Origin of the sequence: Halobacillus ihumii, assembly GCF_902726645.1 — a bacterium.
In the GTDB taxonomy this organism is placed as follows: Bacteria; Bacillota; Bacilli; order Bacillales; family Halobacillaceae; genus Halobacillus_A; species Halobacillus_A ihumii.
Map to the genome: position 1 here is coordinate 978,876 of NZ_CACVAO010000001.1, position 230,686 is coordinate 1,209,561.

The window sequence follows — 230,686 nt, forward strand, 5'->3', positions numbered from 1 at the left end:
TGTCCAGCTTTTGTTACAGCTGTCTGCATCGTATAACCAATGATATAAACCGCATAAGCAGCAATAAAAAAGATCATTTGAAATTCCTCAGGCAGTTGATGAGTCACATTGTACATAGTTAAGATAGAACCTGCTATAATAATATTTCCTATTATCATAATAGGTCTGAACTTACCAAATTTCGATTCCGTCTTATCAATGATGAATCCAATAATCGGATCGGTAATTCCATCAAACACGCGCATAAATGTCAATATTGTACTGATAACTACGACGGTTAATCCAGCAACTCCAGTTGCATAATAAGATACAAACGTCAGGGTAAATAGATATAAATTTGTTGCCGTATTATTTAGTGCGAATAATGCAATCTGCCATATTTTCGCTGAATTGTACCCATAGCTTTTGTTCGTGACAATTGACTCAGACATTAAAATCCCCCCTGTATTGGCTGATCATGAACAACTTTTAACGGCCAGTGATTGAAACCCCTTTCATTTACCTGTATGAATCATTCACTCTTCGTGCTCCCATGGCTCTGCCATTAGAAATGTAATATACAATTATGCACCTCCACCTCCAGTAATTTGCCTTATGTTACTGAGGTAATCTTTTTATTTGTTTACTAAACAAACTATTAATTATATACTATATGTAAGCGCTTCACATTTCAACCCTTAATTTTCGAAAAATTTCAAACGTAGTTTGTGAAGTGTTTTTTTGCTAGAATTAAAGTGTTAACTGTAAGTAATTACCTCAATAGTATAGGAGGAATTAATTTTAATGAGTACCGGTGATGCCCGATATATTAAACAACTGAATAGACGAATCCTAATAGAAGAAATCGTTAAAGAAAGAGCCTTATCCAGAAGTGACCTAGCCCGGAGCACTGGATTAAATAAAGCCACTGTTTCTGCCCAGGTAAATGATCTGATACAAGACCATATCGTTTCAGAAAAAAGCCCTGGAGAATTAATAACAGTTGGCAGAAAACCAATCTTATTAGAAATGAATGACAAAGCAGGATACAGCATTGGAATAGACATTGATCAGTTTGTGATTCGGGTTAATTGTATCGACTTCAAAGGAAACCCTTTCCATAAGCTAAATATTGACATCAATCAAAATGACTTTAATCATGTAGTAGATGTCATTAAAATTCATTTGATTCCTTTAATAGAAAAACTAAACAATGACTATGACCCTATAGGTCTAACGGGAATAGGCGTAGGGATTCATGGTATCATCAACAACGATGATCAAGTCGTATTTACTCCTAAGCAACGATGGACAGATTTAAATGTAAAAGAAACATTGGAGAAAGAATTGAATACATCCATTTTTATTGATAATAACTCCAACCTTAGTGCTTATGGGGAACAAGTTTATTTCGAAAGTATTCCAGACTTATTTTGTATTACTCTTTACTCTGGAATCGGACTTGGAATCATTAATCAAAACAATATTTATCGGGGATATCAAGGATTTGCTGGTGAAATCGGACATATGATTATAGAGCCTGATGGGCTGCGTTGTTCTTGTGGCAATCAGGGGTGCTGGGAACTGTATGCTTCCGAAAAGACTTTGGCTTCAAAAATAACGAATCATTTTCCTGAAGTTACATCAATACAGGATTTCGATCATTTATTAAAGGACACCACCTTTGAGAAAACATTAGATGAATACTTAAAATACTTGGGAATTGGCCTAAACAATATCATCAACATTTTCAATCCGCAAAAGGTCATCCTGAATGGGTCACTGATTAACAAGAACCCTGCTTTGATCAATAAAATACATGATCATCTACATTCAAAGATGAACAGTTATGAAGACATTAGAATTTCTCATCTTGGTGAGAACGCTTGCGCCATCGGGGGTGCAGCTATAGTTCTGAAAAACTTCTTTGACATTGATACACTGGATTATTTGAATTATGAGTATAGTTTCGAAGATTTTTCTGATAGTAACGAGGTAAGCTTAAAACCGTAACGTTTTTTCCAGCCCGAAGAGCCGTGCCTCTATAATAGAAGCACGGCTCTCGTGATTATTTGAAAGAAGTTCTAGCGAGTAACATCTTGATTCACTTGATTCATAAATGCAGCAACTTCATCTGCATTAAATTGATTATGATCTCCAGCAATCGTATGTTTCAATAACCCGCTAGCAAGTCCAAATGCAACGGTTTGTTGGGGTTTCATAGCTTGTTCATTTGCATGAATGATGCCTGCTGCAAAGGCGTCCCCCCCTCCAATTCGATCCATCACATCAAACACTTCACTTTCCTGGGAGTAAAGCTGATCGTTTTGATATAAATACGCTGTCAGCTGGTGTTGATTGGCAGATTGAACGGTTCTATTCGTGCAGGCGAACGTATGAATCGAGTATTCACTTGATGCTTCACGATAAAATTCCTTCAAGCTGGCCTCTGAGAACGTATCACCTGAATCATATCCTAATATATGAACAAAATCTTTATAGCCTGCGAAGCATACATCCACATAAGGAAGGATTGCCTCAAATGCCTCTTTGGCTTCCTCAGTTGTCCATAGTTTGCTTCTATAATTACAGTCAAAACTAACGGTAATATTTCTGTGCTTCGCTTCCTTTACAGCGGAAATTGTGAGAGACTTTGCTTTTTCAGACAACGCTGGAGTAATTCCACTCACGTGAAAAAGTTCCACTCCTTCAAACAACTCATCCCAGTCACATGTCTCATTTACTAAATTTACAAACGAGGAATGAGCCCGGTCATACGTGACTTGTGGCCCCCGCATTGAAAACCCTTCTTCTACGAAATAAAGGCCAAGGCGACCTTCATGAGTATAAACATGCCTGGTGTTCACGTGATGTGCATGTAGAAATTCAACCACATTCTCTCCTAAAGAGTTAGGAGGTACAGCGGAGAAAAATGACACCTTGTGGCCAAAATTCGCTAACGACACGGATACATTTGCTTCCGCTCCCCCAATCGAACGCTGAAAAGAATTCGTCTCTTTCATTCGTACTTTATTAGGAGCTGTCATCCTCATTAACACTTCACCAAACGTAACGATGCTGCTCATAATCCAACTTCCTTAAGTTTATCAACGAAGGCTCTGGCATTCGCAGTAACTGCAGAAAAATCACCCGTTTTTGCTGGACGGGTGATCTCTCCGCCGACACCGACCATAATCGCTCCTGCTTTAAGCCAATCATTCATATTATCAATATTCACTCCGCCTGTTGGCATAATTTCAACATACGGCAGCGGGCCTTTGACAGCTTTTATAAAAGACGGATCATAGTTTTGACCAGGGAAAAGTTTAACAACGGAGGCACCTGTTTCTAATGCCTGTACCATTTCGTTAAGTGTCATACAGCCTGGCAAGTAAGGAATTTGGTACCTATTACACAAAAAAGCAGTCTCACGGCTATAATTAGGTCCTACGATAAACTTCGCACCCGCATTTATCGCCGCTTTTGCTGTTTCAGGATCAAGAACAGTACCCGCCCCTACCATTACGTCATCATGTGCTGCAAAATACCGAAGTACTTTTTCCGCATCTGGGATCGTGAACGTAACCTCAAGACTGGTTACGCCTCCTTCGATGCAGGCTTCAGCTGCTTTTATCGCCTCTTCAGCCGTTTCTCCCCGGACAACGACGGTCAGTTTCTGTTCGATCATTTGTGTTAAATACGTGTATGCTTGCATCCAATCATCCTTTCTACACCCCAGAATAGGCGGAAAATCCGCCATCTACAGGAACAACGATTCCGTTTACGAAACTTGATGAACCTTCATCTACTAACCATAACAAAGTTCCAATCAGTTCCTCAGCTTCTCCCAATCGATCCATCGGGGTCTGGGAAATGATTTTAAGGGCGCGATCACTATAATTTCCTTGTTCATCAAGGATCATGCCACGATTTTGATCGGTTAGGAAGAAGCCTGGCGCAATCGCATTCACTCTAATTCCTACCTTAGAAAAATGGACAGACAGCCATTCTGTAAAATTACTAATAGCTGCTTTCGCTCCGCTATAAGCAGGGATCTTTGTTAAAGGCTTAAAGGCATTCATTGAGGAGATGTTAATAATCGTGCACGATTCTTTATCAATCATATCCTCAGCAAAGACTTGAGTAGGTAATAAAGTTCCTAGAAAATTAAGGTTAAATAAATCTTCTACAGCATGTTGTTCTAGATTGAAAAACGTTTTTGTCTCTTTGTCGACTGGTTCGGAAAAATATTCCTGATCAGCCGTAGCTCTAGGGTTGTTGCCGCCTGCTCCATTAATAAGAATATCCACTGTACCGAACTGGTCATGGATTTGAGCTTTGACTTGCTGAAGTGCATCTTTATCGAGTACATCTGCGCTAAAGCCGACTGCCTCGCCTCCCTCATCGGTAATCTCCTCAACGATATGATGGATCTTCTCTTTATTTCTGGCCAGCACAGCCACCTTCGCTCCATTTGCTGCGAGCGCTTTACTAAATACACTTCCTAATACTCCACTGCCGCCCGTTACGACAGCCACTTTATTTGCTAAGTCAATTTGAAAAGGTAAATTCATTCAGACCACCATCCTTCACTGTTTGATCGTATCAATGATTCCATTCAAGTACGTTGCTCCGAGAGCCCGGTCATATAAGCCATACCCAGGTCTCCCTTCTTCATCCCAGATCATTCGTCCATGGTCAGGACGAATAGGCCCGTCAAAGCCGACTTCATGCAATTTGTTAAGAATGGCTACCATTGGTAATGATCCATCATGTATAGAATGTGACGACTCTTGAAAAGATCGATCACCCGTCCATTTCACGTTTCTTGCATGAACGAAGTGGATTCGACCTTTGGCAGCTTCGATGATCTCAAGTAAATCATTCTCAGGATTAGAACCTAGCGAACCTGAACAGAATGTTAGACCGTTAGAGGAACTGTCCACTTTTTGTAAAATATACTCTATATTTTCTTTACACGTAACAACCCTAGGCAAGCCAAAAATATTCCATGGGGGATCATCAGGGTGAATCGCTAGTTTGATATCTTCTTCTTCCGCCACAGGAATAACTCGTTCCAGGAAATAAATTAAGTTCTCCATCAGCTGGTCTTCCGATACGGATTTATACGCCTCCATAATTGATTTAAGTTTATCAGTTTGGAAGGATAAATCCCAACCTGGCAGTGTCAGTTTCCCATCAAGCCGATCAATTTGTTTCACTTCTTGTTCGTGATAAGATAACGAATTCGATCCATCTGGAAGCTGGTCTTGTAAATTTGTCCGTGTCCAGTCGAACACCGGCATAAAATTATAGCAAACTGTTTTAACACCAGCCTTGGATAGATTGCGAAGCGTTTGTTTATAGTTTTCAATATATTGCTCTCGTGTGGTCCGCCCCAGTTTAATATCTTCATGAACAGGGACACTCTCAATTACGTTTAATCGCAGCCCATGATCACTTATGCTGTTTTTTAAACTCATAATTCTTTCATAATCCCACACTTCTCCGGCTGGGATATCATATATCGCTGATACAATCCCCTTCATTTGAGGGATTTGTCTAATATGGTCAAGCTTCACCTTATCGTCTAGTCCATACCATCGAAAACTCATTTCCATGCATAACCCCTCCTTCCAAATCATTTAAGATTTAAATATCGTCGTGCATTGTAATAGGAAATATCCTCTATATAACTACCGAGTAAGTCCATATCTGCCGGCACAATCCCTTTCTCAACCCATTTACCGAACAAATTGGCAAGAATTCTTCTAAAGTACTCGTGGCGGGAAAAAGATAGAAAAGATCTTGAATCCGTCAGCATACCAACGAAGTGTTTGATCAGTCCGACATTAGCTAGAATTTCCATTTGGTTTTCCATTCCATTAATATGATCGTTATACCACCAGGCCGTGCCGAATTGAATTTTTCCTGGCACACTGCCATCCTGGAAGTTTCCAGCCATCGTAGCCAAAATATAATTGTCGCGAGGATTGAGACAATAGAGAACTGTTTTTGGTAAAATATCGCTTACTTCCAGTGAATCAAGGAAATTTGATAAGGGCTGTGCTAATAGACGATCTCCCATTGAATCAAATCCACTATCTGTACCTGCCTGACGCAGCATCTTTGTGTTGTTATTCCGCAGTGCTCCTAAATGAAACTGCATAACCCAGTTTTTTTCCTTATATTGACTGGCGAGGAACTGCAGTGTATACGTTTTATATTGTTCCACTTCATCAGGTGTTAGAGAGTGTCCATTAATTTTTTTTGCATAAATACCCTGAGCATCCTCCTCCGAAGCCTCTTTGAAAAACATTACTTCTATCGAGTGGTCTGAAGCACGGCATCCCCGCTCTTCGAAGTAATCGACTCTGTTTGATAGGGCTGATAAGAACGATGCATAGTCACTAATATCAATTCCAGAAGCCTCCCGCAATTTCTTGACCCAATCGCCGAAAGTAACAGCCTCTATATCTAATGCTTTGTCAGGTCTGAACGAAGGCGCCACTTCCACTGAGAATTTTTCCTGTTTTAGACTTGTATGATGCGCTAAATCATCTGTAGGATCATCCGTTGTGCCTACAAATTCCACTTTACTATTTTGCAATAAATTTCTAGTCGACATAGAGTTATCTGCTAGTTTCTCATTAGTTGTATTCCATATTTCTTCGGCACTATCCTTGTTAAGCAGCTCCTTTATATTGAAAAAACGGAGCAGTTCCAAGTGTGTCCAATGATAAAGGGGATTGCCTAACGTATTCGGAACCGTCTCTGCCCATGCTTTGAATTTCTCTTTATCCGATGCAGAACCTGAAATGTATTTCTCATCAATCCCATTTGCTCTCATTAGCCTCCACTTATAATGATCACCAGCCAGCCATACATCACTGATCGATGGAAATTGTTTATCCTCTGCAATTTCTGATGGTGGCAGATGGTTATGATAGTCTATAATGGGTAGATCCTTCGCATAATCGTGATAAAGTTCTTGAGCATATTTATTTTCCAGGAGAAAGTCGTCGTGTATAAATGTTTTCACTGTACCTCATCCCTTCCTTTTCGAAATCATTTAAATAATTTGTTTGTTTAATAAACAAACCTTTAATCTAATAATACGTGTAAGCGGTTTTAATTTCAAGCCTTTTCAAATATAGCATTTAGCAGGATTCACTAGAACTCCAACCAAACAAAACCTTCACATTCATACATTGGGTTTCGTTGAATAAATATTTTGTAAGGGAGCATTCATCTTAAAATAAGAGAATCGTAAAAACTGGACAAGTTCTCATTTTTTAAAAATTTATCCATGGAGTGATTCAATGCTGCGATCGATGACTTTATTTTTTAATCGTATAGTCCAACGTTATCTGCCAGACGCATTTTTATTCGCTATAATCTTAACCCTAGTTGTTTTTGTTTTAGGAATAGGATTTACCGGAAGTTCACCTGCCGAAATGGTAAAATACTGGGGCGATGGGTTCTGGGATCTTCTCGCTTTTGCCATGCAGATGTCCTTGATTGTCGTGACAGGATATATCCTGGCTAACAGTCCGATGATTAAAGCCTTTCTAACAAGAATTAGCAAATTCGCGACGACACCTGGACAAGCTATCCTGTTAGTTACCTTCACTTCAGCTGTCGCTTGCTTAATAAATTATGGGTTTGGCTTAGTCGTCGGGGCATTGCTGGCCATTCATGTGGCTAAGCGTGTACCCTCTGTTGACTACCGACTCTTAATGGCCAGTGCCTACAGCGGCTTTTTACTTTGGCATGGAGGATTGTCTGGCTCCATTCCTCTCACGATCGCAACGGAAGGTCATTTCATGGAAGACTCCATGGGAATTATTCCTATAACGGAAACACTTTTCAGCGGCACTAACTTATTCATTGTGCTCATTTTACTCATTACCCTTCCTCTCTTGAACCGCCTATTGATGAATTCTACAAAAGATTTAGCTCAAAACAATTCTGATTTCATAAATACAGAAACTTATACACAGAATTCGGAATCTGCGGATATGCCGGAGAACCTAACACCTGCCGAGCGATTAGAAAATAGTAAACTTATTTCCCTTGTAGTCGGGTTGCTAGGTCTTTCCTTTGTTGTTTATCATTTTGCCAAAAACGGACTGGACTTAAATATAAACATCGTCAACTTCATCTTCTTATTCCTCGGCATTATTTTTCATCAAACCCCAAGGCGATTCCTTGATAGTGTGTCTGATGCTGTAAAAAATGCAGGAGGAATCATCATTCAATTTCCTTTCTACGCTGGGATCATGGGCATGATGGTTGCTTCCGGGCTATCTGAACAGATGTCTTTATGGTTTGTTAGTATCTCAAACGACTTTACATTCCCGCTCCTTACGTTTATTAGTGCCGGAATCGTTAACTTCTTCGTGCCTTCCGGAGGAGGACAATGGGCGGTTCAGGCTCCTATCATGGTTCCCGCAGCCCTAGAACTTGGCGCAGATACAGCCAAAACAGCTATGGCCGTGGCCTGGGGAGACGCGTGGACGAATATGATTCAGCCTTTTTGGGCGTTACCGCTTCTGGCGATTGCTGGATTGAAAGTTAAAGATATTATGGGTTTTTGTCTAGTCATTCTATTATGGAGTTTTATTCCTATATCTATTGGATTATTATTCATGTAACCCTAAAGACTTCGTATCAATTTCGATTCGAAGTCTTTAGATTCATTTAACTTTTATTCCTGGTAGTGAATCGCGTAACAGGGTGTAACAAGTACATAAAAGCTATTTATCATACTTAAACAGTTAATTTCAACAAATCTTCCTTTAATTTAACCTGAGAATTTTTAGTAGCATTGATGTTGAGATACTCTTCCTTATTTGTAATAACAACAGGTGTCGTTGCTTGGTAACCAGATGCTTTAATTTTATCTTTGTCGAATTCAAGAAGCAGCTGACCTTGTGTTACTTTGTCGCCTTGCTTAACCTGTGGCGTGAAATATTTTCCGTTCAGTTTCACAGTATCGACGCCGATATAAATAAGCACTTCCGCTCCATCATCAGAGGTCACACCAATTGCATGTGCCGTTGGGAATTGAGTTGTGATTACACCATTAACAGGTGAAAACACCTTACCATCTTCGGGCTCAATGGCAATTCCATTCCCTACTGTTCCACTCGAAAAAAGTGGTTCGGTTATTTTTGTTAACGATGTTACTTTGCCTTGAAGCGGGCTCATTATTGTTTCGGCTTTTACTCCAGAAATAATATGCTTGTAATCATTATCTTCCTTTTTGTTTTTTCCCTCATATCCAAATAGATAGGTTAGAATGAAACCTAAAGCAAACGCAACTCCAATTCCGAGTAGAAATTTTAATATTGGTGAAAATGCTGGAATTGATAGAACACTCGGAAGTACGAAATCATTCATTGCAGTACCTAAACTTCCATTTATGGCACCCCCTACTGCTCCTGCGAAAGCCACATAAATCATTGTCCGTCTATATCGTACGATAATTCCGTAATTGATGGCCTCGGTGGTTCCCGCCAAAGCCCCAGGTACAACCCCACTTGCAGCCAGAGCCTTCAACTCTTTGTCTTTCGTTTTTAATATAACAGCAATTCCTATGCCAACTTGTGCAAATGGGGCTGCTGCAGCCATAGCAATAATTGGGTCAGGACCTGTTGCTAAATTGGCAATAGCGAGTGGAATGACAGTCCAATGCAAACCCATGATTGTCAGAAATGTCCAAGCACTGCCCATAACAGCTCCTGCTAGAAGACCACTTCTTTCACTTAAGAAATTAATAACCATTCCGAGGCCTTCACCAAGCACAGTTCCTATAGGACCGAACACAAGCATTGTTAAGGGCACAAGGATAAGTAATGAAATCATTGGGTTAATAAACATTTGAATATCTTTATATATTACTTTTTTCAACAGTTTATCTAAACCAGCATAAACGAACATTGCTATAAAAATTGGAAAAACAGTGGAAGAATAGTCCGCTAACAGAACAGGAAATCCCAAAAAGTCAATTGTCTTTACTCCATCTTCTACCAGATGTACAAGTTCCGGTGCTAGTAGCGATGCCCCAATAACCCCTCCAACATAGCCGTTGGCACCAAGCTTAAGGGCTATTGAAACCCCTAAAAATACGGGAAGGAAATGAAAAACGGTATCACCAGCAATGGATAAAATAACATAGGTACCGCTTTCAGAAGACATCCAACCTAACGAGGTTAAAATCGATAACAATGCTTTAAGCAAGCCCGCACCAGCAAGCACCCCGATAATCGGGGTGAAACTGCCCGAAATGACATCTAAAACTTTAGATAGTGTTGAATCTTTTTCTTCCTTTGGTAAATCGGTTTTGTCGTTATACCCTTGTTTCTGATTACTCAAGTTGACCACCTCTAGCTTATAGTTTCTTCAAAAAATGCAAGAGGGAGTTTTGTAGCTTTTCTCCCAACATGCTTATCCCATTTAAGTTCCAAGTTATAATCCAATAATCTGTACAATTGAGCTGGTAATGTTGTCGGGTTTTTGTATCGTCTATCTAATTTGTTTTAAACGCTTTCATTTTTGAGTTAAACCCTGTTAGTTTTTGGGTAATAGAGCAAGAGTTTTTAGTGATATTTTAAAATGAAAGCGCTAATATGATACTATTATAAGTAATTCAAAATAAAATTTTCAGGACTTTTTTAACAATATTCAGATAAAAATCACATTCAATGAACATCAAATTATCCCGAAACCAACTTTTCTTGGAGGATCAGAATGGAACAATCAAAGGTCATTTCTACAGCTATGAAAATACAGCATGTTACAAATTTAAATGTATATGTACTAGATCAATATGGAGATCTCAGCTATCACCTTGAATCCATCTCAATCCCGGATTTTATGCCGGGCTCAGGGGAAGAAGCTATTTTGGACTTACACGAAAAAATGGTACAGGAAGATCAACTTTATTATTATTCGAATGAATGGAAATTACACTATATCGGATATTCTTTCATTGATAAAAAAGACTCATATTTCATAATCATCGGTCCATACTTTGAGCAGACTCTTGATTTTTATAGACTGACACTGGAATATAAACTCAGCAGTAAACAAAGTGAAGAGCTAAGAATGATCAGTGATAAAATTTATATATTATCTGAGGAGGAAGCTAGCAGTATGGCGAGCGTACTTTGCCAGTTTAAATCGATGATGACCAATGAAGTGACACCAATCACAGTTGTTTCCGAGAAAACTACACGTCCTGAACAGATGAAGGTGCACCACTTCGACATGGATGAGGAAGCTGAACTGATAAATTTACGCTATATGATAGAGAAGGACTTTTTGCATGCAGTAGAACAAGGAGATAAAACAGCAGCACTAAAACTGATGAATTCTAACAATTTGAAGTTCCTGTTCTCTTTTTCAGAACGATTTCCCAATCAGCCAATGCGAAGGCTGAAAAACTTGGCGATTATATTAAATACATTGCTGCGAACGGCAGCAGGAAATAGCAGTGTGCCTGCCTTATTGATTCATCGTATTTCTGATAAATATGCATATGAAATTGAAAATGCCGGTCAATTAGCTGCACTCTATCAATTGGAAGATTGCATGATAGAAGAATATTGCGATTTAGTCTTGTCAAACTCATTAAAAAATTACTCAACTATGACACAGAAAGTTATTGAATACTTGTTAAGCTTTTATGATAAACAAATAGATAAGGAAGAACTAGCCTCACTTTGTAATGTCCACTCGGGTCATTTATCCCGAAAATTTAAACAGCAGACAAATATGACGATAACTGAATACCAAAAAATTTTGAGACTACAACAAGCAAAGCATCTATTAAAGACTGAAAACCTGCCAGTTGAAGAAGTAGCCTGGCTAGTGGGTTATGATGATCCTTCTTACTTTACAAGAGTTTTTAAAAAGGAAACAGGAAGCACCCCCACTCAATTTATTGAGAGAGAGGTCCAATAAGAAGAAACTGGCCCCATTATGGAGCCAGCCTTTTTATCCTTTATAACCAAAATCAGGAATCCCACTCCAACGTTTACGGAGTTCATGTCCTGCTGCTTTAGGTTTACGGTCACGTGTGAAAATTCCTTTTTTGTTTCCTTGCACACGCATTGCACCTTGACTAGTCTCAAAGTCTGCAAAGTTCCAAACTTGTTCTCCGACAAAATGATCAAATTCATCAAAGACCTCATGATTTGCTCGAAAGAATTCAACTTGATATTCCTCTGTGAACATAATCGAATCTATATCATGTAGACCAGCCACAGTATCAGCACCATACTCCGTCATCATAACAGGCTTGCCTGGGCAGCGTTTATTCCACTCTTTTAATTCTTGACGAAGATGTACTTTTGCTGCTTCAAGATCACCACTGTCCACATACCATCCAAAGTATCGATTCAATGCTAGAACATCAACTAATTCTGCTACCTTATCGGTTTCTGGCGTGGCCATAATGAACAGTACAATGGTAACGGGTCGTTTTTGTGGATCCAGTTCCTTTGTTAAATCAATGAGCGGTTTGAAGTATTCAGCAGCTCCTTCTTCCTCCGTCGCAGCTTCGTTTGCAACGGACCACATCACAACACATGGATGGTTTTTATCACGATTGATAAGGTCCTCCATAACCTCCTTATGATGTTCAAAAGTTTGAATTTCACTCCAAGTGTCACGCTTTTCACCTTTTCCTAAACCGGATGTTGCCATAAAGTTTAAATGAACACCAACCGCCGGTGCTTCATCGATAACAACTAGTCCTTCCCGGTCGGCAAGACGCATTAGTTCTTCAGAATATGGATAGTGCGCAGTACGGAAAGAGTTTGCCCCAATCCATTTCAATATATTAAAGTCCATTACATTTGCCGCTTCATTACACCCTCTTCCGTTTATTGGTGTATCTTCGTGTTTTCCAAACCCTTTGAAATAAAATGGTTTGTTATTAATGAGAAATTTCCCGTCCTGTACTTCGACTGTTCGAACGCCAAATGGCTCTTCATAAACATCAACGGTTTGGCCATCTTGTACTAACTCAACCCTCAGATAATAAAGATAAGCATTTAAGGGCTCCCAGAGGGTAACATTCGGGATCTTTATAGACGCTGAACTGCCTTCAGTTGAAGCGACAACTTGACCTTCTTCATCTACAACGCTGACTTTTACAGTTGATGTTTTGCCTTGATAATCTACTTTATAATCAACTGAACCAGTTGTGCCGTTAAAATCCGTTACTACGGATATGTCCTCAACATATGTTGACGGGGTGGTATAAATTTTTACTGGACGATGTAAACCAGCATAATTAAAGAAGTCAAAGTTGGGGTTATTGCGAATTACTTTTCCCAAGCCTTCTTCTTCTGTTTCGCTGTAAAGCCCAACTGGAAGCGTAGATTCGTCTAAAATGTTATCAACTGCTACGGTGATTCTATTTTTCCCTTCCTTTAGGCTGCTATTTATTTCTGCTTCAAACGGCAGGAATCCGCCTTTGTGTTCTACAACTTTCTTTCCATTTACGTGTACTTTTGCTTTATGAGTTGCTGAACCAAAACGCAAAACAATGCGTTGATCTTTTAAATAGGCAGGCAAGGTAAATTCACGCTCATACCATACATAGCCGATATGGTTCCTTATTTCTTTTGCAACGCCAATATCATTATAGGAAGAAGGTACTGCCATTGGTGTTGTATCTGGAATTCTTGATTCATACCACTTTTCCTCCAGACCTCTTCCTTCGTCTAATTTAAAATTCCATATTCCATTCAAATCAATAACTCCGCGAGTTTCTGAATTAATCGGATATAACATATTAGCTAATCGCACTCCTTTTCAAAATGTAAGTGTTTACACCCCAATTATTAGCATAGTGATTTTAATCACAGCAGGACTATTATTGCAAAATCAGGACTATAATGATCATCAAGAAAAATGAGTACTCGTGTAGCGTAGACGAATGACTCCTCACGTTAAAAATCCATTCGACACCACTTACTTTATTTCCCGGGAAATTATCATTCTGATACTACCTTTTTCTTTTGTTTGACGGCATTCGATACCAATCTGTTTTCTAAACGCCTTCAAACCTTCCCAGCCCCTCATGTCAGAATTTATTACTGTAATTAACCTACCCTTCTTTATTAAATGGTACATATAACTTTATAAGTCCATTGATGCAAGAACGAATCCAGAGAGGAAATACACCCTTTTCCCGCGAGGTGCATAGTCTAGAGTGTAGAACGCCGGTATGTATGAGGCGAAGCGAGGAGGCTCTGTACCGTGGAATTAACACTTTCCCATTGGTTATATGGTTTATTTACGTTATTAATTATTATTACTATGATATGTCGTAAAGGTGTTGTACTGCCAACTTTACTAGGTACATTCGTGGTGGCGTGGGTTTTCAATGGCAGCTTAATCAGCGGTTTTATGGGAATATTTAACGCGAATCTAGTCGCCGCCAAAGAGCTTTTCAATATATTCCTCATTATTACCTTTATGGTTGCCCTTTTACATTCACTTAAGGACCTTGGGGCAGACAGAAGGATGATTATGCCTGTCCAGAAAATCATGATTAATAGTCACGTATCTTTTTTTGTATTAGTTGGGGTAACCTATGTGATTTCGCTTTTCTTTTGGCCGACGCCTGCTGTTCCGCTTATATGCGCTTTACTCGTTCCAGCAGCCATCAGGTCGGGTCTTCCAGCAATGGTAGCAGCTATTGCTGTAGCACTTGCCGGCCAGGGCATGGCTCTGTCTTCCGATTACGTTGTTCAAGTCGCGCCAGGTTTGTCAGCCAAAGCTGCTGGAGTTAGTACAGCAACGGTAATGGATCAAGCATTGGTTCTATCGCTTATCACTGGATTTATTGCCATTGGTCTTGCTTACTTGTGGAATAAAAAACATTTTCGCTCGAAAAGTGATCCACAAAATGAAATTGAAATAAAAGCGATGCAGGGATTGCAGGAAGCCCATCAATCAACGAACAAGAATATGACTAGTTGGAGCAAAGTGTTTGCTGTCCTTGTGCCGTTGTCTATGCTTGCTGTAATGATTTATATGGTATCGACGAAGCTTAGTTCAGGAAGAATGGGTGGATTTGAAGGAGGGAACGGCGCAGCGTTTATTGGAGGAGTTGCTGTCGTCCTGCTTCTGCTTTCAACAGTAGCATTCGGAAAACACCGTGCTCTTGACTATATTAGTGATCATATTACAGAAGGATTCGTATTTGCTTTTAAAGCAATGGGTCCTGTCATCCCGATTGCTGGATTCTTCTTTCTCGGGAGTCCTGATTTTGCCGGGGAAATCCTTTCCGTTTCCACTGACAACGCTCCGGCTTTGCTATTCGATTTAGTTGAATCTACTCAGGGATTTCTTCCACAAAGTGCATTCTTAGCAGCCTTTAGTATATTAATTATCGGAATTATTACGGGGCTTGATGGATCCGGTTTCTCTGGACTCCCGCTGACTGGTGCTTTGTCAGCCTCTCTGGCTAACGCTCATATCGACCCAGCCACCTTAGCAGCTATTGGCCAAATGGGTTCGATTTGGACGGGTGGAGGGACGATCATTGCCTGGTCTTCTATGATTGCAATAGCAGGTTTCTGTGGGGTTTCAGTTATGGATTTAGTTCGGAAAAACTTTATCCCCGTTATGTTAGGATTAATAATTTCAACCCTTGCCGCTTTATTGATCTTTTAAAAAAATCAAAAATTGCTAATACCCTAACTAGCATTATTAGTTAGGGTATTTTTTATATGTTATTCCTGTTTTTCAACAAATCTCCCGTGTTCTGGGATAGCAATATGATCAAATTCTCTAGTAAGTTTTCCTAGATTCTCCTTCAGTTCTTTGCCGGCCATCGGGAACCCGTGTCCCGTTATAGCTACGTTAGGTTTTAACGATTCAAGTTTTTCTACTGAATTCCAGGCGGCTTCCCAATTTGTCGTTAAGTATCGAGGTGGACCGCTGATTTCTTGTTCTTGTGTGAATACTTTGAATAAGTACTCCTGTTTAACTGTCACAAAAGCATCACCTGCAATTAAAATTCGATCGTTTTCCCGAAATAATGAAACATGACCTTCTGTATGTCCAGGCGTATGGATCCATCGCCATTCTGGCAAGTGGGGGATGGTGCCATCTTCAGGCAATGGAGCAATACGATCTCCCAAGTTAATACCCTCATTTGGGAACATCCGCGACATTTTTGAAACAAGACCACCTTCTACAGTTGTGTCAGGTTCCGGATAATCTTTTCTGCCGTTTAAGTAAGGCATTTCTCGTTCATGGGCGTACACCGTAACATCCCAATATTCCGCTAGTTCCTTAGCAGCACCGACATGATCGAAATGACCATGAGTAAGGATGATAGCTTTAGGGTTATAACGTGTTCCAAAAAGCTCTCCCGCTGTTTCAATAATTTTATCAGCTGATTTCGGCATCCCAGCATCAATCAACACCCAATCGCCCGGCCGTTCCGGGTTGCCCAGGAAACATACGTTTACGACCTGAATGGGCAGGCAATGGATATCGTTTGCTACGGTCTGTTCAATACCGCTTGCTATCGACGTTACGGGAATCAATTTATCTGCCATCGATAACCCTCCTTTACTTTGCTTATTTTGTTCTTAATCAATAATCTTATTACACATGTACCGCTGTTTAATTTGTTTACTAAACGTGAATAAAAACATAGGCATATCCATTTTGAAAGAAGGAAACAGCATGGCAAACGTTTTGATCAATCATATCCCTTCTACTGCCTTACATTTGGTAGTGGGATCATTAATTATGTACATATTTTTCGGTAAAAAAAGCTTTTTTCTGCATGAACGAATAAAAATTATCAGCCTGGGGGTCGTCGTACTCATACCAGACCTGCCAAAATTGGCAGGTGGCAACCTGACTCACTCCCTGTTCGCACTTCCCTGGTTAGCCCTGCTGGCAGCTTTTTTTGTGAGAAAGATTACAAAGGAGCCTCTGGAAAAGTCATGGCTTGCTTCTCTTTCCACCTTATTATTCGGTGCGATTGTCATCGACTTTATCGGAAATGGGGCACAGTTGTTCTACCCACTGACAAACAACATTTTCGAGTTTACCATTATTCAAAAAGAAATTTGGCTGGTTTGTGCTTTATTTGCCGTTTTTTCTGCAACTTTAATTTTTAACGATAAACCTTTATTAATCATCAGTTTATGCATTGTAAGTTTATTGATAGCAGGGAAAGCTGTCTCTAAACTGGAGCTTGAAAACAGACTTGAAGCTAAATATGGTGGAAATCAAATCTACGTTATCGTCACTAAACCGGAAGAATATTTAGGTTTAACCTGGAGATTCTCCGTACTTACGGAGGAAAAGGTAATTCAAGGAACCTCCCCTGTCTTTCAAAAAGGAATAACGATAAAACGAACCATTAAACATTAATAATTACCAAAAACCCCCACCTCAGGTCATCCAATTTTTGGATGACCTGAGGTGGGGGTTTTTGGTATTACTGGCAGTATAAATTGGATAGGTAAGGCTCAAAATATGTATTCAGGTTCCAGGATTCGGAGGCATATCCATGACTAAGACTAAAAGTTCGGATCATACTAAGAAACTTCAATGGTGGCAGCTTTCTCTTATTGGGGTAGGCTGCATCATCGGCACTGGGTTTTTCCTCGGCTCATCGTTAGCGATTCGAAATGCCGGTCCAGCTGTCCTGGTTGCATTCATTCTAGCTGCCATAGGTACGTATATCGTCTTTCAGGCACTGGCAAAACTTACAGCGGAACATCCAGAAAAAGGCTCGTTCCGTTCTTATGCAAAAAAAGCCTTTGGCAGATGGGCTGGGTTTAGTAATGGCTGGGTGTACTGGTCGTCAGAATTATTGATTATGGGCAGTCAATTAACAGCTCTCGCTATCTTTTCTCAATACTGGTTTCCGAACCTGCCTCTCTGGCTGTTATCGACCATATTTGGAGTATTAGGGATCGGAGTAATATGTACTGGTGTAGCTGGATTCGAACGTGTTGAAAATATTTTTGCCATCATTAAAACCGCTGCCATCTTCATGTTCATCATTATAGCCATCCTGGCACTGACCGGAGTCCTGTCTGAAAGCCGTCCTGAACAGACGCTCCATTTTGGCTATACAGAGTTATTTCCGCAAGGTTTAACCGGAGTTTGGACAGCTTTACTTTTTGCCTTTTACGCGTTTGGCGGTATTGAAGTAATGGGGATTATGGCAAACGAATTGAAGGACCCTAAAGATGCTTCCAAGTCAGGAAGAATAATGCTCTTTCTTCTCGGAATCATTTACGTCGTTTCTTTAGGACTAGCTTTATTTCTAATTCCATGGAAGCAGTTCAATCCGGATGAGAGTCCTTTTATCACCGCCTTAACCCCTTTTCATTTATCATTTGTTCCTCACGTATTCAATGGAGCCCTGATTATTGCAGGTTTTTCAACGATGGTGGCTTCCCTGTATGCGATCACATCAATCCTCGCCACTTTATCTGAAGACGGGGATGCTCCAGCTTACTTTGCTGCCAAAAGCAAACGAGATGTTCCTATTCATGCCTTGTTTCTCACGATATCAGGGCTTGGTGCCTCAATTCTTGTTGCCCTGCTTTTGCCTGAGAAGGTATTTGAATATTTGACGACAGCTGCCGGTTTAATGCTTCTCTACAACTGGCTGTTTATCCTGTTTTCTTATAAAAAGTTGATGAAATTAAATGCTGTGGAGCGTGTAACGCGTGGTGCGGGCATCATGTTAATCATAGCTGCAGTCAGTGGAACGTTGTTCGATTCCGTCAGTCGTACCGGTTTTTTCATCAGCCTGATGTTTTTAGTAGTCATAAGTACGATCACGTTTATGATGAGAAAAAAATGGCGTCACCAGCAGTAGCTTGTCCTAGAACTGAAACAGCAACTTAATCGCCTGATAGCCAAAGTAACCAGCAAACCCAAACATGCAGAAGCCTGACAAGATAGAAATTCCTTTTAATGCACGGGTAGTAAGAAACTTTCTAAAACCGCTGGAAACAAAGGCCATGGTAATATCCCACAACATTAAACCAATGATAATAGCTGCCCCATACAAGATTAGATGAAGTTGATCATATTCAGTAATCGTGTTGGCTAATACAGAGCCATAGATCCCAAGCCAAAACAATATGGAAAGCGGATTAGTAACCGAGATTAGAAATCCGGTTGCAAATGTTCTCTTTAAAGGATCTTTATTCCCCTTTTGACGCACTTCAAATTTTTGTGAGCTAGTGATACTCTCAACCCCTGTGTAGATGAGGACGAAGGCACCAAAAGACCATAGAAATGTTTGCATAAACGGCATGTCCAGAAAGTGAATGACCCCAAAGAAAACGGCTAAGATATACAGCAATTCACCTACGATTGATCCTAACCCGATCACCCATGAATGGAAAAAACCATTCCTAATGCCCTGATCTATTTGCGCTGCGTTGATCGGACCAATTGGCGCTGCCAGGGATAATCCTAGAAAAATATAACTTAGGAATACTACCAATCCTTTCACTCCTCTAAAATGTGACTAGCTTGTACCAAATGTATTCAGCAATCAGGCATTGTATTACTATGGAGTGAAGGGCTTAAAATTCAGTAAAAAACACATTGCGCCACCACAATGTGTTCTCATCCTTATCGGTTATTCGCCTGGTTTGTTTCCTCAATCAGTCTCAATAGATCTTTAGCCTTTTGAATTTGTTGTGCATGTTCCTGCGTGTTCATTGATGGATCGCGGTTTGCTTTGGCAAGTTCTTCTTCCGCTAATTTCACATGCTCTTGAGCTTCGACAAACCCGGCACGGTCTTCCTGCGCTCGTTCAACTGCACGCTGTGCATTGTTCAATTGATTAGTCAGATGATTCATGTCCATAATGATCCCTCCTGTCCTACTCTTTAATTTTGTTTGTTTAGCCAATTTTATTCATATAAATGAATTTCATCATTTCCAACCTTTACACGGCAAGGGATTTGACAAGTGAAAAAGGAAGCACCTATCAGAGGAAATGGCGACTCTCCTGTGGGATCATAGTACAAGGTGAGATCCCGGAAGGCGGAATCCTGAGGAAGCTCACCGTACGCCCACGGAAAGCGAGTTATTTCCATGACCACCTTCTCCTTATCCAGATGATGGTCTCCCATTCTCCTATTAAAAATCCGGAACCTTACTCAGATTCGACAAAAGGGGCGATTATGGAGCAACACGAATAGAAAGTGATCTGTCAGTCTCATAGGACGATCTGTTCGAGGCATAGCCATTAAATCAAGGGAGGGGATTGTTCTGTTTTATATTGAAGTAGAGGCAAAACAAATTGTGGAATCCTTTTATGATTACGGGTACAGTAACCGAGGGGCTTTGAGGATGGAACGTTTTCATCAATATTTTGGTTATATTGAAGGGTGTCCAATGATCGAGGAAATAGCTGACGGTCAATACCGTCTCATTACCTGTAAAGAAAACATCGACTTTTACCAAGAAAAAGACATTGAAGAGTCATTTCTATGCATATGTAAAGCTTTTTCCAACGATAATGAACGTTATCTGGAAGTTTTAAAGCATTTAGTGGATAGTAAAGCGAATTCCTCATTTAATGATAAATACCATATTGTTGATAAACTGCTGTTGAACCACTACACCCTCTCCGATATTTCTAAACACATACAAATCCCTGTCAGTGAATTACTTAAATTTAACTATCGCGAAGACAAATATAAACCTTATCTTGAATTAGCGCGGCGTAGAAGGGTTAGAACCTGTATGGAGGATGCCGTGACGTTTTTTAAAAGAAGGCACTATTTTAAAGGAAATGCGGAGTTGTATCTTTTACAGTTGGTGCTGGGAAAGGCCGATTTGCCACGCCCTATTACTTACCAAACTTGGCTGATTGCTAAAGATATACTAGAAGAGATCAGTGAAATTTTTGATCAGCTTCATTGGGAAAATCAATGTAAAATGATTTTTGAAATTTGTTCACATGGGGAAAATCAACTAACCTCTTCTTATAAGAAAGCAGGGCAGGAATTAATTGAAAGGCAGAACCGCAGAAGAAGCCAAATGCCCATGATTACGATTCAATCACGCAGCCGTCAAAAAAATGCTCGTCTCCCACGTATTTACACGTAGGAAAACGAGCATTTATCTTTAAGCAGATCGGGCACGCCTTCTTCTTCGTTTAATCAGAAATTCGAAAGCGCCTGTCCCAATTAATACCCCGCATACAATCAACACAAGACCAATAATATGACTGATCGTTATCGATTCGTTTAAAAACAATGCAGCTCCAACCAATGCGAAAAAAGTATTAAAGTTGATAAATATAGCAGATTCAGATGGCCCGACTTGCTTAATGGCAAAGTTATAAACCATGTGACCAAAAGCTGTGCAAATAAGGGCGCTAAACAGGAAGATTAAGATTAACTTGCCATCCACAAGCTTAAAAATCTGCGCTGGATTCGATTCCACAAACATACTTGTGATAAAAATAAAAACCGATCCAATCACCATCATATATCCTGTTAGCAATCGAGGGTCAAGATCCGGGTTCAATTTACTAATCAAGATGAAACTGAATGCCTGCACAGCTATAGAAATAAACACCATAACATCGCCAATCGACACAGCCGTCATCCCGCCAGCGCCAGTCAAGGTGGTGATCATCACCCCAACAAAACCAAGTGCGAAACCAAAACTCTTGAAATAGGTCACTTTTTTACTCAACAGCAATGTAGACAAAACCATCGTGAGCAATGGACCCATCCCAACAATCAACCCTGCATTAACCCCGGAGGTGTACAGAAGGCCAAGGGCCATGAAACTGTGGTGGGCAATCACATTAAAGATCGAAATATAAAAAATGATCCAGACTTCCTTTTTACTCGGCAGCCGTAGAATTCCCATGAATGCCAGAACGATTAACACAGCTATTCCTGCCGTAAAAATTCTGAACGCAGTCAAGAGAATGGGATCAACAGCCGACACAAGCACCTTGATGGCAGATACGTTGAACCCCCACAACATCATGACGAGCATGAGTAAAAAGTAGATTCTTCTCAAATTTATCACCAAAATTCTATAACGTTAAAGAGTGTATTCCTTCACTATACCACTTGTAGTGAAAATTGTGGGAATAAATTTTTTCAAGAAACGATTATTCAAAAAAGAGCCTCCCCAAAAAGGTAGACTCCTTCAAGATCAACAATAAAACCTATCATTTGTTTCCTACAATTTGGTAAACCGAGGCTCCAATCAATTCCCCAATTTCCTGCAGACGTTCTTCACTAATATATTTCAGTACATCCTGAGGAGTGTGATAGTATGGTTCAAGATCTGCAGTCCCTGGTTCACGCCGGATAAAGTTTACAGAATCGATTCCCCCTTCATAGAAGGATACATGGTCTGAAGCACCACGCTGATACAAAGTTAGAGGTGAAGGAGTATCTAGTCGTTCGGCAGCTGCAACAGCTGTTTCCGAAACAATATTTGATTGCCCGTCGAGCGTGTTCATGTAGATAGATGTGGCCTGATCCCAATCTGTTCCTACCATATCAAGGTTAAAGTTACCAATACTTCTCTTCACTTCCTCCTCCGACAGTTTGTTCACATAATAATCTGACCCTACAAGACCGATCTCCTCAGCACCGAAAAACACAAAACGCAGCTCTTTATCTATTGGGTAACTTTTTAAAATGCGAGCAAGCTCAAGAACAACGCTTGTTCCAGATGCATTGTCATTGGCCCCCGGTGCATATTGAACACTGTCATAATGGGCGGTAACATGAAGGATATCCGGATCTTCTACATGTTTCGGTGTACGAGTTGCGATAATATTTTTCGATGTACTGTTTTCAAACCGTTCAATTGTCAAAGTAACCTCTGTATTGGATGGTAAAACGTCATTTAGCAGGGCTTCGCCGCTTACTTTTGTAATACCTGCAACAGGTACAGATGCTTGATAATCTCCAAGTGACATGTTTAGCGGAGCTGTGCCTTCCTGGTTATTATATATAATCACCCCAGCAGCCCCAGCTTCCGTTGCATTTTTAATTTTATTTGCAAAAGTCAACTCCCCGCGTGAAATGAGAGCGATTTTACCTTCCACTTCAGATGTGAAATCTTCTGGATACCCTAAATTTGCATCATACAGAGTCCCTGATAACCCTGCCTCATCAGTTGAATCAGCTCCAGTGGGAATATTGACACGAACCTTATTTCCATTAGCTTCAAGTGTCCCCATCAGGCGGTCAGGAATTGAAAACTCCTGAACCTCTATATCGAAGCCATAAGAGGTTAATAGATTCTTAATGTAAGAGGCCGCCTTTTCCTCCTCTTTCGTACCTGCTACACGTGGGCCGAGCTGTTCGCTTAAGAACTGAATATGATGCATCGAGCGTTCTGCCTTGAATCTTTTAATCACCTTTTGATCAAAGGCATGTTTGTACTCAGTGGCCTCAGCCTGTACAGTAGATGTTCCAAAAGTCGGTGAATATGCAAAACTGCTTGCTAGCAGCACCGCGGATAAAACAACGGCTGCACACTTATTTTTCCCCATTCATACCACTCCTTAATTTAAGAATAATAGTTTTCCTTCTCTTTTATCGTTTAGATACCCACTTTCAAACTTCCTTCTTAATTGGTAAAAACAGGATATAAGGCACACTCCTTTTAAAATTGATGTAGTAACTAATCCCCATTTAAATTAATGCACATAAAAAAGTGAAATACTTATTGATAGATAAGCATTTCACTTAATTGTTCCCAGTACTATTGATATTTGTTAAACCGATTTAACCTTTTCGTTTGCATGACCAGACTCTGAAGCCTCCTTCAAAACCCTGGTTACCTTTTGAAAGGAGAACTGGAAAATCGGGCTTTGAATGAATGTATAGATAAACGTAAAAACGAAAACAGGGCCCCCTAATAAAAGTCCCACAATTAATACCATACTCTCTACTGCTATTCTCGTTTTACTAATGGAATAACCGAGTTTATCAGATAACGAAAGCATAAATCCATCTCGCGGCCCCGCGCCAAATCCGGCAGCAGAATACATTCCTCCGCCAATCCCCATTAATATGATCCCTGTAAGTAAAACGACCACATCCATTACACCAGAAGAGGAAACGGGGAAGATATCAATAAAAAGAAACAGATCAATCATCGGCCCCACTGCAATGGCATTAATTAATGTTCCAACCCTAATATATTGTCGGTCAACTATTAATGATACAAGTACTAGCGATAAACCAACTAGTAGATTCCACATGCCTATAGTTAAGCCAAACTTTTCAAAAAACGCTATATTCAACACATCCCAAGGGTGAATACCGAGGTACTGCACTTGAATCGCTACCGAAATTCCGTAACTAAATAAAATAAGGCCCAGTGCAAAGAAAAGTAATTTAAACCTCATAAACTTCGCCTCTTTCAAATGTAAATTCTATTCATCTTATCTTATAATCAGAAAATTGGAAATGAAAATCAACTTTTATGCTTTCTATTTCATAAAAAAATGAGAAGTGTAAAAGAGTGCAAAACCAGCAGTTTTCACAATGTATTTTATTGAATTTTCAATAATTTTTCCAGACGACTTTTTCACATTAATGCGTAAAAATAAGAATCTGCTAGCATTTCAAATCATGTGCTGGATGAAAACGCTTAAACGCAAAATGTTATCGCTTTTATAAGATTTGATGTTCTATTTTATTTATTTAATAATCAGAATAATCTTTATATTGTTAGGAGTGATGACTATTAGTGTTACAGTCACAAAGGAAAAGGAAGTTTATTCAGTAACTGGAAATGAAGTACTAGGCTCACATCCATTGTTGTCCCAAAAGGAAGTAGATCACGCGATTCACAAAGCAGATCAGGCTCAAAACAACTGGGCGGAAACGGAAGTTTATAAACGAGCAGATATTCTGCATGATTGGGCAGACCGTTTAGCCGGTAGAAAGGAACAAATCGGTGAAATGATCTCTAAAGAAGTAGGAAAAAACCGTTCTTCCGCAGTAAAAGAGGTTGTCCGAACAGCAGATCTAATCCGCTACACAGCTGAAGAAGGCTGTAGAATCCACGGGGACATGCTGCGAGGGGATTCCTTCCGTGGCGGAAGCTCTAAAAAAATGGCTATAGTTGAACGCGAACCGCTTGGTATCGTTTTGGCAATTTCTCCATTTAACTACCCTGTAAACTTAGCAGCCTCAAAAATTGCCCCAGCTTTGATGGCCGGAAATGGCGTCATCTTCAAGCCTGCTTCACAAGGTACTTTAAGTGGCCGACTAATGATTGAAGCTCTACTTGAAACAGAAATACACCATGACCTCGTCCAATGTATCACAGGAAAAGGTTCTGAGATTGGCGATTTCCTTGTTACTCACCCACAGGTCAGTATGATTACGTTCACTGGAAGTACTGCTACAGGCCAATCCATTTCTAAAAAAGCAAAAATGATTCCTGTGGTTCTCGAATTAGGAGGTAAAGACCCAGCCATTGTTCTCGATGATGCCGATCTTGACCTGGCTGCAGATCAAATTGTCAGCGGGGCCTTTTCCTACTCGGGACAGCGATGTACTGCTATCAAGCGAGTACTAGTCGATGAGAAAGCTGCCGATAAACTGACAGAAAAAATCAAACAGAAAGTTGAAGGATTAACAGTTGGAAATCCGGAAGACGACGCTGCCGTTACACCATTAATCGATAATAATGCGGCTGATTTTGTACAAGACTTAATCGATGATGCCTTACAAAATGGAGCAGAACTTGTGACAGGCAATAAACGAGCAGACAATTTAATTTATCCTACATTGCTCGATCACGTACACCCACATATGAAGGTTGCTTTGGAAGAGCCTTTTGGTCCTGTACTCCCAATCATTCGTGTACAGGATGAGGTTGATCTTGTTTCTATCGCTAATGAATCAGATTATGGTCTTCAAGCCAGTGTTTTTACAGCAGATGTTCAAAAGGCCATGGACATCGGGGCAAAACTTAACGTTGGTTCCATCCAATATAATGCAAAAACGGAACGGGGGCCCGATCATTTCCCCTTCATCGGTGCGAAAAACTCCGGCCTCGGCTCACAAGGCATCCGCCGCAGCATCGAATCCATGACACGAGACAAACTATTCGTACTAAATATGTAACCCATAAAATACCACCTCAGGTCATCCAAAAATTGGATGACCTGAGGTGGTAAAAAACTCCAAATTATTACTTCTCCACTAATGTGTCGGCAACTTCGATCGCCAGCCGCTCAGCGGATAAGGGACCGGCGAATGTTCCCATATCACCGGGTAGTTTGTACGTGCGGTCTTCTTTTACAAATTCGAGATTCGTCCATGCCGGGTTATCAGCAAATTGGTTTGTAAAGATATTATCATCTTTTTGTACAAGATAGAAGAAATGACTGTTTTGATAATTTTGCAGCGCTTCTACAGAAGTCGAAATAAATCCATAAATCTCCGGCTGTGCAGTTTCGACCGCATTCTCCACTCCCATTTGTTCTAGCACACCTGCTACAACAGAATTATCTGTAAACAACCTCATAATTGGGGAATTCTGGGAGGTGAAGGCCTGTGTGACTACAGCTTCGATGTCAGATAATCCTGCTTCTTCAATCCGTTTTCCCTGTTCTTTAAACGTTTGATCTAACTCCTGCTTCACTTCCTCAGCCTCTTCTTGTTTATCAAATATTTTGGCCACAGCATCAAATTCATTCAACATATGCTGATACTGGTCGTCCACTCCTTCTTCTGAATAAGGAGCAAACAATACAGTCGGAGCTATCGATTCCAATTCTTCTATAATGGTCTCATGACGATATTTAGCTCCAATGATAAGGTCTGGTTTTAATCGTGCAATCGCCTCTAAATTCGGTTCTGCGCGTGTCCCCACATCCTTTGTAGATTCAGAAAGCGGTTCCCCTACATTGATCCATTTATTATAACCTTCAACATCTGATACACCCACAGGTTCAATCCCTAATGGCAGCATATGTTCTACATATGTCCACTCCAGAACTACAACCCTTTTCGGAACACCTTGAATCGTTTGCTCCCCCATCCCTGTATCAATTGTTACAGAACGTTCAGGCTCACTTTCCGCTGAACTGTCTTTTACTCCTTGATCACTTTTATTACAAGCTGCCAGTATAGCTAGTATAAATATTACAATAAGCAGACCAAGTTTTTTCATCATTCATCATCCACTCCATTAGCTTATTTCAATCGGATCTAAAAACATTATGTATAATTTCGATCACAATTGATAAGGATTATCATTATCAATTGTGATCATATCCCTATACAGGTCGTTTGTCAACTAATTAAAAAGTCTCTAACTTTGAACAATAAAGTTCTTAGTTAGAGACTTACAACTAAAGTGCTTTTACTAATCCGCCATCGATCACAAGAGATTGTCCTGTCAGATATGTGTTCCCGCCTGAGGCAAGAAATACAACCGCTTTCGCAAACTCCTCAGGTTCTCCATAACGTCCAATCGGTATCGACTGCTCCGCTTTTTCTCTGATTTCTTCAGGCGTTACACCCAATTTATCAGCATTCTTCTCATCAAGTGAAGCTACCCTGTCCGTGGCGATCCTGCCCGGCCCTACTGTATTAATCAAAATATTATCTACTGCCAGCTCCTGGGACAAACTTTTCGATAACCCGACAATCCCCGCTCGGAATGTATTCGATAGGATCAGATTATCCAGTGTCTGTTTAATAGAAGAAGAAGCAATATTGATGATTCTGCCGCTTTGTTGCTTTTTCATAGAAGGAAGTACTTCTCGAATCGTTCGGATAAAACTTAATAAGTTTAATTCAAATGCACGATTCCAATCTTGATCCTCAAAGTCATCGAAAGTTCCGGCTGGCGGCCCTCCCGCATTATTAATTAGCACATCAATTGTTCCATTGTATTCAACAGCTGTTTGTGCTAAACGTTTAATTTGCTCAGGATCCGTTACATCACATACTATGTAATCAACGTGCGTGTTTCCGCTAATTTCCCTAATCTCTTTTTGTGCTTTTTGCAACTCGTCCTCACTTCTGCTTGAGAGTAAGACACGCGCTCCTTCTTTTGCAAACTCTAAGGCGGTTGCTTTCCCCAGTCCTTTACTTGCTGCCGTGATGACAACTGACTTTCCATTTAAATCCAAATCCACCCTTATCCATCCCTTCGCTATGAAATTTCATTTGTCTTAAATTTTTTCCCATAGTTGTATTATACATTCAAGAAATAGAATTTTCAGTCATTAGAAGTTCTAAAAATAGATCCAGCCTCTGTAACTCATGTGGTTACAGGAGGTATTTGCTGGTCAAACAAGACGACAGCAGCTTCTTTTGCTTGATTGCTTCTGATTCCTAATCCCGACGTTCTTGCAACAGTGCCGTAAACCCCTGGACGGCCATCTGGAAACAGAATGATGCTCCCTCCTATAAAATAAATTGACTACGTTATGTCTATTCTCAGCCTGAGAAAATGACTAGACTCCTGTGGTAATGAAAATAGAAGTGTACATTCATTTTCACCAAAAGGAATATCCGATGAAAAAGCAGTTAAAACTGCACCCGCATAAGGTGTGAAAATTAGTTGATAATCTTATAGGTGATGAGCGGAAATATCTAACAAGTTATGTGTACGCCCGTACGATTGAATACCAGAAAACATATTGTAAATAGAAACTATTATAGAAAGGATGAATACAATTGGCAAATCTAACAGAAAGTCAGGCTAACCTATTAAGATTGGCGAATCAACTGTCACAAAGCATCATGACAAGTAGCGTAGATTCAAATTTTTCACTTGATTTACCAGGATTAGATGTCGATGTAGATGTTGACTTAGGAGGAGGCACTACTCCGGACATTCCTACCCCAACACCTCCAACAACGCCTGACACACTAACAGAAGTATTGCTACGACTACGAAACGAACAAGTGGAAATTACTACTCCATTTGGTACTGTTACCGGCACACTATTGGTCGTGGAAAGCGACTATGTCGTGGTAGTGGAAGCTTCTGGAGCTCAAGTACTTGTCCGTATAGAAAAAATTGAACTAGTCAGTGAATTATAAGGGAGGGATATAAATGTTTGAAGCAACCTTTACTGCTGAACTCGCCACTCATGTTGGCGCAAGAGTTGAAGTAGCAACCGATAATAACTTAATTGAAGGTCTTCTCTCAACAGTTACCGAAGATTTGGTTTTAGTTATTGAGGTAGATAGTGGATACGGCGACAATAATAAGCTATATATTTCTGTTGATGCGATCAACTTCGTTCGTTTACTCGTAACAGTATAAAGGATCACAGTCGAGCAGAAATATATGAAGTTAGAAACACCCTGGTTTCAAAAACCAGGGTGTTTTCGTGCTGGTTGCAAAATATCAACAGCCATATTCTCAAGCAACAATTTTTTAAATAATACCCCAGTTCCCAGCATATAGATGTAAAATGAATGAACAAAAAAGGAGTGTCCCAAAAATGCAAATCACTTGAGGGACACTCCTGTGATCATGAAATTGTTCGTGTTCACAGCAAACCAATCAACTTGCTACAGCATTAAGGTTTCTTCCTGCTGACAGCATCACTAATTTTATTGGTGATTCTCAGGGTTTTCATTCCATCCTCCCCTGATACCGTCGGCTCTTTATCAGACTGTATACAGGTTATAAAATCCATTAATTCAACACTTAGCGGCTGAATCGTATCGTCAACTTGTATAAGTTCAGTAATCGTTACAGAACATTCACTCGTATTCTCTTTCATCATACGAGTGATTTTGATTTCCCTATTCAGAAGATCTGCTTCAATTAGTGCATCCTCTGTAAGAATTTGAATCGTTCTTGCTTTACGTTTGGATTTGAAACTTGCCGTAAGCTGTGCTGTCACCCCTCGTGAAAATTCGGTGATCACCACGGCATGTTTTGGGGTGTCTTCCATGACTTTGCCTAAAGCATGGAATTCTACTATTTTATCGTCCAGAAGCTCCTTTAGAATATACAGATCGTGAATCATTAAGTCTTTTACCACATCCACATCTTTGACCCTTTGATTGTATGGACTCATTCTGTGAAAATCGATCGCTATGATGTTCTGACTTTCTACTTCTTTTTTAAGAACTTGAATAAGTGGGTTAAACAGCTCTATGTGCCCTACCTGAAGTTTAACCCCTGCTGTTCTGGCTTTCTTAACTAAATCTTCCGCCTGATTAACCGTACTTGTAATCGGTTTTTCCATTAGCATGTGCACATTGTGCTGAATACAAGTTAACCCAATACCATAATGAAATTCAGTCGGCACAGCAATGCTGACGGCGTCCACTGAGTTTAATAGGTCATTCATAGATTGAAATGGTTTAACCTGGTATTTTTCAGCCATTTGATGACATCGTTCATGATCGTTGTCGTATATCCCGACAAGCTGGCAATGATCATGCATCGACAGATAAGTTCGCACATGATTCTCTCCCATATTTCCTGTTCCAATTACACCGACCTTCATAAAAAATCTCCTCACTCTTATAAATACTAATGTATTCTATGTGCCAGCTATCGAGCGAAATAGACTGTCATAACGGTTACACATAAATTTGGCGTTTGTCCTCCTGGTCAACTGCTAGATTATTTACAAGAGAGGAGATAACGTACGTGATACATGTCTTGTTTATCGCAGAAGATACATCAGCCATGTTACACAGGAACTTTTACTACTTAGAACAGCAACTTGCTAAATCAGTCAACTTAACCGTATGGAGAAAGCCTGGTCATATCGACTACATTTTGAAACAACTGCCTGACCGTCCAGACTTTATCTTACTGCTGCATGATGTGGATCGAAAAATGGCTCCAACGATTAAAGGGCTTTCTACCACCAGCATTCCAACGGGGCTATTTGTAAATGACGTTCACCGTCTTACCAATCTTAGACGAAACTTTATAGCAAAAAATAAGATCGATTATCTGTTTACGATCGTGCGGGACAAATTTACAGAGACCTATCCAGAATTCAAAAATAAAATGGAATGGTTTCCTCATTTTGTTAATACAGAAATATGTAAGGATTATGGATTAGAAAAAGAGATCAACTTGTTAATGATGGGAGCAGTAAACGATGACTATTATCCGTTAAGGAGGAAAATAGTCGAGGCGTATGAAGGAAATGAGGAGTTCGTTTATCATGACCATCCAGGTTATCGACATTTCAACAAGCAAGATGAACATCAGCATTTAATTCGCGATTCGTATGCCCGGGAAATCAACCGATCAAAAATATTTTTAACAACTCCATCTATTTTAAATTACCCTGTCATAAAATATTTCGAAGTGCTTGCCTGCAGAACTCTTCTCCTTGCACCTACCTTTAAAGAATTAGAGGACCTTGGCTTTATTCCGTGGGTCCATTTTGTACCCATCAGTGAAACCAACTTTGAGGAACGAGCAGCCTATTATGTAGCGAATGAAACAGAAAGGCAAACCATTGCTGATCAGGGATACAATTTCATCCGTCAAAAGCATTCCCTTACAGTACGTACTAAACAGCTCGTGGCCCGGTTAGAAGAAATACTTCGCGAATAAGAAGGAGGTTTTTTACGATGTCTAATATTCCTAACAGTGTACAGCTTGGCAACAACGTAGTTATTGAGAAAGACGTGATCATTGGAGAACATGTGGTGATTGGTCATAATACTATTCTGTTAAAAGGCACCCGGATTGGAGATCACGTCACCATCGGCAGCAATTGTGTGCTTGGGATTCAACCTAGCATCAACCAGCGAATGCGTAAAATTGCAAAGATGTACACACAGCTTATCATCGAGTCCGGCACTAGAATCGGTCACGTCGCTTCCATCTACTCAGGTACTCAAGTTGGAAAAAATGTGTTTATTGGAGACCATGCAAGTATTAGGGAGAATGTCTCGGTTGGGGAAGGCTCAGTAGTCGGGAGAGCTGCGATTGTTGAACTAAATACGACTATCGGAAAATCCTGTACTATTCAAACACTGGCTTATGTTACAGGTGATACGATGCTTGAAGATGATGTGTTTATCGGCCCGTGTGTATCGATGTCCAATGATAAATACATGGGGGCTCAAGATTATTCCCTGAAAGGTCCGCATATTAAAAAAGGGGCTAAAATTGGTAACAATGCCTCCCTTTTACCAGGAGTGACAGTTGGCCGCAATACTATTATTGGTGCTGGAGCCGTAGTAACGAAGGATGCGGAAGATAACACTGTGGCTGCAGGTGTTCCAGCTAAAAAAATAAAATCCTAGAGTCAAAATGAGGTGAAATGGATGACATCAGAATCGATTGATGATTTTAAAGTAGTAAAACAGGATCAATTAGAAGCCGTTGGTAAGAAAATAGGTAATGAATTTTATGTCCCTATGGCGTTTCTTGAAAAAGGATTCAGCTTAGAAAAAGTATGGGTTGAAGCGCAGAATTTGTTAAAAGTCAATGTCACCAAAGCAAGATCTTTAGACATTAACCATTATGACTGGAATGGTAATTATCTGCATTATGATTTGAATAAGGTCGAAAATTGGAGCGTATCGTTCGACCAAGAAGGTATTCCTAAAACCATCTACTCTCATGGCACTTACTATAACCCTTCTACAATTGCCCAATATGGTTTGGAGCATTACAGTCTTTATTTAAAGAATAAAGAAGAATCAAATAAAAACAAATTTTTAAAGACTGCTGAATGGTTTATGAAGACACAGGACAGTCGCGGAGGCTGGGCCTACCAGTTTGACCATCATTATTATCCTGAAAGGTTTCCCCCTTTAAAAGCTCCATGGTATTCAGCCATTGGATTAGGAATGGCCATGTCAGTGTTGGCGCGCGCCTCCCATCTTTCAGGAAATAAAAAATATAAGAAAAGTGCCTTGAAGGCAACGTCCATTTTTAAAATTCCTTCCCGCCAAAACGGGGTCCTGGCTAAATTTGAAAACAAGTATTTCTTTTATGAAGAAAGCCCGACCGACCCTCCCAGCTATATATTAAATGGCTTCATGTTTTCGTTAATTGGTTTATACGATCTATGGAGAGCTACCAGCGATAACGGAACTAGAAAGCTGTATGATGAAGGAATCACTTCCTTAAAACGCATGCTTCCTCTATTTGATTTGGGAAACCGAACCGCCTATGACCTTACACATTATACTACGGATGGCGGCTACCCTAACGTTGCAACATGGGGATACCACGTCGGGCATATTCATTTATTGGATGCTCTGAATTCGATCGAAAAAGATCCGAAAATGAATGAAGCATTAACAAGATGGGAGGGTTATTTAAATGGGATAACCAAGTAGCAAAGAAAGGTAAAGGATAGCTGTATATGAGTGAAGCTGCTCGAGAAGGGGTGGGGAATGGTGTCAAAAAGGATCTGCATGGTTGTGGCCTATCATCCGTTTCTAGATGCGAGAATTTTCAGGAAAGAAGCTAAGAGTTTACAAAAAAAAGGATACCATGTAACGATGATTGTTCCGAAAAAGAATGGATATTTATTTGATATTGATGGGACCCCGTTTACAAACCGCTTTAGAAACAAAGTATTTACCCATGAGGGAATAAAAATCGTCACATACAACTGGGAGACCTGCAGAGATCAATTAAGTAAAGTGTTAAGTGATGAAAGTACTTGGGAAAGACAGGGGTTTACCAATCAATTAACACAGCTTGCTATTCAGGAAAATGCAGATATTTACCATACACATGAGTACCTTTCCCTTTTTGCTGGAGTAGGTATAAAACGATTAATGAAGAAAAGAAAAGGTAGAGAGGTGAAATTAATTTATGACAGCCATGAATTAACACCCGATCCTCTGAGCCCTAGATACACAGAGCAGCATAGAAACAAGTTGAAAGAAAGGCTTCTTATTATGCTTGATGAGGTGGATTATTTGATTACCGTTTCAGATTCCATTAAATCATGGTATCTGTCTCACAAACCCCGTCTGCCTGTAGAAGTGATCTATAACTCACCCCCGCTCGCGAAAAACTATCAACCTAAAGAATATAATTCTACTGGATTAACGGTTGGCTATGAAGGAAACATCGATGATAAAAAAGGGATGAAAGAAAAGATGACTGCCATCACAGAGATATGTTCAAAAAAGATAAATTTCCAATTTAAGATTATGGGAGGGAGCCGGTACGATAATCCCTTTGATATCCCGAAACACCTTCAGAGAAACCTATCGTTAACCGGCTGGGTCGATTACCTTGATATTCCTAAGCATATGAAAGATATTGATATTGGCTGGGTTGATTTAGAAAATGTAGAAAGCTCGCTTAATTTCAACTATGCCATGCCGAATAAATTCTTTAGTTATTTGAACAATGGCATTCCCGTTTTAGTCAATAAATGCCATGATATGGAAGTTTTTATAAACAAACATCAGTGTGGGTACGTGATAGATAAAACGAACGTAACTGCTCAAGATTATGCAGATGTTTTACTGGAGCTTAGTAAAAACAAAACCATTTTGAAACAGATGAGCCGCAATGGACGCAAGGTAATGGAAAGCCTGTACTCATGGGAGAGGATGGAAGAACGGTTACGAAACGTTTATCAGCAGCTTCTTGCAAGATAAATTGCCGAACATCTCTCCCCTCTGTAAAAAGAAAGGAAAGATCACTATGAGAGTACTGCATATTTCTTATGGCTCCCCCATGATCGAATTGTGTAAAGCATTACGGTCAAAAGGAGTTCAGGCTACCTCCTGCCACTTTGATGAACATCCTTTTAAATTTCAACCTGATCTATGTTTACAGCTTAATCAACATCCAAAACAGGAACGAGAAACGAGAATAGAAAAGTTCTTACGGGACTCAATCCCAAAGTATGACATCTTCCATTTTCATTTTGGGGAAACATTTTTTCCTGATAAAAGAGACTTGGACATCTTACGGCGTGCTGGAAAGAAGATGGTCGTCCACCATCACGGTTCAGACGTTCGCCTTCTTTCAGCTGCCCGAAAAAATAACCCTTATGTTCAAGTAAAGCCCGAATGGACAGAAGAAAAAATCTATCACAATATAGCCGCTTTATCCAACTATATCGATCATGCAATTGTCCAGGACCCTGAATTGGAAGGATATATTTCAAATTTATATAAACATACCCATGTGATCCCCCATACCATTGACGTACACCAATTCAAACCACAATACCCGGAAGCCAATCAATCCTCTCCCCTTATTGTTCATGCCCCTACTTCACGACAAATTAAAGGAACTGAATTCCTATTAAAAGCCGTGGAGGAGTTACAGCATTCCGGGTTATCTTTTCGCTTTAAATTAGTGGAGGGATTATCCAATGACGAGGCTAAAAACCTGTTTGCGCAAGCAGATATTGTGATCGACCAGTTGAGAATTGGCGCTTATGGTTATGTTAGTTCCGAGGCGATGGCTTTAGGAAAACCGGTTATTTGCTATATAAGAGAAGATCTCGTCGATAAATATCCTGCTGGTTTGCCCATTGTCAATGCAAACCCTGATACAATTCGTTCCGTTTTAGGAAATTTAATTAGAAATCCAAGACTAAGAAGGAATACAGGTTACGAGGGAAGAATGTACGTTATCAAGAATCATATGGCTGAAAAAGTCGTGGAAAGGTATATAGACATTTATAATAAGTTATAAAGCGCCCAGGGGCTTTCTCTTTGGGTAGAATGAATTGTTGGTACACAGCTACTTCCCGTCCATCACCTTAGTTAAAATTTCGACAATAGCGTGTGAAGTTTTCCCATCTCCAAAAAGGGCTGGCTGTTCCTTAGGGGTTCGTATCGTGTCTGCAGTCTTTAAAATTTGCTGTGTGGATGAACCAACTAAGTGATTCCAGCCATGCTTCACCGTTTCTCCCCACTCTGTTTCATCTCTAAGCGTAATACAAGGAACTCGAAGCATGTAAGCCTCTTTTTGCAACCCGCCTGAATCTGTTAAAATCACCTTTGCTTTGGAAGCAATCGCTAACATATCAAGATAATTTAATGGTTCGATTAGTTTAATAGATGGCGCTGAAATCATACTGGTTAATTTAAATTGTTTAATTTTATTTTTTGTTCTAGGGTGCAAAGGGAGAACCACCTCCATTTTCAGTTGTTGTAAAGCTTCAAGGATGGAGCTTAAACGAACAGGGTCATCCGTATTTTCAGCTCGATGAATCGTGGCCAAATGATAGTTGTTTTCTGAAAGCGATAAATCCTTCAGGAGAGAAGACTGCTGCAGTGCATGTGGTTTAAAGTGGGAAACAGATTCATACATAATATCCCCTACCTGATAGACTCCCTTCGTAATTCCCTCACATCTTAAATTATCAATGGCGATATCGGAGGGACAGAACAAGTAGTCCGAGAGATGATCTGTAATCAATCTATTAATCTCTTCGGGCATTTTTTTGTTAAAACTGCGAAGGCCTGCCTCGACATGAGCTACTGGAATATGGAGTTTTGCTGCAGTTAAGCTGCCAGCAAGAGTAGAATTGGTATCTCCGTAGACGAGCACCACATCCGGCTGAACAGTCGTCATAATCTTTTCGAGATCAGACAACATGGCGGCTGTTTGTTTCCCATGAGAACTAGAACCGACCTCTAAATTGTAATCCGGTTTCGGAAGGTTCAGCTGCTCAAAAAAAATGGTCGACATATTATCATCATAGTGTTGACCAGTGTGTACAATGGTTTCTTCTATTTTCGAATGAGATTGTAACGTTTTAGACAACATGCATGCCTTGATAAATTGCGGCCTTGCTCCCACTACGGTTAAGATTTTCATAATATACTCCTCTCAAAACTCTTTCTAGTCAGCTCTTATTTGAGGATTCGCTGTCAACGGCTTATTTCCACCCACTTCACAGTCCTGACAATCCCATCTTTAAACGGTGTTTTCGGGTACTGTCCTACAATGGACTGTAACTTGCTCACATCTCCTCTATGACTATTAACATCAGCCTTTCGATTCGATTTTCTCAAAATTTTCCCTTTAAATTTCATAACATCACTTATCGTTTCTACCACTTGCTCAATCGATAATTGTTGATCAGTTGAAATATTTACAAGATCACCAGGCGCAAGCTTCATAAACACCTCAGACACAATATCGACCGTGTCTTCTACATAGATAAAATCTCTTGTTTGCTTTCCTGATCCATGTATTTCAGGGGATTCTCCTTCAAAGATTTTCTTAATCGTAAGTGGAATGACGCCAGCAAGTGCCCCTTCAAAATTTTGCCTTGGGCCATAATTGTTAAAAGGTCTTACAATAAAAGCATCTAAATCAAACATTTTCACATAGGATTGCAGCATTAAATCTGCTGAAGCCTTTCCTGCCGCATAAGTCGTTGTAGGGACAAGCGGATGCTTCTCATCCATAGGCTGATATTGCGCCGAACCATACGCTTCTGAAGAAGAAAAATGGCATAACGTTTGGAAAGCTTTTTTACGTTGAAGTTCTAATAAGTTTTTTAACACAAGCACATTGGTCATATAAGCATTAGCGGGATTCATAAACGAGTAATTCAAAGCCTTCGTAGCGCAGTTAAATACAATATCAATATCATAAACATCTATGATGTAGCTGAGAGCGTCTTGGTTCTCAGCGTCATCTATATGAAGCACTGCCCCCTTACTCAGGGCAACTTCTATATTCTCCTTTCTTCCAACGAAAAGATTATCCACGATAACCACCTGCGCTGCTCCTTCTTCCTGCATCTTATCGACCAAATGACTCCCAATAAAGCCAGCTCCTCCAACAATTAAAATATTGCTATTTATCAATGACGGTCGCTTCACGATCTGTCACTCCTCTTCTTTATCATCAATAATTTAAGCGGGACTGCCCGCCATCCACTGAAATAGTAGTTCCTACAATCCATGAAGCCTTATCGGAGGACAGAAAAGCTGCAACATCACCAATTTCCTCAGGCTTACCCAGTCTTCCTGCCGGGATCTTATCCCTGCCGTATTTATTAAGGAAATCTGGATCACGTTCTAATCTGCGCTGCCACTCTTTATTGGGATGATAAACCGCTCCTGGAGCAATTCCTACAACCCGAACGTTATTTTTTATAGCTTCAGAACTAAAGGATTTTGTAAAACTAATAAGTGCTGCTTTAGAAGCATTATAGGAAGGAACTCCCCCTGCTTCTTTTCCATAAATCGAAGCCACATTAATGATCGTTCCTTGCCCATTGTCGAACATTTGCTTACTGGCTAATTGACTTAAATGGACAGCACAAATGAAATTCAATTCCATGGCTTTTCCAAATACATCTGGCGGCGTGTTGACTATGCTATCTCCATGACTCGCCCCTGCGTTATTAACAAGAATATCGATAGTATTAAAATCGGCAATAAATTCATGAATAAGCTGCTCCCGTTGTTGATGACTTTGCAGATCCTTCTGGTACGTTTCGACGCCTAGTTCCTGTTTGGCTTGAAGGAGTTCATTGTGACTTCTAGCTGTCACTCCAACCTGCGCCCCTTCTTCAATAAAGGCAGCAGCAATCGCTTTGCCGATTCCTCTTGAGCCACCAGTTACCAGCACTTTTTTCCCTTTTAAATTCAACTCCATTTTTGGTCTCTCCCAACCTGTCATGGTTAACGACGTCCGCAATTTGAAAACAACAGATCATTTTAATTGTATGAATAATCCATGTGGGGTGTTAATACGTTATTAAAAGGAATCCCATGTGGTTTGTACTAAAGTGGAGGCTAATCATGAATAAAAAAGTTTGCTTTTTAGTAACGGAACATCCCTTTTTAGATGCCCGTATTTTCAAAAAGGAAGCTAGAAGTCTAACGAAGCAAGGTTATGAGGTCACAATGATCGTCCCCAGGAAAAACGGCTACCTGTTTGACATTGATGGCCGTGTTTTTCGTAATACATTTCAATCACAATCCTTTAATTATGAAGGAATTCACATCATTACGTATGAGCAAATCCAGCCGGAGAAAAAGATTAAGAGTCTTCTTTATAACCTTCGAACAGGAAACTCTAAGCGATTTAACGATCCCCTGACACAGATTGGTATCGCCCAGCAAGCAGATATCTATCATGCACATGAATTTTACTCTCTCTACTCAGGCGTTGGAATTAAACGAGATCTAACTGCAAATGGGCAGCGTTGCAAATTGATTTATGACAGCCATGAATTAGAACCTGATCCCTTAGTGGCTCAGCCGAGAAATCTATTAAATAATAAACAGCAAATGCTTGAGTTGATGCTGCAAGACGTAGACTTTGTTTTAACCGTATCGAAATCTATTCAGTCATGGTATCTTGACATCGATGCCTCCCTTCCTGTCGAAGTAATCTATAATTCGCCCCCGCTGGCACCTTCGTTTCAATCCATCCAGGAGACAAAACCACATCTGCTTATTGCCTATGAAGGCGTCATCAGTAACCAGAGAGGCAATTTCCATAAGTTCTTAGAAATCATGGAGTTGTGTAATCAATGGTTCGACTTAAGAGCAAAGGTCATTGGCGGCTGGAAAGACACAAGTCAGGAACCCTCACTTCCTCCTTCCTTAAAAGGTAAAGTGGAATTCACTGGTTGGGTAGACTACGATTCGATTCCTTCATTGATGAGGGATGTTGATATTGGGTGGGTAGATTTAGACGCTGAACATTCGCTTAATAACCGCTTCGCTATGCCAAATAAATTCTTTAGCTACTTAAATAACAGCGTCCCTGTTTTAACCAATCAATGCACAGATATGGAAAAATTCATTGAATCCTATAAGTGTGGACATACCGTTAAAAAGCGACAGACAACGGCTGATGATTATGCTCAAGCCCTTTTTTTCCTCCATTCTCATCGAGATAAGCTTCTTGAAATGAGTCGGCAGGCCCGAACGATCATGGAATCCCAGTTCAGCTGGAGACATATGGAACATAGACTATCTAAGGTTTATGAACGGCTTGCACAAGACCTATAAAACCTCCCCACAAAGGGTGATGAAACTGGAATCCCCTCTCACATTTCAATACCTATAGACCTGCCTTTCCTGTATGGAAAAATAGAATCGTCTTAGAAAAAGTCCAAACATTTTGTTTTTCAACCTCATAAATTATGAAAGAACTTCTAAATGAAACACAGAAATGAGGTTGAAAAAATGATGATGGACCAGAACCAGTCATTGCCGAATGTAGCCGTAGTTGGCCTTGGAAAAATAGGTCTTACTTTAGCAGCTGTATTCGCCAATAATGGGTATAACGTTTTCGGCGCCGACATTAACCATGATGTCGTTTCCTCCATAAACAAAGGAATTTCCCACATCAAAAATGAACCAGGATTAGACCAGTTAGTCCAAGATGCCCATAAAAATAAAACCTTATCAGCTGCTGTGTCTACGAGCAAAGCAGTGGCTCAATCAGATATCACCGTTGTGATTGTACCCGTACTTGTTGACGAAGGTAATAACGTGGACTATCAATTTATCGATGCGGCTGTAGAGGATATTGCCAAAGGAGTTAAGAAGGGCTCTTTAATCATTTTCGAAACGACGCTTCCCCCGGGAGATACAAGAGATAGATTCGGAAAAAAAATAGCAGAAGTGTCCGGATTACGCTTAGGGGAAGACTTCTATCTTGCGTATAGTCCTGAGAGAGTCTACTCTAATCGAATCATTCAGGATCTCCAGCGTTATCCAAAAGTCGTCGGAGGAATCAATCATAAAAGTCTAGAATTGGCATCCAACTTTTATAAAAAGGCATTGAATTGCGAATTAATTGAAGTCAGTTCACTGGAAACGGCAGAATTCTCTAAGGTTGCGGAATGTGTGTATCGCGATGTAAATATTGCCTTGGCTAATGAACTCGCACTATTTGCTGAAGAAAAAGGGGTCCATATGTCTGAGGTGATCAGGGCAAGTAATAGTCAGCCCTATTCTCATCTGCATTCTCCAGGTATCGGTGTCGGCGGACATTGTATCCCAATCTATCCATATTTTTTCATCAATAAAGGATTAGACGAGGGGCTGACGCCGCTGTCCAGGAAAATCAATGACAGCATGGCCGAGTATGCCATTTCCAAATTGGAAAAAGAAATTAACCCTTTAAAGGATAAGAATATTCTTATTCTTGGATTGTCCTATCGAGAAAATGTCAAGGAGCCTACAAAATCGACGACTTTACTGCTGTTGGAACAACTGCGGAGCAAAGGTGCTAATTTATTCGTTAATGACCCCATGTTTACAAAGAAAGAAATTGAGAGGTATGGTGCAACACCATTATCGTTACAGGATCCACTTGTATCGGAAATGGATGGAGTTATTCTGCAAGCCTTTCATCAGGAATACAGCCATTTAGACTTCAAGAAATTCAAAAATTGCAAGCTCGTGTTAGATGGCCGCAATCAATTGAATAAAGAGGTTATCATTGAGTCCGGAATTAAATATGAAGGAATTGGCGGCTAAAAAAGATAGAAAGGAGGTTGTATCAAATGCCAAGTAACCAATTTGATCACATCCCTATGGTTGATTTGAAGGAAGAACTACGATTAATAAGAGAGCCAATCTTAACAGAAGTAACAGAAGTCATAGATAGTGGCGAGTATATATTAGGGAAAAAGAGCGAGGAACTAGAAAAGTTAGTAGCCCAGTATGTCGGGGCAGATTACGGAATTGGGGTAGCGAATGGAACAGACGCCCTACAATTATCTCTTATGGCCTTAGACATTGGCCCTGGTGATGAAGTCATCACCACTCCATTCACGTTCTTTGCAAGTGCAGAAGCCATTGAACAAGTAGGGGCAAAGCCTGTTTTTGTAGATATTGAAGAAGAGACGTACAATATTGATCCAGCTAAAATAGAAGCAGCCATCACCCCTGTTACAAAAGCCATACTTGTTGTGCACCTGTATGGGCAAGTGGCTGACATGAAAGAAATTATGAAGATCGCCAAAGCAAACAAGCTGAAAGTGATAGAAGATGCCTGCCAGGCTATTGGATCCGAATATGAAGGCGAAAGAGTTGGTGCGCTAGGTGATATCGGCTGTTTTTCATTTTTCCCTTCAAAAAATCTTGGAGCCTTTGGAGATGCTGGTATCGTCGTAACTAACAAGAAAGACTTATATGAAAAAGTCAGTAAACTTCGTAATCACGGGAGTGAACAAAAATATCACCACTCCTCAATAGGGATGAACAGCAGGCTCGATGAAGTGCAGGCAGCTATTTTGCTAGTTAAGCTATATTATTTAGATATCTTCTTGCACAAGCGCAAAGAGATTGCCAGAAGGTACACGGAGCACCTTCACCATCTCTTCAAAACTCCACCCGTGCAGGAAAACCGTGAACATACTTTTCACCAATATTGTATTGAACTGGACGATCGAGATGAGCTTGCTGAAGCTCTAAACACAAATGGGATTTCTTCTGCTATTTATTATCCAATTCCCTTGCATTTGCAGGAAGCTTTTCAGCACCTCCCCTATAAGGAAGGCGACTTTCCGAATGCAGAGAAGTCAGCCAAAAAAGTATTGGCGCTTCCTATATATCCTATGCTTTCTTTCCAAAAACAAGATTATATTATTTCCACAGTAAAAAGCTTGATGAAGAACAATGGATAGGAAAGTGTCCATTGTTCTTTTAATCTAGCGTTTTTAAGAAGTCATTCCACTTGTAAGAATTACTCTTTGTAATACTCTCCGGATGTTCCCGCACATTATAAACAGTAAAATCCTGGTAACGAAATCGTGAAGTTTTAATTAATCGGTTTAGCACACTTACATCCTCGTAAAGCCTTCCCTTTTCAAACTCCCCCACCGGAAATCCCCCTTGTTTCTGTAAGGTTGATGTGCGGTAAATTCTCGGACCCAGAGGAAAACGGTAGGACAGAAGATCACTTCTTCCTTTAATAGCAACACCTTTCACTACCCTTTTATAAAGTACATCATCCTCTAACTGCTTCCATCTTCTTAAATTACCGTACAACACTGAGACGTCTTGGGGGAGATCTGCTAATTGTTGTTTAATGACAGAAACAGCATCAGGATCAAGCCAATCATCAGCATCAACTTCCAATATAAAAGCAGACGTAACATGGGGTAATAAATCATTTATGGCTTTCGCTTTCCCCTCATTTTTTTTGTGAAAAACTCTTACCCGATTTCCATCTTCCCATTGTTGAAGCTTTGTATAGGAGCTATCTGTAGATTCATCATCCATGATCAGCAGCTGCTCGATTTGCTCACTTTGCAGCAGACAGGAAACAACGGCTGCTTCTACATATTTCTCCATGTTGTAATTAGTGATGAGAACGGAAAGAGTGGGATGATCCGTTTTGATCTTATTCAGTTGATATTTCTGGAGAATCTTTTGTTTTTCGATGATATGGGCAGAGCTATTTTTCCTGGATTGCCCAACAAGGTCGTCTTTAAAAGATGTAAGCGCTGGGTCGATCGTTGAAAGCCAGGCAGGAAAAAGCGCCTCCTTGAAGGGCAGATGACGAGTTAATAAAAAACGATGCTCGTTAAGAAATGAAGTGCTTACTAGCAATGGCCGCTGGATCTTAAGGTTTCGATTATGGTAAAAGGTCCCTAATACGGTTTTTGGATGATGCAGATGGAGAGTGCTCTCACTGATTGCAGGGGAAAGATAATCAGTGTCTTGAAGAAACAGTACGTATGAGCTGGATATCGCAGGAAGAATTTGATTTAGAGTTTGTCCCGGGTCATCACTCTCGACCACTTTAACCTGGTTCAACCCTTTAGGAAAATCCACGTTAGGTTCCTGCAAAACAATCGTGGAGTTTAGACGGGATCTGATCACTTCTAGAGAGTTCACGGCCTTGTGCAGCGCAGCTTGATTGGCATAATTAACAAGGATGGCTGTGATATCTTTCAATGATTTTTCTCCCTTCTCTTTAGTAATGTTATGCTCGCCAGTGAGTTTCCTATTTTATATCTATAAACTATTCATTTATTCAATGGTTTATGAGATAGGATGTTCCAAAATGACCCTTTTACAAAAGTAAAGACTGCCAGTTCACTTTCTATTCTCCACAACGGCCCGTTCGTTGAATCTAAGTAAGGTTCCGTATTTTTAATAGGGCCCATCTTAATAAAATCGGAGTTGTAAAAGGTTTAGAGAATAGTTTCTTCCACGGATATACACTTCCATCAACGGGCATGGAATGTTTCTATAGTAATAGAGAACTTGTTCTTTTTCTCTTTTATAGAAAGGTAGGAGAGGAAATGGCGAGACTCCTGTGGGATGATCGTACAAGGTGAGATCCCGGAAGGCGGCAGCCTGAGGAAGCTCACCGTACGCCCACGGAAAGCGAGTTATTTCCTCTCCCACCTTCTCCTCATCCAGGTGATGGAACGGCTGAAATAGCACTTTTTATAGTCGTAACTCTCTTCCCTACTATTTTTCATAATTAAATAATTCCTTGCATCCTCAAGACTACTTCTGCTATTAGAGCTGATCCCAGGAATGTGCCAAGCATAACAAACGATGCGACCACAATCGTTCTCCATCCGAGCTTAACAAAGTCAGTCCATGAACGGCCGATGGCAATACCTGCATAGGCGAGAATCGGTGTAGTTAATGCCAATAGATTTATGCTGTTGGTCATAGCTACGATCTGTTCAGACCCGGGCATCCACGGCATCGAAATCAGCACACCTACAATGGCAACGTAAGCTATGCTTGGGATATCAATTGGAATAAGCTTTTGCAGAATCATACCGACTAAGCTGACTAGAATAAGAATGACCATACCTGGAATGGCCTCTATCGGAAATGTGCCGTATCCAACCCAGTTACCAAGCAATGAAACAATACCAAAGATTAATAATAGCAATATCCACTCTTGCATACTTTTCATCATCGTTACGCACCTCTCCCCGTCTTAACGTGCGACTTTTTATCTCTCCGTGCTGTTAACACATTATATAACTTTTCAGTTAACGGAAGTCCGATAAAGATACTCATATATAAACCGGTAGATAGTGATAAAAGATTACTCGCCCCAGCGAAAGCCAAAATCTCCGTTTCCATGCTTGGAAAAGCAGCTACCAGAGAGCCACTGGCCGCCGCCATCATACTACCGCTTCCAATCCCCGAAGCCATCGCAAAAGATAAAGGGTGGAGAGGTGTGATAGTAGCCAAAAATCCAGAAATGAGACCCATAAATACAGCGCCAAACACCGTACCAAAGATATAGATCGCCATTACCCCGCGTCCCTCTGGAGAATTAAAGCCATAGTTATTCATGATAAGACCCACATTCGGTTCACGGGCAACAGAGTGAGTCATGCCAATACTTTCTCTTTTTAACCCAAGAAAAACGGCAATAGGCAGAGCCAAGAAAATCGTACCTAGATTCCCGAATTCTTGGAGAAGCAAAGCGGGACCCGCTTCAATAATTTGCGGAAGTGAGGGACCTATAATGACGCCAATTTTTGCTATGAGCAGCGTTACACCAAGGACGATTAGTGGTTCAGCATTCTTTGATTGTTTTTCTTTTACAACTGGAGTAAAAAACAGGGCAAGACCGATTATGATGGCATAAAGCATAGGCAGCAGTAAAATAACACCAGGACCTACCGAAAATTCATGTGTTCCAATCCACTCTGTCAGCAGCACAATACCAAATACAAGAGCATGCAAACGCCAGTCTTTCCATAGATTTTTTTGAACATCAGACATAAACGTACCTCCCCGTAGTTAATCACTCATTTTTTAAAACACTTAGAGTTAGCTGACTGCTAAGTTATAGAAATACTATTCTTTGTCAATCGATTCTACGTATGACTTCAGCACATGAACACCCTGAACGCAATCATTTAAAGAAGACCATTCTTTCGGATTATGACTTATCCCCTTTTCACTTTTTACAAATAACATTGCAGCCGGAATGTGGCGTCCAATGATCAGCGCATCGTGTCCTGCACCACTTGACAGTTCTGTAGCTCGAATGCTGTGCTGCTCCATAGCTTGGCGCAAATGTTGTTTAATCTCAGACTGGATCGGTACTGGGGTGACTTGCAGTGTTTGTTGATGAGTACAACGAACGCCGAATTTATCAGAGGCATTCTCAGCTTCTGATATGATAAGTTGAATTAGTTCTGTACGTGTTTCTTCATGAATATCGCGAACATCCACATGTAAAGCAACTTTCCCCGGAATAACATTGATGCCGTTTGGGTAAACATGGAGCTTCCCTACCGTAGCGACTGCAGAATCACTTACCTGACCAGGCAGTTCGTGGATATTGCTAATAAATTCCCCAGCAGCAACTAAGGCATCTTCTCGTTCTTTCATTGGTGTGTTTCCTGCATGTCCTGCGTTACCGTGGAATTCAACTTCGAGCCAGCTAGGACCTGCAATACCAGACACGATCCCTACAGGTAGATTCTGCTGCTCTAACTTTTTGCCCTGTTCAATGTGAACCTCGACAAACGAAGCAATTTCTTCTAAATTTCGTGCAGCATCAGTGAAACTCTCCTCTGATAATCCAATTTTATTCATTACTTGTTCAAATGAATTTCCATTTGAGTCGACTAAACTACGCTGCAGTTCCATGTCGACGTCACCAGTCATTGCCCTGCTTCCTGTCAAGCCGCTGTTAAAACGAGAACCTTCTTCATCAGAAAAAATCACCACTTCGTAAGGTCTGGATGGCTGATAACCCGTTTCCTTCCAGGCCTCAACCAGCTCTATCGAAGAAAGTACGCCTAAAGGTCCGTCAAAGTGTCCCCCATTCGGGACACTATCCAAATGGGAACCGCTAACGATAGCAGGTAAAGAAGGATCTTTCCCTTCCATTCGCCCGAACACGTTTCCAGCACCATCCTCTATGATGGTAAGCCCCAATTCTTCCATCCATTCTTTAACCAATAATTTCGCCTGTTTCTCTTCTTGGGAGAAGCCGACCCTATGACTCCCCCCGTCTTCTGTAAGTCCGATCTTTGAGATTTCATGCAGCCTTTTCGCTATCCTATCTCCATTAATGCCATTAAAGGATAGAGAAGAGTCATAGTCTTCTATTAATCTCGCATATAAATCCCATTCTTTAGACATGAGTACCCTTCCTTTGTGTCAAATTTTTATAGATAGCTCCATCTTTCATAACCATCACGATATGATTGCTGTCCTCCAGTCCCCTAATATTACTTAGAGGATTCACATCCGTTAAAATAATATCAGCAAGCTTTCCGGCTTCAATTGTTCCGACTTGATCCTCCCAGCCCAAACATTCTGCGGCTGTTTTCGTAGTAGCTACAAGGGACTCCATTGGCGACATGCCAATGTCACACATCAGACCAAGTTCGCGCAGATTAGTACCGTGCGCCATCACTCCTGCATCGGTGCCCATTGCAATTTTGACTCCAGCCTGATATGCCTTTGCAATACTTTCCTTATGGGCCTCTACTACTTCTTTTGACTTTTCAACAGCATAAGGAGCCATCTTATTGTCTTTTTCACTAGACTCCAGAACGGAAATAGGAGCGAGCAATGTCGGAACAAGGAATATATCATTTCGCAGCATTAATTCAATCGCCTCGTCATCAATATAGATTCCGTGTTCAATCGAGTAAATTCCTGCTCGAATCGCATTCTTTATGCCTTCCGCTCCTTGAGCATGTGCCATCACTTTTATTCCTTTACGAAAGTGAGCTTCCTCCACCATGACCTCAAGCTCTTCCTGAGAAAATTGGGTAAACTCCGGGTGGTCAGTGGGGCTTGATACTCCGCCGGTAGCATGGACCTTAATTACTTCCGCTCCAGCCCGCAGCATTTCCCGTACAGTTTTACGTACAGCTTCTTTCCCGTCACAGATGGCGTTAGGCATGCCGGGATACGTCTGTAGTGTTGTATCCACTCCGGAACGGTTCCAACTATCTCCGTGCCCTCCGGTAATCGTTAACGGATTGATACTGACTTGCATACGCGGACCTTCTATCAGCCCGTCTTCTACAGCCTTTTTCATACCCAAATCTGAAAATCCTGCATCGCGAACAGATGTGATTCCAACATCCAATGTTCGCTTTAAAAATTGAACACTTTCATAAAATCGATAAGAAAAAGGGGTAAGAATAGCATCTTGAACATTTCTCAATTCCATCGCCATGTGCACATGGGTATCAATCAATCCTGGCAAAATGTACTGGCCATCTGCATCAATAACAGCTGCGCCCTCTGGAGCCTGGATATCACCTGATTTTCCGACTTCTTCAATATAGTTATCATTGATTAATACTGATGCATCGGTGATCGGCTCATTTCCTCGTCCATCGATTAAAGTTCCATTTGTAATTAAAGTATATGACATATAGAATCTCTCCTTTTAGTTAAAGTGTACCGATTAGAATACTTGCAATGACGATAGATCCTACCGTAACGGAAGTGAAACCTCCGATCAGCATCGGAGCAAGTAATTCATTCATAATCCTGTTTTGTTCATCTTCATTACGGCCAATACTTCGACTCACTTCTTCTACGATCAAGTAATCCCCTGGAAATCCATAAAGCGCAGTCAACACAACAGGTACAGCCTTTGTAGGTTTCCAATTAAAGAGTTTAGCTCCAATCATTCCACCGATGACCAGGCCGCTTGTCCCTATTACGATGACGCATAGCACAGGTATCAGGGAAGATACGACCTGATCCCATGTGATCCCAACAAGTGAATTGATTACGACTATGATCAAAGCCACCATGGCGAGTCCTGAGCTGTTGGAACGATCCAGCGCCTTGTCAGGGTAAATTCGGAGAGCAAACCCTATTATCCCAATAGCGAGCGACCATAGACTATAGTTGATGCCGGTTATTTCACCCAACCAGGTAGCAAGAGCACCGCCAATGAATAATAGGAACAGTAGAAAGAAATTACTTTGCATAAAACGTTCTGGAAGCAGCAATTTCCTGTTCTTACTCCCTAAACCCCCTTCCATCTCGTCACCTTTTTCGCTGGTGAATTTTTCATTAGAAAAATCATCCCTTATGGTTACAGCGTACTTACTCAACAACGTAGAAGTGAGTGGCATGCCAATTAAATTTTGAAGGGCAAACACAACAACCGGAATAGCCGCAAGTGAGACGAAACCAGCTTCCGTCAGGCCTTCTTGCGTCACGATATAGGCGATAATGCCTCCCGTAAGCGGACCCGCACCAGCTACTGCCGTCTGATAATCGAAAACAAGCGATATGATGATAAGCATCGCTGCGACTGAAAACATCAGCCCTATTAGGGTGATCACTACGGCTTTGTATTGCTTTTTGATAACAGATAAAGGAATCATTGTCCCAAGATGTACAATCAATACGGGGACAAGCACACCACCGGCAGCCACGAAGGTTGAGGCCTCAATATAGGATTGAGGCAGTATTCCGGTTTGAAGCAGCACAAAAGTCACCGCTACAACGACTAGTAATGTAGGAATCTTCGCCCTGGAAGACAGGGAAAGCACTTCCCCTAATGCGATAATAGAAACGAGAATTAAAACAATAAATATTGGTGCCATTCCTACACATCCTTTCTTGTTTGTTTAAAAAGGTAATAGTCAAAATTATATGATAATTCAACCGAATAAAATATATGGATAACCGACAAAAAATTAATTAGTGTTTTGTCGGTTATCCATAATTACTAAGCTTTCATATCCAAATATTCTAAAATACGGAGCCCAAGCTGCAATTCAAATGCCTCCCTGCCTGATAGCTCCTCGACTCGTAAGATTTTATAGATCGTTTTTAAACGGTACTTCACTGTATTTACATGAACAAACAACTGTTTAGAACTCTTCTCCATATTCTGATTTGATTCTAAGTAAACCTGTAACGTTTTTAACAGCTCCGTTCCGTGGTTGTGATCATAGTTGATAATTACACCAAGAATAGCTTCGGCATATTCCTTCAGCTCCTTTCGATCAAATTTTAAAAAGAGCCGATAAGGTCCGAGCTGTTTATACGTCAGCAAAGATTCTCCCTTATAAGCCGTTTGTAAATATTGAACACACCGTTTGGCATCAGTATAAGAAAGATGAACATTCTTTAACTTTTTCACGACTTGACCAAAACCTGCTAAGTTGGCTAAATCTAATTTTTCTGAAGAGGTCTTAATGATTTTGCTAAAAAGTTTTTCCAGACGTTGGAATATTCGTTCTTCATCCAACGAGGAAGAAACGGTGAACATCAACGTAATTTCCATGTTTTTATCATAAACGAGTGTTTTATATGAAAGGTTTGAAACTTCCCGATAAATGATCCTCATGAGCTGCTGCTTTTTACTACTAATTTTTTCAAAAGCTAGCAGCGGGTTTTTGATAAAGAGATGCACAATAACATAATGATGAGAGTCATGCTCAGGAAAATTAAGCTTTGCCAGATGATTAGAAGAGAGCTCATCGTAAGGGGCATGGATCAACTGTTCTAAGATGGTTCCAGAATTATTGAAGTCCTCTGCCAGCAGGCGTTCCTGACGGTCAATTTCCATTGCGAAAATCGGGATGGCTTGTTCAATGGCAATCTTGTCTAGTGGGTCCAATTCGGAATAATCCTTTATGATAATTGTCAGCAGGCCAAGTGTCATTCTTTCCGTTTTTATAGGGAAAAAATAAATGAAATGCCCCTGTTGGAACAAGGTGACGCGATGGGAAGAGAACCCCGATTTAGTCAGACTTGCTTCCAATAGAGAGCTGAATTTATCCTTCAAGTCATGGGCTAAATGTTCAACTCCTTGACTTGATACAGCCAATGACTCCATGAACTGATTAAACACCAATACTTGATGATCAATCAGCCCCGCCAGTGATCTAGTAATATCACTTAATCCCCCCTTTGAAAGCGACACTTTCGATAATTCCTCATGTATTCGTTTAGTCCGTTCATTTTGAGAGAACAGTGTAGCATTCTCAATCGCTATGGCCGCTTGGCCAGCAAACGTCTCTAACAACTGCAGATCCGCTTCGTCAAATTGAATACCCTTTTCATAAATATCAACGGTCAGCACACCTATGCACTCATTATTTGAAAGCAACGGGACGCAAATGGCACTTTCAGGGTACTCCATCTTGCCTAATGCTCGTGCATAATAGTTTTCTGTTTCCTTTGGAATATTAGACATCCCATATGCTGTATCTTCTTCTGAATAAAATATATTTCCCTTTTTTAACAAGAATGTTCGACCGCTCATTCCTTCTCCAGGACGTAAACGAGCATGCTTCATAAATTCCATATCAAAACCAATCGCGCTTTTTGCGTAGAGGAAGCCTGACTGCTTGTCATATAAAAATAAGACACTGGCGTTAGCACCGCCTATGACATTATGTACTTCTTTAATTAATTGATGAAGCACTTCTGAAAGATCTCGTGTTGAATTCAACACACGAACTGAATGAATTAAGCTCATCAACCTTTTTTCACTTTCCATCAAGCCATCTCCTTTATTTTCTTCAGGAATAGGAACATTGCTTTAAGGACTTAATCATAACAAATATACGCTACCCATATTATTAGAAAGAGAAGATCATAATATGATTTCAACCATATTTAGAAACATATAAACAAGGCCATCCAAATACTGGATGACCTGAGGTGGTAATGATTTACAAAATATATTACATAAATTGTTTTTGCAGTTCTTGTTCGCTGTTGGGGTGAAACTTGTAATACAGTGGATAGAAGCGTGTATAGCAAAGTTGAATCACTGCTCCGAGGAAGATCATCGGTGTCAGTGTTCCAATCCCTACCGGTCCGCCGATCATGAAAGCTAGTGTCGTCATCACCATGGCGACAATCGTTTGACCTAATTGCAAACTCAAATTAAAACGGTGACTGACCGCCAAAAATAATTGATCCACTGGAGCACGCGGGAATTGCGGAAGAATATAGATTGCAACCCCCATTCCCACAACAGCAACTCCTCCAAGTAACATAGCAACTTGTAGTATAAATGGAGCTGTCGTTAAATCGACGTTTGCAAAAACAATTTCCAGCCAAAAGTCCAAGATAACACTTTCCAATAATACTGGGATAATCGCCCGAAATTCCGGCAGCTGATTCATTAATTTTGCATTTATAAATATGATAATCAGCTGAAACACTCCATACCAGAACCCGACGGTAAACCCGAGATGATCTGAAACACCGATAAAAAATGATGTCCAGAATCCTGCACCTAATGCAGCTTTAATAATAAGTGTAACTCCCAAGAAATTGAGAACCATCCCAAGAAGGTAAATCGTTGCCCGATAAAGCAAAACGAGACCCTCCCCTCTCATAAAATGTGTGAACTAAAGAGGGTTTCTCTAAAATTCGTGACCACATTTTATTAGCGATTATTCCACACGTCAACAGAAAAAACTCTGGAAATAACAGGATTGACGGGATAATCGAGGAACACTTAGAATCCCACCTCAGGTCATCCAGATTTTGGATGACCTGAGGTGGGACTATTTGGATATTTTTATTTACTTTCTTTCAACAGGGATTTGCCTTTTTGATAAAATCCTTTTCTGTCTGCCTCAGGGACGAGAGAGCCGCCTGTAGACCAGCAGATATGAGTAGCTTGAGACAGTTTCCCCTGAAGATTATACTCTTTAATGTAGGTAAAGTTTTTTAGCAACAACGGCCCGAGAAGTCCTGCCGCGGCAGAAGGCTCAACGTTAATACCTTCATTGTCTGCCAGTAAGGCCAATAATTTATAAAGTTCATCATCTTCAAGGGTGTACAAGCCGCTAACTAGGTAACTACTTATTTCCGTAGCAAAACGAGAAGGACGTCCAACTGCTAAGCCGTCTGCTTCTGTTCGGTTATCCAAGCCAAAATCCTGAACACTGACTTGTTCATTTTTGCCGGTCATCAATCCGAGTAAAACGGAAGGGGAATGGGTAGGCTCCACGAAGAAACAGTGAACTGCATCCCCAAATACGTGCTTTAACCCAAATGTAATTCCACCAGGTGAACCGCCGACGCCACATGGCAGATAGACAAATAACGGATGCTCTTCATCAACGGTCACTCCTTTTTCAGCAAGTTGCTGATTTAGCCTTAATGCTGCGACACTATATCCTAAGAACAGAGCTTTTGAATCTTCATCATCAACGAAATATCCTTTAGGGTCCTCGATCGTTCGATCACGCCCATTCGTGATTGCTTCACTAAAGTCTCCTTCGTATTCAAAAACCTGCGCTCCTTTTTCACGCAAAAGATCCTTCTTCCATTGTTTCGCATCTGCAGACATGTGCACGTGGACGGTGAATCCAAGTTTCGCACTGATCGTCCCAATGCTCAGGGCTAGGTTACCTGTTGAACCCACTCCGATCGTGTACTGGCTAAAGAATTGCTTCATTTCGGGTTCGAGAAACGCCTCGTAGTTATCATCTTTTGAAATGAAGCTGTTCTCTAAGGCAAGCTCTTCTGCGTAACTCAGCACCTCGAAAACCCCTCCCCGAGCCTTAATGGAGCCTGAGATCGGCAGCTCATGGTCACATTTTAAGTATAATTTCCCTTCAAAGTTTTTCTCATACACTTCTTCCATTGTTTTTCCCGTGCTGTCGATATTGCGAATAGGGGATTCGATGATCCCTTTAGTAGAATCTGTTTCAGGAAAGGCTTTCCTAAGAAAGGGAGCAAAGCGTTTCCAAAGCTGCTCCGCTTCGTAGATATCAGCCTTGGTGATTGAAAATGGAGGAATCTGATCCATCTTTTTATAGCTTGTATTACTCCATATCACCGGTTCTAATTCCATAATGCTTTCTAATAAAGGTAATTCGTCTTTCCATTCTTTTAGCGACTTTCCTAGTACTGTACTTTGATCCAATCACAACGCCTCCTAATTAAACCTCTATTCTACTACTATTTTTCCCTCGCGAAACCGATTTAACACATTTGCATGGTACAAGTGCCAAATAGTTCCACCTCAGGTCATCCAGAAAATGGTACAACCGAGAAAAAAGCCTGAACACGGTGTGTGTCCAGGCCTTTATCAGCTTTGCTTAGATAAACATACTAATGATCAATGACACTCCAAAACCAACAAAAGCAATGATCGTCTCCATAACTGTCCAAGATTTCAACGTATCTTTCTCGGACATCCCGAAGAATCGGTTCACCATCCAGAAGCCTGAGTCGTTCACATGAGAAGCAATTGTCGCTCCTGATGCAATCGTAATAACTAGAAGTGCAAGCATCGGACCACCAATTCCAAGTGAATCGATCACTGGAGTGATTAAACTCGCAGCTGTTACCATCGCCACGGTTGCTGAACCTTGAGCAATACGTACAGCAGAGGCAACAAGGAAGGCAAAAACAATAATAGGCATGTTCAAGTTATTCATCGAATTTGCCAAAACATCACCAATTCCCGTTTCAACGAGCACTTGTCCGAACACACCACCTGCTCCGGTAATTAAAATAATAATACCTGCAGGCTCCAATGATTTCGTCGCTATTTCTTGAATTTCCTCTTTAGAATATCCACGGCGCGTTCCTAGCAGATAGAAAGTCAGTAAAGCAGTGATTGTCAATGCAACACCAGGGTTACCGATGAACGTAAGCACAGTCAGTAATGTACTATCCTCTGCCAGCATTACTCCTCCAAAAGTGTTTAACAGAATAAGAAATAAAGGTAATAGAATAAGAACAGCGATCATGCTGAAACTAGGAAGCTCTTTATCGTATTCCTTCCCCTTCGCTTCTTCTACCATATTCTCAAGCATCACTTTCGGCACTTCTACATGGATCTTTTTAGAAATATACGTTCCGAAGATAGGTCCGGCAATAATCGCAGCCGGAATACCGGCAATTAGACCAAATAGAATGACCCAGCCAATATTCGCTCCTAATAAGGAAGCTACCGCGATTGGTCCAGGAGTAGGCGGTACGAAACTGTGTGTAACCGCTAAACCAGCAAGCAACGGAATACCATAATACAGCAATGACTTACCAGTTTTTTGGGCTAAACTGTATAAGATAGGTACTAGAATTACAAATGCTACATCTAGAAACACAGGAATAGAAATAATAAAACCAGTTAGTACAAGTGCCCAGTTCACGCGTTTTTCTCCGAATTTGTTCATCAGCGTCAGTGCTAATCGTTCAGCGCCGCCAGAAACTTTCAATATTTCACCAAACATAGCACCGATACCGATAATAACCGCAATCTCGCCCACGGTTCCTCCCATACCTGCTGCTACAGCTTCAAACACTTCGGCAGGGCTCATCCCAGCTAAAAGACCAATAATATAACTAACAACAATTAAAGCAATAAATGCCTGTAGTTTCACGCGGATAACTAGGAATAATAGTAACGCGACACCAAAAGCTGCCAGTAAAATCAACCCAGTTGTAGACATGTAACTTCTCCTCCTCCGTTGGTTTTGTTACCTTATATTTTTTCTAAAGGAATTCGGTAGTTGAAGTCCAGACTTACCATTCTGCGAAAGTACCGTCCTTATGACGCCAGATTGGATTCTTCCATTGATGTCCTTCTTCAGATGCTTGTTGCACACGTTCCTCGTTAATTTCAATACCAAGGCCAGCGCCCTTTGGCATTTTCACTGACCCATCCTGATATTCAAATACCGTCGGATCAACTAGGTAATCCAGCAGATCGCTCCCTTTATTGTAATGAATACCGAGACTCTGCTCCTGGATGATGCAGTTCGGTGTGCACGCATCAACTTGCAGAGAAGCCGCCAAATTAATCGGGCCAAGCGGCGCGTGTGGAGCAACAGCCACATCAAACGTCTCAGCCATGGCTGCAATTTTCTTCGCTTCAAGAATTCCCCCGGTGTGGGACAAGTCCGGCTGGATAATATCTACCACCCCATCCATCAGCATTTGTTTAAATCCCCAGCGCGTATAATTACGCTCTCCCGTCGCGATTGGAGTGGTTGTATGGCTGGCAATCTCTTTAAAAGCCTCGAGGTTTTCAACGAGTACTGGCTCTTCAATAAACATCGGGCGGTACGGTTCAAGTTCCTTCACTAAAATCTTAGCCATTGCCTTGTGAACACGGCCATGAAAATCAATCCCAATTCCAAAGTCATTGCCGACAGCTTCTCGAATTGCGGCGACTCGGTTTACAGCTGCATCAACCTTCGAGTAACTATCTATATAGTTCATTTCTTCGGTTCCATTCATCTTGATCGCCGTAAATCCAGCTTCAGCTTTTTCTTTCGCTGCAGCACCTACATCTTGCGGACGATCACCGCCGATCCAGGAATAAACTTGAATTTCATTCCTGACAGCCCCTCCTAGCATTTCATGGACAGGCATATCGTAAAATTTCCCTTTTATATCCCAGAGTGCTTGCTCAATACCTGAAATCGCACTCATCAGGATCGGGCCGCCACGGTAAAAACCACCACGATATAGTACCTGGAAATGGTCTTCTATGTTACGCGGGTCTTGACCCACTAAGTACTCCATCAACTCTTCTACACAAGCTGCTACTGTATGGGCACGCCCCTCAACCACGGGCTCACCCCAGCCGCTAATTCCTTCATCTGTCTCGATTTTCAAAAACAACCAGCGAGGCGGCACTTGGTAGAGTTTAAAATTAGTAATTTTCATGACCATTACACATCCTTTATTGCTTCTACGAATTGTTGAGCCTTAGCTGTAATCTCCTTTAGTGACTCTTCATTAAGTGGCTGCTTAAGGTTTACGAGAGCACTTCCAAGCCCTGCTGCTACAGCTCCCTTTTCAAAATACTCACGGATATTTGACAGATCAACACCGCCCGTTGGCATCAACGGAATATGAGGGAGCGGTCCATGAACATCTTTTATATAGCCAGGCCCCATCGTTCCAGCCGGAAATACTTTAATCAGATCAGCTCCATGTTCATACGCTGTCAAAATTTCGGTCGGTGTCATAGCCCCAGGGATACTTACAACCCCATAACGCTTTGTCAACTGAATCGTGTCACGATTTACAGTCGGGGAAAAAATGAACCGAGCCCCTGCCATGATCGCGGCTCTTGCTGTCTCAGGGTCCAGCACAGTACCAGCACCTACGATCACTTCATCACCTAATTCGTCGTTCACTTGGCTAATTAACTCGTTTACCTGAGGGGTATCTGCTGTGATTTCTAAGATATGAATGCCCCCATCATTAAGAGCCCTCGCAATGGGCAGGACCTCTTCGCCTTTTGCACCGCGTATCACAGCTACCAGCTTGTGTTCCATCATTCGCTGTAATGTTTCAGCCATATTGGCCAGCCTCCTTACCTTTCTACATCATCTTTATCCGTTTGGTTAATAAATCCTATTAGTCTATCTCTCTCAGGCAACCCTTCGACATCTCCATCAGCCATCGTTACCATAGCACCGACAGCATTGCCGCGTCTGACGGCTTCTTTGACATCGATTCCATCAATTAGTCCAGACAAACAGCCAGCTGCAAAGCCATCCCCAGCCCCAACCGGATCAACAACTTGCCCCACAGGGAATCCTTCTACAATGCCTTTTTCTTCATTGGAATATAGATAGGCCCCAGCCTTACCGAGCTTGAGAATTACAGTAGCTGGTCCAAGATCGTAAAATGATTTAGCTAAAGTTTCAGGATTTGATTTCCCGAAAATAAATTCGGCCTCATCTATTCCCGGCAGCACAATATCAGCCTGTGCAGACAGCTCACGCAGAACCGATCTTGCTCGATCCTCACTCCAGAGTTTCCGTCGTAAATTTGGGTCAAAAACGACTTTCACATTATTTCTTTTTGCATAATCAACAGCTGTTAAAACGGTTTCATAACAGTGCTCACTAAGCGCTGGAGTAATCCCCGTTACATGGAGGAACTGAGCGCGAGAAACATAAGATTCGTCCAGATCAGATGCCGACATCCGGCTCGCTGCTGAATCACGCCGATAATATTTCAGCCTCAATTCACTGGGCGTTAATTTTTCCTTAAAATACAACCCTGTTGCCGCTGTCTCATCAAACGTTACCTGACTAACATCAACACCTTCTCCTCGAATAAAGGACTGAATTCTTTCACCGAATTCATCATTTCCAAGCCGGCTGATCCAGCCAGCCTTATGACCCAGCCTTGATAGTCCGATGGCCACATTTGATTCAGCGCCGGCTATCTTTGAAGAAAAATCACCAGCATAACGCATCAATCCTGAATTTTTAGGGGTGAATAATACCATCGTTTCCCCAAGCGTAATAACATCCATATAACCCCTCCTTTCTAATAACCCGTCTGCTTAGAAATTGCCGCTGCCGTTGCTGACAGCTTTTCTACAATATCTGATTGATGTGGATATACTCGATTTTTAGGACCTGCAACACTAATGGCTGACACCATCTCTCCCGCCGCATTGAATACTGGAGCTGCCAAACAATACAACCCGCCTTCATTTTCTTCATCATCAATGGCATAGCCCTGTTGGCGAAATTCTCTTAGCTGTTCACTCAACTGAGCTTGGTCGGTAATGGTGTTTTTTGTAATCGCAGGCATATCCATTTCCGAAAGTATGTTAGCGGTTACTTGTTCCGGCAAAAAAGCAAGGAAGGCTTTACCGAGCCCCGTACAATACATCGGTTTCCTCATTCCAATCTGGGCACTCGTTCTGACAGATCGATAATTATCAACCTTGGCCACATAAACAAGCTCCTTCTCCAACATAACCGCCATAAAAACAGTCTCTTCCACGTTTTCCATTAATTCCTGAAGGTAAGGCTGTGCTTCAGCATTGACATCCAATGTTTCCAGCGCCCTTGTGCCGATTTGGATTAATTTCGGACCAAGCTTGTACGTTTTCCGTTCTGTCCCGGTCAAAAAACGCCTCGCTTCCATCGTCTGGAGCAAATTAAATGTACTGCTCTGGGGCAAAGACAGTCTGCCAGCGATTTCTTTAAGCGTTAATCCTGAAGGGAAATCCTTCAGTAAATCGAGAATATCAATTACACGATCAGCCGATTTAACCGTCATTTCTCTACACCTTCCAAAAATTCATATATGTGAAATCGTTTTCTGTATGTGAATCTTTGTTAATGTTAGCATAATAAAACGCTTTCATCAATCATAAATTCATTTTTAATTTCTTTTCTGATTTGTTTAGAAATTTGGCTCCAATTACACCGATTCACAATCATTTTTTATACTGCGTACTTTAGTCATCCCTATCATTAATCATACTTCCGCACAGTTTAGGGTAGACTTTTTTCCTAATCACGTTATAATTTAACCTAAAGATTCGTAATATAGTAAAGCATGAATAGAGGACAAATTTTGTTTATTACCCCACCCTCACAAAACTCTCCTTGTAGATCACAGCCAGAAACTACTCTGGCCTTAATTCTAATCCGTTATATAATCTTGTAGTTTTTAGAGTTTAAAGGTAGAATACAAATAAAACGCTTTCTTTTATTGAAAGAAGTGGTACTTTTGTTTTAAACATATTGGTTGATGAACGGCCAATATGATTTAAATATGAAAAAAATAAAACTAAGGGGGTATTCTTTTGAAGAAAAGAACTTTATTTTCATTAGTACTAGTCTTAGCTATCGGCATGATTTTAAGTGCCTGTGGCGAAAGTGGAAATGGCGGCGGCACCGACAGCGCTGACAGTGGCGATGGTGGAGAAGCCGTCACAAACCTGACAATGGGTACAGGTAGTGTAGGCGGTGTCTACTATCCATTAGGGGGAGAAATGGCGAACCTTTGGGCAGATAATATTGATGTTGAAGGGTTTGACGTAAGTTCCGTAGAATCCGGTGCATCTGTAGAAAACATTGCCAAGATTCAATCGGGTGATTTCCAGCTTGGAATTGCCCAAAATACAACCATGATCAATGCAACAGAAGGTAAGGGAGAATTTGAAGGTAAAAAGATGGATAATGTAGGAGTTATTGGTTCTCTTTATCCTGAAGCATTGCAAGTTGTTACATTAGATTCAACTGGAATCGAGTCCATTGAAGACTTAAAAGGCAAGCGTGTTGCCATCGGCCCACCAGGCGGAGCAACTCGAGAAGCAGCTGAGCTTGTTCTTTCTGCATATGGAATTGAAAAAGGCGACTATACAGCTTATGAAGAAGGATTTGGAGACGCAAAAAGTAAACTGCAAAACGGTACAATTGATGCTTCCTTCGCTGTAGTCGGTGTTCCTTCATCTACTACTGACGAGCTGGCTGCGGCAACTGGAGAAGTTAAATTCCTGAATATTGAAGGAGAAGCTCTTAAAACAGTAACAGAGAACAGCCAATACGAGGCTTATACAGTAGAACCGGGAACTTATGAGTGGCAGGATGAACCTGTTCAAACCGTTACAGCTATGGCTTTACTATTAGCTTCAAAGGATCAGGTCAGTGAGGACTTAGCTTACAAGTTAACAAAGACACTTTATGAAAAAGCTGGTGACATGACGATCGCTCAGGCTAAATTAATTACTAAAGACAGCGCGTTAACAGGTGCTAAAGGTCTTCCGCTTCACCCAGGTGCTGAGAAGTACTTTAAAGAGGCAGGAATTATCGAATAATAGTAGTTGGCGTAAGAACCGGACTTGATGTCCGGTTCTTTCACCTCACTACTATTTTTTACAGTGAAATGGAGGTTGAACAGTGGCTGCACACGATAATAAAGAAATCGACAAACATGAATTGATGGCCAAATATGATAAAGAAAGTGCTTTTCGTACAAATTTAGGAGCGTGGGGATGGATCACGCTAATCCTCGGTGGAGCTCTTACAATTTTCCAACTTTACACAGCGTTTAGAGGCGCCTATGTATCTATGATTCAGGGTGCAATTCACTTAGGGGCTGCCTTGTGCTTGGTGTATCTCTTATACCCAATTAAGTCCTCTATGACCAAAAATCGCGGTGTTCCCTGGTATGATGCACTCTTAGCGATTGCTGCATTATTTGCTAACTATTACATTATTTATAACTATGAACGATTAATTAATGAAGCAATCATTTTTGGTTTTACTTATCTCGATCAAATTGTTGCTACAGCAGGTATCATTCTATTACTTGAAGCAACCCGCCGTGTAGTCGGGCTTCCGATCGTTATCATTGCGATCGCTGCTTTGCTTTACGGCTTGTTAGGTCAATATATTCCCGTTATCGGACATGCCGGCTATGACTGGCCAACACTGGCAACTGAAATGTTTTACAGTTCCAGTTCTATATTTGGGATTCCGATTCAAATTTCATCGACTTATATTTATTTATTCCTCTTCTTTGGTGTCATTTTAGTCAAAACAAACATCGGCCAGTTCTTTAATGATATTGCTCTGCGTTTAACAGGACGCTATACAGGCGGCACAGCAAAAGCAGCTGTAGCAGCCAGTGGTTTGCAAGGAATGGTTAGTGGTAGCTCTGTAGCCAATACAGTAGGCTCTGGTTCCTTCACCATTCCCATGATGAAAAATGCCGGATTTAAGCCGCATTTTGCGGCGGCATCGGAAGCTTCTGCCTCGACCGGAGGACAAATCATGCCCCCAATCATGGGTGCTGCTGCCTTTATCATGGCCTCCTATACAGGTATTCCTTACAATGAAATCATTGTGATTGCCATTATTCCAGCGGTGCTTTATTTTGCCGGTGTCTTCTTAGGTACGCACTTCGAAGCACGTAAACAAGGGATTATGGGACTTAAAAAAGAAGAACTTCCGAAAACCAAAAACTTGGCCAAGCGAATTGACCTATTTTTACCGCTGGTTATCATTATTGGTTTTTTGCTTATTGGTTACACTCCAACCTATGCAGCATTATTTGCGATAGGTACTGCGTTTGTCATTAGCTTTTTCCGTAAAGAAACACGGATGTCCTTAAAAGGGACTATTAAATTGCTAGAAGAAGGTGCTCGAACCGCATTACCTGTAATCGCTGCCTGTGCGACGGCAGGGATCATTGCAGGAACCGTAACTACAACGGGTCTTGGTCCTAAAATTGCAGGTGGAATTATCGACCTGGCTCAAGGACAATTCTTCTTAGTTATGTTCTTTACGATGATTGCGTGTATCATTTTGGGTATGGGTCTTCCTACAACAGCAAACTATGTTGTTACAGCAACAATGGCGGCACCTGCTTTATTAGCCTTTGATGTCCCAGTTATTGCTGTTCACATGTTTGTATTCTACTTTGGTATTGTGGCGGATATCACTCCACCAGTTTGTTTAGCAGCGTACGCTGGAGCAGGTATCGCAGGGGCGAACCCGATGAAGGCCGGGGTCACAGCTGTCAAACTGGCTATTGCCGCCTTTATCATTCCATACGTTTTTGTTTCCCAGCCAATTTTACTCTTACAGGGAGATGCAAACGTCTTAAACGTGTCAATTGCCGTGGTCACTGCATTACTCGGTATGGCCAGTATCAGTGCAGCGATGATTGGTCATTTTGTCAGCAAAGTCAATTGGCTTGAGAGACTTCTCTTATTCGCAGGCGGATTACTGCTTGTCTATCCAGACTATTTAATCTCAATAATCGGTCTGGCTATCTTCGGTGTAGTGGCAGCTATTCAATTTGCCCGCAACAAGAAAGACGGCCCTGGACCACAGGAAGCGACTACCTCATAATGTTTATCATTTTATAGAAAGTAAAAAAGCAGGGGCTGTTCCAAAATTATGGAACAGCCCCTGCTTTTCATTTTAATCCGTTCGCTCCTTCATGCGTGGAAGCAGCAGAAAAAATAAGGCAAAAATAAGCAATAGAACAATCAGACCAAGTAAAATCGAAAGGCCAAGTTGATTTCCCTGTGCTGTATCGGCTTCATCTTTTCCTGATAAACTGCTGCTCTCATCCTCTTCGGCTGCTGCAAATAAATCCAGTCGATCAGCTTTCCCTTTAATCGAATCATCCTCCGTACTACTGTTGGAAAAGAGAATGTTTTTTATTTCTTGATAAGTAGCTTTGCCCCCACTTTCAAAGGTCAGATTCATGACTTCCTCCGGCAAAGATTCAATTCGTTGAGATTGATCGTCCGAATGACGATCAATCTCTAAAATAATTCTCTTTTCTTCATAGTAATGAGGCTCTATATTTAATTCCCCTTCATCGGCATTAACAACGCGGGGCAGTAAAAACACTGCGATCGCCATTAGGAAATAAAGATTAAGCTTCTTGAATGTCATCGGTCTCTTCCTCTTTACGCTGAAGGTATTTCACGATATAAGGAATAGCTCCAGCCAATACAGTGATCAAAGCCAGCACAATAACGGCCGGGTAAAAACTTGATTGATCTCCATATTGAATGGACATGTAGACTTCAGAAACAGGATGATTAATACTAAAGTTAGGCAAAATCACATTTAATAGCGGTGTGACGAAAAAGACCACTAACAATATGCCTGTAAACCAACCTAGGAATGGTCCCACTGAAAAAGCCAATCTAACTAAACTGGAACACATAAATAACACTAATACTGTGAACACTGTCCACTTGATAGATTCGGTTTCTCCTAAGGAATAAATGTTTAATCCGTAGATGCTGATGATTAACCCTACAGCTATGTTTAGCAGAAGGAATAGAGACAAGTTAACCAGTGCAGGCACATTGGAATAATAATTGACGAAAAATCCAATAATTAACCCACTAATCAATACAATGATCAGCATGACCACAGGAGAAACCGGTGTTTCCTCCGCTTCATCCGTTGCAGATCCTACTACATTAACAGGACTGGACAAGTAATTGTACACATAACTATTGACTTGGCCGTCCACCATCGTGTTATCCAAAATGTCATTCACATCTTCTTCAACCATTTGCGTAGCATTCACGTTTGTGGCCCACTTCGAGTTCAACGTATCTGCCCGCTCTTGTACAGATCCGATCTGTTCTTGCAAGTTGCCAGTATATTCAATGACAGTAGACTGTCTTTCTGACAGAGAATTTACGAGTTCAGCAATTTGATCAACGGAACCTACTGTCGACTGGCGCGTTTCAAGAACGATTTCACCTTGCAATTGTTCAATCGGCGGAGGCTCTTGTTCGATTTGCACAATGTCCTCTTGGATCGAAGCAGTGATTTCCTGACCCGTTTCTTGGATATTAGCGAGAGCTGCTCTCATTTCATCTTGCTGTTCTTTTATAGCTGAATCGTACTCTTTCATTTGGGATAAAATTTTATCTGCATTTTTTTCTGAGCTTGATAATCCATCTTCGACTGTTGTTAAGCCTTGCTCTACGCTGCTCAAATTTTCATCAACGATGTTTTCTTTCGGATCACTTACCTCAGGATTCTCTGGGCTTTCTTCCTTAGGTAGTGATTCAATTTGGTCAGCAATGACTTTCATACTAGAAGCATAATCAAGGTGTTCAGAATACCTTGTCAAAGAACCATAGTATGAAGCTAGAGCTATGAGACTATGGTTACCACTTACTCCCGCGATTTCTAAAGATGGATCCTTAGCCAAGACCTCCCCTACCATGCCATTAACTAGATTGTTCATTTCCACTAGGGCCCCGGAATTTCCCGGCATTTCAGCCAACTGATTCACTAAAGAAGTGTATTGATTGAATAGCTTCTCGTAATTCTCTTTAAGTTTCGCGGAATTATTACTATTACTTACACTTTGATCAACCTTGGCAAGTTTAGTATTTAAAGTTTCAATATTAGTTAGAATACCGCTCCAGACATCCTGATCCTCCGGAGGCTGCTCTTTTCCTGGTGCAAAGTAACCCAAGTTTTGTTCAAGAGTGGTCAGGATTCCTTGCATCTGTTTAATCTCTTGCAGGGTTTGATCTCCTCCTCCAGGTAAACTGTCTGGAGGTGTTGGAGTAAAATCGCCAGGGGGTTCTGGTTTCTCTGAATCAGAACCGGAACTATTCAACACCTTTGCATAAGTATTTATAACCTCTTGCCTAAGTTCATCCCTTTTAACCTGGAGATTACTAACTACATTATTAACTTCCTTATTTACATTTGTAAGAATCTCCTGCTGCTTATTAATGAGTTCTTCCTTCTTTTCTAAAAGCTCTTCCTGTGCTTTTATAAAACCCTGCATCTGGTCCACATTACTTTGAACAGTTCCAAAACTATTTTGCAAGGCCTCATTCCTTTGTAAAAGAGAACCTAGATTAGAAGATACAGAAGAAACATTAGCCTGCAATCCCGTCTCCTTCGTAGTCAGCCGTTCACTAAGAATCTCCTGCCCTACAGATTGAACACCTTCCTGCAGGCTTGCGTTGAGAGTATCTCCTTTGTTCTGAACCAGTTGAATGTTTTTATTGTTCGTTTCTAAGAATAGTTGTTTTTGCTGCTCTTGATATTCTTGATAACGTTCCACGTTGTTTAAGAAAGACGTCACCTGATCCTCAGTCGCTTGCAGTGACTCCAATGAACTAGAAGAGGTATTTTCTGCCGTTTCTACAGTAGAAAATAAATCTTTAAGCATGTTTCGCTGTCTTTCAATTTCTTGGGCGATATCTTGAGAATTTGGTGAGTAAAAACTGTACATTGTTTGCTGAAATGCTATTTCCCGCTCCACAATGGTATCGAACTTTTCACGTAGATCGGCAATCTCTTGTGAAACACTACTCCAGTATAAAGAAGAAATTTCTGCATTGATGATTTTACCAGCTGATTCTAATGCATTTTTTACTTCTTCCTGATTTTTCACTTCTAAATTCGGTTGAATCTCGTAATCGACCGAAGCCCTAGTCGGCTGTTGTTCTTTGTAGGACATCACATGCTCAGAGAAATTAGACTTCACATGGAAAATAGCGTCATACTCTCCATCTGCAAGTCCCTCTTGAGCTGTGTTACGACTAACTGTTTCCCACTCATAATCAGTCTTTCCGGCCACTAATGCTGTTAGATCCTGGCCAAAGGTTACAGGTTCACCTGCAACCTCTGTTCCATTATCTTCATTGACGAAGGCGATTTTACCCGTTGCTTTTTCACTTTCTTGCAGTGGATTTTCACCAATGTAATTAAAGTATAAAGTGGGTAAAACGAGAATCGACACCATGACGATGACTAACTTTATTGTACTCCCTTTATTTTTCATACGTTCACTCCTACTGACTCACATGAAGGAATTTGGATTTTTCGTTCTTTTCCATTGGAAATATAGTAGCCATATCCTGGCTGGATTTCGGCTTCTTTTCGTGAAAACGGTAATGTAAACAAGCTTTGCTCTGATTTCTTCATAAGCAGAACGGCCTGACGAATTTGTTTCAATTCATTGGATAAAGGATCAAAGCCTTTCGTAAATTCATTGATATTGCCAGCGACAATTACCCTGAATCCTAAGTGACTGTACTGCTTCATCAAGGAAGCGATTTTACCTTGAATCGTGCTGTCGATCGTCTGATGGAATCTTGACATGCTATCAACGAGCAAATAAATCGGCCCGTGATGGTGATCGTCATGCTCAGATTGATTATGAATCTTATTCAAGAATGCTTGTTCTTTTTGCATCAGCAGCTGTTCTACATGTGCCAGCCAGTCCTGAATGTTTTCTTTTGTTTCAAGATAAGACACATTCTCTTCTTTATTGAAGGCAGATAGACCGCGGTCTGTTCCGTCAAAAATGGCCATCGAATCTACCGACTGGTCGAGCAGCTGCCGGATGATGATACGAAGTACATTCGTCTTCCCATTACGTGATTGCCCCGTTACAACACAATGTGATGTCAGATCAATAGCAACCGGTTTAACAGATTCTTCATCCAGTCCAACAGCTACTTGATCTCGCGAAGGTGCCGTCACATAGGACTCAATAAAGGTATCGTATTCCAGACGAGTCGGAAGCATTGGAATAGGCTCCGGCCCCTTGTTGTCTTGACAGCTTTGTTTAATATCCTGAACTTGCTCTTTCACATGATTAAGAACGGCAAGGTCATCTTCACCATGAGCGGGCAGGAATATATGGGTTAAATACGATTTCTCTTTATTGATAATCGCTCTCCCAGGCACAGCTTCCACCTCATATGGCGTACGGCCTACTAATGAATACTTCTCTGAAGCATCCATCAAATAATGGATCACTTTTGTTTTTAAATTATTCATTAGCGGCTGACGAACCGAATTGATTCGGGTAGCAGTAAACAGCATAAAGATGCCAAGTGTTTGCCCATCTCTGGCAAATTGGATAAACTGATTTTCCAAGTCCTGCAATTCTTCCTTCACCAAGTCAAAATTATCAATTGTAATAAAAATGGTTGGCAGTTTTTCTTCGGACAGCTGGTTATACAACCGAATGGAACTGACTTCTGCTTCGAGAAATAGCTGTTTACGCCGTTCAATTTCCGACTTCATTAAATTCATGAACTTTTCAATTTTTCTATGACTGTCATAACGGAAATAATCAGCAGTGTGCGGCAGTTGCCTCAGTGGTAACAGGGCACCATTTCCGAAGTCAAAAATGTAGTAATGAAGTTGTTCCGGACTGTACGTTTTTGCAAAATCAAGTAACAAAGTCATCGCTGTAGTAGATTTTCCGAAGCCTGGAGACCCAAAAATCCCGATGTTTCCGTCATCCATAAATTCATAGATATAAGGATTCTGACTTTGTTTCTCCGGCTCATCTTTATAGGCGATGGCAAATTGCCCCTCCGCAAGTTTGGTCTCTTTTTCCCTGAATAATCTAGCAGGGAGCGGTGGCAGCCATGGACTTGCTAATTTTTTAATCCCCATCGTTTCCTGAGTGTTTGAAATTTGTTCTACCGTTGCTTCGATTTCAGTAAGCTTGCGAGCAGGTTTCTGATCAGCTGGCGCTTCAACATCAGAAACACGAATGAGACCTAAATCAGTTACAATTGAGACTTCATCTTCTCCTTCATATGTATCTAGTTGATAAGGAGCCCCACTCCATGCTGATTGAAACAGCTCATAAATTTCATTGTTCCCTACTTGCAGATAGCCGCGCCCCGTAACCTTTAAGTCAGCTGCATCCGTATTTTTCAGGATTTCCTTACTATCATTAGCATCCTGAACCTGCAAGGCGATTCTAAACCTGGAGTTACTCCAAATTTGATCATCGATAATTCCCCCGGGTTTCTGAGTCGCTAAAATCAAGTGAACCCCTAAACTACGACCAATTCGTGCTGTACTCACAAGCTCGCGAATAAACTCCGGTTCTTCATTTTTCAATTCAGCAAATTCATCAGATATTAGGAACAAATGCGGCAATGGGTCGGACGCTTTGCCTTCTTTATAAAGGTTCGTGTAGTCATTAATGTGATTGACTTTATATTTATCAAACAAAGTCTGGCGCCGCTTAAGCTCACTGTTGATCGAGGCTAAAGCACGCGTACTAAAGTTTTTGCTTTCATTAATATTTGTAATCGTACCCAGCAAGTGTGGAATGTTTTCAAACGGCTGAGCCATGCCGCCACCTTTATAGTCAATTAATAGAAAAGCTACTTCGTGCGGGTGATAGTGAACGGCAAGTGACAAGATGTACGTTTGCAACAATTCACTTTTACCAGACCCCGTTGTACCTGCAAGCAGACCATGTGGCCCATGTGCCTTCTCATGCAGATTCAATTCGACTATATCTTCCTTACCTTTTAAGCCGATTGGAACGGCTAGGGATTTAGAAGACTGGTTAGTTATCCAATTTTGCTGAATGGGCAATTGGTCCGCTTCCTTTGCACGCAGCAGGTCTAAAAAGGAAACAACTTCTGGAATGGAATTATTAATTCCGGTCTGATGGTCCAGCGAGTGCAGCATTCTTGCATAAGAATCATTTCCTTCATGATGATGCGAATCTAAACTGAATGGCTTATGAGCCGCCTTGCCTTCTTCAATTAATATTTCTCCTTCTAGATCATTCACATAGCGAACCAGCGTGTGAATGTGGTTGGATAAGCTTTCTTTTGTTTCGGTCGCGAAAATGATCGAAATCCCGAGGTTTTCAGCTTCACTTTCTAAGTACTCCATAATGACATGTTCTGAAATTAATTGTTGATTCGTCACAATGAAAATCAGATGTGGTGTGAAGATCTTTTTGCTCTTGTCTTCATCCAGATCGCGATCTCTAACCATAGCATAAATCGACGAAAGCAGCTGATCCCTCGTTTTTTCGTTATAAATCATACCTTTAGCGAAAGATTGAGGAAGTTGAATATGAGGAAGCCACTTCACCCATTCCCATTCTTCATACTCATCTTCGTCAAAAATGGTGATAAACCGGACATCATGATAACTATGGAAAAAAGCAAGCTGGCCGATTAGCTGATGAATCTCTTTTCGGACAATACTTTTCTTACCTACCATTCCTAAAGGACCTTCAGCAAGCCTGATGGATAGCGGAACATTAGATAAATAACTATACGCTTGAACCATTTGCTGCGACTTCTCAAGAAGATCATCGATTTCACGATTCGCGAAATCCCCCGACCCTACAGATACTTCATAACTTGAAGGGACGGTGGCCTTACCAATTCTTAATTCTAAAAAGTCTTCACTTTCCAGGGTCCGCTCCCAAATTCGATCACTAACATAAGAGGTCAAATACTTCATTCGCTCAAATGAAGGAAAGTGATAGAACAGCACCTCTGTCTGCTTTTCTCGCAGCGATTGCAGTTCTTCCCTTTTTTGCTCCAAGTAATTGTTATAAACCCGGTGACGTTTTTCTTCTCGTTCCTTTGTTCTGCGACGTTCTTTAAAATATTGAACGGTCGAGGTGATTAACGTCGTCGTAAACATCATGATTGAAATGATAATAAAAATACCTCGAGGAATAACCAATGCAACAATCCCCATGACAATCAACATGACGAGCGGCGGTAAAATAATCAGCCATAACGAGCGTTGATTGTCATCTCCTTCTTGTCCCGGAAATGAAAACGTTACCCTATCATCAGGAAGATCAAAAATCATCCGAGGTGTTCTACGGTATTGTGGATATTGTTTTTTCATTTCCGATATAGGCAATTTTGAAGCAGGCAAGCTGCTTTGATGCCCCTCTTCACTAACAACCTGCAACATATCTTCATCCATAAACGAAAGCGTTAAGTAAGGAAAGAATATAACATCCCCTACTTTGATGTTCGTTTTCCCTTTTACTTGATGGCCGTTAACATATACACGTTCAGTTGACGCTGCCTCTAATATCCAGCCACGTTTTCTCCGAAGAAACCTGAATCCAACAGGGCCTTCTTCTTTTTGAACAGGATCCTTTTTGATCATGGATGTAGCAAGAGACCCTACCGTCACCTCATCATGCTGGCCAACATAATAAGTATCAGCAGATGTACTGCTTGATGTATGAACAATTGTTAATGGATCAGAGTCTGCTGAAATCGTCCATTGTTCCCCAACTGCCAGCTTTCCATGCAGGTTCTCGCCCTGGATAACGTTTAAATGACCATCCTGCATGCCTTTTTGTACGGTAATCGAACCTTCTTTTAACTCCAAGTCCCGTAAAGAGATATCACACTGGTCACTTTTCCCTACGCTCAGCTGAATTTCTTGGTCGTCATGGAGGGGATGACATTGATATTGATTTTGATAATAAATATATAGTTGACTCATTACATTCTCTCCCTGAACGAGTTATTCCTTATTATTCTGCTGCTCTTCACTGTTAGAAGAATTCTGGTCAGATTGTTGGTTTTGTTCCTCCTGTTGCTGTTGTTCTTGTTCCTTTACATACTCATCCAGCTCAGTCTGGATACTGTCCAGTTTCTGTTGTTTTTCTTCTCCTGAAAGGCTGTCATTATCTTTGACATCCTCTCGCAAGTTCAACAGTGCAAACATAATGAGATCACGATCCTCAAGCGACCTGGCCAGATCAACCGCTTTTTCGTTCATACCGCGTCCAACATGAATCCAATATAGGAAATATCGATTATCCGATTGAAGTGTGATCGTATTCTGAATGTTCTTCTTCTGCTCAGCGGTAAGCGATTCATTTACGATATAGGAAGTAGCCAGCTGAAACTGCGTAACATACGGCATACCTTCAGCATCATAACCATCTAATGTCTCCACCACTTCGCTATAATTACTATTTAAAAAGAATTCACTAGTCTCTATGTACGCTTCTTGTTTAGGCTGAATAAAAAAGATCGAATAAACCGTAAATACGAGAATAGGAACGAGCAGAACGATGCTTCCAATTAACATATACTTACGAATCTTCCACTTTTTCTTTGGTTCTTTAACCAGCTCTTTTTCTTTGTTTTCAAGACTGCGAATATGACGTCCAATTAATTCACGTAAGGTATGGGTATCCTCAGCATACAATATTTCTTTTACCTCATCGGACAACTTCAGGGTATCCCTGTATTTCAAGTACCTTTCAAAACTTTGCGACCCATCAACAGCCGCTGACACTGCCGCTTTGAGTTCTTCAAATACCCGCTCTTCCTCCTTCTCATAAGGAGGAAGGCTCTCCGTCACACCGTAATGTAGAAAATAGGGTGTCATACTTGAATCAACGACAATATTCTCTGGGCAAATCAGTAAGTTTAATCTATTCAACTGGTGATCCTCTACTTTTTTGACCAATTGATCAGCAAATAGCCATTTAGCATACTCCTGCTTTTTATGTATGTGCTTAAAATCGATAAACGATGAAGGAATATGTACGGTTATGTTTAACTCATCTTCATCCATTTGAACTTCCTTAGTTAATTCATGATCAGCATCACGAATTAATTCAATTTCAAGCTGATCCTGCAGTCTAAGCCGAGCTCTTTGAAATGTAATAAGAAAAGAATCATCCCGCTTCTCCAGAACGGCTTCCGTTTTTTCATGAAAATAGGATTGTTTTACATCTGACATTGCACGCTGCTCCTTTTGAATGCTTACAAAATTTCTAATTTATCTCCAGAAGTGATGCCACTCTCTTCCAAAGTGACATTTCCAGCACAAACCATCTGCTTATTCACCACACGCACCCAATCCCCGTCGCGAGGAGGAATGTCTAATTGGGAAACCTGCCAAACGATATCGATTAATCTCTTTACCGTGGAACGGCTGGATAATCGTAATTCCAGTTCTTTCTTATGATAGTTTTGTAAATTGATAGATACTTGGATGTACATAGGGGACTCTCTCCCTTCTATTCAAGGCCTTCTACGGTATAATCAATGTTATGTTCTTCTGCCAGCTTTTCCATGCCCTTTTTATACTCATTAATCGTCGCTTGGGCGTCGGCTATTTGTCGATTCGAGCTATCCATAAGAGCTTGATCTTTTCTTTTAAGTGCTTCGACAGCGTCCTCAAATCCATTAAGTTGTTTTTTCGCTCCCTCTAAATACTGTTGATGTAAACCTTGTAATTTCTTTGTTTCAGGTTGAATAATTTGAAGTTTATCTACTGCTTTCCTATATGTAGGAAGTATCTCTTCTTCTAATGCTTGTTTTAAAGTTTCGTCATTCGTGTAATTACTTCCTGTAACACTATGTAATCTCGTTAGTGTTTGCTCTTCTAACTCTCCAATTGGTTCAAGCTCTTCATTAACATAGTTGAGAAAATCATTTTGAACAGGTGTCGCGGATTCAGAGCAACCCGCGATAAAAAATATAAAGCATAATCCATAAACAATTCGGTTCCACATTTTCATTACCCTTTCAGATATTCTCAATTCTGAATTTTATTAATCTATAAATTTTATCACTTTATTTGTTGAACACCTTTTAAATAATTTTTCTTAAATCTTGGGTATATTTTCTTATAGATAAGAATAGCAACCGCAATACCAGGGACGGTTGAAATTAAAGCTAAGAAGCCATTAGGATGAACAATAACGCCAACCAGAATAAAATAAATTGTAAACAAAAAAAGAAAACTATATATAAAGAGAAATAATATGTTGAAGTAAACTAAACTTAATATCTTCGCTTTATTCCCCTTTAAAGTTTCGTTCTTGCTCAACTGCCAATTATTCTTAACTTCTTGGAATGAATTCTTAAAAGGTTCAATCATAAAATTCATGTCGTGAACATCCTTTAAATAAGTTTCTTTAACTCTCTACGAAAAGCGATTTCACCATCCGTTATAAGCCCTTGATGGACTACTTCTCTAATTTGACTATGATCAAAAAAAACATTCGTATCATTTGAAATATGACCTTGTGGATATGGACACGCTACATAATCCCATATTTTATCGTTATTTGCTTGCTCTTGCTTTCTTCCATAAATCATAACTGCCTGTTCTACAAATTCTAAGGTTACTACGGTTCCAATAGGCAATAACTCTTCACCTTTTGGAATGTTTAGCGAATTAAAATTCTCAGCCATAAGATAACAGTCTCCCTATTTTAAACTCTACTTAATTCTCTGATTCTGTCTCGAAGCTTATGCCAAGCCTGACACCAAATACAAAACGCAAATCCAAAACTGTTTCTTTACCGATTTTAGCTTCTCCCCCAATACTTCCTGCAGAGGCTCCTAAAGTGAATTTGGTATTAATATCAGTAAAAGGGATACCAATTATTGGGGACACTTCTCCCTCTACTACTGCTGCTTTAGCAGCTACCCCAATTGAGGAATTATCTACTCCTGCATATGCTTTAGCATTTCCGATGGTTCCTCTAACTTCGATTCCTGAACCCCCTACAAGATTGCCGACGTAATCCAGATTACTGTCTAGCTGTGTTCTCCCATGCCAAGTAATGCCTGAAGCTTGGGCTTTAACTAGTGGTAAAACTGACTTCCCACCTATGCTGGCTTGACCATCTAATTTAAGAATATCCTGTCTTAGGGTCCCATCCATAACGTTAGTATTCCACTCACTTCCAGCATAAAGACCGGTAAAGCTACTGGATCCTCCAATTTGATCATCGGTTTGAAGACCATTTAACCCCTCCCAATCATGGCTGCTTTTTCCGAATCCAGTTCCGACCAAAAAGCCTTCTCCGACGTCTTCGCTTTGCCCTAAAAGAAAGTCATCCTTTGAAGACAGGTCGGTTTCCGATTCTTTACTTATTGCTACATGTTTAAAAACTACTGTATTAAAGTAATTGAAACTATCAAATTTATAATTTGAGTTCGGACTAATCCAGTTGTTAAAACCGGTATATCCATAATTTTTGAAAAAAAGCAAAGATGTTGTCATTGTTGGTATTTCACTATTATTTCTTGGAAAAACTGGGTGATAATGATGTAAGGCAGACAACTGGTTAGAGTCATAATTTGGGATTGATAACTGACCAAATTGAAACTTAGAATTTATGATTTCTACAAAGTTAATCATCCATTCTATATCTGTTTGTATAGGTCGGAGAGCAGCAGATTGCTGCTGGTCAAACTCGTATAACTTTTGAACTGTTACATTAATTGACTGTTCTGCTTTCCTAACTTGCTCAACCATCACGTTTTCATCAACTGAGGGAACTGCTACTATGTCTTGAATACCATCTATCGTACGGTTCGCATCTTGTATTATACCTGAGCTCATAATTATAAGCTGGCTTAATCCCTGTTGCAGTGATCCTTCTATAAATGACTGATCAATATAACCTTGTTCATGAGGTTCTAAGCTATTTAATGAAGAGTTCATTTGATTTAACACTATTTCATATTTAGATAGAAAATTATTCATAAACTGTAGGAATGGCTGATGACATTCTTCATAAAAAGAACGAATAGATGAACCGCCTCTACCACCAAATGACTCCAAATGCACTAACTGTTGTACAGCACTCTCAATGTTAGAAAAAGAAGCTTTCAAATCTGCTAAAATTCCCAACAAATCATTTATGCCATTATGAAAAGAGCTTACATGCAACGTTTTCAATTTTTAGACCTCATTTCATCATAGAACCAGCAACGGTTTCATCAGTAGCTAACAATGTTTCAATAGATTGTTTAGTAGCACTCTCATTATTTATTAGAAGAGTTTTATAACTATTGATTAATTGTGCAAGGCTAGAATTTAGCTCATTAAGTTGATCAACAACATCTAGCCTGTTCTGCCCTGAGACATCCTTTATAGATGGTGGTGTAAGAGATTGAGTTGCAGTTTGAAGATTGGACAAGGCTTGTTCCACATCGCTAACTCTTAGTTTTATTTCATTACTCAACGAATTCACTACCCTTCATTTTTATTATTACTGTCGATCAGAATTCGCTATTTCATACCTTACGGAATTAATCCTTTGCTCATAAAAAGATAGGTCTAGTTGTAGGGTATTTATTTTGTTGTTAATGATATTCAATACATTTGAAAACTGATTATAATCTATAGATCTATACTGGGTTAATATGCCGTTTATTCTTATATTTTCAAACTCGTCGGTAAGTTGGCCAGCCCATGTTCCAGGAGCTAATTCCGGACGAAGGCAATTCTTTTGTTGACTGGCGAACTCTTCTCTATAACCATCTAATGTTCTCTCAGCTTCTCTTAGTCTTTGCAATTCTTCTTGTTTTTGAGCCTGCAAACGATTGTAATAGTTTAATAGATCAATTAGCATTTAAGTAATGCCTCCTAAAGTCTAATACAGTTCCTTATACTTTCTTTACATACTGAATTAATACAAAAAGAAAGTACAAGGAAAAAGCACCGCAAAAAGGGTGCTTTTTCCTGTAAAGTCATTAGCCGCGAATTTGTCCAGCAATTTGCTGATCTGTATCTTCTAATGTAGTAGCTGTGCTGTTCAGCTGTTGGGAAACCTCAGCTAGCAATGTGCTCATTCTTTCAAATGAAGGACGCAGCTCCTGATACTGAGAAGCAAACGCTTCACTTGAAGCACCTTCCCAAATTTCTTGTAACTGGCCGCTCATGCCATCCAAACGTGAGATCAATTCTTGTACATTAGAACTCTCTGTATTATACTGTCTAGCAAACTCTCTAAGTTCATCTGGTGTCAAACGAATATTATTCGACATAAAAATCCACTCCCTTTTCCAGTTTGTTTTTATGTTACCCTTGATAATTTTACCAGTCAATTGATTATATGCAATCAGTAATAATTACCCAGACACTTTATGAAATCACACCTAATTACAGCTACTTTATTACCATGTAATTACATTTTTATCTATCCAGAAAATATCAATATTCAAGGGGAAAATTAAGAGTTAATTTATTATTAATGACTCTAACATCTTGCGAGTACCTACATCGAATACTTTACTATCATACCCTATGTGGCTTTATTTGATTTCTTAAGCCTTTTATAGTCACTCACTTCCATAAACCGGTCATTGATAGTACCGATTGATTCTTGAGTCATTTGAACAGCTTGTTGAGGCCATTTTTCACTTCTGTCGTAATAAAATCCTCTCGTACCATTCCATCTTCTGCCTCGTAATTTCTAACATTCATTTGTATGTCTTTTAAACTTTGAATATATTGATCTAAGAATTGGTTGAGAAGCAGCAGGACTGGGATATGTAGAACTTTGAAGTACTCTTTGATTGCAGTCCCGCCTTCTCCTTTTAATGCATCTTCTAAGTCTATCACCTTATGCATCGCCTCGCGAATAGAAAGGAGTTGTTCTTGTTCTTTTTCCTTCTTCTTAATCGATTGCTCAATACCTGTTAGAGCTTCCGACACTTTTAAAACTTTCATCGTCCTGACCCCTTACTAATATCTCTGCCTATGGCTTCTTCTACTTGAATGAATGATTCAATACTCGACCATGAATCATTTTCTGCTTTTATCAGCGTGTCTATATAATGTTGAATCGTTTGATAGTATGTATTTTCGATTTCTTCTATTTTTTGAATAAAATCTGATGTAGATTGGTTGAGTTCCAAGCTTGGTTTTGTTGTATCCACATCATTGATTTTTGTTTTCAAATCGTTGAAGGCCGGTTCGGCTATGCTTTGATCAACCTTTATTTCTGTCATATTATCTCTCCCTCCGTTATGTAGTTTTTAATTGAGTTATACGGTCTTTTCCCCTTCAATCTCTTCTAGGATCGCCTCGACCTGTTGTGTAGTCATGTTTATGTAGGATTGTTCTATATTTTCACGTATATTTAAAAATTCACTCGCATGTTTCCCCGCCCAAAGGGATGGTGATAAATCAGGTTCAGATAAAAACCTTTTTTGGGCTGAAAGTGTCCCCTGTTCATTTGCTATTTCTGTTTTTGCCAAACGCAAACGTTGTATTTTTTCTTGATTATTATTCCATTGATTACGAAGCATGGAAATATCATTATACAAGTTCGACACTATTATTTCATTATCCATTCAACCGTTCACCTCTTCTTCCTAACACCTTGTGTATTTTGAACGTTACCATGCTATTGATGGCTATTACTTCAAAATACATCTTTTCCACCCGGATAAAATACACTTTTATCTCATCATCGTGAGTACATTGACCCTATAAACCTTCAAATGCTTTCTTAAGCATCAACTTTTTTCCATATTATTAACATTTAGTATTTAAAAAATTGGTGAATAAAGAAATGCACTCGTGGGCTTTTCTAATAAAAACACTCATTTTGACTCACTTTGAAACTACCAGTTTGTCACATTTTGTCCGATATTCTATAATTGAAATATATTTCTGAATAATTACACATATGGAGGTGAAACAATGAATTATTCTTTATCTCCCCTGGGCGATCAGGCCATTGTCATCTCTTTAGGTGAGGAGATTAATGAAGATACCCAACATAAAGTACGCATCCTCTCGCACTTATTAGACCAGGAAAAACCTGAATGGATGAGTGAATACATACCTGCCTTCACAACGGTTACCTTGTTTTATAACGCTGTCCACTTTAGCCATGCTGATGAGTTACCATATGAAGTGGTCAGCAGGAAAGTTGATGCTTTGATGTCAACCGTAAGAACCGGTGAAACAGAAGAAGCTAGAACAATTGAAATCCCTGTTTGTTATGGCGGAGAGTACGGGCCTGATTTAGACTTCGTGGCCGAGCACAATAACCTTACTCGCGAGGAAGTGATTCACATCCATAGTGGCGGGGAGTACACCGTCTATATGATTGGATTTGCCCCTGGCTTTCCTTTTATAGGGGGAATGTCGGAGAAAATTGCCGCGCCAAGAAGGGACTCTCCCCGTTTAAAGATTCCTGAACGCACGGTGGGAATTGCCGGGATGCAGACGGGAGTATATCCCATTGAAACGCCAGGCGGCTGGCAATTAATCGGCCGAACGCCTATGAAACTATTTACGCCTGAGCAAGACATTCCGAGTCTGCTGCGCGCGGGGGATAAGATTCATTTTAAAGAAATCAGTGAGGATGAGTATCACAGCTGGGAGGACGCTAGCCATGCTGAAGATTATTAAAGAAGGAATGCTGACAAGTGTGCAAGATCTAGGTCGGACAGGCTATCAGAAATATGGCGTGATTGTAAGCGGAAGCATGGACTCTTATGCTCACCGAATCGCTAATCTTCTAGTCGGAAACGAGGAAAATGCAGCTGCTCTGGAAGCTACTCTTTTAGGTCCTGAGATCGAATTCAAACAAGATTCCATGATAGCAATTTGCGGAGGAGACCTCTCCCCAGCCATTAATGGGCAGAAAGTAAATGTTTGGCGTGCCATTTTTGTTAAGGAAGGGTCAGTGCTCAAATTTGGAAAAAGTCGCAAGGGATGTAGAGCCTATATCGCTGTAGCTGGCGGTTTGGATATCGCAAAAGTTATGGACAGTCAATCCACATACCTTCGGGCGGAGTTAGGCGGCTACCAGGGACGAGCCCTTAAATCCGGAGATCAACTTCCTATGGGCCATCCAAATGACATGCAGAAAAAATTAATGGATTCTATGCAAAAGCAAATGGGCAGTAATTATGTCAATGAGACAGATTGGATGCCAGCTGCTGATATGATCCCTGCGTATTCCTCTCAACCAGTTATCCAAATGTTGAAAGGACCACAATATGCGTTATTCAATGAGCAGAGCCAGCGGATCATTTATGAAGAATCCTATTCTGTATCGTCACAATCCGATCGAATGGGGTATCGATTGGAAGGTTCCCCTCTCTCCCTAACGGAGTCAAAAGAGCTCATTTCTGAAGCCGTTGCTTTCGGGTCAATCCAGGTTCCATCGGATGGAAACCCTATTATACTTATGGCGGATCGCCAGACGACCGGCGGCTACCCGAAGATCGGACAAATTGCTTCGGTTGACTTGCCTCTCGTAAGTCAATTGAAGCCAGGTGACCAGATATCCTTCAGGGAAGTTACACTCGAAGAAGCACAACGGGCTGTCATCGATCAAGAGAAGTCTATCCAAATTTTGAAGCGCTCCATTACGTTAAAAAGCAAGGAGGAATTATAAATGAGTTATGTAGTAGATATCAACTGTGATATGGGAGAAAGTTTTGGCGCCTATACGGTAGGCCGTGATGAGGAAATTCTAGATTATGTGACCTCAGCCAATATAGCCTGCGGGTTTCATGCGGGGGACCCTTCCACGATGAGAAAGACCGTTAAACTTGCCCTCGATAAAAATGTCGGACTTGGAGCACACCCTGGTCTTCAGGATTTAGCTGGCTTCGGCCGCCGGAACATGAATATTTCCGCAAAAGAGGCTTATGAACTGGTCGTTTACCAAATTGGCGCCCTTTCTGGTTTTATCAAAGCAGAAGGAGGCACGATGCAGCACGTGAAGCCACACGGCGCTTTATTTAATATGGCGGCCAAAGACGCAGTGCTCGCTGAATCGATTGCCGAAAGTGTTTATGACGTCGACCCTGAATTGATATTATTCGGATTATCGGGAAGCGAACTCGTCAAAGCAGGAAGGAACACAGGATTGAAAACAGCAAGTGAAGTATTCTCTGACCGAACCTATCAAGAAGATGGATCACTCACTTCAAGAACTGAGCCTAATGCGCTCATTACAGACCCTGATGAGGCTATCAAACAAGTGATCCGCATGGTCAAAGAACAGCAAGTATGCTGTGTGCAAGGATCGGATATTGCTATTGAAGCCGATACGATCTGTATTCATGGGGATGGAGTTACAGCGCTAGAATTTGCTCAAAACATTTCGGCCACGCTGAAAGAATCCGATATTCAAATTAAACCTATTAAATCCACACTATAACGTTATAGATAGGAGTCGTATCCCATGAAAAATACTAACCGCAGTATATTGATTGGTGCCGCCTTCCTGATGGCTACTTCTGCCATAGGACCAGGGTTTCTAACCCAAACGACGGTTTTTACGGAAGCTCTTGCGGCAAGCTTTGGCTTTGTTATTCTTATTTCTATTATTATCGATATAGGCGCCCAAATGAACATTTGGCGGATCATCGCTGTCAGTGAAAAACGTGCCCAGGATATTGCCAATGATGTGCTCCCGGGACTTGGCTATTTCTTAGCAGCCCTAGTCGTAGCTGGCGGACTTGCTTTTAACATTGGAAATATTGCGGGTGCTGGTTTAGGAACGAACGTACTGCTTGGCATAGACCCTAAACTGGGAGCAATCCTCAGTGGTGTTTTGGCGATTGGAATTTTTACAGTAAAAGAAGCCGGTCAAGTCATGGACCGCTTCACCCAGATACTCGGTTTTGTCATGATCGGGCTTACGGTTTATGTGATGTTCACGGCTCAGCCGCCTGTTGGAGAAGCTGTCGTAAAAACATTCGTTCCCGATACTATAGACTTTCTAGCCATTGTCACGTTGGTAGGCGGAACGGTGGGCGGCTACATTACTTTCGCCGGGGGGCATCGACTGATTGATGCCGGCCTTAAGGGAAAAGAAGCGATTCCAGAGGTTACCCGAAGTTCCGTGTACGCGATTGGTGTTGCATCAATTATGAGGATTTTCCTCTTCCTGGCAGTACTCGGCGTCGTTTCTCAGGGCTTAGTTTTAGATGACAGCAATCCTCCTGCTTCTGTGTTTCAGCATGCTGCCGGAACAATAGGATATAAGATTTTCGGTGTCGTCATGTGGTCAGCTGCCGTTACCTCGGTTGTAGGAGCTGCTTATACTTCGGTCTCATTTTTACGCTCATTCAGTCCTGCATTAGAAAAAAATCACAGATGGCTGACGATCAGTTTTATTGGGATCTCCACACTTGTGTTCGTGTTTGTTGGTCAGCCTGTAAGTATCTTAGTCTTAGTTGGTTCCGTCAACGGGTTAATCTTACCGATTGCCTTAGGTGTTATGTTGCTTGCGGCACATAAGAAGAAGATTGTCGGCGACTATAAACACCCTGTCTGGATGACAGTGTTTGGAATTATCATCGTCATCGCCATGACGTATATGGGAATTCGGACGCTATTGACCGGGATTCCACAATTATTTAGTTAACTCACAAAAAGGAAGTCTGCAGTGATGATCTTCATTGCAGACTTCCTTTTTGATTTATTGTTCTTCTAGTTGATCGGTAATAAGCATATGTCCCGGAGCATGGGCAATCATGATCGATGGCTTAACATTCAACCCAACATTCTGCGGGGTCACGCCACACGCCCAAAACACAGGGGTCCTTTCGTTTTCGTCAAAAGAAACACTTTCTCCATAATCGGGTTTATTAATATCAGTGATACCTATCTTTTCTGGATTACCGATATGAACAGGACCACCATGAGAAGTCTCAAACCTTTCCGTAACCCTTACAGCCTTATCAATCTCCTCTGATTTCAAAGCCCGCATGCTCACCACCATATTCCCTTCAAAGCGGCCAGCTTTTTCACAAGCAATATTTGTCTTGTACATCGGCACTACCCGTTGCTGCTCCTGATGGAGTAGTCCGATGCCTTCTTCTCGCAGCGCTTTTTCAAACGTAAAACTGCACCCAATAAGAAAGGTTACAAAGTCCTCTCTCCACTCCTCTTTAATATCCGAAACTTCTTGATCAAGTTGACCGTTACGGTAGATTCGATATTTGGGCAGATCCGTGCGAATGTCTGCCTCAGCGATCTGCGGCTGTGTGACACCTTCTTCAAGGACATCGACAATCGGACAAGATCGTGGATTACGCTGACAAAACAGTAGAAATTCAAATGCATATTCTTTCGGCAAAATGATCATGTTTGCTTGTAAATAGTTATCGCACATGCCGGACGTAGTACCCGTGTACTTATTGATACGGAATGTTTCGCGTTGCTGTTTTGGATTCACTTGAAACTTCTCCTCTCATCTCTATTGTAATTTACTTTCATTATAATTGATTGTTTCCTTATTTACATCTATAGAAAACTATAAAGAAGGCACCCTATCATCAAGTGATAGAGTGCCTAACTATTCTATTAATTCTTATTCTCGTTTTCTTTTTTAGTTACCGACCGACGCTCGACCAAATCAGTTGGCAAGTTAAATGATTTTTCAACTTCCTCCCCTGCCAGCATTTGAAAAATCATATGCACAGACAAGGCCCCCGCTTCATATTTAGGCTGCCTGACCGTAGATAACGGCGGTGTAACGTACTCAGTAAGCTGAATGTCATCAAAGCCAATAATGGAAATATCATCAGGGACTTTTATATTCCTTTCCGAAAATGCCTGTAACCCCCCTATCGCCATCTCATCGTTTGCGTAAAATATTGCATCAGGCAATTTTTGCTGAGCAATTAACATTTTCGTTGAACGATAGCCTCCTTCACGTGTGAAATCTCCGTTAATTTTCAAACGTGATTGAAAGGTTATCTTATAGTCCTTGAGAGCCTGCTGATACCCTTGAAATCTTTCCTCATTGTCATGGGAATTTAACGGTCCGCTGACATATGCGATGGAACGGTGACCCTTTTTGATTAAATATTCTGTTGCTTCATATCCGCCCTGGCGATTGTTCACTTCTACGTGAATGACGAATGGATTGTCGACTTTCCTGTCCAGCACTACAATCGGAAAGTCTTTCCGGGCGGAAGATCTGATCACTTCGGTACTTATGTTCTGAGCAAGCACGATCGCCCCATCTACTCTTTTTTCCTTTAAAAATTTAGAGGCAGTTGATTTTTCCCCGCCCACTGAGCTGCAGGCAATGAGGTCGAATCCATTTGCGGCTGTTACTTCTTGTACCCCTTTAATTAACTCGGAAAAATAGGGTCCTGATAGATCACTTAATAATAAGGCAATCGTATTCGTTTTCGTTCGTTTTAAATCCGAAGCAAATCCGTTCTTTTGATAGTTTAACTCTTCTGCCGCTCGCAGTACTTTCTCAATCGTCGCGGCACTTACTTTTTCAATTCCGTTAAGAGCGTAGGAGGCAGTGGATACAGCTACTCCTGCTCTTTTCGCAACATCCTTAATCGTCGCCATCGTACTCCCCCATATTAAACCAATTCATTACATCTATTGTAACTTATAGACAAATAGATTATAGAGTTATTTGATTCCTGACATCGTAAAGCCTTCCACAATATACTTTTGAAAAAATGAAAAGATAATGATAATCGGCACGACCATGAACGCTGCTCCAGCCATCTGCAGAGCAAAATTGTTCGCATACTGACCCTGTAATAATGAAAGGCCAACAGATAACGTGTAAAGACTCTCATCATTTGCAATGATCAATGGCCATAGGAAGCTGTTCCAGCCAGCTATGAAGGTTAATATCCCTTGCACAGCAAAAATAGGTTTGGCTATTGGTATAACCAATCTAAAAAAAATATAAAACTCTCCTGCCCCATCTAATCTAGCCGCTTCTAGCAAATCATTAGGGATAGTGGTCATAAACTGCCGGAATAAAAAGATGCTGAATGCAACTGCCAGACCTGGAAGTACAATTCCCGTCATTGTATTCGTCAGTCCCATCTCATTTAACAGCAAGTAGACGGGAATCATCGTCACTTGACCAGGAATCATCATCGTCGCTAACACTAAATAAAAGATCTTCTCGCGACCTTTAAATTGATATTTTGCAAAACCGTAGCCTGCCATTGCATTAAACAGTAACCCGACAAACGAGCATAGGACAACAATGATCGTATTTTTTAAATAAACTGCAAAATTCATCGTTGTAAATAGTTTTATATAGTTTTCGAGAGTCGGATCCTCTGGAAATAACGTAGGTGGAATGGCAAGTACCTCACTTTCCGGCTTGAAGGAACTTGAGATCATCCAAATGAAAGGGATGGACACCATGACCCCGCCTATCACCATAAGGGTGATAATGAGAGATCTTTCAATCTTTCCCTTTTTAGTAGCTGTAGCCATAAGCGCTAACTCTCCTCTCCTAATACTCTGTTTCTGATTTTCTAAACTTGAATTGAATTAATGTCACGATAATAATCATGATGAACAATACAAATGATCCTGCAGCCGCATAGCCGAACTCACTAAACTGGAAACCTTCCTTATAAATGAACAGGGCAATCGAAAGCGTTCCATTCAATGGACCGCCATCGGTCATTACAAACGGCTCTTCGAAAAATTGCATCCAGCCAATTAATGTCGTAATTGTGACAAAGAACGTAGCATATCTCAACAGCGGAAGCGTTACATGAAACAATACTTGCAATCTGTTTGCCCCATCCATTCTTGCTGCTTCATAGTAGGATTTCGGAATACCTTGCAGAGCAGCTAAGAAAATAATCATATTGATGCCAATCCCTTTCCAGACAGCCAAAATAATCAGCGACAGTTTAGCAAGTGTAGGCTCCTGAAGCCATGGGATATTCTCCACACTTAGTAATGAAAGTAAGTAATTAAATAATCCGTATTCAGTGTTATAAAGATATCCCCAGATCACAGCAACAGCGATGATGTTGGTGATAGAAGGCATATAAAAAACGGCTCGAAAAGTGCTAAACAGCCAGTTACTCCCATAATTCAACATTAACGCTATCGATAGAGAAGATATAATAACCAACGGTACCCCGATAACTACATAAAACGCCGTATTATAAACCGATTTTAGAAACGTCTCATCCGAGAGAAGCTCTTTATAATTCTCCAATCCAATAAATGTGATCGTTGACCAATCAGCCAGCCCCTTCAAATTTAAATCTGTGAAGCTGATCACGAAGGCGATAAGGATAGGAATAAGGCTGAATACTGTCAGCAGTATAACGGCTGGCGCTATGAACATATAGGGGTGTCTGTTTTTAAACTGATGCTTGTTCATGGAAACCCACCTATCTATAATCAATCTGTTTTTGATAAAAAATGATGATGGAATGAAAGAAGACCTCCTTTCCACCCCATCATCCATACAGAACATGCTCTATTCTTCGAGTAAATTTTGCGCGGTCTTGTTAAATTTCTTAAGCTCTTCCTCTAAATCCGCACCGCCAACTACGATTCGTTCGATCGTACTTAACAGCTCCTGAGCAATACGTTCAAACTGTGGTGTCGGCAAACCAGGCTTTGTATGTTCGAGTTGTTTGCCGAAAGTCGCATACATTGGATCTTCTTTCATAATCGGTTTTCCCCAGGCTTCTGTTCTGGAAGGCAGCGTATTCGATGCCTTTAACCAATCAATCTGAGTATCTACTTGTGTCATAAAGGAGATGAATTTCAGTGCCCCATCTACATTATCGGAATTATGAAAGACAGATAGATTAGCCCCGCCCATGCTGGAAGTGTTCGTCACTTTCTTTGGCATAACGGCTGTAGCCCATTTTCCTTCGAGATCCGGAGCCTGTTCATTAATGATATTAATCATCCATGGACCACTGAAAAACATTGGCTTTGTCCCTTTTTTAAACGCCTGGACAATGTCTAGTCCTTGTTGTGCTTGGGCAATCCCTTCTTCAAAGTAACTGGTATAATATTTAATCGCTTCTTTAAATTCTGGCGAGTCGAAATTCAGATCATTTTCTTCTAGATTGGCTTCATATTCATTTTGCCAGGCAAAAATGAATGGCGTAATCTGGTCGTTTCGGTCAATATCCAGTCCATAATACTCTTCTCCGCGATCTGCCAGCTTAGTTGCTGCCGCTTTTAATTCTTCCCACGTCTTAGGAGGTTCTTCATAGCCTGCTTCTTTCAGCAGATCCGTGCGATAGTATAGAACACGAGTATCTACGTACCATGGGATCCCAACAATTTGATCATCGTATTTCATCGTGGAAACAGATCCATTAAAGTAGTTTTCTTTTGCAAATGAAGGGTAATCCTCCACATATTCCGATAAGTCCATTAATGCACCAGCCTCAGCAAATTCAGCCACCCAGGTTGTACCTAATTGCACAACATCTGGTCCGTTACCTGAAGCGACTGCCGTGAGCAGCTTATCGTGGGCTCTGTCCCACGGAATAGCTTGCACATCAACTTTTAAGTCAGGATTTTCTTCTTCAAACTTCTTACTAAACTCTTTCAGCTTCTTGCCTTCCTCGCCCATGGCCCACACTGAGATTGTGTTTTCACCACCACCAGAAGAATCACTCTCTTCAGAACAAGCAGCTAATGCAATGGATAAAACAATAACTACTATCAAACCGAACAGCTTCTTTTTCACGACAACATCCACCCCTTTGTTTGATTGTTGAAACGTTTCGATAAATTTATTCTACTTAATATTGAATCCGCTTTCAATAACTTTTTTGAAATTTTTGTTTTTTAGTATAAAATTCACTTATTATAGCATCTACTCCATTGACTTTACCGAAACTCCGCCTTATACTTCTTACTATAAATTATTTCGAAACGTTTCAATTATATGATCAGGAGGAATCTGTGATGAATGATAGCCAGCTTACTTCATTAGTGAAAGACATGACACTACACGAAAAAGTAGGACAGCTCGTCCAACTAGCCACTCCTTTTTTCAAAGGAGCTTCTGACAAAGGTCAAATTACCGGCCCTATGCAAGAAATGGGACTCAGTCACGAAGACATTGAAAATACGGGTTCCGTGTTAGGAGCTTCCGGCGCCAAAGAAACCATAGCTATTCAAAGAAAGCATTTGGAAGACAACCGATTAGGGATTCCTTTACTATTTATGTCTGATATTGTGCACGGCTTTAGAACGATTTTCCCTGTACCACTCGCGATCGGGTGTTCATGGGATTTAGACTTGGCAGAAAAGAGTGCAGCTTTGGCAGCAAAAGAAGCGGCGGTTTCAGGGGGTCACGTTACCTTTGCCCCGATGGTCGATTTATCAAGAGAACCTCGATGGGGGCGGGGAATGGAATCTACGGGCGAAGATACATACTTGAACAGTGGATTTGCTCGATCTTTCGTCAGAGGGTTCCAAGGCGATTTACAACAGGATGCTTACAAAGTTGCTTCCTGTGTGAAACACTTTGCTGCTTATGGGGCCCCCGAGGGAGGGCGTGATTACAATACGGTCGATATGTCTGAATGGATGCTGCGCGAATCCTATTTACCCGCATACAAAGCTGCCCTCGATGAAGGCTGTGAAATGGTTATGACAGCCTTTAACATCTTAAATGGGATCCCTTCTACTGGGAATAAATGGTTAATGAGAAACCTGTTAAGAGATGAATGGAATTTTGACGGGGTATTAATTTCAGACTGGGGCGCGGTTAAAGAGTTACTCCCCCACGGTGTAGCACAGGATGAAAAGGAAGCAGCCCTTAAAACACTGCGTGCTGGAGTCGATATTGAAATGATGACGTCCTACTACTTTAAATATACCAGCGAGTTAGTTGAGGAAGGACTATTAGAAGAAAGTACGATTGATGAAGCTGTCCTTAGAATCCTCCGCTTAAAAAACAAACTCGGATTATTCGAAAATCCTTATCGTGAAGCAGACGAAACAGATGAAAAGACCTTTATCCTTGCTCCAGAACATCGAAATGTTGCACGTGAACTTGCAGCCAAGTCTGTTGTATTGCTTAAGAATGAACAAGCACTGCCATTGAATAATAACAACAATATCGCTCTGGTTGGTCCCTTCGCCAACAATACGGATATCCTCGGGCCATGGTCCTGGGGAGGATCAGCTGAAGATACGATCACACTAGATACAGGGATGAAACATCGCCTGAACACAGACCACTTACTGATTGCTGAAGGTTCTGGTATTGAGACTGGTACTGAACAGCAGCTGCAGGAAGCACTGCAAACAGCTTCAAGAGCCGATGTCATCGTAGCAGCGCTTGGAGAGCACTCTGATATGAGTGGGGAAGCTGGTTCACGTGCAGATATCCGCCTACCTGAAATTCAATTAGAATTGCTGAAGCAGCTAAAGTCACTCGGAAAACCAGTTATAGCCGTGTTATTTAACGGACGTCCATTAGATGTAAGAGAGGTAATTGAACATGCGGATGCCGTATTAGAAGCATGGTACCCTGGCACAGAAGGCGGGAATGCCGTTGCTGATATATTATTTGGAGACGTGAATCCATCCGGAAAACTCTCCATGTCCTTCCCCCATTCAGTAGGGCAAGTGCCGGTCTACTACAATCAGTTTAATACTGGACGGCCTAAAGATGCGCCTGATGCTCAAATACGTTTCGTTTCTCAATATTTAGATATCCCAAATGAAGCATTGTTTCCATTTGGCTACGGATTAAGTTACAGCACCTATCACTATAGCGAAATGTCTCTTTCAACAGATCATATCACGCCTGACGAGAAGCTTACTGTAAAAGTGAATGTAACAAACACGAGTGAGACGTCCGGAGAAGAGACGGTACAGCTTTATATTCGCGATTTAGTGGGAGACGTTGTCAGACCGCTTAAGGAATTAAAGGATTTCAAAAAAGTTACCCTAAAGCCTGGTGAAACTACAACCGTAGAGTTTACGATAGAAGAAAGTCAGTTACGTTACTATCACGCGGATCTTGATTATAAGAGTGACGCTGGTGAGTTTGAGGTGTTTGTCGGTCCCAACAGCAGAGATATCCAATCAAGAAAATTTAAGTTAGGGAACGTTTAGATTAGCAAACTTCTTAGGCACCCCTATGGCATGAACTTTTGCTCCAATTTGTTAGTTGAGTCTAACTATCGGGGGTGCAGTTCAATTTTCCCTCCCCTCTTGCCCATCTTATTAATAGTACTACAATCATGACACGAGACTCTTCATGATTATGGTACAATGACCTGTAATGAAATGAACTATGCAAAGAGGTGTAAGCTGCAATGTATAACGAACCTATTTTTCTACAACCAGAGTTTAAAGAACGAATCTGGGGCGGCACGAAACTTAACAAGATATTCAATTATGATATTCCTTCTGAGAATACAGGAGAATGCTGGGGGATTTCCGGACATGCCAATGGAGCCAATCGAATTAAAAACGGCCCGCTCAAAGGAAAAACGTTAGCCGAGGCCTGGAGCCAGCATCGCGAGCTTTTCGGCAATGAAGAGGGGAAAGAATTTCCGTTGCTCGTGAAAATTCTCGATTCTAAGAAAGACTTATCTGTTCAAGTGCATCCGGATGACACTTATGCTCGTGAAATTGAAAAGCAGAACTATGGCAAAACAGAGTGCTGGTATGTAATAGATTGTGAAGAAGGTTCCGAAATTATTTTTGGTCATCATGCTAACAGCCAAGAACAATTGGCATCCATGGTCGAACAGGGTCAATGGGATGAGCTGCTGCACCGCATCCCCGTCAAACCGGGCGATTTTTATTATGTACCAAGCGGAACCATTCATGCGATTGGGGAAGGGATACAAATATTAGAAACGCAGCAAAGTTCGGATATTACGTATCGTGTATACGACTACGATCGTACGGATAAAAACGGTGAGAAACGTGAACTGCATTTAGACCGCTCGCTTGACGTCACCAACGTGCCTCACGAGAATCCAACCCTTGAACGCACGCGATGGAACGAGGATGGCATATCGAAGGAGAAGCTAGTTGAGGAAACTTATTTCACGGTTCATCACTGGAGTTTTGAAGAAGAGAGCCAACGTATTACGCCCGAGACCTATCAACTCTTCAGCGTAATAGACGGTGAAGGAACACTATCGACCGAAATAGGAATTTTTTCATTTGCAAAAGGAGATCACTTCATCATCCCTTCGACCGTTGAATCTTATACGCTTGAAGGCTCTGCCTCCTTCATTACATCTGTTTCCAATAAATAATATCGAAGCCAGCTTCCAGGTAATCCTGAAAGCTGGCTTCTTTTCTGCCTTTATGAGTTTGCGGCTAGCAAAAGTGCTCCCTTGATCCCAGCTTCGTTCGTCAATCCCGGTGGTACAATATAGTCACCGATGCTTTCAGCTGTTAGAAACGGGGAACTTACATAACCTGCTAACATATCAACTACATTTTTACGGACTAAATCAAAAAGCTGCTCCTGCTGCATGACACCTCCGCCCATAATAATCCGTTCTGGGGACAAAATGTAAATGTAATTCACGAGAGCCTGAGCTAAATAATACGCTTCGATTTCCCACACTTTTTCATCATCAGCCAATTGCTGACTCGCTTTGCCCCAGCGTTTCTCAAGCGCGGGACCAGCTGCCATCCCTTCTAAGCAATCGCCGTGATAAGGGCAGACTCCTGCAAATGAATCATCGTCATGACGTTTAATCGCAATATGCCCCATTTCAGGATGAGATAGACCCTTTAACGTAGCCCCGTTAACTATCGCACCGGCGCCGATACCTGTCCCAACTGTAATATAAAGACACGAATTCACATCCGTAGCATTTCCCCAAGCCGCCTCTGATAAAGCAGCCACATTCACGTCTGTATCGACCTTCACAGATACAGCTAATTCATCTGCCAGACTTTGGACGAGCGGGAAGTCTACCCAGTCAATTTTAGGTGTTTGCTGGATGGTTCCGTAACTGTCACTCTGTTCATTCACATCAATCGGTCCGAAACTGCCGATCCCCAATCGTTCAATCCCTTTTCCTTTAAAAAATTCGTAGACTGCCGGCATCGTAATGTCCGGATGTTGAGTAGGGATAACCGTTTTCTCAAAAACGCCCCCTGCTTCATTGCCAATGGCACACACAAATTTTGTGCCGCCCGCTTCAATCGCACCTATTCTCATAACTTCAGTTCCTTTCCCTTAAAAATGAATCACATTATCTCTCAAACTCCAAATCTGCACATCTGCAGCTATAGATTCCCTTGGCTTTACTTCAAACGTCCTCACGTCTGGATCAGCAAACAGGCGTGAGGTGAATACTTCTTCTCCACCATTTACAAAAATTTCTACTGAAGAACGATCGATGTAAAACTGCAGCTGTTGCACTCCTTGTGGCAGTCTGCAGCTGCGTGATTCAACCGTCCCATCCCCATAGGCAGGACGCGTAAGGGTTAGCAGCCCTCTATCGGGGTCGTAAACTAATCGCGCATAATCCAGCACGTTGACCTCTTCAATTGGTCCGTTCACTTGCACTTCAGACGCCCTGTCGATAGTAAAATCAGTTTGTTTCGTTACCTGTTCATTATAGCGTTGCCCCGTGCGCAGATCCGTTAATTCTTCGACAGGACGCTGGATCAGTTTGCCGTGTTCAAGACTCAACTCCCTCGGAATCGTCATACAGTGAACCCAGTGGTACTGATGCGTCGGCTGGATTTTTTCCTCCGGATCCGGACACCCCATCCAGCCAACTAGCAAGCGTCTGCCTTTTTCATCACACATTGTCTGCGGAGCATAAAATTCAAAACCGCGGTCAAGTTCTTGAAAACGGTTATGCTGAAATTGCGCTTGCTGGTAATCTAGTTTTCCTACCACATAGCCTGTCTGATAAAGATTGTTATAATCAATTCCGTCAGCTTCGACGCCTTGCGGAGAAAAGAGAAGCACTTCTTGCCCGTCCAAAGTAAACAGGTCAGGACACTCCCACATGTAGCCTAGATAACCGAATTCTTCCCTGGTTGAATGAGATAATTCACCTCTGAACTCCCATTCCTTCGCATCTTTTGATTCAAACAGAACAACACATCCAAAGCGATCCTCCGTTTGTGCTCCAACTACCATGTACCACTGGCCGCCATTCTTCCACACTTTCGGATCACGGAAATGCGGCGTGTACCCTTGCGGCAGTTCAATTTCGACACCATTTTTAACAAAATGAATGCCATCAACCGTTTCAGCCGAGCATTGATAGGTTTGCCGCTGACCTTTTTCATCTTTCACATTACCAGTATAATAGACTTTCATTTTTCCGTCATAATCAATCGCACTGCCTGAGTAGCAGCCGCTTCTATCAAACCAGTCACTTGGCGTCAGAGCGGTCGGTTCTAATTTCCATTCCACGAGATTGTCAGAACTGAAATGGCCCCAGAACTTCGCACCGTGCCCTGTGTGAAACGGCATCCATTGAAAATATAGATGATAAGTACCTCTCCACTGGATCCAGCCGTTCGGATCATTGAGCAGTCCAACTGGAGGAGACATATGAAACGCCTGCCTGTAAGGATCCTGCTTTACAATTTCCTGATATGTTTCGATAGCTGTATCTGCTTGTTCTCTTAACTTTCGATCATTGCTCATACAATTCCTCCACCTTCATGAAAAAAGAAGACCCGGTAGACGCTACTAGGTCCTTTTTCACTATAATCACACTACTTTTCATTAATCTTATGGTCTTTATCACTAAACCCGAACAGGTACGTTAAGACAAAGGCAACGGCAATCGCTACAATATTCACAAGCACGTAATAGAATATTTGCTCGTTCAAGTAAAGCAGTGTTCCCGGAATAACGGTGATCGCCATCCCTGTTGCTTTAAGTTCTAAAATAGCAGCTAGGAAACCACTGATACCTCCACCGATCAGCCCCATTATGAATGGCTTTCCATAACGTAAGTTAACACCAAAGATCGCTGGTTCTGTAATGCCGAGAAAGGCAGAGATGGAGGAAGGAAAAGCTAGAGCCTTTAGCTTGTTAGATTGTGTTTTCACTCCGACAGCTAAGGCTGCTCCCCCTTGAGCTGCAATAGCGCCTGTAACAATAGGATTAAACGGGTTATACCCTAAGTTTTCAAGCAATTGAATTTCCAGGAAGTTGAAAATGTGATGCACACCAGTGATCACAATCACTTGGTTAAAGAACCCAATAATGAGTCCGCTTAATCCAAATGGAAGACCAAGCAGTGCAAGTGTTCCTGAGAAAATCCAGTTCTCCACCAAGTGTAAGACTGGCCCAAGAACCATAAGGGACAGCACAATCATCACAAGCAGTACTAGAAATGGCGTTACAATTAAATCGAGTGCTTCAGGTACACGTTTCCGGCACCATCTTTCAAATTTAGCCCCTACAATACCAGCAAAAAATGCGGGTAAAACTGATCCTTGATAACCAATGACGGGAATAAAGCCTAGAAAATAAATCGGTTCAGCAGTTCCACCTGCTACTTCCCAGGCATTGGGTAATGACGGTGAAACAAGCATAAGCCCGAGTACGAGCCCGATGATCGGTGTCCCGCCGAACACTCTGAATGTAGACCAAGCCACGAGAGCTGGCAAGAAAACAAAAGCTGTATCTGTTAATACTTGTGTAAACAGAAGGAAGTTTTCCGAAATGTCTTCAGGCGCCAAACCAAACAAAGATAATACCGCTTCTTGCGTGAGGAGGCCGCGAATCCCCATAAATAAACCAGTGGCAACGAGTACTGGAATGATCGGGACAAACACATCCCCAAACGTACGTATCGCTCGTTGAAAAGCGTTCCCCTGCTTCGCTGTTTCCTCTTTCATCTCCGACTTTGAAGTCCCAGTAACTCCTTGGTTTGTGACTTCTTCATAAATCCGATTTACCGTCCCTGTACCAAAAATAATTTGGTACTGACCAGAGTTGTAAAAGGCGCCTTTCACTTTATCAATTTCCTCAACAGCTTCTACGTTAACTTGCTCACGGTCATGCACCATGATCCGCAGTCGTGTAGCACAATGGGCGATCGATTGGATGTTGTCCTCTCCACCAATTGACTCAATAACCTGCTTAGCAATTTCTGAATTACTAGCCATGATAGATCCTCCTTTTTATTAGATGTGTGATCGATTACATATTGAATAAAATAAAAAATACCTGTATGAAGTTATGAAAATAGGGAATCGATTACACATTAGGTAAAAAATAAACTGAAGCGTTTACATCTGATTTAAAATAATTCATGTGTAATCGATTACACATGAACTTTATCTAGTACTATACACTATCTCTGCGAATCAGTCTATAGTTTTGCACAATTTTATCTTCTATTTGTTGGTTTTTCATTTGCGCCAGCAGACTCCCCGCAGCTTTTCTTCCCGCCTCTTTATTATGATATTCGACCGTAGTTAACGATGGCGTTACATACTTTGATAAAGCAGACGCTCCAATGCCAGCAACAGCGATGTCTTCCGGAATGCTGTACCCCTGTTCTTTTAAATATTCCATCGCCCCAATTGCCATCCGGTCCGTTACTACAAATACAGCATCAGGCACATCCCTCCCGCACTCCTTCAGGATGGCTTTCATGCCTTCATAACCTGATTCAATACTAAAGTCACCAACCGCCATCAAACGTTCATCCACAGAAAATCCGTTCTCCTCAAGTGCGTCGACATAAGCTTGTTTCCTCAATCCGCCGACAGCCGGATCATCTTCACCGACCCCGATGAAGGCAATACGCTGGTAGCCCTTTTGAATTATCATATTTGTCATATCTACGGCAGCATTGTAGTCATCATAGACGACGGAAGGAAAACCGGGCAGCTCCTGCCCAAGCGAAATAAACGGCAAATTGGTTTCACTGATAGCTTGAATTAAGCGATCATTCACATTCGTCGAAAGCAATATTATCCCGTCTACCTGCCTGCTCTTTAACAAGCGTACGTATTCAATTTCTTTTTCTTTATCGAGCTCTGTATCCGTTAGTAGAATTTGAAAGTTTTCTCTGGATAACACTTCATTTATTCCACCTACAACACGACTTGCTGTTTCTGTACTGATTTTAGGAAGGATCACTCCGATGACCCCGGACTTTTTCGTCCGCAACGACTTCGCTGAAACACTTGGCACATATCCTGTTTCTTCCACAATTCTAAGTATTCTCTTTCTCACGTCTTCACTTGCGTATCCGCTATTATTCAGAACTCGGGAAACTGTCGTACGTGATACGTCAGCCATTTTTGCGATGTCATTAATTGTCGTCATACTTGATCCTCCATCATTTTCATCTCTACAACTATTTTATTGGAAAAGGGATAGGATGTCTAACCAAGTCTGACAGTAACACTAAAAGCGAACAGTTCACACTCATCATGATTTTGAAACGAGTAATTGGGCAAAATCATATCGAGATTTGCTTTTTAATAACTCTTGTACTAACGATACATCATCAATAATTTTCCCCAGCATTTCGTACATGGATTGAAGGTCTTCTGTACTTCCTTTTTTTACAGACAGCAAGCAAATGAATTGTACACGCTTATCTCCCCATTGAATAGGTTTCTTAAGTGTACAAAAGCTTAGAAAAGTTTGATTCGATTGAGGTGTGATCGGATGTGGAACCGCAACTAAATTTCCAAATGATGTAGGTGCAACAGCCTCTCTCTCCTCTACCGATTCCAGAAAGCGGTGATCCACCAGACCCTTATGCTCCAACTCCTTACATGTAAAGGTTAAAACTTCTTCTTTAGTTGAAAAAGGCTGATCGAGAAATATAAGATTTTCTTTCACGTACTCAAACAATCTTGTGGAGTTCTTAAACACCATCATTTCAATCTTCTCAAGGTCTTTTTCCGCTAATATGGTGTTCACCTCAATGACTGGAATAGGCAGCAGATCTGGAATAGGCAGCAGATCTGGAATAGGAATCGAACTCACAATAAAATCAATGTCGGCAAGTGAACATTGCTGAAGTTTATAATATTCCGTTGTTGCAGCTACTTCTAATTTGGAATCGAATTCGGACTGGAGTTTGTATTTTAATAACTGTGCACTGCCGTAGCCTGAAGCACAAACAACCAAACAGCGTTTAGGCCCTTGTCTCATTTTTCCCCGCTCGATCGCAGCACCGATATGAAGAGCTAGATAGCCAATTTCATTTTCATCTATCGATACTCCCATCTCCTCTTCAAGAACAATGCCTGCTATGATTCCTGCTTCAAAAACTAACGGATAATTGAACTTTATATCATCAATCATAGGGTTGCGGATATTCATCCCATACTTAAACCTATTAATAGACGGTTTCAAGTGGAGAGCTAAGCCTACAATTAATTCGCGATCATTACGGATATTAAGGTCAAATTTTTCCTCAATCCTATTCAAGATCGATAACGTCACCTGATAAATGTCATCATCAAGTACCTCTCTGATTTCTTCATCCTGCAAATTCGTCTGGGAAATCATCTTTGTCCCCATGAGATGAATGGCAATATAAGCCACTTCTTCATGAGGGAAAGTGAGCTGAAGACATCCCTCAACTTTTGTGACAATCCGATCTGCCACGGCATATTCCGTTTGGTTAAGAATTTCATCTAGATTAATTTTATATATAGAAACATGATTCCCTGATTTAATTCTCTTGCAGGCGATCGCAAGATGAATAAATAAGTTATTTATGGCAATATCCGATGGTGTAATGTCGTTTTCTTTAATTTCTTCGATGATTATCGTCCATATCTTTGATAGTTGAGCTTCTGTTAAGAAAGGAAGTTGGTCCAGTAAAATTTGTTTGGAAGCTTTTACTTTCTTATCCCTCTCAAAAACGTATTCTGACATACAAAAACGCAGCTTAAATTCACTACCTTTTACTTTCAGACCATAGTTAGGACGCTTATCCATTACAATCTCGTACTTTTTCAAGATTTGTTTTACTTGCTTTAGGTCATTTTGAATGGTCGATTTGCTTATATACATTTCCTCGCATATATCTTCTAACTTCACATAGCTATCCTCTAACAAGAGGCGCTTAATTAAGTAACGTACTCTTTCTTCAGGAGAGTTGGGGATAACAGCATCATCTAACTGCTTCTCTTGATATGCATTTTTTATGTAGTTTCGAAAGCTTTGATTATCTTGTATAGTAAGCTTATACCCCTTCGCCCTGATTGACTCTATATGGGCTCCTTCGATCATTTCATCTAATTGTTTAATATCCTCTCTGGCTGTACGGGATGACACATCTGTAATACTGGCCAAATATCGACTCGTTAAAGCCGTATCCGCAGCCATGAGCTCACGTAATAAAATGGTCATTCGGGAGTTTAGCATGTTGCACCCTCTCACTTCCAAATTCAGTCATATTGTCGGGTACCAAAAAGGGACTGGGACATAACTAATTATTTTAAGTAAAAAGACGAACGATATGCAGTTGTAGCGGAGAAAATATACGGAGACTCCTGCGGGAGGGAAGGCCTAGGTAAGACCCCGCAGTGCGCTAGCACAAGGAATCTCAACAGCCACCCGCGGAAAGCGAAGTATATTTTCACAGCGGTTTAAATGCACCAATCATATTTTCTACTTAGTTCGGATTTTCATCTGATAAAAACACTTTTGTCCCAGCCTCTATCTTCAGGCAATCAATTCGTTATCCTTTTCTAACTGATGCTGCATGATTGAACTGAGGCAAATAGGCTTGATGTGCTTCTAGCAAATCATCTGTCAGTTGTTTAGCTATTGAATCAGATGGGACAAGTGGATTGATGGTCATTGCCAGTAAAGCCTGGTTATAATTTCCTGTGACGGCCGCTTCTGCAGCTACTCTCTCAAACGACTTAATTTGTTGCACAAGCCCGCTTACTGCGACAGGCAGTTCTCCGACATGAATGGGTTTAGGGCCTTTTTTCGTAATGGTGCAGTTCACTTCTACTGCGGAATCATCTGGTAAACCTTTAATGGTTCCATTATTTCTCGTATTTACAGGCTGAATATCACCTTTATCATTATAGATGGAGCTAATTAAACTACAAGCAGCGTCACTATAATAAGCTCCGCCACGCTCCTCCAATTGTGGAGGCTTAGTTGCTAATTCACGGTCTTTATACAGTTCAAACAGATTGTGCTCTAATTGCTTCACAACTTCTGCGCGTGTACCTGTCTCATTCATCTCGGCAAGTTCGCTCTCAAGCATTTTACTCGTTTGATAGTAGTAACGATGATAAGGACAAGGCAGGATTCCGAGAGCTTGAATAAATTCAGGCTCCCAGCCTAAATCAACAATGTTTTTCATCGTTAATCCAGCACCGCTGCTAAGTTTATCTATAACTTGATCGGTTATTCGCTCCCCGTCTAAATAAACATCGGTTCCATACACCATATGATTCAACCCGGCAAAATCGATGAAAATGCGCTCCGCATCAACCCCAAGTATGTTCGCAACACCCATCCTCATTCCAACCGGGACATTACATAATCCAACTGTTTTATGGATAGTACTGTATCGTAAAACCGCTTCCGTAACCATGCCTGCAGGATTGGAGAAATTGATTAGCCATGCGTCGGGACATAATCGTTCCATATCTCGGCATATATCAAGTATCACTGGTATCGTGCGCAATCCTTTAAATAAACCTCCTGGCCCGTTTGTTTCTTGTCCGATCACGTTGTACTTTAGGGGAATGCGTTCATCTAATGCCCTGGCTTCTAACAGTCCGACGCGGATTTGAGTGGTCACAAAATCTGCGTTTTCTAAGGCTTCTTCACGGTTATAAGACAGATGAACTTCAATAGGCACCCCAGCTTTTTCAACCATTCTTCTAGCTAATGCTCCCACCGTTTCCAGCTTTTCTTTTCCTTCGGGGATATCGACCAGCCAAAGCTCCTTGATAGGCAGTTCTTCGTATCGATTAATAAAGCCTTCAACTAGTTCAGGTGTATAGCTGGATCCTCCACCAATTGTAACAACCTTTATCCCTTCCATCCTCACACCTCACCTTTTAGATTTACCTTTTAAAAACCGTTCTGTTCAGCAACATTTTTCATAAAATAAGCACTCTTCTTCGGCTTCCGCTCTTTGGTCTCCAAATCTACTGAAAAGAATCCGTATCGATTCTTGTATGCATTCATCCATGACCAGTTGTCCATAAAGGACCAGAGATGATAGCCTTTTGCGTTACAACCTTCTTCTATAGCCTGATGAAGCCATTTTAAATGGCCTGTTATAAAATTTATTCGGTAATCATCCTCAATTCTGCCTTCTTTCATAAATCGCTCCTCATCCTGAACACCCATCCCATTTTCAGAGATAAATGACCCGATGTTTCCGTAATTCTCTTTGAGGTTGATCATGATGTCATAAATCCCTTTCTCATAGATTTCCCAGCCACGATATTTGTTCATTTTTCTCCCAGGCATCTCATAGTTATCAAAAAACCAGTCAGGCATAAATGGACTATAAGGGTTAGGCAGATGATCTTTTGCTTTCACTCTTCGGGGCTGGTAATAGTTTACGCCCAGCAAATCAACTGTATTGGCTGCCATTAATTCCGTATCCCCTTCTTCTGTTTCCGGAAGCTGGCCATGTTCTTCTAACAATTGTATGAGCTTATGCGGATAGCTGCCTAGTACGGACGGATCTAGGAAACTTCTATTGAAAAATAGATCGGCAATTTCTGACGCTTTCAGGTCAGCAGGATTTTGGCTTCTTGGGTAAGAAGGGGTTAAGTTCAATATGATACCAATTTGACTTTCACCAAAGTGATGGGACCTGAATTTCTCGATAGCTTTAGCACTGGCGATCATAGTATTGTAACCGACTTGAATGGCACGTTTCGCATCAACGACGTTAGGATAATGAAAATCATAAAGATAGCCGCCTTCTACCGGGACAATTGGCTCGTTGAAGGTAAACCATTTATGAACACGGTCTCCAAATAGATCGAAGCAGACATTGGCGTAGTCAACAAATAAATCGACAACCTGTCTATTTTCCCAACCGCCAATCTCTTGCATTTCTAGCGGCATATCAAAATGAAAGAGATTAACAAATGGTTCGATATCATGAGCTATTAATTCATTAATGACATCGTTATAAAATTTTACAGCTTCCTGATTAATCTCACCTCGGCCTCCCGGGAGCAGCCTGGACCAGGAAATCGATAATCGAAACGAATTATGGCCGATATCTTTCATTCTTTTAATATCATCTTGATAGGAGTGATAGAAATCAGAAGTTGTTTCCGGTCCTACTCCTTCGAAAAAACGATTAGGTTCTATTGCATACCAATAGTCCCATATATTCAGTCCCTTTCCCCCTTCAGCAGCAGCTCCTTCGATTTGGGTGGCTGACACCGCACTTCCCCACCAAAAACCTTCAGGAAATTTATATTCAATAGACATAAACGATCTCCTCCCCTACTTATTTTTATAGATTTCGATTATTTCTACGGCCAGGTCGCGAACAGTCATTGAAGTCATCAAGTGGTCCTGAGAATGAACCAATAACACATTGATAGGGTTCTCCTCTCCACCTGCCTCTTTTTGTAGTAACTTTGTTTGGTATTTATGCGATTTGACCAGCTCTTCTCCTGCTTCTTCAATTAAACGATCCGCTTCTGTAAAATTACCTGCTTTCGCCTGCTGAATAGCCTCCATCGCATTGGCTTTGCCATTTCCTGCATAAAGAATAATTTGAAAGGAAATTTCCGTGATATCTATGTTTTCTGTTTTATTTTCCATTACCATGCTCACTCCTGAGGTTCAGTATAGTTAGGCACTTTGATTAGTTGATTCTTCATCATCTCTTTCAGACTCATAGTACTGATTATCCAATATCTTCAAGAACGGCCACCAAATTAAGAATACAATACCAATATTAAAGGCTTGCAGTACCCCTCCCTGCCACGAATTGGTGGCTATCGCTCCGTTTAAGATCGTTGGGGTGGTCCATGGTACGATAACCCCTGTAGGAGGCGGAACTAAACCTGAAGCCATAGACATATACGTAATGACCGTTACTACAACTGGAGCCACTAACCAGGGAAGGAGAACGATTGGATTCATAATAATGGGCAACCCGAAAATAATCGGTTCATTAACGTTGAAAATTCCAGCAGGAGCTCCTATCTTACCAATTTCTTTCATTTGCCTGCTTTTCCCGATTAAAAAGATTCCCAAGATGACGGCCAGCGTCATTCCTGAGCCGCCCATGCCGACAATGAAAGAATCAATAAACTGTTTACTTACGATATGAGGAACCTCTTCCCCAGCTTGAAATGCTGCCAGGTTTTCTGTCGCAAGTGAATACCAAATTGGATCCATTACAGAGTTGACAATAATCTGTCCATGCAACCCAAAGAACCAGAAGATTTGAATAAGTAAAACGGCGGCGATAGTAGCCGGAAGTCCGCTTCCAAGTGCTGTTAGAGGGGCTTGAACAACGGTATAAATAAAGTTTTGTACATCTCCAAACGGCGTGTAGCTAAAAATAATGCGTACCATTAAAAAGATAGACAATGTAAAAGTTATCGGAAGTAATGCGCTAAACGAGCGCGATACAGCACCCGGGACACCTTGGGGCATTTTAATCGTCCAGTCTTTCTCTACGAAAAAACGATATAACTCCGCAGCTGTAAAAGCTGTGAAAATGCCTAAAAACATCCCTTTTGCACCCAGATTCTCCGTAGCTATAACACCAGTTACATCACCCAAAACTTGAGGAGTTAAGATGAGAAAGGCAGCCAGAGCTGTCACCCCGCCGTAGATCGCTTCTCCCTCATAGTACTCTGTCAATTTGTAACCAATCCCGACAATCACAAAAGTAGCCATGATCGAAAGCGTGCCCGCTGAAGCAGGAGCCAATGCTGCTTGATATTCAGCATAAGCCTCCTCACCAATTAACATGTCGAGAAATGGCAGGTTTGCAATAACCACAAAAATGGAACCAAAAATAATTAATGGCAATGCGATCATAAAACCATCTCTGAGTGATGTTAAATAACGATTATTATTTAATTTATCCGCCACTGGCATCAAAATATTTTCTAATACATCCATGAATTTGTTCACTGTACCCATCCCCCCTACAAAATTATGATTCTATTAATTTAAGAGCTTTTTCCAGCACAGCATTTCCATCCACTCTTCCGTAAGACATCGGATCAATGACATCAACTGGTATTCCGATGTCAGCCGCTGTTTTTTCAAATTTCTTCTTCATAAATTTCATTTGCGGGCCAATTAACAGAACATCCGCCTGTTTCATATCCTTTGGAGCTTTATCCTGTGCTACCGCCCAGATTTCACATTCTATTCCTTTTTCTTTAGCAGCTTCTTTCATTTTTGTGACGAGTAGACTAGTTGACATTCCTGCAGAACAAGCGAGTAATATTCTCTTCATTTGTTTGTGCCTCCTTATGGTACTTTTGCTATTAGATTAAGTCTATTTTATAAGCGTTTACATTTACACCTAGACTTTTTCCGTTGCAAAGCGGAAATACCTGATTACAAAACTAATCTATTAGGTAAAAGGCTTATATCCCAAACCATACCGTCAGAAAAAACCAATCAATGGATTTCTTTTCTTAAAACATTCCTCTTATCAAAAGGATTGGATAAAAGAATGAACGATAATAGGAGTCCAATTCATAGAGAAGTAAAAAATGATCATTCCTGGATGCTGACTGTCTGGTATGATAGAGGTAGATCCATATTTTTATAGGTGGGAGGATTTAGCACATGAACACTATATTTGTAGCAGGACACTCAAAACTGCCCACGGGTATCGCGGCGAATCATATTTCAGAATCGTTAACACTGACACTGGAAGTAGATCAAAACTACGGAGTGATTATCGATGCCTCTTGTACGTTAGCGACAGATCATGGACGCGATTTTATTAAAACTTTGTTAAAGGGGTATAGTTTAAAGGATGGAATAGAAGGACCGCTTGCTCGTCTTCACGAAGGTTATTTAGGGAAGGCCGGCAATGCTTTAGAGGCTGCTTTAAAGGATTCTCATAAACAATATCAGTTACATACCGAAAAATCTTAAGGCATAACATACCGCGAGGAAAAAGGGAGTAGTATTCCCCCGTACGTTTACACAAAAAAGCTTGTAAAAAAACCAAAGAGTTTCTCTACAAGCTAAGAGCACAATGTCATCTGTGCTCTTTTTTTTATGATGTTTACCTGAGATTTATACAGACGTAGACTGTCTTTTCTTAGGATGGCGAACAGCCAGGATGAATACGGCCAAACAAAAGATCAGACAAATAACAGCCATGTTGTGTAAATGCTGAATGTCCATATGGCCGGTAAAGACAATCCCGAGCAGACAGGTCGATAGAATTGAGCCAAAGTACCGGCTTGTTTGGAAAAGTCCTGATGCTGAGCCGGTTTCTTCTGGCTTTACATGATCGTAAAGGGCTGTTTGCATGGAAATTTTATTAAAGCCATTACTCACTCCTAGTACAGCCATAATGATCAGCAGCCACCAGAGCGGAGACGTTTCGTGCAAAGTTAACAAAAGTGCTGTACCTATGAACAAGGTCACGGCTCCCGATAATAACGGCGGTTTAGAGCCATTTTGATCAATCCAACGTCCGGCGATCGGAGAGATCATAACCCCGACTCCCGCCATAGCCAGCATGATCAGCCCCGTCTCTTTTCCACTGTAATGACGAACTTGCTGCAAAAAGGTCGGCAGCCCGAAAAAGTAACAATAATAGATAAGGTTGATCGTCATAAATTGGATATAAATCCATGTTACAGGGACGTTACTTTTAAGCGATACGAGATCTATAAACGGTTCCTGCTGCCTTTTTTCATAATAATAAAAACCTGTAAAAGCAGCGAGCGCCACGGGCAAAGCCCACCATTTTATTTCATTTGCCAGGGAAAGGAGAAATAGAATTAAGCATACTGTCCCTGTCGTAAATAACCCCATTCCCATAAAATCAATTCTGCTTAACTCCACCTTCCCTTGTCCTTTTTCTGGCAAAACGAAAATCGCCAAAACGAAGGAAAGAATGATAAACGGTAAGTTTATTAGAAAAATAGCCGGCCAGTTCCACGAGTCTATTAAAAAACCGGCAATCGATGGTCCAAATGCAGCGGATGTCGAGGCGAACACAGATAAAGCTGCTAATGCTTTTCCCTGCCCCTTCGTAATACTTGTTCGAATCATTGACATTCCGCTTGGAAATAAGGTCGAACTGCCAATGGCCTGCAATGCTCGATAAACCAATAACCATTGAAAGTTGGGAGAAAAGGGCGCAAGCAAGGATGTGACTGCAACAAGTACTAGTCCAGATAAAAATAGCCGTTTAGGGCCGAACATATCACTTAGCTTCCCCATAACAGGCTGAGCAGCGGCACTCGCGATATAAAAAACCGATATTAACCAGGAGGCGTCGGCAAAAGTCAACTCAAACTCATGCTGCAGGCGCGTGACGGCTACGGAAATCATCGATGAGTTTAACGGATTAAGTAGGGTTCCGAGACCGATTGTTACGATCAGGAGCCATGGTCTTCCAGAAAGTTTGATCATTCCTATCACCTGAATACTTTATTAGTAGTTTAATCATATGATAAACAAGCTGTTCTAAAAAGAAACTAGCTCAGCGGGGAGACCTTTCTCTGCTTTGATCGGCGCTCTCTACCCTTTGATCGGCGCTCACAAAAAAGGACGCGCCAGGCACGTCCTTTTTTGTGAAGCTAATCAGAAATATACTTTATCTTACATCATCTGATTTTGATTCAGCACGATTACGCTCCCCGGAGTCAGGTTCCGACCGAATTAACTTAAACGTGCCAATCCCTTTTGCCAGCATGTTCCCTTTCTGATCATACATTTCTGCTTCTGCGATCACCGTCCGATACCCTTGCTGCAATATCCTTCCTCGTGCTACCACATCACCCGTTGAACTCGGTGCTAAGTAATTGATATTAAGATTGATCGTCGAGCAGTGTGTTTTTGTTGTCGAGCGGATCGTCATGCCTAATATTAAGTCAAGCATTGTTGCATGCACCCCGCCATGCAGCGTGCCATTCGCATTCATTAATTTTTCCGTGATCGGAAGCTTTAGCAGGACGTTCCCTCGTTCAAACTCTGTAATTTCAAAGCCTATGTGCGAGAAAAATGGACTAGTTTCAAAGCTTTCACGCACTTCGTCAATCGTTATCGTCAATCCAACCTCCTCCTATTTCCCTTGAAAATCAGCTTTCCGCTTCTCAAGAAAAGCCCGCGTGCCTTCATTTTTATCTTCAGAGTTAAATAGAATCGCCTGCGACAGTTTTTCAAGCATTAATCCTGTCTTTATATCGGTATCCGTACCCATGTGCACAGAAAGTTTCGCTAATTTTACCGCTAGAGGGCCTTTAGCTAGAATCTTCGCAGCAATCTCTTTCACTTTAGAAGATAATTCATCAGGCTCAACTGCCTCTGCTACAAGGCCAAACTGAACGGCTTCCTGCGCATCAATAATTCTCCCTGTCAAAATCATTTCAAGGGCTTTTCCTTTTCCTACGAGCCTGGCAAGCCGCTGCGTACCGCCTGCTCCCGGAATAATCGATAGATTTAACTCTGGGAGACCTAATTTTGCCTTGGTAGAGGCGACCCGAATATCGCAAGCCATGGCTAATTCACATCCACCGCCAAGCGCATAGCCGTTGATCATTGCAATCGTTGGCTTCTCATAGCTTTCGATCACATCATACACGTGTTGCATTCCTTTAGGAGTTAGAGCGTCAGCAGCCGTTTTTTCTGTCAACTGGCTGATATCCGCTCCTGCAGCGAAGGATTTGTCTCCTTTTCCGGTAAAAACAACTACCCCGACTTCCTCGTCTTCGGCAAGTTTCTCCAATGCTTGGATCATTTCATCTAATGTTTCTTTATTCAAAGCGTTCCGCACATTTGGTCGGTTGATCGTAATGTAGGCAAGCTGATTCTCTGTTGTTAATTCAATCTGTTGAAATGTCATGTTTTCATTCCTTTCTTCGAGGTTTAGAGGTATAATCCGGCGTTCAGTGTTCGTATTCCAGCGGTTATACCCATTATTCCGGCGCCCATTCCCCGTATTCCGGCGTTTATACCCATTATTCCGGCGCTCACCCTCCATATTCCGGCGTTACGCCTCTCATAACCGATATATGATTAAACCAGCTCGACCATCATCGCCATGCCTTGACCGCCGCCTGCACATAAAGTGGCCACCCCAAGTGATTCCTCTCGCCTTTTCATTTCATGTAAAAGGGTTGTAAGAATTCTCGCCCCGCTCGCGCCGACGGGATGACCGAGTGCGATGGCTCCTCCATTGACGTTAACTTTATCTGGATCTAGAGCAAGTTCGCGAATGACGGCAAGCGATTGAGAAGCAAATGCTTCATTCAATTCGACGAGTCCAACATCCTCAACTTGTTTTGCTGTCTTTTCCAGCAGCTTTTTCACAGCAGGAACAGGTCCGACTCCCATGATTTCCGGTGATACACCGGACGTCGCCCAGTCGACAACCCGCGCAAGTGGAGATAACCCTAATTCTCTGGCCTTCGATGCTTTCATCAGGACTAACGCAGTCGCTCCATCATTTCTGCCACAGGCGTTCCCAGCCGTTACCGTTCCATTCTCTTTAAACGCAGGTCGTAATGTTGACAGTTTTTCTAACGTAGTTTGCGGACGAGGATGCTCATCTGTATCAACGGTAAAATTTTGCTTTTTTCCTTTTACCTCTACTGATACAATTTCATCTTTAAACCTCCCTGCTTCAATTGCCTGTGAAGCCCGCTGCTGGCTTTCGATGGCAAACGTATCCTGATCTTCCCTGGAAACCGAGTACTTTTCCGCAACGTTTTCAGCAGTGATGCCCATCCCTAAGTTCTTTCCATAGATCTCCTTCGGCTGCTGACCCGCTTCGAGATTAGAATCTACTAACTTCGTTTGATCGCCGCCGAATCGCGAGTTTCTTAGATAAATAGGGGAACGGCTCATACTTTCCACGCCGCCGGCCACAACAATATCCGCTTGATCAAATGTAATTTGCTGAACAGCTGAAGCGACGGCTTGCATGCCTGAAGCACACAATCGATTAATTGTATAAGCGGTCGCAGATTCCGATATTCCCGCCCGTAACGCAGCGACTCTGGCCACGTTAGAGGACTCAGTCGTCTGCCGCACTTCCCCCATGATCGCTTCATCAACTTGTTCAGGTGAGATGCCTGCCCGCTTAATCGATTCTTCTATGGCAACAGCTGCTAAATGGCCGGATGATAGCGATTTAAGTGAACCTCCGTAGCGGCCAATCGGCGTTCTTACAGCACTCACTATGACCATATCATCTTTCATATAATCCCCTCCCTAGCTATATTCTTTTCTCAACTGTCCAGAGATAATATTCTTTTGAATTTCCGATGTGCCTTCATAAATTCTAGTAATCCTTGCATCTCGGAAAAAGCGTTCAATTGGAAAATCGGAGATGTAGCCGATTCCTCCATGGACCTGCACAGCTTTATCAGCCACACGGTTATAAACTTCTGATCCATATAACTTCAGCATCGCCGCTTCTTTAATGACTTTCTGACCTTCATCAACCATCCAGGCGATTCGATACGTAAATGACCGGAGTGCTTCAATCTCCACAGCCATTTCGGCTACCATGTGAGCGACAGCCTGATGTTCGATGATCGGGACCCCGAACTGCTCACGTTCCTGAACATACTCCATCGATAAATCGAGCAGCTTTTGACACGAACCTAAATTTCTAGCAGCTAATCCAGCCCGGCCATTGGCTAAAATTTTTAGCGCGTTCACATAGCCTTGCCCCTCATCACCTAGAACGTTTTCAACGGGAACCTCGCAATCTTCCAAAATGATTTCGGCCGAATGGGAGCCGTGCAGCCCCATCTTCGGTTCAACCGCCCCGACTTGAAAGCCAGGGAAATCTTTTTCCACGATAAAAGAAGTAATGCCTTTGGCGCCTTTACTGGCGTCTGTCACCGCCATTACTGTAAAGACATCAGCTTCTGTGGCATTGGTAATATAATGTTTCGTCCCATTTATAATATAGCGGTCGCCTTTTTTTACTGCGGTCGTTTTTAAATTGGTCGCATTCGAGCCAGCACTTGGTTCAGTAAGTGCGAAGGCACCAATCGATTCTCCGCTAGCCAGCTTAGGTAAGTATTTTTGCTTTTGTTCTTCGTTGCCAAGTTCAACAATGCCGACGGTTCCGATGCCAGTATGGGCACCGATTAGTGTGGTGTAACCATTATGAGTAGCGCCGATTTCTTCATAAAGCGCACACTTTCCCACCATTCCAATCCCTAACCCGCCGTACTCTTCAGGGATGCTAAGGCCAAACAAGCCCATTTCCTTGGACATCTCGATAATTCGGTCAGGAATGTGGTTTTCCTTTTCAATTTCCATTGCCACAGCTTCTACTTCTGTTTGGACAAAATCACGAACATTTTTCTTTAAAAATTCAATCTCTTCTCCTAAGTTAAAATCCATCGTTCTCCCTCCTGACTTCACATGTAAGTATAAAAACCTTTCCCTGTTTTCTTGCCTAAGCGCCCGGCCTCGTTCCCGCCCCAATTACACTTACATTTCGAATCACGGCTTACACACCGACTTTCAGCGCTTTTATTTCTTGTGTAAGCAATGGAATCACATCAAACAGGTCACCAACAATTCCATAATCGGCTACGTTAAAGATATTAGCTTCGGGATCTTTATTAATGGCTACAATCGTTTTTGAATTCGACATGCCGGCCAAGTGCTGTATGGCCCCGGAAATTCCGCAGGCAATATACAGATCTGGGGTAACCACTTTCCCCGTTTGCCCAATTTGTAATGCATAGTCGCAATAGCCGGCATCGCATGCACCGCGGGAAGCGCCGACAGTTCCGCCTAATACGTCGGCGAGCTCATGCAGCGGGGTAAAGCCTTCTTCACTTTTCACACCTCGGCCGCCTGCAATGATCACTTTTGCCTCAGATAAATCCACGCCGTCTGTTGTATTGCGGATCAGTTCCTTAATCGTCGTTCGGAGGTCTTTAATCTCGACATCAATCGAGGTAACTTTACCTGTCCGTGTTTCATCTTTATCCAGCGGCTGTATGTTATTCGGCCGAATCGTGGCAAAGGTCACCCCATCTGTAATCACTTTCTTTTCAAAAGCTTTCCCGGAATAGATCGGCCTTGTGAACTGCACGTCATCACCTTGTTTTTCAATAGCAGTCACATCGGAAATGAGTCCCGTCTTAAGCTTACTTGCAAGTCTAGGCGCAAGATCTTTTCCTAAGGCTGTATGGGCGAAAACAAGACCTTCCGGCTGCTCCGTTTCGATGACATCGGTTAAGGCCTGTGTATAGCCGTCCGAAGTATAGTGGCTGAGGTTCTTATGTTCAACTGTCACTACGCGGTCTGCGCCATAGTGGATCATCTCCTGTGCGAGACCCTGCACCGCTTCGCCCAACAATACCGCTACAATTTCACCATCTTCTGCAATCGCTTTGGCTGCTGCAATGGTTTCGAATGATGCGTTCCTCAGACTTCCTTCACTGGTCTCTCCTAATACCAACACTTTTTTACTCATTTATGCACACTCCTTTTGTTAAATGACTTTTGCTTCTTTTTGTAACAAGGCCACCAATTCATGCACTTGTGCGCTGATTTCTCCTTCTAGCACTCTTCCCGCTTCCTTCTCTGGAGGAAGGACAACGTTTATTGTTTTCGTTTTGGCTTCTACATCTTCTTCTTCAAGATCCAGATCATCGAGCTCAAGCTCTTCTAGCGGTTTCTTTTTCGCCTTCATAATCCCCGGCAGGGAAGGATAACGAGGTTCGTTGAGACCTTGCTGGGCCGTTACAAGCAATGGAAGGGTCGCTTCAATTTTTTCAATGTCACCCTCTACATCCCGTTCTATCAGCGCCTGGGATCCATCTATTTCTAAATTAGTAATCGTTGTAATCGCTGGTATATCGAGAAATTCCGCCAGTCTTGGCCCGACTTGACCGGACCCTTCATCAATCGCAACGTTTCCGGCTAAGATTACATCCGCTTCTTTATCTTTGAAAAATTCCGCCAGAATCTTTGCTGTCGTATAGGCGTCACCGTCTTCTAGGTCTTCCTCTGTGTTAATTAAAACGGCTTTATCTGCTCTCATAGCTAAGGCAGTGCGCAGCTCCTTCTCGGCTTCTTCATCTCCAATCGTGACGACTGTAACTTCGCCGCCATGCTGCTCTTTTAGTTGAACGGCTTCCTCCACGGCATATTCATCATAAGGATTTATGATGAACTCTGCACTCTCCTCGGCAACTCTACCATCGTCAATGACGATCTTTTCCTCGGTATCAAACGTCCGCTTCATCACCACAAATAAATTCATGGTCATTCCTCCTTCCGAAGTTTAGCTATATTGATAGAATCCTTTTCCTGTTTTTCGGCCCAGCTCACCTTTTTCCACTTTTTCCTGAATGAGCTTGGCAGGTTGATCTGCTTCGTCACCAGACTCTTGATAACGCTGCATTCTTACGAAATAGTTCACATCAATTCCTGTTAAATCCATCAGAGCAAACGGACCGATTGGATGGTTCAGCGCTTTCGTACAAACCGTATCGATCTCTTCATGCGTGGCGTATCCGTTTTCTAACAAAAAGACCGCTTCGTCCATTAATTTTCCAAGGATCCGATTGGCGATAAATCCAGAAATCTCTTTTTTCAGCAGCACAGGAACTTTACCTATTTGTTCGACAAACGCATATGCAGTTTGGGCTGTTTCTTCAGATGTGTGCGGTCCCTGAACTACTTCGACCAACTCCATCACTAGCGGCGGATTGAAAAAGTGAACGTTACAAACTTTATCTGGGTTTCTAATGGCATCAGCGATTTTCGAACTGACAATAGTGGAGCTGTTTGTCGCTAAAATCGTATGGTCTGGGGTGATGTCATCAAGCGTTGCAAACAGCTCTCTTTTCACATCAAGCTTCTCGACCACTGCTTCGATGACTAGATCCGCGTCTTTTACAGCTGCTAAGTTGACGTCAAAAGTTAGACGGCCGAACGCTTCTTCAACCTGCTGTTCGCTCAGTTTTCCTTTCTGAATACGACGGTTCATATGCCCCTGCAACGACTCTTTCGCTTGTGTCAGACTCTCTTCGGCAATATCGTTTAAGGTGACACGATAGCCATGGAGCGCGCAGATCATAGCGATTTGCGAGCCCATCGCCCCTGCACCAATTACAGCAACCTCTTTGATATCATGCGTTTCCATGGTTGGATCCCTCCTCTGCCTGTTTCCGCTTTTCCTCTTGAATGAGTGTGCGTTTTAACAGCTTTCCGACTGTATTTCTCGGCAATTCCTCCATAACTTCATACTGCTTCGGAACTTTGTAGCGGGTTAGATTGCGGTAACAATGCCCCTTTATTTCCTCAAGATCAAGGATGTGACCATCTTTGGCAACGAGATAGGCCTTAACGACTTCACCTTTTTCCCGGTCTGGAATTCCGACGACCGCTGATTCCTTCACGTCTGGATGTTCATATAAAACGCTTTCAATTTCTTGCGGATAAATATTAAAGCCGCCGTTAATAATCATTTCTTTTTTCCGTCCGACAATATAAAAATAGCCATCTTCATCCATCATGGCGAGATCCCCTGTACACAGCCATCCATCCTGCAGCGCATGACGCGTTTCGGCTTGGTTATTCCAGTACCCTTTCATGATTTGCGGACCTTTCACGAGCAGCTCGCCGACTGAATTCGTGCCGAGCACTTGCTGGTCCTCATCGACAATGCAGCAATCCGTTTCGGGTACAGGGATACCAATGCTGCCTACCTTGATATCACCACTGAGCGGCGTGCGATGAGTAGTTGGCGACGTTTCTGACATGCCAAAACCTTCTAAGATCTTAACCCCGGAAATCGATTCAAATTTTTTAAGCACTTCCACCGGCAATGGAGCTGATCCTGAAGAACACACTTTAAAACAATCAAGTCCATAGGTTTCTGCCTCAGGATAATTCACGAACGAGATATACATTTTTGGCACACCAGGAAAAAATGTTGGCTGATATTTTTTTATCAGACTCATCACTTGATCTACATCGAACTTCGGAATTAATAAAATGTTCGCGCCCATATAGATTCCTAGATTCATAGCACTTGTCATGGCATAGACATGATACAAAGGGGTAGCCGCCAGAACAACTTCCTTCCCAAGCTCTGCCCTTTGTTTGTACATGAGATAACTCTGATACACATTTGTCGTTAAGTTATACTGTGTCAGCATTGCGCCTTTTACCTTGCCCGTCGTTCCTCCGGTATACTGAATCACCGCAACATCCTCTTTGAGATCGACTGAAGCAGGAGAAGCAAGCTTTGGTCCTGACTGGATGATGTCCTCGAGCTTCAAGAAGCCATCAGGCAGGTCTGCATCCATTGCCGACACCATCATCGCTTTAAATGAAATGATCTTGTCCATTTCCTTAATTTTGTCCACAGATCGAGCCCCTGCCACAATATAGGAAACATCCGCATCCGTTAAAATTTGCAGCAATTCCCTTTGGGTGTAGGAAGGATTCAGTTGAACGACGATTAGACCTAATGCATGGGCTGCATAGTAGGAAACGATGTAATCAGGATGGTTCCCAACCATTAACCCGATTCGTTCACCTTTTTCAAAATTCATATTACGCCAGCTGCCAGCCAGTTTATCCGTTCGCTCCTTCAATTCACGGTAAGTAATGGTCTGTTCATTCCAGGTAACGGCCGTCTGATCGCCATACTTCTCAGCAGACTCCGTTAAAATCGCATAAAGAGAAGCTTGTGGAAACTGCGATTGATCCGGTTGTCCTGCATGGTACTTTTCCCAGGGACGACTTGTAATTCCTTGCATGATTGATTCCTCCTAACATTAGATGAGGGGCCGATTACAGGCTTTCTGCCGACTGAGATTCTGCTGTAGTATCCTGATGCTGGCGTACATTTGGTTTCACTAAAGTAATAAATAGCACGGCAAAAAGGAAAACGAGCCCGGCCATAAATAATACAGAAAGGTTATAGCCAAAGATTTTATCCCCTGATAGTTTAATAATAAGCCCGGTAACCATCGGAGCCAGAATACCGGCAATATTACCTGACGAAGTTAAAATACTCGTCATTAAACCACCCCTCTCAGGCAGTTCATTAATCATAATCGTTGGTCCAATCGGTAAGATCGCGTACGTTAAACCTTTAGCCAGACACATGGCCACGACAGCCCATACCGGGTTCGGAAAAATAATAATCGATGACATAAACAAAGCACCAATGATCATGGCCGCTCCCACGATATAAACACGTGACACTCGCCAGTTTTGATTTTTCTTAAATAAACGATCTGATAGGGTGGAAACGCTCATGTAAATCAACACAGAGGCGATTCCAATAACCATTACGCCAATCCCCATTTGTCCTTGCGACATCCCTACAACTTCAATGAGATATACCGGAAGCCAGACGGCAATCCATACGACCAGGATATATGTGGAGAAATAAGCTAACGTCGTAAACAGGGCTGCCGGTGAAACGAGTAATTTGCCAAAATCTTTGAATCTGATTTTCTCAAGTTTTCGTTTCTTTTTCTCCTTCGCTTTTTCATAGGCTTTCACAGGATTTTCCTTTGTCAAGAACTGAAAGGCAATGGCCCAGACCACACTCACTGCGCCTAAACAGGCGAAGGCTACTTTCCATCCGAGCATCGTGATCATCGCCACGAGCAATGGGGCAATAATCATGGCCCCCACTGTTCCACCTGAAACGATTACAGAGTTCGCAAAGCCACGAAGTTTGGGTGGAAACCACCTATCTGCATGACTATAGGCGATCGGGCTGTACGGACCTTCGAAAGCTCCAAGAAGAATCCGATAAATAATGAGCAGCGGCAGGGCGGTAACTGCTAAAACCCCAAACTGTAACACAGCCCAGGTCAGCATAATGACTCCCAGTACTTTCTTGGCGCCAATTTTGTCAGCGTAGGCAGCACCAATAATTCCGGTTACCGGATACAGCCAGTAATAAGCACTCCCGACAAGACCCCATTCCGCATAGGACAGATCCAAATCTTCCATAATCGGCACAGCAGCAAGACCAATGATCGATTTATCCGCAAAGTTTATGATCGCCCCAAAAAATAAAAGAACGAGAACAACCCAACGCATGTGAATCCCTCTTTTCTACATGGATTTTAGCTGGTGATTAATTTTCATCAAGAATTCGTCTGGCAATGATTAATCGCTGAATCTCGTTTGTGCCCTCATAAATTTTAGTAATTCGTGCATCACGATAAAAACGCTCGACAGGATATTCTCCTATGTACCCTATCCCGCCATGAATCTGGACAGCTTTATCCGCCACTTTGTTGAATACTTCTGAAGCAAATAGTTTTGCCATGGAGGCTTCTTTAATGACTTTTTTACCATCATCGACTTTTTCAGCTGCCATCATCGTCAAGGTCCGGGCCGCTTCTGTCTCAGTCGCCATGTCGGCCAGCATCCATTGAATCGCCTGATTATCGGCAATCGGTTTACCAAACTGCACGCGTTCTTTCGCATAGCTTGCCGATAATTCAATCAGTTTGTCACACGATCCTACAGCCCTGGCCGCTAATCCAATCCGTCCTTCGCCGAGAATTCGCAGTGCATTCATGTACCCCATACCCACTTCGCCAATTACATTTTCCTCCGGTACGATACAGTTATCAAAAATCACCTGTGCCGTATAAGAGCCACGCAGCCCCATTTTCTTATCCTTCTTGCCAACGATAAGACCTGGAAAGTCCTTTTCGATTAAAAAGGCTGTAATCCCGCCTTTTGCGCCCTTCTCCTTATCCGTCAAGGCAAACACCGTAAATACATCAGCGACCGGTGCATTCGTAATAAAGTGCTTTGTCCCATTCAGTACCCATTGATCACCTTTTTTCTCCGCCTGGGTAGATAAGTTGGTCGCATCTGAACCTGCCCCCGGTTCCGACAGTGCAAAAGCCGCGATTTTCTTACCGGCTGCCATGTCTGGGAGATATTTCTGTTTCAATGATTCAGAAGCAAGCTTGACTAAGCCAGTACTCCCAATCCCTGTGTGGGCACTGATGAGGGAAACAAATCCATTGTGGGTTCGGCCCAGCTGCTCCAATACCACCGCTTTGCCGACAGCATTCAGGCCGATGCCTCCATATTCTTCAGGAATACTCATACCGAACAGGCCTAGTTCCTTCGCCTGGTCCACCAAATGCTGAGGAATCGCATCTTCATCCTCAATGGTTTGAGCATATGGTTCAACTTCATTTTCCACAAAATTTTTAACCATTGTTTTCATGGCTTGCAATTCATCTGTCACAGCTACAGTCATGTCATAACACCCTTCCTTTTTATAGTCATAAATAAAGGATGCAATAATCATGCCAACCGATCGACTTTCGGCATGAAAAAAGGCTGCATACCGCAGCCTGTCCCTGTACACCAAGTTTTTCACAGATTATTCTCGTCAAAAAGAGTTCGTTTTGCGAAGGGAAATAGGTATGAAACATTCAATATCAAATCATTCACCCTCATTTACAGGCTGGACTATAATTCAAAAGTGAATCATTGATTCATGATTGAATTATAGTTCAGCCTGATTCTATTTGTTGGTTCATAAAGGATAACGTACTGTAAATGGATTGAAGGGTGGGAACTTCCAATCCGTGCTCCTCAGCTTTTCTTACAATAAAACCGCACATGGATTCGACTTCCATCCGCTTGCCTTGCAAACGATCCTGCAGCATCGAAGTCTGATGGCTGCGTGCGTATTCCGCATTGGAAAAAATCTTCGAAATCGTCGGGTCTGGCTCAACTGCAATCCCTGCTGCAACCGCTACACCTATAGCTTCCGAACTTATGGCCTCAGCCGTTTTCCTTAATGGAGGATCGTCTAGAATCTGGCCTACCCTGGCTCCAGAGGCTGCTGCTAATGGATTAAAGGTTACATTCCACAACAGTTTATCCCATTTCCTTTTTAAAATTTGCCCAGAATGCACAGCATCGATTCCAGCTGTCTGAAATGTTTCAATCACCCTCGCACATGCATTCTCTGCGCTGGAATTCAGCTCCCCGATCAGCAATTTCACTCTTCCCCGCTGGCGAACCTTTCCCGGTGCCTCGAGGAAGGCTTGTACATATGTGGCGGCTGATAATACCCGGTCTCTGCCAAAAATAGCCTCAAGGGTTTCTTCATTGTCCACACCGTTTTGCATCGTCAAAACCAGTGCATCCTCCTGCAATATAGGCAGAAGCTGCTCCGCCATACGGGCAGTATCATTCGATTTTACACAAAATAAGATAAGCTCTGATCCAGCCAGGTCTTCGATATTATCGGTAAATGTCTTCGTGCTATGAGCCTCAGCTCCGTCCCCGTCGATTACCAACCCGTGCTTCTGCATCGCTGTCAGGTGGCTTCCTCGCGCTAAAAAGGTGACAGGATGACCTGCCTGCTCAAGCATGCTGCCAAAATAAGATCCTACTGCACCCGCGCCTGCAATACCTATCCTCATAATGATTCCACTCCTTTCTTACAGTGAAGGTTATACTTCTTCAGTTTTCTCACAATGGTAGGCTGGCTCGTTTCCAATGCTTTCGCCAGATCGTACGTGTTATCATACTTCTCCACTGCCAGTGCCAACACTTGCGCTTCAGCAGTTTCCACCGCATCCTTCAGCGGCACAATGGCCGCTTGACTAACTACAGTCTGACCGGATTCCTTGTACTCAGCCGGCAAATGATCCACCTTAATCTCATCCTCTGGTGTCGTGACCACTAACCTTTCGATTAGGTTAGAAAGCTCTCGCAAGTTTCCAGGCCATTCATAGTTATAAAAGAAATCCTTTAATTTGGAATTGATCACCTTGTCCATCTGGTATTTCTCATTCGCCTGATTCAGGAAAAATTGTTGCAACGGAATAATATCATCACGCCGTTCTTTCAACGGTGGAATCGCCATCGGTAACACATTTAGACGATAATATAAATCTTCACGAAATTCCCCGTTCGCTACCATTTCTTTCACTTTTCGGTTTGTAGCAGCAATAATCCTGACGTCTATCTTTCTCGGTTTCGTGCCGCCGATTCGTTGAATTTCACTTTCCTGCAGAACACGCAGCAATTTTACCTGCAGCATGAGCGGCAGTTCGGCTATTTCATCTAAGAAAAGGACACCTTGATCGGCCAACTCAAACATGCCCGGTTTCCCTTTCCGATTTGCCCCAGTAAAGGCACCACTCTCGTAGCCAAATAGTTCAGATTCCAATAAATCCGGCGGAATCGCCCCACAGTTAATCTTAATAAAATCTCCTTGCTTCGAGCGCAGGCTGTGACTATAGATATGTTGAGCCAGAATGTCTTTGCCGACACCGGTTTCTCCAAGGATGAAAACTGTGGCATCAATATTCGCAATTCGGTCTGCCGTATCATAAATCCGTCTCATCGCCTCACTTCGAATAACGATGTCATCGAGGCGCTCAGATTTATTTTTCAGCATGTCCAATTCCTTCTTGTACTTGTCATTCAGCTCATTCATTTTGTGTAACTTCGTCTGGAGTTCATTCAAATCAGATAAATCACGAATGTTAGTGACAACCTTCTCCACTTCCCCTTCTTCATTAAAAACGGGAGCGCCAGTAATTAGGGTTTCTTTTCCAGCATAATTGTCCTGCACGACAGAAACGGTACGCCGCTGCTGCACCACTTTTTCCGTTACAGAACTTTTCAAGATGCCTCTTTTCATCAATGCATCGACATGCTTCCCGACATAATATTCTTTCGGAATCCCGGTAATTCGTTCGATCGCTGAATTCGTTTTCCACGTCACCCCGGTATGATCTGTAATGTAAATGCCGTCATAGGAGTTTTCAATAATCGCATCAAGCTCGCGTGTTAATTTTTTCAGCTGCTTATTCTCATTCTTCAGAGCAGACAACTCTGAAGTTTCCGTACCAATCAACAGCATTTCTTCTGTATCGGGCCATGAGCCTTGCATAAACACAAATCGTTTACCATTCGTTCCCACTGCTGTCCTCATTTTCGAATCGGGGTCCGTTTCCCATTTTGAAAAAACGTTATCTATATCTGTTCCTTTAGTCAGCAAACCTGCCGCCTCAACTCGCTGGTTGTAGGATTTTACGCCCCCACCTTTATTCACGATGACGGCTGGAAACGGAATCTGTTCAACAATATCGGTAAGAGTCATAGTTTCACCGCCTCCAGGTATAAGAAAAACGAAGACTTTCGCCAGAGTCTTGGCGAAAGCTTCGTTTTGCTATGAGAAATAAATTTCTTCCTATAAAATTAAATTCGCCTCTCTTCTGTATACTCCTGCTTTTCCAGAAGAAATCGCGTACTTACACCTCTTCCTTAGACTGTTCAAATGGCCATACCGGTAAATTGTTGGATAACGGTTTATCTGAACGGTATCCGAGCATATACTCCGCTTGCATGATCGTGTGAATTTCCCGCGTGCCTTCATAAATGACCGGCGCTTTAGAGTTGCGCAGGAACCTCTCCACCGGGTATTCATTGGAGTAGCCATAAGCTCCATGAACTTGCACGGCATCGTTCGCTGCTTCATTGGCAAAATCGCAAGCCTGCCATTTCGCAAGGGACGTTTCCCGCGTATTTCGTTTGCCTTGATTCTTTAAGGAACCGGCACGGAACACAAGCAGGCGCGACATCTGATATCCAGCTTCCATCTTCGCAAGCATCTGCTGAACAAGTTGATGTTTGCCGATTTCTTTGCCAAATGTTTTACGCTCGTGACAATACTTCACACTTTCTTCTATACAAGCGAGGATCTGCCCACAGGCTCCAGCCGCTACTGTAAATCTTCCATTATCTAGAGCGGACATGGAGATTTTGAATCCTTCTCCTTCTTCTCCTAGGAGATTTTCTTTCGGCACCTTCACATTGTCAAAAAAGATTTCACCAGTATTCCCCGCTCTAATCCCCAGTTTGCCTTTGAATCCTCTGGAAGAGAAGCCCGGCATCGTCCGTTCCACAATAAAGGCTGAGATGCCTTTGTGCTTTTTGTCTTTATCCGTATAAGCAAAAACGAGAAAATGATCCGCGTGATCACACAACGAGATCCACGTTTTCTGCCCGTTCAAAATATAATGGTCTCCTTCTTTGACAGCCGTTGTCTTAAGAGAAGCAACATCAGATCCAGCATTTGGCTCGGTTAAACCAAAGGCGCCGACTTTCTCGCCTTTTGCCTGAGGAGTGAGATATTTTTTCTTTTGTTCTTCATTGCCCCATTGCAATAATGTCATACTATTTAATCCAGTGTGGACAGAGACAGCAGTTCTAAAGGCGGTATCTCCACGTTCCAGTTCTTCGCACACAATCGCCAGAGTATTATAGTCCATGCCGCTCCCCCCGTATTCCTCAGGGATGCAAACCCCCATCAAATCGAGATCAGCCAGCCGCTTCATAATGGAAGATTCAAAGTGGCCCTGATCATCCCACTCTTGAATATACGGATTAATTTCCTTGTCAACAAATTGACGCACCATTTTTCTAACCATTTCCTGCTCTTCTGTTAATTCAAAATCCATCATCATTCATCCCTCCTGAATTATTTCATGCCATAAAAAAAACAGCCATATCAAATAAACTTTGATACAACTGGCCCAGATCCATGTTAAACTCCTCACGCTAATAAGGCCTTCACGGATTCGCAGTTATTAGTTGATTCGAGTTCCCCGTGGTTCACCGATCATGAAAGAGGAGATCTTTCTAGAAGTGAACTTTCTACTTTAATTATATAGTTATTCTAATTTTCTGTCTACATTGAATATTACAAATGAAACTTCAACTCAAAACATATATAATATAGTATAGGAGTATGAGAGCTTTTAGAACTCGAGAAAACCCAAGAACTTTTTTCGAATCCTGGATATCGCTTAACCTATAACAGGACAGGAAAATCGACAGATATGAAAGCGTATTCAAAGGGGTGAAAAAATGAAGCTGGAGCTTTTACAAAAACAGAAAATGATTATGACACCTCATTTAAATCAAGCCATTACGATGCTTCAATATAACACGGTGGAAATGGAACAGTTCATTCAGGAAGAATCGCTGGAAAATCCGATGATCGAACTGGAAGAGCCCAAACGGGAAGTTTCTTTTTCAGAAGATATCCCCATGTCGGCTTACCGTGCAAAACCGGCATCCCATATGGAGGCAGATCAACTGGACACGTTAAGCAGGGAAGAAAAAACCTTAACGGACCATTTAAATGAACAGACATGCTTCCTCCATCTGCAGGAAAAAGAACGTATGATTATAAATTATCTGATTCTCAGCCTTGACGATAACGGTTATTTAACGGTCAGCCCTGCTGAGACGGCCCGTTTACTCCGGGTATCAAAAATGGACGTAGATCGCGGAATCAGCATGCTGCAGCAGCTTGAACCAGCCGGTGTCGGTGCAAGAAATCTGCAGGAATGCCTGCTCTTACAATTACGAGCCCATCGTCCGGATAACCAGGCAGCTGAAAGAGTCATCGCAGAATACCTTGACAGTTTAGCTCAACATAAGTGGAATGAGATCGCCAGCCGGCTTGCTATCTCATTGGAACAAGTAAAATCCATAGCCCAGCTCATTCAAAGTCTTGATCCAAAGCCTGGCGCTGCTTTGTCGCCAGCCTCAACCAAATATCTTGTACCCGATATTATCCTGGAAAATGAAGAGGGCAATTATAAAATCTCGCTAAATGATCGATTTCTCCCGACGATTCAAATGAATAAACAATACTCCGGTTACTTAGGGCAGAATAACGACGCGTCCGCTTATCTGTCGAAACATTACCAGCGATACGTATGGCTTTTAAAAAGCATTGAGCAGCGCCGCACTACCATTATCAACGTAACGAAAGTGATCATCGCGAAACAGATGGAGTTCCTGGGATCTGGAGATATAGGAATGCTTCAGCCTATGACGATGAAAGACGTGGCAGAAGAAGTCGATGTTCATGAATCAACCGTGAGTCGAGCCACAAAGAATAAAGTGATTCAAACACCCAGAGGAACCTATGAGCTTCGCCTGTTTTTCACTTCTAAACTGGGGGGAAACGAAGATGGTACTTCGTCGGCCAAGGTGAAAACTTTGCTAAAACAACTCATTTCTAGTGAAAATAAAAAAAGACCGCTTTCGGATCAAAAAATCTCTTATCACTTTAAACAACAAGAAGGGGTCAAGGTATCAAGAAGAACCATTGCTAAATATCGAGAAGAGTTAAGGATTTTGCCGTCATCAAAACGTAAAGAAATCTAGTGGAAATTGTCCTGATCGAAGTAATTTGGCCAGGACTTTTTCATTTAGGCCGTTACGGGAAGAGGACTCGGGGCGTTTCCGTTCTTCTCGCAAACACAAGAGCTCCGGAAAATTGCGAGACTCCTGCGGGATGAACATGACAGGTGAGACACCGGAGGACAGATTCCTAGGAGGCTCAGCGTTAAAAGGATGTTCGGCTAAACCGGATAGCGGAAGCTCGACTAAGAACGGCACGTCCTGTGCCAACGTCGAACTACCCCACATCCTGTGGGGCATTAGTGAATCAATCCTAACCGAATGGACTCAGCGATTCCCTGTCCACGATGTTTTACTTTCAATTTCTTCAAGGCTGAACCTACGTAATCCCTTACCGTTAAAGGACTAATTCCCAGCAGCTCTGCTATTTCTTTCATCGAATAACCGTAAGCGATTTGCTGCATTACCTCTGTCTCACGTTTACTGAGGGCGACTGCAGAAGGATGAGGCTCGTATAGGAGCTGCCCCAGACATTTGCCGTATTGCTCAAGGAGTGTCAATATATCCTTTTCCAGAGGATCAGGTCCTGTGTATCTGTCTAGAAAAATCGTACCGACGACGGTAGAACAATGCATAACGGGAACGATAATTAACGACGACAGGTTGAAACGATTTACATACTTGTCCGGAAAACCCGCATGGCTGACGAGTGCAGCTCTTTTAGTGTGAACGACCGAATGTACAGCTGGAATCTTGCGGACATCTTCCCGAATATCACCTGGGGTATAGGTGCCGGAATCATCCATTCTGATCATGCTTTCACCTATGAAGGTCAGCGGTGAGTAAGCAAACAAAGATACACGTAAAAAAGGAAACAACTCAATAAAACCTCGAACAGCTGTCTGCATCTTTTGATCGTGTGATTCTCGAGGATTGATTTCCTTGATATAGTTGGCAATCATTTCAGCGTTCATCCATTCTCCCCCTACATTTTCAGGAATGTAAACGAGCTGAGGCTTGTATTATGATAATTGTAAGTGCTTACATTTTACCAGTAATGTTCAGTAAATTCAAAATTATGTAAAGGGGCTGGATGATGAGAAAACAAATGCTGACGACAAGTCCGCGCGGGATTCAGGAGGACTCCTTTCCGTTTCGGTTGTATCAAAAGGCAAAGCGATTAGGAGTGTGGGACCCTCGCGATATCGATTTTAGCCAGGATAAAGAAGATTGGCAGACATTAACCAAACCGCAGCAACAATCTGTACTAAGATTGATCTCTCAATTCCAGTCGGGTGAGGAAGCTGTTACTTTGGATCTGCTGCCCGAGATGATGCTGATCGCTAAACAAGGCCGCATTGAAGAGGAAATGTACTTAACCACTTTCTTATTTGAGGAGGCCAAGCATACCGAGTTTTTCCGGATCGTATTGAACGTAATCGATGAACGAGACGACCTTTCTCATTTTCACACGGACACATATAAACAGATTTTTTATGAGATTTTACCCGAAGCTATGAATCGGCTTCGTACGGATGAATCACCTGAAGCACTTGCTGAGGCTGCTGTTGTGTTTGTGTACAACATGTTTGTCGAAGGGGTGTTGGCAGAGACAGGATATTGGTCTTTCTATCGAATGCTTGATTCATTCGGGAAAATGCCTGGACTTATGAAAGGGATCGAATATTTAAAGCGAGATGAATCGAGACATATTGCTTATGGAACCTTTTTGCTGCAGCGACTTGTATGTGAACACCCACACTTATTTGATCATATCACACAGAAATTGAATGAACTTGCTCCGTTGTCCTTGCAATTAAATCAGGAAGGAGCGGAACAATCCGCCTATGACACGCCGCTTGAGGAAACCGTTCAGTTTTCCCAGAATCAGTTATCCCTTCGTCTTGAAAAAATAGCCCGTGCAAGAGGAAAAACCATTGAGGAGCTATATAAGACGAAGGAAAATGTGTAAAGGGTTAATCAAATAAACTAAAGCAGGTGATGAAATGGTAACATCAAACTTCGAATTTTCTGTCCGAACCGTTGTACACAATGGTCCGGGTTCCCGGTCAAAACTTCCTGACTTGATCAAAGGTTTAGGTGGGAAAAAAGTTATTCTATTTACCGACCAAGGCTTAACCAAGGCGGGAGTAACAGAAAAAGTTACAAAGTTGATTGAACAAGAGTCTGGAAATATTGAACTCGCAGGAGTTTTTGATGAAATTGTTCAGGATGCTAAAACAACTGTGATTAATAAAGGCGTACAGTTTTTCAAAGAAAACGATGGTGATGTTTTAGTAGCACTTGGAGGAGGGAGTGTGCTGGACACCGTCAAAGCAGTAAAATTCATGCTTCATCGTCAGTTTTCGGACATCCATGACGCCCTTACTGGAAATACATTCGAAGCCTGGCCTCAGGCTCAGCCGATTCCCATACCTCATGTAGCCATTCCAACTACAGCCGGCACGGGAGCTGAGGTCTCGCCTATTTCTGTCGTCTTTAACGAAAAGACAGATTTGAAAATAAGTATCATTAACCCGTTTATTAATGCAGATTTAGCTCTCCTTGACCCGGAACTAACCGTTGGATTGCCGGCTGCCATTACAGCATTCACTGGATTCGATGCCTTAACGCATGCTATTGAAGCCTATTTCTCTCCACAAGCCAACCCGATGACTGACGCTTATGCTTTACAATCGACAAGGATGATTAAAGACAACATCGCCATCGCAGTGTCTGAAGGAAATGATCTTGAAGCCAGAGGCAACATGCTGACAGCCAGCTGCATGGCTATCTCAGCGTTTAGTCTCTCCCTTAATGCGATACCGGTTCACAACCTCGCACATGCCTTAGGTGCAAGATATGGAATTCCTCATGGCCTTGCTAATGCTGTCCTGCTCCCAAGTGTTATGGAAAATCTAGCTCCTATGTATCTGCCAAGAGTCCGAGATTTTGCAGAGATTCTTCAACTTGAAAATATCTCTGAATCTCCTAAACAATGCTTAGAACAAGTCACTACGTATATTCGTGACCTTAGAAACCATATCGGGCTTGCCAGCACGTTTGAAGGCGTAAACATAGACTTGAAGGATATGGAGGCAATCGTTACAGCTGTCCAGTTAGATCCCGCTGGAATCGCCTTCCGCATCCCGGAGGATAGTATTAGGGAGATTGTGAAAGAAGTAGCGGGGTCGGGGGTGAAGTCGTAGCTGCTGTTTATAATGTTAGCATAAAAAAGGCTCAAATCTCATGACTTGGGGATTTGAGCCTTTTCTATTTTTATTAGCTGAGGTGGAGAATTTACATGGGGAGAACCTTAGCGAGTTAGGTCCGAATCCGTTGGTTTTTGGGACGAACCTTAATTTGTTAGGGGAGAATCTTCTTGGACCCGGGCCGAATCATTTATGTTGTGGGGAGAATCGACTGGATCAATAGCCGAATCCATCGACCATTATAATCAAAAAGCCAACCGATGCCTGATTGAAGCATAGGCATCGGTTGGCTTTTCTTACATTCTACTGTTCCATTTCAATCGGTACAATTTCACCATCTTCTACAGCGGCCACTCTTGAATCAGTAATAAATCCGCCATCTTCCCCAATTCCCTCAATGGTGTACACTTGCTTCTCTTTTGGTATTTGTTTAATCCCTTCTTCCATATGCTCACGAATCGCTTTGGCATCCTCTACAGTGCCAGCCGCTTTCATCGCTTCCATAAAAATGTACGTTGCCAGGTAATGGAACCCTGCTTCAGATCCAGGGGTTTCACCGAATTTTTCTTTATATTTCTCGACAAATTCCGGGGTACCCGGGTAATCAGCGTTGACGAGCGGCATAACTCCAATCGCTCCTTCAAACGTTTCGTACGTTCCGGTCACACTCTTCATTTCATCAAGTTTCGCCTGGTCCATAATGATAAAACCGCCATCAAAACCTAGTTTTCTAGCTTGTTCCGCCAGTTTAGCTGTTGGTTCAGATGGACCGCCGATAAATAATACATCTGGATTCCCTTTTAACGCGTTGGTCACCATCGTAAAGAAGTCCGTATCCTTGGAAAAGTCTACAGAAGAATTGTACACGACTTCACCGCCATGTTCTTTCCAATAAGGCAGCAACGTTTCCGTCCAATCTTTTCCGTATTGCGAGGCTGTCGGCAAGGCAGCTAGCTTCTTGCCAAACCGTTCCATCGAATAGTTCGTGAACGGTTCCATATAACCATCATAGCGAGGAGGAATCCTTACAGTCAGGGAGTTCCCCGCCTCGGTAATGGCCGGTTCACTCGTGTAGGCTCCAATTATAAATTCCTCTCTTTCATTGAACACTTGCATCGCCTTCACCCCACCGCTGTGCGGAGTAAAAATAATAGGAGTTTGGCTTTCCTGAATTAAACGTTTCGCGTTGGCAGCCGTCTCGTTCGGTAAATATTTGTCATCAAGGGCCACCACGTTCATTTTATATGTCTGACCATTTACCTCAAAGCCACCGTTGTTATTAATTTCTTCAGCAGCCATCTGCATCCCATTTAACGTCCGTTCACCATAGTAGGCTGCCGGGCCGCTTAACGGGCCGCTGTAGCCAATGTTGACGACTTTTTCTCCCTCTTCAGTCGATGGAGCTTCTGTATTCCCTTCACTACTCGCAGCATCGTTAGAAGGATTTTCGATACACCCTGCCAAAATAAACACAATCGCTAACAACATTAGAAACGCTAACAATCTGAGCTTTTGCACATTGATTTCCCCCTCAATAAGTGGTGTGAATGTCGAAAAATCTATCGTCAGGCACCGATATATGCCTTTCGAACTTCATCATTTGTGAGTAACTCTTGGGATGTCCCTTGAACAACGATCGATCCACTCTCAAACACATAACCTCGATCAGCAATTCGTAAAGCAGCGTTAGCATTTTGTTCAGCTAACAGAACCGTCGTACCCTCTTGATTGATCTTTTCAATTACATCAAACATTTGCTCCACAATCAGGGGAGCCAATCCAATTGAAGGCTCATCTAACAAAATGAGTTTCGGCATCGACATTAAAGATCGGCCGATCGCGAGCATCTGCTGCTGGCCTCCACTTAACGAGCCGGCAGCATTCTCCTTTTTTTCGTGCAAAATGGGAAATAATTCATACACATGCTGTAAGGATTTTTTGACTGCCTGTTTCTTTTTCCGGTGCACATATGCTCCCATGATCAAATTCTCATAAACTGTCATTCTCGGGAAAAGCTTTCGGTCTTCGGCACATTGGACGATGCCAGCCTGCACGATCCGTTCCGGAGATTTACCCCCTATCGCAGCTTCCTCAAATTCAATGCTTCCCGCGCTAGGCTTCTCAAGACCGCTGATCGCTTTAAATGTCGTGCTTTTTCCAGCCCCATTTGACCCTAGTAAAACGACCAATTCACCCTTCTCTACTTCTATATCCACCTCCTGGATGGCTTCGTAACTGCCATACTTGACAGAAAGTCCTGAGAGCTTAAGCACTCGCATCCCCTCCTAAATACGCTTCGATCACAGCCTGATTACTCATGATCTCTTCAGCCGTACCTTCTGCGATCTTTTCCCCATAATTCAGCACCATAATGTGATCGGCCAGTTTCATAATCATTTTCATCTTGTGTTCGATCAAACATACCGTGATGCCCTGCGCTGCCATCTTGTTCATCAATTCGGCAAGCCCCTCTGTTTCCTCGGGATTAATCCCGGCTGCCGGTTCATCAAGAAATATAACTTCCGGGTCAGTTGCGAGGGCAAGGGCAAAAGCTACCCGCTTTTTTTCCTCCTGAGTAATGCTGCCGGCCAGTTGATCGGCAACCGGAGTTAAACCTACAAACTCAAGTACCTCCATGGCCTTTTCGCGGCACTTCTGTTCTTCCCGTCTAAAACGCTTCGTCCGTAAAATCGCATCGAACAAAGTTGAGTTTGTTCGTAAACGATGACCTACAATTACGTTATCAAGCACCGTTGACTGTTCAAATAAATGAGTCGTTTGAAATGTTCGAGCAATCCCAAGCTCAGCAATTTTATTGGGCGGGAGTTTCGTAATATCTTTATTCTTATAGAAAACCTGTCCCAAACTAGGCGGGTGTGTTCCGCTAATCAAATTAAAAAAAGTGGACTTCCCTGCCCCGTTCGGACCTATGATCGCATTAATTTTCCCTTGTTCAATTGTAAAATCAACCTGATTTACGGCGACTAACCCGCCAAATTGCTTTGTTAATTGTTTTGTTTCCAGGAACAAAATTACCCCTCCTTCACCTTTTTCTCAGACGTTTGCGAATCAACATAGGCACCTTTCCCATTCTTGCGCTGCTTGGGAGGCGTTTGTTTCTTTTTACTAGATAGCTTCGCCATCCAGTCTTGAAGAGCTCCCGCGATTCCTCTCGGGTAAAAGATGATCAAGAGTGTTAAAAGCGGTCCGAAGATCAGCATTCGATAATCTTGCAAAAATTGCAGAGACTGGGATACGGTGACCACTAAAAATGTTCCGACAATTGGCCCCGCCAGTGTACCGATGCCTCCCACAAGCAAATAGGTCAGCAAATCAAAGATAACCGTAATGTAGGCGATGTCCGGGCCGAGAAATCGAATAAATGACGCATACAAGGCGCCGGCAAGCCCCGCGAAAAAAGTTGACAGCACAAAGGCCAGCAGCTTAGCTTTCATCGTTGAAATTCCGATCGTCTGGGCCAATTCTTCACTATTTCTAATCGCGATAAAGGTACGTCCAGAGAGTGAATGAATAATTCGGTACATGACAAAGACGGTTAGTAAAAGAAAAAATAGGATGAGATAGTATTGTGAGAGTGGATTCTGGAAGGAAATTGGGCCAATGCTTGCAGGAGCAGGAATACCTATCAATCCGCGTACTCCTCCTGTTAAGCCGTCCCATTTGTCAATGACGAGATAAATAATGTAGCCGACACATAGAGTATAAATGGCAAAGAAGTGTTCTCTCGTCCTTAAAGCTACAAGGCCAACTAAAAAGCCGATCGCGCTCGTAATCACACAAGCTAATACAAAAGCCAGCCAGTAATTGAGTCCAGCTTTAACGGTTAACAATCCTAACGAGTAGGCACCGATGGCAAAGAACCCAGCCTGGGCTAATGATAAATAACCCGTATATCCTGCAAGCAGATTCAGTCCATAAACGGCGATCATCCAAATGAAAGCAAGCGTCAGGATATGAAGCATATAGAGGTTCGAGGTGATAAACGGAAACACACACGCCGCGACAATCAGCCCGACGACTGTGATTCGTTTTCCGAGAAGTGACGTCATCAGAATCCCTCCCTGGAAAATAACCCTTTAGGCTTGAAAGATAAAATCACAACTAACAGTACGAAAGCAATGATGTCACTATATTCACCCGAAATATACGTAGCCCCAAGGCTTTCGCTAAACCCGATAATGTAACCACCGATAATCGCGCCAGGAATACTGCCCATCCCTCCAAGGATAATGATGACAAAAGCTTTTAGAATGACGAGATGTCCCATCCCAGGGAAGACGAGGTTAATAGGCGCAGACAGAGAAGCAGCAATAGCAGCCAAGCCTCCGGAGATCATAAACGTTAACATGGCGACTTTGTTCGTATTAATGCCTACCAGATGAGCACCTTCGCGATTTTGCGCCATTGCGATAATCGTCGATCCGATGAAGGTTTTTTTCAAAAATAAGTATAGTAAAATCATGACAGAAATGGCTCCGACATTAATTAAAATTCGCTGCATCGTCAACGTTACGCCGAACACATTGATCACCTGGCCATATGGGGTGTCCATGGAACGATAATCGGCTCCCCAAACGATCTGTGCTAATGCTTCGAGAAACAGCAGTATCCCGATGGCAGCAATTTTGTCATGGATGGGAGGGGCGTTGCGTAATGGGTGAAACACTAACCGATCCATTAGGACACCAAGTAATCCAACGACCAGTACAGAAATCGCAATCGCCAGCCAGTAATGAAATCCCCATAACAGCATTGTGGTTAAGGTGACATAAGCTCCGAGCATATATAATGCTCCATGAGCAAAGTTAGGAATGTGAAGAATTCCATACACGAGCGTTAACCCTAATGCAACTAGACTGTAAACACTCCCAATCGTTAACCCATTAAATAATTGCTGGATTAAAATATCCATACAGCTTTCCCCCTTTCTTGAGTAGAGAAAGGCCAAAGTTAGTCGAGGCTGGGACATAACTAAACTTCTTGAATGAAAAGACGAACGGTGTGCTGTTTAGCGGAGAAAATATACGTAGGCTCCTGCGGGAGGAAAGGCCTAGGTGAGACCCCGAAGTGCGCCAGCACAAGGAGGCTCAACAGCCGCCCGCGGAAAGCGAAGTATATTTTCGTAGCATGTTATGTGAATAATTCATAGTTCGGATTTTCATTTAATAAAAAACACTTTTGTTCCAGCTTCCTCTGACCTTATATAAAAAACGTGCGAGCCTCTTATTTATTCAACTTTCCAACCTTGTCCTGCTCCTGTTCCTGCAGCTTACGCCAAAGGATTTTGCCGCTGTTCGTCGTAGGAAATTCCTTTTTAAACTCAACTAGCCGTGGGTATTTATAGGCAGCCATATGCTGCTTGGCCCATTCAATTATGTCTGTTTCAGATACCTGTCCTTCAAACTGCTCATGCAAAATGACAAAAGCTTTAATGTTCTCCCCTTTGCGCGGATCAGGAACGCCGACCACACATGCCTGCTTAATCGCTTCATGGTCATACAGCAGCGATTCCACTTCCGTCGGCCAGACGTTATAGCCTGAGGCGTTGATCATTCGTTTGACTCGATCAACCATGAAGTAGTACCCCTCATCATCGACACGCCCAATATCACCTGTTCGGAAAAACAACTTTCCATCGATTTCAATAAACGCACTTGCGTTTTCGTCTTCCCGATTGTAGTAGCCGACCATGATTTGCGGACCATGGACAACAATTTCCCCGATTTCACCAGTGGCGACTTCTTCCTGTGTAGCCGGCTCAATAATTCGGGAATCAACATCAAAAGAAGGAATTCCTAAGCATTGCATTTTGGGGCGATCAGGCGGATTAAAGTGCGTTTGCGCAATTGTCTCTGACAGACCGTACCCTTCTGCAAACTCCAATCCAGTTAAGTGGTAAAGTTTTTCTCCGATCGCTTTCGGAACCGCTGCTCCTCCACCAGAAATGCCCTGCAAGGAAGTTAAATCATCAGACTTCACATCAGGGTTGGCGAGAAAATCGATCAACATCGTACTAATCGTTACCCAGTGGGTACATTGCTGCTCTTTGATCAATTTTCGGGCTGTTTCACGATCCCACCGCGTCATTAGCACGATCGTACTGCCTGCAAAAATTGGCATATGCATGCTGTGGACCATGCCCGTTACATGAAATAGAGGCAGTGTGGCCAGACTTTTAGAACGAGTCGTCGAACGTGACCAGTAAAATGCGCCTACAGTATTGGCCTGAACGGTTCGGCTCGTATGCATGCAGCCTTTTGGAAGGCCGGTGGTCCCCGATGTATAAGGAAGGACAGCCAAGTCATCCGCTTCACCTGTGAATTCTCGCGGTTGAATTCCTTGCTGGATAACCTCCTTCCACAAGTGGTACTCATGGTCGAACGTTTGTCTTTTAGCAGCGACTTCAGCTGGCAGATCTCCGTCAAACTGACCTGCATAATCTGAATACGCGGCCAGCACGACATGTTGCAGTGCAGTCGTTTCGAGTAGCGGCTGAACTTCCTCGATCAGCTCCTGACCAACCAGACCGGTTGTCATGGCACAATCCTTCACATAGAATTCCAGTTCGTTTGCCTTCAGCATAGGATTGATCGGCACCACGACGGCTCCAGCTCGCAGGATCGCATAATAGCTGATCACGAACTGTGGTGAATTTTGCATGTAAAGCAGAACTTTCTCACCTTCAGTAACCTGCAAATCCTGCTGCAAATATCCTGCTAAGGCATCTACTTCTTCTATCAACTGATGGTAGGTTAAAGTATTGCCGTAGTAATAAATCGCCTCATGATTAGGATAGCGGTGTGCAGAAACTCTGAGATTATCATAAAGCGAAGTTTCGGGAATCGTGATCGACTTCGTTAACTTTGGCCAGAATTCAAAGTGGCTAGTCTGCATGAGATCTCTCCTTTATTGATAGAATCACATTATTGTAACCGCTATCATTTTTGAATATAACCAATATTCAGTTAATTGATAAGATGGTTGGTTCATTCTTACTTAATCAGCCAGCCCCCGTCTACTAACAGATCTGATCCTGTCATATAAGAAGCTTCCCTCGAAGCTGCGAACGCAATAACGTTGGCAATTTCCTCCGGCTTTCCCACCCGGCTTAAAGCTGTGTTACGCTGAATCGCTTCCTCAAAGCGTTTGTTCTTCAATCCTTCAGAGGTTAATGGCGTTTCCGCAAAACCTGGGGAAACTGAATTAACGCGGATTCCGTAAGGCGCAAATTCTAAGGCAAGAGATTTTGTAAAGTTAATCACAGCCGCTTTAGACGAGCTGTAATGAGGGATTTTCGCCCCTGCTTTATGTCCGGATAATGAAGCCACATTAACAATCGCACGGTTTTCCAGCTGTTCTGCTTCTGCTGCCTCTATCATCACCGGGCCGAGCACTTTCGAAACGAGAAATACACTTTTCACATTGGTTTCCTGGATGCGGTCCCATTCACCAGCCTCCATATCTAAGATGGAAGATTTTCCTGATGAACCGGCATTATTGACAACCACATGAAGCTCCCCATACTCTCGTTTAATAAACGTCCCAAGCTGCTGTACATCTGCTTCCTTTGTGACGTCCGCTGGAAAGACTGCAGCCACAGGTTCCGTTACTGAACCGTTTATACCATCTGCAACTCGTTCCAGTTTCGAGCGAGTTCGTCCGACTAGAACGACCCTTGCTCCTTCATGTGCCAGTTGAATCGCTGTCTGTTCCCCAATGCCGCTTCCTGCACCAGTAACGACGGCGATGACATCGTTAAATCTACTCACTAGATTTCCTCCCTTCTTGATCTTAATGGGTAACGAGACGTCCCGTTAAAACCTCCCTGAGATCTTCAGGTATCGGTTCACTTTTTTGCTCCTTATAATTGAAACAAACGATCGCTGCTTCTGCTTTTGCAATGAGAACTCCACTATCTGATGCCTTAATCTCGTGATTAAACCGGAAGCTTTTCGTCCCTATATGCGAAATCCACGTCGATACCTTCAATATTTGTCCGAAATACGCCTGACTCCGGAAATCACACTTTGTGGAGGCGATAATGAATCGACCTAACGTTTCCGACTCATCCGGTAACACGTCTTCAAAAAACTTGCCGCGTGCTTCTTCTAAATAGATAAAGTAACTCGTATTGTTAACATGGCCGGCCGTGTCCGTTTCACAAAATCTCACTCTAACCTCGATTTCATGATTCACTACTTTCCCCCTCCTTCCATAAGCTGACCAACTGGTTGGTATCCTAACTTCCTGCTCCGTTAATCAGCTTGATTGATTCCATTTAAAATCATCTCCAAGTAAATCGTTGTTAATTCTTCCTCCGACACGTCACCTTCTGGGTTGAACCAATAATAACTCCAGTTTGCAACACCTAGTATACCGCGGGTAATCATATCAGGATTTAAATCATGTTTAAACTCGCCCTTGCTGATCCCCTCTTCCACTACGGTTTGCAAGTTTTTGCGAAACTGATCGCGCTTTGTCATCGTCTGTTCGAGGTACTCAGGGCCGAGGTTTCGCATTTCACGAAAGAATATTCTGGCACTGCGTTTGCGATGCCTGATGCTGTGAATTAACATATACACGATGTCCCGCAGCTTCGTCCTGCTGTCTTTAGCCGTGTCGTGAATGATTTCTTCCTGTTTGCTTAACAGGTATTCGATAAAGTTAAGGTGGATGTCTCTCAACAACTCTTGTTTACTTTTAAAATAGTAATAAAATGTTCCTTTCGTGACACCGAGGTCATCGACAATATCTTGAATAGAAGTTTCTGTAAAGCCTTTTTTATCAAATAAATGGATGCATGTATCGATTATTTTCTGTTTCATATCCTCTGTCCTCCCCACTTAGGAATGATACCAAATTATATCATACCTAAAGGACACTTAACTCCCACCTTCTCGCCTGCAATTGTCCTTTTACCCTCGCTCAATCACCATAGCAATACCTTGACCGCCGCCGATACAAGCCGTAATTAGAGCATAGCGTCCACCTGAACGCTCCAGTTCATAAACTGCTTTTGTTGTTAGGATCGCGCCTGTCGCGCCAAGCGGATGTCCGTGAGCAATCGCTCCGCCGTTTATATTCACCTTATCCATATTCATCTCAAGCTCACGGTTACAGGCAAGCACCTGCCCGGCAAAAGCTTCATTGATTTCGATTACATCCATATCCTCTAGCGTGAGTCCCGCCTTTTGTAAAACTTTTCTTGTCGCAGGTACAGGTCCAATTCCCATAATGTTCGGATCTACTCCGGAAACGGTACATTCCCTGACCGTTGCTAAAGGTGTTACGCCAAGTGCATCCGCTTTTTCTCTGGATAGCAAGGTTAAAGCAGAAGCAGCGTCATTTAAGCCGGAACTGTTACCAGCCGTTACTGTGCCAGCTTCAAGAAACGCTGGCCGAAGCATCGACAACCCATCAAACGTCGTTTGCGGCCGAGGGTGTTCATCCGTTCTAAAATCGATCGGAGCACTTTTTCGTACAGGTACACTGATCGGCACAATTTGTTCCTCAAACCGTCCCTCTTTCATGGCATTCGCCATCCGTTGTTGACTTTGCAGTGCAAATTCGTCCTGTTCTTCACGGCCGACTAAGTATTTTTCTGCTAGATTTTCCGCTGTAATTCCCATCGGCGGATCGCCTATTTCCTGCGGAGAAAGCTGTGACTTTCTAATTTTCGGAGGCACCGGACTGTACGCACGCTCCGGACGGTCCATTAAGTAAGGGGCACGGCTCATGCTTTCAGTGCCGCCCGCTATATACACATCGCCTTCTCCCGCCTTGATGGCCTGAGCAGCTAATTGAATCGCGTTTAATCCCGATCCGCATTGACGGTCAACCGTTAAACCTGGCAAATTAATAGAAAGTCCCGTTTGCAAGGCAGATAATCTGGCAATATTGCCCCCGCCGCTTAACACGTTACCGAAAATCACATCCTCGATCATTTCCGGAGACAGCTGGGCACGACTAACGGCTTCTTTGATCACCTCTGCCCCCAACACATGTGCCGGGATTGAAGCTAATGTTCCTCCTTGTCTACCGATCGCTGTTCGAACGGCTGAGACAATGACAGCATCACGTTCCATTTACCTTCCACTCCTTTTTTTGCAAAAATCGACTCATCCTACATCGCATGAGAGCCGCCATCAATAATTACAACATCCCCGGTTATATGATTAGAAGCCGCTGAACTTAGAAAAACCGCTGCGCCTTTTATGTCATCTTCTCCGCCAAATTTCCTCAATGGAGTGGCTTCCAGCATGGCGTCTCCACCTTGTTCGATCAACACTTTCGACATTTTAGTAGGAAAAAAACCTGGTGCGATCGCGTTTACGTGGATGCCCCTAGGCCCCCATTTGACCGCTAAATCTTTCGTAAATGTCAGGATTGCCCCTTTACTAGAGTTATAGCCAATCGTATCCATGTACTTCGGATCAGAACCTTTCAGTCCAGCTACTGAAGCAATGTTGAGAATCTTGCCTGATCCTTGCTCAAGCATCACTTTTCCGACGGCTTGGGACATGAGGAAAGTTCCGGTTACATTGACATTGATGACCTTCTGCCATGCTTCTAAGGGCATCTCTTCAACAGGCGCGCCCCAGGTAGCTCCACTGTTATTCACTAAAATGTCGATGCGGCCAAACCGTTCCACGGCCTGCTCGACAACGTGCTGAATATCGTCTGTATTCGTGACGTCACATGATAAAGCAAGGGAATCAACGCCGTGCTTCTTCAAGTCTTCACTCACTTCCTGACATGCCTCAACCTTCCTCGAACAAACGACAACATTTGCTCCAGACTCGGCAAATCCTTCAGCGATCTGTTTTCCTAATCCTCGTCCTCCGCCTGTTACAATTGCCGTTTTTCCTTTCAGATTAAAAAGTTCTTGTACATGCATGAACGTTCCTCCTGTTTAGTGATATTTCTTCAGTTCCGTTCGGGCAATCGCTCGGCGATGAACTTCATCCGGCCCGTCCGCTAAACGCAGTGTACGGATATTCGCCCATTTGGCAGCTAACGAGTAGTCATCACTTACCCCTGCTGCTCCAAAGGCTTGAATGGCACGGTCGATCACTTTCAAGGCCATATTTGGTGCTACGACTTTGATCATCGCGATTTCCGCTTTGGCTTCCTTGTTACCCACCGTATCCATCATGTAAGCGGCTTTTAATGTTAGCAATCTAGCTTGCTCTATATCGATGCGAGAATCAGCAATCCATTCCCTGATTACACCTTGGTCAGCCAGTTTTTTGCCAAAAGTCTCCCGTTCCTTGACCCGCTTGCACAGATCTTCGAGCGCCCGCTCGGCAGCTCCGATCGATCGCATGCAATGATGAATACGGCCAGGTCCAAGCCTTCCTTGTGCGATCGCGAACCCTTTTCCTTCGCCCCAAATCAGGTTCTCCGCAGGAACGCGGACGTTGTCGTAGTCAATCTCAGCGTGACCGTGCGGGGCGTGATCATAACCGAAAACGGGGAGCGTCCTTTTGATCGTGACGCCAGGAGTATCGAGTGGAACGAGAATCATAGATTGCTGCTCATGCTTAGCGGCATCCGGGTCATTTTTGCCCATCACGATGGCAATCTTACAGCGCGGATCTCCCGCCCCGGAAGACCACCATTTCGTACCGTTGACCACATACTCATCCCCATCGCGGACAATACTCGTCTTAATGTTCGTCGCATCTGAAGAAGCTACATCAGGTTCTGTCATGGAAAAACAAGAACGGATTTCTCCATCCAGCAGCGGAGCCAGCCACTTCTCCTTCTGCTCCTTCGTGCCATACCGTTCCAACAGCTCCATATTGCCTGTATCTGGCGCAGCACAATTGAACACCTCAGGGGCAATACTCGAACGTCCCATAATTTCACATAACGGAGCATATTCAATGTTTGATAAGCCAGCTCCGGATTCGCTGTCTGGCAAAAATAAATTCCACAACCCCTGTTCCTTCGCTTTCTCCTTCAACTCTTCCATTATTGCCGGAACTTCAGAGAACCGTGCCTCTTGATTTAGCTGCTCTTCATACACCGACTCATTCGGATAAACGTATTCTTCCATAAACGTATTCAGCCGTTCCTGCAACTTTTGAACTTTTTCCGAGTATTCAAACTGCATAACGAACCTCCTTATGATAGGCCACCTTTTATGTAGGCGCATTTTTTACACTTTGCGAAATGCTACACGTCCTTTGATGACGTCCTTACCTTTTTGATTGGTGGCTGCAACGTCGAAACCTAATTGTTCTTCCTTGTTTTCGGCCAAAACAGCCTGCAGCGTGATTTCATCGTTCAGAAACACCATGCCTTTAAACCGGATCGTGTAATCCTCGATAAATCCTTCCTCATAAAAGGGGGTGAAAAGTTTGGATAGATTCCCCATCGTCCACATACCGTGAGCAATAATCCCTGGCAAACCAGCCTTTTCTGCTTCCTCGTCGATCGTATGAATCGGATTATAATCGCCAGACGCTCCAGCATATTTGATTAAATCCAGACGCGAAACTGGATCAAGCGTAACCGATTGCAGCGATTCACCAACTTCAAGCTCTGTCATCATACTCATACTTCCATCCCCTTTCGAACCGCCTCCGTAATAATGACAACCTGTTCCTCAGTAAAAATAACATGCCCGTCGGCGTCTTCTCCGTAACGTTTAATTTGCAAAAATCCCATTTCACCGCTTTTACCGTTTCGCTCATAGTAATCATTCACTTCCTGATAACAGTAAACGTCCTCACCCACTAGCAGCGGCCGTTCATAATGATAGAGTTGTTCACCGTGAATCAACCCTTTTTTCGGCAAATTTAATCCTTCGATAACTCCATAGTCAAACACTCTTGGAAAAGTCGGCGGAGCAATATTAGTGCGATATCGCGATTGCTGCCCTGTTTCTTCGCAAACGAAGATCGGATGGTTATCACCAATCGCCTCTGCAAACTTCTTGACAGCCCCTCTTTCGACCGTATTCTTTATTTTCTCAGACCGTTTCCCAATACTATCCGTTAACATGTGATCACCTCACTTTAGATTTGAGTACAAACGTTAATCTTTTGGACCCCCAGCAACATACAAGACTTGACCGTTCACAAAAGAAGACTTTTCATCCGCGTAAAAAGCGACCGCATTCGCAATATCCTCAGGCTTTCCGCTTCTTCCAGCAGGGATTTTATCAACGCTTGCTTTCACCAAATCTTCAAATGAAATGCCTATGCGGGCAGCAGTCTCTTTCGTCATATCTGTTTCAATAAACCCTGGGGCAACCGCGTTGACCGTGATCCCAAACTTGCCTAGTTCAATGGCAAGCGTTTTTGTAAAACCTTGCAAGCCAGCTTTAGCTGTCGCATAGTTAGCCTGCCCGCGATTGCCGAGTGCTGAAGTGGAGGAAAGATTGATGATTCGTCCATATTTATTCTCGACCATATACCCCTGAGCTGCCCGTGCGGCGTTAAATGATCCTTTAAGATGGACGTTCATTACAGTATCCCAGTCAGAATCGGTCATCTTAAACAACATATTGTCGCGAATGACACCGGCGTTATTAACGAGAATATTAATGGATCCGAACCGCTCATACGCCTCTTTCATAGCAGCTTTTACCTCGTCGAGCTCGACCACATTGGCCACCTGAGCGAAGACCTCAACACCTTTTCCTTCGAGTTCATTCTTCGTTGCACTAAGCGCTTCCTCATTCACATCGATGATTGCTACCTTGGCACCTTCCTCTGCAAAAAGCTCCACAATTCCTTTTCCTATTCCACGGCTTCCACCTGTTACAAATGCTACTTTGTTATCAAATCTACCTGCCATCATTTATACCTCCTCTATATTCCTTACAAAATTTTTTTCTCTTACCCTATTTTTACATGTCCACGTAGTAGATTCCTAGAAATAATTAACCGCTGAATCTCATCGGTACCATCGTAAATTCTCCATAGCCGAGCCTCCCGGTACCAGCGTTCAATCGGCAGCTCTCTAGTGTAGCCCATGCCGCCGTGAATTTGCAGCACACGATCAACGACTCTATTGCCCATATTGGAACCATACAACTTGGCCATCGAAGCCGCATGTCGGTTATCCTCACCCTGATCAAGCGTGAAGGCAGCATTGAGTACGAGCCATTTTGCCGCCTCAATTTCCACTGCTGAATCGGCAATCTGCCATTGAATCGCCTGCCTGGCCGCGATCGGCTTTCCAAACGTTTTGCGCTCATTCGCGTAATCAATCGCCATGTTTAACAAACGTTCCGCTGAACCAACGGCACGCGCCCCGACAATCCACCTGGCAAAGCCTATCCACTCCAGCCCAAGGTCGTATCCGCCATTCACTTCCCCTAAAATATTCTCCTCCGGAACCCTGACATTATCGAAAACTAACCCAGCAGGTCCCCATTCTCCCATCGTATCGATATATTCAGACTTCCAGCCCATCGACCGATCCGCAATGAAGCAGGTCACGCCTTTACGACCTCCTGAAGATTGGTGCAGCTCCTTATCCGTAATCGCAATCACCATCACAAAGTCAGCCTCGTTCCCACCAGTGATAAAGGTTTTTTCACCATTTAACACCCACTCATTGCCATCTTTAACAGCCGTCATGCGAATATTTCTCGTATCGGATCCAGCGTCCGGCTCTGTCATAGCAAAACAAGACTTCTTCTCTCCATTGATGGTGGGAAGGAGATATTTCTGCTTCTGCTCCTCATTTCCATAATAGAGGATGTTATCCGCCGAACCGCCGAACTGGAACGGAACGAATGTCCTCGCCACTTCCATCTGCACAATCGCAAGCATCATCTGTCCAAGATCAGCCCCGCCATATTCTTCCGGTGTATTGATCCCCCAGAATCCGGCTTCCTTCGCCTTCAGCTGCAGCTCCTGCATTTTTTCAGGCGAGAGACTCGGCTTGCCCTCACGCTCATTGCGAAGTACTTCGTTTTCTAAAGGGATTAATTCCTTTTCTACAAACTTCCTTATCGTTTCCTTCACCATTTGCTGTTCATCTGTTAACCGTAAATGCATATAAAGATCCCCATTCTCTTAAGTAATTTTTATAAAAAAATGTAAGACTGAATATTACATACCAACTGGTTAGTACGTCATGATTCTATACTATTTTAAACTTTCAGAAAATACAACCCGTAAAATTCGTCTTATTATGTCGAGAAATAAGAATCGGTAATAGTTGTGGTAGTTTCAAACACTAGAAATTGAGTTATATGAGAGTTTTTTCCTGTCCTATGCTCTAAAATTGATTTAATGAAATATCGTCTACCTTCCATTTGTTATGTTCCTTTATCATATCAACCCTTAGGTAGGAACTGATACTGCTGGTTACATCACTTACAATAAATCTATTGTTAAATGTGAAAAATAGAGTCTGAGTTGTGCTTGTATGCTTTCCATAGTAAACAGTTAGATCACTTATATTCGAATTGACACCCCCTGGGTATTTTCGCTCCGATTCTTGGAAGGTTAAATTCTGCATAAGGGTCTCGGTTACATACTTGTCCACTTCCTCTTTTTCAGGCTGCTTGTTATATCCGAAATAAGAATGAACAAAATTTTCAGCTACAGAGATAGCTTTTTGCTGAGGGGAAGTCATTAACGAAGTTTGAGACGCGAGAGTTTCTTTTGTTGAATTCAATTCTTCCTTAAGTGCGTTTATCTCTTCTTTAGTTTGTTTACGTTCATCCCTTAGATCCTGATTGATTTGTACCACCACGAAAAGTAAGATCACTAGTATTCCTATAGTCACCAGCTGTAAAACTTTCATATTATCCCCCTATTCAAAATGTTTACTGAAAATTCTACATTCTGTCCCATTTCACTCCTTTCGATTTGCTCACATTGAATCACCTGCTTTTAATAAATTTGCAAATAGAGAAGTAGTTATAGCATTTTACGCTGAAAAATCGAATTAACAACCTCGAAGGCTATATAATGGAAATAACCATCAGTAAACTAAAAAAGGGGTTACCAGTCAAAACCGGTAACCCTTCTAACTTCCTTATTCGTCATCGAGCGGATAACTCACTAGATTGGTAAAAATACGATACCCTCCCGGCACCTGATTTTGGATTTGCCGGTACCAGACAAGGTTAGTATATAAATAGCTTCCCTCACCGTAGTCCGCCATTAAAATCCCGCTGTCAAAAGGTTCTTCATTTGGATCCGCCATGCTGACGAACGTTTCAAACCTGTCATCCCATTCCATTGGGAAATACAAGCCTCTTTCTTGAACCCAATTGGACCAATCCTTCTCAGTGATAGTGTTCGGATAATTAAAGAGAGGATGGTTTGGTTTTTGCACGTGTACCTCAGCTGTTTCATCAGTAACTCGCCACTCAATCGATGGCTGACCAATAACTAGTTTGTATGGAGCCGTCGAATCCGAGTTCCAATTATCCCATGGTTTATTGTACTGAACGACAAGATGGCCGCCATCTTCTGCGTATTGAAGCAGTCGCTTGTTATTATTCCGCAAATCCTCACGAGACAAGTAAGCCCTGACACCTGTTACGATCGTATCGTATTGAGAGAGGTCTCCTGATTTCAAATCTTCTGGTCCAAGTTTTGTTACATCCATGCCGATGCCCTGTAATCGATCAGCTACTTTATCAAAGCCGCTGTCAATGTAACCGACTTTTAAGTTGTCAGGCATTTTCAAATCAAAGGCTACCCCTTCAACCTTGGCTGGCTGCAGATAGTACGAGGTATTGATATGTTCATAGTCAATTTTTTGAACGTAGGTACGTAACGACTTTCCATTTTCTTTGACGACTGGCTGTATAGTAAATTCTCCCTTATCCACTTCCGCGCTCGGAGAGACAGTAAAGGTAACCGTTTGTGTTTCGTTCTCTTCGCTGAAAGCTACAGGCTTCAACTCAGGTTCTGCCGTCCATCCATCTGGAATATCAAGTTCCACAGAAGTTTCAAGCGATCCTGAGGTGTTATTTTGTACTTTGGCTTCAACGGTAATTTCTTCAGGTACATCCAGTGTGTTAACGACTAAGCTGGTTGGATCCGATTGTATAGATACGTCTGGTAAAACGGCTACCGTACTCTCGGTTTGATAGCTTTGTTTTACTTCAGCGGGACCGACTGAATAAGATAGTTTGGTCTGTATACTAGACTCATCATATGGTTTAAAGTACTCGGCGTCTGAAGGGACATTGACAGTAAATTCAACAGTTTTACTCTCTCCTGATTTTAAACGAAAAGGTTTTGGTGATTCTTCAACCGTCCACCCTTCAGGGAGGCTTAAGGCCGGGTGAACATCTTTAAGAAGCTGTTTGCCGTTATTTTTCATGGTGACCGTTACATTCGTTTGCCCGTTCTGTACTAGGGTAGCGTCTCCAACCACTGTCTGAACTTCTAGACTGGAAGCCACCTTACTTACTTCAGTAAGCTGATCCTCTTTTACATCAAGGCGAAACAGGATATCTTCTTTATCTTTCGATTCTAAACGGCTCTTTTCAGTTTTTGACTGCAAATGCCTTACTTCTTTAAGAGCCACATGTGCCTTTTTCAACGCTTTTGAACGATCAGGATATTGTTCGATCACCTTATCGAGTGTTTTCTGGAAATGGGTCAGCTTAGCACTGAGACCAGGGTCATCACTCTTAAGACGGGCGCCGATCTCCTTAAAATCATAAGCTAAACCGTCAAACATATTTTCTTCATTTGGTATTTCAGTCACGGACTTAGCAAGTCTTAAATGGACCGTTTCAGGTTCAGCCGGTATATCTTCCCCCATTCCCTGACTCTTGTGGAGATATCGTGATTTTTCACCAAGCTGCGGGTACGTCATCCCATAGATTGGATCATATTTCCCTATTTGCAGTGAAGTTGTGGCATTGCCTGAGTCAGCAGGCAGATAGAGTTTCTTCACTTGCCAGGTAGACAGCCCTTCTTCAAGCTGTTCAGGAAAAACTGTTGGATCGGCAGCATCTTCAAAGGCTCTTCTTGTCAATAAGTTAATCGCTCGATGATGACCGTGCTGCGATTCAACGTTCAAAAAAGAAGGGAATAAAATATCAGGCTTATAGGTTCGAATTCTGCGGATGAACCGTTTATAAGTAAGTTCTTCTCCCCATTTTTCCAACGTCTCTTCAGGACTTTTTGAGAAACCGAAATCATAAATCGGATCGTCGGTCGTCTGGCTTAAATGAAATACTTCCACCCCTGTAACCTTTGAGGCTTCCTTCATTTCATTAGAGCGTATGATCCCTAGTGCATTGCCAAGTTCCTTACCGATTTCGTTTTGTCCGCCCTCACCGCGGTTAGCGATCAGACTGGCTGTTCTGATCCCAAGTCCTCTCGACAAATAAGCAAGCAGATGACTGCGCTCATCGTCAGGATGTGCTCCGGTATTTAGAAAGCTAAGTGTTGTATCTAATGGCTTTAATTTGTTCCAGAGCTCAACATCCGAATCCGCTTTCCCTTTCCCATAGGAATTTAGCGGAGCAGCCAATGGAACAATTAACATCGCGATCAGAAGTACTAACGAAAACTTTTTCATCCCATTCCCCTTTCTAAGTTGACACATCCAGAAGATTTAGAGAAAACTAAATTAGAACCACCCCCTAAGCATGTGTCAGCAGCACAATCATTTCCTTCTATCAATCATTTCCCTTACAACATCAGGATTTGGTCCCCCCGTCACCTTTCTTCTTTCTACAAAACAAACAGGATCAATAATCGCCTCCCAATCCTCTTTCTTCAGTTCCACATCACCTACCCACTCATTAATTTGGGATAACGATATTTCATACAACTCTTTACTCAAGTGCAATGCTTTTTTGGCGATCAGACTAGCGGTTTGATGTGCTTTTCTAAAAGGTACTCCATAATCACGGGCGAGTACATCGGCTAATTCAGTAATCGTAATCATATTTTCGCGGGCTTGTTTCTCTGCCCTTTCCTTGTCAAAATTCATCGTTACAATGACAGCATGCATAAGACGCAACACGCGTGAACCCTTTTTGAACCCATTATAGATATGCGGCTGCAGGTCATCTTCCGTATCATTAATATCTCCATAAGGTGTATTGTGGATCATATGAACGACCGCCATCCCCTCTGCGGCTGCACTGCTCGCTAAAGCACGAGAATGTTCAATCGAAACAGGATTTCGTTTCTGTGGCATAATACTGCTGACTTGTACGTAGGCATCTGAGACGTTTAACAACCCGACTTCCTTAGATGCCATGCGGAGAAACTCTTGGATCCAGCGACCAATATTGGTCATTAAGCTGATCAGCGCCTGACCTGCTTCAATCAGGTAGTCTCCCGCTGCGATCGCATCATAGGAGTTTTCGACCAACCCATCAAAACCGAGCAGTCCAACCATTCGCTCCCGATTAATCGGAAAACCGGTTGTTGTAATAGCTGCCGCTCCCATCGGTGATTGATTCACGGTTTGATACGCCTGCTTTAACCGTATTATATCTCTTTGCAAATTGTCATAAACCGCCACTAAATAATGTCCAAACGTTGTCGGTTGGGCCGGCTGTGTATGAGTATGAGCTGGCATAATCGAATCAACGTGCTGTTCTGCCTGTACTAGAATAGCTTCACCAAGCTGCTTCGTCTCACGGATTGCCTGTTTAAGATAATCCCTGATTACAATTCGATACATCGTCTCGCCCATATCGTTCCGGCTTTTACCCATGTGCATTTTCCCAGCTAATTCTTCACCGATGTAATCACCAATCTTTGATTCAATTAAAAAAAATAAATCCTCGTAACCCGAGGAATAGTTTATTTGACGTTCATCAAGACTTTCTACCGCTTCAATCCCTTTTAAAATAGCAGCCTTCTCTTCATTGGTCAGGATCCCCTGCTCTTCTAGCATGGTCGTATGTGCTTTATGAACCATAAACATCGCATCCAATAAATGTTCTTTTTGATCGTAAAACATTGGTTTCAACAAGGACTCTACATACGTTTTTCCTGGAAAAGTTATCCCGTCACTGTGTTCGAACTGTTCTTTAGCACGGCTCATTAGAAACATGCACCCCAAATTTATAATGTATTTTCAGATTTAACACCTAAAAACTTATAAGCTACAAACAGGACGATCGCAATTATGCCCACCTGAATCATTCCATAGGCTGCTGCCTGACCAATGTTAAACTGCCTTAATTGATTCATAATCTCAATCGAGATAGGCCGGTTGCCAATCGTATAAAGCAGTACGGACGTCGGAAATTCTCCTACAGCCTGAACAAAAGCAAGCAACGTACCACTCAGCACACCCGGCATGATAATCGGAATCACGACACGTCTAAAGGTGTAAAGCCACTTGGCTCCTAAGTTTTGTGCAGCCTCTTCAATCGAATCATCCATTTGTTCTAGTACAGCAGATGTCGACCTGACCACAAGCGGGATGAAGCGGATAAAGTAGGCAAGCGGCAAGATCCAAAATGTCCCTACGAGCACTCTTCCAAATGAAAACGGAGAAGCCTGGTTAAACGCCAGAATTAAATTCATACCAACAACAGTCGCAGGTAAAGCCCAAGGTATCATGACGAGAATATCGACTAGATTCTTCCCTATAAAACTACGCTTCACAAGGGCATAAGAGGTGATAATGCCAAATACGAACACACCGATACAGGCTAAAGCCGACATGATCAAACTATTTTTTACAGGGTCCCAAATATTTGGATCTTCAAATAGTAACCTGAAGTTTTCAAGGCTGAAGGCTTGCGGGTAAGTCTGCCATGTCCACCCTCCCTCAGGTACAAGGGATAGAAGCATTAACGTGGCATGTGGCAATAGCAAGATAATCATCGCCACTATTCCTAGTGATACCATGCACCATTTTAAAAGTGGGTTACTGACTTCACTGCGATGAGCTCCAATTCCTTTACTGGCCATCCGATAATCCTTGCGCCCCTGGTACCAGCGCATAAATAATAGAAAAGAGATTGAGACGGCTGATAGAATAACAGATTGGGTTGCCGCCATTTCCAAATTGCCATTCACTTTTGAAAAATAGATTTGCAGACTTAATACCCGATACCCCCCTGCCAGTAAAAAAGGCGCACTAAAAGAGGCCATCGAAACCATAAACACTAATAAAGAGGCAGCCACTAACCCCGGGGTTAACAGAGGAAAAGTAATTTTTCTAAACACACTAAATTTACTGGAACCTAGATTGTAGGCTGCTTCTTCTAAAGAAGGATCAATATTATTTAACGCTGACGAAGTCGTCATATAAAAGTATGGATACATCGTGTAAGCATGCACCAACAATATCCCGGAAACTCCCCCAATACTGAAAGGAATCTCAGATAAGTTGAATAGATCTTTCAGTGCATTGGGAACTAAGCCGGCTTCTCCATATAAAAACATAAAAGCCATGACTCCAACTAAAGAAGGGAGAACGATCGGCATAATGGCAATGTTTGAAAAGAATTGACGTCCCGGAAAGTCATAACGGTTAAAAATATACGCTAAAGGAATCCCAATCAGTGCACTGAAGAGAACTGACAATAAAGAAATATAGACGGAGTGCCAAAGTGCCTCTAAATTGGCAGCGGCCTTTGTTCCAAAGAAATCTTGATAATTTTGCAATGAGAAGAGTCCATTTCGTTTAAAACTTTCAAGCAGCGTTTCGATCGACGGATAAAGGACATACCCAACCAAGACGACAAGTACGGGAATTAATAGGAGTAATGTTTTTCGATGTTCAGCCTTTAACTTCATCGTGTCACTCCCTTGCCCTTGGAATCACGCGTATTTGGTCCTCCGGCATGTGCACACTAACGGTTGCTCCCTCCGCAAAATACGTACTTGGTCCTCGATTTAAACCAGTAGCCCTAAGTGTTATTTCTTCATTTATTTTTATAAAAGTATGAACAGATGCGCCGGTAAACTGCACAAGGGACACTTCACCTGTCCATAAGTTTTGCCGATCTGGCAACGCCTCATCGCTGACTTGAATCGCTTCTGGCCTGATGGAGATCATTAATTCATCATCTTCGTGATAAGTTGCTATGTTCTGTTTAGAGTTTTTCACACGTATGGGGCTTTTAAGAGAATCGGAATGGAAAACGAACGCTTCTTCTTGTTTCTTATCCAGTGTTACTGGTGATAAATTGGTTTCTCCAATAAACTCAGCTACAAAATTATTCACTGGCTCGTTGTAAATATCAGTTGGGGTTCCCATCTGCTGGCACTTCCCATCCTTGAAGACAGCGATTCGATCACTCATCGTTAAAGCTTCAACTTGGTCATGGGTTACGTAAATGGTTGTAATGCCATACTCTCGCTGCAGCCTTAGGATTTCCGTGCGCATTTCATCTCGCAATCTAGCATCCAAATTACTTAGCGGTTCGTCTAAAAGTAAAATATCGGGTTCAATCACTAGCGCCCTGGCTAAAGCAACTCGTTGCTGCTGCCCACCGCTCAATTGACTCACCTGACGCTGGATATATGATTCCAGACGAACTTTTTTTAGGACATCCTCTACCCTTTTTCTCGTCTCGGTTTTATTAACTTTCCTAACTTTCAAACCAAAAGCAACATTTTCAAACACTGTCATATGAGGAAAAAGGGCATAGTTTTGAAACACCATGCCCGTATTTCTTTTTTCAGGTGGGACTGTCGTCATATCTTTGTCGTTAAATTTGACTTTACCGTGGGTAGGGTAATAGAACCCGGCAATCATTCGAAGCGTTGTCGTTTTCCCGCATCCACTAGGACCTAGAAAGGTAAAAAATTCGCCTTCTTCGATTAATAAATCTAAGTCTTTGACTGCCGTGATCTCACCGAATTGTTTTGTAATCGTTGATAAATTCACTGTTGACATGAATCAACAACTCCCTTTATCTAATAAGTTCTATTGCTGGCTTTTATCCTTCTCAGTGTTCTTAATTTTTGTATCCCAATGTTCCATCCACTCTTGTGACTTCTCCTGGAAAAGAGTCCAGTCAATGTCCATTGGCTTAATATCCGTTTCCGTAATCCAGTCAGGCAAGTTTTCTATATCCTCACGAGTCGGAATGCGGTAGTATTTTTCGGCTAATAGTTTGGCAGCTTCTTTCGTATTCACAAACTCGTAAAAGGCTTTGGCAGCTTTAGGATGCGGCGCATCTTTTACAAGAGCAATTCCTTCCGTCAGCACAGGTGTGCCGCTCTCCGGAATAACATAATCAAACGGATACCCTTTTTCTTTTGCTAACATGACCGTGTCCGGCATATTCCAGACAGATAAGGAGCCGACACCTTTTGCCACCTGGTTATACATAATTTCCGGGTTGGCCGCATATTCCTTCGTATTCTCATCGAGTTTCTGCAGCCATTCATACCCCTGTTCAGGACTCTGGGTTTCTTGATACGTACGATAAATCATCGAGGAGAATATCGTGCGCATCGTTCCTGAAGCTAACGGATAACGAATGATGATTTCATCTTTCCACTTAGGATCAAGAAGATCATCCCAATCCTTAGGTGCTTCTTCTGGTGAGATTTCTTTTGTATTGTACAAAATAACTTCTGGTGTAATAGATGTTCCTGACCACATCCAATCCTCGTCGTGGTACATTTCAGGAAGAGCATCTGCATAAGAAGGTTTATATTTAGCCAACAAACCTTCTTCTTTTGCTTTATCAAAATTCACCTGAGGTGCCCCCCACCATACATCGGCTTGAGGATTATTTCTTTCCGAACGGACCCGGTCTAATATTTCTTGAGAGCCCATATCTAAAAATTGCATATCGACGTCATATTCAGCCTCAAACTGTTTTTCAAACTCACTTAGAATGTCACTGCCATGCGGTGAATATACAACTACTTTGTCTTCAAGTTCTTCGGAGGAACCAGAACCTTTTCCTTCCTCACTAGACTTCTTACCTGATTCCTCAGCTGTCTCCTCACTTGCCCCCCCTGCCATACATCCTGCAAGAACAAAAAGCAGTACTGCTACAAAGAGAGAAGAAACGAGCCAATTCTTTTTAAAGATATCCATAATACAACCCCCTATTAAATTTCAATCAAAGTATCCGACTCTTTCAAAAACAGCGCCACAGCCCCTATGACACCTGCTTCTTTACCAAAGGAAGTAGGCATGACTTCATATGTTCCTGGCGTATAACGCTCCATTACCTTCATCATCTGTTCCCTGATGATCGAAAAGGATCCGCTGACACCACCCCCTAATATCACGAGCTCCGGGTCAAATAATGACACGTAATTGGCCACGCCTAGCGCTAAATTCTCCAGTGCAAAATCAACTACTTCCACAGCCTGCTTGTGTTGCTGCTGGTAAAGCTCGAACGCCTCTTTTGCCGTAACTATTTTACCTAGCCGCCCAGATAACCGGTTCCCAATAGATGAGCCACTGGCTATACTCTCTAAAAATCCATACCCTTCATAAACGGGATGGTAATGATCGGCATGTACTCGATCCGTAACTACATAACCAATCTCCCCTGCGCTATAGTTGCTCCCTCGAAATAACCTTCCATTCACCATGATTCCACTGCCAATTCCTGTACCGATCGCAATATAAATGAGGTTATTCTTGCCGCGGCCGACTCCTTTCCAATGCTCACCAAGAACGTTAATATTCACATCATTATCGATATATATGGGAAGGTCAAAAATCTCCTTAAGTTTTTCTCTTATGGGAAAACGGTTCCATTTAAGAGCAGGAGCCTCTTTCACTATTCCTGTATCTATATTGGTGATCCCAGGTATTCCAGCTCCGACACCTAGAATCTTCTGATCATCGATTTTTAACTCCTGTTTCATAATGTCCACATGCTGCTTGATGACGTTAAACAAATCCTTATTCAAATGTTCCTGAGTTGGGAATTCCCGATAGGCGCAAACCTCCCCATTTAAATCAGCTATACCAAGGGCTACATTCGTCCCGCCAAAATCTATCCCAATCATGAAAGATTTTTTAGGATTAAAGGTGAGATTTACCGGCTTTCTGCCCCCGTTGGTGGAAGCCTCCCCACACCCAACTTCCCGAATCCACCCTTCTTCCAATAATGTGTCAACAAGACTAGATACGGTTGGTTTGCTAAGTGAAAGCTTTTTGGCAATATTGGCTCGGGAAACAGATCCCTCCTCCCGTACACATGTTAAAATTCGCTTTTGATTAGTTTTTTTAATGTAACTGGCATTTCCACTCTGCATTGAATAAGCCCCTTAGCCTGCGGATTTAGACTTATGATTCAGTTAGTAAAGTTTACTTACTAATTCGTTTGGTTCATTCTATGTCAATGAAAATGGACTTAGAACTTTAGAAAAATAACTCTGATGGTAGTGCGTTAGCGTTAGGGAAGAATCTTCTTGAGTTAGGGCCGAGCTTTATCGATTTGGGGGAGAATCATTGAAGGTTAAGGGAGAATACTGACGACTTAAGTCCGAATCCCCTTGAGTTTGGGAAGAATCATAGCTACCCAGGGCCGAACCCCGAAATTCTGCGCGAGCGGGAATACCTGCAGACGATACTACCACAACACAAAAAGACTCCAAACAGCTTACAGCCATTCAGAGTCTTTCCATCACTTCTTATAATCCCATAAAATCTTCCATTCTTCCTTCACCTTTGCTGCAAAAACCTCCTGATGCAGTGAGAAGTTCCCATATTTCCCTTTATACGTTTGAGTAACCGTAGTGGCATATACAATATTGATTGGTTCCGCTTCTTTCGTCATCGACCATCCTTCTATTTTTTTCATATCACTTAAAGAATACGTAAATGTGGTCACGCCAAAGTGATTCATAAATACATGGGCCCGGTCCTGAATGTAGTGGCCTTTGGCAAACTTTTCTTTCATAAGCGGGTGAAAAAGCTGCCAGGATGAGGCGAATTCTCCCTTTTGTTCATGGTCGTAAAAGGTTTCTACGGCTTCTCTCGCCTGCTCGCTCGGGGATTGCCGCAGCATAAATATCCCTAGTACCACGAGTCCGATGACCACTACCGCTGCTATGAGGATGACTGGTAATTTGCTTTTCTTCTGCTGCACGCCTGCCTCCACCCCCGTGATGACCTTTATACCACTAAACTATGCAGAAACATTGTACATTTAGTACAAGGGTGATGGAGGTAAACCTGCATCTTACAGTTCAAAATTCACTTGTTCAGGATAAAGGGGCATCCGCTCTGATCGGTAAATCTGGCGGTGACTACCTTCTTCAAATCCAGTCACTTTCAACTCATACACCACTTCGGCTGGGTCGTCCTCAGTCACTTCGACGATAATACTGCGCATGTTTCCCTCCTCGCTATACGTATAACCTGCTGTGATCAGGCGGTTACCTGTTTCGCTTAAGTAATTCGCATCACTGACAATGCTTGAGTAAAATGATTCGCCGCGTTGTTTGCCGTAAGACCAGACTTCTTTCACCGTCATGTCTTCTGTATTGATACGGTACTGAACACCACGGCTATATTCCTCACTTACGCTCTCATTCCCTCTCGTAATCGCGATATTGTTATCAAACAACAGGATATCCTTCGTCACTTCATTATTATCCTGGTCTGGGAGGATCATGACGGCATGAGGACCACCGGGAAATTTGAAATCTTCTCCGATCGGTTCAAGTAAGTACTGTTCATACTCCTCTGGCCATCCTTCGTGGGCGGCTAAAATCCAGTCAATGTTTCCTTCCGGATAACTCATTTCCATAACGAGACTTTGATGGCGGCTTGAAACGAGAATATCATCCTCTGCTTCGTCATACCAGATCGCATTTTGATGAAACCAATCGCCATCTTCTGCTGATGGACCGTCATATTCCTCATAAAAGTCTTCGGGAAGAATGTTCCTCATGTTCAGCTGGTCGACCAACTCGCCTGTTTCTCTGTCAATTTCAATCATTTCATCCTCGATATATTGCGAAGTGTCATGCGCTGTCGCCAGTAAGTTTCCGTTCGGGAGTTCCACTGCATCGTGGTGAATAATTCCCCACCCCTCATAGTTACTGACCTCAACGACATAGGAATTAGACACTTGTCCCATCATGTTCATTTCGACTAACTGATTATATTTATCCGATTTCCTTGTGAGAAAAAGAAGATGGTTGTTGTCCATCCTTTTCAATATATGGCTGTTGTACAATGTGGAATACCAGCGCACATCAGCATTGGCATCAACAGCGTACGCATACATGCTGCTTGGAATAATGAACGTCAATCCGTTTTCTATATTTTCCTTATCAGCCTTGACAAGTTCCGTGTTGAGAAAGTCTTCTGGCAGCGGCTCAGTGCTGATCGTTAATTCTTTTTTGACCACGTTCCCATCCTCGCTTTCTCCTTCGAGAATGACCGTATTTTCGTAATCAGGATATAATCCGAGAACAGGGATTTCATGGCTCGTTTCATAACCGGAAATCGTCTTTGATATCGTTGAAGCAGTATCTTTTCCTTTTACCGTAACCGTTATTTGCAGAGGTTCAGCTGTTTCAAACTTAAAAAGAGCTGTCAAAGGGGCTATTCCATAAGGATTAGGAATAACGTAGGGGTCCTGCAAATTGTAATTTCTTTGTTCATATGTAGTTTGGATCACATCTTCGATCGATTCTTGTTCTGTAATTAACTCTGTGTCTGCTGAGACCGTCCTCGTTCCTTCTGCTTCTCGCTGGTCCTCACGGGTTAGGAAAAAAACGAGCCCGGCTCCAACAAGCACGGTTATGCTAACTAATCCAATCCACCATTTCTTCATCATAAAACTCCCTCTGCATTTTCTAGTACTTCTAATTCACACACTAGTTCTCTTTACCCATAACATGCTGTTTTTTAAACAAAAAAAAGAATCCATGGCAGGCACAGATTCTTCTTATTCACAGTGCATCCCTATACCGCTGATAATAGGCTTCTACATTATTAAGCAGCAGCAACTCCGTGTATAGGTATGTCTTCATATTAAAATCATTAAAGTCAATGGCCGTTAATTCCTGGATCTGTTTTATTCGGTAATTTAACGTGTTGGGATGAATGAACAACTGATTAGCGGTTTGCTTGCCTTTTCCGTTATTGGCTAAATAGACTTCAAGTGTCCGCAGCAAATCGGTCTGCTTCGCTGTATCATTCTGGATCAATGTCAATAAATCATCACTATAATAATCTTCCGAACTATTTTTCTCATAGAGAGTAGCTAAGTAACGGTATATCCCGAGTTTAGTAAACTCACGCGGCATTGATTCAGGCCGTGGCGTAATGAAGTTGGCAATCTCAATTACTTCAAGGGCTTCAAGGAAACTTTTTCTCATTTGATAAAGAGTTGTGTACTCTTTCCCAACTCCAATCAGGAAATTGTAAAATTCCTCTTCCCCGGTCTCAGATTTAACTTCTTCTATTAATTCCCTGGCCATATCTCGTGTAGACAACCTGCTTTCTGACTTGCCGTAAAGGACCATAATCATTTGAAATTCCGTTTTTAAATAATGAATGTTCTTTTTATGGGGAGATTGGTGAACTGATTTCTCCAAATAATCCAACATGTAATTATGCTGAGCAGCCGTTACCGAAAAAACCACCACCGAAAAGCGTTCCGGCAATGTCAGCTTAGCAAGAGAAGCATCATGGCGGAACTGACTCTCGCTCCCATATTCATGGTGCAACAGCTTCCACATCAACTCTTCTCTTCGTCCCTCTTTCGCATTCACCTTTTCATACACATCGTAAATCAGCTTTCCAAGGTGCGGAGTAACCTCTTCCAGAAGAGTCAATTCCTCATCGGTCAAAAGATGATCCGATTCCTGTACCCATATATAACCCATCGTATGACCAATGTGCTTGGCAGCCGTCACGACCCGCTGATGAAATCCAAGCTCCTCAATCGGATGGACACGAATCGGATCAGGTCGCTGCTCCAGGCGCTGAACAATGCCTTCTTTTTTAAGACGATCGATAACGAAAATTGGGCACTTTTTTGAAAGAATCGTTTTCTGCAGGGATTGATCAAACTCATCCATGGATGAACTGTAGGAAATCAATTCAAAATTCTTATTCTCTATAATGACGGGCTTACGCAATGTCGAACTGATCAGCTCAGTGGCTTTATGAATATCCTCTACCTGGAGGATCAATTCTTTTACTTCCATATAACCCCTACCCTTTCCAAGTAGTCTGATTTTACTACATATCTCACGTTATTACCCACTATTATAGCGAGTTAGACTGGAAAGAGAAAGAGAAACATTTTCGTTGACCCCAGCTTGTATCGACAGCAAGGCTCCATTTTTCAGCGCTTTGCCCCTTTTTATCGGCGTCCAACTCTCTTTTTCCGGCGCCCAGCACCCTTTTTCCGGCGCTCAACACCCTTTTTCCGGCGCTCAGCACCCTTTTTCCAGCGCTCAACACCCTTTTTCCGGCGCCCAGCACCCTTTTTCCGGCGCTCAACACCCTTTTTCCGGCGCCCAGCACCCTTTTTCCGGCGCTCAACACCCTTTTTCCGGCGCCCAGCACCCTTTTTCCGGCGCTCAACACCCTTTTTCCGGCGCTCTAGCCCAACTAATCAATAAATTTCACAATAAAAAAAGCCCTCCCGCTACTCGGGAGAGCTTTTCACTAACTAGATTCTTAGAATTTTTCTGAAATGGTCTTCGCTTGCATGTGAAGCGCAAGATAATCTGGACCGCCGGCTTTAGAATCGGTACCGGACATTTTGAATCCGCCGAATGGCTGATATCCAACAATTGCGCCTGTGCAGTTACGATTAAAGTACAGGTTCCCAACGTGGAAATCGTATTTCGCTTTTTCAAGGTGGTCGCGGTTATCGGAAATAACAGCACCTGTCAGGCCGTACTCGGTATTGTTGGCAATTTCAATGGCTTCGTCAAAATCCTTCGCTTTCGTGAAGCAAACGACTGGGCCAAAAATTTCTTCCTGCTGCATGCGGGAATCTGGTGCCAGATCAGCAAAGATGGTTGGCTCGATGAAGTATCCTTTAGAATTATCACCTTTACCGCCAGTGACTAAGCGACCTTCTTCTTTACCGATTTCGATATAGCTCATCACTTTGTCATATGCACCCTGATCAACGACAGGTCCCATGTAGACGTTGTCTTCGGAAGCGTTACCGACTGTTAGTTCTTTAGCACGCTTCGCTACCATATCAAGCAGCTCATCGTACACATCTTCATGAACGACTGCGCGTGAACCGGAAGAACATTTTTGTCCGGAGAATCCGAAGGCTGATACGATAATCGCTTCAGCAGCTGTTTCTAGATTGGCGCTGCTATCCACAACCACCGTGTCTTTACCGCCCATTTCAGCGATAACTTGCTTTAAGTGATTTTGGCCTTCTTGAATTTCAGCGGCACGCTTGATGATGCGTGTACCGACATCGCGTGAACCAGTGAAGGAAATAAGAGCTGTTTTTGGATGATCAACTAGATAGTCACCTACTTCACCGCCGCTTCCTGGTACATAATTCAAGACGCCTTTCGGAAGACCTGCTTCTTCAAGCACTTCTACGAATTTCGCAGCAATGACCGGACTGTTACTAGCCGGTTTCAGTACAACGGTGCTTCCTGTAACAAGCGGCGCAACCGCTGTACCTGCCATGATTGCAAAAGCCAAGTTCCAAGGTGGAATGACGACGGCTACACCTGTAGATGTGTAAATGTAGCGGTTTTGCTCTCCTGGACGGCTTTCAACTGGCTTGCCATCTTTTAATTCGAGCATTTGCCGACCATAATATTCAAGGAAATCAATTGCTTCAGCTGTATCTGCATCCGCTTCTTTCCAAGGTTTACCGACTTCATAAACAAGATAGGCAGAGAATTCGTGCTTACGACGGCGAATAATGCTAGCTGCACGGAATAACAACTCTGCACGCGCACGCTCACTCCACTTTCTCCAGTCTTCGAATGCTGTAGCAGCCGATTGAACAGCTTTTTCAGCAATCTCTGAATTGGCTTTAGATACAGTACCAACCACTTGCTTCGTGTTCGCTGGGTTAGTAGAAACGATTTGTTCATCAGTTCGGATTCGTTCTCCGTTTACAAGCAAATCATGCTTCTGCCCTAGTTCATCTTTTACTTTTTTCAACGCCTCTTCAAAGGCTTTTTTATTTTCCTCAATTGTAAAATCTGTGAATGGTTCGTGTTTATAAGGTGTGACCATAACAAAATTCTCCTCTCGATTATTTACTAAATATTCCTTTAATCGCAAAAGCGATATTCGCAGGTCTTTCAGCTAGCCGTCTCATAAAGTATCCATACCAATCATCGCCATAAGGCATATACACTCTTACTTTATAGCCTTCCTTCAACAGATCATACTGCGTTTGGTTTCTCATTCCATACAACATCTGAAACTCAAACTGATCCGTAGAAATGCCATGCTCTTTCACTAATTCTTTAGTAAAATTAATGATCGCATCATCATGGCTGGCTATGGCTGTGTAATGACCATTTAAAAGATTTTTCTTAATGAGACGTTTTAAATTGGCATCGACCTCCGGCTTATCTGCAAAAGCCACTTTGCCCGATTCCTTATAAGCTCCTTTAACTAGCCTTAAATAAGGGTCGTAAGCATGCAGCTCATCAACATCCTCATTGGAACGATAAAGATAAGCCTGAATGACCGTCCCCAAGTTGTGATATTTCTCTTTTAATGCTTTGTAAATCTCAAGGGTTTCCCCACATCGAGAGGAATCCTCCATATCGATCGTCACTGTAATATCATGACGTTCGGCCTCCTGCAAAATTCGCTCCATGTTTTCCATGACGAGCTCCTTGTTTAAATCAAGCCCCAGCGACGTCAGTTTCAGTGATATCTCTGAATTCAACTGGTGATGAGCAATCGCCTGAATGGTTTCGATACACTCTTGAGAGCGCTTTCTTGATTCGGCCTCTGAATCGACAAATTCCCCAAGGTGGTCAACCGTAACGTGCAATCCATCATGGTTCAGCTGTTTAATCAATGGAATTGCCTGGGAGAATGTTTCTCCGCCTACAATCTTGTCAGCCCCAAATCTCGTTCCAAACCGCTTCGCTAAACGATCTAATACTTTGTTATTGGAAAGGTATAAGAAAAAATTCTTACTAATGGCTTCCAAGATGACCACACTCCTTTACCTGTGTCTTTCTATGGACACCATGTGGATTCAAACAATGAAATCTTTGAATTTCATCTGTTAAGAAAATTATAACGATTGTGACTTGCTTTTAACAACGTGCACAAACCACAATCTTTCCACCATGGTTTTATGATTATTACACAATTGGTTCTCTCCCTGTTTATCCGCCGCGTATCTCACCTAAACATAAGACCCTCACCGAAGTTGGGCTGCTTCTCGCGCTTCTGATTAACATATGGCCCTATTTCAGAACGTAAACTACTAAAATGATAGGGGTTATGACGTTGCTTCGTTCAGTACTCGGCTGGACAAACTTACCACTTTATTTATGGACTTCATACGCAAAAAAAAAGACGGGTACAAACCGAGAGGCGGCGACCCATCTTTCTTACATAAATTAAATATTTTCCTGTTTCAACGCATCAATAATATTTTGCTTTTTAATCTTCACACTTGAATAAAACATCGCTGAACTAACGATAACAAAAATAGCTATAGTCGCATACAGCATGCTCATCCAAGGTAAAGAGAATCCATACGCAAAAGTATTCCTGATTGATAAATAGATTAAGCCCATCACCGCAACACTAATAGGGAGACCGTAGAGGAGGGCCTTTAAACCATAGAAAATACTCTCATAATTAATCATTTTGTTAAAGCCTTTAGGCGTCATCCCAACTGACTTCAACATGGCAAATTCTCGTTTTCTAAGCGAGATACTTGTAGAAATCGTATTAAAAATGTTCGCGATGGATATTAAGGAAATCAACCCGATAAATCCATAGGTGAAGACCGACATAAGCAAGAGCATCTGTTGATTGCGCTCCCTGTTCTGATAGACGTTGAACACGTTCATATCGGAAGGCTTAGCTTCCTCTAGGGCCTCCTGGGTTTTCATAGGATCTGAACTGTTCATGTACATGTACAAATACGTTTGTACTTCTCTTCCGCCTTGCTGTTTGATGAACTGGTCAAAAGTCTCATGAGAAACAATGACACTTATTCCTCCTAATCCAGGCGAGTTAATACCCATTGGCACTTCTTTAGTTAAGACACCTATTTCTACCGTATTTAAAAATTGCTTTTCTTCTGTTTTGTAATCCATGGCATATAATTCGAGCTTATCAACTTGTTCCGAATTTATCGCTTCTGTCTCGATAAATTTACCCGATTCAGGTTCACGATAGCTTATCTGATTTAGAACGATTGCAGCATTCGATTCAAGCAGTTTTTCTGCATCTGCCCCAATCCTTTCAGCATACTCGCGAAAGCTTTCCTCATCAAGCCCGTAGAATGGAACAAAGTAAGGATACTTTCCGCCTTTTACATCACTCTTGGCCAGTTGTTCTTTTACCCTCTCAATCGCAGCTGACTTTTCAATCCAAGTAAATAAATGAGCTCGTTTAACAATACTGGATTCTGTGACATTCGCAAGGTTCGTGAATGATCTGTAGTCCTCTGCTTCATAAGTGGCATTGCCCGTAACTTGGATATCATAATTGATATCCGTTTGAGAAAGCTCCAATGATTTTTCAATATTTGAGGTGAAAAAGGAAACAGTTAAGAACAGAATAATGCTGATAATGAGCGAAATGACAGTTGCCTGATACCTCCTCTTATTCCTTTTTAAGTTTTTCAAGCCGATTTCTGCTTCCATTCCGAAAATCTTTCTGACGAGCTTAGAGGTTTTGACTGCCTTCTTTGATAATTTAATATCCTGTGTCTGGCGAATGGCATCGATGGCCGAAACTTTTGATGCTTTCCGAGCTGGCATATAAGTGGAAACGAAGATCGTCACCATTGAAATCACACTGGCCGCCAAAATAGATACAGGGGTAACGACCACTTGGAGCTGCTCAGTAATCCCAAGTGCCCCTTCGATAAAGTTGTTGATTGAAAAGAAAGTAACAGCCATCCCAGCCAACCCGGCAAGGATACCAATAGGAATACTAATAACTCCAATAATGAGACCTTCAAAAAAGACCGAGTTCCTTTTTTGCTTTTTCGTTGCTCCTACACTCGAAAGCATCCCAAGATGTCTCGCTCGTTCTGAAACACTGATTGCAAAAGCATTATAGATTAAAGTGACAGAGCCAATGATGATAATAGCTATAATAATGGCTGCCAAAGAATACATCGTCCGATTTAAATTGTTATTATCAGAGACGCCGTAATATCGAAGCAATGTATCGTTAAAACTGACGCTCTCTATATGATGTTGCTCTGCCAATTTCTCAGCATGTTCATAAAGCGAACGCGTCACCTCATTTAACACAACAATGGCGTTGCCGGTGTTTTGTTGTGACAAAAGGCTTTGGTTGACATAGGTTAACGCTGTATAACCTGGGGCCCATGCAGGTTCCCATGTAGGCCGTTCGATAATCCCCACAATGCGGTAGGTTTTTGTCTTTTCTATTTGTAAGGACTCGATGGAACCGTTCTGGTCCGTTTGCAGCGGATCCATTTGCGTTAAAAAGGCTTTTTCCCCGTCTGCATAACGTTTTCCTAGATCAAGTTTTATACGGTCGCCAATCTTATATCCTATGCCATCCTTCTCAGCTACTTCTTCTGAGATGACGATTTCATTATTGTTCTCTGGAAGATGTCCCTCGCTTAATTTGATAGGGAACTGATTGAAACCCTGTTCATTATAGGCTTTAACAAATAAATAAGGTTTACTTTCCATTTCAGAATCTGGCAGAGAAGCATAGCCAAGATTGTTTTCTAACACCACGGTGTCAGTCGCTTCATCTTTTTTAATCGCTTCGATTTGCTCGGGACTTACATTTTCATACTTCACATGCCATTCCCCATCCATGGCAATCGATTGTCTTTTCATCAAATCTAAAAAAGAAACCGCAAGCGTTACCACGGCTGTTACCATAGCAACGGAGATGATGACACCAAAAATCGTCACCAGCGTTCTCCTTTTATTTTCCTTTAAGTGTCTGGCGGTCAATTTATTGACAATGTTCACGGACGGATCACCTCATCTTTGGCAATCTTGCCATCCTCAATGGAAATGACCCGATCTGCCTGCAAAGCAATCCGTTCATCATGCGTAATTACGACGAGTGTTTGGTTATAAGTTTTGTTAAACATCTTCAGCAGTTCCATGATTTCGCTGCTGTTCTTACTATCGAGGTTACCCGTCGGCTCATCCGCAAGCATCATGGCTGGGTTGCTGATCAAGGCACGGCCGATCGATACGCGCTGCTGCTGGCCGCCTGAGAGCTGATTCGGCAAATGGCCTAACCGATTATCCAGACCTAATAAACTGACAATATCCCGGAACTGTTTCTGATCCACCTTGTGGTCATCCAACAATACCGGAAGAGTAATATTTTCTTCGACTGACAAAATCGGTATCAAGTTATAAAACTGATAAATCAAGCCAATCTGGCGCCGTCTAAAAATCGCCAGCTGTGTTTCATCCAACTCATAGATATCTGTGTTATCAACTAAAACCTTACCGCTTGTCGGTCGATCCACGCCACCTAATAAATGAAGCAAGGTCGATTTCCCCGATCCTGATGGTCCAACGATCACGACAAATTCGCCTTTTTCCACCGAAAAAGACACATCATCAAGCGCCTTAACAGCCGTTTCTCCTTTTCCATACACTTTAGACAGATTTTCTATTTGTAAAATTCCCATTTGTGAAACCCCCATGATTTTGATGTTGCCTTCAGTATATCTGCCTATCATGACTTTAAAGTGACTCTTAAGTGACAATTTAGTCATCTGCGCTTATCAGACCGGTTGAAAACCAACCCCCTTTAGATCACATGGTTATAAAACTTAATTTGAAATTGTGTTCCTTCGCCTTGTTCGCTCCACACCTCAATATCACCGTTCTGACTAGTGACAATACTATAGGCCATCGCTAATCCAATGCCAACACTATCATCTTCTGCATTTTTCCCTTTATAAAATCGCTTGAATATATACGGAAGATCTTCTTTCGGAATTCCTTTCCCAGTATCCTTAATCGTAAGTTCGGTGAAAAGAGTGTTTTCAGAATAGGTAACGTGTATAGTCCCGCCCTCTCCTGTATGCTCAACACAGTTGTTTAAAATGTTGAGAACGGCTTCAGCCGTCCAGTTAAAATCCCCGCGGAAAGTCACTGTATCCTCCCCGGTAATGGTTAATTGCTGTTGTTTAATATCCATAGGAATCCTGACAGGCTCAGCCGCTTTGTTGATTAAGTCTTTAACGAAAACTTTTTCTTTTTTAAAGGTTGCCGTGCCAGCATCTATTTTCGACAGTTTTAATAAGGAAGTAACGAGCCATTCGATCCTTTCTAACTGAACACGGATATTCTGAGTAAATTCTTCTCGCTTTGATTCACTCAAGTTAGGATCACTTAATAAGTCAGCCATAACCATCATAGAAGTGAGCGGTGTTTTCAACTGATGAGAAATATCTGAAATGGCACCCGTTAGTGTTACTTTGTCACGTTGCAGAAGAGCACTGTGTTCCGAAAGCATTAAAGTAACCTTGTACATATCGTTCTTTAAAATACTTAACTCACCCTCATGGTTATCACGAATATCTAACGAATAATCACCGCTGCTGATCCGCCTTAAATAATTGGACAGTTTTTCAATTTCCTTATAACGCAAAGCTGTATAAAACAAGCTGCAACTCATAAGCAAAACAGCCGTTATAATGACGAAAATTGCTGCTTGAACTGATAGCATCACTGCCGCCGCCCCGGCCGCTATTAGACTAATTACACAAAGGGTTATCAGCAGGAGTCGAATCTCTTGATTACGGAGCATTCTAGTCACCGATCTTATACCCCCGTCCACGAACTGTCTTGATGATCGTTGGTTTCTGCGGGTTGTCTTCAAGTTTCTCGCGCAACCGTTTTATATAGACAGTTAAAGTATTGTCGTTCACAAAGTCACCCGCTACATCCCAAATTCGTTCGAATAATTGACTTCTCGTTAACACTTGACCAATATGATTAGCAAAAATGAGCAGCAGCCGATACTCCAGAGCCGTCACCAACACTTCTTCCCCTTCTTTATACACCTTACCTTCTAATGTATTGATTGCGATGTTTTCAATTTCGATCGTATTTCGCGGCTGTGCCTGCACGTGCCTGTTATAACGACGCAGTACCGACTTGATTCTTGATAACAGTTCACGGATACGGAATGGTTTCGAAATATAATCATCCGCCCCCATATCAAGCCCCATGACGACGTTGACCTCATCATCAAATGCCGTTAGAAAAATCACCGGTTTCTCACTTCGCTTTTTAACAGATGCACACAAATCATAGCCGCTCCCATCAGGCAGGGAGAGATCAAATAAGCATAAGTCTATCTGTTCCAAATCCTTATTGAGCACCTTTTCTGCAGCTTCATAATTATGACAAAGGATGGTCTCATAGCCGTCGTTTTGCAAAGAATAGTCTAATCCGGATGCGATGGTTTTATCATCTTCAACCAATAGTATTTTCATCGATAACACCCTATCATTGGTTATTTTCTACTCTAAATTGTGCCTCTATCATATTTTAAACGAAAGGTCAGGTCAAAATAAGCTGATCAACTAAATGAGATGCATTTATTTCATGCATGATAGAAGACCAAAATGGTGTGGTTATGCACAGAAAGTTATCTTAGCTAGAAAAACCAAGGAATCTATTAATTCCAAATCATATTCTATTTCCTAAGAGAATAGAGTAAAACTGGAGGTGGATAACTTGAACAATGATAAACTGCTGGCATTAGAATTGGCGAAAAGCTTTATACAGAACAAGAACGTCCAGCCGATTTCTGGAAAAGGCGAGATTGAATATTTATTTGATAATACGATCTATCCTTTTTCTACTATCGTTGATCATTTTCTTACGAATATTGAGGATATGAATGAGTGGGAATAGCTGAATAAGGGAAGACCCCCTTATTCAGCCTTTAAAAAACTGGCCCCGAAGTACAGGACCAGTTCTAGTATGATTTGATTAATGTATATCTCTCACTTAAACCTATGAACTAAGCGCAAGGTGTTTCCTTTGAATCTCTTCATCAAACAATTCTGCAGCCCCTTTAAAAACAACTTCGCCCTTATTTAATATATAAATATAATCAGCTATCTTCTTAGCCATCGATAGGTTTTGTTCAACGAGAAGCATGGTCAGTCCTTCTTCTTTTAACCGCAGAATGATTTCACTGACTTCCCTGACCATTAACGGGGACAACCCTTCTGACGGTTCATCCAGAAGCAGTAAACTTGGATTGGTCAAAAGGGCCCTGCCGATCGCGAGCATTTGCTGTTCTCCTCCACTCAGGTTCCCCCCCATCGAATGCTGTCGTTCTTTGATGCGCGGAAATAGTTCATAGATTTTCTCCAATGACCAGCCATTATTAGCACGAGTATGTGTGGTGAGTAAGTTTTCTTTTACCGTGAGGTTGGAAAAAATTCTTCTTCCCTGGGGGACGATGCCAACGCCAAACTTGGAAATATTATGGCTTTGTTCTGAAATTAAGTTGTGGCCATTAATTTCGACCACTCCTTCCCTTTTCTCGACCATACCCATAATAGAATGGACAGTCGTCGTTTTCCCCATTCCATTTCTGCCAAGAATCGCACAAACTTTCCCTTTTTCAACCTCTAATGAAAGTCCATGCAGGATATGACTTTCTCCATAGTAAGCATTCAGGCCTTGAACGTGAAGCATTAAACAACCTCCTCGCTTCCAATATAAATTTCATTAACCTGTTGATTGGCACGAACAACCTCTGGTGTATCATCAATCAGTACGTGACCATCGTGCAGGACAATCATCCGCTCAGCCAGACCGAAGATCACTTCTAAGTCATGTTCAATGATCATAACCGTTAACTCTTTGGGTAATTCTGCTAATAATTGCACGATATAGTCTGTTTCTGACTGCGACATCCCAGCAGTTGGTTCATCCAGCAGCAATATAGAAGGATCTGTGGCGATCCCGAGCATAATTTCAATTTGCCTTTGCTCCCCATATGACAGATTCTTCACCTTGCCATGGCGCTGCACATAGAGCCCCCACGTCTCAAGCAGTTCCTCTGCCTCCTCGTAAAGAGACTTGTAGTATTTCTCTTTCCGTATTCGAAACCAGGTATGCTTTAATCCATGCTTCCGCTGCAAAACGAGTAATAGATTATCAAGAATCGAAAGTTCATCAAGTAAATTGTTTTTTTGAAACGTTCTTACAATGCCGCGTCGTGACCGCTTATAGTTTGGTTCCTTTGTAATATTGCTGCCATTAAAATAAATCATTCCCATTGATGGTCTCAAGTCGCCCGTCAATAAATTGAAGAATGTGGTTTTACCGGCTCCATTCGGTCCGATTATGCCGATTCTTTCTCCTTGATTGACGTTGAACGAAACCTCTTTTAAAATTTCAAGTCCTCCAAAGCTTTTATTGATCGCCTCTACCTCTAGTATTTTCATCTGATCCCTGCCTTTCTATGAAGCTCGTTCTTTATTTAATTTGGTGACCTCTGAAGGACTTCCTTGTTTTTGAAAGCGTCCAAGAACATCCTGCCAGATTCCATAAATACCAGAAGGGAAAAAGATCACGAACAGAATAAATATCGAACCGAGAATCAACATCCACATATCCGTATAGCTTGCAATAATTGTTTCAAGCAGGACGATCATGGCTGCTCCTAGAACTGGACCGATCATCGTCCCGGATCCACCGATTAGAACCATGATCAGGACAGTTCCTGACATTGTCCAATACACATCACTTGGGGCAATGAACCCATTAAAGTACGTATAGAGGGACCCCGAAACACCGCCTAGCGCTCCGGAAACGACAAAAGCCATGTATTTATAAATACTTGTGTTATACCCCATCGATTTCAGTCTTGTTTCATTTTCCCTTATCCCCACTAATATTTTGCCAAAAGGGGACCCTACAAAGATACGAAGACCGGCATAAAGCAGCATGAACAGGGCTGCAATCACATAAAACAGCCAGACCATGTTGGAAATTTCCCAGCCGAACAGGGTCGGTCTTGGAATCCCCGATAAGCCATTAGAGCCTCCCGTCAACCCTGTTGATTGATAAACAAATGAGTACACCATTTGTGAAAAGGCCAGCGTGAGCATGAGGAAATAGAAGCCACTCACCTTCATGCAAAACAAGCCGATGACCCCGGCAAGCAAAACCGAAACGATGATCGCTCCAAATAGAGTAAAAAGCATATTAGCTGAAACATGCTGGCCGATGATGCCAGCAGCATATGCTCCTGTTCCAAAAAAAGCCGCATGTCCTAATGACACCATCCCTGTATAGCCGACAATCACATTTAAACTTAAGGCGAAAATGGCCAGAATAAGAATTTCAGTAAGCAAGGTGATGTGAAACGAAGATATGAAAAACGGAGCCGCAGCGAAAAGCAGCAGAACAACCGCAAATTGAAGATAAATGTTTTTCACCCTTCCACCACCTGCTTCCCTAATAGACCGCTTGGACGCCATACGAGGATCATGGCCATAAGCCCAAAAATGAGAAACATACTTAATTCAGGGAATAGATAGCGTCCAAAGGTCTCCAGAACACCAACAAGTACACTTGCTGTGAATGTTCCCGCGATCGAACCTAGCCCTCCGATCACAAGCACAATCAAAGCCAGAATCAATGTTTGAAATTCCATATCAGGGTAGAGTCCTAAAATCGGAGAGGCAACTACTCCACCGAAACCGGCCAGAATTCCTCCAAGTACAAATATTGTTGTAAACACGAGGTTAATATTCACTCCAAGAGCTCCGATCATTTCGCGGTCGCTTAACCCGGCACGGATGATCGCTCCCCACCTCGTTTTGTTCTGAATCCACCAAAGACCTGCCGCAATGAATATCCCGACACCAATGACCACCAGCCGATAAAGCGGGAAAGTTTGACCAACGATCGTCACAGATCCGGATAATAGGTCCGGAACACGAATCGACAGAACATTGGAGCCCCAGATCCATTTAGTAAGATCGTGAAACACGTAGGCCAACCCGAACGTGAGTAAAACTTGTGATAAATGCCCTAATTGATAAGTGACACGCAGCAATGTGCGCTCAATAACGAGCGCAATCACTGCGACAGCTAGCGGTGCCACAATAAGGGCTGTCCAGAAACTTTGTGTAAAGGTAGTTGTTAATGAATAAGCGACGTAAGATCCTATCATATATAAAGAACCATGCGCCAAATTGAGAACTCCTAATATGCCGAAGACTAGAGCAAGTCCACATGTGATAACAAACAACAGCATCCCGTACGACACTCCATTGATGAGTTGAGCTATGATAATCTCCATCTCGTCCACCTCCAAGTTATCTTGTTGTTATTCTCCTGGATCCTGTACATGTTCAATTTTTTCGATTACTTTATTTTCCGTCCGTCCATTTTCCATAATCGTTTCTAAAATGTACATGTTTTGAATGACATGATGGGTTTCCTGGTCAAAAGCAAAAGGTCCACGCGGGCTGTTAAATTCAACGGCTGACATGGCCTCTATCACTTTGTCCGGATCTGAAACATCTCCATCCAAAGCTTCAATCGTTTCTACGATAATACGGGCTGCATCGTACCCTTCTAATGATTCTACGGTCGGACGTCGGTCGTAGGCTGCTTCATAAGCCTCAACAAACTTTTGGTTTTGGTCATTCTCTAAATTGTAGTCCCAGAAACTTGCTGCATAAATCCCTTCTGCCGCGCTTCCAATGGATTTTCTTAAATCTTCAGAGACTAGCCAGCCTGATCCAAGCAAATCAAATTTCTCTTTCAACCCATACTCTTCAAACTGCTGAACAAAACGAACCGCGTCACTTCCAGCGAAGAAAGCATACACACCGTCAGCTTCCGAATCAGCAATCGTGGTTAAATAGGAAGCGTAATCATTATTTCCTAGCGGGGGGTAAACTTCTCCGACAATTTCGCCGCCTGCAGCTTTATAGGCTTCCATAAAGGCTGCGGATACTTCTTTCCCAAATGCATAATCTGCAGCCGCCACATAAATTTGATCCCCGACGTTTTCGTACGCCCACTGTCCCATAGAGTTACCGATTTGCCACGAAGAAAAAGAGGAACGCCATATATAGTCGCTTCTCTCCCCTCTCGTTAAATCATTACCGCCAGAATGTGAAGCCAGGTATGGCAGCTGATTGGAATCCACTTCATCTCGAATCGCATAAGCAACAGCCGTACTAATCGCACCGGTTAATAAATCAACTTGGTCCTGGTCCATTAGTTTTCTCGTACGGCGCAAGGCTTCCTGAGGATCTGCAGCCGTATCCTCTTCGATCAACTCAATCTTTTTACCGCCAGCATTCCAGTCCACACTCTCAAAATACAACTTCATTCCAGCAGACAAATCTTTTCCAAGAGAAGCATACACACCTGAAAACGGCAGGATTGCACCAATTTTAATGGTGTCATCCGAAGACGATCCATTAGCTTCTCCTTCATCAGACTCTCCCGCCTGGTTCATCGCACTATTTCCGCAAGCAGATAACATCAAAAGCAAAGCAACCGCACAAAGTGACATCACAACAGATTTCTTCATGATTTTCCCCCTTATCATTCAGACTCAAAAAGAACCAGAAAACGCTTTCAAAAGATCATACTTTCCTCCTCCTTAAAATGTTACTTATATCGTATAGTAATCTTCTGAAAATTACAACATTTTATTTAACCTTCGTCTAAAAAACATGATATAAAAATGACAATAAAATGCTTCATTGTCGTACTTTACAGGTAATAACAAGATTTTATAGCATGTTATCTTTTACTTTCGTTTACCTAACATAATTAAATAGGTACTGGGCTCCCTTATTTGACTGTCCGAAATAGTTCAGGTAATCTAAAAATACATAGGTTACTACTTAAGTGGTAACCTAAAATATCAGTTGTAGAGGTCAGTTGTTATGAAATCATGGTGGTGGTAATTTAAAATAAGAGCGATGAAATACTGAAGCCAAAACGAAGTAAGTGAAGAATGAATAAGGGGAGGTTTAATCATGAAAGAACCAACTATTGTCGTTGTCGGAAGCTTGAACATGGACATTGTCATCGAAGCCGATCGAGCCCCATCAGCAGGTGAAACGCTCATGGGGAACGGGGCAAATTTTATCCCCGGTGGAAAAGGGGCCAATCAAGCTGCAGCATTAGCCAAACTCGGAGCTCACACGACGATGCTCGGTACAATCGGGAATGACCAATTTGGCACGAATTTGCTGCAATCTCTGGAAAGCAGCGGTGTTAATACAAGTCATATTAAGCGAGTACATGAACATCCAACAGGAATTGCTTCCATTTTGTTAAGTGAAGGAGACAATCGCATTGTAGTGGTTCCTGGCGCAAATGACGCCTGTCTGGCTGAGGATTTATATAACTACGAAGCGATCATCAAAGAGGCTGATGTCGTGCTGCTGCAGCTGGAAATCCCAATCTCCACGGTAACTGCAGCCGCTCAACTAGCCAAACAGCACGAGAAGACTGTGGTGTTAAATCCTGCCCCTGCCCAGCGTTTACCTGAATCCTTATTGCAGAAGGTAGATTATATAACTCCAAACCACTCAGAGCTAGGCATTTTATCCGATAAAGACCTGGAGTCATTTACCTTGGAGCAATCCATGAAAGCGATGCAGGATCTTGGTGTAAAAAACGTAATTACGACACTGGGAGAAAAAGGATCTGCCTATATGGATCACAGCTCATCGATCCACACGATTGCTGGATATAAAGTTCCAGTTGTCGACACCACTGGTGCAGGAGATGCCTATAATGCCGGTCTCAGCTATGCACTTGGGAGGAACATGTCTCTTGAAGAAGCAGTCCGTTTTGCCAGTAAAGTATCTGCTTTGGCGGTTACAAAGTTTGGAGCTCAAGGAGGCATGCCTAGGAAGGAAGAAGTGGAAGCCTTCGAAGCGGATTTTTCTGATTCAGAATCTTAAACTAAAGAGGGTCATCATTTTTTTAAAAAGGGAGAGCAGTCTACATGGAACACGTTATATTAGATGTCGATACAGGGATTGATGATGCGCTGGCCATTGCCTATGCCGTCCACTCCTCTGAATTAAATGTGTTAGGAATCACCACTGGCTTTGGAAATGTTTCACAAAAGGAAGCGACCCGCAACACGCTTCAAGTTCTTGATGTGCTGGATGCCGATGACAACATCCCCGTTATTCCTGGAGCGAATGAGCCGATATCGGGTCAGCATATTAAAGAAAAGTCAACCCGCATTCACGGAGAGGATGGCCTTGGAAATAGCGGCCTCCCCCTCTCTAAACGGATACCATATTCGTCCGAAGCGGCGGACTTCATCATTGAAAAAATGGAAGAATACCCAGGTCAGATTACCGTGATTGCTGTTGGTCCTCAGACTAATATGGCATTGGCAATTCAGAAGAAGCCGGAGATTGTACGTCTAGCCAAGCGAGTCGTGATTATGGGTGGAGCCGTCACGGTGCCTGGGAACGTAACCCCAAACGCTGAAGCAAATATTTACGCAGATCCAGAGGCAGCTTCCATTGTCTTTGAATCAGGTGTGCCTGTGACGCTTGTAGGGCTTGATGTGACGATGCAAACCTTATTACGTGTTGAAGACGTTCAACAATGGGGGGATGTTAGATCCGATTACAGCGACTTTTTACAAACGATTTGTAACTTCTATATGGATGCCTATCATCAGTTTGACCCTGAATTAGGCGGCTGTGCCCTGCATGATCCGCTGGCAGTGGGAGTTGTGATCGATCCTTCCTTTGTCAAAACAACCCCAATGCATGTAGGGGTGAATGTAGAACGAGGAGAAGCTTTAGGAAATACCCACGAAGTCGCGCAGAAAAATAAGAATGTTGAGGTTTGCCTCAACATTGATGTGGACCGTTTCGTTTCACACTTTTTAAACAGAATTGTGTAATCCTGGTCTATGAACTAGCTTTTTGTTCAATCCAGAAACAAAAAGAATAATCTAGGACAAAACTAAATTAATTATAAAATAATCCGAACGATTAGTTCGGGTTATTTGTGTGCCAAGAAAGCACTTCTTAGCATCGCTCCGTCAAAACACTTCGCTTTGCTGTGGGATCTTTTTGTGGAACTTTGCCTTTAACCTGCTTTAACGATGCTACGATAAGAAAACTGACAATCACCAATAACAGCCATGAGCTTACTTTTCCCAGATGAACGAGACTCCACGCCTCAGTCTGGTATGGATATTCCCAAGCTCCGAAGTACGTGGCGATATTTTCGGCAATCCATATAAAAAATCCAATCAGCACAAAAGACAGAGCAAGCGGCATACGGTAACGCGTTCCCCCTACCTCGTATGTGACCCATGATTGCCAAAAAACGATCATTACAAGTCCAGATAGCCAAAAGCGGACGTCCATCCAATAATGGTGGGTGAAAAAATTTAAGTAAATCGCAGCTGCAAGAGGTACAACGACCAAAGTCGGCGGCCATTTAACCAGTTCAACATTTAACCTTCTCCACGCCTGGCAAAGATAACTCGCCACACTTGCATACATAAATCCGCTATACAAAGGCACTCCAAAAATCTTGGAATAGGCCTCCTCTGGATAAGACCAGGAGCCCATATGTACTTTGAAAAGTTCAAGCGCGAGTCCAATAAGGTGGAAGACTGTAATCACCTTCAATTCATCCCGAGTTTCTAGACCAGAACGCACCATCCACCACTGCATCAGCAGGCAGATGATGAGCAGCCAGTCATACCGTGGCAGCAAGGGGAGCGACATGATTTCTGTAGCAGCTAAAGAAGCAAAAATAACGACGGGAAACAAACATGACAGAGCCTGCTCCCAGCCAAAGCGAACAAGTTGTTTTAATGCTCTCATGATATACGCCTCCGTAGATCTTTTCTATCCATTTGTATATCCTGCTTAGGGTAGGAGCCAAATAAATTCAGGTACATAGGTTCACCGCCGAACAACTTTCTTTTTCTTCACAATGTTTATTCCCCATGGGTCTCTTCATCATTTCGGTATTCTAAAATATCTCCAGGTTGACATTCCAAAGCCTTACAAATCGCTTCCAACGTCGAAAATCGAATTGCTTTTGCTTTTCCATTTTTCAATACAGAAAGGTTAGCCATGGTTATTCCAACCCTCTCCGAAAGTTCTGTTACACTCATTTTTCTTTTAGCCAACATCACATCAATATTAATGATAATCGCCATTTGTTTTCACCTCAGACTGTTAAGTCATTTTCTGATTTTATGTCGATGGCATTTTCTAATAGCTTCTGAAGAAGAGCAGCAAAGACTGCAATCACCAGCGAAGCAAAAATAATGATCATGCCGAGTACGATGAGACCTGGAGCATCATCCCTCTCTGCAATAAGATAAAAGAGCGGCATGCCTGCCACATACAACGTGCTGATTGTAATGGCACAGAATTTTATATTCTTTAAAGCTTTTACCGATAATTCCGAGAAAGCTTCGTGCTTGTCAATATAGCTTAAAAGTTTAAAAGCTTGATACAGAGCAAAATAAAAAGGAATCACCGCTGCATACACGTCAATTAAAACAAGTTCGTTTATATAAGGCATATCTGGATACAATTCTGCTGCATAATTCGCTATCCCAGGCACGAAAAATATGCACAACGCAAGAATTGGAATTCCAATAAGAATAACAGCTGTCTTTAAAAAGAGTGTTGACCCTCGTTTCATAAAAAGCACCTCACTAATTGATTGTAAAATTGATTTTAACACGCTATTTATCGATTATCAATAAATAATTAATGATTAAGATTATATATTTATTCTTAAATAGGATTTCAGACAAGAAAAAAAGCATTCCACATTACATCGAAATGCTCGATACTAAAAGAATACAAGCTGACAGAACAACTTTCGTTTCAGGCATTTTTCTGTTTGCTTATAAAAATATTATTCGTGAGCAAACTATCCATAACCGTTAAGATTCGTCGTGAACGATACATTAAAAGTAGGTGTAATCATGAACCCTGGTCTCATTTCAATCATCATTCCCTCTTATAACGAATCAGGGAATATTGAACTCATTTACAAAGCCATAGATAAAGAATTCGAGGACATCGCTTACGATTATGAAATCTGTTTTATTAATGATGGCAGCACGGATGATACCTTGCAGCGAATTAAAAAACTGGTATTAACGAATCCAAAGGTCAAGTATATTTCATTCACAAGAAACTTCGGAAAAGAAGTCGCACTACTGGCAGGTTTTCATCATGTAAAAGGAGATGCCGTGATTCTCATGGACGCAGATCTACAGCATCCATGCTCCTTAATTAAACCTTTTATCGAGGGATACGAGGAAGGTTACCATCAAGTGATCGCCCAACGTAACCGCAAAGGAGACGGCCTGCTGCGTTCCTGTCTTTCCTCTCTTTACTACTGCCTTGTGAATAAGATTGTTGAGGTAGACGTAAAAGATGGGGTCGGAGATTTCAGGCTGTTGAGCCGGCAAGCCGTTGACGCCCTCTTGTTGTTAAACGAAGGAAATCGTTTCTCAAAGGGATTGTTTTCCTGGATCGGGTTAAGCCAGAAAATTATTGATTACGACAATGTCACTCGTCAAAAAGGGAAAACAAAGTGGTCGTTCTCAAAATTGCTGAACTATGGCATGGACGGTGTCCTTTCATTTAACAACCGTCCGCTCCGAATATGTTTTTACATTGGAGCCTTCCTATTACTCTTATCACTGCTTTGTATCGTGACAACAGCGATCATTTTAATCAGGGACGGAGTTGATGTTCAAGGATTCTTACCTATGATCTCAGTATTTCTGTTCTTTGGAGGCGTGCAGCTGTTCAGTCTTGGGGTCATTGGGGAGTACATTGGGAGGATTTATTATGAGACGAAGAAACGGCCTCATTATTTAATCGAGGAGACTAATTTATCAAATGGAGAACATGATGAAGGGAATCAGTCAGGAATTTATCAGATTTATCGTAGTGGGGATCATTAACACTGCTAATTATTATCTGTGCTATTTATGTTTCCACGAACTATTGAATATTAGTTATATGATGGCACATCTTGCAGGCTTTGCATTAAGTTTCGTGATCTCTTTCTTCTTAAATTCATACTTTACGTTCAAGGTGAAACCGACCCTGGCTAAGTTCCTGCAATTCCCGCTGTCCCAGTTGTTTAATATCGCGGTTTCCTCTGTGCTCGTCTATTTATTCGTGGAATACTTTCTGATTGATAGTACGATCGCTCCCATTCTGTCTGTTTTTATCACGGTACCCCTAACCTTCATCATAACGGGCAAAATTTTAAAAAAGTAACGGAGATTTGATCATGATAACCAAACGAAATCTGACCATCCTGTTCATCTCAAGCCTGGTTCTCGCCATCCTTGCCCATCTATTCTTTTTAAAAGAATGGACACAGGAGCAATATATGGTAGGGCCAAATGACGGTTTGCAGCAAATGATGACCTTTAAAAAACTCCTCTATGAACAATATACTAGCGGGAATTTCTTTTACTCCTATCAATTCGGTTTAGGAGGCGGTACATATAGCCAACTGGCCTTTTACTTCGCAACAGCTTTTGTCTTCATCATAACAACAGGAATTGTTTTCATATTGGAATCACTAAACATAGTCGGAACCCCCGATACGCTCTTTTGGGCACAGGCCGCTGTCTTTATTAGCATTTGCCGGATGACATTGATTATTGCGGTGACAACCCTCATGTTTCGCTACATGAAAATTCAATGGTTGCCTGCCTTTGTCGGGGCCAGCATCTACGGTTTATCTGTTATCTACTTCCGTCATGTCATCTACTGGGAGTTCTTTGCTGATGCTATGCTCTGGGTTCCGCTGCTAGTATTCGGTGTGGAAAAAGTAATCCGGGAAGCCCGATGTGGATGGTTGATCGCGGCTATCGCGATCACGCTTTTTAACAATTTTTACTTCGCTTATGTGAATCTGATTTTCGTTGCGATTTATGTTGTGTTTCGCATGATGATTCATTTAGAAAACGATGAAACGCCTAGAGGAAAGCAATGCAAGCTATATATCATTAGCGGACTGCTGGGCTTCGGGATCAGTTCAGTCGCCTTTATTCCGGCAGTGTACGGTTACCTTCACAATTACCGGCCTGCTTATCCGCTCCCTATTGAAGCGATTGACTTCCCGTACAATATTATCTATTCAAGTCCATATGTCATGGTCTCTGCAATTTTCTTGCTGGTTCTGTTCACCTTTTCCCTATATAAAATTCCGATTTTCCGTCTATTTGCTTTGATCAGTGCCATGTTTATTCTGCTCCACTTCAGTCCGTATGTAGCAAGTGCCTTTAATGGATTCTCAGCACCTCAATACCGCTGGGAATACTTGTTGTCCTTTACGATGGGAGGTGCGGTAGCTGCAGGATTACATTTTTTAAGTCAAGCCGGGAAAACGACGATCCTTAGAGCAGCTGCCTTAGTAGTACTCACTTATCTGATCGCCTGTCTGGCCGACCCATCGATAGAATTTCTTTCAGCCAGGGGCATCGGAATGGTTTCCATCATGCTGATTACCCTCTCCATGGCCGCTATACTTATTTGGAATCGACGAAAACATTGGCAGCTTCTATTGTGTACTTTTGTGCTGTTAACCAATATCGGACTGGCAAACGTGACCCAATATGCCATTTCAGAACATAGCGTTAAGAAAGTATCCAAAAGTTATTTAACCAGTAAGGATTACAACGGCGAAGAACAGCGAGAATTGTTACAAAAAATGAAAGAACGAGGTTCCAGTCCCTTTTACCGAATCGATTGGACAATTGGTTACTTAAATAATACTCCAATTGTCCAGGATTTTAATGGAATCAGTGCCTATTCAAGCATTCTCAATCAGAACCTGCTCTACTTATATTTGTACGATTTAAACATCGACATGGGCCGAGAAAGCGTCAGCCGTTTTTCCACGCTTGGAAACCGAGCAAACTTATACAGTTTACTACAAGGTAAATATATGATGAGAGAAAAGGACAACGCCGATGACATTCCATACGGCTTTAAAAAAATAATCGAGTCAGAACACTATGTCGCTTTTGAGAACACAAATCTTCTGCCATTTGTCCGCACGACCGATGAAGTTTTTTCCGAAAAGGATATGGAAGACGCAGTCATTCTAGAAAGAGAGCATGCTATGTTAGAAGGCGTTATTGTGGACGATCCTGCGCAACAAACTAATGGTGACACTCACGAAGTGCCCAATATCATTGACCAGGTGACAGTGGAACCCGTTGGCGCCTCGTTTGAAAATAACAAGCTCACAGTCACCAAGAAAGAAGGCGGTCTCGACCTTATTGTCCAGCAGCCCAAAGCAGATACAGAGGACTACTACGTCAGCTTTCACCTTGAAAGTTTAGCCAAAAGTGAGGGCTTTGCCGTAAAAGTCAACGATTACAGGACAACTCGCAAACACAACCAATCGATCTACAAAACATACGTGGATGACCTTACGATTCGAGTAGCCGCATCCGAGAAAATTCCCATCCGCGTGCCCGAAGGCGAGTACATTCTAACGGATCTTGCCTTATACGAAGAAAATTACCAAACATTGAAGACGGCGAAAGAACAAGCCTCAACGTCTGCGGAATTCAAATGGATAAATAACAAACTAACGATCACCTATAACAATCAAGGTCATGACCGCTACATGATGCTGCCCATCCCTTATGAACGAGGGTGGGAAGTCGAAATCAACAATGAAAAACAACCACTTAAAAAAGTGAATTATGCCTTTGTCGGCTTTCCGATCAAAGAAGGCATCAATCATATTGAGCTCGTGTACTATCCACCGTTTTTTAAAATTTGTTTAGTTATATCTATTGTAAGTATCATGATGGCCGTTCTCTGTGTAAGACGAAAAAAGTTTAAGAGAGATTTCTCCAGATAATTACAATAAATTATGTAAAAAGGTACTTCCTAAATTAGGAAGTACCTTCAAATTCTATTTCCTACCTACTCTGCGAAATTATTTTGTCTTCCTGTGTATGCACTCCTTCTAAGGCTCCTACTGTCGTAAACCGATCAGGAGCTAAATTAGATTTTATTTTCATTAAAACAAAAAATATATACCTGCTGCTATGATTAAAGGGTGGATAGCTGGGATGCCAAAGGAGGAGACGTACTGTACGAAGGTACCAGAACTAGTGAAATAGTAGTCATCCAATTCCAACCATTATTCTACCCCGTATGGATGATCAAATTTCCATAAACATCGGTATAAACGAATTGACCCTGATAGATAACAGTAGTCGCTGCTTTTTGAATTCGAATGATAGCCATTCCTTTTAAAACGTATTAGAACTCTTCGCCGGGATGACTAAAAGTCTGTTGCTCATCTTTTTGATTTGTGGCTAGGACAACCTTAATTGGTTTTATCTTACGATCGGGAAGTTCTTCAGCAAGACGAACATGAACCATCTCAGATCCCTCAATTTTAAATGGCTTTTGTTAAGCTGCTTTCACATCATAATTATGATTCTGCGGTTCTTCAAAAAAATAAGTCATTGGAACACTAAAGGCATCCGCCAGTTTTTTTAAAGAAGTAATGGCTAGAGAAGAGCTGCCACGCTCAATTTGTGATAAAAAACTAACAGATAAGTCTGTTTTCACACTCAACTCTTTAAGTGTGAGTCAGTTTGATATTCTTAGTTACTTTATTTTTTTATAAATCTCATCCATTAGACATAAAACTCTTTCCGCTACAACTGCATTTATTCCAGTATGAGTAAACTAATTTAAATATTACCATAATTTAATTTTATTCACGATATTTAATTCTGAAATATTAAATAATTTCTAAAACCCCCATTGACTAAAAAAGATGCCACGGCTCGAACTCAAGCCATGGCATCTTTTTAATTCTAGCATTCTTTTTTTACTACATTTGGTGAATTATTCTATTTCCTGGCTAGAAACTCTGACTACTTTCAATTAACCCTTGCCCTTATTGGTCTGAAATAATAGGTTCTGCAGTCAATTGACTCTAACTCTACCTTTTCACCTATTTCCGTGTGATCTCCATTATATCTAGCAGTAACTCTTAGGCCTTCCTCTAAATCGACAAGGACAACATAATAGGGAGCTTGATCCGCCAACGGTTTCGGAGCAGCATAAATTTTAGTAAATGAGTAAATCTCTCCTCTACCACTTAGACGTTTCTCCTCTAATCTATCTAAAAAACACACAGGACAATAATATTTATCGATGCTTAAGATTTGATCACAGTTGATGCAATACTTCGCCGTAAATCCCATCCCTTATGCCCCTTTCTTTCGAAAAATGTGAACCGTTGAATAGGCACCAGTACCGCCCAGATTTTGCGCCAAACCTATACGCGCATTTTCCACTTGATTACATGCCTTATCATTTAGTTGGTCTATAATCTGAATGATTTGTGCTATTCCTGTAGCTCCTATAGGGTGTCCCTTTGAGAGCAATCCCCCGCTCGTATTCACAGGGACGGTTCCTCCATGTTTGGTTAGTCCCTGTGCAACAGCTTGCCACCCTTCACCTTTCTCAAAGAAACCCAATTCTTCGATGGCTACAATTTCTGTCATAGAGAAACAATCATGGAGCTCAACCACATCGATATCCTTGGGCTCTAACCCAGCCGTTTCATAGGCTTTTTTAGCAGATTCATAGGTTGCACTCATATGCATTAAATCTTCTACTTCTTGCATAAGGGGCGGGCCTGATGCTTGACCGGAAGATAAAATTTCCACACCATTTGTACCCTTTTGAATAACAACTGCAGCAGCTCCATCAGTAATGGGAGAGCAATCGAAAAGTCCAAGTGGATCTGTAATCGGCCGTGCATTCATAATTTCCTCAATACTCGTTTCTTTCTTGAACTGAGCGATTGGGTTAGAAACAGCGTATTCCCTATTTTTTAATGCAACCATCGCAAGGTGTTTCTTACTGGCTCCAAATTCATACATATACCGGTTAGCCAATACACCGAAAAATCCTGGAAACGTAAGACCTGATGCACCTTCATTAGAATCGTTATCCATGGCAAGATTTATGGCGTTGGTTACGGTCTCTGTATCAAGCCCTGTCATTTTTTCTCCACCAGCAACTAAAACCGTATCATATTCTCCTGCTTTAACTAACTGATAGGCCTGCCTAAAGGCAATTCCGCCTGATGCACAAGCTCCTTCAACTTTAACTGACGGTGCTTTTCCCAACCCTAGTTCGTTGGTTAAGACGGATCCCAAAATCTCCTGATTTCCCAGAGGGCCTCCCGCAAAATTACCAACAAACACAGCATCTACTTTTGGCCTGCCTGCTTCAATGAGAGCCTCCCTGCAAGCACTTAACATCATTGATTTAATGGATTCACTTTTTTTACCGAAGGTCGTTATCCCTCTTCCAGTAATAGATACTGCAGTCATATTCCTCACCCCTGTAGTTGATAGTTTTCCCTCAACGTTTTCCTCATAATTTTTCCATAACTATTTTTCGGAAGAGTATCTACAATGTGAACAAATCGTGGTTTCTTGAAACTTGCCAGGTTATCCTTACATAATGTAATAAGTTCTTCTTCACTTACTTTCTCAGAAGGAGTACTTAAAACAACATGGGCACAGATCGCCTCTCCCCATTTGTCATCTGCCACACCAAAGACACAAGTTTCTTTCACTGCTGGATGTTGATTTAATACCTCTTCCACTTCCCGAGGGTACACATTAAGCCCCCCGGTGATAATCATATCTTTGGCTCTATCGATTAATCGTAAATAACCCAAATCATCCTTCCACCCTAAATCCCCTGTATAGAACCAACCATCCTTGGTGGATTCTTTTGTTGCCTCCTCATTATTCCAGTAGCCTTGCATCACAAGTGACCCCTTGCAGGTGACTTCTCCGACCTGCCCATCCTTAACTTCCACACCATTTTCGTCTACGATCCTCATCTCTACAAATGGGCCAGTAGCACCACATGAATCAGGGTAGTTCTTAAGCTCCTGCTTGGGCATCATTGTAATCGTCATAGGCGCTTCGACTAGACCGTATGTTTCAGCAAATTTCGGTCCTACTAAATTTAGAGCTTTGTTTAACTTTTCAACAGCTATTGGCGATCCTGCCATGTTTATAGATTTGATGTATCTTAACTTATGTGGATCAAAATTGTCTTCGTGAATCATAAGGTTGACTAGGGTAGGGACGAGGAATATAACGGATATCTCTTCTTTTTCTAAGTCATCAATAAAATCTTTAGGGTCAAATTTATTGAAAATAACCTGCTTCAAGCCAAAAAATAGGGCGCATTGGGAAAGAAAATTGCTACCGTGGGTTAGAGGAGCGACATGCCCGATCGTGTCTTCATGTGTAATTTCACATGTCATGTTGAGGGATAGGGCACAAGATAACATATTACGATGAGAGAGCATCCCGCCCTTTGGATGGCCAGTCGTACCTGATGTGTACATAAGAGCAAATAAATCGTCTTCATTGACCTGAACATCAGGGAATTCTTCCTTGCCATTACTAATATAAAACTCATACTCTGTATCAACGTCTATCTTCTTAATGGGGAGTTGAACAGATTCTATTAAGTCCGCCTCACCAAATAATATGGAGGCTTGCGAGTTATCTACTATATACTCAAGTTCTTTTGGGTGAAGGCGGTAATTAACAGGGACCTTAATTAATCCTGTCATCGCAATAGCAATGTCAAATTCGATATGCTCCCGCCTGTTTGACATTAATATGGCAACACGATCACCTTTTGTTAAGCCATCTCCTAATAAAGCATGCGCTAATCGACAAGCGTTTTTTCGCAACTGATTGTAAGTAATGGTTCCTTTCGAATCTTTAACAGCTGGTTTATCCTTGTGCTGAATTAGAGTCTTTTTCGCTAGAGCTCCCAGTGTTTCCACACATTCTCCTCCTTTTTATCTCGAAAAGTTAATGACTTTAAATCCAAGATCCTTATCAAATGTTCGAGAAGCTTTCAACTCTTCTGATTGAATAATCGTAAATTCAACTGTAATCAATGTGGGGTTTTTTCCACGTACAAAATGTCCTGCACTTACTTTCCCATTTTCTTCTGTTACGAGACCATGAAGGTGGAGATCCATTTCATGGTTTTCATCCTCACAAATAAAACCAGTGCCATTAACTAATTCAACTGGCTGATTAATTCCAATTTCGTTGCCGTAACCTGAAGGTAAACCATCCACAGTTTTAAAAAGCACATAGCCTACTTCTTTCAATGACCCAATACAAGTAACTAATCCTGAACGAATATGATGTTTTTCGCATTCTGCCAGGATCCCGTCCATGAGGTCAACACCTTCAGAAAGCGATCCAAAGATACTAACATTGTCATCTAGTCGAAGTGAATGACTTTGCCTCTTCATGCTATTTACACCTCCCTTTAAATCACCCAATAGCTGAACCTCCGCAAACCTTCAAGACTTCACCTGTCACATAATCAGCACGAGCCAAATAAACTACAGCTTCTGCAATATCTTCTGGAGTACCCATTCTCTTAATCGCCTGATTTAATTCGTAGTTCATACCCTTAGTAATGTCGGTTTCTACAGGGCCCGGTGCAATGCTGTTACAATTTATTCCTAAGCCTCCCACCTCTTTTGCAATCCATTTCGTCATGGCAATGACTCCACCTTTCGAAGCGGCATACGCAGGACCAGAACGACCGTTTTCTCCGTCTCCCTTTGAAAAAGGCCCCCCCATGATACCGGAAATGGAACTAATATTGATGATCTTTCCTGAATTCTGTTTTTTCATATGTGGGTAAATAGCCGCTTGAGAAAAAAGAAAGGTTCCCCTAAGGTTCGTATTGATGTCTCTGAACCACATTTCATCCGTCATATTTTCTAAATCTAACCGTGAGCATGTGCCGGCATTGTTAACAACAACATCAATATGTCCAAAGTGTTGTACGGTTTCATTGACAACCTTTTCAACTTGCTCCCTCTCTTTAATGTCGATCGCGTAAGATATAGCCTCCACTGTTAGATTAACATCCTTTATACGTTGAATCGTTTCCTCACAATCTAATAGATCTACTAGGACTATATGAGAACCCTCTTTAGCCAACGCAATTGCAGAAGCAGCACCTATCCCTCTTGCTCCACCAGTTACAATCGATACTTTCTTTTCAAGATTAATAGTCATAATCCATCCTCCTAGAAATTCTTTTTACATACCGAGTAAATTTGGCAACCAATTAGATAACGCTGGAATAAATGTAAGTAACAAGAGAACGGCAATCGAGGCAATGAGAAAAGGGACAATTCCACTAGTGACTTGTTTTAGGGACAAGTTCGATATTCCGCCAGCTACGAACAAGTTGAGACCAACCGGAGGAGTAAATAGCCCGATAGCCAAGTTAACTGTAATAATCACGCCAAACGTTGTCGGGTTCATGCCAATTTCCATTGCAATGGGCAATAAGATGGGAACAAATAAATAGAGCGCAGAGATCGCATCTATAAATGCTCCAACAATCAGTAAAATAAGTGTAATCAATAACAGAATAATAATCGTGTTGTCCGTTATTCCTAGAAGAGCGTTGGATATGCTTTCAGCCATACGTTCAGTGGTAACAATATAGGAAAGAAATGAGGCAGTCCCTACAATAATCATAATAACTGCTGTTTGAACTCCCGCATCAATTAGAATTTTCGGTAAATCCTTTAGCTTTAGTTCTCTATAGATGACCAATCCAACAAACAATGCATAAAACACGGCAACTACTGCAGCTTCTGTCGGTGTGAAGATTCCTCCATAAATCCCTCCAAGAATGATTACAGGAATTAAGAGACCCCATATGGCTTGAGAAGATGCTTTAACTACTTTTTTAAAGGAAGGTTTCTCCGGTTTAATCATTCCCCCTTCAGAATGTTCGAGCCCTGCAGCTACTTGGGAATATCCTGCTTGTTTCTTTCTGATGACTATGTAGCTTGTAGCTAATAGTGCCCCCCCTAGTAACAGACCAGGAATAATGCCCGCAATAAACATCCTGCTAATCGTTATGGGCGCTATATCACTTGCGATAACAGCATATACGATGAACGCGATACTTGGCGGTATAATAATTCCTATTGAACCTGAGCTTGCGATTAATGCTGCAGCTGTAGGTTTCGGATACCCATTTTTCACCAAGGCGGGAATTAAAATACCTCCGATAGCAGCTACTGTAGCAGGACCGGACCCAGAGATAGCCGCAAAAAACAAGGCGGTCATTATAGTCACTATCGCAATTCCGTTCTTACGATGAGCTACACATACATTTGCAAAATCGATTAATCTTTTAGAAATTCCTGCATATTCCATAATAACCCCTGCCAGAATAAAAAACGGGATAGCTAATAGGGCAAAGGATGATATACTGGCATACATAATACTCGGAATTAACTCTAAGGCTGCAAACCCTCTGTCAAGAAACAGTATAAGTAAACCAGCTAAACCTAAAGAAATTGCGATGGGCATATTAAACAGAATCAGAAGGAAAAATGTACCGAACATGATTAACTCTGTCATAAGCTGTTCACATCCTCATCCTTACTTCTGCGTAAACTATTCATCGTGGACTCGATTGTTCTAATAATGCACAAGACACATCCAATCGGCAAACCTAGCGTAAATACCCATTGTGGCCAACCAAGTGCAGGAGTAATTTGTTGTCTGTCCATTTGTGACATAACAATCCCTATTCCGTGGTAAGCGAGCACTCCAAAAAAGAACACAATTAATACCCCTATAGCGATGCTTACCATTGCCCTACTCATTTTATTTAACTTGTCATAAATCAAATCAAACCCGAGATGTGCCCCTTTATAGATTCCTATAGAAGCACCTACAAAGGTAAGGATTACAAATAGATTCACGGTTACTTCTTGAGTAAACGCAAAGGAAAAATTAAATATAAATCTGGAAAGTACATTTGCAAATGTAATGATCGCCATAATCGCTAAACTTAGCGCTAATATAGTGTACTCGACATAGAGTAGTCCTTTACTCATTGCAAACTCCCCCTTCATACATCATTAATAAGGTTGGTCAGCAGCCTGGATTGACTACTGACCGTTTGGATTTATTCTGTTTGGAAGGCTTTCAGTAATTCCTCTCCCCAAACCTCTTTATATTTGTCATAGATCGGTTGCGCTATCTTTTTGAATGCTTCTTTTTCTTCCTTACTTAGCTCGTAAATCTCCATTCCACTCGCTTCTAACTCTTTTAATTGCTCTGCTTCCAGCTTTTGGGCCTGCTCAATTTGCCATGCATTTGCATCCGCAGCTGATTCTTTTAGAATTTTTTGATCTTCTTCACTCATTGAATCAAACAATTCCTTATTCATTCCTAAAATCAGTGGATCAAAGGAATAGTCCCAGATGGTCATATATTTCTGAACTTCATTCAGTTGTGAAGAATGAATAACGTCAACTGGGTTTTCTTGACCATCAATAGTCCCTTGCTGCAGAGCGGTAAATACTTCTGAAAAAGTCATGGTTGTTGGATCTGCACCGAATTCCCGCCATAAATCTGTGTACATATTGATCCCAGGAACCCTAATCTTAAGACCCTCTAAGTCGTCAGGAGTTTTAATGGGGTGAACATTGTTTGTAACCTGGCGAAAACCGTTCTGAGCAAACCCAAGAGGTTCAATTCCATTTTCTCTTATAATGTCATTGATCATCTCTCCGCCTTTTCCATCTAGTAATGAATAAGCGGTGTCAAGATCGGGGAATAGAAATGGTGCACTTAATACCCCTAAACGTTGATCCATAATGGAGTAAATAATGGTTGAATTATAGGATAAATCTTGAGTCCCATTAGACACTTGTGCTACGGCCGTACCTGAGTCACCACCAGATAGTTGTTCATTTGGGTAAACTGAAATCGTAATACGTCCGTCAGATTTCTCTTTCACATCCTCTGCAAATCTCTGAGCAGCTTTGTACCATGTCGAAGCCTCTCCGACAGTTACTGACATGTCCAGCTCATACGTCTTACCTTTGGCGTCACCGCTCGCCTTTTCTCCTCCTCCACACGCAGCAAGAATTACTGTAAGCGCTGTCAATAATAAGCCTAGCAAAATCTTCTTCACTCAAATTCCTCCCTAAAGTATTTTTACTTTGGCACAAAACTACTCTCTGGTTCTAAACTTTGATAACCCATTCGAGTTGATATTTCTTTTGCAGTGACAAGGATTGATGAGATAATATGCTGAATCCTTTTTTCATCAGTTATCCTTGGGGCTATCCCTGCTATACAAATGGCTGCGATTATTTTCCCCTTGTGATCCTTAATGGGACACGCAAATCCACGTAAGCCAATTTCAAATTCCTCGTGATCGACTGCATAACCAGTCTTTTTAACGTGAGCTATTTCTTTCTCTAGCTCATCCCTATTAATAATCGTGTTTTGGGTATGGGGAACCAGTTTCAAATTGTCTAAATATTGCTTAAGCTCCTTCTCTTCGAGTGAAGACAAAAACACTTTCCCTGAAGCAACTGCATAGGCAGGTGCTTTTTGGCCAGGTTCAAAAACGATTCTAACCGTGTGAGAACTCTCAACCTTATCGACATATTCACTTTCGTTACCATTAAACACAGCTAATAGGGCACTTTCTTTAAATTCTTCGGCCAAAGTTAGTAAGTATGGCTTTGACAAATTAACTACTTCATATTGATTTTGGGCATTGACTCCAAGATTAATGAAAGACTGTGATAGACGGATGGAGTGATCAGGCAATTTCTCAATGTATCCTAATTCTAATAAGGTGGAAATAAAACGATGGACCGTACTCTTGTTCATGTTTAGATTAGTGGCTAATTCTGCAGGTGCCTGGGGTTTACTTGATAACGTCTTAACAATTTCAAATACTCTTTCTACACTTTTAATATTATAATCCAATCCCATTCTCACCTCCTCGAGTTTTAGTTTCATTGTGTGAAACAAAAGTTTTATTTTTGTTAGCTCAATACTATTCTGTTTTTTCTGCAAAGTCAATAATTTCTGAAAATTAAAAATGTATGATTTTGTCGATTGATCTTTAAAGACCTTTGGCAAAGCGATTCGAAAAGTAAGCCCCTAAAGAAAGATTAAAAATCATATTTATTACAGCTGGAACTGCGGCTGTCTCTCCGAAAAATTCTAAAGCTAAAATTGCCGCAAGGGCAGAATTACACAGACCTACCTTAAACAAAATAGCAATCGCGTCCTCCTTCTTATTTCCTAACCAAAGGGCAATTCTGTACCCTCCAATCATAGGAATGAACACCTGAAAAAAGGCTGTAATCACTACTAAAACTAACAAGTCGTTCTGTATCACAACTTGTTGGCTTACCCCAGCAACCACACTTAAAACGATTAATATTATAGTCACAGAAGAGACGAACTTAGTGTAAGGTCTAATTTTATGGATAGATTGGTTTGTGAAATGACGGATAACCATACCTGAAAAGATCGGAAGAATGACAATAAAGAACATTTTTTCAGCTAATTTAAAGAAAGATACAGCAACCGTATTATTTGCTGATATATTCATAATAGCTGGTGTTACTACTGGGCTGATAAAGACATCAACGATCCCCATAGCTACTACAAGGGAGGTATTTCCTCCAGCTAAAAAAGTGTACATGGTTGCAGCTGTTCCACTTGGTACACTTCCTGTGAGGATAAATCCGGCCACGAGGTTAGGATAGTCTGAAAAGAATAGTTTGGCTAAAAAAACGGATAACAAAACAGTTAATGTCCATTTCAGAACAAGCCCCGTACTCATAACAAGCGCTGACCTTCTAAGTACATATAAGTCTTTAAAAGCCATAGAAAGCCCTGTCAGAAATAAAACAAAACCAAGTAATACACTAGTACTGGTGTAAAAGTAAGAAAAAAGGCTAGGAAACACAAAAGAAATGATAGCAGCAATCGTAATATAACCCGGTAAAAATTTGGACACGTGTGAATTAAGCCGAGTCACTTCTCCAACTCCTTGTAGAATTCTAAAGCCCTGGTTCAACCTAATCGAAAATGATTAATTTGATTTAATACAACCTTACCACAGTCCTTCTTTAATAAACTTTGTTTAAAGATACAGGAATGACAGTAAACCGTATTATGAATTTTGTGTGATCGTCTATATCTTTTGACTTTGTGCTCCCCTAAACTGAAGATAACCTAAGCACTTTAAAAGGAGAATCCCTATGCTTACAGATGAGATAAAAAAAGAACTGGAGGGAATTGTCGGAGAAAAAAATGTAGAAACATCAAACGCCAGTAAGTTATCTTATTCCTTTGATGCTACTCCACAATTCCAATCCCTTCCTGATGCCATCATCTCTCCACATAATACGGAGGAAGTATCAGAAATCGTGAAGATTTGTAATAAACACCAAATTCCTATCATCCCTAGAGGTTCAGGAACAAATCTAAGTGCTGGTGCCACCCCTCTTGAGGGAGGGATTGTTTTGATATTTAAATACATGAACAAGATTTTGGAGATTGATGAAAAGAACCTAACTATAACTACACAGCCGGGCGTAAATACTCTTGAATTAATCACGACTGTGGAAGAAAAGAAATTGTTCTATCCTCCCGACCCAAGTTCAATGAAGATTTCTCAAATTGGTGGAAATATAAACGAGAACTCTGGCGGGCTAAGAGGTCTGAAATATGGTGTCACCAGGGATTATGTAATGGGGCTGGAAATGGTGTTACCAAATGGGGATATTATCCGAACTGGAGGAAAATTAGCAAAAGATGTAGCTGGTTATGATTTAACTAGACTATTTGTTGGCTCAGAGGGAACGCTAGGCATTGTTACAGAAGCTACTCTAAAATTACTGCCGCTTCCAGAATCAAAAAAGACGATTCTGGCTCTTTATGAAGACATTCATGCTGCAGCGCAGTCTGTTTCAAAGATCATATCTAATCGTATAATCCCGACAACCCTTGAGTTTTTAGATCAGCCGACTCTAAAGGTGGTTGAGGATTTTTCCAAAATAGGCCTCCCTACCCATGTAAAGGCGGTTTTATTAATCGAACAAGATGGAGACTTTCACTCCGTTGAGAAAGACATGGATAAAATAGCAGACATTTGCAAACAAAACGGTGCCATTCAAGTCGATGTAGCCAAATCCGAGCAGGAAGCTGAAGCATTACGAACAGCGAGGAGGGCAGCTTTATCAGCACTTGCACGCCTGAAACCAACTACGATCCTGGAGGATGCAACAGTTCCCAGATCCGAAATAGCCAATATGGTAGATGCTATTAATCAGATTGCTCAAAAATATAAAGTAGATATATGTACGTTTGGCCACGCAGGAGACGGAAATCTTCACCCTACCTGTTTAACAGACATCCGTAATGAAGAAGAAATTGAACGAGTTGAAAAAGCCTTTGATGATATTTTTAAAAAAGCAATAGAATTAGGCGGCACGATCACTGGAGAACATGGTGTTGGTGCAATGAAGTCAAAGTATTTACACCTGAAGCTAGGAGAAGCAGGAGTGGATGCCATGTGGAACCTTAAAAAAGTATTTGATCCAAACAACATTATGAACCCTAGTAAGATTTTTGCTAAGCAAACTCCTAAAAGAGTGGTGGTGAGCAGATGAAAGCGAAAGAGAAAAGTAGGATTCAACAACAATTTCAGGAAAAAATGGACTACGATGAATTATTAAATTGCATGCGTTGCGGTTTTTGTTTACCCAGCTGTCCAACCTACATTGAGTCGAATTATGATGAGGTTCATTCCCCTAGGGGACGGATCGCTCTAATGAAAGGGGTCGTGGATGGTGTAATTGAGCCAGATGAAGACGTGAAACGATCACTTGATATGTGTCTTGGATGCAGGGCGTGCGAGCCAGTGTGTCCTTCTGGAGTAAATTATGGTCATTTACTTGAGCAAGCTCGTGACATTATTTATCAAAACCAGCCACTTCCACCCCAGGTTAAGGCATTGCGCAGAATAGCTTTCAAAGAATTATTCCCTCATCAAAGCCGCATGGTTGGTGTTACCAGTCTACTTGGATTTTATCAACGATCGGGGATCCAGAAGTTCACTAGAAAGTCAGGCATTATGAAAGTGCTCCCTGATTCCCTTCAAACGATGGAGAAGGTGTTACCTAAGGTCCCTAAGAAAAAAGAGATGAAAAATCGACCTAGACACTATAAACCCTTAAAAACGAAAAAAAAGAAAGTAGCCTTCTTCTCTGGTTGTCTAATGGATACACTTTTTCTGCCAACGAATAATGCTACAGCAAAACTACTGCAGTATGCCGGTTGCGAAATCGTAGTTCCACAAGACCAAGGCTGTTGCGGTGCTCTACACGGACATAGTGGTGAGAAAGATCAAGCGAAGAGATTGGCCAAACAGAATATTGAAGCTTTTGAGAAAGCAGAGGTCGAATACATCATTACGAATGCCGGCGGGTGTGGAGCTTTTTTAGTAGACTATAAACATTTGCTCAAAGATGAAGAAGAATGGCGAGAACGCGCAGAAAGACTATCGTTAAAAATTAAAGATATTACCAGCGTGTTAATAGAATTAGAGTTTCATAAACAACCCCTTAAATTGGAACAACGACTTATTACGTATCAGGATTCTTGTCATTTGAAGAACGGACAAAGAACATTTATGGAACCGAGACAGCTGCTTGAATCCGTTGAAGGCATTACCTATGTGGAAATGAAAGACGCGGGGCGTTGCTGTGGCTCTGCTGGTATTTATAATCTTGTAGAAACAGAAATGTCCATGCAGATTTTAGATTATAAGATGGAAAAAACAAAAGAAACCCAAGCTACAACCGTGGTAACCGCTAACCCAGGCTGTCTGCTGCAGATGAAGCTTGGTATTGAAAGAGAAGGACTTTCAGAACGAGTGCAAGCCGTTCATATTGTCGACTTATTATTGGAAGCATATGAACACGCAAGAAGAGATCAAACAGGATAAAAATCACACTTTTAGACGCAAGGCAAATAAAGCTTTGCGTCTAGGAGTAGTGGTTACTTTCAATAAAATCAGATCGATGTTCATCAATACCTAGAAAACACAAGGCAACGTAGAAAAGTGTAATACCCTCCGCGTTTTTCGGATCGATCCCTGTAATTTCTTTAATTTGCTTAAGGCGATAATGAAGTGTGTTTATATGAATATTCATATGAATAGCTGCATCTTTAATAGATTGATTATACGACAAGTAAACTTTTAGTGTATCTACTAATTCTTGTTTATTATATATCTCCGCTAACACTCTATCGATAAATTCTTCCCGTGTCTCTATATTAACTTCCTCTAAAATAATATCCAAAACCAGATCGTCATAAGCAACAACTCCATCTTGATTTTGCGCTACATTAAGCGCCTTTTTAGCTTCGTGATATGCTTGATTCAAATTGGACTTCGCCACCGATTTGCTAATACCAAAGGAAACCTTTGCGCTATAGTTTGTTTGAAAATACCTTTGCCACTTACAAAGTTCATTTTTCACAAAATGCTTGGTCTGTTCGTTTTTATAGCTTTTTAGTAAAAGAAACCTCCCCTCTCCCCAGCGTATAAATACATCATCTCCTTCTCCAGGAAACAGACCCCTAAACCAACGCATTACGTAGGAGTGGACTATTTGTATATCTTGAATCGATTCTACTTGTAAAAGAACACAAAGATAAGGCTTCCCGATTGATACCCCTAATAGTTGCCCTCTGTGAATAAAAGCTACATCTACTTCCTTTGAAAATACCCATTCATATAGATAAGCCTCAAGCCCTCTCATTTCCCATTCCCTTTGCTCTGCATAGTAAGTTTCTCTAACCATTAACTCCGTCATTTTCCGAATTAAATCAGCGTATCCTTCCACAGACTCCGGACTCCCTGTTATCCCTATTACTCCAACTACCTTTTTCTCAAAAAAAATAGGAAGATTAATTCCAGCTTTGACACCTTCTATTTTCCTCGCTCTTTCTACTTTTATATAATATTTTTCCCTAGTTCTAACCACTAGTTTTGCAATTTCATGAAAATCTCCTACTCGTTCATCTTGAGTCGATGCGATAATAATCCCATTTTCATCGACAACGATCAGGTCTTCTTTAATTACCAATCTCACTTCACCAATAATTTTATTAGCAAGCTCAGGTAGTAATTGCATGACTATATCAACCACCTTCTTCAAAAAGCCTCCAATAGTAATAAGCAAATTATATATTAAAAATGTACAAATGACATTAAATCGCCTCCCCCTTTCTCACTATAGTCTTAACGAACACTCCATTAGACGTAAGGATTCTGATGTCATCCAAGGTCTCTATGTTGAATTTCGTCAGCTATTAGATCCAAAAGGTAATCCAGGAATTCTAAGACCTCAGATCCATGACGCCCCCGATGTTTAAGAGTACAGTCATGCATCACAATCAACTCAGAATTGTCGAACTTTCGAACAACATCTCTAGTATCCAAGTTATCACCCCCTTTCATATGGGGGAGACACCCAAATTTTAGCAATATTCTACAGTACAGTTCTACATTTCTGCTAACTAAAAACAGCCACTTCCTTATAAAAGAAAGTGACTGTTTTCTTATTTGCTTGCAATGCCAGCTGTATATGTTTCACCTTTTGTTCGTTCATTAAATTCTTCCTTCGCCTTTTCAAGGACGTGGTCCCGATTCAATAGCAGGTCATAAGCTGTCAGGGACATGGTTTTTGCTGCTAGGTGCATTCCTTTATAGCCAATGGATGAGCCGAATGAAGCGGTGGCCTGCCAGGAATGAAGCTGTACCCCAACAGGTGCGCAAGTAGTACTGATCATCCCCATCGGAGCAATCCAACTTACGTCACCTACATCTGTTGAGCCTTGAATAGACTTGCCGGCTAACTGTTTGTCATAGTAGAGATCGACAGGTAATAAGCGGTCTACTTCATTGCCAAATGTACCTCTGTCGTTTTGAGTATTAATGGTTTGTACTAACTTTTCAGCAAATGTTTGTTCTTCTTTTGTAAAATCGGCGACATCGCTTTCTCCCATGTTCCTGTACATGATCTCATTCAAATGATCATTGGGAAGGGTATCGTAAGGAAACGCTGTGATTTCATGTTCAACTTCTGTTTCGGTCATCAGCGCTGCCCCTTCTGCAACCTTTTTAACTCTCTTGAGAATGTCCTCTACTTGATTCTTTGATTCAGCCCTAATATAGTACCAAACACTGGATGCTTCAGGTACAATATTTGGAGCAAGACCTCCATTCTCGATTACATAGTGAATACGTGTCCCGTCCTTGACGTGTTCTCGTAAATAATTCGTTCCGACGTTCATGAGCTCCACTCCATCAAGGGCGCTTCTACCTGCATGCGGTGCAGCTGCAGCGTGGGCTGTAATTCCTTTGAAGTGAAATTTAATAGACACCATCGCTTGCATCCTCATATTCATGACCGTATTTGAGTTGCCAGGATGCCACGTTAACGCACAATTCAAATCGTCAAAAACTCCAGCATTGGCCATATAGGTTTTTCCTGAAAGAACTTCCTCTGCTGGGCACCCGTAATAGCGAATAGTACCACTTAAGTCTTCCTGAGTCATTTTTTCTTTTAAGGCGGTCACTGCTTCGACGCCGGCCGTACCCAGTAAATTATGGCCGCATCCATGACCAGGGCCGCCTGGGACAACTTCTTCTTGTGTAACAGCCGCTTGTTGTGAAAGACCAGGCAAGGCATCAAACTCACCTAATACACCGATAATTGGTTTGCCGCTTCCGTATTCAGCGACAAAGGCTGTATCGATATCGCCAACTGGATTTTGGACACGAAAGCCCGCCTGTTCTAATGTCTTCATTTGCAACTGGGAAGCATATTCTTCTTCGAAGGCAAGTTGAGGATTGTCCCAAATATCTTGCGCCATTTCTGTAAACATTTCTTCGTTTTGTTCCATCCATTGTAATAAATCTGCTTTACTCAAGACGATCTACTCCCCTTCACAAGTTTATTTTTTAGCAACGTTTCTTTTTTCTAACCACACGCAAATTATAATCGTTATCATTATACATAGTAACATTTTTAAATAGACAACTAGTGAAGTCATGTTTACGATCAGTCCAACGCCTAAGGCAATCACGCCGTAAATTGGCTTCTTCATAGCAAACTGAGCTAACACTCCTCCAAAGATTGCCGGCAGCACCAGTGGGAAAATTCGCTGTATGTTTTCTGGAATGGTAGATATGAGAACAGATCCGCCTAGTATAATTGGGATTAGGAACAGTTTATTCACTATTGAGGCTGCTCCTATTCCGAGAGTAGCCGTGATTTCTCCTTTTCTCGTCCCCGGCTCAGCACCGATGGCATGCTGAGCCGCTGCAGCAGAAGGAAGACACATGTTCCCGATATTTCCTGTAAGAAAACTGATATACGTTCCAGACACACCTAATACAGGGAAATACATAATAGGCTCTAAAAACCATACAGCTGCCACAATACTAGCGTACGCAATAAAACCGGCGAGAATAGCGCTCCAGCCTGGGTGATAGCCAAGAACAAATGATAGAATCACCGGTAATGAGAGTGTTAGAATAATAGCAGACCAAAGTGTTAATCGTCCCCAGAAGTGGGCTTTTCCATGAAACTGTTCCATTGCAATTTCTTGAGTACTTGTAGAAAGTTCTTCTTCTTCAACTCTTTCTGGATTGATGCCCATCATTTAACCTCCTTACATTGCAAAGTAGCCGACGAATAAACCGGCAATAATTGAAAATCCAAGTGACCACTCTCGCAGCCAATTAAGTTGATGCTTATTGGCAAGAGATGTAAACAGAACCATGGTTAAACTTGATGTAATAACAACTAAAACATAGGCAAAGCCTTTGATCATTTCAGCACTAGCCAAATTACCGAAGGCAGCAACCATCGCTGCTGTCGTGACGATGGTCATCGTTTTTTTACTCTTGTCACTTTTATTGGTTACTTTTTTCTCGACCCTGCTCATCGACTTGGTGGCTAGAGCAGTAAAGACCAACCAGCCTACTCCCCCAAGACATAAGGTCCAGGCCACAGTCGTGAACGCTTGATAGTTAAAACCGGAACTGCCTAACTCCGTACCATAGGCTTCTGCGCCAAGAGTCGCTCCAACGGATTCAATCGGCGCTGAACCGATAATTCCAATTCTCATTAGGGTGAGGGGATCACCAAGTAGCGGAATTAAAGAAATGGCGACGATGATAATTGCAAACGAAGGACCTATCGCTGCGATCGCACCTGTTTTCAGCGCACTATGTACCTCCCCCCTGCTCATGCCTATCTCTTTACCTGCTCCAGCGGCCAGCATGATAAACTTTATGGCTTGAAAAATAACAACAGTTAGGACAAGTGTGGCGACAATCCAAACGACACTACTATTTGCCAATCTCATGACATCTTCCATAATCATCTCCCCTTCTCTTTTAATATCGAACGCCGGTATGCAACACATCTCATATGACGAAACACCCACCCTCCAAAACCTTGTAAGCACTTACATTTTAATTTCCACATTTTCAAACTATTCTGTTTACTATACAATTAGCGTAACAGGAAAACAATGTATGTTTATCTATAATTTATCGATCATGAATGGAGATCTATACATAAAAGGAGAGGGACAATTCATGAATTCACTTGAATACGGGGTCCAATTTTTAAAAAGGACGTTAGTTCATAGTAATTTTTGCATTTGGGGTTGTGACTATTACAAAAATGAAACTTATTTGATTTTTGATGGTGTCCATCAACAAGGCGGCCCTCCTAAGTTTACTGATTTCCCCTCAGATGATTGTGGGTATAAAATCATCAACCAACAAAACTCTGTAACTTTGAGATTTACTTATGAACGAGGAAATCAAATAGCTGTCTTCATATTTCAAGAGTCACTTCCTTTAACGGATGAAGAAGTAGAACACGTATTTCACCTCATGCGTGTATTCGATCTGGAGCAAACTATTCAACTAAAAACACAAGAAATGACTACAATGGTAGATAGTATTCGTTCTGTTACCTCCTCCCTTCACCTTGACAGAGTTTTAGAAAATATTATTCGAAATGCGTTAAAAGTTATCCCGGCAGCGGATGCAGGGTATCTCATGCTCTATGATCCGGATAAAAAAAGACTTATTTCAAAAGCGCCTGTAGGTTTCAATGACTTAATTTATCATTTTAGTGTAGAAGTAGGAGAAGCCATTACAGGGAAGGTCTTTCAAGATGGAAAAGGAAGGATCTTCAATTCACGACAAGAACTATATGCGGAAATGCATACAAACCATATCTCAGATAAAAACCTTAGCTTTATCAATCGATCTTCAAAGTATACCGAAGGAGCAATTTGTGTTCCGATCTCAATCGAAGAAGAGAGAATTGGCGTTATGATCATTCATCAGTGGAAGATTAAGCGAAAATTGACTGAACATGATTTGAATTTATTACAAGGATTCGCTGGACAAGCGGCTATTGCGATTCAAAATGCTCAGTTTCATACGGAAACCAATGACAGCCTGCAGGAAATTACTGCGTTAAGTAAGAAACTAACGAAAAAAAATGCCCAGCTTGAAAAAAGGCAGGAAGTTCATGAGATATTAATGAACATTTCGATCAGAAACCGAGGAATAAAAGTGCTAGTTCACGAACTCCAAGAAATGATGAACCGAACAGTGGTCTTTTTTAACGGGCTGGAAAACACGTTTTATTGCCCTGACCCTTGTGAACATTCACATTTTAGTATGTTCGAACTCAAAGCCATATTTTCAAACAAGCGTCAGGCTTCCCACGTAAAGGTTTTTGGAGAATTGGAAGAAATGTTTTATTTATATCCCATTTATAACGGAGGTGTTTTTCTTGGATGCTTAATTATTCAAATTAACGGCTCTCTATCTAAATCTGACCAGATCACGCTCGAACAAGGCAGTTCTGTCTTAGCGTTAGAGTTAGTCAAACGACAGACGATTTCAACCATTTATAATAGAAAGATGTATGAGAAGTTCCAGGAATTGTTAACCAATGAGGATCCTTCCCATTTGAGAAAACTGGGAAAAGAGTTTGATCTCAACCCTTCTTCTTATTGGGTGATTAGCATTTTAGAAATTCCAAAACATGCGGTCGATATACAATATTTAGACATCATTATTTATCAACTCATCTCCAAAGTAAACACAGAATTCCCTTCCTTAGAAAAACTTATTTATGGATTTTATAATAAAATCTTTCTATTGATCTCCCTTCCAGTGCCAGCTGATTTGAAACACATTACGTACAAGTTGAATGTAATCAAGGAGGATTGGGAAAGAAGTGGAAACCCGATATTTCGTGGTGGAATAAGCAATGCTTACATGGGGCTTGAGAGCATAAAGAAATGTTATGAAGAGGCTGAAAAAACATTAGATTACTTAGATCAACGTGCCAGTACTGGGATTATTCAGTATGAAGACATTGGGTTAAATCGGTTATTTTTAAAGCAATCAACAGAAGAAATCGAACAGTTTATTAATGAAACTCTCTCTCCCTTAACAACGGCCACTGAAAAAAATAAAGAATTAGAAGAAACACTGCTCACCTACATCGAACTGAATCGCTCTGCCAGTAAAACAGCTGATCACTTACATATTCACATCAATACACTTTACCAACGAATTAACAAAATTGAAGACCTATTAAAGATTGATTTACGCGATAATGGAGACCTGTTAGAGATACAATTAGCTTGCCATCTTAAAAAATCGCAATTGGCTTTATAGGCTGTCAATACGAGGACAAAAAAGCAAAGCCATTGATAGGACGTATGCCTATCCAGCTTTGCTTTTTCCATAGATTTTAATTCCATTTTCTTTCTACAAATACACGTCGACTCCCGGTCCAAACGGAATCCCCAAAAATACAAAAGCCAATAATAATAGTATCCAAACGATAAGGAACGTTAAACTGTAAGGAAGCATTAAGGCAATCAATGTTCCTAATCCAGCTTTCTTATCGTATTCCTTCATAAAAGCCAGCACAATAATAATATACGGATTCATCGGTGTAATGATATTGGTAGAAGAATCCGCAATTCGATACGCAGCCTGAATGAATGCTGGGTGATAGCCAAGGAAAGAAAACATTTTGAGAAAAATAGGGGCTTCCAGGGCCCAAAGCGCAGAACCGCTGAAAATAAAGATACTTAGTAAAGCAGTTAATAATACAAATCCCACAACTACGCCGAGACCTGTCACTCCTATAGATTCTAAAAATTGAGCTCCACTTACAGCCAGCCATGAACCAATATTCGTCCATTCAAAATAAGCGATGAACTGTGCAGCTGCAAAGATGAGAACGATGAAACCAGACATATCTTTCATCGCTTCTCCCATGAATTTTGCAATCGAGCGAGTGGATTCAATCTTTCCAACGGTCACGCCATAAGCGACGGCGACTGTAATAAAGAAAAGCATAAGAATCGGTACAATTCCATCTAGAAATGGTGACGGAATAAGACCGCCCTCTTCGTTTCTAAGCGGTGAATCAGGGATAAATAACAGCAAAATGAATAAGCCAATGTATAAAATGCTGGCTATCGCTGCATTGCGTAATCCTTTTCTTTCTGTTGGTGTGGTATCTTCAAACTCTTTCTGTACATTTCCTTCATATACACCGAGACGGGGTTCGACCACCTTTTCCGTAATCAAGGCACCTGCAACAGATAAAACCACGACTGATACTAACATAAAATAGTAGTTATCGACGGGAGTGACCGTAGCAGCTGTTTCAAGAGTTGCCATGACTTCAGAAGAAATTCCTGAAAGAACCGCATCTGTGTTGGTGACGATCACATTCGCCGTAAAACCAGAACCTACACCCGCGAAGCCAGCTGCCAAACCTGCCAATGGATGACGCCCTACATTGTAGAACACCATCGCGGCAAGCGGCGGGACAATCACAAACGCGGCATCTGCTGCGAGGTTCCCTAAGATTCCTGTGAAAATCACTGCATAAGTGATTAGAGATCTTGGTGCTTTTAAAATCGTATTTTTAATAAACGTTTCTATTAAGCCGACTTTATCAGCCAATCCAATTCCGAGCATCATCGCTAATACGATGCCGAGTGGTTTGAACCCGACAAAGTTATCCAGCATGGACGTCAGCATATATTGAAAACCTTCACTGGAAAGTAAGTTCTTGATCGCTACTTCTTCTTCCTTTCCTGGCAGTGTAAACGTCACATTAAATAAAGAAATAATCCAGGATACGATAATGACACCGACTGCCAAGTAGACAAATAAGATAAAAGGATCTGGTAATTTATTGCCGACACGTTCAATTCCATTTAGGAGCTTGGAAAACTTAGCATTCTCCTTTTGCTTACTCATGTAGTTCACCTCTTTGCTGTTGTTTTAATGAATACAAATAGGAAGTGAACCAAGATAATGTACAGCCATCCTATTTGAACTGCTCATTATTATACACGACGTCCAATCCCAAGCAAAGTAGTAAGAATTACCGTTTTTTAGTAAGGGCTCTTCGCGTTCAAGCTTCCCCGTAGTATGGGAAGTGTCGGAAGGTCCTAAGTTCATCACGGCCAGACATAGCCTGAAAAACATTTGGAAAGTAGGAATGGTAGGCTCAGAGCAGATGAAAAAGTGAGCTGGCGCATATACTTCCCAATCAGGGGGGCAGACTTTTACTTCATGACTTTTTCTTCAGGTGAAAAGAACTGCCTTATATGCTCTCCTATAGTACAATTTTACGGTTATCACCAAAATCAACTAGTATAATAATACCTTTATACCCTTTTTTTGGAAATTATATTGTTTTCAACAGGGGATGATGGTAGCCTGTATTTGTAAGTAGTTATCATAAAGTTCTGATAATAAACACGAATGCGTTTTAAGGGGATTTTTTAAAGCTACATACTTCCAGAGAAATACTATAAATCTATGGAAAAACGGTTGATTAACTTTTGAATAAAAGTAACTAGTTCAAAAGTTTTTCAAATAAAAAACTGCTGTTTAACAAACAGCAGTACTAAGTGAAAAGGAGGTGAAGAAATGACGGCCTACTTAAACAAAACAAATATGGTTCTCGCACAATTATACTTTTTAGTTATGAATCTCTATCAAAACATCACTTTGTCCCAGCATGAATTAAGAAGTTCAGACAAAACCCAAAAAAATGCGTTTTGGATCACAGTATTGTTTATTGTATTAGGAGTAGCTAGTATAGCTGCATTAATTTGGGCATGTAACCACTATGGAAACGGCGCAAGTTTCCTTGGAGAATTCAAATTCATGGGTATCTACATTAAAATCAAGTGTGGCTAAACCATTTTAGGATTGCTCAGTTGCTTACCACAATAAGCAGCTGGGCAGTTCTTGGTTAAATTATAATAGATGTATTAGGAGATTTGCAATGATTTCATTACACATTGAGAACAAAGCATTTGATTCGTTTGAGTTAAATGATATACCAATTGAAATGAACAGAGGAGAAATAAATCTTCTATTAGGACATAATGGTGCTGGCAAGACAACCATTATTAAATCAATGTTTGGCCTGTTAACGTTTGAAGGAAAGGTTATGGTGGATGGGCGCGATATTTCATTCGATTCCCAGGATGATGTAGACTTTTTCAAAAAACATTTGGCCTATATTCCAGATGATATTTCTTTGCTTGATTACTTAACACCCAAAGAGTATTTTCAGCTTATGAAGAGCTCATTTGAAAATAATCAAAATGAAAGCTTTTTGCAAAATTTAATTGATCTATTTGAACTTGAAAAATATTTACATGTACCTATCCTTAACTTGTCACACGGAAATCAAAAAAAGACACAAATTGTATCACAACTTTTTAGAAAAAGTGATTTTATCGTATTTGATGAACCAACAAATGGTCTTGATCCAGATATGATCATAATTTTAAAAAAAGTATTAGAAAAGTTAAAATCCCAAGGTGTAGGGATCCTTTTATCTACACATAATTTAAACTTCGGGCAAGATTTGTTTGACAATGCCATCATACTGCGGGATGGAGAAATAAAACTAAACAAAAGAAGAGAAGATATTCAAAAGACATTTGGGGACATAACTTTGGAGGAAACATACACTAAAGTTAACCAAGAATATTATGAATATATTGAGGGATTGCTAGATGACATGGATTCAAATCGTAAAGAATATAGAAACGCCCAGGCTAACCAATAAAGTTAAGAATTATTTAACAACACATTTACCTCAAGTAATGACACTGATAGTTGGGCTTTTATTAGTGTATACCATCTATACAGTATTCACCCTACGAACGATAACTCGGGTAGAAATCCGGCTAGACAATCTTTATTTAAACCTTCTTAAAGTCGCTACCGTGCTCGTTTGCTTTTGTATTGTCTTATCAAGAAATAAACTAAAAAATGACAGTTACATATTTTTATATTTAAATTCAGATATAAAAGCTTCTCAAACCATTGCAGGAAGTATGTTTTATCTTTACCTCTTTTATAATGTCATTTTAATGTTAACCTTCTTCCCTGCCTTGTTGGGCATCATTATACAAGGCAAGACTATTGATCCCTTTTATTTTATGTTCCTACTTCTGACTATAACACTCTTATTTATTCTAGCCGTTACTGTATGGATGGTGGTTAATCAAGTTATTAATAAGATGACTAGTTCGGAAAAAGAACACCTGACAATAAACACCCTCTCCCTGCTTGTTATCATGTTTGGTTTACTCATAGCAGCTGAAACCTATCTGAAAAGTTTTTTGGAACAAAGCTCTTTGGGTTATTTATTTTTCATCTCATTGGTCCTTTTTATGGTTATTTATACGTTCAGACGACTGGCAGCCGATTTCTTAACACAAACGTTCAGGAAAAAGAATGCAGGAATCCTGTTACAAAAATATGAAACCAGCCATCTACAATACAGAAACCAATATATGCTGCAGGCTAAAGTTGAATGGTTGAATTTTTTTCGTAATCAAGTGTTTAAAGAACAAGGTTTACTATACATCATTCTCGTTATGATTATGATCGGAACTTATTACACTTTTGATTCGACTAGCTTTTTTACATTATACTCGTTCATCATTCAATTTGGCCTGAAAGAAATTCTGATCATGCTTCCATTAACTATCGGAATACATTTTAAACAATTCAAATCTGCCATTTACAATTTAAACATTGGTAAATATCCCTATTTCTTGTCTCGAGTATTTTTCATCTATATGTTAAATAGTTTGACCTATTTTTCTTTCTTACTCATCACAAAGTTATGGTTTGGGGTAGATATTGGCGGAATACTCACCGCACTAGTTTCGATAGGCTTTATAACGATGGTTTCTATATTAACTGCGTTTGTAATAAAAATAGATGACTTTAACAAGACGTTTGTGGTTATTTTTCTATTGGTATTTGTAAATGTATTTGACCTGATCATCCAACAGGTACTGAAAGACATGCTACTTATCCAATTCACCTATTTAGGAATAGCCTTATTTATTTTTTATTTCATCCAATCAATGTATATAAGGAGACCCATCATTAAATGACAGAATTGCTAACGTCATTAGCTTTAGTGTTTATCATCCATGAATTAGGTCATGTTCTCGCGATAATGATTCTAAATGTTACCGAAGATAAACCATTCTATTATATTGGATTTGAATTCAATCTGAAACATTTCTATGTCATTCATGAGAAATTTAATTCCCCATCAAAAAACTTAGCTGTTGCCGTCTCTGGTTCGCTTTTCCCGATTGTACTATCTCTAAGTTTTATGTTGGTTATTAATAATCAGTTTACAAATATTTTTACACTTTTGTCTTTTGCCAATCTGATCATGTTGCATCCAAATCTGCCTGATGGTAAAAACATTACAAGTTCACTTCATGAATGGAGGAAAAAATAGATGGTTAAATTTTTCAAAGCTTTTTCAAGTGGCATAAGTTTTGCTTTATTGTACTTGTTTATAGTATTTGTAAGTCCTATCGTCTTGCTGTTACTTGGTTATTCGGATATTACTTCAAAACCTTCTCTATTCGGCGCCTCTCTATACAGTATTGAAATAGAAGGCCAACGTTTTGTATCGGAAGCCACTATATTTGGGTTTGCTTTAGCATTAATCGGTGGGTTAATCATCTACTTCGTATCTCAGTTGCTTGTGTCTTCCCTTCGAAAAACAGCGGCGTAAGTTAATGTCCCAACCTATTTTTTGACAAAAAATTAAAGCCGAACAAGGTATCTCCCTGTTCGGCTTCATACTTATTGAATCGTTTCCAGCAACCGGTACGCTTCCTCTTTCGACGACACGTTTAACAGTTCTTCTCTGAAACTCTCATTCATCAAACGACGCGAAAGCATTTGGAGAATCTTCAAATGATCGTCTCCTTCTCTTTCTTTCGGAACCGCAATCATGAAAATCAGTTTTGCATCTGTTCCATCCATACTGTTCCAGTCGACACCTTCCCGCTTAATACCAAACACGACGGCAGGCTTTTTGACAGCTAAGGATTTACCGTGCGGAATCGCGATATTCATGCCAAGTCCCGTGGTGCCTTCTTGCTCACGATTCACAATCGCTTCTTTAAATGATTCAGCCGAATGCAGGACGTCTTGTTTATCCAGTGTCTGAATTAGCTCATCGATCACTTCATCACGGGTCGAGCCTGTCAAATCGATATCGATAAGGTCTGGTGTCGTAATGTCGGTAAGTTTGGTAATGTTGATGTGATCTTGCTCCTGAGATGGCTGGCTGTTCACTTCTTCTTTTTCTTCAACGGCTTCTTTAATGACCGAGTCAGACTCAGCATCAGCGGCTTCCCCCACAGGCATTCCAGCCCCAGCAGCGACGACATCTTTCTTCAACGCGTTCGCCATAAATGCTGTAATAACAACCCCAATTGCTGCAGCTACGAAAAACATCAGCACGTTATCGACAGCGCCTAACACTGCTACGATCGGGCCGCCATGGGCGACGCGATCCCCAACGCTGCTCATCATGGCTACGACTGAACCGGCCATTGAACCAACGACAATACTTGGTATGACGCGCAATGGATCCTGAGCGGCAAAGGGAATGGCTCCCTCAGTTATTCCGAATAGTCCCATCGTGAACGATGCTTTCCCTGTTTCCCGCTCAGCCTGGTTATATTTTTTCTTATTCAAAAATGTTGCAAGTCCCATACCGAGCGGCGGGATACAGATCGCAACAGCAATAGGTCCCATGATTTCATAATTTCCTTCTGCGATCATCGCCGCTCCGAATAAAAAGGCTACTTTATTAAAAGGCCCTCCCATATCAATCGCAATCATTCCACCGAGGATGAGGGCAAGTACAATCGAACTGGTTCCCTGCATGCCTTCAAGCCACTGCGTCAAACCTTCGAAAATAGCAGCTACAGGGGCTCCAATTACGAAAATGAATAACAATCCGACAACCAATGAAGCTATGATCGGAATAAAAATGATCGGCATTACTGGCTGGACTGCTTGAGGCACTTTAATTTTCTTAATACCAAGCACCACATATCCAGCTAGGAATCCGGCGATGATTCCACCAATGAACCCTGCACCCGCTTCACTGCCGTAAAAACTTCCATTAGCCGCAATGTATCCGCCAATAATTCCGGGAGCTAATCCTGGTCGATCGGCAATACTGACCGCAATAAATCCGGCTAAAATCGGTACCATAAAGCTGAACGAAGCGGCTCCTAAACTTTCAATTTGTTTCCAGAATGATCCTTCAGGAATGACAATGCCCCCATCTGTCTGTTCTCCCCCGAGGGCAAGAGAGATGGCAATCAGTAACCCACCAACTACGATAAACGGAATCATATAGGAAACTCCGTTCATTAAGTGACGATAGATAGGATTCTCCTTTTGTTTCATCTTCTGCTTAACAGAATCAGCAGAAGGCATTTCACCTTTGTAAACGGATACATTTCCATCCATAATTCGTTGAATTAGTTCCTTTGGCTGACGGATTCCTTCCTGAACTCCTACAACAATCAAATTCTTCCCCGCAAAACGCTCTTTAGAAACATCCTTATCACTGGCAATAATGATTCCGTCTGCTTCCTCAATATCTTTCTCTGTCAGCGCGTTCTCAACACCGATGGATCCTTGAGTCTCCACTTTGATGTCAACATTCATGTCTTCGCCGGCCTTCTGAAGGTTCTCAGCAGCCATATACGTGTGGGCAATTCCGACTGGACATGCTGTAACAGCTAGTATTTTCATAAGCGATCCTCCCTAGTTTGTTATACATCTATTTTACGATAGCTTTCCTCATAAAAAATAATTCATTTTTACCTTAGATGTGGTAAAAATGAATTATTTACGGAGAATTTGCCTGATGGATGATACATCTTGGGCTTCTTTCAGATTCTGAATAAATTCAGGGCTTCCACTCATGCTCGCTATCCTTTGAATCAGTGGTTTGATCAAGGATCGATCCTGTTTGGTCATCGCCAAAAGAAACACGACCGAGACATATTCACGTCCCCATTCTAATGGTTCTTGAAGAATGGCGATCGCCACCGTTGAGTGCAGAACTTCTTCTGGATGTGCGTGAGGTATAGCGATTCCTCCCCCAATCGAAGTAGCAGACGACCGCTCTCGCAGTAAAGCACTATGAGGGAATGCCTGCGTAACATTTCCTTTTGTCACAAGCCCATTGGCAAGTAACTCGACTACTTTAAAACGATGTTCGAGATCTACATCCGAATAAATCAGCTCATCTTCAACAAATCGCTCAATCACCTCTGAATTTTGACCTTCTCTGCTGTTTTGATCGATGGACTTTAGAAACTGATCCAGACGTTTTTTATCCTTAGCTTCTAGCAGCGGCGAAACGACGATCACAGGGAGAGACTGATGTGGCAATGATTTTGTTGAAATCACTAGATCGACAGCTTGCTTTGCTAAAGCTTCGTCAATTTCCCACATTCCTACACAATCAACAATGTCAAATCCCCTGTACGTTTGCTCTAATTTGGCCTGCAGCAAATGAGACATCCCTACACCTAAGTTACAAACAACCAGCACCTTCTTCAACTTGTTCCGATGTTTCTGCAGCCGTTCTACGGATGCTTGAAAATGCAGGACCACATAGGCCGCTTCATCCTCAGGAATCGTGAACGCATGCGCTGCCCCCACTTCTTCAAGAGCTAGCACGACCATACGGAACATATACGGATACATTTTCTTAATCTCTTCCAGCATCGGATTATGAATCGTAAAGCCATAGTGCAAGCGATGAACTGTTGATTCCAAGTGAGTGTTCAGCCCATTCTTTAAGGTTTGGTCATCGTAAAAATCGGTCACCGTAAAATTCCCCATCTGGGAAATCAATTGTTCAACGATATCTTCTACCAAACGATTGGACTCCTTTTTCGATGAACCAGAATTGCTTTTACTACTGATCAAGTGCCTCGTAAAATAAATTCGTTCCTCTTGTGGAAAAACAATCCGGAGAATTCGCTCTAATCTTGTCAAAAACCAATCCGCAATTCCATATTCCTCTGTATGAGAAACCGTTTCCTCTGCTGATTCATCGAGCGTAATCGGGGAACGTTGTGTAGTTCGTTTAATCATAACCAGAGTGTGGATTAGCAAGCTTTCATAATCACCCTCTACAGAAAAAACAGAAAAATGATGCTGCATATCACGAAGCAGCTTGCGAACTACACTTACATCGTATGAGGAAAAGAGATTCAACATCTCCTTGCTGGTGGATAACTGAGATGAGGCCAATTCTGGCAAACGAGCTAGAGCATTTCGCTTCTGTAGCTCTCCCCCTTTGACGGCGTGACCGAGCCGCTGCCTGGAGACCAGTTCCAATTCAAACCTTTCAAGCCAAGGAGCTATCTGGTTCAAGTCTCCTTTGATCGTTGACTTGTTCGTAAAGTACTGTGAGGACAGTTCGCTTAGAGTAACTGGATCCTTACTAACTAGTAACTGGTAAGTGATTTCAATAAGACGATCTTCCTGAGACTTTGGCTCCGCTTGCGAGAGACGATCAAGCATTCGTGATTTCTCTTCTGCTTCAACTACAAGCTGAATTCCAACCCCTTGCTTACGATCCAGAGTGGCATCAGGATAGTCCTTTATAAATTCTCCTACCACCTTTAAATCATTACGGATGGTTTTCTCGGAACAATGGAGAGATTCTGCTAAAGCGTGGACATGAGTATATTCATTCGTATTTAAAATCAATGTGTGGACAAGTTCCCTTTGTCTGTCGTTCATTTCTCTACACCTTCTGTACTATGAAATCACTTTCATTCTATCCGAAAAAAGGTGTATCGACAAATTCCCCTCTCTTTCTAACTATCCCTACTTTGCTTTAAAGGAAGCGGGATGCTACAAAGAAACTTCAGTACATTGGATTTACCAGGATGTTGGATCTTCTAACTTCCTCCAACAGTTGATCTTCCTTTTCTATAAAAAAGCTGAATAGAGAGACACACTCCCCATTCAGCCCTTAAAATCTATCAATTTGTGTTTTCAGAAGACTCTTCTGTGCCAGACTCCTCATTTCCTTCTGTCTGACCCTGATCCGTATTTGTTTCTTCCTCAGCTTGCTGTTCGTCTTGTTCAGTATTTGTTTCTTCTTCAGCCTGCTGTTCTTCCTGTTCAGTTTCGGGCTCCTCTTCTGCTGGTTCTTCCGCACATCCCGCTAAAACCAACCCTGTACCAAGTGAAATGGATAATATAAATTTTTTCAGCTTCATTCTTATGACCCTCCCTTATATGAATAACATCAATGACGATGTTCAATTATCATTCTAAGAGGGATTTGTGAAATGCATTTTATAAGAATGTATCGTTCATGTAAAAATTGGGAATAAACCTTCTATAAAAATCTCCCCAGTCAGTCACTCCACGACAGATACTGCAACTCGGTATCTATAGTCCCGGGTTCAAATATTCTATTTATCTTTCCCAAAAATGGTTGATTAGTCAATTCATCCCTGTTTAAATTCTATTTTTTACTGAAAACCAGTATAAAAAAACTAGTTTTTGACTTTACATATTCGACAATATTATTTAGGCTGGTATTAATAGGAAATATATTCCTAGGGAGGGATGATTTATCTTGAAAGGGGTAAATTTTAAGGATGAAAAAACTAATAGTAGGTCTATTTGCTTTACTGATGACAATTGGCGGTTTTTCTGGAGTTAATGTGGCTAACGCTGCTGTTGACAAAGACTGTGAGGCAGATTTTGAAACGAAAGAAGAAGCACTACAATATTGGAATGAGAATGATTTCTCAGCTGAAAATGACCCTCAGCGCTTAGATAGGGACGGAGACGGTGAGCCATGTGAAAGTCTTCCATCAGGTGGTTCAGATGCTGAAAATCCATCCAACGAGGAAAACAACAACACGGAGGACCAGCAAAGCACAGAAGAGACAACACCAGCTGCCGATAAAGACTGTGAACATTTTGCTTCTCAAGAAGAAGCTCAAGCATATTGGGACGAGAATGGTTTCACATCAGGAAATGATCCACAACGTTTAGACAGAGATAGTGATGGTATTCCATGTGAAGATGACGATGAGGCTCCTGCTAATCCTTCCGATGAGCAAGGCACTTCCGATTCACAAGAAACAACTGCACAACAAGGCGGGGAGCTTCCAAACACATCTACTTCATACGCTTCCTACACACTTCTTGGTCTAATTCTTACGGTGTTAGGCGGATCACTGTTTGTAATTCGTAAGAGATTCCAATAATCATACATAATCATCCCTTTCTGGGCAGGCTGATGCCTGCCCTTTTTATTCTCATAGACAAATGGTAAATTGTTGATAGGCAGTTTTTATTTGCACAGTAATATAATTCTTAGTACGGATAGACTGATCTTTTTGTTCGATCTAAACAAAAAAAGTTGGTGAGTACATGAAATATATAGCCACAGCATTGGTTGTAATAGGCATTGCTCTTGCTGGGTGGAGTGGTTTCCAATGGTGGCAAGGCACTCAATCAGTTTCCGAAATTGAACCCGAAGCACAGGAATCGACTGAAACAGTTCAGGCAGCAGGAACAGAAAAAGAAAATCATTCTAGTCAAACTGTAGATCAGCCCATACAGACTCTTTCTTACGATCATGAGCATGGCAAAAATATCGCCAAATTAAAAATACCTGCGATTAATCAGCAGTTTGAAGTCTTTTGGGGAACAGGTGAGGATACCCTGGATAAAGGGGTCGGCATGTATGTCAGCAAATGGACAACGGTTCCTAACAAAAAGAAAGGTCATACAGTGTTAAGCGGACATCGGGATACTGTATTTACTGAGTTAGGCGATATTAAAAAGGGTGACATTTTGACTGCAGTTTATAATGGTAAGGAATACAATTATAAAGTTGATAAGATTTGGATCACCGATGCAGATGACCGAACGGTGATCGTAAAAAAAGATCAACCAACCTTAACATTAACGACATGCTATCCTTTCGATTTTATTGGCAATGCCCCAGATCGATATATTATTCAAGGACACCTCTTAAACTGAGAGGTGTTTTTCTTTTCGTAAAAAAACAGGCGATCGTATCGGAGCAAATCACAAGAGTATTTCTCCTTACTAAAATTAATAACAATATATCTTTAAATCAAACTATTCACGACTTCCTTGTTGTATAATGTACATACTCAACAACAGAAAACGACTCCTAGATCACATTCTGCCTGCCTATTGCAGGGAACATTTTTACGAGGAGGAAGAAGGGACATGTCTGAGAACAAAAGGTGTAGCAATTTGGAGACAGCAGTAGAGGGACGGAATCTTGTGATGGAACGGACATTTGACGCTCCAAAGGAACTTGTATTTAAAGCTTTTTCGGAATCTGACCAACTGGCAAGCTGGTGGGGGCCACAAGGCTGGCAGACTGAGAATCGCACCTTTGAATTTGAGCCTGACGGTGTGTGGCATTATTGCATGCGCTGCGTAGATGAAGGACAGGGTGATTTCTATGGTCAGGAATCCTGGGGCAAAGCAGTCTATCAAGAAATTGAAGCACCAAATAAAATCGTGTACAATGATGTGTTTGCAGATGAAAAAGGGAACGCTGTAGAAGGCATGCCAAAGATCCAAGCCAACTATATCTTTCAGGATCAGGATGGACAGACGAAACTAATTGTGCGAAACCAATTTGCCTCTGTTGAGACCCTAGAAGCAATTATGGATATGGGGATTGTCCAAGGATTTTCCTCCCAAATGGACAAGCTCGACGATCACCTTAAACGAGTGCAATAGAGACTAAAAAAGCCTCAAGCCATTTCGATGGCCTGAGGCCTTTCAATTATTATGGTCTGAAATAGAAAGCTAGACGTAATTTATTGTTGAGGAACAACTTCAAGATTAACAGGTCCACTATACATCCCGCCACCTCCTGAGCCGTCAAACACGCGGATACTGATCACATTTTCTTCGCCATATTTTATGGTCTCGGCAGGAATGACGTATTCACGTTCTTTCTTCCAGGCGGTCTGCAAGCCTTCTCCGTTGTCCCCAGTTGGAAATTCTCCTGTTTGTCCGATTTTCTGGCCATTCATATAGGTTGTATCTACGTCATCTATCTTCCCTAAAGTAACTTTAAGAGAATATCCTTTCCACTCTTCCGGAATTTTAATAGATTTTCGATACCAGCCATACACATTTGCTTCCGTGTAGTTAGAATGATCTTCCCAGCTTGCAGGCAGTGTTACTGACTGCCACTGACTGTCGTCATACTCTGGATCCATCCAGTTGGGGTCATCTCCTTGATTGAATAACCATTTCCCCGTAAGCTCAATATTTGGCAGTGCAGCCAGCTTTGCTCCCAAGTTGGCTATGGCCGTTTCATAAATGCCAGCTTCGTTCGGAGTTGTATAAGTAAAGGCTACTTCTTTACTTCCACCACCTGCTGCAGCAGGCACTTCTATTTTCTTCTCTTCTACTAGTTCACCGTTAATATAAAATGGTACCTCTACACTGCCCGCGTAACTGCCTTTGTTTGTTACGGTCGCGGTCGCGGTTATGGTTTGCTCCTGTGCAGATACTTCAAAGTTGCTATATTCAAATGTTGGTTTTTTCTCCTCAACTGTAATTTTTTTAGAAGCTAATCCTTTTACACTTATACGGTGCTTGCCCGTTTTAAATAATTGGTCATAAGATAAGATAACTGTTTCGGTGCTCTCAGGGGCAACCCTCACATGTTGAGAAGCTATGGTTTCCCCGTCTATTTGAAGTTCTAATTCTTTCCCTGTTACGATATTATTTTTATTTTCCACATCAACTTTGATGTGAAACGTATCATTCGACTGGATAGCTCTAGGCACTTCGTTATAGGACACCTTAAGCTTCGGCGCTTTATAATTCGGAAGCTTGGCGATCTCTTCTGTAGAAGCAGGATAAATTCTCACTGCCTGTCCTCCCCCGCCTGCAAGGGAAGAAACCAAGGTATCATTGGCTTTAACAATTACCCTGTTTATAGAGACCGGCTCTGGGTTACTTTCTAGATCCACTTTTGGCCCATCAGAATAAATTTCCGCCACATACTTTTGACCCTTTTCAAGGAAATTGAGCTCTGTTTTTAATACTCTCGCGTTTTCATCTGTAATACTTCCGATATACCATTCATCTTCACTCCGGCGTACGATACTTGCATAATCCCCAATTTTGGCGTTTGGTACTTTAATATCATCCCAGGTTACTGGCACATCTTTAATAAATTCAAAGGCTGGTAAGATATTCCCATTCTCGTCTTTATAATTTGATGGCAAATCTGCTACCATCTGCGTGCCGCTGGATATGGTGACATACAACGCCAATTGTTTCGCCCGTGTTGAATGAACACGTGTATCTGCATGAGAAATTTGAACATCGAATATTCCTGGAGTAAAATCTATCGGCCCTGCCATCATTCTTGTAAATGGCAAGATCGTTGTATGTTCAGGGGGGTTCGTGTCATCGCTAAAAGCGCTATATTCCATTCCACTAACTCCCTCGCGACTCATCCAGTTCGGATACGTACGACGAAGACCGGTGCCTTTAATTGGTTCATGTGTATCAATCATGATTTGGTGGTCAGCTGCTTTTTTTACAGCTTCTAAATAATGATTCACCATATATTGGCCATGATGGTGCTGTCCTTCGGGGTTATGAATTCCATAGTCAGCAACATACCCGCTCTTAATGGCATGAATCCCAAGCTTCTGATACAAATCATAAGCTTCGGCCATTTGTTCCTCATAATTGATAATATCTCCGGCTGTTTCATTATGCATAATATAGGAGATACCATGTTCTTGTGCATATTGAACCACTTCTCTTAAGTCGTAGTCCGGGTATGACTCTGTAAAGCTGAATTTTTCGCCGTTTTGGATCCAGTCTCCATCCCAGCCCTTGTTCCAGCCTTCAACAAGCAAACCAATATTTTGATTTTCTGTATCGAGATACTTGTGAGCAAAGTCTATATAGCGCTTCGCATTTTCAGTGGTTGCTCCATGCTTGGGGCCAGAAGCCCAAGTTGATTTGCCGCTGATCATCTCCCACCATACCCCTACGTATTTCATAGGTTCAATATAGGAGGTATCCTGTAGAGCGTTTGGCTCATTTAAATTTAATATCATATCAGATTCAACAAGATCACCGGCATTATCGCCAATTTGAATCGTTCTCCACGGTGTCTTTATAGGAAGCTCATCCTTCTTTACTTTCACATTACTATTTGGCCATGGAGCTAAGTGACTCTTTAAGACAGTGTCCCCTCCCTCTGCTTTTTTCAAAGCCATACCAGCATAATCAATGAGAGCTGCCTCATGAACAGTAAGGTGTGTACCTTCTGGTGTTTTCATTGTAAAAGGTGTACTGACTTCTTCTACTTCGCTTAATGGGGTTTTATGATAGTTATATTCATAACTGTCCCAGTCATTAGGAATCCACCAGGATGTATTGTTGCTGGAAAATCGAAACTCAGTATTCTCTGCTGTAATCCTAATATTCTCTCCCAAATTTTCCTGTTCAGGGAGCACATATCGAAATCCGACTCCATCATTATAAACTTTGAATACTACATTCAATTTCCTGTGGGGGGCTTCTTTTTCTTGTAAGAATACCGTTAATTGTTTGTAGTGATTCCTAATTTTCGATTTTTCTCCCCATATAGGTTCCCAAGTATCATCAAATACTTTTGTGGAAGTCTTCACAATTTCAAATTGATCTGCTAAGGCCTTTTGATTTTTAAACTGAAATCCAAGAGACGAAGGTTCAATTAGTTCCTCGTCTTTATAAGAAAGCTGATAATGAGGAACCCCTTTATCAGATAAATGAAAGTTCAAATGGACCTTCCCATTAGGGGAATCTATTGAAGTCACAGGTTTATTTTCTTTTTCACTAGAACTCTCTTCAGCACTTACAAACACAGATGATAATGTAAGAAAAGAAATTACAAGGCCTAAACCAATAATCATCTTTAGGAAAGCGATTCTCCTATTCATCATATTTTCCCTCCATCGTGTATTAACTTATTGACCACGCTTATTAACTACGACTATCTAACCTTGGCAACCGAGCTTTTCAGTCTTTTTTTCTGAATCTACAACAGTAACATTTGACCACGTGCAATTAATGCAATCGTTTGCACAAACAAGAAAATAAAATCTTTATCCTCCTCCCTTAAAAACATAGACCTCACCTTAACATGAATTTTATCCCAATTCAAACTATTTAAAATAATTTGATATATTTGCACTACATTGGATGAATCCACTATATTTTCCATTCATTACAGGACGATAAGACTATAGCCACTGATGTGATATCGATTGTATCTTTAATCCTTACATCATATTCCACCCTATTTTTTCTTTAAAAAAGTGCTTACCTATAACAGATAAGCACCTTCCATTCTATTAGCGTATTTATAAAACTAAGGCAGCTCATTCCCTGCTGAACGATAAAGTTCGTACCATTCTTCTCTCGTTAGTTCAATATCAGAAGCTTTCACAATGTCTCTTAAACGCTGTTGATTCATCGTTCCAACAACCGGCTGGATTGTTGCTGGATGACGTAAAATCCAGGCAGTCGCAATAGCGGAATCCGTTATACCCTTTTTCTCGGCAAGTTCCTGAAGCTTCGCATTCACTTCTGGAAATTCTTTATTGCCCACAAACGGCCCTTCGATCATTCCGTGTTGAAACGGCGACCACGCTTGTACCGTGATATCTTTCAACCGACAGTAATCTAGCACATTACTATCCCGGACAATAGCCGGGTCATGACTCATGTTCACATTGAATCCTGCATCAATCATTGGTGTATGTACAACACTCAACTGCATTTGGTTTACAATCAAATCTTCATCTAAATACTTTTGCAGCAATTCGATTTGCATCGGACTCTGGTTGCTCACACCAAAATGGCGAACTTTACCGCTTTCTTTTAGAATAGAAAATGCTTCGGCTACCTCTTCAGGTTCCATTAATGCATCTGGACGATGAAGCAGCAGGCTATCAATATAGTCGGTTTTCAACCTTCGCAGGCTGCCTTCAACTGATTCCAGAATATGTTCTTTGGAAAAATCAAAGAATCCCTTTCGAATTCCGCATTTCGTCTGCAGCTTCATTTTTTCCCGCACATCGTCATTCATGCTGATCGCTTCTGAGAAAACTTCTTCTGATTTACCGCTGCCATAAATATCGGCGTGGTCGAACAAATCTACGCCAGCTTCCATCGCATTTTCAATAACATTAGCGGCCTCTCGCTTTCCAAGTTCATGAATGCGCATGCACCCTAATGAAATTTCTCCAACTTCTAATTTGCTGTTGCCCAATTTGATTTTTTTCAAAATTAGCCCCCTTTTCGTTGGTGATTCTATCCTACCATAGGTTGTAACGTGTTCTCCTGTGATCCGCTTGATGATGGCAGGACTTTGCGCGCTTGCTTTTCCAACTTAAAGTTTCAAAATGGTGAAGTAAAGAGTATAATAGGTTTAAACCCGACACCCTGCAAGGCCATGTTCTGAGCGAGCCACACGAGAGTAGAACACCCCCGCCGTATGCTTTCACAATGCTGATAGATACACTTACATAGAAATATAACCACTAAAGGGAGAATGTTCATGGTAAGTAATTATAATTTGGATTCCTCTAACTTCGAGTCATTAAGGACCGTATCGAGGAAGATGTTTGAAGCCATTACGAAGCAACTAGATGTGAATACAGCTTATGTCACCAAAAAAAGCAAAACAGAAATGACTGTGGTCAGTTCCTATAATGAGAATGAAGAGATTATCCCGGAAGGTTACTCTGTGGAATATGGCGGAACCTATTGCCGGCTCATTATTGAAAACGAAAAGAATGCCCTGAGCAAGCTGGACGTGACTAAAGATGAGGTGACCCGACGATTAGAAGTAACAGACCAATTGCATGTTAAAGGATTCTTGGGTGTGATATTGAGGGATCTAAATGGTAAAGTTTTCGGGACGTTGTGTGTGATGGACAAAGCGGAAAAAGGCTTCAGCGAGAAAGATGTTGAGTACCTTGAATCGATGGCAGACATCTTGTCCCACATCATAGAATTAGACCAGACAAAATATAATATGGCCTTCTTAAATGTGCCGATTATCCCGATTACAAAGGGAGTCTCAACTCTCACCATTCAAGGGGTTATAGATCAATACAGATCTGAAAAAATCATGCGTGTTGTGTTACGTTATAGTGCCGAACATCAAATTGATCATTTCATTATTGATGTCTCAGGCCTTGTCATCCTGGACGACCTTTTCCCCTGTGTTATCGTAGATCTTGTTAAAGCCCTTCAAGTCATGGGGATCGAAACCATCCTTACCGGAATCTCACCCGAAATTGCCAGACACGAAGACAGCAATAAGCAGCTGCTGTCTACCAACATCAAGACTGTTCCTAATCTCGAATCAGCTCTTGAATACATAGGATTCTACTTATTAGAAAAATAGACCAAAAGCCCTCATCTCATCAATTTTAGATAAGATGAGGGCTTTTGTGAATTTTCAAACAGATTTCTTTCCATTTACTGAAAACTATACTAGTATTGGAGGTAAAAATGGGGGAGTCACTATCGAAGTAGATAAATTTCTAAAAAAGCTTGAATCTATAATGGAACACATCGACAAGAACCCACCACAACGGCTGGACACCCTTAAAGAAATTGAGGCGTTTTACCAGGAGTTACGAGATTTCTCGAATACATTGAAAGCTAAAAACAGGTGTCATTCCCTGATGTCTTCCTGCAAAAGAAACAAATAACGCCTTCTTTCCTGCCAATCATAAGCTGTCCAAAAAAATAACCCACTGAAAACAGTGGGTTAAAACTTATATATGGAGTTTAGGGAGAATGATAATATTAGTCTATCCCCTTCTCTCTCCCTTTATACATAAAAACTATAAAACTTTTTAAAAATTTATTTAGGTTCATGGATTTCATAAGCTATTTTTCTGGTAAGTAAATGTTCAGTTTTACAAAACTTGGAACGATCTGACGAAGCGAATAATTCTTCATTACCTCCTTTACCTCATTTACAAGGTAGCCGATGTTACAGGTAGCGTCTAAAAGCTAAAAAGGAGCGCACACAGATGATTACAAGTTTTCTAGAGAAATACTTTAAGAAAAAGCCTGAAGTAAGCAATCCAAAATTAAAGCAGCCGGGTAAGAAAAAGACGAGTATTGCAGCAAGTCGTATCGGTGAGTTGGGAGAGTATAAGATTGAAATTCAACTTGACCAATTACCTAAAGAGTGGAAGCACCTTCATGATCTACTTCTACCAAACCAACAAGCAAGGTCAGGGTATTCTCAAATTGACCATACCGTTATTACTCCATATGGAATTTTTGTCATCGAAACGAAGAACTACAACGGTACCATCTATGGCGGGAAGGATAGAAAAACTTGGTCAGTGAACGGGAAGTTTAGAATGATGAATCCTTTCATTCAAAATTATGGCCACATTGAAGCGATCAAGCCTTATATCCCCTCCCTCTACTACGACCATATTGTCTCAATAGTTTCCTTTACAAAGAGATGTACGTTTAAAGCTGGGACCGAGCTGCGAAAAATCACTTCAAATCAACTTCTCGTTTATGATGTAGAACTTTCGGAGTTTATCACGAGAAAGGTTAATGTCACAAAGTTGCAAACCAATCAAGCTTTATTAACATTGGAAGAAATAAGAGACATCTATGAGGCATTACAAGCAGCAAATATTACAGATACTACAGTAAGACAACGTCATATAAAAAAACTACAACAACCAACACATAATAATCGTCAGACTTGTGTCGTCTGCGAAAGGAAAGTTTCTAAAAAAGTCAGCGATTTTTGTTTGGAAAACAAGCAATTCAAGGGGAAAGTTTACTGTCTCACCCATCAAAAGAAGTCTGTTAACAAATAGAAACAAAAAGCAAAAAGAAGTACAGCGTTATGTGGAGCCATAACGCTGTACTTCTTTTTACTTATCTATCCTCTCTCCGGGTAAAACAACACCTTCACATATGAGCCTCTTCTATTAACCAAATGCTCAAACGTTTCAGGGCCTTCCTTCAAATCCAACTGATGCGAAATCATCGGCTTAACATTAATTTGACCTGTACTCATATAATGGACTGAAGAGCTCCATTCTCTACCTGGGAATGGAGCAGAAATCGCATTCCATGAACCGAGTACCCTTAGTTCATTACGTACTATTCTTTCAAAATAGCATCGTTCAATATGGATATCCGCATAAGGGATCCCCATGAAGACGACTTCCCCGCCTTTTTTGGGAAGGGCAAATACTTGCGCGGAGGTAATCGGGGAGCCTGCCGATTCTACGGCCAAGTCAACACCCTGCCCGTTCGTATATTCAAGAATCTGCTCATGGGCCGGTTTTTCCAGTGAATTAATTAAAACGTCCGCTCCTACTTGTTTAGCTACTTCAAGCTTTGTTTCATCAATATCAACTGCATACACTTTTTTCGCCCCAAAAATCTTTGCCCATTGTATGGCAAGCAAACCAATACTTCCGCAGCCCATAATGGCAACTTCTGCCCCTGGCTGGATAGTTGTGCGATAGAAGCCGTGAGCTACTACAGAAGATGGCTCAATCAATGCTGCGGTATCGTAGTCTACATGATCTGGAAGCGGTACGATATGTGCTGCTGGCAGCTTTACATATTCAGCATAGGCACCGGGATGACGTGCACCGATAACGGTTAATTTTTCACAGCGGGATAACTCGCCTTTTTGGCAGCTCAAACATTTACCACAATAGTAAGTAGGACATCCAGCCACGCGGTCACCGACCTTAATATCTTCAACACCAGCCCCAACTGCTGCAACTTCCCCAGCAAACTCATGACCAAATGTCATTCCTTCTACATAAGGGCCTAACTTTTTATATCTAGATAGATCGGAACCACAGATTCCCACAGCTTTCACTCTGACAATCACATCATCTGCTTGCTCAATGACTGGTTCTGGCGATTCTTCAAAGCGAATATCACGTTCATCATAAAGATTCAGGGACTTCATCACTCTTCCCCCTTTCTATCAATCCTTTACTAGTTTGCCGATGATTGTTGTGTCCCTTTTCCTTTGAAAATGATGCTATATAAGGCGCAACCTACAACGAGCGAGTTAAAAATGATCTGGTATTCGAAATAAACATCACCTATTACTCTCATTGGGCCTAACATAAAGTCTAAAAGAGCATCTACCATTTTATCCCCTCATTTCAATTAATCTTGTTACTCAACAGGAGTTAACAATACTTTAATCGCCTCACCACTTTTAATAGCTTGATAAGCTTCTTCCCACTGGGTAATATTAAATTCATGTGTCACCATCGCTTTGGCATTCACACTTCCGTTACTCATTAATTCAAGGGAAGGCTCCCAATCAGCCGACTTTTGACTTCTGCTCCCTACTACTCGGATTTCCTTTTGAATGATTTTTTCAAGGTCAAATGGAACTTCTGATTGAGGAAAAATACCAACCTGACCGTATTGACCTTTTTTACGCAGCAAATCCAGCCCTTGTTTAGCTGCAGGAGAGGCACCCGAGCATTCAAATACAACATCTGCTCCGTACCCATCAGTCAACCTGTTCACCAGTTCTTTAATATCTTGTTCCTGCGTATTTACTGCGTAATCAATTCCTAATTCTCTGGCCTTTTCCAGGCGGACGCGATCGCTTGTTAATCCTGCGATTAAAACTTGAGCACCGTGGCTCTTTGCAACTTGTGCTGTGAACAATCCGATGGGGCCTGGGCCCATGACAACGACTACGTCTCCATCATTAATCACCGTTTTTGCCACAGCATGATACGTACAAGCTAAAGGCTCAGTCATGGATGCCGATTGGTAATCAACCTTTTCAGGGAGGTGATGAACACTGTCTTTGCGGGCAATTAAGTACTTGGCAAAACCGCCATCTTGCTGGGTACCAAGCCCTTTACGATAATTACATAAATTAAAATCACCCGATTTACAGTACTCACATTCTCCGCAAATATAGAAGGTCGTTTCTGATGTCACCCGGTCACCAATCTTAAATTTATTAACCCCTTCTCCGACTTCCACAACTTTACCGGAAAACTCATGTCCTAACGTAACAGGCACTTTCACCTTGTAATGTCCTTCATAGGTATGAATATCAGATCCGCAGATCCCTGCATAAACCACTTCAATTTTCACTTGATCACGACCGACTTGCGGCTCCTCTTTATCTTGAATTTCCAGCCCACCATATCCGAGTTCCTTTTTGACTAGTGCTTTCATTTGAACTCCTCCAATACGATCTATTCATGCTTATATCCACGGCTTAATTAAATAGACTAAATAACTTATAGATAATCCAGTTCACTAAGTTACCACCTTGGTCAATACTTGAGATTTTGGTTGACCCTTCCGGCATATTGAAATCTGTATTGATAGCCATTTCTGTAAAGATAGGTGCCACATCTGTTGCCATATAAAGAGACAACGCAATCATAACTGTACCTACAATGACTGAATGAACAATATTTCCTCTTGCACCACCAACGATAAAAGCAACAATAAATGGAATAGTGGCCAGGTCACCGAATGGCAGCAAAGCGTTGCCTGGCAGAATAACGGCTAATACCACTGTAATAGGTACGAGGATGAGGGCTGTAGAGATGACTGCAGGGTGACCAAGTAACACGGCTGCATCAAGTCCAATATAAATTTCTCTTTCACCGAAACGTTTTGATAACCATTCGCGAGCAGATTCGGATACAGGCATTAACCCTTCCATCAGAATCTTAACCATTCGCGGCATTAATACCATAACTGCCGCCATTGCCATACCGATTTCAATGACTTCGCCAGCACTGTATCCTGCCAATAAACCGATGGCTGCACCAAGAAAGAGTCCAATGAAAATCGATTCTCCAAAAATACCAAACCGTTTTTGTATCGTATCAGGATCTGCATCCCATTTTTTTATAATGGGAGTTTTTTGCAGCAGTCGAACTAGGAAAATTCCCGGAGCGTAGGAAATGGTACTGCCTGTAGCAATGGAAACTCCAGGTAATTCATAAAAATCACTTACCATAGGTGCTGTCCAGTCGGCTACTTTCAAACAGACAATCTGGAATAATACTGCTGCAATTAGTCCTTGAATTATACTTCCGGAAATTGCGTAAACCAGCGCTGCCATGAATGTATAGTGCCAATAGTTCCAAATGTCCACATTCATCGTTTTCGTTGTCTTCGTAACAAGCATGACAACGTTGACAACTAAACCTAATGGAATAATAAAGGCCGCTACAACAGATGCCCAAGCAATCGATGACGTTGCCGGCCAACCTACATCAATCACATTTAACTCCACTCCTAATCGATCAACCATCCCTTGGGCTGCAGGACCAAGATTATTAACAAGCAAATCTACAACTAAGAAAATACCAACGAAAGCCACCCCGATTGTTAAACCGGAACGAAAGGCTTTACCGGGTTTCTGACCAAACAGTAACCCTAACAAGAAAATGGCTACCGGCAAAATAACGGTTGCACCTAAGTCTAAAAAGCCTTGTATTACATCAACAAAACCTTGCATGTTCGTTTCCTCCCCACTTGTTTAAAGAGAACCTCTTTCGTCAATTAAAGTCTTCCAGTTTTGTTGTATCCGCCTATTTTTTCAGTTCTTCTAAAATCTGTTTTTTTGTATTCTCGGTTCCGATTCCTGTGAGGAAAGATTGGGCGTTAATCACTGGAAACGGATAGTCCTTTTTCGTCATCGCAGTCGTGACTAGTAAATCTGCTGTATCTACATAGCCTCCAACCTCTGCAATCTTGATTTGAACTAGATCGACTTTAAGGTTATTTTCTTTTACCATTTCTTCAATAGCTCCATTAACCACCGTTGATGTTGCGATCCCTGCTCCACATGCTACCAATACTTGTTTCTTTTCCATGTTTACTCATCTCCTTTAATTACAATAAAGTCTAATTTTTCTTCTAATAAATGTTTTATCTTTGTTTTATCTCTTTCACTTACTAAATATTTCAAGGTGTCTTCATTCTGAAAGATTTGCATCAGTGTCTGCAGGAGTGATAACTGCGAATGGGCTTCATCCATGGCCAGCATAAACACTAGTTTTACAGGTATCGTTTCGCTATCATCCCCCATTACACCGAAATCAACAGGATGTTTTAGAACGCCTATACTAATTGTTTTTCTGTGTACATGTTCCACGTCAGTGTGTGGAATCGCAACGGAGACCCCTGCTGTGGGCAACCCTGTTGGAAATTCACCTTCTCTTTCGATAACAGCTTGGATAAAGCTTTCTTTCACAAGATTTCTGTCTACTAAATTGCGGGCCATTGTAGTTAAAACATCTTCTTTCAATGTGCCTTCTAGATCTAGTAGGATGACGGATTCATTAAAAAAGATTTCACTCATTTTCTAACCCCACGATCTTCTTTTGTAATGACTGTTGGTTCAATCCATGGAATAAGATTCAATTATTCTATAAATCTCTTCGACTGTATCAGAGCTTATCATGCGATTTCGATCTTCTTCCGAACCGGCGAGTTTCATCAGCTGCATCAGAGCATGGATATGCTGTTGTTTATCAACTGCAGCAATAACAATTATGAGATTGATTCGATAATCCCCCGTAAAATCCACACCCTCTTTAAGCTTGAGAAGACTCATTCCAACTTCATTCACGCCCTCCTCTGGAGCTGCGTGTGGGATTGCGATATTTGGTCCGATTACAATATAAGGATCCTCTTCTGTCCGATGAATCATCGCTTCCACATATTCCGGTTCGATCTTTTCTTTATCTACTAATGTCTGGGCACATACTCGAAGTGCCTCCTCCCATGAATCAACAGCATTCCTTACTGTAATACGACTTTGAGGAATCAAGTCTTTGATATTCTTCTCTCTATTTTTAACAGACTGTTTTACCGCAGATTCCTCATCTCGATCAATATATTTTTGCAAATCTTCAGCGAGTGTCTTTTCATTTTCGATCACTGCATGATTTCTAATAATATCTATTAATTGGTTCACATTCATATCTTTTGGGATGTATCCATGCAGTTCCAGCATGACCTGTTTCCGGAGACGATGCTTCTCCTCATCAGTTAGAAAAGCATTGGAAATAAACAGTTTTTTATCTGTCTCTAGTGATGTCGGTGAAAAGACAATGTCGTAATCCAAGTTGTAATCGATAAATTCTCGTACAGATAACGAATCAAGAAAAATAAACTCTGGGAATAACTCCCTTAATTCGTTGAACATTAGCCTTGATACCGAAACACCTTGGGGACAGACAACCACCGTCTTAATCTTTTCCTCAATACTATCTCCCTGCCTGGTCATCCATCCGCCAATAAGCATCGTGATAAAAGTCGTTTCGCTTTCGGGAATATCCATTCCGATTAAGTCTTTAAGCGGCCCCGCTGATCGTTTGACGAGATGGTGTAACTCCTTGAATTCTTGATTAAGGGAATCTTGAACATCCATGGTTTCCGTAAGCTGGTACTTAATTCGATAATAAGCAGGCTTGATATGTTGAAACAGCTTATTCATCAGCTGCTGCCGGTCCTGCAAATAGATACAGGCGCTTTTCTCAAATAAACGCAGCATGTCATCAATGGCTAGGACTAATTTTGGAATCGCATCGTCATTCGTTAAATAGTCCGACCAATAAACATTGGTCGTCAACAGATGGAGCGTAATGAACAAGCGTTCTTCGACTGGGATTTGCTCCGTACCATGAAAAACCTCCTCGGTTGCCAGGTATTCCTTCGTATCAGATAACTCCTCATACTGGATAGAAAATGAATCAATCTCATTACCTTGCTGGATTCTTCTTAGAATTAAGATAAGAATGTATGGCATTGTGGCTAATTTTTCATCGGTGAACTTCAAACTTAAATTGTTCTCAACGTTCTCAATTCGTTGGTTGAACTCATTTATTTCTTCCGTATCAATATTGGCTAATTGCCTTATCTTGTTGTGGCCCCCATGGACCTGCAGGAGTTGATACGTAATTGTAATAAGCAACCTACGTATTTGAAACTCTTTTCCTTCGAGCAAATATCCTGATGCTCTAGAATAGCGAATCATCAATCCATACTCTTCTAAATCTTTCTGTACTTGCTTCAAATCACTAAGAACCGTATTTTTACTAACATTCAGTTCAATCGAAAAATGGTTAAGAGAAAGTTCCTCTTCACTGCTGAGGAGCATCATGATAATAAGATCTGCACGTTGACTCTCTGAGAGAGCAGTTGTCTCTAGGGGAGTACTTTCTTCCTCACAGTATAGTTTCGTAAAAACGGACTGATCGATGATAAAGTGACCTTTTCTCGTTCTCTCGATTACTGGAAGGTTCTTGGCCATAAGCCACTCATTGATTTTGTTAAAGCTGTACCCAAGCTGGCGTCGAGTTAAGTTATATTTCTTCTCCATGGCCAGGCTAGTAATGCTTGGGTTACTGACCAATTCATCCATAATCCGCTTACTTCTATCATCAAGTGACAACCTTAGCCCCCCTTTCCAAATTTATTGTAGCATTCAGAAAACTACGAATGTATACGCTTTCATCTAAAGTAAATGTACATTTAATGTACTATATCGTGATTTACATGGAAAAACACAGAAATTGAACAGTAAGAATCTCCTTTTAATAAAAACGCAAAGCCTGTGTAAGTAGGGATCTACTATTACACAGGCTTTGCGTTGTACAAGAAAGCACATATAGTTTTGAATAACCACTTTTGTTGATTTTACCGTGATTAATTATCTACACCATTGAACCATGAAGACGCTCCGGTTTCGCCCCAAGAATCAACAGAAATATTCGTGAGTCCCCTATTTTTCGGTGCTTTTTCAACAAGTCTTTAACAACATGAATATCTGGGAATTCCTTCAGAGATTGTACTTCACAATGGTAAAGTCGAAGGACCGATTCTCTTACAAACTGCGGCTTATATTCTGGAAGCTCCTCATCCATTAATAACGAGCTCATATATCCATAGTTCAATTGCAATTGTCTAGTTAAACTGACAACATGAAGCACTTGTTCATAGAGTTCGGAATGTTGCTGCTTTATTGCCTCTAAGTCATCTTTCGCCTTACAGATATCATTTAGACCGGCTACAGCTAGTGCCATTATGCTTCCACTCCCTTTTCCCACGGTTTCTCTAACCCAATGATCTCGGTTAATTCTTGACTGTGTTTCCTGCGGATCCTTCGTGTTTCTGCGCGTTCTTTTCCAGATTCATAAAGAAATTTCTCTTCATTTGTTTCAGGTACTATATCTGGAACTTTAACCGGGTTTTTGTTGTCATCCAGCGCTACAAACGTAAGAAAGGCAGTAGCTGCCATTCTGCGTTCCCCTGAAATCATATCTTCGGCAATAACCTTGCAAAAGATTTCCATCGACTTGCTTCCTGTGTAGGATACGAATGACTCTACACAAACGGAATCAGTTTGATGAATGGGGTGAAGGAAGTCAATGGAATCAGTTGAAGCTGTTACACATTCCTTAACCCTGGCATGACGGCGTGCAGACAAAGTGGCATTATTATCAAGTTTTTTCATCAATACGCCGCCAAAGAGTGTATTATAATTATTCAAATCATTGATCATCACTTGATCAGTATTCACAATTAAACTTTCTTTCGGATTCCTTGTTTGGATCATATGGCATTTCCTTTCCTGCCTGTTATGGTGTTCAATGCATTGACAACACCTAGTGTAGGCCTGTGAGGAAGAAAAGTGAAATGGTTATTCATCATATAAACAATAGATGATATCTATGGAAACGCATCCACCCATACCATATAGGAATACAATTCGCATAATTATATTATAAAATTTTATAAAAAAATGAGCCTGAAGAACTTCAGACTCACCTTTTAACACCTGCAACTAATCATGAATACTCCCAAACGTTAAACGCTCTTGTGTAAACTTCAGCCACTCTTTAGTGGCATAAGATTGATAATGATTTTTCTTCCAAATTAAAGCAAGATCCCACTCTATCATTGGCTTCACTACCTTAATTCTATGTACATCTTCCTTAAGAAGCATTGATACGCTATGCGGCAAGATCGATATTCCTAGATCAGCCGCAATCATTTTTCCAATAAAGTCCCACTGGGTACTCTCGGAAACGACATGCGGTAAGAATCCCGCTTCTTTACAAGCTTCTTTAATTCTGTCATTCAGAGCAAAGTCCTTGTTGAAAAGAATCAATGGTTCATCTTTCAATTCTTCAAGTTTCACTTGTTTCCTTGCACCAAGACGGTGGGACGGAGGAACAATCACTTTCAACTCCTCTTTCATAAAAGAAAAATAACGGAAGTTCTCTTCCTCGGTTGGCAGCACCGTAATCCCTACATCTAGCTGATCATTTGTTATATCCTCTTCAATTTTCTTCGTCCCATTTTCCAATAACTGAAACGTAATGTTCGGATAAAGCTGATGAAACTCTCCAAGTATGCGAATAAAATGATCAGCATCCATAATCGGAGGCAAACCAATTCGAATATGCCCCTTTTGCAAGCCTAATAAATCATCTAACTCGGTCTGCAAGTTATTAAAAGCACGATCGATCGTTTGAGCCTGCTCGAGTATCACTCGTCCAGCATCTGTTAGGACAAGTTTTTTCCTGGACCGATCAAACAGTTCGACGCCGAGCTCTTCCTCTAAATTTTTTATCATTTTACTGATTGTAGGCTGTGTTAAGAACAAATGATCAGCGGCTCGGGTAAAGCTGCTAAAACGTGAAACTTCAATAAAATACTTCAGGTGTCGAATATCCATACGTTCTTTCACCTATCCTATTCGCTAAAATTACTTTGTCTTTTTATATAGCAGCTAATCTCTTCATAAACAACACCCGGTCTTGGGAAGGGCCATCGTAATCAGCATGTACTGATATTCCATCGACTTCTTTATTTCCTTTTACAATTTCAAACCCTATGCTTGTATGATAACCAACAGACACCTTATTAACAGGGGATGTTACTGCTCGAACAATCTTTCTATTTTCTTTTTTAACTACATTAAAAAATTCATTATAAAGATTTCTGCCAATATTATGCTTTCGGTATTGTGGGTGAACCCCGGCAAAATGAATATAAGCCTCATCTTGATGAACTTGTGATAAAAAGCCAATTAAAAATCCTACAATTTCTCCATCTTTTTCTGCAATAAAACTTGTGCTATTAAAGTGATCAAAAAATAATTTGGGTAACATATCAGCCATTTGCCTACCGCCCCACCACTTATTAATCAATGGTGAGAGGACATAATAGTCTGAGCTTTTTACATTACGAATTTTCACTTACTTCAACTCCCTGCAATAAGAAGATATAATATTTATTCAGTTCCGCCCTCTGAGTAAATAATATTTCCCTCCGCATTATAGTTCTATAAATAAGAAAAAACGCAATTCAGTCTCTCAGAATTGCGCCCATTGGCTTAACAACTTTTTATGCAGGGAGGTTTAGCTGCCACGACACGCCAAAACGGTCATTTACCCAGCCAAACTTCTTACTAAATCCATAATCATCAATAGGCATTAGTGCTTCTCCATCTTCTAAGAGTTTCTTATAAAGACTCTCAATCTCTTCGTCAGAATCACAGGTTAGAAAGATTGAGAAAGAAGGAGTGAACGTGAACTGATGTGTCACATTACTGTCAATGCACATGAATTCTTGCCCTTTTAAAGAAAACGTCGCCTGCATGACTGTTCCTTCATCCCCCGATTCATTTGCTCCATATCTAGTGATGCTTGTAATGTCCGAATCCTCAATAAATGATATATAATAATTCATTGCTTCTTCTGCCTTACCATCTTGAAACATTAAGAATGGTGTAACTTTTTCCATTATCGCTCAATCCTTTCTCATGTTTTCTCAAGTTTATCATATGTGACTGCTGAATTTTTTTAAAAAGAATATTTGGACGTCCTAATTTCCTCCTTCGCTCACTCGACTTTTTCCTCAAGGAAAATTTCTCCTTCGATGATATCCTATACAACTGGGAGGGATTCATATGAAGATCTTAATGATAAATTTCCCGGCCGAAGGGCACGTTAATCCAACGCTGGGAATGGTCGAAGGATTTACAAATCATGGGGACAAAGTGCATTATATCACGACTGAACAATTCAAAGAGCGATTGGAAGGTGTAGGGGCGGTCGTCCACCTTCAAACTGACTGGCTGCAAATATACCCACCGGAGATAAATAGTGCGAAGGGATTAAATAATTTCTTAAAGGTCCATATTCAAACTTCACTAGATACACTACAAATCACGGAAAAGCTAGCCAGAGATCACCATTTTGATTTCGTCTTCTTCGATCGCTTCGGGGCTGGCGAATTGGTGAAAGATTACTTGCGTATTCCTGGTGTCTCCTCCTCTGCTTCATTTTTAATGCCGGAGACGGTAATGAAGCAATTGCCTCTACATCCTGATTCTGAGGTTCCTTTTCAGCTCGATGAGGAAACCACGAGCATGCTGCAGGCGCTGAAGGATAGGTACGGAGTCCAGCCAAATAGCCTTCTTCAGTTCATGACGAATACGGGGGACCTGCAAATCGTCTATACGAGTCAGTATTTCCAACCGAATAGTGAACAATTCGGGGAAGAGAATTTGTTCATCGGACCGAGCTTTCCTGAGCGAAAGGGAAATCACGACTTTCCAACCGAGGAGCTGAAAGGCGAAAAACTGCTCTATATCTCAATGGGCACGGTTCTGGATAACCAGGAAGAGTTTATCAATATGTGCATAGATGCTTTTATGAATTTTAACGGAGTCGTTATCATTTCTATAGGAAAAGCTGATTCAGCAAAACTCAAAGCTGCACCAGATCACATTTGGCTTAGACGTTATGTGCCCCAGCTCCAGGTATTGGAGAAAGCTGATGTTTTCATCACTCATGGAGGAATGAACAGTGTGAATGAAGCCATCCACTACCATGTTCCGATGGTAGTTATTCCTCATGATAAAGATCAGCCTATGGTCGCTTCACGCCTGACGGAATTAGGGGCAGGCTATTGCTTATCCAAAGACTCTCTTACCGCTGCTAAGCTACTTTTTGCCGTGGAAGTCTTAGAAAAAGAAAAGTATATGGAGGGCATCCATAAGATCGATGAAAGTTTCAAAGCAAGCGGCGGCGTTCCAAAAGCTATAAAAATAGTAAAAAACTATCTATCGTCGGGCTTTGAGAACGAATACGAAACACACTAAGATAGTTTTGTGTTTGACACTTGATTGGTTACTCAACACGAAGAACGGCCCTATATTTTTTACATAAGATGACCTCAGAACTACCGATGAAACATTCATCGATGTATTTTTGAGGTCTTTTGTTTAGTGACATCCTCTCGGCCCTGAAGGACCGAGCTTCCTGTGAAGACCTCTCTTAGAGAGGCGGTAACGGCTCACTACGGCGGGGAGGGATCTCGCGACAGCCTCCGTGTTGTTCCATTTCTGGCCCGCCTTCCAACATGACCGCTATATCCCGTGCCACTCGGGACTCCCCATGCGAAGAAAAACAGGCTTGCATGTTGGAACTAGGATTATACCTAGTGGGCGCTTGGACTACCCTAAAGACCATCTCGATTGTTCTTTAGGACGCCGCCAAGTTCGTGCTTGTTGCGATGTTTCGACTGGCATTGAGATCGGCATGAGCTTTATGACCGCATTTCTTACAGTGGAATACCTCACGCTTTCGATTGGATCGCTCCGCATGCTTACATGCGAAGCAGGTTTGGCTTGTTTGAAACGGATCGATATCCACCACAGGGATGTTGACTGTAGCTGCTCGTTCTTTGATGCATTGCTTCAACTGATAAAATGCCCATGAATGAATCGTTTTATCTGCCCGTTTCATGCTGCGACAAGTTTTTCGGATATTGTCCAGTTGTTCCAGCTTAATCATTGGCTTTTCGAATTGCTGCGCAAACGTCACAATATCTTGGGCTAATTTTCGGTTGTAGTCTTTCATCCAACGGCTTTCTTTTTGACCTACGTGTTCTATAGCACGCTGTGCCTTTTTCTTTCCTAACGAACGACGAAGGGAACGAAAGTGACGTCGTTTATAACCGACTTCTTTGCCTGAAAAGAATTGCCGTTTGCCACTTGTCGGTTCAGAGAGAACCACAAGGTGTCTCAACCCTAGATCAACACCGATAGATGTGTAATCCGTTAATGGTTTCTTGGATGGATAGGTGTTTCCTAGACCCAAGTCAGAACTTACTTGGATGGGAATGGCGACATACCATCGTCTTCCTTTACGAAATAATTCTAGGGTTCCTCGGAACTCTCGAGTGTGACTTGTTAGAAATGGAAAATAGCTTTGAACATCTTTTGTTTCGACCACAGGAAGAGCCTTTTTACCTTGGTTGCTTGTGAAGGCGATATACCACCTTCCGTTTTGATCGACAGTGTTCCAATTTTGGTTATTAATCTTGATGGTAAGGGAATTTCGGAATACAGGAATTGTTTTCGCTAAGCCTTTCTTAAAATCGGAAACAGCTTTCCTCGCTCGACGGATGCCTTCGTTCTTAATGGCTGATTTTAAAGGAAAGGATATATCTTTAGACGAAAGCTTTTCGCCGTTTAGGAGGCGTTCCACACAATGATTCACGCATGAGGCATAGACAGCCTGTTCATCCATGAACTGTTTATGTTTTTTCTTCGTTACATGCTTTAGCTTTACGAGAATCGTTTTGGTGGCCATGTTTTCACCTCCCATACTCATTATACCAAACATACGTTCGAATTAATAGATTTAATTTTCTGTTTTTTAAAAGACAGACCCTCGGCATTCATCCCCTCATTGAAATAAGGGGCGTTCTGCCGATATTACGTAAGTTTTCTAACACATTTTACTTATAAAGCGATTGCCCCCTATTTTTCCTAAGATCAAGGAGAAAAACGGAAATGAATCAAGAGCTAAATAATTCTTTTCTCTCACAACACCCCAACAATCATGAATCCTTCGACCCACTTTATATAGATACCCCTCTCATACCCATTACTTTCTTCTCTTTACCCAGTGAATCCTTTTACTTATTTTGTAATTTTTTGAGATATAAGCAAGGTATTTGAAGAAAAATTGCGAATAGTGTTACTTGGAAGGAATTACAGATTATTTCATTCTCTTTGTTCACAAAAAAGGAGGTATCACGATTAAAAATAAGCAGGCAGAAACTTTTATACATAAGCACTGGCCTTCTATTCTGTGGGCACAAATAGGCATGATCCTTTTGATTACACTGGTCTGTCTGATGAATGTAACCACTCCAACAAATGCTTATTTCAATGATAAGGAAAAGGCATCAGGTACGATTACAGCCGCTGTATGGGAAGTTGAAGAGGAGAAAGCGGTACCAGTTGAGAAAGCTCAGAAAGAAACAACTGATTTAGATAACAAGCAAAAATCCACTGATAAAGATAAAAAACAGAATTCCACTGACAAAGAAGACGAGTCAAAGAATCATGAACAAACAGAGTCAAAAGAGGATACCACGGCAGCCCCGGAGGAGCAGAAATCCCAAGCGGAAAAAGAAACAACAACAAAAGACGATGACACAGAAGAATCTACTGATCATGAACCAGTCAGTGATCGTCAGTCTGAAAATAAGAACCAGGATGAAACGGACGAGGAAAAATTAAACGAGATAAACGATGAAGATAAAAAACAAATGCGCAAAAGCGAGGCGAAAAAATGACATTCCGAGCACTTAAAAAATGGCTAAGCGGCGCAGTAACCACGCTTTTATTTATCCTATTAATTACTATGACGTTTCTTGTGATCTCTTCAAAGGTTTCTGGCAGTGAACCTGGCCTGTTTGGTTATCAATTAAAGACAGTTTTATCAGGTTCGATGGAGCCGACTTTTCAAACTGGATCGATCATTGCCGTTAAACCCGTTAAAAATCCATCTCAATTACAAAAAGGTGACGTGATTACTTTTAAAATTGACAAAGCCACAACCGTCACTCACCGAATCTACGATGTTAAGGGTACAGATAGCCAGCCCGTATTTATTACAAAGGGGGACAACAACGATCATCAGGATTCAAAACCTGTTCTTCCGGAAAATGTCGAAGCTGTTTATACCGGATTTACCGTTCCCTTTGCAGGCTATTTGATTCACTTTGCTCAATCGAAAGCTGGCAGCGCACTTCTAGTAGTCCTGCCGGGAATTCTACTCATCGTCTATTCGGTTATGATGATTTGGAAAGCTTTTAAAGAAATCGATGAGCCGAAGAATAAGGAAAACACATCTACAACTGACGCTTGAAATCCTCATAATGAGGTTCAAAATATTAAAACATTACCTATTCCAAGAATAGGTAGAAAAGGGGTATGTGAAAGTAATGGGTATTAAAAAGAAGCTAGGTTTGGGTCTTGCATCGGCAGCACTTGGATTATCACTAGTAGGAGGCGGAACGTATGCGTACTTTAGCGATCAAGAAGTAACCAACAATACATTCGCAGCTGGAACTCTGGATCTTTCAACAAGTGAAGCAAATATTATTGATTTGGATAGCATGAAGCCAGGCGACACGGTAATTCGAGAGTTCAGCTTAAGCAACATAGGTAACCTTGATATGAGCGAAATTCTCTTGAATACCAAATATAGTGTTACAGACGTTAAAGGAGATAATACAGGTGATTTTGGCGAACAGATTGAATTGAGTTTCCTTATTAATGACACGAAAGATTATACCGTTGTCTATGAAACCACATTAGCAGAACTTTCAGAGGAATCTCTTAACCTGGTAAAAGCCAATGTAATTGATCCAGAAGTTGATGGACATGGAGCTGGATTAGAAGCTGGTGACTCAAACTTATTTGCCGTAAAATTTGAATTCGTTGACAGTGGAGAACCACAAAATCAATACCAGGGTGATTCTATCAATCTTAAATGGATATTTAATGCCAAGCAGCAAACCGACGAATAAGTTTCCTGAAATGATTTAGGTTCCTTATAAGCTAACTCAATAGAATAACGAGTCAGAAAACATCATGATCGTTTTTACATACTTTTGGAAAACCAGCAACATAAACAGGGCAATCTGATTTTTTTCAGTATTGCCCTTTCTTGAAGAGGTAGTTACGTAAGGCTATATTTCCAAAAATAGTTACAAAAAATGTATATGAGGATATAACCTTATATGGTAGAATGAAAATGAGTTTAATATCAAATGGTTGTTCTCTAACAAGGTTTTAACCACACTATAAGATAGACTTCCTTTCTTTGTACTCCAAAAAAGGAAGTCTATTTTTTTTGTCTGTAATAAAATATTGATGAGTTGATTAAATATTCTATTCAAAGTCCCGATAACCGAACGATTCCAGAAAAAGTGGTCACTATAGATCAATTTTGAGACCGATGATAAACAGAATAGAAAGCAATGCAAACAATAGCCACTCGTGATAATAAGCTTTTGACGGCTTATCTTCTCTCCATTCTTCTATACCTCTTAATAAAAAAATGCCCCCGAATAATAAAATCATTAAAACAGGCGATACACTCTGAAATTTAGCCTGCAAAAAGATCCAGAAAATAATAAGCAGGTAGATGATAGATTCCATTGCTATGTATATTTTTTTCCTGCCTTCATCTAATAATCCCTTATGTTTAATCTTGAATCGCTTCTTTACATAAAATTCTCTTATACAAAAGAAGAGGACCATCGCAATGAGGACCAGTAAAATGAAAGGATTGATACGATCACCGCCTAGAAATTAAACTATTTAAAACCAGCAAAACTTCTTACTGTTTATCCCCTATTTGATGGCATCTTCCTAACCTTTTAAATTAAGTTTATTTCTTGATTGCTTACTTCCTGACCATCAAGCTACCCAAGGCTGTCTGGCGCCATACAGTTTAGCACATTTTGGTAATTATCACTATGCAAAAAAGCTCTTTCTTTTATCCTGTTCCCCCCTTATTTTAAAAAATATCTCAATTATAGGAGGTGTATAATGAACTTTTTCAATATCGTTGTTTGACAGCGCTGAGTATAATCATTTGGAAATAAATTTTATGAACTAGGGCAAAGTAAGTGGTATAGATAATTTTCGGAGATTCTTCTAAATATCACGTTAAGGAGAGAGAGATGGAATCTATTTGGATAGAGTACGCATGGAC

General features: G+C 41.6%; 211 protein-coding genes and 1 pseudogene (2 of these 212 only partly in view). 55 read left to right on the forward strand and 157 right to left on the reverse strand.

Annotation, left to right across the window (positions count from 1 at the left end):
- Positions 1-431: the 5' end (the start) of an MFS transporter gene (locus G6R08_RS05065; protein ID WP_163526979.1), read on the reverse strand. It extends 1,060 nt beyond the left edge of the window; the window shows 431 of its 1,491 coding nt (coding positions 1-431); the start codon lies at positions 429-431; the stop codon falls past the left edge of the window.
- 352 nt (positions 432-783) lie between these two features.
- Between G6R08_RS05065 and G6R08_RS05070 the strand changes: the two genes are divergently transcribed.
- Positions 784-1,992, forward strand: coding sequence for an ROK family transcriptional regulator (locus G6R08_RS05070; RefSeq protein ID WP_163526980.1), 1,209 nt, complete (start codon positions 784-786; stop codon positions 1,990-1,992).
- 71 nt (positions 1,993-2,063) lie between these two features.
- On the opposite strand, the gene G6R08_RS05075 is transcribed toward G6R08_RS05070, so the two are convergent.
- From G6R08_RS05075 to uxaC, 5 genes are read right to left on the reverse strand one after another with little or no spacing between them, the layout of a single operon-like run.
- Positions 2,064-3,065 carry a sugar kinase gene (locus tag G6R08_RS05075; protein ID WP_163526981.1) on the reverse strand — a complete coding sequence of 334 codons (1,002 nt, stop codon included), beginning with the start codon at positions 3,063-3,065 and terminating at the stop codon, positions 2,064-2,066.
- Positions 3,062-3,694 carry a bifunctional 2-keto-4-hydroxyglutarate aldolase/2-keto-3-deoxy-6-phosphogluconate aldolase gene (locus G6R08_RS05080; protein WP_163526982.1) on the reverse strand — a complete coding sequence of 211 codons (633 nt, stop codon included), beginning with the start codon at positions 3,692-3,694 and terminating at the stop codon, positions 3,062-3,064. Before G6R08_RS05080 ends, G6R08_RS05075 begins: the two co-directional genes overlap by 4 nt.
- A gap of 13 nt (positions 3,695-3,707) precedes the next feature.
- On the reverse strand, positions 3,708-4,553 hold the full coding sequence (locus G6R08_RS05085) for an SDR family oxidoreductase (protein WP_163526983.1): 846 nt from the start codon (positions 4,551-4,553) through the stop codon (positions 3,708-3,710).
- Between the two features lie 15 nt (positions 4,554-4,568).
- Entirely contained in the window at positions 4,569-5,600 is a 1,032-nt protein-coding gene (gene uxuA / locus G6R08_RS05090) for a mannonate dehydratase (RefSeq protein WP_163526984.1), read from the reverse strand.
- Between the two features lie 20 nt (positions 5,601-5,620).
- Complete coding sequence (gene uxaC, locus G6R08_RS05095) at positions 5,621-7,021, reverse strand: glucuronate isomerase (protein WP_163526985.1); 1,401 nt, start codon at positions 7,019-7,021, stop codon at positions 5,621-5,623.
- A gap of 280 nt (positions 7,022-7,301) precedes the next feature.
- On the opposite strand from uxaC, the gene G6R08_RS05100 reads away from it, so the two are divergent.
- A complete protein-coding gene (locus G6R08_RS05100; RefSeq protein ID WP_205439395.1) occupies positions 7,302-8,636 on the forward strand; it encodes a short-chain fatty acid transporter in 1,335 nt (444 codons plus the stop codon).
- Positions 8,637-8,751: 115 nt separating this feature from the next.
- Here G6R08_RS05100 and G6R08_RS05105 read toward each other — a convergent pair whose 3' ends face one another.
- The gene (locus G6R08_RS05105; RefSeq protein ID WP_163526986.1) at positions 8,752-10,359 is read right to left on the reverse strand and encodes a glucose PTS transporter subunit IIA; all 1,608 of its coding nucleotides are present in this window, start codon (positions 10,357-10,359) and stop codon (positions 8,752-8,754) included.
- A gap of 375 nt (positions 10,360-10,734) precedes the next feature.
- Between G6R08_RS05105 and G6R08_RS05110 the strand changes: the two genes are divergently transcribed.
- Positions 10,735-11,949, forward strand: a complete 1,215-nt coding sequence (locus G6R08_RS05110; protein WP_163526987.1) for a helix-turn-helix domain-containing protein — start codon at positions 10,735-10,737, stop codon at positions 11,947-11,949.
- A 33-nt stretch (positions 11,950-11,982) separates the two neighbouring features.
- On the opposite strand, the gene uidA is transcribed toward G6R08_RS05110, so the two are convergent.
- Entirely contained in the window at positions 11,983-13,788 is a 1,806-nt protein-coding gene (gene uidA / locus G6R08_RS05115) for a beta-glucuronidase (protein WP_163526988.1), read from the reverse strand.
- A 468-nt stretch (positions 13,789-14,256) separates the two neighbouring features.
- Between uidA and G6R08_RS05120 the strand changes: the two genes are divergently transcribed.
- Positions 14,257-15,678, forward strand: coding sequence for a hypothetical protein (locus G6R08_RS05120; protein WP_163526989.1), 1,422 nt, complete (start codon positions 14,257-14,259; stop codon positions 15,676-15,678).
- Between the two features lie 59 nt (positions 15,679-15,737).
- Here G6R08_RS05120 and G6R08_RS05125 read toward each other — a convergent pair whose 3' ends face one another.
- A complete protein-coding gene (locus G6R08_RS05125) occupies positions 15,738-16,571 on the reverse strand; it encodes an MBL fold metallo-hydrolase (RefSeq protein ID WP_163526990.1) in 834 nt (277 codons plus the stop codon).
- Positions 16,572-16,701: 130 nt separating this feature from the next.
- Here G6R08_RS05125 and G6R08_RS05130 point away from each other — a divergent pair, with 130 nt between their 5' ends.
- Entirely contained in the window at positions 16,702-17,400 is a 699-nt protein-coding gene (locus tag G6R08_RS05130) for a metal-dependent hydrolase (RefSeq protein ID WP_163526991.1), read from the forward strand.
- 139 nt (positions 17,401-17,539) lie between these two features.
- Positions 17,540-18,865 carry an amino acid permease gene (locus G6R08_RS05135; RefSeq protein WP_163526992.1) on the forward strand — a complete coding sequence of 442 codons (1,326 nt, stop codon included), beginning with the start codon at positions 17,540-17,542 and terminating at the stop codon, positions 18,863-18,865.
- A gap of 6 nt (positions 18,866-18,871) precedes the next feature.
- Here G6R08_RS05135 and G6R08_RS05140 read toward each other — a convergent pair whose 3' ends face one another.
- The 3 genes from G6R08_RS05140 to G6R08_RS05150 all read right to left on the reverse strand — a co-directional run bounded on the left by G6R08_RS05140 (position 18,872) and on the right by G6R08_RS05150 (position 20,102).
- Entirely contained in the window at positions 18,872-19,501 is a 630-nt protein-coding gene (locus tag G6R08_RS05140) for a LysE family transporter (protein WP_163526993.1), read from the reverse strand.
- A 131-nt stretch (positions 19,502-19,632) separates the two neighbouring features.
- A complete protein-coding gene (locus tag G6R08_RS05145; protein ID WP_079527440.1) occupies positions 19,633-19,869 on the reverse strand; it encodes a hypothetical protein in 237 nt (78 codons plus the stop codon).
- A 47-nt stretch (positions 19,870-19,916) separates the two neighbouring features.
- Positions 19,917-20,102, reverse strand: coding sequence for a hypothetical protein (locus tag G6R08_RS05150; RefSeq protein ID WP_163526994.1), 186 nt, complete (start codon positions 20,100-20,102; stop codon positions 19,917-19,919).
- Between the two features lie 256 nt (positions 20,103-20,358).
- Between G6R08_RS05150 and G6R08_RS05155 the strand changes: the two genes are divergently transcribed.
- On the forward strand, positions 20,359-21,120 hold the full coding sequence (locus tag G6R08_RS05155; protein WP_163526995.1) for a hypothetical protein: 762 nt from the start codon (positions 20,359-20,361) through the stop codon (positions 21,118-21,120).
- A gap of 18 nt (positions 21,121-21,138) precedes the next feature.
- Here G6R08_RS05155 and G6R08_RS05160 read toward each other — a convergent pair whose 3' ends face one another.
- The 3 genes from G6R08_RS05160 to G6R08_RS05170 all read right to left on the reverse strand — a co-directional run bounded on the left by G6R08_RS05160 (position 21,139) and on the right by G6R08_RS05170 (position 24,406).
- Complete coding sequence (locus G6R08_RS05160; protein WP_163526996.1) at positions 21,139-22,050, reverse strand: DMT family transporter; 912 nt, start codon at positions 22,048-22,050, stop codon at positions 21,139-21,141.
- A gap of 154 nt (positions 22,051-22,204) precedes the next feature.
- On the reverse strand, positions 22,205-23,545 hold the full coding sequence (locus G6R08_RS22260) for a DUF4910 domain-containing protein (RefSeq protein ID WP_163526997.1): 1,341 nt from the start codon (positions 23,543-23,545) through the stop codon (positions 22,205-22,207).
- Positions 23,546-23,770: 225 nt separating this feature from the next.
- Complete coding sequence (locus G6R08_RS05170) at positions 23,771-24,406, reverse strand: YczE/YyaS/YitT family protein (protein ID WP_163526998.1); 636 nt, start codon at positions 24,404-24,406, stop codon at positions 23,771-23,773.
- A gap of 334 nt (positions 24,407-24,740) precedes the next feature.
- Here G6R08_RS05170 and G6R08_RS05175 point away from each other — a divergent pair, with 334 nt between their 5' ends.
- Entirely contained in the window at positions 24,741-26,138 is a 1,398-nt protein-coding gene (locus G6R08_RS05175; protein WP_163526999.1) for an aldehyde dehydrogenase family protein, read from the forward strand.
- A 67-nt stretch (positions 26,139-26,205) separates the two neighbouring features.
- Here G6R08_RS05175 and G6R08_RS05180 read toward each other — a convergent pair whose 3' ends face one another.
- Both G6R08_RS05180 and G6R08_RS05185 read right to left on the reverse strand, forming a co-directional pair.
- On the reverse strand, positions 26,206-27,192 hold the full coding sequence (locus G6R08_RS05180) for an ABC transporter substrate-binding protein (RefSeq protein WP_240339649.1): 987 nt from the start codon (positions 27,190-27,192) through the stop codon (positions 26,206-26,208).
- Between the two features lie 178 nt (positions 27,193-27,370).
- A complete protein-coding gene (locus G6R08_RS05185) occupies positions 27,371-28,162 on the reverse strand; it encodes an SDR family oxidoreductase (protein WP_163527000.1) in 792 nt (263 codons plus the stop codon).
- 544 nt (positions 28,163-28,706) lie between these two features.
- Here G6R08_RS05185 and G6R08_RS05190 point away from each other — a divergent pair.
- Both G6R08_RS05190 and G6R08_RS05195 read left to right on the forward strand, forming a co-directional pair.
- The gene (locus G6R08_RS05190; RefSeq protein WP_163527001.1) at positions 28,707-29,075 is read left to right on the forward strand and encodes a DUF2642 domain-containing protein; all 369 of its coding nucleotides are present in this window, start codon (positions 28,707-28,709) and stop codon (positions 29,073-29,075) included.
- A gap of 13 nt (positions 29,076-29,088) precedes the next feature.
- Positions 29,089-29,301 carry a hypothetical protein gene (locus G6R08_RS05195; RefSeq protein WP_163527002.1) on the forward strand — a complete coding sequence of 71 codons (213 nt, stop codon included), beginning with the start codon at positions 29,089-29,091 and terminating at the stop codon, positions 29,299-29,301.
- A 259-nt stretch (positions 29,302-29,560) separates the two neighbouring features.
- On the opposite strand, the gene G6R08_RS05200 is transcribed toward G6R08_RS05195, so the two are convergent.
- Entirely contained in the window at positions 29,561-30,502 is a 942-nt protein-coding gene (locus G6R08_RS05200; protein WP_163527003.1) for a Gfo/Idh/MocA family protein, read from the reverse strand.
- Positions 30,503-30,648: 146 nt separating this feature from the next.
- On the opposite strand from G6R08_RS05200, the gene G6R08_RS05205 reads away from it, so the two are divergent.
- The 5 genes from G6R08_RS05205 to G6R08_RS05225 are packed head-to-tail and all read left to right on the forward strand — an operon-like array spanning position 30,649 to position 35,652.
- Entirely contained in the window at positions 30,649-31,575 is a 927-nt protein-coding gene (locus G6R08_RS05205; RefSeq protein WP_163527004.1) for a glycosyltransferase, read from the forward strand.
- A gap of 17 nt (positions 31,576-31,592) precedes the next feature.
- Positions 31,593-32,273, forward strand: a complete 681-nt coding sequence (locus G6R08_RS05210; RefSeq protein WP_163527005.1) for an acyltransferase — start codon at positions 31,593-31,595, stop codon at positions 32,271-32,273.
- Positions 32,274-32,294: 21 nt separating this feature from the next.
- On the forward strand, positions 32,295-33,317 hold the full coding sequence (locus G6R08_RS05215; RefSeq protein ID WP_163527006.1) for a D-glucuronyl C5-epimerase family protein: 1,023 nt from the start codon (positions 32,295-32,297) through the stop codon (positions 33,315-33,317).
- A 57-nt stretch (positions 33,318-33,374) separates the two neighbouring features.
- Entirely contained in the window at positions 33,375-34,601 is a 1,227-nt protein-coding gene (locus G6R08_RS05220; protein WP_163527007.1) for a glycosyltransferase, read from the forward strand.
- Positions 34,602-34,647: 46 nt separating this feature from the next.
- Positions 34,648-35,652 carry a glycosyltransferase family 4 protein gene (locus G6R08_RS05225; protein WP_163527008.1) on the forward strand — a complete coding sequence of 335 codons (1,005 nt, stop codon included), beginning with the start codon at positions 34,648-34,650 and terminating at the stop codon, positions 35,650-35,652.
- Between the two features lie 48 nt (positions 35,653-35,700).
- Here the strand turns inward: G6R08_RS05225 and wecB are convergent, their stop codons facing one another.
- From wecB to G6R08_RS05240, 3 genes are read right to left on the reverse strand one after another with little or no spacing between them, the layout of a single operon-like run.
- Positions 35,701-36,783 (reverse strand): non-hydrolyzing UDP-N-acetylglucosamine 2-epimerase, encoded by a 1,083-nt coding sequence (wecB, locus tag G6R08_RS05230; protein ID WP_163527009.1) that lies wholly within the window; start codon positions 36,781-36,783, stop codon positions 35,701-35,703.
- Positions 36,784-36,836: 53 nt separating this feature from the next.
- Complete coding sequence (locus G6R08_RS05235; RefSeq protein WP_163527010.1) at positions 36,837-37,799, reverse strand: dTDP-glucose 4,6-dehydratase; 963 nt, start codon at positions 37,797-37,799, stop codon at positions 36,837-36,839.
- A 25-nt stretch (positions 37,800-37,824) separates the two neighbouring features.
- Positions 37,825-38,580, reverse strand: coding sequence for an SDR family NAD(P)-dependent oxidoreductase (locus G6R08_RS05240; RefSeq protein WP_163527011.1), 756 nt, complete (start codon positions 38,578-38,580; stop codon positions 37,825-37,827).
- A gap of 146 nt (positions 38,581-38,726) precedes the next feature.
- Between G6R08_RS05240 and G6R08_RS05245 the strand changes: the two genes are divergently transcribed.
- The 3 genes from G6R08_RS05245 to G6R08_RS05255 all read left to right on the forward strand — a co-directional run bounded on the left by G6R08_RS05245 (position 38,727) and on the right by G6R08_RS05255 (position 42,577).
- Entirely contained in the window at positions 38,727-39,947 is a 1,221-nt protein-coding gene (locus tag G6R08_RS05245; protein WP_163527012.1) for a glycosyltransferase, read from the forward strand.
- Between the two features lie 177 nt (positions 39,948-40,124).
- A complete protein-coding gene (locus G6R08_RS05250; RefSeq protein WP_163527013.1) occupies positions 40,125-41,426 on the forward strand; it encodes a nucleotide sugar dehydrogenase in 1,302 nt (433 codons plus the stop codon).
- A gap of 26 nt (positions 41,427-41,452) precedes the next feature.
- Positions 41,453-42,577 (forward strand): DegT/DnrJ/EryC1/StrS family aminotransferase, encoded by a 1,125-nt coding sequence (locus tag G6R08_RS05255; RefSeq protein WP_163527014.1) that lies wholly within the window; start codon positions 41,453-41,455, stop codon positions 42,575-42,577.
- 19 nt (positions 42,578-42,596) lie between these two features.
- On the opposite strand, the gene G6R08_RS05260 is transcribed toward G6R08_RS05255, so the two are convergent.
- From G6R08_RS05260 to G6R08_RS05325, 14 genes are all read right to left on the reverse strand, one after another.
- The gene (locus G6R08_RS05260) at positions 42,597-43,853 is read right to left on the reverse strand and encodes a glycosyltransferase family 2 protein (RefSeq protein WP_163527015.1); all 1,257 of its coding nucleotides are present in this window, start codon (positions 43,851-43,853) and stop codon (positions 42,597-42,599) included.
- 535 nt (positions 43,854-44,388) lie between these two features.
- On the reverse strand, positions 44,389-44,841 hold the full coding sequence (locus tag G6R08_RS05265; RefSeq protein WP_163527016.1) for a hypothetical protein: 453 nt from the start codon (positions 44,839-44,841) through the stop codon (positions 44,389-44,391).
- 2 nt (positions 44,842-44,843) lie between these two features.
- Complete coding sequence (locus G6R08_RS05270) at positions 44,844-45,662, reverse strand: DUF3100 domain-containing protein (protein WP_163527017.1); 819 nt, start codon at positions 45,660-45,662, stop codon at positions 44,844-44,846.
- A gap of 75 nt (positions 45,663-45,737) precedes the next feature.
- Positions 45,738-47,036 carry a M20 family metallo-hydrolase gene (locus tag G6R08_RS05275; RefSeq protein WP_163527018.1) on the reverse strand — a complete coding sequence of 433 codons (1,299 nt, stop codon included), beginning with the start codon at positions 47,034-47,036 and terminating at the stop codon, positions 45,738-45,740.
- Positions 47,029-48,288, reverse strand: coding sequence for a metal-dependent hydrolase family protein (locus G6R08_RS05280; protein ID WP_163527019.1), 1,260 nt, complete (start codon positions 48,286-48,288; stop codon positions 47,029-47,031). The genes G6R08_RS05275 and G6R08_RS05280 overlap by 8 nt, the downstream gene beginning before the upstream one ends.
- Positions 48,289-48,307: 19 nt before the next feature.
- Positions 48,308-49,480 carry a hypothetical protein gene (locus G6R08_RS05285; protein ID WP_163527020.1) on the reverse strand — a complete coding sequence of 391 codons (1,173 nt, stop codon included), beginning with the start codon at positions 49,478-49,480 and terminating at the stop codon, positions 48,308-48,310.
- Positions 49,481-49,605: 125 nt separating this feature from the next.
- On the reverse strand, positions 49,606-51,387 hold the full coding sequence (locus G6R08_RS05290; protein ID WP_163527021.1) for a helix-turn-helix domain-containing protein: 1,782 nt from the start codon (positions 51,385-51,387) through the stop codon (positions 49,606-49,608).
- A 187-nt stretch (positions 51,388-51,574) separates the two neighbouring features.
- On the reverse strand, positions 51,575-52,216 hold the full coding sequence (locus G6R08_RS05295) for a YczE/YyaS/YitT family protein (RefSeq protein ID WP_163527022.1): 642 nt from the start codon (positions 52,214-52,216) through the stop codon (positions 51,575-51,577).
- Positions 52,217-52,422: 206 nt separating this feature from the next.
- On the reverse strand, positions 52,423-53,778 hold the full coding sequence (locus G6R08_RS05300) for a D-serine ammonia-lyase (RefSeq protein WP_163527023.1): 1,356 nt from the start codon (positions 53,776-53,778) through the stop codon (positions 52,423-52,425).
- A 175-nt stretch (positions 53,779-53,953) separates the two neighbouring features.
- Positions 53,954-55,312: a GntP family permease gene (locus G6R08_RS05305; RefSeq protein WP_163527024.1), complete on the reverse strand. Its 1,359-nt coding sequence runs from the start codon at positions 55,310-55,312 to the stop codon at positions 53,954-53,956.
- Positions 55,313-55,385: 73 nt separating this feature from the next.
- Positions 55,386-56,534, reverse strand: coding sequence for a galactonate dehydratase (gene dgoD, locus G6R08_RS05310; RefSeq protein WP_163527025.1), 1,149 nt, complete (start codon positions 56,532-56,534; stop codon positions 55,386-55,388).
- 5 nt (positions 56,535-56,539) lie between these two features.
- Positions 56,540-57,175, reverse strand: a complete 636-nt coding sequence (locus G6R08_RS05315) for a bifunctional 4-hydroxy-2-oxoglutarate aldolase/2-dehydro-3-deoxy-phosphogluconate aldolase (RefSeq protein WP_163527026.1) — start codon at positions 57,173-57,175, stop codon at positions 56,540-56,542.
- 14 nt (positions 57,176-57,189) lie between these two features.
- A complete protein-coding gene (locus tag G6R08_RS05320) occupies positions 57,190-58,143 on the reverse strand; it encodes a sugar kinase (protein WP_163527027.1) in 954 nt (317 codons plus the stop codon).
- Positions 58,144-58,157: 14 nt separating this feature from the next.
- On the reverse strand, positions 58,158-58,901 hold the full coding sequence (locus tag G6R08_RS05325) for an IclR family transcriptional regulator (RefSeq protein ID WP_163527028.1): 744 nt from the start codon (positions 58,899-58,901) through the stop codon (positions 58,158-58,160).
- Positions 58,902-59,433: 532 nt separating this feature from the next.
- Here G6R08_RS05325 and G6R08_RS05330 point away from each other — a divergent pair.
- Positions 59,434-60,447: a TAXI family TRAP transporter solute-binding subunit gene (locus tag G6R08_RS05330; RefSeq protein WP_163527029.1), complete on the forward strand. Its 1,014-nt coding sequence runs from the start codon at positions 59,434-59,436 to the stop codon at positions 60,445-60,447.
- 124 nt (positions 60,448-60,571) lie between these two features.
- On the forward strand, positions 60,572-62,488 hold the full coding sequence (locus tag G6R08_RS05335) for a TRAP transporter permease (RefSeq protein WP_163531123.1): 1,917 nt from the start codon (positions 60,572-60,574) through the stop codon (positions 62,486-62,488).
- Positions 62,489-62,560: 72 nt separating this feature from the next.
- Here the strand turns inward: G6R08_RS05335 and essA are convergent, their stop codons facing one another.
- The 15 genes from essA to G6R08_RS05410 all read right to left on the reverse strand — a co-directional run bounded on the left by essA (position 62,561) and on the right by G6R08_RS05410 (position 77,016).
- Positions 62,561-63,043: a type VII secretion protein EssA gene (gene essA, locus G6R08_RS05340; RefSeq protein ID WP_163527030.1), complete on the reverse strand. Its 483-nt coding sequence runs from the start codon at positions 63,041-63,043 to the stop codon at positions 62,561-62,563.
- Positions 63,024-65,924, reverse strand: coding sequence for a type VII secretion protein EsaA (gene esaA / locus G6R08_RS05345; protein ID WP_163527031.1), 2,901 nt, complete (start codon positions 65,922-65,924; stop codon positions 63,024-63,026). The genes essA and esaA overlap by 20 nt, the downstream gene beginning before the upstream one ends.
- A complete protein-coding gene (gene essC, locus G6R08_RS05350; protein ID WP_163527032.1) occupies positions 65,921-70,399 on the reverse strand; it encodes a type VII secretion protein EssC in 4,479 nt (1,492 codons plus the stop codon). The genes esaA and essC overlap by 4 nt, the downstream gene beginning before the upstream one ends.
- A gap of 21 nt (positions 70,400-70,420) precedes the next feature.
- Positions 70,421-71,653, reverse strand: coding sequence for a type VII secretion protein EssB (gene essB / locus G6R08_RS05355; protein ID WP_163527033.1), 1,233 nt, complete (start codon positions 71,651-71,653; stop codon positions 70,421-70,423).
- A gap of 23 nt (positions 71,654-71,676) precedes the next feature.
- On the reverse strand, positions 71,677-71,916 hold the full coding sequence (yukD, locus tag G6R08_RS05360; RefSeq protein WP_163527034.1) for an ESX secretion system protein YukD: 240 nt from the start codon (positions 71,914-71,916) through the stop codon (positions 71,677-71,679).
- A gap of 17 nt (positions 71,917-71,933) precedes the next feature.
- Complete coding sequence (locus G6R08_RS05365; RefSeq protein ID WP_163527035.1) at positions 71,934-72,431, reverse strand: hypothetical protein; 498 nt, start codon at positions 72,429-72,431, stop codon at positions 71,934-71,936.
- Positions 72,432-72,487: 56 nt separating this feature from the next.
- Positions 72,488-72,808: a hypothetical protein gene (locus G6R08_RS05370; RefSeq protein WP_163527036.1), complete on the reverse strand. Its 321-nt coding sequence runs from the start codon at positions 72,806-72,808 to the stop codon at positions 72,488-72,490.
- Between the two features lie 14 nt (positions 72,809-72,822).
- Positions 72,823-73,116, reverse strand: a complete 294-nt coding sequence (locus tag G6R08_RS05375; RefSeq protein ID WP_163527037.1) for a DUF4176 domain-containing protein — start codon at positions 73,114-73,116, stop codon at positions 72,823-72,825.
- Between the two features lie 31 nt (positions 73,117-73,147).
- A complete protein-coding gene (locus tag G6R08_RS05380) occupies positions 73,148-74,614 on the reverse strand; it encodes an LXG domain-containing protein (protein ID WP_163527038.1) in 1,467 nt (488 codons plus the stop codon).
- Positions 74,615-74,624: 10 nt separating this feature from the next.
- The gene (locus G6R08_RS05385; RefSeq protein ID WP_163527039.1) at positions 74,625-74,900 is read right to left on the reverse strand and encodes a YwqI/YxiC family protein; all 276 of its coding nucleotides are present in this window, start codon (positions 74,898-74,900) and stop codon (positions 74,625-74,627) included.
- Between the two features lie 27 nt (positions 74,901-74,927).
- A complete protein-coding gene (locus G6R08_RS05390) occupies positions 74,928-75,290 on the reverse strand; it encodes a YwqH-like family protein (RefSeq protein WP_163527040.1) in 363 nt (120 codons plus the stop codon).
- Positions 75,291-75,411: 121 nt separating this feature from the next.
- Positions 75,412-75,705: a WXG100 family type VII secretion target gene (locus G6R08_RS05395; RefSeq protein WP_079527526.1), complete on the reverse strand. Its 294-nt coding sequence runs from the start codon at positions 75,703-75,705 to the stop codon at positions 75,412-75,414.
- A gap of 343 nt (positions 75,706-76,048) precedes the next feature.
- Positions 76,049-76,390: a T7SS effector LXG polymorphic toxin gene (locus G6R08_RS05400; protein ID WP_163527041.1), complete on the reverse strand. Its 342-nt coding sequence runs from the start codon at positions 76,388-76,390 to the stop codon at positions 76,049-76,051.
- The gene (locus G6R08_RS05405) at positions 76,387-76,671 is read right to left on the reverse strand and encodes a DUF5344 family protein (RefSeq protein ID WP_163527042.1); all 285 of its coding nucleotides are present in this window, start codon (positions 76,669-76,671) and stop codon (positions 76,387-76,389) included. Before G6R08_RS05405 ends, G6R08_RS05400 begins: the two co-directional genes overlap by 4 nt.
- A 36-nt stretch (positions 76,672-76,707) precedes the next feature.
- Positions 76,708-77,016, reverse strand: a complete 309-nt coding sequence (locus G6R08_RS05410) for a YwqH-like family protein (RefSeq protein WP_163527043.1) — start codon at positions 77,014-77,016, stop codon at positions 76,708-76,710.
- A 352-nt stretch (positions 77,017-77,368) separates the two neighbouring features.
- On the opposite strand from G6R08_RS05410, the gene pxpB reads away from it, so the two are divergent.
- The 4 genes from pxpB to G6R08_RS05430 are packed head-to-tail and all read left to right on the forward strand — an operon-like array spanning position 77,369 to position 81,062.
- Positions 77,369-78,085 carry a 5-oxoprolinase subunit PxpB gene (gene pxpB, locus G6R08_RS05415; RefSeq protein WP_163527044.1) on the forward strand — a complete coding sequence of 239 codons (717 nt, stop codon included), beginning with the start codon at positions 77,369-77,371 and terminating at the stop codon, positions 78,083-78,085.
- On the forward strand, positions 78,069-79,079 hold the full coding sequence (locus G6R08_RS05420) for a 5-oxoprolinase subunit C family protein (protein ID WP_163527045.1): 1,011 nt from the start codon (positions 78,069-78,071) through the stop codon (positions 79,077-79,079). The genes pxpB and G6R08_RS05420 overlap by 17 nt, the downstream gene beginning before the upstream one ends.
- The gene (locus G6R08_RS05425; protein ID WP_163527046.1) at positions 79,080-79,850 is read left to right on the forward strand and encodes a LamB/YcsF family protein; all 771 of its coding nucleotides are present in this window, start codon (positions 79,080-79,082) and stop codon (positions 79,848-79,850) included. It abuts the gene before it with no gap.
- A gap of 24 nt (positions 79,851-79,874) precedes the next feature.
- On the forward strand, positions 79,875-81,062 hold the full coding sequence (locus G6R08_RS05430) for an NRAMP family divalent metal transporter (RefSeq protein ID WP_163527047.1): 1,188 nt from the start codon (positions 79,875-79,877) through the stop codon (positions 81,060-81,062).
- Positions 81,063-81,116: 54 nt separating this feature from the next.
- Here the strand turns inward: G6R08_RS05430 and G6R08_RS05435 are convergent, their stop codons facing one another.
- The 5 genes from G6R08_RS05435 to G6R08_RS05455 form a co-directional block, all read right to left on the reverse strand.
- Complete coding sequence (locus G6R08_RS05435; RefSeq protein ID WP_163527048.1) at positions 81,117-81,875, reverse strand: putative hydro-lyase; 759 nt, start codon at positions 81,873-81,875, stop codon at positions 81,117-81,119.
- 128 nt (positions 81,876-82,003) lie between these two features.
- A complete protein-coding gene (locus G6R08_RS05440) occupies positions 82,004-83,011 on the reverse strand; it encodes a LacI family DNA-binding transcriptional regulator (RefSeq protein ID WP_163527049.1) in 1,008 nt (335 codons plus the stop codon).
- A gap of 66 nt (positions 83,012-83,077) precedes the next feature.
- Positions 83,078-83,854: a carbohydrate ABC transporter permease gene (locus G6R08_RS05445; protein WP_420810417.1), complete on the reverse strand. Its 777-nt coding sequence runs from the start codon at positions 83,852-83,854 to the stop codon at positions 83,078-83,080.
- Positions 83,855-83,927: 73 nt separating this feature from the next.
- Complete coding sequence (locus G6R08_RS05450; protein WP_163527051.1) at positions 83,928-84,818, reverse strand: carbohydrate ABC transporter permease; 891 nt, start codon at positions 84,816-84,818, stop codon at positions 83,928-83,930.
- 99 nt (positions 84,819-84,917) lie between these two features.
- The gene (locus G6R08_RS05455; protein ID WP_163527052.1) at positions 84,918-86,153 is read right to left on the reverse strand and encodes a sugar ABC transporter substrate-binding protein; all 1,236 of its coding nucleotides are present in this window, start codon (positions 86,151-86,153) and stop codon (positions 84,918-84,920) included.
- 221 nt (positions 86,154-86,374) lie between these two features.
- Between G6R08_RS05455 and bglX the strand changes: the two genes are divergently transcribed.
- Both bglX and manA read left to right on the forward strand, forming a co-directional pair.
- Positions 86,375-88,540: a beta-glucosidase BglX gene (gene bglX / locus G6R08_RS05460; protein WP_163527053.1), complete on the forward strand. Its 2,166-nt coding sequence runs from the start codon at positions 86,375-86,377 to the stop codon at positions 88,538-88,540.
- A gap of 203 nt (positions 88,541-88,743) precedes the next feature.
- On the forward strand, positions 88,744-89,700 hold the full coding sequence (manA, locus tag G6R08_RS05465; RefSeq protein ID WP_163527054.1) for a mannose-6-phosphate isomerase, class I: 957 nt from the start codon (positions 88,744-88,746) through the stop codon (positions 89,698-89,700).
- A gap of 50 nt (positions 89,701-89,750) precedes the next feature.
- Here manA and G6R08_RS05470 read toward each other — a convergent pair whose 3' ends face one another.
- The 10 genes from G6R08_RS05470 to G6R08_RS05515 form a co-directional block, all read right to left on the reverse strand.
- A complete protein-coding gene (locus G6R08_RS05470; protein WP_163527055.1) occupies positions 89,751-90,620 on the reverse strand; it encodes an ROK family protein in 870 nt (289 codons plus the stop codon).
- An 18-nt stretch (positions 90,621-90,638) separates the two neighbouring features.
- Positions 90,639-92,072, reverse strand: a complete 1,434-nt coding sequence (locus G6R08_RS05475) for a sucrose-6-phosphate hydrolase (protein WP_163527056.1) — start codon at positions 92,070-92,072, stop codon at positions 90,639-90,641.
- A gap of 71 nt (positions 92,073-92,143) precedes the next feature.
- Positions 92,144-93,547: a sucrose-specific PTS transporter subunit IIBC gene (locus G6R08_RS05480; RefSeq protein ID WP_163527057.1), complete on the reverse strand. Its 1,404-nt coding sequence runs from the start codon at positions 93,545-93,547 to the stop codon at positions 92,144-92,146.
- A gap of 181 nt (positions 93,548-93,728) precedes the next feature.
- Positions 93,729-94,718 carry a LacI family DNA-binding transcriptional regulator gene (locus G6R08_RS05485; protein WP_163527058.1) on the reverse strand — a complete coding sequence of 330 codons (990 nt, stop codon included), beginning with the start codon at positions 94,716-94,718 and terminating at the stop codon, positions 93,729-93,731.
- A gap of 105 nt (positions 94,719-94,823) precedes the next feature.
- The gene (locus G6R08_RS05490) at positions 94,824-96,782 is read right to left on the reverse strand and encodes a BglG family transcription antiterminator (protein ID WP_163527059.1); all 1,959 of its coding nucleotides are present in this window, start codon (positions 96,780-96,782) and stop codon (positions 94,824-94,826) included.
- Between the two features lie 316 nt (positions 96,783-97,098).
- Entirely contained in the window at positions 97,099-98,430 is a 1,332-nt protein-coding gene (locus G6R08_RS05495) for a 6-phospho-beta-glucosidase (RefSeq protein WP_163527060.1), read from the reverse strand.
- 29 nt (positions 98,431-98,459) lie between these two features.
- Positions 98,460-99,848, reverse strand: a complete 1,389-nt coding sequence (locus G6R08_RS05500; RefSeq protein ID WP_163527061.1) for a glycoside hydrolase family 1 protein — start codon at positions 99,846-99,848, stop codon at positions 98,460-98,462.
- 15 nt (positions 99,849-99,863) lie between these two features.
- Positions 99,864-100,187 (reverse strand): PTS sugar transporter subunit IIA, encoded by a 324-nt coding sequence (locus G6R08_RS05505; protein ID WP_163527062.1) that lies wholly within the window; start codon positions 100,185-100,187, stop codon positions 99,864-99,866.
- Between the two features lie 30 nt (positions 100,188-100,217).
- Positions 100,218-101,516 carry a PTS cellobiose transporter subunit IIC gene (gene celB / locus G6R08_RS05510; RefSeq protein ID WP_163527063.1) on the reverse strand — a complete coding sequence of 433 codons (1,299 nt, stop codon included), beginning with the start codon at positions 101,514-101,516 and terminating at the stop codon, positions 100,218-100,220.
- Between the two features lie 22 nt (positions 101,517-101,538).
- Positions 101,539-101,847, reverse strand: coding sequence for a PTS sugar transporter subunit IIB (locus G6R08_RS05515; RefSeq protein WP_163527064.1), 309 nt, complete (start codon positions 101,845-101,847; stop codon positions 101,539-101,541).
- 338 nt (positions 101,848-102,185) lie between these two features.
- Between G6R08_RS05515 and G6R08_RS05520 the strand changes: the two genes are divergently transcribed.
- On the forward strand, positions 102,186-102,500 hold the full coding sequence (locus tag G6R08_RS05520) for a DUF3870 domain-containing protein (protein WP_163527065.1): 315 nt from the start codon (positions 102,186-102,188) through the stop codon (positions 102,498-102,500).
- A 144-nt stretch (positions 102,501-102,644) separates the two neighbouring features.
- Here G6R08_RS05520 and G6R08_RS05525 read toward each other — a convergent pair whose 3' ends face one another.
- The 14 genes from G6R08_RS05525 to G6R08_RS05590 all read right to left on the reverse strand — a co-directional run bounded on the left by G6R08_RS05525 (position 102,645) and on the right by G6R08_RS05590 (position 119,056).
- A complete protein-coding gene (locus G6R08_RS05525; protein WP_163527066.1) occupies positions 102,645-103,997 on the reverse strand; it encodes an MFS transporter in 1,353 nt (450 codons plus the stop codon).
- Positions 103,998-104,181: 184 nt separating this feature from the next.
- The gene (locus G6R08_RS05530) at positions 104,182-104,637 is read right to left on the reverse strand and encodes a PaaI family thioesterase (RefSeq protein WP_163527067.1); all 456 of its coding nucleotides are present in this window, start codon (positions 104,635-104,637) and stop codon (positions 104,182-104,184) included.
- A gap of 12 nt (positions 104,638-104,649) precedes the next feature.
- Complete coding sequence (locus tag G6R08_RS05535; RefSeq protein ID WP_163527068.1) at positions 104,650-105,429, reverse strand: enoyl-CoA hydratase/isomerase family protein; 780 nt, start codon at positions 105,427-105,429, stop codon at positions 104,650-104,652.
- Between the two features lie 173 nt (positions 105,430-105,602).
- Positions 105,603-106,787 (reverse strand): thiolase family protein, encoded by a 1,185-nt coding sequence (locus G6R08_RS05540; RefSeq protein ID WP_163527069.1) that lies wholly within the window; start codon positions 106,785-106,787, stop codon positions 105,603-105,605.
- A 12-nt stretch (positions 106,788-106,799) separates the two neighbouring features.
- Positions 106,800-107,948, reverse strand: coding sequence for an acyl-CoA dehydrogenase family protein (locus tag G6R08_RS05545; RefSeq protein ID WP_163527070.1), 1,149 nt, complete (start codon positions 107,946-107,948; stop codon positions 106,800-106,802).
- A 109-nt stretch (positions 107,949-108,057) separates the two neighbouring features.
- On the reverse strand, positions 108,058-109,035 hold the full coding sequence (locus tag G6R08_RS05550; RefSeq protein ID WP_163527071.1) for an electron transfer flavoprotein subunit alpha/FixB family protein: 978 nt from the start codon (positions 109,033-109,035) through the stop codon (positions 108,058-108,060).
- Positions 109,036-109,053: 18 nt separating this feature from the next.
- Positions 109,054-109,827 carry an electron transfer flavoprotein subunit beta/FixA family protein gene (locus G6R08_RS05555; protein ID WP_163527072.1) on the reverse strand — a complete coding sequence of 258 codons (774 nt, stop codon included), beginning with the start codon at positions 109,825-109,827 and terminating at the stop codon, positions 109,054-109,056.
- A gap of 21 nt (positions 109,828-109,848) precedes the next feature.
- Positions 109,849-110,712, reverse strand: a complete 864-nt coding sequence (locus tag G6R08_RS05560; RefSeq protein WP_163527073.1) for a 3-hydroxyacyl-CoA dehydrogenase family protein — start codon at positions 110,710-110,712, stop codon at positions 109,849-109,851.
- Positions 110,699-112,336, reverse strand: a complete 1,638-nt coding sequence (locus tag G6R08_RS05565; RefSeq protein ID WP_163527074.1) for a long-chain-fatty-acid--CoA ligase — start codon at positions 112,334-112,336, stop codon at positions 110,699-110,701. The genes G6R08_RS05560 and G6R08_RS05565 overlap by 14 nt, the downstream gene beginning before the upstream one ends.
- Positions 112,337-112,370: 34 nt before the next feature.
- On the reverse strand, positions 112,371-113,639 hold the full coding sequence (locus G6R08_RS05570) for an MFS transporter (protein ID WP_163527075.1): 1,269 nt from the start codon (positions 113,637-113,639) through the stop codon (positions 112,371-112,373).
- Between the two features lie 37 nt (positions 113,640-113,676).
- Positions 113,677-114,825 (reverse strand): acyl-CoA dehydrogenase family protein, encoded by a 1,149-nt coding sequence (locus G6R08_RS05575; RefSeq protein WP_163531125.1) that lies wholly within the window; start codon positions 114,823-114,825, stop codon positions 113,677-113,679.
- A gap of 259 nt (positions 114,826-115,084) precedes the next feature.
- Entirely contained in the window at positions 115,085-116,005 is a 921-nt protein-coding gene (locus G6R08_RS05580; protein WP_163527076.1) for a ketopantoate reductase family protein, read from the reverse strand.
- Positions 116,002-117,696, reverse strand: a complete 1,695-nt coding sequence (locus tag G6R08_RS05585) for a sigma-54 interaction domain-containing protein (protein WP_163527077.1) — start codon at positions 117,694-117,696, stop codon at positions 116,002-116,004. Before G6R08_RS05585 ends, G6R08_RS05580 begins: the two co-directional genes overlap by 4 nt.
- A gap of 151 nt (positions 117,697-117,847) precedes the next feature.
- Positions 117,848-119,056, reverse strand: a complete 1,209-nt coding sequence (locus G6R08_RS05590) for an acyl-CoA dehydrogenase family protein (protein ID WP_163531127.1) — start codon at positions 119,054-119,056, stop codon at positions 117,848-117,850.
- Between the two features lie 409 nt (positions 119,057-119,465).
- Here G6R08_RS05590 and rpoN point away from each other — a divergent pair, with 409 nt between their 5' ends.
- Positions 119,466-120,779: an RNA polymerase factor sigma-54 gene (rpoN, locus tag G6R08_RS05595; protein ID WP_163527078.1), complete on the forward strand. Its 1,314-nt coding sequence runs from the start codon at positions 119,466-119,468 to the stop codon at positions 120,777-120,779.
- Between the two features lie 275 nt (positions 120,780-121,054).
- On the opposite strand, the gene G6R08_RS05600 is transcribed toward rpoN, so the two are convergent.
- A complete protein-coding gene (locus G6R08_RS05600) occupies positions 121,055-121,729 on the reverse strand; it encodes a helix-turn-helix domain-containing protein (RefSeq protein ID WP_163527079.1) in 675 nt (224 codons plus the stop codon).
- A gap of 122 nt (positions 121,730-121,851) precedes the next feature.
- Between G6R08_RS05600 and G6R08_RS05605 the strand changes: the two genes are divergently transcribed.
- Positions 121,852-122,727 (forward strand): R2-like ligand-binding oxidase, encoded by an 876-nt coding sequence (locus G6R08_RS05605; RefSeq protein ID WP_163531129.1) that lies wholly within the window; start codon positions 121,852-121,854, stop codon positions 122,725-122,727.
- 34 nt (positions 122,728-122,761) lie between these two features.
- Positions 122,762-123,964 (forward strand): iron-containing alcohol dehydrogenase, encoded by a 1,203-nt coding sequence (locus tag G6R08_RS05610; RefSeq protein WP_163527080.1) that lies wholly within the window; start codon positions 122,762-122,764, stop codon positions 123,962-123,964.
- 306 nt (positions 123,965-124,270) lie between these two features.
- On the opposite strand, the gene G6R08_RS05615 is transcribed toward G6R08_RS05610, so the two are convergent.
- The 33 genes from G6R08_RS05615 to G6R08_RS05775 form a co-directional block, all read right to left on the reverse strand.
- Complete coding sequence (locus tag G6R08_RS05615) at positions 124,271-125,485, reverse strand: ABC transporter substrate-binding protein (protein WP_240339650.1); 1,215 nt, start codon at positions 125,483-125,485, stop codon at positions 124,271-124,273.
- 47 nt (positions 125,486-125,532) lie between these two features.
- A complete protein-coding gene (locus G6R08_RS05620) occupies positions 125,533-126,246 on the reverse strand; it encodes an ABC transporter ATP-binding protein (protein WP_420810377.1) in 714 nt (237 codons plus the stop codon).
- Positions 126,233-126,997 carry an ABC transporter ATP-binding protein gene (locus G6R08_RS05625; protein ID WP_163527082.1) on the reverse strand — a complete coding sequence of 255 codons (765 nt, stop codon included), beginning with the start codon at positions 126,995-126,997 and terminating at the stop codon, positions 126,233-126,235. Before G6R08_RS05625 ends, G6R08_RS05620 begins: the two co-directional genes overlap by 14 nt.
- A 2-nt stretch (positions 126,998-126,999) precedes the next feature.
- On the reverse strand, positions 127,000-128,037 hold the full coding sequence (locus tag G6R08_RS05630) for a branched-chain amino acid ABC transporter permease (RefSeq protein ID WP_163527083.1): 1,038 nt from the start codon (positions 128,035-128,037) through the stop codon (positions 127,000-127,002).
- Complete coding sequence (locus tag G6R08_RS05635) at positions 128,037-128,900, reverse strand: branched-chain amino acid ABC transporter permease (protein ID WP_163527084.1); 864 nt, start codon at positions 128,898-128,900, stop codon at positions 128,037-128,039. The genes G6R08_RS05630 and G6R08_RS05635 overlap by 1 nt, the downstream gene beginning before the upstream one ends.
- Before the next feature lie 311 nt (positions 128,901-129,211).
- Positions 129,212-130,882, reverse strand: coding sequence for a long-chain fatty acid--CoA ligase (locus G6R08_RS05640; protein WP_163527085.1), 1,671 nt, complete (start codon positions 130,880-130,882; stop codon positions 129,212-129,214).
- Positions 130,883-130,980: 98 nt separating this feature from the next.
- Positions 130,981-131,757: an SDR family NAD(P)-dependent oxidoreductase gene (locus G6R08_RS05645; protein ID WP_163527086.1), complete on the reverse strand. Its 777-nt coding sequence runs from the start codon at positions 131,755-131,757 to the stop codon at positions 130,981-130,983.
- 22 nt (positions 131,758-131,779) lie between these two features.
- Positions 131,780-132,184, reverse strand: coding sequence for an acyl-CoA thioesterase (locus G6R08_RS05650; RefSeq protein ID WP_163527087.1), 405 nt, complete (start codon positions 132,182-132,184; stop codon positions 131,780-131,782).
- 59 nt (positions 132,185-132,243) lie between these two features.
- Positions 132,244-132,813 (reverse strand): TetR/AcrR family transcriptional regulator, encoded by a 570-nt coding sequence (locus G6R08_RS05655; protein ID WP_163527088.1) that lies wholly within the window; start codon positions 132,811-132,813, stop codon positions 132,244-132,246.
- Between the two features lie 90 nt (positions 132,814-132,903).
- Positions 132,904-134,073 (reverse strand): thiolase family protein, encoded by a 1,170-nt coding sequence (locus G6R08_RS05660; RefSeq protein ID WP_163527089.1) that lies wholly within the window; start codon positions 134,071-134,073, stop codon positions 132,904-132,906.
- A gap of 38 nt (positions 134,074-134,111) precedes the next feature.
- Positions 134,112-134,885, reverse strand: a complete 774-nt coding sequence (locus G6R08_RS05665) for an SDR family oxidoreductase (protein WP_163527090.1) — start codon at positions 134,883-134,885, stop codon at positions 134,112-134,114.
- A 15-nt stretch (positions 134,886-134,900) separates the two neighbouring features.
- On the reverse strand, positions 134,901-136,106 hold the full coding sequence (locus tag G6R08_RS05670; RefSeq protein WP_163527091.1) for an acyl-CoA dehydrogenase: 1,206 nt from the start codon (positions 136,104-136,106) through the stop codon (positions 134,901-134,903).
- A gap of 45 nt (positions 136,107-136,151) precedes the next feature.
- Positions 136,152-136,553, reverse strand: coding sequence for a MaoC/PaaZ C-terminal domain-containing protein (locus tag G6R08_RS05675; protein WP_163527092.1), 402 nt, complete (start codon positions 136,551-136,553; stop codon positions 136,152-136,154).
- Complete coding sequence (locus G6R08_RS05680) at positions 136,550-136,999, reverse strand: MaoC family dehydratase N-terminal domain-containing protein (RefSeq protein WP_163527093.1); 450 nt, start codon at positions 136,997-136,999, stop codon at positions 136,550-136,552. Before G6R08_RS05680 ends, G6R08_RS05675 begins: the two co-directional genes overlap by 4 nt.
- A gap of 33 nt (positions 137,000-137,032) precedes the next feature.
- Positions 137,033-137,797 carry a 3-oxoacyl-ACP reductase FabG gene (gene fabG / locus G6R08_RS05685; protein ID WP_163531133.1) on the reverse strand — a complete coding sequence of 255 codons (765 nt, stop codon included), beginning with the start codon at positions 137,795-137,797 and terminating at the stop codon, positions 137,033-137,035.
- Between the two features lie 41 nt (positions 137,798-137,838).
- Positions 137,839-139,008, reverse strand: a complete 1,170-nt coding sequence (locus G6R08_RS05690) for an acyl-CoA dehydrogenase family protein (RefSeq protein ID WP_079527665.1) — start codon at positions 139,006-139,008, stop codon at positions 137,839-137,841.
- Between the two features lie 223 nt (positions 139,009-139,231).
- Positions 139,232-139,762 (reverse strand): hypothetical protein, encoded by a 531-nt coding sequence (locus G6R08_RS05695; RefSeq protein ID WP_163527094.1) that lies wholly within the window; start codon positions 139,760-139,762, stop codon positions 139,232-139,234.
- A 234-nt stretch (positions 139,763-139,996) separates the two neighbouring features.
- Positions 139,997-142,510 (reverse strand): NEW3 domain-containing protein, encoded by a 2,514-nt coding sequence (locus G6R08_RS05700; RefSeq protein ID WP_163527095.1) that lies wholly within the window; start codon positions 142,508-142,510, stop codon positions 139,997-139,999.
- A gap of 87 nt (positions 142,511-142,597) precedes the next feature.
- Positions 142,598-143,995: an argininosuccinate lyase gene (argH, locus tag G6R08_RS05705; RefSeq protein ID WP_163527096.1), complete on the reverse strand. Its 1,398-nt coding sequence runs from the start codon at positions 143,993-143,995 to the stop codon at positions 142,598-142,600.
- A gap of 20 nt (positions 143,996-144,015) precedes the next feature.
- Positions 144,016-145,704 carry an ABC transporter permease gene (locus G6R08_RS05710; RefSeq protein ID WP_163527097.1) on the reverse strand — a complete coding sequence of 563 codons (1,689 nt, stop codon included), beginning with the start codon at positions 145,702-145,704 and terminating at the stop codon, positions 144,016-144,018.
- Positions 145,705-145,708: 4 nt separating this feature from the next.
- Positions 145,709-146,809, reverse strand: a complete 1,101-nt coding sequence (locus tag G6R08_RS05715; RefSeq protein ID WP_163527098.1) for an ABC transporter ATP-binding protein — start codon at positions 146,807-146,809, stop codon at positions 145,709-145,711.
- Between the two features lie 30 nt (positions 146,810-146,839).
- Entirely contained in the window at positions 146,840-147,967 is a 1,128-nt protein-coding gene (locus tag G6R08_RS05720) for an extracellular solute-binding protein (RefSeq protein ID WP_240339651.1), read from the reverse strand.
- 14 nt (positions 147,968-147,981) lie between these two features.
- On the reverse strand, positions 147,982-149,145 hold the full coding sequence (locus G6R08_RS05725) for an ROK family transcriptional regulator (protein WP_163527099.1): 1,164 nt from the start codon (positions 149,143-149,145) through the stop codon (positions 147,982-147,984).
- Positions 149,146-149,516: 371 nt separating this feature from the next.
- A complete protein-coding gene (locus tag G6R08_RS05730; RefSeq protein ID WP_163527100.1) occupies positions 149,517-149,981 on the reverse strand; it encodes a hypothetical protein in 465 nt (154 codons plus the stop codon).
- Between the two features lie 93 nt (positions 149,982-150,074).
- Entirely contained in the window at positions 150,075-151,682 is a 1,608-nt protein-coding gene (locus G6R08_RS05735) for an aryl-sulfate sulfotransferase (RefSeq protein ID WP_163527101.1), read from the reverse strand.
- Between the two features lie 115 nt (positions 151,683-151,797).
- Positions 151,798-153,060 carry a PucR family transcriptional regulator gene (locus G6R08_RS05740; RefSeq protein ID WP_163527102.1) on the reverse strand — a complete coding sequence of 421 codons (1,263 nt, stop codon included), beginning with the start codon at positions 153,058-153,060 and terminating at the stop codon, positions 151,798-151,800.
- Positions 153,061-153,121: 61 nt separating this feature from the next.
- The gene (locus G6R08_RS05745) at positions 153,122-153,442 is read right to left on the reverse strand and encodes a hypothetical protein (protein WP_163527103.1); all 321 of its coding nucleotides are present in this window, start codon (positions 153,440-153,442) and stop codon (positions 153,122-153,124) included.
- A gap of 96 nt (positions 153,443-153,538) precedes the next feature.
- Positions 153,539-155,086: an L-glutamate gamma-semialdehyde dehydrogenase gene (gene pruA, locus G6R08_RS05750; protein WP_163527104.1), complete on the reverse strand. Its 1,548-nt coding sequence runs from the start codon at positions 155,084-155,086 to the stop codon at positions 153,539-153,541.
- A gap of 19 nt (positions 155,087-155,105) precedes the next feature.
- Positions 155,106-156,023, reverse strand: coding sequence for a proline dehydrogenase family protein (locus G6R08_RS05755; protein WP_163527105.1), 918 nt, complete (start codon positions 156,021-156,023; stop codon positions 155,106-155,108).
- A gap of 418 nt (positions 156,024-156,441) precedes the next feature.
- Positions 156,442-159,021, reverse strand: a complete 2,580-nt coding sequence (locus tag G6R08_RS05760) for an ABC transporter permease (RefSeq protein ID WP_163527106.1) — start codon at positions 159,019-159,021, stop codon at positions 156,442-156,444.
- Positions 159,018-159,701 (reverse strand): ABC transporter ATP-binding protein, encoded by a 684-nt coding sequence (locus G6R08_RS05765; protein ID WP_163527107.1) that lies wholly within the window; start codon positions 159,699-159,701, stop codon positions 159,018-159,020. Before G6R08_RS05765 ends, G6R08_RS05760 begins: the two co-directional genes overlap by 4 nt.
- Positions 159,702-159,823: 122 nt before the next feature.
- Positions 159,824-160,828, reverse strand: a complete 1,005-nt coding sequence (locus G6R08_RS05770) for a sensor histidine kinase (RefSeq protein ID WP_163531137.1) — start codon at positions 160,826-160,828, stop codon at positions 159,824-159,826.
- Position 160,829: 1 nt separating this feature from the next.
- On the reverse strand, positions 160,830-161,519 hold the full coding sequence (locus G6R08_RS05775; protein WP_163527108.1) for a response regulator transcription factor: 690 nt from the start codon (positions 161,517-161,519) through the stop codon (positions 160,830-160,832).
- A 244-nt stretch (positions 161,520-161,763) separates the two neighbouring features.
- Between G6R08_RS05775 and G6R08_RS05780 the strand changes: the two genes are divergently transcribed.
- Complete coding sequence (locus G6R08_RS05780) at positions 161,764-161,943, forward strand: hypothetical protein (RefSeq protein ID WP_163527109.1); 180 nt, start codon at positions 161,764-161,766, stop codon at positions 161,941-161,943.
- Positions 161,944-162,045: 102 nt separating this feature from the next.
- On the opposite strand, the gene G6R08_RS05785 is transcribed toward G6R08_RS05780, so the two are convergent.
- The 5 genes from G6R08_RS05785 to G6R08_RS05805 are packed head-to-tail and all read right to left on the reverse strand — an operon-like array spanning position 162,046 to position 166,606.
- Positions 162,046-162,738 carry an ABC transporter ATP-binding protein gene (locus G6R08_RS05785; protein WP_163527110.1) on the reverse strand — a complete coding sequence of 231 codons (693 nt, stop codon included), beginning with the start codon at positions 162,736-162,738 and terminating at the stop codon, positions 162,046-162,048.
- Positions 162,738-163,493, reverse strand: coding sequence for an ABC transporter ATP-binding protein (locus G6R08_RS05790; RefSeq protein ID WP_163527111.1), 756 nt, complete (start codon positions 163,491-163,493; stop codon positions 162,738-162,740). Before G6R08_RS05790 ends, G6R08_RS05785 begins: the two co-directional genes overlap by 1 nt.
- A 15-nt stretch (positions 163,494-163,508) precedes the next feature.
- On the reverse strand, positions 163,509-164,489 hold the full coding sequence (locus tag G6R08_RS05795) for a branched-chain amino acid ABC transporter permease (protein ID WP_240339652.1): 981 nt from the start codon (positions 164,487-164,489) through the stop codon (positions 163,509-163,511).
- On the reverse strand, positions 164,486-165,358 hold the full coding sequence (locus G6R08_RS05800; protein ID WP_163527113.1) for a branched-chain amino acid ABC transporter permease: 873 nt from the start codon (positions 165,356-165,358) through the stop codon (positions 164,486-164,488). Before G6R08_RS05800 ends, G6R08_RS05795 begins: the two co-directional genes overlap by 4 nt.
- A 27-nt stretch (positions 165,359-165,385) precedes the next feature.
- The gene (locus G6R08_RS05805; protein WP_163527114.1) at positions 165,386-166,606 is read right to left on the reverse strand and encodes an ABC transporter substrate-binding protein; all 1,221 of its coding nucleotides are present in this window, start codon (positions 166,604-166,606) and stop codon (positions 165,386-165,388) included.
- A gap of 454 nt (positions 166,607-167,060) precedes the next feature.
- On the opposite strand from G6R08_RS05805, the gene rbsK reads away from it, so the two are divergent.
- Both rbsK and G6R08_RS05815 read left to right on the forward strand, forming a co-directional pair.
- Positions 167,061-167,996, forward strand: coding sequence for a ribokinase (rbsK, locus tag G6R08_RS05810; protein ID WP_163527115.1), 936 nt, complete (start codon positions 167,061-167,063; stop codon positions 167,994-167,996).
- A 44-nt stretch (positions 167,997-168,040) separates the two neighbouring features.
- On the forward strand, positions 168,041-168,964 hold the full coding sequence (locus tag G6R08_RS05815; protein ID WP_163527116.1) for a nucleoside hydrolase: 924 nt from the start codon (positions 168,041-168,043) through the stop codon (positions 168,962-168,964).
- Between the two features lie 127 nt (positions 168,965-169,091).
- Here the strand turns inward: G6R08_RS05815 and G6R08_RS05820 are convergent, their stop codons facing one another.
- The 3 genes from G6R08_RS05820 to G6R08_RS05830 all read right to left on the reverse strand — a co-directional run bounded on the left by G6R08_RS05820 (position 169,092) and on the right by G6R08_RS05830 (position 170,736).
- Positions 169,092-169,901 carry a DUF817 domain-containing protein gene (locus G6R08_RS05820; RefSeq protein WP_163527117.1) on the reverse strand — a complete coding sequence of 270 codons (810 nt, stop codon included), beginning with the start codon at positions 169,899-169,901 and terminating at the stop codon, positions 169,092-169,094.
- 116 nt (positions 169,902-170,017) lie between these two features.
- Positions 170,018-170,242 carry a helix-turn-helix domain-containing protein gene (locus G6R08_RS05825; RefSeq protein WP_163527118.1) on the reverse strand — a complete coding sequence of 75 codons (225 nt, stop codon included), beginning with the start codon at positions 170,240-170,242 and terminating at the stop codon, positions 170,018-170,020.
- An 11-nt stretch (positions 170,243-170,253) separates the two neighbouring features.
- On the reverse strand, positions 170,254-170,736 hold the full coding sequence (locus G6R08_RS05830) for a DUF2975 domain-containing protein (protein ID WP_163527119.1): 483 nt from the start codon (positions 170,734-170,736) through the stop codon (positions 170,254-170,256).
- Between the two features lie 289 nt (positions 170,737-171,025).
- Between G6R08_RS05830 and G6R08_RS05835 the strand changes: the two genes are divergently transcribed.
- Genes G6R08_RS05835 through G6R08_RS05845 form a run of 3 tightly spaced genes read left to right on the forward strand, consistent with a single transcriptional unit; the run spans position 171,026 to position 174,951 of the window.
- On the forward strand, positions 171,026-172,018 hold the full coding sequence (locus G6R08_RS05835) for a glycosyltransferase family 2 protein (protein ID WP_163531139.1): 993 nt from the start codon (positions 171,026-171,028) through the stop codon (positions 172,016-172,018).
- Positions 171,954-172,340, forward strand: coding sequence for a GtrA family protein (locus tag G6R08_RS05840; protein WP_163527120.1), 387 nt, complete (start codon positions 171,954-171,956; stop codon positions 172,338-172,340). The genes G6R08_RS05835 and G6R08_RS05840 overlap by 65 nt, the downstream gene beginning before the upstream one ends.
- Before the next feature lie 13 nt (positions 172,341-172,353).
- Positions 172,354-174,951 carry a YfhO family protein gene (locus G6R08_RS05845; RefSeq protein ID WP_163527121.1) on the forward strand — a complete coding sequence of 866 codons (2,598 nt, stop codon included), beginning with the start codon at positions 172,354-172,356 and terminating at the stop codon, positions 174,949-174,951.
- A 407-nt stretch (positions 174,952-175,358) separates the two neighbouring features.
- On the opposite strand, the gene G6R08_RS22265 is transcribed toward G6R08_RS05845, so the two are convergent.
- The 12 genes and pseudogenes from G6R08_RS22265 to G6R08_RS05900 all read right to left on the reverse strand — a co-directional run bounded on the left by G6R08_RS22265 (position 175,359) and on the right by G6R08_RS05900 (position 185,018).
- Positions 175,359-175,481 (reverse strand): cupin domain-containing protein, encoded by a 123-nt coding sequence (locus G6R08_RS22265; RefSeq protein ID WP_275897927.1) that lies wholly within the window; start codon positions 175,479-175,481, stop codon positions 175,359-175,361.
- Positions 175,482-175,511: 30 nt separating this feature from the next.
- A pseudogene (locus G6R08_RS22070) lies at positions 175,512-175,682 on the reverse strand (helix-turn-helix domain-containing protein); the annotation flags it as partial.
- 308 nt (positions 175,683-175,990) lie between these two features.
- Positions 175,991-176,317 (reverse strand): Zn-ribbon domain-containing OB-fold protein, encoded by a 327-nt coding sequence (locus G6R08_RS22420; RefSeq protein ID WP_163527122.1) that lies wholly within the window; start codon positions 176,315-176,317, stop codon positions 175,991-175,993.
- Between the two features lie 3 nt (positions 176,318-176,320).
- Positions 176,321-177,457 carry a thiolase C-terminal domain-containing protein gene (locus tag G6R08_RS05860; RefSeq protein ID WP_163527123.1) on the reverse strand — a complete coding sequence of 379 codons (1,137 nt, stop codon included), beginning with the start codon at positions 177,455-177,457 and terminating at the stop codon, positions 176,321-176,323.
- Positions 177,458-177,462: 5 nt separating this feature from the next.
- The gene (locus tag G6R08_RS05865) at positions 177,463-178,944 is read right to left on the reverse strand and encodes a class I adenylate-forming enzyme family protein (RefSeq protein WP_163527124.1); all 1,482 of its coding nucleotides are present in this window, start codon (positions 178,942-178,944) and stop codon (positions 177,463-177,465) included.
- Positions 178,945-178,959: 15 nt separating this feature from the next.
- Entirely contained in the window at positions 178,960-179,427 is a 468-nt protein-coding gene (locus G6R08_RS05870) for a PPC domain-containing DNA-binding protein (protein ID WP_163527125.1), read from the reverse strand.
- Positions 179,428-179,449: 22 nt separating this feature from the next.
- The gene (locus G6R08_RS05875; RefSeq protein WP_163527126.1) at positions 179,450-180,208 is read right to left on the reverse strand and encodes an SDR family NAD(P)-dependent oxidoreductase; all 759 of its coding nucleotides are present in this window, start codon (positions 180,206-180,208) and stop codon (positions 179,450-179,452) included.
- Between the two features lie 24 nt (positions 180,209-180,232).
- Positions 180,233-181,576 (reverse strand): TRAP transporter large permease, encoded by a 1,344-nt coding sequence (locus G6R08_RS05880; protein WP_163527127.1) that lies wholly within the window; start codon positions 181,574-181,576, stop codon positions 180,233-180,235.
- Positions 181,573-182,058 carry a TRAP transporter small permease gene (locus G6R08_RS05885; protein WP_163527128.1) on the reverse strand — a complete coding sequence of 162 codons (486 nt, stop codon included), beginning with the start codon at positions 182,056-182,058 and terminating at the stop codon, positions 181,573-181,575. The genes G6R08_RS05880 and G6R08_RS05885 overlap by 4 nt, the downstream gene beginning before the upstream one ends.
- Positions 182,059-182,129: 71 nt before the next feature.
- Positions 182,130-183,143: a DctP family TRAP transporter solute-binding subunit gene (locus G6R08_RS05890; protein WP_205439396.1), complete on the reverse strand. Its 1,014-nt coding sequence runs from the start codon at positions 183,141-183,143 to the stop codon at positions 182,130-182,132.
- Between the two features lie 23 nt (positions 183,144-183,166).
- Complete coding sequence (locus G6R08_RS05895) at positions 183,167-183,958, reverse strand: IclR family transcriptional regulator (RefSeq protein ID WP_163527129.1); 792 nt, start codon at positions 183,956-183,958, stop codon at positions 183,167-183,169.
- A 133-nt stretch (positions 183,959-184,091) separates the two neighbouring features.
- The gene (locus tag G6R08_RS05900; protein ID WP_163527130.1) at positions 184,092-185,018 is read right to left on the reverse strand and encodes a bile acid:sodium symporter family protein; all 927 of its coding nucleotides are present in this window, start codon (positions 185,016-185,018) and stop codon (positions 184,092-184,094) included.
- Positions 185,019-185,241: 223 nt separating this feature from the next.
- On the opposite strand from G6R08_RS05900, the gene glcD reads away from it, so the two are divergent.
- On the forward strand, positions 185,242-186,654 hold the full coding sequence (gene glcD / locus G6R08_RS05905; protein ID WP_163527131.1) for a glycolate oxidase subunit GlcD: 1,413 nt from the start codon (positions 185,242-185,244) through the stop codon (positions 186,652-186,654).
- Positions 186,651-187,991 (forward strand): (Fe-S)-binding protein, encoded by a 1,341-nt coding sequence (locus G6R08_RS05910; RefSeq protein WP_163527132.1) that lies wholly within the window; start codon positions 186,651-186,653, stop codon positions 187,989-187,991. The genes glcD and G6R08_RS05910 overlap by 4 nt, the downstream gene beginning before the upstream one ends.
- 40 nt (positions 187,992-188,031) lie before the next feature.
- Here the strand turns inward: G6R08_RS05910 and G6R08_RS05915 are convergent, their stop codons facing one another.
- From G6R08_RS05915 to G6R08_RS05935, 5 genes are all read right to left on the reverse strand, one after another.
- Positions 188,032-189,186: a CdaR family transcriptional regulator gene (locus tag G6R08_RS05915; protein WP_163527133.1), complete on the reverse strand. Its 1,155-nt coding sequence runs from the start codon at positions 189,184-189,186 to the stop codon at positions 188,032-188,034.
- Between the two features lie 143 nt (positions 189,187-189,329).
- Complete coding sequence (locus G6R08_RS05920) at positions 189,330-189,494, reverse strand: hypothetical protein (protein WP_163527134.1); 165 nt, start codon at positions 189,492-189,494, stop codon at positions 189,330-189,332.
- A 119-nt stretch (positions 189,495-189,613) separates the two neighbouring features.
- A complete protein-coding gene (locus G6R08_RS05925) occupies positions 189,614-190,987 on the reverse strand; it encodes an amidohydrolase (RefSeq protein WP_163527135.1) in 1,374 nt (457 codons plus the stop codon).
- A 24-nt stretch (positions 190,988-191,011) separates the two neighbouring features.
- A complete protein-coding gene (locus G6R08_RS05930; protein ID WP_338035423.1) occupies positions 191,012-191,722 on the reverse strand; it encodes a small-conductance mechanosensitive channel in 711 nt (236 codons plus the stop codon).
- A gap of 9 nt (positions 191,723-191,731) precedes the next feature.
- Positions 191,732-192,442: a DUF5058 family protein gene (locus G6R08_RS05935; protein WP_163527136.1), complete on the reverse strand. Its 711-nt coding sequence runs from the start codon at positions 192,440-192,442 to the stop codon at positions 191,732-191,734.
- Positions 192,443-192,602: 160 nt separating this feature from the next.
- Between G6R08_RS05935 and G6R08_RS05940 the strand changes: the two genes are divergently transcribed.
- Positions 192,603-194,780: a helix-turn-helix domain-containing protein gene (locus G6R08_RS05940; protein WP_163527137.1), complete on the forward strand. Its 2,178-nt coding sequence runs from the start codon at positions 192,603-192,605 to the stop codon at positions 194,778-194,780.
- 93 nt (positions 194,781-194,873) lie between these two features.
- On the opposite strand, the gene G6R08_RS05945 is transcribed toward G6R08_RS05940, so the two are convergent.
- Positions 194,874-196,388: an AbgT family transporter gene (locus G6R08_RS05945; RefSeq protein ID WP_163527138.1), complete on the reverse strand. Its 1,515-nt coding sequence runs from the start codon at positions 196,386-196,388 to the stop codon at positions 194,874-194,876.
- A gap of 678 nt (positions 196,389-197,066) precedes the next feature.
- Between G6R08_RS05945 and G6R08_RS05950 the strand changes: the two genes are divergently transcribed.
- The 5 genes from G6R08_RS05950 to G6R08_RS05970 all read left to right on the forward strand — a co-directional run bounded on the left by G6R08_RS05950 (position 197,067) and on the right by G6R08_RS05970 (position 200,208).
- On the forward strand, positions 197,067-197,339 hold the full coding sequence (locus G6R08_RS05950) for a hypothetical protein (RefSeq protein ID WP_163527139.1): 273 nt from the start codon (positions 197,067-197,069) through the stop codon (positions 197,337-197,339).
- 88 nt (positions 197,340-197,427) lie between these two features.
- Positions 197,428-198,222 (forward strand): ATP-binding cassette domain-containing protein, encoded by a 795-nt coding sequence (locus G6R08_RS05955; protein WP_163527140.1) that lies wholly within the window; start codon positions 197,428-197,430, stop codon positions 198,220-198,222.
- Positions 198,223-198,493: 271 nt separating this feature from the next.
- Positions 198,494-199,567, forward strand: a complete 1,074-nt coding sequence (locus G6R08_RS05960; protein WP_163527141.1) for a hypothetical protein — start codon at positions 198,494-198,496, stop codon at positions 199,565-199,567.
- Positions 199,564-199,926 carry a hypothetical protein gene (locus tag G6R08_RS05965; protein WP_163527142.1) on the forward strand — a complete coding sequence of 121 codons (363 nt, stop codon included), beginning with the start codon at positions 199,564-199,566 and terminating at the stop codon, positions 199,924-199,926. The genes G6R08_RS05960 and G6R08_RS05965 overlap by 4 nt, the downstream gene beginning before the upstream one ends.
- Positions 199,927-200,208 (forward strand): hypothetical protein, encoded by a 282-nt coding sequence (locus G6R08_RS05970; protein ID WP_163527143.1) that lies wholly within the window; start codon positions 199,927-199,929, stop codon positions 200,206-200,208.
- 71 nt (positions 200,209-200,279) lie between these two features.
- On the opposite strand, the gene G6R08_RS05975 is transcribed toward G6R08_RS05970, so the two are convergent.
- The 3 genes from G6R08_RS05975 to G6R08_RS05985 all read right to left on the reverse strand — a co-directional run bounded on the left by G6R08_RS05975 (position 200,280) and on the right by G6R08_RS05985 (position 204,751).
- Positions 200,280-202,256 carry a PTS fructose transporter subunit IIABC gene (locus G6R08_RS05975; RefSeq protein WP_163527144.1) on the reverse strand — a complete coding sequence of 659 codons (1,977 nt, stop codon included), beginning with the start codon at positions 202,254-202,256 and terminating at the stop codon, positions 200,280-200,282.
- A 93-nt stretch (positions 202,257-202,349) separates the two neighbouring features.
- Positions 202,350-204,266 (reverse strand): BglG family transcription antiterminator, encoded by a 1,917-nt coding sequence (locus tag G6R08_RS05980; RefSeq protein WP_163527145.1) that lies wholly within the window; start codon positions 204,264-204,266, stop codon positions 202,350-202,352.
- 245 nt (positions 204,267-204,511) lie between these two features.
- Positions 204,512-204,751, reverse strand: coding sequence for a hypothetical protein (locus G6R08_RS05985; RefSeq protein ID WP_163527146.1), 240 nt, complete (start codon positions 204,749-204,751; stop codon positions 204,512-204,514).
- Positions 204,752-205,138: 387 nt separating this feature from the next.
- On the opposite strand from G6R08_RS05985, the gene G6R08_RS05990 reads away from it, so the two are divergent.
- From G6R08_RS05990 to G6R08_RS06000, 3 genes are all read left to right on the forward strand, one after another.
- On the forward strand, positions 205,139-205,756 hold the full coding sequence (locus tag G6R08_RS05990) for an excalibur calcium-binding domain-containing protein (protein ID WP_163527147.1): 618 nt from the start codon (positions 205,139-205,141) through the stop codon (positions 205,754-205,756).
- A 166-nt stretch (positions 205,757-205,922) separates the two neighbouring features.
- Positions 205,923-206,537 (forward strand): class D sortase, encoded by a 615-nt coding sequence (locus G6R08_RS05995; RefSeq protein ID WP_163527148.1) that lies wholly within the window; start codon positions 205,923-205,925, stop codon positions 206,535-206,537.
- A gap of 216 nt (positions 206,538-206,753) precedes the next feature.
- The gene (locus G6R08_RS06000; RefSeq protein ID WP_163527149.1) at positions 206,754-207,278 is read left to right on the forward strand and encodes an SRPBCC family protein; all 525 of its coding nucleotides are present in this window, start codon (positions 206,754-206,756) and stop codon (positions 207,276-207,278) included.
- Between the two features lie 80 nt (positions 207,279-207,358).
- Here the strand turns inward: G6R08_RS06000 and G6R08_RS06005 are convergent, their stop codons facing one another.
- On the reverse strand, positions 207,359-210,505 hold the full coding sequence (locus G6R08_RS06005) for a glycoside hydrolase family 97 N-terminal domain-containing protein (protein ID WP_163527150.1): 3,147 nt from the start codon (positions 210,503-210,505) through the stop codon (positions 207,359-207,361).
- 428 nt (positions 210,506-210,933) lie between these two features.
- On the reverse strand, positions 210,934-211,851 hold the full coding sequence (locus G6R08_RS06010; RefSeq protein ID WP_163527151.1) for an aldo/keto reductase: 918 nt from the start codon (positions 211,849-211,851) through the stop codon (positions 210,934-210,936).
- Positions 211,852-212,124: 273 nt separating this feature from the next.
- On the opposite strand from G6R08_RS06010, the gene G6R08_RS06015 reads away from it, so the two are divergent.
- The 3 genes from G6R08_RS06015 (at position 212,125) to G6R08_RS06025 (ending at position 214,432) form a co-directional block, all read left to right on the forward strand.
- Entirely contained in the window at positions 212,125-212,979 is an 855-nt protein-coding gene (locus tag G6R08_RS06015; protein WP_163527152.1) for an STAS domain-containing protein, read from the forward strand.
- Positions 212,980-213,025: 46 nt separating this feature from the next.
- Positions 213,026-213,289, forward strand: coding sequence for a hypothetical protein (locus G6R08_RS06020; RefSeq protein WP_163527153.1), 264 nt, complete (start codon positions 213,026-213,028; stop codon positions 213,287-213,289).
- Between the two features lie 327 nt (positions 213,290-213,616).
- Positions 213,617-214,432 carry a nuclease-related domain-containing protein gene (locus tag G6R08_RS06025; protein WP_163527154.1) on the forward strand — a complete coding sequence of 272 codons (816 nt, stop codon included), beginning with the start codon at positions 213,617-213,619 and terminating at the stop codon, positions 214,430-214,432.
- Between the two features lie 65 nt (positions 214,433-214,497).
- On the opposite strand, the gene G6R08_RS06030 is transcribed toward G6R08_RS06025, so the two are convergent.
- The 11 genes from G6R08_RS06030 to G6R08_RS06080 form a co-directional block, all read right to left on the reverse strand.
- Positions 214,498-215,550 (reverse strand): galactitol-1-phosphate 5-dehydrogenase, encoded by a 1,053-nt coding sequence (locus tag G6R08_RS06030; RefSeq protein WP_163527155.1) that lies wholly within the window; start codon positions 215,548-215,550, stop codon positions 214,498-214,500.
- A 215-nt stretch (positions 215,551-215,765) separates the two neighbouring features.
- Positions 215,766-216,797 (reverse strand): zinc-binding dehydrogenase, encoded by a 1,032-nt coding sequence (locus G6R08_RS06035; RefSeq protein ID WP_163527156.1) that lies wholly within the window; start codon positions 216,795-216,797, stop codon positions 215,766-215,768.
- A gap of 43 nt (positions 216,798-216,840) precedes the next feature.
- Positions 216,841-218,100, reverse strand: coding sequence for a galactitol-specific PTS transporter subunit IIC (locus G6R08_RS06040; RefSeq protein ID WP_163527157.1), 1,260 nt, complete (start codon positions 218,098-218,100; stop codon positions 216,841-216,843).
- 73 nt (positions 218,101-218,173) lie between these two features.
- The gene (locus tag G6R08_RS06045; RefSeq protein ID WP_079527789.1) at positions 218,174-218,458 is read right to left on the reverse strand and encodes a PTS sugar transporter subunit IIB; all 285 of its coding nucleotides are present in this window, start codon (positions 218,456-218,458) and stop codon (positions 218,174-218,176) included.
- Between the two features lie 2 nt (positions 218,459-218,460).
- Positions 218,461-218,946: a PTS sugar transporter subunit IIA gene (locus tag G6R08_RS06050; RefSeq protein ID WP_163527158.1), complete on the reverse strand. Its 486-nt coding sequence runs from the start codon at positions 218,944-218,946 to the stop codon at positions 218,461-218,463.
- Between the two features lie 39 nt (positions 218,947-218,985).
- Positions 218,986-221,043, reverse strand: coding sequence for a BglG family transcription antiterminator (locus G6R08_RS06055; RefSeq protein WP_163527159.1), 2,058 nt, complete (start codon positions 221,041-221,043; stop codon positions 218,986-218,988).
- Positions 221,044-221,305: 262 nt separating this feature from the next.
- Complete coding sequence (locus tag G6R08_RS06060; protein WP_163527160.1) at positions 221,306-221,674, reverse strand: hypothetical protein; 369 nt, start codon at positions 221,672-221,674, stop codon at positions 221,306-221,308.
- Positions 221,674-222,207: an acyl-CoA thioesterase gene (locus tag G6R08_RS06065; RefSeq protein WP_079527796.1), complete on the reverse strand. Its 534-nt coding sequence runs from the start codon at positions 222,205-222,207 to the stop codon at positions 221,674-221,676. Before G6R08_RS06065 ends, G6R08_RS06060 begins: the two co-directional genes overlap by 1 nt.
- Positions 222,208-222,435: 228 nt before the next feature.
- Positions 222,436-223,332, reverse strand: coding sequence for a cidABC operon transcriptional activator CidR (gene cidR, locus G6R08_RS06070; protein ID WP_163527161.1), 897 nt, complete (start codon positions 223,330-223,332; stop codon positions 222,436-222,438).
- 43 nt (positions 223,333-223,375) lie between these two features.
- A complete protein-coding gene (locus G6R08_RS06075; protein WP_163527162.1) occupies positions 223,376-223,855 on the reverse strand; it encodes a GNAT family N-acetyltransferase in 480 nt (159 codons plus the stop codon).
- Between the two features lie 148 nt (positions 223,856-224,003).
- Positions 224,004-224,402: a VOC family protein gene (locus tag G6R08_RS06080; protein ID WP_163527163.1), complete on the reverse strand. Its 399-nt coding sequence runs from the start codon at positions 224,400-224,402 to the stop codon at positions 224,004-224,006.
- A 160-nt stretch (positions 224,403-224,562) separates the two neighbouring features.
- Here G6R08_RS06080 and G6R08_RS06085 point away from each other — a divergent pair, with 160 nt between their 5' ends.
- Positions 224,563-225,765, forward strand: a complete 1,203-nt coding sequence (locus G6R08_RS06085; RefSeq protein ID WP_205439455.1) for a macrolide family glycosyltransferase — start codon at positions 224,563-224,565, stop codon at positions 225,763-225,765.
- A 382-nt stretch (positions 225,766-226,147) separates the two neighbouring features.
- Here the strand turns inward: G6R08_RS06085 and G6R08_RS06090 are convergent, their stop codons facing one another.
- Positions 226,148-227,260: an RNA-guided endonuclease TnpB family protein gene (locus G6R08_RS06090; RefSeq protein WP_163527165.1), complete on the reverse strand. Its 1,113-nt coding sequence runs from the start codon at positions 227,258-227,260 to the stop codon at positions 226,148-226,150.
- 394 nt (positions 227,261-227,654) lie between these two features.
- Between G6R08_RS06090 and G6R08_RS06095 the strand changes: the two genes are divergently transcribed.
- The 3 genes from G6R08_RS06095 to G6R08_RS06105 all read left to right on the forward strand — a co-directional run bounded on the left by G6R08_RS06095 (position 227,655) and on the right by G6R08_RS06105 (position 229,493).
- Entirely contained in the window at positions 227,655-228,254 is a 600-nt protein-coding gene (locus tag G6R08_RS06095) for a SipW-dependent-type signal peptide-containing protein (RefSeq protein ID WP_163527166.1), read from the forward strand.
- Positions 228,251-228,829: a signal peptidase I SipW gene (gene sipW / locus G6R08_RS06100; RefSeq protein ID WP_163527167.1), complete on the forward strand. Its 579-nt coding sequence runs from the start codon at positions 228,251-228,253 to the stop codon at positions 228,827-228,829. The genes G6R08_RS06095 and sipW overlap by 4 nt, the downstream gene beginning before the upstream one ends.
- Positions 228,830-228,905: 76 nt before the next feature.
- The gene (locus G6R08_RS06105) at positions 228,906-229,493 is read left to right on the forward strand and encodes a TasA family protein (protein ID WP_163527168.1); all 588 of its coding nucleotides are present in this window, start codon (positions 228,906-228,908) and stop codon (positions 229,491-229,493) included.
- 409 nt (positions 229,494-229,902) lie between these two features.
- Here the strand turns inward: G6R08_RS06105 and G6R08_RS22425 are convergent, their stop codons facing one another.
- Positions 229,903-230,229, reverse strand: a complete 327-nt coding sequence (locus G6R08_RS22425) for a DUF4181 domain-containing protein (protein ID WP_163527169.1) — start codon at positions 230,227-230,229, stop codon at positions 229,903-229,905.
- A gap of 425 nt (positions 230,230-230,654) precedes the next feature.
- On the opposite strand from G6R08_RS22425, the gene G6R08_RS06115 reads away from it, so the two are divergent.
- Positions 230,655-230,686: the start of a TerC family protein gene (locus G6R08_RS06115; RefSeq protein ID WP_163527170.1), read on the forward strand. 733 nt of this gene lie beyond the right edge of the window; the window shows 32 of its 765 coding nt (coding positions 1-32); it begins with the start codon at positions 230,655-230,657; the stop codon falls past the right edge of the window.

Excerpts from the sequence above, each read along its gene's own strand:
- G6R08_RS05070 (WP_163526980.1), top strand. The coding sequence starts at position 784 with ATGAGTACCGGTGATGCCCGATATATTAAACAACTGAATAGACGAATC.
- G6R08_RS05075 (WP_163526981.1), bottom strand. The coding sequence starts at position 3,065 with ATGAGCAGCATCGTTACGTTTGGTGAAGTGTTAATGAGGATGACAGCT.
- G6R08_RS05080 (WP_163526982.1), bottom strand. The coding sequence starts at position 3,694 with ATGCAAGCATACACGTATTTAACACAAATGATCGAACAGAAACTGACC.
- G6R08_RS05085 (WP_163526983.1), bottom strand. The coding sequence starts at position 4,553 with ATGAATTTACCTTTTCAAATTGACTTAGCAAATAAAGTGGCTGTCGTA.
- uxuA (WP_163526984.1), bottom strand. The coding sequence starts at position 5,600 with ATGGAAATGAGTTTTCGATGGTATGGACTAGACGATAAGGTGAAGCTT.
- G6R08_RS05100 (WP_205439395.1), top strand. The coding sequence starts at position 7,302 with ATGCTGCGATCGATGACTTTATTTTTTAATCGTATAGTCCAACGTTAT.
- G6R08_RS05110 (WP_163526987.1), top strand. The coding sequence starts at position 10,735 with ATGGAACAATCAAAGGTCATTTCTACAGCTATGAAAATACAGCATGTT.
- uidA (WP_163526988.1), bottom strand. The coding sequence starts at position 13,788 with ATGTTATATCCGATTAATTCAGAAACTCGCGGAGTTATTGATTTGAAT.
- G6R08_RS05125 (WP_163526990.1), bottom strand. The coding sequence starts at position 16,571 with ATGGCAGATAAATTGATTCCCGTAACGTCGATAGCAAGCGGTATTGAA.
- G6R08_RS05130 (WP_163526991.1), top strand. The coding sequence starts at position 16,702 with ATGGCAAACGTTTTGATCAATCATATCCCTTCTACTGCCTTACATTTG.
- G6R08_RS05135 (WP_163526992.1), top strand. The coding sequence starts at position 17,540 with ATGACTAAGACTAAAAGTTCGGATCATACTAAGAAACTTCAATGGTGG.
- G6R08_RS05145 (WP_079527440.1), bottom strand. The coding sequence starts at position 19,869 with ATGGACATGAATCATCTGACTAATCAATTGAACAATGCACAGCGTGCA.
- G6R08_RS05150 (WP_163526994.1), bottom strand. The coding sequence starts at position 20,102 with ATGGAAATAACTCGCTTTCCGTGGGCGTACGGTGAGCTTCCTCAGGAT.
- G6R08_RS05155 (WP_163526995.1), top strand. The coding sequence starts at position 20,359 with ATGGAACGTTTTCATCAATATTTTGGTTATATTGAAGGGTGTCCAATG.
- G6R08_RS22260 (WP_163526997.1), bottom strand. The coding sequence starts at position 23,545 with ATGGGGAAAAATAAGTGTGCAGCCGTTGTTTTATCCGCGGTGCTGCTA.
- G6R08_RS05170 (WP_163526998.1), bottom strand. The coding sequence starts at position 24,406 with ATGAGGTTTAAATTACTTTTCTTTGCACTGGGCCTTATTTTATTTAGT.
- G6R08_RS05175 (WP_163526999.1), top strand. The coding sequence starts at position 24,741 with ATGACTATTAGTGTTACAGTCACAAAGGAAAAGGAAGTTTATTCAGTA.
- G6R08_RS05180 (WP_240339649.1), bottom strand. The coding sequence starts at position 27,192 with ATGATGAAAAAACTTGGTCTGCTTATTGTAATATTTATACTAGCTATA.
- G6R08_RS05195 (WP_163527002.1), top strand. The coding sequence starts at position 29,089 with ATGTTTGAAGCAACCTTTACTGCTGAACTCGCCACTCATGTTGGCGCA.
- G6R08_RS05200 (WP_163527003.1), bottom strand. The coding sequence starts at position 30,502 with ATGAAGGTCGGTGTAATTGGAACAGGAAATATGGGAGAGAATCATGTG.
- G6R08_RS05210 (WP_163527005.1), top strand. The coding sequence starts at position 31,593 with ATGTCTAATATTCCTAACAGTGTACAGCTTGGCAACAACGTAGTTATT.
- G6R08_RS05215 (WP_163527006.1), top strand. The coding sequence starts at position 32,295 with ATGACATCAGAATCGATTGATGATTTTAAAGTAGTAAAACAGGATCAA.
- G6R08_RS05220 (WP_163527007.1), top strand. The coding sequence starts at position 33,375 with ATGGTGTCAAAAAGGATCTGCATGGTTGTGGCCTATCATCCGTTTCTA.
- G6R08_RS05225 (WP_163527008.1), top strand. The coding sequence starts at position 34,648 with ATGAGAGTACTGCATATTTCTTATGGCTCCCCCATGATCGAATTGTGT.
- wecB (WP_163527009.1), bottom strand. The coding sequence starts at position 36,783 with ATGAAAATCTTAACCGTAGTGGGAGCAAGGCCGCAATTTATCAAGGCA.
- G6R08_RS05240 (WP_163527011.1), bottom strand. The coding sequence starts at position 38,580 with ATGGAGTTGAATTTAAAAGGGAAAAAAGTGCTGGTAACTGGTGGCTCA.
- G6R08_RS05245 (WP_163527012.1), top strand. The coding sequence starts at position 38,727 with ATGAATAAAAAAGTTTGCTTTTTAGTAACGGAACATCCCTTTTTAGAT.
- G6R08_RS05250 (WP_163527013.1), top strand. The coding sequence starts at position 40,125 with ATGATGATGGACCAGAACCAGTCATTGCCGAATGTAGCCGTAGTTGGC.
- G6R08_RS05255 (WP_163527014.1), top strand. The coding sequence starts at position 41,453 with ATGCCAAGTAACCAATTTGATCACATCCCTATGGTTGATTTGAAGGAA.
- G6R08_RS05265 (WP_163527016.1), bottom strand. The coding sequence starts at position 44,841 with ATGATGAAAAGTATGCAAGAGTGGATATTGCTATTATTAATCTTTGGT.
- G6R08_RS05270 (WP_163527017.1), bottom strand. The coding sequence starts at position 45,662 with ATGTCTGATGTTCAAAAAAATCTATGGAAAGACTGGCGTTTGCATGCT.
- G6R08_RS05275 (WP_163527018.1), bottom strand. The coding sequence starts at position 47,036 with ATGTCTAAAGAATGGGATTTATATGCGAGATTAATAGAAGACTATGAC.
- G6R08_RS05280 (WP_163527019.1), bottom strand. The coding sequence starts at position 48,288 with ATGTCATATACTTTAATTACAAATGGAACTTTAATCGATGGACGAGGA.
- G6R08_RS05285 (WP_163527020.1), bottom strand. The coding sequence starts at position 49,480 with ATGGCACCAATATTTATTGTTTTAATTCTCGTTTCTATTATCGCATTA.
- G6R08_RS05290 (WP_163527021.1), bottom strand. The coding sequence starts at position 51,387 with ATGGAAAGTGAAAAAAGGTTGATGAGCTTAATTCATTCAGTTCGTGTG.
- G6R08_RS05305 (WP_163527024.1), bottom strand. The coding sequence starts at position 55,312 with ATGTCTACAACTGGGTTGATTTTACTGGCAGCTTTTGGTGTCGCGTTA.
- dgoD (WP_163527025.1), bottom strand. The coding sequence starts at position 56,534 with ATGAAAATTACTAATTTTAAACTCTACCAAGTGCCGCCTCGCTGGTTG.
- G6R08_RS05315 (WP_163527026.1), bottom strand. The coding sequence starts at position 57,175 with ATGGCTGAAACATTACAGCGAATGATGGAACACAAGCTGGTAGCTGTG.
- G6R08_RS05320 (WP_163527027.1), bottom strand. The coding sequence starts at position 58,143 with ATGGATGTTATTACGCTTGGGGAAACGATGGTATTATTCACCCCTAAA.
- G6R08_RS05325 (WP_163527028.1), bottom strand. The coding sequence starts at position 58,901 with ATGACGGTTAAATCGGCTGATCGTGTAATTGATATTCTCGATTTACTG.
- G6R08_RS05335 (WP_163531123.1), top strand. The coding sequence starts at position 60,572 with ATGGCCAAATATGATAAAGAAAGTGCTTTTCGTACAAATTTAGGAGCG.
- essA (WP_163527030.1), bottom strand. The coding sequence starts at position 63,043 with ATGACATTCAAGAAGCTTAATCTTTATTTCCTAATGGCGATCGCAGTG.
- esaA (WP_163527031.1), bottom strand. The coding sequence starts at position 65,924 with ATGAAAAATAAAGGGAGTACAATAAAGTTAGTCATCGTCATGGTGTCG.
- essC (WP_163527032.1), bottom strand. The coding sequence starts at position 70,399 with ATGAGTCAACTATATATTTATTATCAAAATCAATATCAATGTCATCCC.
- essB (WP_163527033.1), bottom strand. The coding sequence starts at position 71,653 with ATGTCAGATGTAAAACAATCCTATTTTCATGAAAAAACGGAAGCCGTT.
- yukD (WP_163527034.1), bottom strand. The coding sequence starts at position 71,916 with ATGTACATCCAAGTATCTATCAATTTACAAAACTATCATAAGAAAGAA.
- G6R08_RS05365 (WP_163527035.1), bottom strand. The coding sequence starts at position 72,431 with ATGTGGAACCGAATTGTTTATGGATTATGCTTTATATTTTTTATCGCG.
- G6R08_RS05370 (WP_163527036.1), bottom strand. The coding sequence starts at position 72,808 with ATGAATTTTATGATTGAACCTTTTAAGAATTCATTCCAAGAAGTTAAG.
- G6R08_RS05375 (WP_163527037.1), bottom strand. The coding sequence starts at position 73,116 with ATGGCTGAGAATTTTAATTCGCTAAACATTCCAAAAGGTGAAGAGTTA.
- G6R08_RS05390 (WP_163527040.1), bottom strand. The coding sequence starts at position 75,290 with ATGCTAATTGATCTATTAAACTATTACAATCGTTTGCAGGCTCAAAAA.
- G6R08_RS05395 (WP_079527526.1), bottom strand. The coding sequence starts at position 75,705 with ATGTCGAATAATATTCGTTTGACACCAGATGAACTTAGAGAGTTTGCT.
- G6R08_RS05400 (WP_163527041.1), bottom strand. The coding sequence starts at position 76,390 with ATGAAAGTTTTAAAAGTGTCGGAAGCTCTAACAGGTATTGAGCAATCG.
- G6R08_RS05405 (WP_163527042.1), bottom strand. The coding sequence starts at position 76,671 with ATGACAGAAATAAAGGTTGATCAAAGCATAGCCGAACCGGCCTTCAAC.
- G6R08_RS05410 (WP_163527043.1), bottom strand. The coding sequence starts at position 77,016 with ATGGATAATGAAATAATAGTGTCGAACTTGTATAATGATATTTCCATG.
- pxpB (WP_163527044.1), top strand. The coding sequence starts at position 77,369 with ATGAATTATTCTTTATCTCCCCTGGGCGATCAGGCCATTGTCATCTCT.
- G6R08_RS05420 (WP_163527045.1), top strand. The coding sequence starts at position 78,069 with ATGCTGAAGATTATTAAAGAAGGAATGCTGACAAGTGTGCAAGATCTA.
- G6R08_RS05425 (WP_163527046.1), top strand. The coding sequence starts at position 79,080 with ATGAGTTATGTAGTAGATATCAACTGTGATATGGGAGAAAGTTTTGGC.
- G6R08_RS05430 (WP_163527047.1), top strand. The coding sequence starts at position 79,875 with ATGAAAAATACTAACCGCAGTATATTGATTGGTGCCGCCTTCCTGATG.
- G6R08_RS05440 (WP_163527049.1), bottom strand. The coding sequence starts at position 83,011 with ATGGCGACGATTAAGGATGTTGCGAAAAGAGCAGGAGTAGCTGTATCC.
- G6R08_RS05445 (WP_420810417.1), bottom strand. The coding sequence starts at position 83,854 with ATGGTGATAGGCGGGGTCATGGTGTCCATCCCTTTCATTTGGATGATC.
- G6R08_RS05450 (WP_163527051.1), bottom strand. The coding sequence starts at position 84,818 with ATGAACAAGCATCAGTTTAAAAACAGACACCCCTATATGTTCATAGCG.
- bglX (WP_163527053.1), top strand. The coding sequence starts at position 86,375 with ATGAATGATAGCCAGCTTACTTCATTAGTGAAAGACATGACACTACAC.
- manA (WP_163527054.1), top strand. The coding sequence starts at position 88,744 with ATGTATAACGAACCTATTTTTCTACAACCAGAGTTTAAAGAACGAATC.
- G6R08_RS05470 (WP_163527055.1), bottom strand. The coding sequence starts at position 90,620 with ATGAGAATAGGTGCGATTGAAGCGGGCGGCACAAAATTTGTGTGTGCC.
- G6R08_RS05475 (WP_163527056.1), bottom strand. The coding sequence starts at position 92,072 with ATGAGCAATGATCGAAAGTTAAGAGAACAAGCAGATACAGCTATCGAA.
- G6R08_RS05480 (WP_163527057.1), bottom strand. The coding sequence starts at position 93,547 with ATGGCTAGTAATTCAGAAATTGCTAAGCAGGTTATTGAGTCAATTGGT.
- G6R08_RS05485 (WP_163527058.1), bottom strand. The coding sequence starts at position 94,718 with ATGACGACAATTAATGACATCGCAAAAATGGCTGACGTATCACGTACG.
- G6R08_RS05490 (WP_163527059.1), bottom strand. The coding sequence starts at position 96,782 with ATGCTAAACTCCCGAATGACCATTTTATTACGTGAGCTCATGGCTGCG.
- G6R08_RS05495 (WP_163527060.1), bottom strand. The coding sequence starts at position 98,430 with ATGGAAGGGATAAAGGTTGTTACAATTGGTGGAGGATCCAGCTATACA.
- G6R08_RS05500 (WP_163527061.1), bottom strand. The coding sequence starts at position 99,848 with ATGTCTATTGAATATAAATTTCCTGAAGGTTTTTGGTGGGGAAGTGCG.
- G6R08_RS05505 (WP_163527062.1), bottom strand. The coding sequence starts at position 100,187 with ATGGAAAATAAAACAGAAAACATAGATATCACGGAAATTTCCTTTCAA.
- G6R08_RS05515 (WP_163527064.1), bottom strand. The coding sequence starts at position 101,847 with ATGAAGAGAATATTACTCGCTTGTTCTGCAGGAATGTCAACTAGTCTA.
- G6R08_RS05520 (WP_163527065.1), top strand. The coding sequence starts at position 102,186 with ATGAACACTATATTTGTAGCAGGACACTCAAAACTGCCCACGGGTATC.
- G6R08_RS05525 (WP_163527066.1), bottom strand. The coding sequence starts at position 103,997 with ATGATCAAACTTTCTGGAAGACCATGGCTCCTGATCGTAACAATCGGT.
- G6R08_RS05535 (WP_163527068.1), bottom strand. The coding sequence starts at position 105,429 with ATGACATTTCAACAGATTGAATTAACAACAGAGAATCAGCTTGCCTAC.
- G6R08_RS05540 (WP_163527069.1), bottom strand. The coding sequence starts at position 106,787 with ATGAAAGATGATATGGTCATAGTGAGTGCTGTAAGAACGCCGATTGGC.
- G6R08_RS05545 (WP_163527070.1), bottom strand. The coding sequence starts at position 107,948 with ATGGATTTTAACTTAGGAGAAGAGATTGAATTTTTAAAGAAAAATGTT.
- G6R08_RS05550 (WP_163527071.1), bottom strand. The coding sequence starts at position 109,035 with ATGAGTAAAAAAGTGTTGGTATTAGGAGAGACCAGTGAAGGAAGTCTG.
- G6R08_RS05555 (WP_163527072.1), bottom strand. The coding sequence starts at position 109,827 with ATGAATTTATTTGTGGTGATGAAGCGGACGTTTGATACCGAGGAAAAG.
- G6R08_RS05560 (WP_163527073.1), bottom strand. The coding sequence starts at position 110,712 with ATGGAAACGCATGATATCAAAGAGGTTGCTGTAATTGGTGCAGGGGCG.
- G6R08_RS05565 (WP_163527074.1), bottom strand. The coding sequence starts at position 112,336 with ATGCAAGGAATTACAAGTCGTCCCTGGGAAAAGTACCATGCAGGACAA.
- G6R08_RS05570 (WP_163527075.1), bottom strand. The coding sequence starts at position 113,639 with ATGCGTTGGGTTGTTCTCGTTCTTTTATTTTTTGGGGCGATCATAAAC.
- G6R08_RS05575 (WP_163531125.1), bottom strand. The coding sequence starts at position 114,825 with ATGACTGTAGCTGTGACAGATGAATTGCAAGCCATGAAAACAATGGTT.
- G6R08_RS05580 (WP_163527076.1), bottom strand. The coding sequence starts at position 116,005 with ATGAGGATAGGTATTGCAGGCGCGGGTGCAGTAGGATCTTATTTTGGC.
- G6R08_RS05585 (WP_163527077.1), bottom strand. The coding sequence starts at position 117,696 with ATGACTCTTACCGATATTGTTGAACAGATTCCGTTTCCAGCCGTCATC.
- G6R08_RS05590 (WP_163531127.1), bottom strand. The coding sequence starts at position 119,056 with ATGGATTTTGAATTAACAGAAGAGCAGGAAATGGTTAGAAAAATGGTG.
- rpoN (WP_163527078.1), top strand. The coding sequence starts at position 119,466 with ATGAAGCTGGAGCTTTTACAAAAACAGAAAATGATTATGACACCTCAT.
- G6R08_RS05600 (WP_163527079.1), bottom strand. The coding sequence starts at position 121,729 with ATGAACGCTGAAATGATTGCCAACTATATCAAGGAAATCAATCCTCGA.
- G6R08_RS05605 (WP_163531129.1), top strand. The coding sequence starts at position 121,852 with ATGAGAAAACAAATGCTGACGACAAGTCCGCGCGGGATTCAGGAGGAC.
- G6R08_RS05610 (WP_163527080.1), top strand. The coding sequence starts at position 122,762 with ATGGTAACATCAAACTTCGAATTTTCTGTCCGAACCGTTGTACACAAT.
- G6R08_RS05620 (WP_420810377.1), bottom strand. The coding sequence starts at position 126,246 with ATGCGAGTGCTTAAGCTCTCAGGACTTTCTGTCAAGTATGGCAGTTAC.
- G6R08_RS05630 (WP_163527083.1), bottom strand. The coding sequence starts at position 128,037 with ATGACGTCACTTCTCGGAAAACGAATCACAGTCGTCGGGCTGATTGTC.
- G6R08_RS05635 (WP_163527084.1), bottom strand. The coding sequence starts at position 128,900 with ATGGATATTTTAATCCAGCAATTATTTAATGGGTTAACGATTGGGAGT.
- G6R08_RS05640 (WP_163527085.1), bottom strand. The coding sequence starts at position 130,882 with ATGCAGACTAGCCACTTTGAATTCTGGCCAAAGTTAACGAAGTCGATC.
- G6R08_RS05655 (WP_163527088.1), bottom strand. The coding sequence starts at position 132,813 with ATGAAACAGAAAATAATCGATACATGCATCCATTTATTTGATAAAAAA.
- G6R08_RS05660 (WP_163527089.1), bottom strand. The coding sequence starts at position 134,073 with ATGGAACGTGATGCTGTCATTGTCTCAGCCGTTCGAACAGCGATCGGT.
- G6R08_RS05665 (WP_163527090.1), bottom strand. The coding sequence starts at position 134,885 with ATGCATGTACAAGAACTTTTTAATCTGAAAGGAAAAACGGCAATTGTA.
- G6R08_RS05670 (WP_163527091.1), bottom strand. The coding sequence starts at position 136,106 with ATGCAGTTTGAATACTCGGAAAAAGTTCAAAAGTTGCAGGAACGGCTG.
- G6R08_RS05675 (WP_163527092.1), bottom strand. The coding sequence starts at position 136,553 with ATGAGTATGATGACAGAGCTTGAAGTTGGTGAATCGCTGCAATCGGTT.
- G6R08_RS05680 (WP_163527093.1), bottom strand. The coding sequence starts at position 136,999 with ATGTTAACGGATAGTATTGGGAAACGGTCTGAGAAAATAAAGAATACG.
- fabG (WP_163531133.1), bottom strand. The coding sequence starts at position 137,797 with ATGGCAGGTAGATTTGATAACAAAGTAGCATTTGTAACAGGTGGAAGC.
- G6R08_RS05690 (WP_079527665.1), bottom strand. The coding sequence starts at position 139,008 with ATGCATTTACGGTTAACAGATGAACAGCAAATGGTGAAGGAAACGATA.
- G6R08_RS05695 (WP_163527094.1), bottom strand. The coding sequence starts at position 139,762 with ATGAAAGTTTTACAGCTGGTGACTATAGGAATACTAGTGATCTTACTT.
- G6R08_RS05700 (WP_163527095.1), bottom strand. The coding sequence starts at position 142,510 with ATGAAAAAGTTTTCGTTAGTACTTCTGATCGCGATGTTAATTGTTCCA.
- argH (WP_163527096.1), bottom strand. The coding sequence starts at position 143,995 with ATGAGCCGTGCTAAAGAACAGTTCGAACACAGTGACGGGATAACTTTT.
- G6R08_RS05710 (WP_163527097.1), bottom strand. The coding sequence starts at position 145,704 with ATGAAGTTAAAGGCTGAACATCGAAAAACATTACTCCTATTAATTCCC.
- G6R08_RS05715 (WP_163527098.1), bottom strand. The coding sequence starts at position 146,809 with ATGTCAACAGTGAATTTATCAACGATTACAAAACAATTCGGTGAGATC.
- G6R08_RS05720 (WP_240339651.1), bottom strand. The coding sequence starts at position 147,967 with ATGGATATCTTTAAAAAGAATTGGCTCGTTTCTTCTCTCTTTGTAGCA.
- G6R08_RS05725 (WP_163527099.1), bottom strand. The coding sequence starts at position 149,145 with ATGCAGAGTGGAAATGCCAGTTACATTAAAAAAACTAATCAAAAGCGA.
- G6R08_RS05735 (WP_163527101.1), bottom strand. The coding sequence starts at position 151,682 with ATGATGAAGAAATGGTGGATTGGATTAGTTAGCATAACCGTGCTTGTT.
- G6R08_RS05740 (WP_163527102.1), bottom strand. The coding sequence starts at position 153,060 with ATGGAAGTAAAAGAATTGATCCTCCAGGTAGAGGATATTCATAAAGCC.
- pruA (WP_163527104.1), bottom strand. The coding sequence starts at position 155,086 with ATGGTCACACCTTATAAACACGAACCATTCACAGATTTTACAATTGAG.
- G6R08_RS05765 (WP_163527107.1), bottom strand. The coding sequence starts at position 159,701 with ATGGGAATTTTACAAATAGAAAATCTGTCTAAAGTGTATGGAAAAGGA.
- G6R08_RS05770 (WP_163531137.1), bottom strand. The coding sequence starts at position 160,828 with ATGCTCCGTAATCAAGAGATTCGACTCCTGCTGATAACCCTTTGTGTA.
- G6R08_RS05775 (WP_163527108.1), bottom strand. The coding sequence starts at position 161,519 with ATGAAAATACTATTGGTTGAAGATGATAAAACCATCGCATCCGGATTA.
- G6R08_RS05785 (WP_163527110.1), bottom strand. The coding sequence starts at position 162,738 with ATGCTTCACGTTCAAGGCCTGAATGCTTACTATGGAGAAAGTCATATC.
- G6R08_RS05790 (WP_163527111.1), bottom strand. The coding sequence starts at position 163,493 with ATGAAAATACTAGAGGTAGAGGCGATCAATAAAAGCTTTGGAGGACTT.
- G6R08_RS05800 (WP_163527113.1), bottom strand. The coding sequence starts at position 165,358 with ATGGAGATTATCATAGCTCAACTCATCAATGGAGTGTCGTACGGGATG.
- G6R08_RS05805 (WP_163527114.1), bottom strand. The coding sequence starts at position 166,606 with ATGAAGAAATCTGTTGTGATGTCACTTTGTGCGGTTGCTTTGCTTTTG.
- rbsK (WP_163527115.1), top strand. The coding sequence starts at position 167,061 with ATGAAAGAACCAACTATTGTCGTTGTCGGAAGCTTGAACATGGACATT.
- G6R08_RS05815 (WP_163527116.1), top strand. The coding sequence starts at position 168,041 with ATGGAACACGTTATATTAGATGTCGATACAGGGATTGATGATGCGCTG.
- G6R08_RS05820 (WP_163527117.1), bottom strand. The coding sequence starts at position 169,901 with ATGAGAGCATTAAAACAACTTGTTCGCTTTGGCTGGGAGCAGGCTCTG.
- G6R08_RS05825 (WP_163527118.1), bottom strand. The coding sequence starts at position 170,242 with ATGGCGATTATCATTAATATTGATGTGATGTTGGCTAAAAGAAAAATG.
- G6R08_RS05830 (WP_163527119.1), bottom strand. The coding sequence starts at position 170,736 with ATGAAACGAGGGTCAACACTCTTTTTAAAGACAGCTGTTATTCTTATT.
- G6R08_RS05835 (WP_163531139.1), top strand. The coding sequence starts at position 171,026 with ATGAACCCTGGTCTCATTTCAATCATCATTCCCTCTTATAACGAATCA.
- G6R08_RS05840 (WP_163527120.1), top strand. The coding sequence starts at position 171,954 with ATGGAGAACATGATGAAGGGAATCAGTCAGGAATTTATCAGATTTATC.
- G6R08_RS05845 (WP_163527121.1), top strand. The coding sequence starts at position 172,354 with ATGATAACCAAACGAAATCTGACCATCCTGTTCATCTCAAGCCTGGTT.
- G6R08_RS22265 (WP_275897927.1), bottom strand. The coding sequence starts at position 175,481 with ATGGTTCATGTTCGTCTTGCTGAAGAACTTCCCGATCGTAAGATAAAA.
- G6R08_RS22420 (WP_163527122.1), bottom strand. The coding sequence starts at position 176,317 with ATGGGATTTACGGCGAAGTATTGCATCAACTGTGATCAAATCTTAAGC.
- G6R08_RS05860 (WP_163527123.1), bottom strand. The coding sequence starts at position 177,457 with ATGACTGCAGTATCTATTACTGGAAGAGGGATAACGACCTTCGGTAAA.
- G6R08_RS05870 (WP_163527125.1), bottom strand. The coding sequence starts at position 179,427 with ATGAAGAGGCAAAGTCATTCACTTCGACTAGATGACAATGTTAGTATC.
- G6R08_RS05875 (WP_163527126.1), bottom strand. The coding sequence starts at position 180,208 with ATGACTATTAATCTTGAAAAGAAAGTATCGATTGTAACTGGTGGAGCA.
- G6R08_RS05880 (WP_163527127.1), bottom strand. The coding sequence starts at position 181,576 with ATGACAGAGTTAATCATGTTCGGTACATTTTTCCTTCTGATTCTGTTT.
- G6R08_RS05885 (WP_163527128.1), bottom strand. The coding sequence starts at position 182,058 with ATGAGTAAAGGACTACTCTATGTCGAGTACACTATATTAGCGCTAAGT.
- G6R08_RS05895 (WP_163527129.1), bottom strand. The coding sequence starts at position 183,958 with ATGGGATTGGATTATAATATTAAAAGTGTAGAAAGAGTATTTGAAATT.
- glcD (WP_163527131.1), top strand. The coding sequence starts at position 185,242 with ATGCTTACAGATGAGATAAAAAAAGAACTGGAGGGAATTGTCGGAGAA.
- G6R08_RS05910 (WP_163527132.1), top strand. The coding sequence starts at position 186,651 with ATGAAAGCGAAAGAGAAAAGTAGGATTCAACAACAATTTCAGGAAAAA.
- G6R08_RS05915 (WP_163527133.1), bottom strand. The coding sequence starts at position 189,186 with ATGCAATTACTACCTGAGCTTGCTAATAAAATTATTGGTGAAGTGAGA.
- G6R08_RS05930 (WP_338035423.1), bottom strand. The coding sequence starts at position 191,722 with ATGATGGGCATCAATCCAGAAAGAGTTGAAGAAGAAGAACTTTCTACA.
- G6R08_RS05935 (WP_163527136.1), bottom strand. The coding sequence starts at position 192,442 with ATGGAAGATGTCATGAGATTGGCAAATAGTAGTGTCGTTTGGATTGTC.
- G6R08_RS05940 (WP_163527137.1), top strand. The coding sequence starts at position 192,603 with ATGTTTATCTATAATTTATCGATCATGAATGGAGATCTATACATAAAA.
- G6R08_RS05945 (WP_163527138.1), bottom strand. The coding sequence starts at position 196,388 with ATGAGTAAGCAAAAGGAGAATGCTAAGTTTTCCAAGCTCCTAAATGGA.
- G6R08_RS05950 (WP_163527139.1), top strand. The coding sequence starts at position 197,067 with ATGACGGCCTACTTAAACAAAACAAATATGGTTCTCGCACAATTATAC.
- G6R08_RS05955 (WP_163527140.1), top strand. The coding sequence starts at position 197,428 with ATGATTTCATTACACATTGAGAACAAAGCATTTGATTCGTTTGAGTTA.
- G6R08_RS05960 (WP_163527141.1), top strand. The coding sequence starts at position 198,494 with ATGTTTTATCTTTACCTCTTTTATAATGTCATTTTAATGTTAACCTTC.
- G6R08_RS05965 (WP_163527142.1), top strand. The coding sequence starts at position 199,564 with ATGACAGAATTGCTAACGTCATTAGCTTTAGTGTTTATCATCCATGAA.
- G6R08_RS05970 (WP_163527143.1), top strand. The coding sequence starts at position 199,927 with ATGGTTAAATTTTTCAAAGCTTTTTCAAGTGGCATAAGTTTTGCTTTA.
- G6R08_RS05975 (WP_163527144.1), bottom strand. The coding sequence starts at position 202,256 with ATGAAAATACTAGCTGTTACAGCATGTCCAGTCGGAATTGCCCACACG.
- G6R08_RS05980 (WP_163527145.1), bottom strand. The coding sequence starts at position 204,266 with ATGAACGACAGACAAAGGGAACTTGTCCACACATTGATTTTAAATACG.
- G6R08_RS05985 (WP_163527146.1), bottom strand. The coding sequence starts at position 204,751 with ATGAAGCTGAAAAAATTTATATTATCCATTTCACTTGGTACAGGGTTG.
- G6R08_RS05990 (WP_163527147.1), top strand. The coding sequence starts at position 205,139 with ATGAAAAAACTAATAGTAGGTCTATTTGCTTTACTGATGACAATTGGC.
- G6R08_RS05995 (WP_163527148.1), top strand. The coding sequence starts at position 205,923 with ATGAAATATATAGCCACAGCATTGGTTGTAATAGGCATTGCTCTTGCT.
- G6R08_RS06000 (WP_163527149.1), top strand. The coding sequence starts at position 206,754 with ATGTCTGAGAACAAAAGGTGTAGCAATTTGGAGACAGCAGTAGAGGGA.
- G6R08_RS06005 (WP_163527150.1), bottom strand. The coding sequence starts at position 210,505 with ATGATGAATAGGAGAATCGCTTTCCTAAAGATGATTATTGGTTTAGGC.
- G6R08_RS06015 (WP_163527152.1), top strand. The coding sequence starts at position 212,125 with ATGGTAAGTAATTATAATTTGGATTCCTCTAACTTCGAGTCATTAAGG.
- G6R08_RS06025 (WP_163527154.1), top strand. The coding sequence starts at position 213,617 with ATGATTACAAGTTTTCTAGAGAAATACTTTAAGAAAAAGCCTGAAGTA.
- G6R08_RS06030 (WP_163527155.1), bottom strand. The coding sequence starts at position 215,550 with ATGAAGTCCCTGAATCTTTATGATGAACGTGATATTCGCTTTGAAGAA.
- G6R08_RS06035 (WP_163527156.1), bottom strand. The coding sequence starts at position 216,797 with ATGAAAGCACTAGTCAAAAAGGAACTCGGATATGGTGGGCTGGAAATT.
- G6R08_RS06040 (WP_163527157.1), bottom strand. The coding sequence starts at position 218,100 with ATGCAAGGTTTTGTTGATGTAATACAAGGCTTTTTAGACTTAGGTGCA.
- G6R08_RS06045 (WP_079527789.1), bottom strand. The coding sequence starts at position 218,458 with ATGGAAAAGAAACAAGTATTGGTAGCATGTGGAGCAGGGATCGCAACA.
- G6R08_RS06050 (WP_163527158.1), bottom strand. The coding sequence starts at position 218,946 with ATGAGTGAAATCTTTTTTAATGAATCCGTCATCCTACTAGATCTAGAA.
- G6R08_RS06060 (WP_163527160.1), bottom strand. The coding sequence starts at position 221,674 with ATGGCACTAGCTGTAGCCGGTCTAAATGATATCTGTAAGGCGAAAGAT.
- G6R08_RS06065 (WP_079527796.1), bottom strand. The coding sequence starts at position 222,207 with ATGATCCAAACAAGGAATCCGAAAGAAAGTTTAATTGTGAATACTGAT.
- cidR (WP_163527161.1), bottom strand. The coding sequence starts at position 223,332 with ATGGATATTCGACACCTGAAGTATTTTATTGAAGTTTCACGTTTTAGC.
- G6R08_RS06080 (WP_163527163.1), bottom strand. The coding sequence starts at position 224,402 with ATGGAAAAAGTTACACCATTCTTAATGTTTCAAGATGGTAAGGCAGAA.
- G6R08_RS06090 (WP_163527165.1), bottom strand. The coding sequence starts at position 227,260 with ATGGCCACCAAAACGATTCTCGTAAAGCTAAAGCATGTAACGAAGAAA.
- sipW (WP_163527167.1), top strand. The coding sequence starts at position 228,251 with ATGACATTCCGAGCACTTAAAAAATGGCTAAGCGGCGCAGTAACCACG.
- G6R08_RS06105 (WP_163527168.1), top strand. The coding sequence starts at position 228,906 with ATGGGTATTAAAAAGAAGCTAGGTTTGGGTCTTGCATCGGCAGCACTT.
- G6R08_RS22425 (WP_163527169.1), bottom strand. The coding sequence starts at position 230,229 with ATGGTCCTCTTCTTTTGTATAAGAGAATTTTATGTAAAGAAGCGATTC.